The following is a 230686-nucleotide window of genomic DNA, read 5'->3' on the forward strand; positions in this document are numbered from 1 at the left end:
GATTCGGTTTTTTCGAGGTCGCTGTCCTCTGCCACAGATGCTCCGGTCGGCGGCGCACGCAGCCCGCCACCCATGTGGTGACGGCGCACGCCCTTTTTCAGTGAGAGCGATTATTGCCTTGGCGGGCAAGCGACGATCGGCGGAGTAGGACAGGGAAACCGGGGTATTTCACCGGATGGGCGCGCGCGGGAATACGCACGAAGAAAACAGGGACAGGCTCACAGAGATGAATCAGGGAGCCAGAAGCGTTGCGCTTCAGGCTCCCTGCGAGCTCCCTGCGATGTCCCTGCGTGCGGATCAGAACGCCACGTAGGGCGCCTGCGTGCCGCCCGTGCCGGTCTGATCGATCCCGTAATAGACGTATCGGCCGTAGAAGAACGGCAGACCGAGATCGAGGCTCGAATTGGAGCCGAACTGCCCCGCCAGATCGTTGAACGCGAAGAAGCTGGTATTGCCGAGCAGCGTGGAGGCGTTCGCCACGTTGAAACTGATGCTGCCGGAATTGTTGTTCTGATCGACCAGCGTGGTGGTGAACGTGAGCGCCGTGGACGGGCAATAGAACGCGCCGAGATTGCCGCCGCACTGGGCGATGGCGCTATCGGCGAAGAAAATGCCGTTCGAGCCCGAATCCAGGAACGCCGCCAGCGAGCGGCTATTGAAGGTCGTCGAAAGGTCGCCCCAGGCGTTGGTGGTGAAGCGCTGCGAGGCCGACAGGGCGTTATTCGACTGCGTGCCGATGCCGAACACCAGTGTGCCCGTGGCGCTCGCCTGGCCGCTATTCGAAACCGGCGGCATCTGCAGGATCACGCCGTTGTTGTCGGTGGTGAAGTGCGCGACCGGATTGGCCACCTGCTGCGTGAGCGCAACGGCCGTCTGGCTGCAATTGGTGCCGTTCGGGCAGGCGAAGTAGTTGCTGCTCGCCGCCGTCACGCAGTTCTTGCCGCAATCCCACGGCGCGACGCCGATGCCCAGAATACCGTTCGCCCCGATCGCCGAGGTGGTGTTCTGCGCCGCGCCGATATTCGCGCAAACCTGCGGCACGCTCGACGTAGCGAGGTCGCCGATCACCTGGATCGGGATCGCGCTGGCCGTTTCGCCGCTAATCTTGACGTCGGCGGTGCGCACCGTACCCCAGGTGTAGCCGTCCGCGAACGCCGTGCATTCGGCCAGCGTGCTGGTGCCCGAGGTGACCTTGGGCAGCGCGCCCTGCATGGTGCTGTTGAGCGCCGAATTCAGGATGCGCAGGCCGTAGGAGCCGGTATCCACCTGAACGTTGGCGATGGTCTGGCAGGTGGTGCTGTTCGCCACGCAAACCGTCACGCTGACGGTGGGAATGTTCGGCGTGGCGTTGGTGATGCCGCTGTTGACCGTCACGGCGACGGTATTCGCCGCGGTCGCGGCGATAGGCTGCTGGGTCGGCCCGGCGGGCAGCGAGGAGGTGTCGCTGCTGCCCGAGGTGCTCGACGTGCTGGAACTGGAACTGCCGCCACCGCCGCCGCATGCGGCCAGACCCGCCGTCAGCGCGAACATCAGCGCAAACATGGCGGTGAGGACGAGGCTGCGCTTCTCGCGAACGAGGCCGTTGAGGATTCTGTAGTTGAACACGCGTCGCCTCCCGTTCGTCATTGGATGTCGGACGTGCTGAAGCCCGACGGCAACGCCGACGGCAGCCACGCCTGACCCGAGAAGGCGCCCATATGGCCGCCCGAATGCACGACGACCGCGCTGTTCTCGACCGCGCCCGGCCCGCGCACGCCCTTCGCGCGGCTCGCCTGCACGCCCGCGACGTACTGCGGGAAGTAGCTGCCGAGCAGCGTGGCGAGATCGGGCATCTGCGGCCCGCTCCACGCGACCGCGAACACCGTACCGGCGCTCGAAAGATATTCGCGCACGGCCGTGCCGTTGGCGAGCGTGGTTTCGCGCACGGTGTAAGCGGCGGAAGTGCTTGAGGACGCGTTGCTCTGGGCGGCCTGGCGCGCCACGGAGGACGCGGCCCCGGAGATGGTGTTGACGCTCGCACCGGACGGCGTGGTCATGGGCGCGGCGCCGAGCGCGGCGCTGGCCGTTTGCGAGCCGGCCAACATACCCATGGCGCATAGGGCGGCGCATGCGATGCGCGATGCCGTGGGCTTAAATGAGGAAGCGGATAAAACCGATGTGCCGACGGATGTTGCCGTCGCGCCAGACTCAATGGTCGATCGTTGCGGATTCAAGGCGGCCCTCCCTTCTTTCGGTGGCGCGTTCGTCCGCGTGAGGCGTGACGCCCACCGGCCCGGATCACGACAGCGGGCGCAGCAAGAAGGTGGACGACGGCTCGGCGGGGAACGGCAGGCTTCGCTTCGTTGCAGCGCGACGGCACGCGTGGATGCGCCCTGCGGCGGCGATGAGCGAACGTCCTCTAGTATGCCTGTCCCACATGACATCCGACAGATCGCCGAAGGGCCAGAATACGCCCGCCGTGACGGTTGTTAAGCGCCGCGCATCATCCGTGCATCACGCGACGCCCAACCCGCTCCTGTGCTTCAGAAACCGAGGCTTGCGAGCAGGTCGTCGACCTGCGCCTGGTCCTGCATCACGTCGGCCTTGCCTTCCGGATTGATCTGCGGACCGTTGAGCAGACCTTCGGGGCTGCCCGTGCTTGCGTGCACCTCGGCCAGCGCCGCCGCCGTGGCCGCGAACTGTTCGCGCCGCTCGGGCGCGATGTTCTCGACCAGCACCGTCAGCAGTTGCTGCTCGATCAGATAGACCACGTCCATGATCTTCTTTATCACCTGGCCGGTCAGATCCTGGAAATCCTGCGCAAGCATGATTTCGAGCAGGTGCTGATTCGTCGCCGCGGTCGTCTGCGGCACCACGTCGAGGAACTGGCGGGTGTCTTCCATCAGCGCGCGCACTTCCTCGCGCCCGATCGGTGCGTCGTACCAGGTCGCCCAGCGCGCCGACAGCACTTTCGCGTCGGCTTCGAGCTTTTCCTGCATCGGCTTGGCGAGTTCGATCGCGGTCAGCACGCGCACGGCGGCCTGCTCGGTCATGTCGGCGACATAGCGCAGCCGGTCGCGCGCGTCGGGCACCGCCTCGGCGGCGCGCTCCACGTGCTTGTCGAGACCAAGCTCGCGCATCGAATCGCGCAGCGTGCGCGTCAGCTGGCCGATGCGCGCGAGAATGCGGTCCGTCGCGAACTCGCCCGATTCGCCGGCGTCGTCCTGCGCGGACGCATCAATGGGCTCGTTCACGTCAGCTCCCGGTCTTCGCCATCTTTTCGAGAATCTTGTTGAGCTTCTCGTCGAGCGTCGCCGCCGTGAACGGCTTCACGACGTAGCCGCTGGCGCCCGCCTGGGCTGCGGCGATGATGTTTTCCTTCTTCGACTCGGCGGTCACCATCAGCACCGGCAGGTGCGTGAGCGACGCGTCGGCGCGGATTTCCTTGAGCATGGCAAGACCGTCGAGGTTCGGCATGTTCCAGTCGGAAATCACAAAATCGTAGTTGCCGCCGCGCAGGCGCGCGAGGCCCGCTGCGCCGTCTTCGGCTTCATCGACGTTCGCGTAGCCCAGTTCCTTGAGCAGGTTGCGGACAATCCGGCGCATCGTCGGAAAGTCGTCCACAACCAGAATCTTCATTCCCTTATCCATCTCGGTTCCATTCTCCAGGCTAAAACCCGGGCAATTATCCAGACAAGCGCGGTGCCTATCCAGATAAATTAATCGTGATCGATCGCACAACCCTTACAAGGCCCTGCGATTTCTCGAAATATCGATGCGCAAGCGCCACTCCCTGTGTTTGCGGCGTTTGCGCCAATAACTTTAGACGCGCTGCACGCGATCGCCCATCGAGGCCAGTCGCGTCATCACGCGGCGGCTCATCTCGGACAGCGAGGCGATCTCGTCGGCGGCGCCCAGCGCGATGGCTTCGCGCGGCATGCCGAACACGATGCAGCTCGCTTCGTCCTGCGCGAGCGTGAAGGCGCCGGCCTTGCGCATCTCCAGCAGGCCCGCCGCGCCGTCGCGGCCCATGCCCGTCAGGATCACGCCGATGGCGTTCTTGCCCGCGTGCTGCGCCGCCGAGCGGAACAGCACGTCCACCGACGGACGATGCCGGTTCACCGGCGGGTCGTCGGAAAGATGAGCGATGTAGTTCGCGCCGCTGCGCGCGAGCAGCAGGTGGGCGTGACCCGGCGCGATATAGGCGTGACCGGGCAGCACGCGTTCGCCGTGCTCCGCTTCCTTCACGGTGATGCGGCACAGGCCGTTCAGGCGCTGCGCGAACGACTTCGTGAAGCCCGGCGGCATGTGCTGCGCGATCAGCACCGCGGGCGCGTCGGGCGGCAGCGGCTGGAGCACTTCGCGGATCGCTTCGGTGCCGCCCGTCGATGCGCCGACGATGATCAGCTTTTCGGTCGACAGCAGCGGGTTGTTGATCATCGGCGCGGCGGCGACCGGCGCATGCGCGCCATGCGAGGCGTGCGCTGCTGCATGTGCACCTGCGTGCGGCGCTCCGGCGGCAGGCACGGCGGGCGCGGCTGCACGCGCGGGCGCGGCCGGACGCACGCGCGCGCGCGAGGCGGCGCGCACCTTGTCGGCGAGCTTTTCGGCGTAATCGAGCATGCCGTCGCGAATGCCGACCTTGGGCTTGGTCACGAAATCGACCGCGCCCAGTTCCAGCGCGCGCAACGTGATTTCGTTGCCGCGCTCGGTCAGCGACGACACCATCACGACCGGCATCGGCCGCAGCCGCATGAGCTTCTCCAGGAAATCGAGACCGTCCATGCGCGGCATTTCCACGTCGAGCGTGAGCACGTCGGGGTTGTGCTGCTTGATCAGCTCGCGCGCCACGAGCGGGTCGGGCGCGGTGGCGACGACGGTCATGTCCGGCTGGCTGTTGATGATCTCGGTCATCAGGCTGCGGATCAGCGCCGAATCATCGACGCAGAGAACCTTGATTTTTTGCACAGCGTTCACGCCTCCTCTACTGTCCTGGCGTTGTCATGGCCGAAACCATGACCTTGACTGGATGGCCGCGTGGCCGATGCGCCGCCGACACCGAACAGTTCGATGCGCGGGCGCGCCGGCTGCGGCGCGGATGTTGGAAAGGGGTTGCCGCCCGCGTTGCCTGCCGCGCTGCTGCCGCTGCGTCCAGCGCCGTTCAGACTGAACAGCTCGACGCGGGCGCGCGCGCGCGCCAGTCGCTCGGCGCGTGCTTCGGCGCTCTGCGCGGCGAGCTGCTGCTCGCGCTCGGCGACGCTCGTCTCCTGCGACAGGCGCAACTTCTTGACCATCACCTGGCCCGTGCGCGGCAAAAACGCCACCTTGCGCGGATGCGAGCCCTGCAGGTCTTCGGCGGTGATGCGAATGCTTTCCGTGGCCAGATAGCGGCGCACGAAAGCGGAATTGCGATCGCCGATATTCATCGTCGTCATGCCCGCCAGCACCGCCGCGCCGCCGAACACCTTGGCTTCGAAACGCTCGCGGCGCCCGCCCGCCTTGATGAGTTCGTTGATGAGCATTTCCATCGCGTATGCGCCGTAGCGCATCGCGTCGGAGGCGGCGTGCGGCGCATGGGCGGCGTCGGCGCCGTCGTCGGGCAGCATGAAGTGATTCATGCCGCCGATCCCGGCGGTGCGGTCCTGGATACAGGCGGCCACACACGAACCGAGCACGGTGACCAGCACCATGTCCTCGTTCGTGGTGAAAAACTCGTTCGGCAGCAGTTTCACGCCGGGGCGGTGAAAGTGGTTGTCGAAATAACGGTTGGTGGCGATCGGCAGGCGCGTGCTCATGCGGTCGCTCCCAGCGCCTCGGCTTTCGCGCCAGCGGGTTTCGCGTTGGCGCCCGCGGCCTTGCCGCGCGTCAGTTCATACACGGTCTGGCCGCGCAGACGGAACGCCTGCGTCACATACGTGAAGTTCTCCGAGTGGCCTGCGAACAGCAGTCCGTCCGGCTTCATCAGCGGCTCGAAGCGCGTGAGCACCTGCGCCTGGGTCGGTTTGTCGAAGTAGATCATCACGTTGCGGCAGAAGATCGCGTCGAAGTTCTGGCGCAGGCCGTAATCGGCGTCGGTCAGATTGAGCTGCTCGAACTTGATCATCTGCCGCAGTTCCGGGCGCACCTTCACGAGACCCGCGTGCGAACCCGTGCCCTTCAGGAAGAAACGCTTGAGGCGTTCGGGCGACAGATGCTTGACCTGGTCGTAGGCGTAGACGCCCGCGTCGGCCTTGGCGAGCACCTGGGTGTCGAGGTCGGTGGCCAGCACCTTCGCTTCGCGCGCGGCGCGCTCGCCCAGCGCTTCGATCAGCGTCATCGCGATCGAGTAAGGCTCCTCGCCCGTCGACGCCGCCGAGCACCACACCGAAACCGGCTGCGCGCGGCGTTTGACGAAATCGGCGAGGATCGGAAAGTGATGCGCCTCGCGAAAGAACGCGGTGAGGTTGGTGGTGAGCGCGTTGGTGAACGCTTCCCACTCGCTGGCGTCGTTGCGCTTTTCGAGTTCGTCGAGATAGTCGCGGAAGCTGTCGAGGCCGAGCGCGCGCAGACGCCGCGCGAGACGGCTGTAGGCCATGTCGCGCTTGTGGTCGGACAAGGAAATGCCGGCGCGGCGGTGGATCAGCGAGCGGATGCGCTCGAAATCCGCCGAGGTAAATTCGAAATCGCGCGCGGCGCCCTCGCCACCGGTGCCGGGCGCGCCGGCGCGCACCTCGCCATGACGATCGTTGCGGGAAAAACGCAGCGCGTTCATGCTGCCGCTCCGGCGCGCCCTGCGCGCATGCCTGCTGCGTTGATCGAATCTTCCATGGCCGTTGCCGCCTGGCCGCCCGCCTGCAATGCGTGCGGCGCATACGCGGGGCGCGCCGCTTGCGCCGCCTTGCGGGCAGCGGCGCGGTGCATCTCCTGCCGTCCTGGTGCGCTCATGTGCATTGCTGTGCTCGTCGCGATATCAGTGTTTCAAGGGTTCCGCTTGCGGCGGAGAGATCAGAACGTTTCCCAGTCCGAATCGTCCGAAGCGGACGACGCCGTGCTGGCGATTTGCGGTTCAGTGCGTGCGGCGGGCCTGGGCGACGGCTTCGCCGCCGCTGCCGTGTCCGCAGCCGGTTTGGCCAGCGGCGCACGCTTTGCTGCGGATGCGGTTGCGGTTGCTGCGGCCTTCGGTGCCGCGGGCTTGGGCGCCGCAGCCTTCACAGCAGGCGTTGCCGATGCCGACACAGCCGGCGTCGCCGTCGCACGCACCGCACGCGCTTCGCTACCGTGAGCGCCGTGGCTGCCACTGTTCGTGCGCCACGTCGCCAGCACGCTCTGCAGATTGCGGGTCTGCTCTTCGAGCGATGCCGCCGCCGCCGCCGCCTCTTCCACCAGCGCGGCGTTCTGCTGCGTGACGGTGTCCATCTGTGTGACGGCGCGGTTGACCTGCTCGATGCCGCCCGACTGCTCCTCCGATGCCGCGCTGATCTCACCCATGATGTCGGTCACGCGACGCACGGCCTGAAGGATGTCGTCCATCGTCGTGCCCGCGCGGCCCACCAGTTGCGATCCGCTTTGCACCTTCTCGGCGGAATCGTTGATGAGTTCCTTGATTTCCTTGGCGGCGCTGGCGCTGCGCTGCGCGAGGCTGCGCACTTCGCCTGCCACCACCGCGAAGCCGCGCCCCTGCTCGCCCGCGCGCGCCGCTTCCACGGCCGCGTTGAGCGCGAGAATGTTGGTCTGGAACGCGATGCCTTCGATCACGCTGATGATGTCCACGACCTTTGCCGAGCTTGCGGCGATGTCCTGCATCGTCGACACCACTTCGCCCACCACCGCGCCGCCGCGCGTGGCGATGTCGGAGGCGTTCACGGCCAGCTGGCTCGCCTGGCGCGCGTTTTCGGCGTTCTGGCGCACGGTGCCCGTGAGCTGCTCCATGCTCGACGCCGTTTCCTGCAGCGACGCGGCCTGCTGTTCGGTGCGCTGCGAGAGATCGGTATTGCCCATGGCGATTTCGCGCGCGCCCACGTCGATTGAGCCCGCGCCGTTGTGCACGGCGCTCACGAGCGTGATGAGGCTTTCCTGCATGCGCTTGATGCCCGCGAACAGACGGCCGATTTCGTTCTTGCTGTAGACCTCGATGCGCTCGGTCAGATCGCCGTGCGCGATGCGCTCGAACGATTTCACCGCGTCTTCGAGCGGCTGCACGATCAGGCCGCGCATCGCGAAGCGGATCGCCACCACCAGCACCAGCGCCACCACGATCACGCCGCCAATCAGCGAGCGCATCACCGTGATCTGCGAGCGCGCGCTTTCTTCGCGCGCCTGCGCGCCGTCCTGCAACTGCTGGGCGATGGGCGCAGCCGCGTTGTCGTAGTCGACGAACATCGGGCTGATCTTCGTGTCGGCGATGGCGTGATAAGCGGCCTGGTCGTTCGCGCGCAAGGCGGCGAATTCGGGCTGCACGCCGTCCTGCAGCAGCGCCGCGCGCTTTGCGTTGAGCGCGTCGAGCGTGGCGGCGTCAATGCCCGCCTTGGGCGCGGCAACGAAGGTCTTCCACGAGTCGTTCGACTTGCCGAGCAGGAAATCGGCGCGGTCGATGACCTTTTTGGCTTCGTCGTTCTGGCCTGCGGCGTAGAGCGCGTTCACGCGGTCGAGCGATACGCGCGTGCGCAGCAGATACGACGAAGCGTCGTTGAGCGAATGCATCGCGACGAGATCGCCCCGTGCGATGGTCGCGAGCGAATCGCTCGCGTTGCCGAGCGCGATAAGCCCGAGCGCGCCGACCAGACCGGTCAGCGCAAGGAGAATGACCCCAACGCCCGTGAGCGTCGTGCGGATCGACCACTTGTGCAGCATCTCGTTTGCTCCTGTCCTGTGCGGCGGAATCGGATTGATCGCGGGTCTGGCGCCTGGTGTTGCCGGTGGTGAACGAAGCGCGCAGGAGGAAAGCGACGCAGCGAGGCGGTTTTGCCGCTCTTGGGCGACGGCTTGTCCGCTCTTCCTCTAGCGCGGGCCTTGCGGCCTCACCCCCGTAGCAACAACCTTGGCTTCCTTCCCTGATGTAGTGCCTTGTCTCTTGCTGTTACACGGCCCGGACGTCGGGTTAGACGCCGAGCGCTTCGATCAGCGCCATCTCGCGGCTCGTCATGAGCTTTTCGATGTCCATCAGGATCAGCATGCGGCCGTCCACCGTGCCGAGGCCCGTGAGGTACTCGGTGGTGAGCGTCGCGCCGAATTCCGGCGCGGGCATGATCTGGTCCATCTGCAGCGTCAGCACGTCGGACACGCCGTCCACCACCATGCCCACCACGCGATGCGCGACGTTCAGGATGATGACCACGGTCTGGTGGTCGTACTCCACGCGACCGAGGTGGAACTTGATGCGCATGTCCACGATCGGCACGATGATGCCGCGCAGATTGATGACGCCCTTGATGAATTCCGGTGCGTTGGCGATGCGCGTCACGCTCTCGTAGCCGCGGATTTCCTGGACCTTGAGAATGTCGATGCCGTACTCTTCCGCGCCCAGCGTAAAGACGAGGAACTCCTGACCGCCTGCGTCGGCCTGTTGCGCGTCGCGGCGGTGCGCGCCGGCGACTGCGCCCTGTGCGCCGCCGCCCTGGATGGAATGGACTTCTGCCACGTTAGCCCCTGAACGGTTGGGAAATGGTTGGTTGATGCCTGCTCATGCCGATGCCTGTGCCGAAGCGCCTGCTCAGGCGAATTCGGCGAACGAGCCGGAATTCGCGCCGCCGTGCGAGCCCACGGCCACGCCGTGTGATGCACGCGTTTCACGATTGAGCGCGGCCACGTCGACGATCAGTGCGACGCTGCCGTCGCCCAGGATGGTCGCCGCCGAAATGCCGTGCACCTTGCGGTAGTTCGTTTCGAGGTTCTTCACCACGACCTGCTGCTGGCCCACCAGTTCGTCGATCAGCATCGCGAAGCGGCGACCCTCGGTTTCCATGATGGTGACGATGCCCTGCGTCGGATCGGTGCGCGCGCCTTCGACATTGAAGACGTTATGCAGCGCGACCAGCGGCAGATATTCGCCACGCACGCGCACCACGCGGTCGCCGTTGGTGACCGTGTAGATGTCCTCGTGGCGCGGTTGCAGCGACTCCATCACGAAGTTCAGCGGCAGGATGAAGATTTCGTTGCCGACCTTCACCGACATGCCGTCGAGAATCGCCAGCGTGAGCGGCAGCACGATGCGCGTGGTGCTGCCCTTGCCCGCGTGCGAGGTGATCTCGACGTGGCCGCCCATCGACTGGATGTTTCGCTTCACCACGTCCATGCCGACGCCGCGGCCCGAGACGTCCGTGACCTGTTCGGCGGTCGAGAAACCCGGCAGGAAGATGAGGTTCCAGACCTCGTCGTCCGACATCGTGTCGCTGACCTGCATGCCCTGCTTGGCCGCCTTGGCGAGAATCTTGTCGCGGCGCAGACCCGCGCCGTCGTCGCTCACCTCGATCACGATATTGCCGCCATGGTGCGCGGCGGACAGCACCAGCTGCCCGGTGCCGTCCTTGCCCGCGGCGCGGCGCGCTTCCACGGTTTCGATGCCGTGGTCGAGCGAGTTGCGCACGAGGTGGGTGAGCGGGTCGATGATGCGCTCGATCAGGCTCTTGTCGAGTTCGGTCGCCTGACCGAACGTGACCAGCTCCACTTCCTTGCCGAGCTTCGACGCGAGGTCGCGCACCAGACGCGGGAAGCGGCTGAACACGTAATCCATCGGCATCATGCGGATCGACATCACCGCTTCCTGCAGGTCGCGCGCGTTGCGTTCGAGCTGCGCCATGCCGTTGAAAAGACGGTCGTGCAGCGCCGGATCGAAGGTGCTGGTGGTTTCCGCCAGCATCGCCTGCGTGATGACGAGTTCGCCCACCAGGTTGATGAGCTGGTCGACCTTTTCCACGCCCACGCGAATCGAGCTGCCTTCCGCCGATGCGGCAGCGGCCGCACGCGGTTTGCGTTCGTGATCGCCTGCCGCGGCTGCGGGCGCGGCGGCCGGTGCCGCAGCGGCCACCGGCGCGGGCGGCGCGGGCGGCGCGGCAACCGGAGCCGGTGCGGCGGGCGCGGCGGCCAGCGGTGCGGCCATGACAGGTGCCGCAACCGGAGCGGGCGCGGCCACGACAGGCGCGGCCGCGGGCGCGGCGGCTTCGGCGTCGCCTTGCGGTGCGGCGCCACGGCCAATCGAAATCTGGCTTTCGTCGATCACGAAGCAGCACACGGCGACGATGTCGTCCGAGGGCACATCGGTTTCGAGCCACAGCGTGAGGTCGTCGCCGGTCTTCACCTGACCGAGGATGCGGCCCAGGTTGCCGAGTTCCTCGGCGAGCAGTTCCTGGTCCTTGGCGCCGACGCGACGCAGCGTGATGCGCAGATGCGGGCCTTCGGCGGCGCCTGCTGCAGCCGTTTGCGCGCCCGCTGCGGGTGCGGCGGCCAGCGCTTCGTCGACGACATGCTCGGGCACGCTCGCCGCAACGCCGGCAGGCGAGCTGGCCGGGAACGAGCTCACGCGGTGCGCTTCGAACGCGGCTTCGAGATCCTCGTCCGAGTCCATCGCCGGTGCGGACGAAGCCATCACGGGTGCGGGAATCGGCACGATCGGCGCCGGTGCGGGCGCGATGTCCGGCGCGGCCGCCACAGACACCCCGGCCACCGCAGCCGCAGGCGCGACGCCCGAGCTTTCCGCGTTCAGGCGTTCGAGTTTCGCGCGCATGGCGGCGGCGGTCGCCGCGTCCGGCTCCGCGCTCGCGCGGTAGGCCGCGAGCTGATCGGACAGCACGTCCTTGGTTTCGAGGAACACGTCGACCATGTCCGTGCGCAACACGATTTCGTTGTTGCGTGCGCGGTCGAGCAGCGATTCGAGCACGTGGGTCGTTTCGGTCAGCGCCGTGAAGCCGAACGTCGCCGCGCCGCCCTTGATCGAGTGCGCCGCGCGAAAGATCGCCGCCAGATCCTCGGGATCGGGCTGGCCGACGTTCAGGTTCAGGAGAAGCTGCTCCATCTGCGCGAGCAGCTCGTCCGCCTCGTCAAAAAACGTCTGGTAGAACTGAGTGATGTCGAGAGTCATTGCTCTTTCACCGCGATTAATGCGTGGGGGGCGCGCCGTTGGTTCCGCTTCCGGGTCCTGGTCCATGCACTGACGTCAGTGCAGGGGCAGGATCTGCGTGCGGTCTACCGCAGAGCGCCTGATGTCATGGTTGCGTTTCGCCGAGCGCGCTCGCCAGATCGACGAGCAGTTCGGGATCCACCGGTTTTTCGATCCAGCCAGTCGCGCCCGCTTCGCGCACGGCTGCCTTGAAGCCTTCGTCCGATTCCGTGGTCAGCACGAGGATGGGCGTTTGCTGGTACGACGGGTTGGCGCGCAGGCGCTTGATCAGGTCGAGCCCGCCCATGCGCGGCATGTACAGATCGGTCAGCACCAGATCGAAACGTTGCGCGAGCGCGTGTTCGAGCCCGTCTTCGCCGTCGTTGGCCGTCGTCACTTCGTAACCCGCCGAGCCGAGCGCCGCACACAGGATCTCCCGCATGGACGCCGAATCGTCGATCGCCAGAATATTTCTGATCATCCGTTCCTCGTTCGCGCTGTTCGTTACTTCGCTCGCCGCTTGGCCCGTTGCCCGGCCTCGCGCCTTCCGACGTCTGCTGACGCCTTCCGACGCCTCAAGGCACCGAGGGCTTGCCCGGAATACTGAGCGCCACACCCGCCGCCACCGGCCCGAGCTTGACGCCCGCGGGCACAACCGGCGCCACGCCCGGCGGCGCTTTCGTCACATTCGTTGCATCCGCACCTGGCGCCGCCGAGGCGGCCGGCGCGCCGCCGCCCGAGATTGCGGGCAACAGCGACTTGCCCGAACCCGCGGCGTCGTCCGAAAGCGTGGTGGCCGTGGAGTCGTCATGCTCCAGGGCGTCTTCCGACTTTTTGTTGAGCACGATGATGCTGATGCGGCGGTTTTCCGGATCGAGCGGATCGGCCTTGTTCAGGTTCTGCGTGGAGGCGAGGCCCAGCACGCGCAGCACCTTCGATTCGTCCATGCCGCCCGCGATCAGCTCGCGGCGCGAGGCGTTCGCGCGGTCGGCGGACAGTTCCCAGTTGCTGTAGCCGCTCTCGCCGCCTGCGTACGGCACGGCGTCGGTGTGGCCCTGTACGACGATGCGGTTGGGCACGTCGTTGAGCGTCTTGCCGATCGCCTGCAGAATGTCGCGCATATACGGCTCGACCACGTCACGCGCGGTTGCGAACATCGGGCGCTTCTGCGAATCGACGATTTCGATGCGCAGGCCCTGCAGCGTCGAATCCACGCGGATCTGCTGCTTGAACTGGCGCAGCACCGGGTTCGCTTCGATCGCGGCCATCAGCTTGACCTGCAGGTCGTGCAGGCGCACTTCTTCCTTGCGTTCGAGCGAGCCTTGCGTCTGCTTCGTCGCTTCGTCGTCGTTGTGCTTGATGTTACTGCGGTCGGTGCGCTCGGTCATGCCGTCGCTGCGGCGCGTGATGCCGTCTTGCTGCGACGAGATATCGCGCCCGCCGCCCTTCACGATCGACGAATCTTCCGCGCTGCGGTCGCCGCCCCAGAGCGTGACCTTGAGCGGCTGGTTGAAGTAATCGGCAATGCCCTTCAACTGCACCGTGGAGGCCGAGCTGAGCAGCCACATCAGCAGGAAGAACGCCATCATCGCGGTCATGAAGTCCGCGTAGGCGAGCTTCCATGCGCCGCCGTGGTGGCCGCCCTTTTTCGGGGCGGCGCGCTTGACGACGATTGCGCGGTCCTTGTTGTTGCTCATGACGCGGTCCTTACTTCGCCTTCACGCGGCGCACATGCTCTTCGAGCTCCGAGAACGACGGACGCTCGGTCGAAAACAGCACCTTGCGGCCAAATTCGACGGCAATGGCCGGTGCATAGCCGTTCAGGCTCGCGAGAATCGTCACCTTGATGCACTGGAACATCTTGGTGGACTCGGTCACGCGCTGCTCGGCGAGCGAGGCGAGCGGGCCGATCAGACCGTAAGAAAGCAGAATGCCGAGGAAGGTGCCGACCAGCGCCTGGGCGATCATCTCGCCGAGCACCGCAGGCGGCTTGTCCGCCGACGCCATGGTGTGCACCACGCCCATCACGGCGGCGACGATACCGAACGCCGGCATCGCGTCGCCCACCTTCGACAGCGCATGCGCGGGCGCTTCGCCTTCGGCGTGATGGGTTTCGATTTCCTCGTCCATGAGGCTTTCGATTTCAAACGCGTTCATGTTGCCGCCCACCATCAGACGCAGGTAGTCGGTGAGGAATTCGACGATGTGATGGTCGGCCAGGATCTTCGGGTATTGCGTGAAGATCGGGCTTTTCTGCGGGTCGTCGATATCGGCTTCCAGCGTGAGCGTGCCTTCCTTGCGCGCTTTCGCGAGCAGGACATAGAGCAGCGCGAGCAGCTCCATGTAGACCTCTTTGCTGTACTTCGAGCCCTTGAAGAGTGCCGGCAGCACGCGCAGCGTGGCCTTGATCGTCTTCATGCCATTGCCGAGGATGAACGCGCCGAGTCCCGCCCCGGCGATCATCAGCACTTCGACCGGCTGCATGAGTGCGCCAAGGTGGCCGCCCTCCATGGCATAGCCGCCGAAGACGCAAACGAGCGTCACGAGTGTTCCAACGATAATCAGCACAGACGGGTCCTCACTGGAGAAGATTGCGCTGCGAGCCGCCACGGCCCGCGCCCTTAGATGGGTTTACGGCACAGGCGCGAAAAACTTTGGGATTGGATGGGGAGACGGCCCACGCGCTTGATCTAAAGCAGGGCCGGGTCGCAAACGCTTGCCGTGCGGTCGCGGCGCAGCGCGCGCGGCAGGAATTTCATCTGCGGAAATGGGGCCTGCATCGACGCTTAAATCTGTCGCCATTTACTGCGTGAGCGGCGGCGCGGCGAGTGGCGTGGCGGATAGCGCGGCGGCGCTGCGCCGCGTGCGGCCCGCGCGCGACGGCGGCTGGCACAAACCGCACACGTAATAGCGTTGCGGCTCGTGAGCGTGGGCGACGAAGCGGCCGCCGCAACGCGTGCAGCGCGTCATCTGCAACAGCCCCGAGGCGAAGTAGCGCACCAGCGTCCAGGCCCGCGTGAGGCTCAGGGCGGCTTCGTCCTCCTGGATGCGCACGTGTTCGAGATAGAGCCGGTAGCTCTTCACGATCGCCCGGATCGGGTCGCAGCGGCCCTGGCCGCTCATGAACAGATACGTGTTGTAGAACAGCGAGGAGTGGACGTTGGGCTGCCACGTCATGAACCAGTCGGTCGAGAACGGCAGCATGCCCTTGGGGGGCGATTCGCCCTTCACTTCCTTGTAAAGCCGGATCAGGCGGTCGCGCGAGAGCGAGAGTTCCGCTTCGAGCAGTTGCAGCCGCGCACCCAGTTCGATCAGCTCGATCGCGAGCGCGATCTCCTTGACCTCAAGCACCACACTTTTTGTCGCCATCAGGCTCCCGCATCGACCCCGTATTGAGCGAGCATCGGCCCGCTAGTCGGTCCGCACGCGGACGTTGGTGGCGGCGTGCAAGCGCTCGCCCTGGGGTGTCAGCCGACCTGCTCGACGCTCTGGCCGGCCATCAGGATGGCGGAATGGGTCTGCGCGGATTTGCCCTTGTCGGCGAGCGCGCCCAGGATGGCGTGGTCGTCGAAGCGGAAGCGGCAAAGCAGCTGGTTGGATGCGGCAAGACGCGCGGTCTGCGCGAATGTGAGATTGGCCAGCACGTCCGCCAGCTGGGCCGAGATGCCCATGCGGAACATGCCGGTCGGACGGTCCTCGCGCAGCAAACGTTGTGCGAGCAACAAATACGACAGATTGACTTCCTTGATCTCGCTGAGCATGTCGCTTGGCGTCGTCGCGCTCATGGATACCCCCGAATTCGAAACGTAGCGGCTGGTCAGGCCTGATACGGAAACGTTTGCCCGTCAAACGGAGTGCGAAATGACGCACGGCGAAGCAAACGGCCCGTTTAGTGGTCGTGCCTGCATTGTGGCGAGCACACTCGCAAAAGAAAATCGGAAGGAAGCCGCGACGCGATGCAAGAAAAACTTCCCTTTTTGTGTAGGAATTTTTCTGACAAGCGGTAGAAAAGGAAGGAGGGAGGCTGAGGGATTAATGCCGAAAGCATATGGGACTAATCTTCAGCAGATTATAAAAGGCTTTTCACGCGGGCGTAACAAACTCCATCGCGTTCAAAACAATACATTTGCAGGGGTCGAATCCATTAACAAAGTGGGCACACGAATTGCGTCAACTCCCCGCGAGGGCGCGTCACGTCTTGCAACCGCCGCTTACAGCCGGTGTATCCCGCTGTAACAACATTAAGCGTTTGCAAAACAGCTCGTCACGCAGATTGAGACGTCCATAATCGGTCTCAGGGATAACCCGATACCGCCGTGCCTTCGTCTTCCAATGGATTGTCGTTGTCGTCACCCGCGGTTTTTGCCAAGGAGATCAAGCCTATGCGAATCGCACAAATTGCGCCACTTTACGAAGCCGTCCCGCCGAAACTCTACGGCGGCACCGAGCGCGTCGTGTCCTATCTGACCGAAGCGCTGGTTGATCAAGGCCACGAGGTGACGCTGTTCGCCAGCGGCGATTCGGTCACCTCGGCAAACCTGGAGGCCGCTTGGCCGCGCGCCCTGCGCCTCGACCCGACGATCCGCGACGCGCTGGCGCCGCATATCGTGCTGCTGGAACGCGTGCGCCGCATGGCGCACGAGTTCGACGTGCTGCACTTTCACCTCGACTATCTGCCGTTCCCGTTGTTTTCGACGCTCGATACGCCGTTCGTGACGACGCTGCACGGCCGTCTCGACCTGCCGGAGTTGCAGCCGGTGTTCGACTCGTTCCCGCAGGCGCCGGTGATTTCGATCTCGGATTCGCAGCGCCAGCCGCTGAGCCAGGCCAACTGGCTAGACACGATCTACCACGGCCTGCCCAAGGATCTGCTCACGCCGCGCACGGACAAGAAGCCCGAATATCTCGCGTTCCTCGGCCGCATCTGCCCGGAAAAGCGCGTGGATACGGCGATCAGGATCGCCGCGCTGTCCGGCCTGCCGCTGAAGATCGCCGCCAAGGTGGACAAGGTCGACCAGGACTACTTCAAGAACGAGATCGAGCCGCTGCTGTCGATGGCGCACGTGGAATTCATCGGCGAGATCAATGAAGCGCAGAAACCCGAGTTTCTTTCGGGCGCCAAGGCACTGCTGTTCCCCATCGACTGGTCCGAGCCGTTCGGCCTCGTGATGATCGAGGCAATGGCCTGCGGCACGCCAGTGGTCGCATTCAACCGTGGATCGGTGCCGGAAGTGATCGATCCGGGCGTGACCGGCTTCATCTGCGAAGACGTCCAGGGCGCCGTCGCGGCGCTTCAGAATATCGATTCGCTCTCGCGTGAAGCGATTCGCGCTCAATTCGAGCGTCGTTTCACTTCGCACACCATGGCCAGTAATTATGTCGAAAGCTATTCGAGATTGATCGCGGCCGCCCAGCGTCCTGTGCTGCGCCGTGTGGCAGCGGGTGCCTGAGATCGCTGAATATCGGTCAGATACGATTGCCCGTCTCATATGCGGGCGGCAATAAAGCCGGCATTCCTGATATAAAAGCACCACAAATGGGCAAGGTGAATCGTTTGCGCATGCAGTAATCGCGCGATTACGCCTTGTTTATGAAAAGAGCCGCATGCTTCATGCGGCTCTTTTTATCTGGAAAAGCGTGAGTAGCGGCTTCGATGCCACCGCCCGCTTGGCCGATTCGTCAGGCGATCAGATAGCGTTCGCGATTTTTGCCGGCAATCCATTTGGGCGGCTTGCCGCGCCCGCTCCAGGTTGCGCCGGACTTCGGGTCCTGGTAGCGCGGCGGCAGCGGCGCCTTCTTGGGCGGGCGTCCGCGCCGGGCGGCGACCGTCACGGCGAAGCCGAGATCCTGGGCCGACAGGCCATATTCGGCGATTTTCTCGCGGATCATGGCGATCACATCCGCGATTTCGTTGCGCCGGGCCTCATCGGCCTGGGCCTGAAGTCGAGCGATCTGTGCCTTGAGTTCTGAATATTGTGACATTTTTCCTCTCCCCTTCATTGTCGATCTAACTGACTGACTCGATCGGAGATTAGTCTTAAATAAGAGAATAAGCAATCGTTGCTAATACGGTTTTATACCGATATTTCTCCAATTAAGGACGCAATGCCGATTTCGGAATTCGGAGCGCATCCCGCGCAATAATGAGAACAATTACATCAGAATTGACAATCCTTGACACCCGTGCTTTTCGCGACTCCCTAGAATCTGGCATTTCCCGGTGCCGGTGCTTTATTCGGCTCCCGTCAAATGACTTTTCGAGGCGTCTAACAATGCACTTGTCCAAACGACTTATGGCCGAAATGTTCGGCACCTTCTGGCTGGTACTCGGCGGCTGCGGCAGCGCAGTGCTCGCCGCCAATTTCGCCGGGCCGGTTCACGGCCTCGGCATCGGCTTCGTGGGCGTGTCGCTCGCCTTCGGCCTGACCGTGCTCACCATGGCCTTCGCCATCGGCCATATCTCGGGCTGCCACCTGAACCCGGCAGTGAGCATCGGCCTGACCGTCGCGGGACGCTTCCCGGCGCGCGACCTGCTGCCGTACATCGTCGCGCAGGTGATTGGCGCGGTGATCGGCGCGGCTGTGCTCGCGTGCATCGCCAGCGGCAAGCCGGGCTTCGACCTCGTCGCGAGCGGCTTCGCCACCAACGGCTACGGCGACCACTCGCCGGGCCACTACACGCTGGTCGCGGCGTTCGTCTGCGAAGTCGTGATGACGGCGGTGTTCCTCTTCGTGATCCTGGGCGCAACCGACGTGCGCGCACCGGCAGGTTTCGCGCCGATCGCCATCGGCCTGTGCCTCACGCTCATCCACCTGATCTCGATCCCGGTCACCAACACCTCGGTGAATCCCGCGCGCTCGACCGGCCCCGCGCTCTTCGTCGGCGGCGAGGCGATCTCGCAACTGTGGCTGTTCTGGGTCGCGCCGATCATCGGCGCCGTGATTGCGGGCGTGGTGTACCCGCTGATCGCTGGCCGCCGCGAAGCGGTTGCGGAACTGGCAACGCGCGTGAAAGCCTGATACCGCGCCGCGTTCGCGCGGCATGGAAGAAACGGGCGCTTCGGCGCCCGTTTTCATTGGCGGCGGCGCGGATGCGGGGCTCCCGCTGCATGGACCGAGGCCGCTGCTAGAATCGGCGCAACCTCAAACTCCAGGGCAAGGCGCACGCCATGATGCATTCACGACACTCGTTGAGCCGCTTCACCGTGATGCTCGCGGCGCATCTTTTTCCTGCGGCGGGGGTGTTCTTCGCAGGCGCGGGCGCGGTCCAGGCGGCCAGCGCCCCGGATAACGCGGATGTGACGACGCTGATCTTCGTGCGTCACGGTGAAAAGCCCGCCGAAGGCCTCGGCCAGCTCAACTGCAAGGGCTTGAACCGCGCGCTGGCCTTGCCTGCCGTGATCGCCGCGAAGTACGGCAAGCCCGACGCGGTCTACGCACCGGATCCCGGCGAGCAGAAAGACGATGGGGGCCACGCCTACTATTATGTGCGCCCGCTTGCGACGGTCGAACCCACGGCAATCCAGTTCGGCCTGCCGATCCAGACGCCATACGGCCACTCGCACACCGAAGCGCTGGAAAAGACGCTGCTCGACACGTCGCAGCGCAATCGCACCGTGGTCATTGGCTGGGAGCACCGCGAAATCGAAACGATGGTGCGCAAGATCGTCGCCGAACATGGCGGCTCAGCGTCCGACGTGCCCAGTTGGAAGAGCGCCGATTTCGACAGCATTTATGTCGTGCGCGTGGACTGGAGTAGCGGCACGCCGCGCGTGCGCTTCAGCCACGAGCGCGAGGACTTGGACGGCGTGAGCGACGCGTGCCCTTGCGCGGGCCTGCCTGCGCCCACGCCACCCGCGCAGTAATGGCCCTGAGCGCGATCAGCCAGCGATTTCGTCGTTGATCGCGAACAGCTTGCGCAGGTGATGCGCGACGCCCGCCTCGAAGTTGTTGCCGATGCGCGGCACTTTCGGCAGGCGCTCCATCAGCAGCGGATTCGCGTTGTTCATCATGAACGGATGGCCTGCCGTTTCGAGCAGATCGATATCGTTCATGTTGTCGCCGAACGCGACGCAATTGGCCGCCCCCACATCGAGCCGCTCAAGCACGACACGCAGCGCGCGGCCCTTCGACACGCCCGCGACCATGACTTCCAGGCAATCGGGCAGCGAGTAGGTGATGTAGAGCGCGTCGCCGAATTCGCGCGTGAGGCTCGCTTCGACATGCGCGAGATCGGCCGGTTCGCCGATATAGAGCGCCTTGGCAATGCCCGCGCTGCCGAGCGCGCCCAGATCCTCAGTCACGCGGTACGTGAAGCCCGAATCCTGATGGAACGCGAGCAGTTCGGGCGCATCGCGGTCGATGAACCATTCCGTATCCGTATAGAGGCTCACGATCACGCGGCCATGCTCGCCCACCGTATCCGGGGCGACGAGACGGCGCACCATCGGCTCGGGCAGATTGCTCGCGTGAATCAATGCGTCATCGGGGCCATGCACGCGCGCGCCATTCGACGTGATGAGATAGGCGGGAATGCCGATCAGGTCGCGAATGCCTGCCACATCGCTGTAATGACGGCCAGTGGCGATGACGAACTTCAGCCCTTGCGCATCGAGCTTGCCGAGCGTGGCAACCGTAAATGGGTCTAGCTGATGGTCGGCGTTGAGCAACGTTCCGTCGAGATCGGTGGCGATGACCTTGTACATGGCAGTTCGGGCGGCTGGCAGGAAACCAGGGATCGTAGCACCCGACGACTTCAGCCGTGTTTTTGTCATCCCGGACCGTCGGCCTGGATCATCACGCGCCCGTGCGTTTGCGTTCGCCTTCGCGCCAGGCGAGCTGCAACGCGCCGCTAGCCGAATCCGCAAGCGGCGCACGCAGGCGCTCGCGCATGGCTTGCGGCACCCATTCGCGCAGCGATTGCCCAAGGCCGCCCGCGAGCGCCACCGGCAACGCGGCGGCCGGGTCGAGCGCGCCGATCATGCGCGCGACCGCTTCGCCAGCCTCCGCGAGCAGTTTTGCCACAAATGGATGGTCGCAATGCGCGAGCACGACTGGCGCGAGGCTCGCATAGGCGGTCTGATTGGCTGCGCACAGCCACACGATCAGGCTGTCGCGATCGGTTGCGCCCGTGTGCGCGAGCAGCGCTTGCGAGAGCGCATCGGGCGCGACACGTCCGTCGAGCGACTGCTGCGCCCAGACGATCGCGCGCAGGCCGAACCACGCGCCGCTGGCCTCGTCGCCCGAGGGAAAGCCGAAGCCCCCCGCGATTTGGCACGCGCCCGCCGCATCGAGCGCCGCCGCAATGCTGCCGGTGCCAAGCGCGACGACCACGCCCGGTGCGCCACCATGCGCGCCGAGCAGCGTCGTGTAGGCGTCACTTTCGACCGCGAGGCCAGCCACGGGTGGCGCAGCGGCGCGAAACGCCCCGAGCCAGTCTGGATTGTTCACGCCGGCAAGGCCGCAGCCGAGCACACATTGCGACCAGTCAAACGTGATGCCCGCCTGCGCGAACGCCGTGCGCGCGCCCTCTTCAATGGACTGCCAGGCGCGCCCGATACCTAGCCCCAGACCCGATGGGCCTGCGCTGGCGCGCGCGAGTTCCTTGCCGTGAATATCGCCAAGCGCGACGCGCGTGCCCGTGCCGCCGCCGTCGACGCCGATCAACCAGGAAAATGTCTGCATGATGTGAGGGACTAAAAGCATCGTTGAATATCGAACCTTGCCGCAGAGACTAACGGCTCGATGTGATTCGCACAATTAGCCGGATGGCCAGGTGGCGGCGCACGCTCGATCCGCTATTCTTGCGAGGCTCGAAATACATGACCGGCGCACCGCCTGGAACCGCCAGGAACCACCAGGTATCGCCAGGGAGAACTCAAGGTGACGAAGCGCGTGACACAACGCTGTAGCTGGGCGACAAGCGAGGCGCTTGCGCAATACCACGACGAGGAGTGGGGCGTGCCGTCGCGCGACGACCGGCACCTCTTCGAAATGCTTGTGCTCGAAGGCGCGCAGGCCGGACTGTCGTGGTCGACGATCCTCAACAAGCGCGAGGGGTATCGGCGTGCCTTCGCGCAATTCGATATCGATAAAGTCGCGCGGTTCACGCCCGGGCACGTCGAAAAACTCGTGGAGGACGCTTCTATCGTGCGTCACCGCGGGAAGATCGAAGCCGCGATTCTCAATGCGCGCGCCGTGCAGCAGATCCAGGCAGAACACGGCTCGCTGGCGGCGTTCGTCTGGTCCTTTGTCAACGATACGCCGCTGCAGAGCGATCTGGATTCGTACCGCAACGCGCCCGCCTCCACCGAAGTGTCGGACGCGCTCAGCAAGGCGCTCAGGAAGTACGGCTGCAAGTTCGTCGGCACGACGATCTGTTATGCGTTCATGCAGGCCATCGGCATGGTCAACGACCATCAGCGCGACTGCTCGTGCCGCAAGACCTGCGCGGCGCTGGGCGGCGCGAAAGCAAAAGCCAGCAGCAAGGCAGCGAAGCCGCGCGCAGCCCCGAGCACCTGATGCCGACCCAGCTTCGGGAAAGTCCCAGGCGCCGCGACAACCCCGCCGGCAAGCCTTACGCGCCAAGGCGCTGCGCAAGCGCCGCCGCAGTTCGCGCGTAGAAGACCGCGCTGATTTCGCCCCGACTGGGTGCGCAGTCCAACGGTTTTCCCATGGCGCGCCGTTATAACTGACAACGGATGCGTCCGGGGCCAATCGTCATGACGAGCCGCGACAGGACGCAGGTTGGGAGCGCGCCGGAGGGCGTGCGACGACGCGTCCGGGGAAACCTGAGCGCTGTGCGACGCGCGGGGGCCAACATGAAAAACGTACACTTCCTGAGCCATCAGGAAATCTTCGACCGCGCCGTGGCGCATCTCTTCGGGCAGGGTAGCGCGGCGTTGCTGCCTTGCGGCGGCGGCGCTTACCGCGGCGGTTATAGCGGCGGCGGCCTGCACAACTACGGCGGCTGCCCGGTTGGCAGCTTCATCCGCCCGCGCGATTACATGACCGCGATGGAAGGCATTCCCGTGCGCTATATCGCGCGCGATGCGGGCGAAGTGCCCGCGTATATGGATGTGGGCGTCGCCGCACTAAGAAAGGCGCTCCTGCGCGCCCACATCAACGTCTACGACCCCAACACCGTCACTCTGCTGAGCTGCCTGCAAAATGTGCACGACGTATTCGGCGTGTGGGAATGGCGCGAGCGTCTGCTCTCGATCGCCGCCCAGTTCAAGCTTTCGCCGAAGCGGCTTCTGGATGCCGCATGAGGAGTAATTGGGTGTCAATTCAGTCCCAATTGAGCTCCAGTCAGGCGCCAACCGGGCGTGCCCGAGCTTCGAAATCCGTCGCACCAATGCAAACGGCGGCGCAGCTTCTTTCGAAGCATGCGCCGCCGTCTGGCGGAAGCTGAAGCGGCTCTTAGTGGAGCTTCTTCGGCAGCATCTGGCTACGCAGACGCTTGTGCAGACGCTTGACTGCAGCTGCCTTCTTACGCTTACGAACAGCCGTCGGCTTTTCGTACGATTGGCGCTCACGCAGTTCTGCGATCAGGCCGTTCTTTTCGATTGCGCGGCGGAAGCGGCGGATCGCCACTTCGAACGGCTCGTTTTCCTTCAGAAGAATCGTCGTCATGTATGTCCTAACTCAATCACTTGATACGGTACAAAGGCGCAGACACAAAATGCACGCAAAAAGCGTCTACGCACCGGCCCTCCGGTCGTTCACCAGCTTAGGGGGTGTAACGAGAGGCAAGGCGGCCACGGAGGCCGGAAAAGAGAAGTAGGGGGTTCACAGCGGAACGCGGCCAGGCAGACCTTGCAGCAACACGCCTAACCGCCGGTTTGCGGCCGCCAACAGTAACGAACACGGCAACAAAACAGGCAAAGATCTCAATTCACTCTCAATGATATCAGGAAAAAATCCCGCCGACCAGGAGTTTTTCACCAGGTTTTTGCAGTCTGTTCAGGCACTTGCGTGGCGGCCGCGGCCCGAGAGCGCGCCACGCACCTTCAGGAGTCCCGGGTTAGCGTCGGATCAGCCTCACCTGGCTTGCCCCCAGGCGCCCCGAACCGACCCGGCCCTCTTCACGCGCTCGCGTCGTTGAGCGCCTGGATATCGGACGGATCGAGCTTCAGACGCACTGCCGCCGCGAGGCTTTCGAGCTGTTCGAGCGACGTTGCGCTGGCGATCGGCGCCGTGATGCTCGGACGTGCAATCAGCCATGCGAGCGCCACCGCCGCGAGCGTGCTGCCGTGGCGCTGCGACACGAAATCAAGCGCCGCCAGAATGCGGATGCCACGGTGATCCAGATATTTCTCCACGCGCGAGCCGCGCGCGCTCTTCGCCAGATCCTCGCGCGAACGGTATTTGCCCGAGAGAAAGCCGCTCGCCAGGCTGTAATAGGGCACGACTGCGATCTTCTGCGCGAGCGCCACCGGTTCGATATCGGACTCATAGGCGGCGCGGTCGTACAAGTTGTATTCGGGCTGCACGATCTGATATGCGGGCAGACCGGTCCTGTGTGCAAGCGCCAAAGCCTCTTCGATGCGCGCGCCCGTGTAATTCGACGCCCCCACCACCCGCACCTTGCCGGCCTCGATCAGCTTTTGATACGCGCCGAGCGTTTCCTCCAGCGGCACCTTGCGATCGTCCTCGTGTGAAAAATAGACGTCGATGTAGTCGGTCTGCAGACGGCGCAGCGAATCCTCCACGGCTGCGGCGATATTGGCCGCCGAAAGCCCAGGCCGATGCGCGCTCTTGGCGACCTTGGTGGCGATCACCAGCTTGTCGCGCTTGCCGGTCTTCGCGAGCCACTTGCCGATGATGGTTTCCGATTCGCCGCCCTGATTACCGGGCACCCACGCCGAATACACATCGGCCGTATCGATGAAATTCAGGCCGGCGTCGACGAAGGCGTCGAGGATCGAGAACGAGGTGGCTTCGTCGGCAGTCCAGCCGAACACGTTTCCGCCGAACATCAGCGGTGCGACCTGCAAGGAAGAAGTGCCGATCCTGCGTAGTTCCATGATGTCTCCAAAGTAGGGCGAGAGCAGAACCATCGAGGATACGCCGGGTTGGGGGTGGCTGCAGCGACGCAGCAAAGGTCAGTGGAAATTGCACTAAATCGTTTGCGAGTGCTGCCGTAAACAACTTTGCAAGAGGGAGAAAGCGGCAGGCAACCCGGCATTACGCAGGAAGCCAGCGGTGCGCAGCGAGCTTTTATGTGTGTTGCAAAAGAGGTCTCGATAGTTTGCGCTTCCCCCTCAAGTTTTTTGCACCCACGCCGTCAACCTTTACTGAGGCGGCCAGCAATGAACCCAGGCTTCCGCCGAAGTCATTGAGGCTTGTAACGGGCTAATCGCCCGACTAGGAGAATTTCCATGCTCGGAATTAACAGCAACATCAACTCGCTCGTCGCGCAACAGAACCTGACGAGCTCGGGCAGCGCACTGTCGCAAGCTATTACCCGTCTGTCGTCGGGTAAGCGCATCAACAGCGCAGCTGACGATGCAGCAGGTCTGGCAATCTCGAACATCATGCAGACCCAGATCAACGGTCTGGATCAGGGTGTGTCGAACTCGAACGACGGCGTGTCGATGGTGCAAACCGCATCGAGCGGCCTGTCGTCGCTGACCAGCAGCCTGCAACGTATCCGTTCGCTGGCAACGCAAGCGACCAACGGCTCGATGACCGACACCGACCGTGCAGCACTGCAACAGGAAGTCTCGCAGCAAGTTTCGGAAATCAACCGTATCGCGTCGCAAACGACGTACAACGGCATGAACGTGCTGAACGGCTCGCTCGGCACGGTGTCGTTCCAGGTCGGCGCAAACGTCGGTCAGACGATCAGCCTGAACCTGTCGCAAAACATGTCGGCAGCATCGGTTGGCAGCGGCGTGCCGCAAGCTGGCCAGACGCTTGGCACGTTCACGGGCCTGAGCCTCGACTCGGCTGGTGCTGCGGTCACGAGCGGCTCGGCAGCAATCACCTCGATCAACGTGGTTTCGGACGGCAGCGGCGGCTTCTCGTTCACCGACCAGAACAACAGCGCACTGTCGTCGACGGCAGTTGGGGCTCTGTTCTCGGGCGGCAATGTCGTCGGCAACAGCATCGTCGGTTCGGGCACGGCTCTCACGCTGGGCGACTCGGCAATGAGCGCACTGGGCACGGCAGGCGGTTCGGCAACGGACGCAGCAGTGGTTTCGCAAGTCAACTCGTACAACCAGCCGACCACGGTTGCTAACGTCAACATCAGCACGCAAAGCGGCGCTTCGATGGCGATGGAATCGATCGACAACGCACTGAACGTCCTGAACAACCTGCAAGCAACGCTGGGCGCAGCCCAGAACCGCTTCACGGCAATCGGCGCGACGCAGCAAGCTCAGTCGACCGATCTGGCAACGGCACAATCGTCGATCCAGGACGCCAACTTCGCGCAAGAAACGGCTAACCTGTCGAAGGCTCAAGTTCTGCAACAAGCTGGTATCTCGGTTCTGGCGCAAGCGAACTCGCAACCGCAGCAGATCCTGAAGCTCCTGCAGTAATAGCTTCTCGCAGCACGCGCCATCTGCACCGCCCGCCATACCCGGTGCAAGTGGCGCAAACCAATCGGGAGGCTCGCCTCCCGATTGGCATTTTCCCGATCTGAACCGATTCACAAGACTTCGCCCAAGCACGGAGCCTGTCCATGTCCACCGTAAATTCGACCGCCAGCACGATTGCGAGCACCGTCGCGGCTACGACTGCGTCGTCCAATGCCGCTCTCCAGCAAGCCGCCCAGTCGATCATCAGCGGCTCGACCGGCAATTCGTCGATGGACGTGAGCTCGCTTGTCTCCGCGCTCGTCAACGCGAAGATCGCCGGCCAGGCCGCCACCATCGCGGCGTCGCAATCTTCCGACAACACCCAGATTTCCGCCTACGGCGCGCTCTCGGCAGCGCTTTCTGCGCTTCAGGCGAGCCTCGGCACGCTTTCCGACGGCACGACCGCCAATGCCTTCACGGCCAGCGCGAGCGGTAGCGGCATCACCGCCACGGCCGCCAGCGGCGCGGTGGGCGGCACCTACTCGCTCGACGTCGCCCAGGTGGCGCAAGCCCAGGTGCTGACGTCGAAGGGCTACGGCGCAACGACCGCGCTCGCGAGCGGCCCGGCGACGATGACGCTGACCGTCAACGGCGCCAGCACCACGATTTCGCTGAACAGTTCGAACAGCACGGTTTCCGGCATCGCGTCGGCGATCAACAGTGCGAGCAACAATCCGGGCGTGACGGCTTCGGTCGTCAATGGCGCAGACGGCGCCCACCTCGTGCTGCACGCCACCACCACCGGCTCGGGCAACGGCATCAGCGTCGCCATCAACGACTCGACGTCGGGCGACGCACTGAACAACCTCGCGGTGAACACGACCGCCGGGACGTCGCTCGCCGGCAATGCCAGCGCGACGTCGGCGAACCTCAAGTCGAACCAGTCGAAGATCGACAATACGACGTACTGGACGCAAACGACCGCGGCACAGGATGCCTATTTCACGATCGACGGCACCGGTGTCACCAGCTCCAGCAACACCGTGACTTCGGCGCTGTCGGGCGTGACGTTGAGCCTGTCGGCGGCGTCCGTCGACACAACCGGCAATTCGCCGCAGACGCTGACGATTTCGCAGAACACCAGCGCACAGTCGAACGCGATCAACAACTTCGTCACGCTGTACAACACGCTCGTCACGACGATGGGCACGCTGACGTCATACAGTTCGACCTCGACGTCGCAGGGCGTCCTGCTTGGCGATTCGACGCTGAACCTGATCCAGAACCAGTTGGCGACGATCGTCTCGACTGGCGTGAAGAACGGCTCGACTTCGACCGGTCTTTCTTCGATCGGCATTTCGCTGGGCGCGGACGGCACGCTCTCCGTCGACAGCACCGCGCTCAACAACGCGCTGCAAAACAACCAGTCGACGATCGCCACGCTGTTCAACTCGACCAACGGCGTCGCCCAGCAGTTGAACACGAACATCACGAGCTATCTGTCGAGCACTGGGGCAATCGCGACGCGTACCAACGCACTCAACACCGATCTGACGAACCTGACAACCCAGCACTCCAACCTGACTGACTATCAGACTCAGCTCACCAGCATGTACACGGCTCAGTTCACGGCGCTCAACACGCTGATGGCGACGATGAACAACAACCAGCAGTACCTGACTCAGTTGTTCGGCGGCACCAACAGCGCGGGCGCGCTGGCCACCAACAAGAGCTAACGCGAGCTAAGGGAACAAGGGGCGCGAGCCATGGACGCACTGAACAGCATCGAACGCATCTGGCAATTCACCAAGGCCATCGAACAGGCTGCAGCCGTCGGCGAGTGGGAACGCGCCGCCGCGCTGGTGGACGAGCGCTCGCCACTCCTGATGTCGATCGGTGCGCAACAGCCGCCCGCCGCGGTCGCGCAGCTTCGGGAGATCATGGCGATCGACGCGCGCATCGCCGATGCCGCACAAGCCGCGCAGCGCTCGCTGGGCGCCGAGTATCAGGCGAGCATGCGGGCCACCCAGAACGCCAATCAGTATCAGCGTATTGCGCAGTTCTGACCCTGACTCAAAGACCATCGCATGCGCCGTTCTGGGCGCATTCGTAGCATCCAGCCCGCCTTGCGCGGGCTTTTTGTATTTCGCGCCTTTTTTGTCTTGCGCCCGGCGACGACGCGCAAGCGCAGCGGGTCGGCTTACGCATCAAATTGACGGTCATTTTGACTCCATCTCGGCGCATCGCCGCCCTGCCCGCCCCCGCATAATTCCTCCAACTTCCGCTCCAGGACGCTTTCGCGCGCCTTCGTCATGACCGCTTTCCCCACTCTGAACGACACGACTACGCTCCTCCCCGAAGCGCAACGGGAACAGGATATCGATCTCGTGATGCAGGCCGCGATCGAGCATCATCGCAAGCAGGAATACGCCGATGCGGCCGCGCTCTACGCCGCGGTGCTCGACGCCGATCGCGATCATGTCGACGCCAATTACCACATGGGCGTATTGCTCATGCAAACGGACCAGCCAGCCGAAGCGGTGCCGCACTTCGAACAGGTGCTCGGCCATACACCGAATTTCCATCAACTCTGGGTGTACTACTTCAACGCGCTCAGCGGCAGTGGCCAGTTCGAGGCGGCACGCGCGTCGCTCGAACTGGCGCTTCAGTGCGGCCTGCCGCCGGATGCTGTCGCCACGCTGCGCAGCCGGCTTGCCGAAGAAAGCGGTCAGGCCGGACTTGCCGGTTCGGTCCCCGCGCAGCCCACGCCGCAGACGGAACAAGACATCGCCGCCAAAGCCGCGCCCGCCAGTGACGCCGATCCGCGCCGCGCCACCGCCGCAGAGTTGCAGGAATACGCGACGCTCTTCAACGCAGGCAAAATCGACGCGGCGCTCAACGTAGCCCGCCGCCTGACCGAGTCGTATCCCGGACACGGCGAATGCTGGCTGGCGCTGACGCACGCACTGCAACGCAATGGCCATTTCGCGGAATCCGTGAGCGCCGCCGAGCCCGCCGCGCGCCTGCTGCCCGATCAGGTCATCGCGCAGACCATGCTGGCGGACGCGCTCTATATCGTGCGCCGTTTCCAGCGCGCGGAAGAACATTGCCGCCAGGCCATTGAACGTCATCCGCAGTGCGCCGCGCTTCATCGCACGCTGGGCGCAACGCTGCAGGTGATGGGCCGCAGCGCCGAGGGCATTGCCTTCATCCGCCACGCGGTTGAACTCGCGCCGCACGATGCGCTCGAACTCGACGCGCTCGGTAACGCGCTCGCCCAGCACGGCGAATACGACGAAGCGGAAATCACCTTCCGCCGCGCGCTCGAAATGGCGCCGACCCAGGCGCCGACCAACAGCAATCTGTTGTTCGGCCTGATGCACAAGCTCGATCTCGACGCGCCGCGCGCCTTCGCCGAATTCCGCGCCTTCGCGGAGCGCTTCGAAGCGCCGTTGCGCGCTCAGTGGCAGCGGCACGCCAACGAGCGCAACCCGGCGAAGCGCCTGAAGATCGGCTTCGTCTCGGGCGATCTGTTCGATCATCCGGTCGCGTACTTCCTGCTTTCGGTGGTCGAACATCTCGCGCTCGATCCCACGCTGTCGCTGCACTTCTATTCGAACTACGCCGCGACCGACAGCTTCACCACGAAGATCCGTGCGCACGCCGCAAGCTGGCGCGAAATCTTCGGCATGAGCGACGACGTGGTGGCGCAGACCATACGCAACGACGGCATCGACATCCTGATCGACCTCTCGGGCCATACCGGACGCAATCGTCTGGTGGCGTTCGCCCACAAGCCCGCGCCGGTGCAGGTGAGCTGGATCGGCAATCCGGCGACGACGGGTCTTTCGGCGATCGACTATTACATGTCGGATCGCTTCGTCACGCCGCTCGAACAATTTGCGAGCCAGTTCTCGGAGAAGCTCGTTTTCCTGCCCGCTCTCGCGCCGTTCAAGCCGCATCCGGAAGCGCCGGACGTCAACGAACTGCCTGCGCTGAAGAACGGTTATCTGACCTTCGGCAGCTTCAGCCGCATCGTGAAGATCGGACCGGAAGTCGTCGCGCTGTGGGCGCGCGTACTGCGCGAAGTGCCCAACTCGCGCATGCTGGTGGGCGCGATTGCGTCGACGGAGCAGATGAGCAAGATCGCAGGTATGTTCGCGAACGAAAATATCGACGCGAGCCGTATCAGCTTCATGCAGCGCAAGAGCGTGACGAATTACCTCCAGCAGCACAACATGGTGGACGTCTGTCTCGATGCGTTCCCGTTCGCGGGTTCGACCACGACCATGCACGCGCTGTGGATGGGCGTGCCGACCATGACTTTGCCGGGCTATTCGATGGCGAGCCGCGGCAGCACGGGTTGGCTCTCGCATTTAGGTCTCGAAGACGCATTCGTCGCGACCGACAAGGACGACTTCGTGCGCAAGTGCGCTGCGCTCGCCGCCGATCCCGAAGCGCTTGCCGCGGTGCGCCGCGAACTGCGCGCGCACTGCATGCAGTCTCCGATCGTCAGCGCCAGCACCATCGCCAACGCCGCTTCGCGTGCGCTGCGCACGATGTGGCAGCGCTGGTGCGACGGACTCGCGCCGGAGCATTTCGAAGTGCCGGCGCAGGTGCAAAACGCATCGGTGGCGCAGATCGAAGCTCTGGCGCGCGATCTGCAATCGCACATCGCCACACCTGCTGCCGAAGCCGCACCAGCGGCACAAACCGCACAAGTGGCAGAAGTGGCAGAAGTGGCGCAGGCAACGACGCAAGCCGCCGCGCCTGCGCGCGTATCGGCGCCCATCACATCGATCGGCATGACGACCGCGATGCCTTCCACGCGCAAGCCCATCCGCCTCGTGTGCGGCACGCGCAGCAGCCGCGACCGCTTCTCGAGTGACACGGCGCTGGGCCGCTCGCTCAAGCTCTACGCGCACCTGCCCGACCTCGAACTGCAACTGTTCGACAGCAACGCGCGCGGTCTTTCGAGCATCTACAACGCGGCTATCGACGACGCCAAAGAGAATCCCGCCCTGCTGGTGTTCATTCACGACGATGTCTGGCTACAGGACTTCTTCTGGGCGGAGCGCGTGCGCGAATCCCTCGCGCGCTTCGACGTGATGGGTCTCGCCGGCAACCTGCGCCGCGTCGCACGCCAGCCTTCGTGGGCTTTCACGCCGGAATTCAAGTGGGACGAGCGTCAGTACCTGAGCGGCGCCGTGGGTCACGGCAAGGGCTTCCCGTGCGATGTGGCCTCGACGTTCGGGCCGTCCGGCCAGGAGTGCAAGCTGCTCGACGGCCTGCTGCTTGGCGCGGATAGCGAAACCCTGTCGCGCAGCGGCCTGCGCTTCGACGAGCAGTTCACCTTCCACTTCTACGATCTGGACTTCTGCCGCCAGGCCGAACTCAAGCGACTGCGCATGGGCACCTGGCCGATCTCGGTTGTCCACGAAAGCGGCGGCGCATTCAACTCGCCGGGATGGCGCGCGGGCTACGAGCAGTATCTGCGCAAGTACGGCAACTGATTCGACGGCTCGCGGGGCATCGGAGCGCACTGAGGGGCAGCCTGCGGCGCGCCCCGTCCAGCAATCGCCATACGAGCGCATGCAGGCCGGTCGAACTCAGCGGCGGGGCCGCGCCATTCACGCGATTTCCGGGGCTTTCCTGCCTCTGACTCGCGATTTGAACAGGCCGCCCGCCGCTTATGCTGCAACTATCAAACTAGTCTGAAAGGTGGCCAGTGAAAGCGGTAATTCTAGCGGGTGGACTTGGCACCCGGCTGATGGAGGAAACCGTCCTCAAGCCGAAGCCATTGGTCGAAGTCGGCGGCAAGCCGGTGCTGTGGCACATCATGAAGATGTACGCCACGCACGGCATCAACGAATTCATCATCTGTGCCGGTTACAAGGGCTACCTGATCAAGGAATATTTCGCGAACTACATGCTGCACAACGCGAATGTCACATTCGACATCGCGCAGGGCAGCATGGAAGTCCATCGTCATACTGCCGAGCCGTGGCGTGTCACGGTAGTCGATACCGGCGATACGACCATGACGGGCGGCCGTCTCAAACAGATCCGTCCGTATCTTGGCGATGAAGACTTCTGCATGACTTATGGTGACGGCGTGAGCGACGTCGATATCACGACACTCATTCGCTATCACCGCAAGCACGGCTGTCTTGCCACGTTGACCGCTGTGCAGCCGCCCGGACGCTTCGGCACCCTGGAGCTGGAACGCGACGTCGTTCTGTCCTTCAAGGAAAAGCCCAAGGGCGACGGCAGCTGGATCAACTCCGGCTTCTTTGTGCTCAATCCGAGCGTGCTCGACTACATCGAAGGCGATCACATTCCGTGGGAGCACGAACCGATCGAGCGCATCGCCAATGATGGACAGTTGCGTGCACACTTCCACGATGGCTTCTGGCATCCAATGGATACGCTGCGCGACAGGAACTATCTGAACGAGCTGTGGGATACCGGCGCAGCGCCCTGGAAAACCTGGGAAAAATGAGCCAGGGACAATGAGCACTTCTGAATTCTGGCGCGGTCGCCGCGTATTCCTGACGGGCCACACCGGCTTCAAGGGCGCATGGCTGGCCTTGTGGCTCGCCCGCATGGGTGCGCGCGTGACCGGCTATGCCCTGCCCGCGCCAACCTCGCCGAGCCTGTACGAACTGGCGGGCATCGAGCGCCATCTGGAACAGTCGGTCACTGGCGACATCAACGATGCTGCGCGGCTCGCCGGCGCGATGGCCGCCGCAGAACCCGAGATTGTGTTCCACCTCGCCGCGCAACCACTCGTCAAGGAAAGCTACCGCCAGCCCGCCGCGACCTTCGCAACCAACGTGATGGGCACCGTCAATCTGCTCGAAGCCGTTCGCGCGACGCCGTCGGTGCGCGCGACGCTCGTCGTGACGACCGACAAGTGCTACCTGAACCGCGAGTGGGTGTGGGGCTATCGCGAAACCGATCCGCTCGGCGGCCACGATCCGTATAGCGCCAGCAAGGCGGCGGCGGAAATCGTCGCGGCATCGTATCGCGCGTCCTTTTTCGACGCCGATGTCGCGCTCGTCACCGCGCGCGCGGGCAATGTGATCGGCGGCGGCGACTTCGCGCCCGACCGCCTGCTGCCGGACGTGATCCGCGCCATCGAGCACAATGCCACGCTCGAGATCCGCTATCCCGATGCGGTGCGTCCGTGGCAATTCGTGCTGGAGCCGCTGCGAGGCTACCTGGATCTGGCGCAGCGCGCCTATGCGCGCGAAGCCGGTATGGACGACGCCTGGAATTTCGGTCCGAGCGAAACCGGCGCGCGCAGCGTGCGTGACGTCGTGCAGCGCTTTGTCGAGGTATGCGCGCAGCAGCGGCCCGCAGCGGTCCGATTCGGCGCGACGCAGCCGCACGAGCACGAAGCAAACTTGCTGCGCCTCGACATTTCGAAGGCGCGCGCACAGCTTGGCTGGCACCCCAGCCTGAGCTTTGACGAAACACTCGAACTCACCGCCGACTGGTATCGCGCGTGGCTCGCCCGCGCCGACCTGAAGGCATTCACCGAACGGCAACTCGAGCGTTATCTCGACACCGTATCGGCATTCCGCATCTAGCCGCTCTCAAGACGATGGAACAGCACATCATCCCCATTCAGCCCGCCTCCACGCAGCCGGCACCGACTGGCCGGGACCTCTCGCGCGAACAGGAACTGCGCCGCGAAATCCTCGAACTGGTCGACCGCTATGCGCAGCTGAGCTGCGCGAGCGCGCCCTTCGTGCCGGGCGTGACGCCGGTGCCGCCCGCAGGCAAGGTAATTGGCGCGAGCGAATTGAAGAACATGGTCGAAGCCTCGCTGGACGGCTGGCTCACGACCGGGCGCTTCAACGACCAGTTCGAAGCCGATCTCGGCAAGCTGCTGGGCGTGCCTTATGTGTCGACCGTGAATTCCGGCTCGTCGGCGAACCTGGTGGCGTTTTCGGCGCTGACCTCGCCGCGCCTCGGCGATCGCGCGATCCGTCCGGGCGACGAAGTGATCGGCGTGGCGGCAGGTTTTCCGACCACCGTGAATCCGATCCTGCAATTCGGCGCAGTGCCGGTTTTCGTCGATATCGACATCCCCACGTACAACGTCGACCCGGCGCTGCTCGAAGCTGCCATCTCGCCGAAAACCAAAGCGATCATGCTGGCTCACACGCTCGGCAATCCGTTCAATCTCGAAGTCGTGACGGCGTTGTGCCGCAAGCACAACCTGTGGCTGATCGAAGATTGCTGCGACGCGCTGGGCGCGACGTATCAGGGCAAGCTGGTCGGCACCTTCGGCGACATCGGCACGCTGAGCTTCTATCCCGCGCACCACATCACAATGGGCGAAGGCGGTGCGGTGTTCACGCGCAATCCGGAACTCAAGGCGATCGTGGATTCGTTCCGCGACTGGGGACGCGACTGCTATTGTCCGCCGGGCCGCGACAATACCTGCAACAAGCGTTTTTGCTGGAAACTTGGCGATCTGCCTGCGGGTTACGACCACAAGTACACGTACTCGCACCTCGGTTACAACCTGAAGATCACCGACATGCAAGCGGCCTGCGCGCTGGCGCAGCTCGATCGTGTCGAGAAATTCATCGCCACGCGCCGCCGCAACTTCGGCTTCCTCAAAGAGCGTCTGCGCGAGAGCGAAGAGTTTCTCGTCCTGCCGGAGGCAACCGCTGGCAGCGACCCGTCGTGGTTCGGCTTTCCACTCACCTTGCGCGATAACGCGCCGGTGACGCGCACCGACCTGCTCGGCTATCTCGACCAGAAGAAGATCGGCACACGTCTGCTGTTCGGCGGCAACCTGCTGCGCCAGCCGTATATGGCAGGCCGCAATTATCGCGTTGCGTCCGATCTCACGCAGACGGATCGCGTGATGCACAACACTTTCTGGATTGGCGTTTATCCGGGACTCGACGACGAGCGCCTGGAATTCGCCGCACGCGCTATCGAGGAATTCCTCGGCGTGGCGTTTTGAACGCGCGAGTTGCGAGGGCATTCGCACCATGCTGAATACGCGAGACAACAGCGCGACCGCGCAAATCAAGGCTGCGCCGCCCGGCGCGAAAATGCTGGACGTCTGGCATGAGGACGTCAGGTATATCGTCGCTCAACCTCTGCCATGGGAAAAGCTGAGTGGCCGGCGCGTGCTGGTTACAGGCGCGGGCGGGTTCCTCGGCGGCTATCTCGTGCGCACATTGCTCGGGCTGCATGCGCTCGGCAAGGTGAGGCAGCCGGTCGAAGTCGTGGCCATGGTGCGCGACGCTGCGCGCGCTCGCGCGCGCTTTGCGGACATAACCGCGCAGACAGCCAGCCATTTGCAACTATCCGAATGGAATCTGAACCAGATCGCAGTGCCCGATCTGGACCCATGCGATTACATCCTGCACGCCGCCAGCCAGGCGAGCCCGCGCTTTTATGGCTCTGACCCGGTCGGCACCTTGATGCCCAATGCGGTCGGTACAGCAGCGTTGCTGGAAATGCTGCGGGGTAATCCGTCGGCCCAGGGCATGCTATTCGTAAGCAGCTCCGAGGTCTACGGTTCGGTGGCAGGGGAACAGATGCTCGCGGAGACTGGCTATGGCGTGGTGGACCCGACCGCCGTTCGTTCGTGCTACGCGGAGAGCAAACGCATCGGCGAAGCAATGTGCGCTGCCTGGCATCATCAGCACGGCATCCCCGCCTATATTGCGAGGCCGTTCCACACCTATGGTCCGGGCCTGCAAGCCGACGACGGACGTGTCTTCGCAGACTTCGTCTTCAATGTGCTGCGCGGCGAAAACATCGTCATGAATAGCGATGGTAGCGCACGACGCGCCTTCTGCTACGTCTCAGACGCGATTCTTGGCCTTTTCACCGTGCTGCTGCAAGGCGCGCCAGCCCAGCCTTACAACGTGGCGAATCCCGCGGCCGAACTTTCCGTGATGGAACTGGCGGAATTGCTCGCGGGACTGTATCCGCTCAAGAACCTGCGCGTCGAGCGCCGTGCGCCTGCGAACCAATCCGGCTATCTGCTCAGCAGCTTCAACCGGCTAGTGCCGGATGTTAGCCGTCTGGAAGCACTTGGATGGCGCGCCCACACCACGCCCGATGCAGGCTTTCGTCGCATGATCGAGGCGTATCAGATATGACATCAACAATCGCTCAATTAAAAGCCCTCTACCGCGATGGCAGTCTTTCGAAACCGGATTTTATTCGCGAGGCACTGAAGGTTCATCAGACGCTGTTTCAGTATGTGGATGTCATTCGCACAACGGATATCCGTGAAATCCTCATTGATGCGAATTCCGTTGTATTTGTAGTCGGAGAAGAGGGCATTCGACTTCAATGTCCGCCGAACGAGGCACGTGTAGCCCCCGTCGAAGTGATGAATTTCGATCATTACGAAATACACGAAACTCGTGTAATGGACACCGTTGCACAAGATTGCCGCAACCTCGTCGATATCGGCGCGAATATCGGTATGCATACCGTGCGCTTCGCGATGCGAGCGCCTCAGGCCCGCGTCTTCGCGTTCGAGCCGATGCCCGGAAGTTTCGCTTTTCTGCAACGAAACGTGGCGGAAAATGGCGTCGGCGATCGGGTTAGCTGTTTCAACTACGGCCTGTCAGATCGGAACGGAACCATTGACTTCTTCATTGCGCCGACTGCCGGCACCAACGCTTCGCTCATGAACGTGGCGGACGCGCAAGACGCCCAGCGAATAGTTGGACTGACGCTGACGCTCGATCAATGGGCAACGAACCAGGCAATCGCACCGGACTTCATCAAGTGCGATGTGGAAGGCGCTGAACTCCTCGTATTCCGCGGCGGCCATTCGACACTCGCGCGGCATCGTCCCGTGGTCTTTACCGAACTCCTGCGCAAGTGGTCCAGACCGTTTGGCTACCACCCCAACGATGTGATCGAATTCTTCGCGTCGTTCGGCTACGAATGCATGGCAGTGGGCGAAACCGGAGTTCGCCGGTTGACCTGCGTAACCGATGAAACCATCGAGACAAACTATGTGTTCCTGCACCGTGAGGCCCATGCCGAAAAAATCTCGCGGCTGGTGAGCAAAGCGTGAAAAGAACGACTACCGAACTCGCCCGCCGCATGCGCGTAGAAGCATTGCAGATGGTGCAGCGTGCCCGCGCTTCGCATATCGCAAGTGCGCTTTCGATTTGCGACATCGTCGCGGTGCTCTACGGCGAGGTCCTCAACGTGGACCCGGACGAACCCCAGGCAACGCAGCGAGACCGCTTCATCCTGAGCAAGGGTCACGCGTGCGTGGCCATCTATGCGGCGCTGGCCGAATGCGGCTTTTTCGAGCGCTCCGAACTGCTGTCCTATGGCCGTGACGGCTCGCCGTTGATGAACCACATTAGCCATAAGGTGACCGGCGTCGAGTTCTCCACGGGCTCGCTCGGGCACGGGCTGCCGTTTGGCGTGGGCAAGGCGCTTGCCGCCAGACGTAACGACGCCGCATGGCGCACCTTCGTCCTTCTGAGCGACGGCGAACTGGGCGAAGGCAGCAACTGGGAAGCGCTCATGTTTGCCGCCCATCATCGACTCGACAACCTGGTCGCGATTGTCGACTACAACAAGCTGCAGAGCCTGACCACCGTCGATCAGACACTGCGACTCGAGCCGCTGGCGGACAAATTCGCCGCGTTCGGCTGGAGCGTGCGGGAAGTGGACGGCCACGACCACGACGCGCTGCGCACGGCGCTGGGCTGCACGCCCTGGCAGCCGGGCAAGCCTTCAATGCTGATCGCGCACACTATCAAGGGTAAAGGCGTCAGCGCAATGGAGAACAAGGTCGAGTGGCATTACCGCTCGCCAGACGCGGATCAACTGGCGCAGTTCCTCGAAGAGCTGGAGGGCTAATACGATGCGTAATGCGTTTATCGAAGAACTGGTGGCGCTGGCTGCCGAACACCCGCATATTGCATTGATTGTCGGCGACCTGGGCTATTCCGTTATTGAGCCATTCGCAGACCGCTTTCCAGAGCGCTTCATCAATGCAGGCGTTGCCGAGCAGAACATGACTGGCCTTGCTGCCGGCATGGCATCGGAGGGCTACCACGTCTTCACGTATTCCATTGCGAATTTCCCAACCTTTCGGTGTGCAGAGCAGATTCGCAACGATGTCGACTATCACAGGTTTCCCGTGACTGTAGTTTCTGTAGGCGGAGGTCTCGCCTATGGTGCGCTGGGATATTCCCATCATGCGGTGCAAGACTACGCGCTGATGCGCAGTTTCCCGAACATGCTGATCGCCGCGCCTGGCGATCCGATGGAAGTGCGCGCCTGCATGCGCTATCTGGTCGAGCACCCGCAGCCGTCCTACCTGCGTCTTGGCAAAGCTGGCGAGCCCAATTTTCACGCCGCCGTGCCGCAGGTCGCTCCGGGGCGATGGCTCAAGATCGCGGATGCAAAAACGCCCGCCGATGCGCGTAAAACGCTGCTGTCCACCGGCGCGGGCATGAGCATCGCGATGAACTGGCGCGAACACCCCGATTTCGCACAATACGAAGTGCATTCCCTGCCGCTCTGGAGCATGGCTGCCAAGAGCACGCAGCCGATCACGCTTGAGGACTTTGCGCTCGTCGAAACCCTCGAAGATCATCTCACGGACGGCGGCTTCGGTTCGTGGCTTATGGAATCCGCCATCGGCCGCCGCAACGGCGCGGCGATCGACGTGCACGCCCTCTCACACGAAGTGTGCGGGACAGTTGGATCGCAGGAAAAACTCAATGCACTGGGCGGCCTGCCGCTGCGGTCTGCCGTAGCCATCTCGTAAAGCGACACCATGCAAACTGGCAATATTCTTCTTTCACTCTGCATCCCGACGTATAACCGCTCTGCGACGCTCAAAACTACGCTCGAGAGCATCGTCACACAGGAAGCATTCCTCGCGACCAACGAAATCGAGGTCGTCATTGCGGACAATTGCTCCAACGACGACACGGCGCAAGTCGCGACGGACTATGCGAATCGTTTTCCCGGCAAAATTCTTTTCTATCGAAACGAGGTCAACATCGGACCGGAAAAGAATTTCCATTTGGTGTTGGCCAAAGCACGAGGTCAGTTTCTCAAGCTCCATAACGACAGCTTGCTGGTGCGCGACGGTAGCCTCGGCGAAATCGTCAAGGTCATCCGCGCGAGCGCGCAGCTCAAGCCCACCATTTTCATGACGAACGGCGCGAAAGGATCGGCCAACCCGATCGAGCCGCTCGCCGATCTGGACAGCTTCATCCAGCGCGTTTCCTACATTTGCACGTGGATTGGCGCATTCGGGCTCTGGCGCGAACAGTTTCAGGCGATTCCCGACTTCCTGGAGAACGCGTCCTCGCGTCTGGTCCAGACGGACATCCTGCTCAAGCTGATCTCGACGGGCAAGGGCGTGCTGGTTCTGCACGGCAACTATTTTTTCTCGCAGGATGTAGGCAGCAAAAGCGGCTACAACCTCGCGGAAGTGTTCGGCAAGAATTATCTCGGCATGCTAAAGAAGTATGTGGCGGCCGGCAAGATCACGCCGCACACCTATGCGAAGGAAAAGCAGGATCTGCTGCTGAACCACATCCTGCCGTACTACATGGATAGCGCCAACGCTTTCGAGAAGACCGATTTCTTCGAAAACATGGCGGACTATCGCGACGAGCCGTATTTCTTCAAGGCGCTGGAGGGACGAGCCGGGCAATTCTGGCGCCTGTCGAATCCGCACAATTCCACCAGGCTGGTGAAACTCGCCCTGACGTCGTCGCTAGCGAAGATCAAGGTGGGGCGCCGCACTTATGGCGACCTGACGGTGATGGATTTCGGCCACCCGGACGAGCGCCTGACGATCGGCAATTTCGTGTCGATCGCCGATAACGTGCGCTTTCTTTTGGGCGGCAATCATCCTCACGGCGGCCTGTCGACGTTTCCATTCACGTTCAGCTATCACGGCAAGCTGGAGGCGCAAACCAAGGGGCCGATCACGATCGGCGACGACGTGTGGATCGGCTACGACGCGATCATTCTTTCCGGCGTGAGGATTGGGCAGGGCGCGGTGATCGCGGCGGGCAGCGTCGTGACCCGGGACGTGCCGCCCTACGCGATCGTGGGCGGCAATCCGGCCAAGGTCATCAAATACCGCTTTGCGCCGGACGTCGTCGAAAAGCTTTGCGCATTCGACTTCTCGAAACTATCCGATCAGACGATTCTCGCCATGGGCGAGTTGCTCTACGACAAGCTCGACAGCAGCAATATCGATGAGGTGCTGGCGAAGCTGACGCAGTGAAGAAGCGCGGTTGAGACCATGGGTGAGCCGTGAGAAGGCGTCGCCCATGGGAAAGCCAGGTAGATCCGCCAGAACCTGCGGACGAAAAAAAGGGCGCAGCACGTTTTGCTGAGCCCTTGATTTTTTATGCGATCAACTTTGGCGCGCCCGGCTGGGATCGAACCAGCAACCCCTGCCTTCGGAGGGTTGTAAGAGATCCAATATCGGCGCGGCTTTCCGGCTGATTTCTGCGTCTACAGGACGCGTACAGGACTCCTGGCGCGAAGTGACGCAGATGGGAACGATTAGCAAATATGTAGCAAAACGGGGCCGTAACATATCAGGCGAAGGTGCGGCGCAAGGGGGTGCCGCCTCAATCGCGCAGCTTCCATGAGAAGAAGGACGCAGCCGCGTGGGTACGGGCGACCGAAGCGACGCTAGATCCCGGGGAGCTACCGAAGGCCGTGAAGGTGCAACCGGACGGCCTGAACACTTTAGCGGAGGTGCTGCGGCGGTACGCGAGCGACGTGAGCCCGAAGAAGCGCGGCGGGGACATCGAAGTGCTCACGCTGCGGCGGTGGCTCCGCGAGTGCCGAGAGTTCATCGCGACGCCCCTAGCGCAACTGGACGCTTCGAAGGTTGCCGCGTGGCGCGACTCGCAGATGGAAGGTCGAGCCGGGTCTTCGGTCGCGCGGCAGCAAAACCTTCTTTTTAGTGCGATCAATCTGGCGCGTGCCGAATGGGGCTGCGACATACCTGTGTTTAAGGTAGCCCGCCCGAAGAGTCCGCCGCACCGTGATCGCATCTTGAAGCCGAAGGAAGAGAAGGTGCTGTTGGCCGAAGCTCGCCTCGCCCAGAATCCCTACCTTGTCCCTTGTATACAGTTCGCGCTCGAAACGGCGATGCGTGCCGGTGAGATCATCAATGCGCGGTGGGTTGATATAGATTGGGAGCGGCGCGTAATTCGTCTGCCGCTCACGAAAACAGATGTGCCGCGCGACGTTCCACTGTCAGCCAAAGCGCTCGCCGCGCTGGAACCGCTCGACCGGGAGACTGAGCGCGTGTTTGCCGGGTTGACGAGCGAAACGCTCAAACGCCAGTTCATCCGGCTCGTGAAGCGTTGCAAGATTGCCGACTTTCATTTCCATGACTGCCGCCACACGTGCCTGAGCCGGTTAGCGTGCGAGAAGGGCTGGAACCCGATCCAGTTGGCGACCCTCTCCGGTCACAAGGACTTGAAGATGCTCCAGCGGTACGTCCATCTGCGCGCGGATGATTTGGTGGCAATGCTGTAAGCGTCGGGTAGAAATGCGCGGCGAGTGGCTGAGGCTCGCCGCGCCTTCCCTTCCCTCACTCCGCCACATCCGGCACCTTCGGCCATTCCGGCTTATTCTCTGCTACCCATTTTTGCAGCACGCGGCGAGCCGAGTCACCCTTGGTCTCGATTTCCAACTCGTTGCAAATGGCGGTCCAAGTCGTTAGAACGCCGGCGTTGGGGTTAAGCTCCGGCACACTAGCCGCCCACTCAGCCGCACTAGGGGACGGTGCTTTCTTGATACCCAAGAGTTGGGACAACGGAATCTGCGGCATTGAGGCATCGAGCACTACCGGCTCCACTTGGCTGAATGCATCAATACCAGAGACCAAGCTCGACAACGGAATTCCTTTAGCGGAATCTGCTTTCGCCGCCCGCAGCAAGCCCTCTACGCGCTCGACCAGCCGCAGTATTGCATCGTTGAACGACAGATTCTCAAACGGATCGCGGCGGGCGAGATTGGCGACTCGCACAGCGACTGCTGTATCAACGTCGTACTTAGGCATAGCAGACTCCCTAGTGAACTTGCGACTTCACTGTAGCATCACGAATTCACTAGTGCAAGATATATACACTAGTTATCAACTAGTGAAGCCCCCCCCCCCCCTTCCCTGCCTATTGTGGGCAGTCCACGCGATTGCCGATCTGAGTTCGATCTTTTGCAGGGCGCGTATGGGACTCGTGCCGATGCTGCGTGCGCGGGACGAGGAGCGAAATGGACAGACGCAAGGGAGGGTCCGCCGCGAAGCGCGAACGGACGCTACAAAGTGTTCGAAACGACAGTTGTACCTCTGCCAACGCGAGTCTCTGCGGCTCGCCACGCTATCTCCGCGCGATCATGTCTCGCGCCAAGTCGGCATGTTCCCGCCTGATATCGCGTCTCCTGTCGTCATCAGCCGCAACCGCATCGCGATACTTCGACACGAGAGCCTCTAGGCGCAATACTTGTTTGTTCGCCGCGGCAATCGCCACTTCGAGTTGTTTGTCGGACAGCGCATTGAAATCCTCATCTTCATCGCGCAGTTCTGCCGCGATGTTTCTAATCTCGGTGCGAGCCGCTGCTAGGTCCTGTTCCCATGCTAGCGCCGCTCCACCTTGCCCTCCCTGCGCGAGTATCCTGTGGCGCGACCCGTCCGCGTAGTCCAGAAGATCGGGCAGCGACCTCAGCGCATGGTGAGCATTGCCGAGTGCCTTTCGTAGCTCCAGCCGCAGATCGAGCGATTTAACCTGATAGCTTTTCCAAAGGGCAAAGCCGCCCGTTATCGCTCCGATAATCCCTGTTACCGCGCCGATGTTGTCTGTGACGATGCTCATGTATCCATGCCTTCAGGAGTCGGTGAGCATGAGTCTATCTCCTACGGTGGCGGGTTCAAGTGTGTCCCCGAGCGTCCTGCGCGCGCGTGCGCCAACGAAAGGCGGTGTTCGGACTGCCCTTAGCAAGGCAGCGCGTCGCCAGAGCGCCCAGCAACTGCTACATTATTGAGATTCGAGTGGAGACCAATTAAATGCCGACCGAGGCCACTACGCCGCAGCCGTTTGCGTTCGTCTTAATGCCCTTTGATAGTTCCTTCAATGACATTTACCTACTAGGCATCAAAGAAACGGCCACTCAGCTGGACTTCGATTGCCAGCGCGTGGACGAGCAGATTTACCAAGAAAGTATGTTGGAGCGAATCTATCGACAAATTGATGTCGCTGATGTCATTGTTGCGGACATGTCCGGGCGAAACCCCAACGTGTTCTATGAGGTTGGCTACGCTCACGCAAAGGGCAAACTCGTCATCTTGCTTACTTCGGACACGGGCGATATTCCTTTCGATTTGAAGCACCATCGGCATATCGTGTATGGCGGTTCCGCCACTCGCCTGCGCACGCAATTGGCGAAGGACTTGGAGTGGGCGAAGGCCGAGATACAAAACCTTCGTGATAGCAGGATCAAGGTTACGTTGCAAAAGCCGTCGGGTCTATTGGAAAAGAGCGACTGGCTCGCAGAAGCTGACATCGATCTGAAATTCGACCTTTCGAACCACTCATCGCAGGCCTCCCCGGACATTGAAGCCATTTACATATACATGAATAGGCAGTGGACTGTTCGCCAAGATGAAAAGGTGTGCTCTACGGTCGATTCGGATTGGAGTCCGTTCAAGGAGCGGCACTTTCTTGCTTGCCCGGTTAGACGACTGCAAAAGAACGGCGGCTGGGCGCAAATTAAGGTCAACATGAAGCGCATTCTAGCCGTTGCTAGCAAAGGTGAGGTGCTGAAGGACAGCTATCAGCTAAAGGGTAAATTAGGTCTTCGCATCGCCACGTCCAGCGGAAACTTTGATTATCAGTTTCCGCTGGACGTGGCGGTGGACGAAATTCCTTTCTGACGGCGCTCGGCTGTGATGCGTCGCGCAATTTTTCGCGATATCTCGGTATGTGGAAGTAACTGCCTACTGCGGGCAGTCGCTATATGTCGGGCTATGAGAAGTTGGCCGCGCCGGACGGGAGTAGTACGCGCCGCGAGGCAAGCGAGTGCATTAGAGTGTCTGCGACGGAATAAAACAAAGCCCGGAGCCGTCTTGTGAACGGGCATCCCGGCTTCATCCCGCGACAGATGTCAGATCAGCGCATTAGAGATCGACACACCACACCTGCACGCCATCACGCTCAAGCTTTTCGCATCGCCGGGTCCCAGGATACTTGGGGGCCATGAAAAATACGTAGCGGTGAGGGATGTCGGGACGAGTCAGAAGCTTCTCCAGATCTTTACGCAGTTTCCCGTTGTTTGCTGGCGTCACCGCCGCAAATGTTTCTGCGACCACAGAGCCATCGTCGCTAACGATATCAAACGGCAAAGAGGCGTGCGCGCCTGGGGCAAGATGAAAGCCGCCGACAAGCGGATGAAGCGTGAGCAGTTGGCGCGCGGCCGCGATGGCGACCACAAGGCTCCAGGTCTGATTGGTTTGCTCGATCAGGTTTAACGGCGCTCCCGTGGCAGGATGAAAGCCAACCGAGTCGAATTTTAAGCGTCGGAATAGATCCAGCGAACCTTTCCTGTGGGTTCGAAGCCAATCATGGGCACGTGCTGCCGCATCTTCGACATATGCCAAGAGCCGATTCGTATCTTCAATGGAATTTACCCACATCGATGAAACGATGGGCTCGGGAACCTCTGCGCTGGTCTCTGTGACAGCGGCGTCATCCGCATTCAAGCCTTGACTCCATTAACATCTGGTAGCGATATTATCAAGGAAACTGAGTTGCCTGACTGCCCTTGCGATGGGCGAGGTCATAACGGAGTCTGCCAATCCGTGAATTTTTCAAGAAGTTCAGCTTCAACCTGCACGATGCGCCCGTCGCGGTCAACAACTGCTAGCGTTGCCGGCTCTCCGTCCGACGACGTGATAGTTAATCCTTCGAAGCTGACAGCGCTGATCGTGCTCGCGAGCGGAGAGGAGTGCCCCACATCGCGCGCGAGATCAATTTCGGGTGATGGCTTCCTGCCTACCGTGCGGCGTTCGCTCATACTTGCACCTCGACAGGCTAAAGACTCGGCCTAACAGTGCAGCCGCCTGCCGATCGCTCCGCGATCGATCTCACCCACTCCTGAATCTCCGACTCGACCCATAGGGACGTGTGGCGCACCTTCCGGGCACGTGGGAACTCGCCGCCCTTCACCAGTGCGTAGATAGTCGTCTTGCCAAGGCCAACGGCATCGAGCACGGCCGGCAAACGGATGAGGCGATCACTGGCCACGAGCGGCACTTCACAGTCGAGATTCACTAGCTCTCCAAGCGTTTTGGGGCGTGCAGCTTAGCAGGGGATTTCGTGCGTTCGGGCAAGCGATACCCCAGCAGCATCCCAACACTGAAGATCACGAAAACGGATGCCTTCACCCCATCGGTATGCGACGCTGGTTCGCACGGAATTTAGAGTTTGCGGCCAACACAGTCGGATTGCCTTGCGCACAAAAAACGAAGCCCCGCACATTGGGCGGGGCTCTGTACTTCCGATCTCGTGTTTGCTGCCTTAGCTGACGGGAGTCACACCAACGAACAAATAAACTAGCGGGCGTTCGGGCTTTCCATTGAGACGATCGATAGACGCCTCGATTTTTCCCGCGCTCAGCCACCGGTGGACCGATGGAAGCATAGGCCTCGGAACATAGCCAAGTTTCCGCCCGGACCAGTAAATTGCAATTGCCCTCTCATCAACACTGTTGAGCGGCTCCGGCAAAAACTGCACTTCATCACCGATATGGAGATCGCTTTGACTCACGCCTTGTCGCCAAAAACCGGCTACCTCCATGACAGTCTCGAGAGGCAATGCCGCAGTCGTTAGATCTGGGCACAACTCAAAACCATCCCCTGGCAATTTCGCGCCTGTATAGCCTAGCAAGGCCAAATCTGACCCTTGAAAGTCAGCAGGAAGTCTGTACTTCTCCAAGTACTCCGCGAAGTCGCGGCGCTTCCGCGAGGGCAATCGCCGAACGAAAGCTTCCAAGACACCTTTTCTGTGCTCGTCTTCACCCCGATTGAAAGCGGGATAACCTTGGAAACCTTCCAGTTTGGCCAGTTGGTAGTCGGCAGTCTGATTGAGATAGCGGAAAACTGGTTCGCCGTTGTCCAGCACGATCTCCGCCACCACGTGCCGACGCCGACTTTCTGGGCCGACGTCGGATGAAGGCTGCCACGATAGCCAGAGCCTCGACGGCTCGGCCACGTGCTCAATTTGCCTCATGACAATATCGCGCATAGTTGCCTGTATCGAAGGTTCACCAATCTTAGCGTGAAGCGAATGCGAGCTTCCGTGAGCTTAACGGGCAATTCTAGTTTACACAGTTCGATAAGTCGTTGTTCTAGTTCTTGCACCGAGAATAGGGCCAAAGTCTCCCGAAGAGGCCCCAAAAGGGTTGGGTGCGCTTCAACGACGTACCTGATCATGTCGAAATGTTGGCACCGCTTTGCGTCGTCTCCATTAAGCTTCATATGGTGGCAGCCCTTTCGAAGATACGCCGCGCATTTGTTGTCGTCCCAACCAGCAACATGCTCGAGGTGGCGCTCCATCCCCAAACTCGTACCATTATCAAAGAGCGGCGAGAGTCGTTCCCGGGTGGTTGCTCCATCGTCAAGCGTCCAAGCAAGAAAGCCCCAGTTGTCCTGATGACGGTCCGTATTTCCGATCAAAGCGTCAAAGAGAAACGCCCGCCCCCAATACAATAGCCAGTCGTCAATAAGCCCATGTCGTGCCGCGCGAACGCATGCGCGCTGAACCAACTGAAAGCTGTGCTGCGTTCCCAGCTTTCGGTCGTAGTCTGGGACAAGCCGCTGCAAGCGGTTCCCGCCCGCGATAAATGTCTGCTCACCGTCGACGAAAAACCATTCGATCAACGCCCCGCACACAGCTCGTCCCCGGTGTTCGGCAATGTACGCGGGAGGCACTTCCACGTCCAAAAGGCACCCAACAACGTAAGCAATCGTCTCAGCCCAAAATTGCTCTGGATAACGCTGGTCAGAGAGTTTGAACAGGTAGCGGCGGCCTGGCTTAATGAAATCGAAAGGGACAATGTCGGGTGGGAAAAGTGCGGACTTTTCCCGTGCGCCTTCCGGGTAGCGAGGGTGCTCCGGGTCTTCGGGCCAGTCAGTCACGTCAATGATGCCGGGCTGGATTACTGGTATCAATGGTTGCCCTGTCGCAAGGTCAAAATTGGCTTAGAGAATCGCCAGTATGCACGTGCTGAAGTTGGGGCACCAGTCCGCCTTATCAGCGCGTTATTCCGTACAAATTCCGTACGCAACAAAAAAGGGCTTAAGCGATTCGCATTAAGCCCTTGATTTCACGAAACTTCTTTGGCGCGCCCGGCTGGGATCGAACCAGCAACCCCTGCCTTCGGAGGGCAGTACTCTATCCATTGAGCTACGGGCGCGCTGCCATTTGAGCGCTGCGGCAGCTACGAAGAAAACGTAGGACAGCAGCGTCGAGGAGACCGAGAGAATACCCGGTTTCGGTTAAACCGTCCACCGCGCGGGGCCGGGCGGGAACCGGCCCGCGCAAACCCCGCATAAACAGGGCCCGACTGTTCGCACAGCCCGTGGGCTCCGGGTAAACGCGCGCAGAACACCCCACCCTCACGGCAACCGGCCGCGAAACCTTGCGTCTATAATCGTCCCTGTTTGCTCAATCGCAAGGCTAATGCCGTCCTGCTGTACCGCTCACCAAAAAACCAACGGGAGACGAGACAAGCATGAGCGAAGCACCCCACGGAGCCCCGATCAAAACCCCCGGCCAGCTGATCGCCGCTGTGGTTGCCGGTTTTGCCGTCCCCATCGTCATCATCATTCTGCTCGCCTACTACGTCGACAACACGACGCGTACCGGCGCAGGCACCGACGAGCTTTCCGCCCAGCAGATCACCGAACGCATTGCGCCGATCGCGAAGGTGTCGATTCGCGACGCCAACGCGCCGCGCGTCTACAAGACCGGTGAGCAGGTTTATCAGGCGGTCTGCTCGGCGTGTCATGCGAGCGGCGCCGCGGGCGCGCCGAAGTTCGGCAATGCGGGCGACTGGGCGCCGCGCATCGCCCAGGGCTACGACACGCTCTGGCACACGGCACTGGCCGGCAAGGGCGCGATGCCCGCGCGCGGCGGCACGAGTCCCGACGATTATTCCGACTACGAGATCGGTCTCGCCGTTGCCTATATGGCGAACCACGGCGGCGCAAACTTCCAGGATCCGCCCAAGCCCGCGCCGGGTGTGGCTAACGGCGCTTCAGGTGCGGCGGCAGCAGCGCCCGCTTCTGGCGCCGATGCCAACGCCGCGCAAGCAACCGCGGCAGCCGCCGCCATCGCCGCGATCCCGCAAACCGGCGCACCGGCAGGCGGCGCGGCAGGCGGCAGCGCCGACGCCTCGCAGGCCGGCAAGGCGCTCTACACGCAGGTTTGCCAGGCGTGCCACGCAGCGGGCGTGCTCGGTGCACCGAAGTTCGGCGACAAGGCCGACTGGGCGCCGCGTCTGAAGGACCCGATGGACACCATCTACAATTACGCGCTCCACGGCAAGGGCCAGATGCCCGCGAAGGGCGGCTCGAACGCCTCCGATGCCGACGTAAAGGCCGCCGTCGACTACATGGTGAGTGCGGTGAAGTAACCAGCAGCCGCACCACAAAAACAAAGGGCCGCATCGTCATCCGATGCGGCCCTTCTCATTTCACGCGCCTATAAGCGCAAAAATCAGCCCTTCTGCAACAGCGCCTTCAAACTCGCCAGCCGGTCCTTCGGCGACATCGGCGCCTCTTCCGGCGTGGGCGGCGGCGCGTCGTCCAGCCCCATCTCCGGAATAAAACGCGACGCCTCGCACACCACCGTCTCGCGCGCGCGTTTGCGTTTCTTGCACCAGTTCAGATGCAGGCTGCGCTGCGCGCGCGTGATCGCCACGTACATCAAGCGGCGCTCTTCCTCGATGCGCGAGTCGTCGATGACGTCGTCTTCCGAGCCGCCACGGTGCGGCATGATGCCTTCCTCGACGCCCACCAGGAAAACGTGCGGATACTCCAGCCCCTTCGACGCGTGCACGGTTGACAGGCGCACCGCGTCCGGGTCTTCTTCCTTGCCCTCGAGCATCGACATCAGCGCCACCGTCTGGATCAGGCCCATCAGGTTCTTGCCGGTATCGGCGAGACCGTCGGTGTTGTCGTAACCGGTCGCTTCGCTGTCCTCGCCGATTTCCTGTTCGGGCTTGGTGCCCTTGCGCTTGAGCCACTCCAGGAATTCGAGCACGTTCTGCCATTTCGACTGCGCCTGGCGCTCGTCGAAGGCGTCGTACAGATAGGCCTCGTAGTGGATCGCGTCCATCAGATCGTCGAGCACGACCGTTGCTGGTTCCTTGAGCGCGCGCTCGGCCAGACGCTGCATGAAGTCGCAGAACACACGCATCGGCTCGACCTGACGCGCCGACAGCCGCGCCTCGATGCCGCCCATATACACCGCCTCGAACAGCGATACCTTGGCCTGTCCCGCGAACGAACCCAGCGCTTCGAGCGTCGTGTTGCCCACGCCACGGCGCGGCGTCGTGATCGCGCGAATGAACGCGGGATCGTCGTCGTGATTGGCGATCAGCCGCAGATAAGCGCAGATGTCCTTGATTTCGGCTTTATCGAAGAACGACTGGCCGCCCGAGAGCACATAGGGAATGCGTTCGCGGCGCAGCACCTGTTCGAAGATGCGCGCCTGGAAGTTGCCGCGATACAGGATCGCGTAGTCGCGAAACTGCGCGCGGCGTTCGAACTTGTGCGCGGAAAGGCGAAACACCACCGATTCGGCTTCGTGCTCTTCGTCGTTGCAGGGCGTGACGGTGATGGTGTCGCCCATGCCGTGCTCGGACCAGAGCTTTTTCTCGAAGAGCTTCGGGTTGTTGGCGATGACGTTGTTCGCCGCCGTCAGGATGCGCACGGTCGAGCGGTAGTTCTGCTCCAGCTTGATGACGTGTAGCTTCGGGTAGTCCTTGCCCAGTTGGGCGAGGTTCTCGATGGTCGCGCCGCGCCAGCCGTAGATCGCCTGGTCGTCGTCGCCCACGGCCGTGAACGCCGCGCGCGGGCCCGCCAGCAGCTTGAGCAGCTCGTACTGGCAGGTGTTGGTGTCCTGATACTCGTCCACCAGCAGGTAGCGCAGCTTGTTTTGCCAGCGCTCGCGCACCTGCTCGTTCTTCGCGAACAGCTCGGCGGGCAGGCGGATCAGATCGTCGAAGTCCACCGCCTGGTAGGCGTGCAGCGTCGCCATGTAGTTGCGGTAGACGATGGCGGCCTGGTGCTCGTCCTCGTTCGACGCCGTGGCGAGCGCTTCCTCGGGCATCACGAGGCCGTTCTTCCACAGCGAGATGATCGACTGGATCTTGCGGATAAAGCCCTTGTCGGTCGATCCCACCTGTTCCTGGATCATGGAGAAGCAGTCGTCGGAATCCATGATCGAGAACTGGGGCTTGAGACCCAGATGCTCGGCTTCCTGACGCAGGATCTGCACGCCCAGCGAGTGGAAGGTACAGACGGTCAACTGGTGCGCAGGCACCTTGCGGCCTTCCTTGCCGGGCGTGGTGAGCGTCTTGCCTTCCAGCAGCTTGCCCACGCGCTCGCGCATTTCGGCGGCGGCCTTGTTGGTGAAGGTGACGGCGGCGATATGGCGCGGCTCGAAGCCCTTCGCTTCGATCAAGTGGGCGATCTTCTGCGTGATAACGCGCGTCTTGCCGCTGCCCGCGCCCGCGAGCACGAGACAGGGACCGTCGAGATAGCGTACCGCTTCGTTTTGGGCGGGATTCAGACCTGCGGACATCGTTGCCTGGATTTGGAAAAACGGGTGATACGGCTGGAAGGCGCGAGCTTGCGTGACACGCGCTTCGAGCCGCTGGACGGCGAAGCGCGGCGAGCCGCGCGGGCGAGAGGGGGCGCTGCCCGTAGATCGCAGACGATCACAGATGGCGCGCATGCGCCTCTCGCACGAGAGGTGCGATGTTAACACGCGCCACCGTCTCGCCGATGTCGCCCCGCTAACGTCGAATCAGCCCGCACGTTCATCCCGCATCTGTCCCTCGCGCCCCGCCACGGGCGGCGTCCTGCGTGCCAAAATACCGAGTTCCCTCCCCGGCGCGTCGCTACCCGCACCGCCGCCGGACATGCTGCATAACCTGCTGGAAAGAGGACGCGCTTCATGACTGCACCGCTGCAAATCGGCCTGATGGGCTACGGCTTCGCCGGCCAGACCTTCCACGCACCAGTGATCGCCCACAGCGGCGCAGCCACGCTGGCCGCCATCGCCACGAGCCAGGCCGAACGCGCGCAGGCCAACTACCCCGATGCCGCGATCGTCCCCGATATCGACGCGCTGCTCGCGCTCGACGCCATCGAATGCGTCGTGATCGCCACGCCCAACGACACGCACTACGAACTCGCGCGCCGCACGCTGGAGCGCGGCAAGCACGTGCTGGTCGACAAGCCGGTGACGCTCACCGCCGGGCAAGCGCGCACGCTCGCAGCCATCGCGAAGCAGCGCGGCCTGGTGTTCGCGCCCTTCCACAATCGCCGCTGGGACGGCGACTTTCTCACCGTCAGGCAACTGATCGCCGATGGCGCACTCGGGCGCGTGACGCACTACGAGTCGCACTTCGACCGCTTCCGTCCCCTGGTGCGTCAGCGCTGGCGCGAGGACGCCACGCGCGGCGGCGGCCTGCTCTACGATCTCGGGCCGCATCTGATCGACCAGACACTCGCCCTCTTCGGTGCGCCGCAGTCGGTGACGGCCTTCGTCCACACGCGCCGCGACAATGCCAGCGCGCCCGACTACGCGCATATCGTGCTGCGCTACGAGGGCCTGGACGCCGTGCTGCACGCCAGTGCCCTGGCCGCCTACGCGCCGCGCTTCGCGATTCACGGCACGCGCGGCAGCTATCTGAAGAACGGCCTCGATACTCAGGAAGACCAGCTGAAAGCCGGGCTGCGCCCCGGCCAGCCCGGTTTCGGCGCGGGCAACGAGGCGGGCCTCCTGCATGCGCTGCACGACGACGGCCAGGAAGCCGAGCGCAGCATCCCCAACGCGGCAGGCAATTACGCCGATCTGTACCGCGCGCTGGCGGCGGCGATCCGCGAGGGCCAGCCGTTCCCGGTCAGCGCGCAGGACGCCGTCGACGTGATGACGATCGTCGAACTGGCGATGAAAAGCACCGAAGAAGGCCGCACGATTCCTTTCTCGCGCGCTGCCTGAGCGCGGTTCAGCCGCGTCGCGTTCCTTGCATTAGCCCGACGCGGCTGAAAGATCCATACAAACGGTTACATCTGCGAGGCGATGCGCGGTCATCGCCTCGCGCGCGCGGGACGTTTGCCGACATACAACGTCAAAAAGAGCAACAACGACCATAAAGAGGATCGCCGCAATGACCCGTTTTAACCGTGAAGTCCGCCGAATTGCGCAGCTTGCCGCCGCCGGCGCGCTCGTTTCGACGCTCGCCGCCTGCGTCGTGAACGAGCCCGCGCCGCATGCCGGCCCGAATCCGCACGAAGTCGCCCTAGACCGCCTGCATCAGGTCGATGCCCGCATCGACAACCTGAGCCGCCGCATCGACGCGCGCGTGAATCAGGGCTACTACCCGCCGCCCCAGGGCGGCGCGCTGCATCACCGCCTCGACACCATCCGCGGCGAAGCGCACGACATGGCCGCCCAGCACGGCGGCGGTATTTCCGGAGACGAGCAGCACGTGCTGAATCAGGAACTCGATACGGCTGCGCGCGCCATCGGCGAGTAAGCATTCCGGATCGAACAAAAAACGGGTCGCCATGGGCGGCCCGTTTTCATTTCGGCTCTTGCGCGGCGCGCCCGCTGGCCGCGCAAGCCTTGCCGCACGGGCTTCGCACCACCGCCGGCAAGAACCGCGCCCCAACCCGCGCCTAATTTTTCCGAATTGACACAGCCCCGAGGCGTCCCGCACAATCGCTGCGCGCGTCGGGAGAGCGTGCCGTCGATGCTTAAGACATCAGCGGCGCCGCCGAAGGGGCAACCCACAAACTCTCAGGCAAAAGGACCGTGCGCGCCGGACCGCTGGATCGCCGCAGGCGTGACAGCACTCAGGTCCGCAACTCTGGAGAGCGGCAGTAGAACAGCGGCGAATCGTAGTTCGCAACGTCGCATGTTCAGGCTGCCCACCGAAGGGGCGCGCGTCTTACCGGACGCAATCTCTCAGGTATCGAGGACAGAGGGGCCATGCAGGAAACGACCACGGGCATTGTGCCGGCGGCGTTTCCTGCATGGCCTTTTTCGTTTTCGTGACGCCTGAGGCCCCATGACCGAACTCAAACGCACCCCGCTGAACGACACGCACCGCGCGCTCAATGCCCGCATGGTGGATTTCGGCGGCTGGGACATGCCCGTCAACTACGGCTCGCAGATCGACGAGCATCGCGCCGTGCGCACCGACGCCGGCATGTTCGACGTCTCGCACATGTGCGTGGTGGACTTCGCGGGCGCGAAGGCGCGCGAGTTCTTCGCCCGCGCGCTCGCCAACAACGTCGGCAAGCTGACTACGCCGGGCAAGGCTCTCTACTCCTGCATGCTCAACCCCGAAGGCGGCGTGATCGACGACCTGATCGTCTATTACTTCGCCGACGATACCTTCCGCACCGTCGTCAACGCGGGCACCGCCGAAAAAGACCTCGCCTGGTTCGAGAAGCTCAACGCCGAAGGCGGCTTTGGCCTGACCATCACGCCGCGCCGCGATCTCGCGATCGTCGCCGTGCAGGGTCCGAACGCGCGCGAAAAGGTCTGGCAGGTCGCGCCCTCGTCGCGCAGCGCCACCGAAGTCCTCAAGCCCTTCAACGCCGCGAAGATCGAGGCCACGCCGTTCGGCGAGCTGATGATCGCGCGCACCGGCTACACCGGCGAAGACGGCTTCGAAGTCGTCGTACCGGCCGCCGCCGTCTGCGAACTCTGGGACGCGCTCAAGCGTCAGGGCGTGACGCCCTGCGGGTTGGGCGCGCGCGACACGCTGCGCCTCGAAGCCGGCATGAATCTCTACGGCCAGGATATGGACGAAGGCGTCTCGCCGCTCGACGCGGGCCTCGCCTGGACCGTCGACATGAAAGAGCCGCGCGACTTCGTTGGCCGCGCCGTGCTCGAAGCCAACGGCGCACGCTCGACCTTCGTCGGCCTGATCCTGCAGAAGGAAAACGGCAAGGCTGGCGGCGTGCTGCGCGCCCACCAGAAAGTGCTGACTGCGCACGGCGAAGGCGAGATCACGAGCGGCACGTTCTCGCCGACGATGCAGGAATCCATCGCTTTTGCGCGCGTGCCCGCGGGTGTGCAGCCGGGCGATCAGGTGCAGGTGCAAATCCGTGACAAGGCCCTTCCCGCAAGCGTGGTAAAACTGCCGTTCGTGCGCAATGGCAAGGTGCTGGTCGCCTGATTCAGCGGGCCTTCACAGCTATCTCGCCGCGCACGCCTCCCTCTTTTCTAGCCATATAAGCAACCACGCACTGGAGCAACCATGAGCATCCCGGCCGATCTGAAATACACCGAATCGCACGAGTGGGTCCGCACCGAAGCCGACGGCACCCTCACCGTCGGCATCACCGACCACGCGCAACAGGCGCTGGGCGACATCGTCTTCCTGGAACTGCCGGAAGCGGGCCGCCAGGTCAGCGCCGGCGACGCGATCGCCGTGATCGAATCGGTCAAGGCCGCGTCGGACATCTACGCACCGGTCACGGGCGAGATCGTCGCATCGAACGCCGACCTCGTCGACGCCCCGGACGAAGTCAACAGCGAGCCGTATGAATCGTGGCTCTTCAAGATCAAGCCCGCCGCCGACGCCAAGCTCGACGGGCTGATCGACGCCGCCGCCTACGAAAAGGCCATCGGCGCTTAACCCCAACCGTCACGGCGCGGCGGCACGAGGCTCCTGGCAGCCTCACGCCGCGCGCCGGCAGGAAACTTCATGAAGCTCGAACACCCGGATCGTCTGATGAACACCTCGCCCTCGGCTATTTCGCTCGCGGCGCTCGAAGCCCACGACGCCTTCGCCGCCCGTCACATCGGCCCCGATACGGCCGACCAGCAGGCGATGCTCGATGCGCTGGGCTTTGCCTCGCGCGCCGCGCTGATGGATGCGGTGATTCCGGCGCAGATCCGCCGCAAGGAAACGCTGCCGCTCGGCCCCTTCGCGCAGCCGCGCACGGAAGCCGAAGCCATCACCGCCTTGCGCGCGCTCGCAGACAAGAACCAGGTGTTCCGCTCGTACATCGGGCAGGGCTACTACGACACGCATACGCCGGCCGTGATCCTGCGCAACGTGCTGGAAAACCCGGCGTGGTACACGGCTTACACGCCGTACCAGCCGGAAATCTCGCAGGGCCGCCTCGAAGCCCTGCTCAACTATCAGCAGATGATCGTCGACCTCACGGGTCTGGCGATCTCGAATGCCTCGCTGCTCGACGAAGCCACCGCCGCCGCCGAAGCCATGACGCTGGTGCAGCGCGTGGGCAAGTCGAAGTCGAACGTGTTCTTCGTCGCCGACGACGTGCTGCCGCAGACCATCGAAGTGGTGAAGACGCGCGCCCGGCCGATCGGCATCGAAGTGAAGGTCGGTCCCGCCGCTGAAGCCGCCCAGGCTGGCGCGTTTGGCGTGCTGCTGCAATATCCGGGCGCCAACGGCGATGTGCGCGATTACCGCGAACTCGCCCAGGCCGTGCACGCCGCTGGCGGCGCTGTGATCGCTGCAGCCGACCTGCTCGCGCTCACGCTGCTCACGCCGCCGGGCGAATGGGGCGCGGACGTGGCCGTGGGCAACTCGCAGCGCTTCGGCGTGCCGATGGGCTTCGGCGGCCCGCACGCCGCTTACCTCGCGGTGAAGGACGAATTCAAGCGCCAGATGCCGGGCCGCCTCGTGGGCGTGACTGTCGATGCGAACGGCAACCCGGCGCTGCGCCTCGCGCTGCAAACGCGTGAACAGCATATCCGTCGCGAGAAGGCCACCTCGAACGTCTGCACGGCGCAGGCGCTGCTCGCGATCATGGCCAGCATGTACGCGGTCTATCACGGCCCGCAAGGCCTCAAGCGCATCGCGCAGCGCGTGAACCGCATCGCGTCGATCCTCGCCGCGGGCGCGCAAAAACTCGGCTACACGCAGGTCAACGAGTCGTTCTTCGACACACTCACGTTCGAAGCCGGCGCGCGCACCCAGGCGCTGCACGACGCCGCGCTCGCACGCGGCATGAACCTGCGTCGCGTGAGCGAAACGCGTGTGGGTGTCTCCGTCGACGAAACCACCACGCGCGCCGATCTGGCCGACCTGCTCGCCGTGTTCGCGCAAGCCGCGTTCGCGGGCGAAACGCCGTCCGTCGATGCGCTCGACGCGGAACTCGCCGCCAGCGCCGCCGCCACGTATCCCGCAGCGCTCGCGCGCGAAAGCGCCTACCTCACGCACCCGGTCTTCAACCGTCATCATTCGGAAACCGAAATGCTGCGCTATCTTCGCAGCCTGTCGGACAAGGATCTCGCGCTCGACCGCTCGATGATCCCGCTCGGCTCGTGCACGATGAAGCTCAATGCGACTTCGGAAATGCTGCCGGTCACGTGGCCCGAGTTCGGCCAGATCCATCCGTTCGCGCCGGCCGAGCAAACCGTCGGCTATCGTGAAATGGTCGATCAGCTCGAACAGATGCTGGTGGCCGCCACCGGCTACGCCGCCGTCTCGCTGCAGCCGAACGCCGGCTCGCAGGGCGAATACGCGGGCCTGCTGATCATCCAGGCGTACCACGCCTCGCGCGGCGAAGCCGACCGCAACGTCTGCCTGATTCCCGCTTCGGCGCATGGCACCAACCCGGCGTCGGCGCAGATGGCCGGCATGCAGGTCGTGGTGGTCGCGTGCGACGCGCAAGGCAACGTCGATCTCGCCGACCTCAAGGCCAAGGCCGATCAGCACGCCGCCAAGCTGGCGGCGATCATGATCACGTATCCGTCGACGCACGGCGTCTTCGAACAGAACGTGCGCGAAGTCTGCGAAATCGTTCACGCGCACGGCGGCCAGGTGTACGTCGACGGCGCGAACATGAACGCGATGGTCGGTCTGGCCGCACCAGGCCAGTTCGGCGGCGACGTTTCGCACCTGAACCTGCACAAGACCTTCTGCATTCCGCACGGCGGCGGCGGACCGGGCGTCGGTCCGGTCGCGGTTGGCGCGCATCTGGCGCAATTCCTGCCGAACCAGTTGTCGTCGGGCTACAAGCGCTCGACCGACAAGGGGCACGGCATCGGCGCAGTGAGCGCGGCGCCCTACGGCTCGGCCTCGATCCTGCCGATCTCGTGGATGTACATCGCCATGATGGGCGCGGCCAATCTCACCGCCGCCACCGAAACCGCGATCCTCAACGCCAACTACGTCGCGAAGAAGCTCGCGCCGCACTATCCGGTGCTGTACAGCGGCCCCGGCGGTCTGGTTGCGCACGAGTGCATTCTCGATCTGCGTCCCATCAAGGACGCAAGCGGCATCACCGTGGACGACGTCGCCAAGCGCCTGATGGATTACGGTTTCCACGCGCCGACCATGAGCTTCCCGGTGCCGGGCACGCTGATGGTCGAGCCGACCGAATCGGAATCGAAGGAGGAGCTGGACCGCTTCATCGACGCGATGGTTGCAATCCGTGAGGAAATTCGCGCCGTCGAGGAAGGCCGCGCGGACAAGGAAGACAACCCGCTGCGTCACGCGCCGCACACGGCGGCCGTGGTGGTCGCGAACGAGTGGAAGCATGCTTACTCGCGCGAACAGGCGGCCTACCCGGTCGCCTCGCTCGCCGCGCGCAAGTACTGGCCGCCGGTTGGCCGCGCCGATAACGCTTACGGCGACCGCAACCTGTTCTGCTCGTGCGTGCCGGTCGGCGAATATGCCGACGAAAGCGCGGGCGAATAACCCGCGAAACCCGTCGCAAACCCTCATGCGGCCCCTGTACGGGGTGTTCAAGCCGTCGCGTGCCTGCATCCCGATCAAGGCGCAGGCCGCGGCGGCTTTTGCGCAACGTACATTTGCCGCCGCAAACGTCCGCCAAACCGTTAACATCACACACCTGTCAGCCTTGAATCAGGGAGTCGCGCATGGCGCGGAAGGTGGAAACGGCCTCGGCCGGGCATGCTCAATCGCTAACGCAGCTCATCCGGCGGGGCACATCGCGAGCGCGCACGCCGCGTGCGCGCCTCGCGGCCTGTCTCGTGAGCATGGGCCTTGCGGCCTTGAGCGCGGCGCAACCGGCGCAAGCGGCAATGAACTTCTGCGCGGCGCCCGCCTTGCAGACGAGCGAGCGCACCAATGCCGACCCAGGCGTGAAAGCGCTGGTGGCCGAAGTGCAGTCGCACGTGAACGACACGCCGCATCCGCTGGCGAAACTGCATACCGAAGGCACGTTGCCGCACGAGGGCATTTACGACCAGAGCGTGGAGGCCGAGAAGGAACTCGACCTGATGCGCAACGCGGCGCTCGCCTGGCGCGCGACCAGCGACGACCGCTACCTGAAACTCGTCGACCGCTTTCTGTTTGCCTGGGTCACGACTTACCAGCCGAGCTTCAACCCGATCGACGAGACGCATTTCGAAGGGCTGATCCTCGCCTACGACATGACCGCCAGCGCGCTGCCCGTGAAGACGCGCAACGCGACGATGGTGTTCCTGAACAAGTTCGCCAACGGCTACATCCAGCAGGTGGATGCGCAGGCGCGCCCGCTCAAGGGCACATTCGCGAACAACTGGCAGAGCCATCGCGTGAAGCTGATTTCGATGATCGCGTTCACGCTGGACAACCGCAAGATGATCGCGACGGCGCAGCGCATGTTCATCGAGCATATCGGCGACAACGTCGCGCCCGATGGCTCGACGCTCGATTTCACCGAGCGCGACGCGCTGCACTACGTCACCTACGATTTGCAGCCGCTCGTGACGGCCGCGCTCGCCGCGCGCCGCCACAACCGCAACTGGTTGCCGGAGCGCGCCGCCAACGGCGCGACGCTGGCGGGCGCGCTGGACTGGCTCACGCCCTACGCCCTGGGCGACAAGACGCACGAGGAATTCGTGCATTCGAGCGTGGCGTTCGACGCCAAACGCCGCGAAGCCGGGTTGCCCGGCTATACCGGCGCATGGGACCCGAAGAACGCCGCCGAGCTGTATCACCTTGCAGCGCGACTCGACGGCCGTTACACGCCGGTCGCGCTCAAGCTGGCGCCCACGCCACCCGCGTGGCTCGCCGTTTGCCTGCCGTTGCCGGCGCGCTAACCAGCGCGCGAGGGGTTGCAGCGGTGGCGCATTGATTACGATGCCGCACACCGCACCGTGCGGCATCCCCTGAAAACCGACACGATCAAGCAGGAGCAGTACCCATGGCAGTAAGTGTTTTCGATCTTTTCAAGATCGGCATCGGGCCGTCGAGCTCGCACACCGTCGGCCCGATGCGCGCCGCCCTGATGTTCGCCGAAGGGCTGGAGCGCGACGCTCTGCTCGCGCCCACCGCAGCGGTGAAAGTCGAGCTGTACGGCTCGCTCGGCGCGACCGGCAAGGGCCACGGCACCGACCGCGGCGTCATGCTCGGCCTGATGGGCGATGCGCCCGACACCGTCGATCCCGACACCATCAACGAACGCCTCGAAGCCGTGCGCAGCTCGCGCCTGCTCGCGCTGCTTGGCCATCACACGATTCCCTTCGTGATGAAGGAGCACATCGCGTTCTATCGCCAGGCGCTGCCCGAGCATCCGAACGGCATGAAGCTGCGCGCGATGGACGCGAATGGCGAGACGCTGCGCGAGAGCACCTATCTGTCCGTGGGCGGCGGTTTCGTCGTCACGGCGGGCGCACCGAATACCAAGGTGCTGTCGGCCGCGCAGCAGATGCCGCACCCGTTCCGCTCGGGCGCGGGACTGCTCGCGTTGTGTTCCTCGACGGGAAAAAGCATCGCGCAGCTGATGCTCGAAAACGAGCGCGTCTGGCATAGCGACGAGGACATCCGCACGGGTCTCCTGCGCATCTGGGACGTGATGCAATCGTGCGTCACGCGCGGCTGCGGCATCAACAATCCCGACGCCGAAGGCACGCTGCCCGGCCCGTTCCAGGTCAAGCGCCGCGCGCCGCAGCTGTATCGCGCGCTCACCGCGCATCCGGAGCGTGCGCTGCAGGATCCGCTCTCGATGATCGACTGGATCAACCTCTACGCGATCGCCGTCAACGAAGAAAACGCCGCCGGCGGCCGCGTCGTCACCGCGCCCACCAACGGCGCGGCCGGCATCATCCCTGCCGTGTTGCACTATTACGTGCGCTTCACGCCCGGGGCGAACGAGCAAGGCGTGATCGACTTCCTGCTCACCGCCGCCGCGATCGGCATTCTGTACAAGCTCAACGCGTCGATTTCGGGCGCGGAAGTGGGCTGCCAGGGCGAAGTGGGCGTGGCCTGCTCGATGGCGGCGGGCGCGCTCGCGGCCGTGATGGGCGGCACGCCGCTGCAAGTGGAAAACGCCGCTGAAATCGGCATGGAACACAACCTTGGCCTGACCTGCGACCCGGTTGGCGGCATGGTGCAGATTCCCTGCATCGAGCGCAACGCGATGGCGTCGGTGAAAGCCGTGAACGCCGCGCGCATGGCGCTGCGCGGCGATGGCGCACATTACGTCTCGCTCGACTCCGTCATCAAGACGATGCGCGAAACCGGCGCGGACATGAAGACGAAATACAAGGAGACCTCGCGCGGCGGCCTGGCGGTGAATATCGTCGAGTGCTGATGCGAACGTCTGCTGAAAGACCCTATCGAAGCAGGATCTAACCGATTCAAGACTGAGAGGAGACAGCAACACCATGCAGCAGCAGTCGAACGAAACCGCTTCAAAAACCGCATCGGAAACCGTCGCGGGTGCGCGCCTCGTGGTGGATGCGCTCGTCGCCAACGGCGTCGAGCGCGTGTTCTGCGTGCCCGGCGAGAGCTATCTGGCCGTACTCGATTCGCTCGCCGATGAGACCGCACGCATCGAAACGATCGTGTGCCGCCATGAAGCCGCGGCCGCGAATATGGCCGAAGCCATCGGCAAGCTCACCGGCAAGCCCGGCGTGGCGCTCGTCACGCGCGGTCCCGGCGCGACGCACGCCTCCATCGGCGTGCATACGGCCTTCCAGGACTCCACGCCGATGATCCTGCTGATCGGCCAGGTGGCGCGCGAACAGATGGACCGCGAGGCCTTCCAGGAGATCGATTACCGGCGCATGTTCGGGCAGATGGCGAAGTGGGTCGCGCAGATCGACGATGCGCGCCGCGTACCCGAATACCTGAGCCACGCGTTCCATGTGGCGACATCGGGCCGCCCCGGCCCGGTCGTGCTTGCGCTGCCCGAAGACATGCTCAGCGGCGCGATTCCCGCTGCCGAGGCGCAGCGCACGCCGCCCGCCGCGCGGCGCGTGCAGGCTTCGCCTTCCGCGGCGCAGATGACGCAACTGCGCGACCTGCTGGCAAGCGCGAAGAAGCCCTTCGTCATCGCGGGCGGCCACGGCTGGACGCCCGAAGCCTGCGCCAACCTGCAGCGCTTCGTCGAAAACTGGCAATTGCCGATTGGCCTCGCATTCCGCTTCCAGGACACGCTCAGCAACGATCATCCGAATTACGCGGGCGATGTGGGTCTGGGCATCAATCCGGCGCTGGCGGCGCGCATTCGCGAAGCCGACGTGCTGCTCGCGCTCGGCCCGCGTCTGGGCGAGTCCACCACCGGCGGCTATGCGCTGCTCGACATTCCGAAGACGACGCAAACGCTCATCCACGTCCATCAAGGCGCGGAAGAACTGGGCCGGGTCTACTTCGCCGATCTGCCGATCGTCTCGGGTCTCGCCGAAATTGCCGCATTGCTCGCGGCGCTGCCCGCGCCCGACATGCCCGCATGGACCGGCGCGGCCACCGAAGCGCACGAAGCGTATCTCGCGTGGCGCGCACCGCGCCCGATGCCCGGCGACGTGCAACTCGGCGAAGTGATGAAACAGTTGCGCGCGCAGCTTCCCGACGATGCCATCGTCACGAACGGCGCGGGCAATTACGCAACCTGGCTGCATCGGCACTTCTCGTATCGGCATTTCCGCTCGCAGCTCGCGCCCACCAGCGGCGCGATGGGTTATGGCGTGCCTGCGGCGATTGCGGCGAAGTCGCTGTATCCCGAGCGCACCGTGGTGGCGCTCGCGGGCGACGGCTGCTTCATGATGGCCGCGCCGGAACTCGCCACTGCCATGCAGTACGGCCTGAACGTGGTGTTCATCGTCGTGAACAACAGCCACTACGGCACCATCCGCATGCATCAGGAGCGCAACTATCCGAACCGCGTACACGGCACGCAGCTCACCAATCCGGATTTCGCCTTGTTCGCGCAGTCGTTCGGCGCGCATGGCGAAGTGGTCACGAGCACGGATCAGTTCACGAGCGCACTCGAACGCGCGCTCGCGGCAGGCAAGCCCGCGCTGATCGAGATCCGCGTGACGAAGGAAGCGAGCACACCCGCTGCCACGCTTGAGCAGGTGCGCGAGGCGGGTCGAAAATCTCGTGGGGAATGATCGCGGATAACTGAAAAGGAATCCTGAATAAGCTCACCTTTGGTGTCACGCAAGGCGAGCGCGCAAAGCAAAAGCCCCGCAGGCTCATCACCTGCGGGGCTTTTTACTGCGATGAAACTAAAGCGAGTGGCTTACTTGCCGCCCACGCTTTGCAGCGTCGTCCACTTGCCGTCGACAACCTTGTACAGCGTGATGCCGCCGTTCTTCAGGTCGCCCTTCGGGTCATAGGCGAGATCCTTCGCCGTGACTGCCGGCATGCTGGTCTTCGCGAGGAACGGCAGGTACTTGGCCGGATCCGTCGAGTTGGCCTTCTTCATGGCGTCGAACATGGCCATTGCGCCGTCGTAAGCGTACGGCGAGTACGTTTGCACGTCTTCACCAAAGCGCTTCTTGTACTTCGCCACGTAATCCTTGCCGCCCGGCATTTCTTCCAGCGGCAGACCCGCCAGCGAAGCCACCGTGCCGTTCGCCGCGTCACCCGCGATCTGCAGGAAGGTCGGCGTGTGGACCATCTCGCCGCCCATCAGCGGAGCCTTGATACCCAGCGACTTCATCTGCTTGACCATCGGCGCTGCCTGCGAATCGGCGCCGCCGTAATAGATCATGTCCGGGTTCTGCGCCTTCACCTTGGTCAGAATCGACTTGAAGTCGACAGCCTTGTCGTTGGTGTATTCGCGGTCGATGATGTTGCCGCCCGAAGCCTTCGCGGCCTTCGCGAATTCGTCAGCGAGACCCTGGCCGTAAGCCGTGCGGTCGTCGATCACCACGATCTTCTTCATGCCGAGCGTCTTGACCGCGAACGTGCCGGCTACCGAGCCTTGCTGCGTGTCCGACGTCATCATGCGGAACGTCGTCTTGAAGCCTTGCTGGGTGTATTCCGGCGCCGTGGCCATGGCGATTTCGGGGATGCCTGCGTTCGCGTAGATGCGCGAAGCCGGGATCGTCGTGCCCGAGTTGAAGTGGCCGAGCATGCCCTTGATACCGTCGTCGACAAGCTTCTGCGCGACCGTCGTGCCCGTGCGCGGGTCAGCCTGATCGTCTGCGGAATCCAGCACGAAGCGCACCGGCTTGCCGCCGATCACCGGCTTGGTCGCGTTCATGTCTTCGACCGCGAGCGTGATGCCGTTCTGGAAGTCCTTGCCGTAGTGCGCCTGCGCACCCGTCATCGGACCGGCGAAACCGATCTTGACGTCTTCGGCCGACTGCGCGTGTGCGGTCCCCGCCAGCGACAGGGCGGCAACCAGCGTTGCGCCTGCCAGCTGCTTCATCGTGTGTTGCATAGCTTCTCCTTGGTACCAGGTATCAAATGAGCGGCTTCGGCGCGAGGCTTTGCCGCTTCCTTGTCTTGAGACGATCGACAGTATGGACTGTGCTTAACCGATCGTCATCAGATTTGCATTGCCGCCAGCCGCAGCGGTATTCACGCTCACCGAACGCTCCGTGAGCAGACGTTCGAGTGCGTAATCCTCGTCGCCATTGGCGAGCGCATGCGCCGCCACGCCTTGCACCGACACGATCGGGCCGCCTCTTTTGGCCACTTCCTTCACGAGGCCGAGCAGCTCGTCGCTGTCGCCTTCGAACAGCACGGCGTCGAAGTCGGCGTCGGCCGTCTTCTTGATCGCGACGTGCGCCTTGAGCGATGCGGGCAGTGCATTCACCAGCGCTTCACCGGCCGTGCCCTGGAACAGCGCGCGGTTGCCCGTGGCCAGCACGACGGCGAGTTGGGCGCGCGCGCCGGTCGGCGTCGAGGCCACGCACAGCACCGTGCCGCGTGCGGACAGCGTGTAGGTGTTGCGCTCGCCGGTCGGGCCGGACAGCACCGCCGTTGCGCCTGCCAGCACGTATTGCAGATAGCCGTCGCAACGCGCCGCGAGTGCGGGTTCGCGCTCGGCGATCAGCCAGTCGCGCAGCGTCGTCAGATTCGCGTGCGCCGAATTGCCCGCGTATTTGTCACCTGCTTCGCCTTGCGGTTGATCGACGATCAGCGAATCGGACAGCGACTTCGGCAAGCCCGCCGGACGCTTCGCGAGCAGACGCGACAGATACAGCGCGCCACCCGCCTTCGGCCCCGTGCCCGACAGACCTTCGCCGCCGAACGGCTGCACGCCGACCACAGCGCCGATCACATTCCGGTTCACATAAATGTTGCCCACGTGCGCGCGACCAATCACGTGCGCGATGGTTTCATCGATACGCGTGTGGATGCCGAGCGTGAGGCCATAGCCGGTTGCGCGGATCTGTTCGAGCAGCTTGTCGAGCTGGCTGCGGCGGTAACGGATCACGTGCAGCACCGGGCCGAACACTTCGCGCTTGAGTTCGTCGAGGCTGTCGATTTCGATCAGCGTCGGCGGCACGAAGGTGCCCTTGGTGCAATCGTCGCCCATCGCCATCTGCACGACCTTGCGGCCCTTTTCGCGCATCGCGGCCACGTGGCCGTCGATGCCGCGCTTGGCTTCGGCGTCGATCACCGGGCCCACGTCGACCGAGAGACGATCGGGGTTGCCCACCGCCAGTTCCTGCATGGCGCCCGTGAGCATTTCGAGCGTGCGATCGGCCACATCGTCCTGCAGGCACAGCACGCGCAGCGCCGAACAACGCTGGCCTGCCGAGTCGAACGCGCTTTGCAGCACGTCGGCGACGACCTGTTCCGCGAGCGCCGACGAATCGACGATCATCGCGTTCTGGCCGCCGGTTTCGGCGATCAGCGGGATCGGACGGCCATCCGAATCCAGGCGCTGCGACAGCGTCTTGTTGATGAGGCGCGCGACTTCGGTCGAGCCGGTGAACATGACGGCGCGGGTGCGTGCGTCGGCAACCAGCGCCGCGCCCACGGTTTCGCCGTCGCCCGGCAGCAGTTGCACGGCGCCTGCGGGCACGCCCGCTTCGCGCAGGATGCGCACGGCTTGCGCGGCGATCAGCGGCGTTTGCTCAGCGGGCTTCGCGAGCACGGTGTTGCCGGCCGCGAGCGCGGCGGCCACCTGGCCCATGAAGATCGCCAGCGGGAAGTTCCACGGGCTGATACAGACGACCGGACCGAGCGGACGATGCGTATCGTTCGAGAATTCTTCGCGGATCTGCGTCGAGTAATAGCGCAGGAAGTCGATCGCTTCGCGGATTTCGGCGATGGCGTTCGGCAGCGACTTGCCCGCTTCGCGCACGATCAGACCCATCAGCGTGTGCATCTGCGCTTCGAGCAGATCGGCGGCGCGCGACAGGCAATCGGCGCGCGCTTCGACCGGCGTGGCTTGCCAGATCGGCGCGGCGGCGACCGCGTGCGAGAGCGCGGCGCTCACGTGTTCGCTGGTGGCTTCCACGACCGTGCCGACCAGATCGCGATGATCGGACGGATTGCGCACGTCATGCGCGCTTGTTGCAGACCCGCCTTCTGCGAGATCGATATCCGCGAGCATCGGCGCGGCGCGCCACGGATGATGGGCGCTTGCCAGCAACGCCGACGACAGCGACGCCAGGCGATGCTCGTTCGACAGATCGAGGCCCATCGAATTGAGGCGCTCGCTGCCGTAGAGTTCGCGCGGCAGCGGAATCTTCGTGTGCGGCGCACCCAGCGGCACGACCTTGGCGGCGTCGTCGACGGGGTTCGTCACGAGTTCGGCGACCGGCACGGTTTCATCGGCGATGCGGTTCACGAACGAGGTGTTCGCGCCGTTTTCCAGCAGACGACGCACGAGGTACGCGAGCAGCGTTTCGTGCGTGCCGACCGGCGCGTAGACGCGGCACGGACGGTTCAGCTTGCCCTGCGCGAGCGGGCCGGTGACTTCTTCGTACAGCGGCTCGCCCATGCCGTGCAGGCACTGGAATTCGTACTGGCCAGGATAGTAGTTGTTGCCCGCGAGGTGATAGATAGCCGCGAGCGTGTACGCATTGTGCGTGGCGAACTGCGGATAGACGGCATCCGGCGCGCCCAGCAGCTTCTTCGCGCAGGCGAGGTAAGAGACGTCCGTGTAGATCTTGCGCGTGTACACCGGATAGCCTTCGAGGCCATCGACCTGCGCACGCTTGATTTCCGTATCCCAGTACGCACCCTTCACCAGACGCACCATGATGCGGTGACGGCTGCGGCGCGCCAGATCGACGATGTAGTCGATCACGAACGGGCAGCGCTTCTGGTACGCCTGCACCACGAAGCCGATGCCGTTCCAGCCCGCCAGTTCCTGGTCGAAGCACAGCGCTTCGAGCAGATCGAGCGAGAGTTCGAGGCGGTCGGCTTCTTCGGCGTCGATATTCAGGCCGATGTCGTAGCGGCGCGCGAGCACGGCGAGCGCACGCACGCGCGGCAGCAGTTCGTTCATCGTGCGTTCCTGCTGCGCACGCGAATAACGCGGATGCAGCGCGGAAAGCTTGATCGAGATGCCAGGACCTTCGTAGATGCCACGGCCGCCGGCAGCCTTGCCGATCGCGTGGATCGCCTGCTCGTAGGCGGCGTAGTAGCGCTGCGCATCGGCTTCGGTGGTGGCGGCTTCGCCGAGCATGTCGTACGAGTAGCGGAAACCGCGTGCTTCGAACTTGCGGCTGTTGGCCAGCGCTTCGGAGATGTTCTCGCCGGTGACGAACTGCTCGCCCATCAGGCGCATCGCCATATCCACGCCCTTGCGGATCAGCGGCTCGCCGCCCTTGCCGATCATGCGCGTAAGCGCCGAGGAGAGCCCCGTTTCGCTATTCGTCGTCACCAGCTTGCCGGTGATCATGAGGCCCCACGTGGCGGCGTTCACGAACAGCGACGGCGCGTGGCCGACGTGCGATTTCCAGTCGCCCTTGCTGATCTTGTCGCGGATCAGCGCGTCGCGCGTGGCGCGATCGGGAATGCGCAGCAGCGCTTCGGCCAGGCACATCAGCGCCACGCCTTCCTGGCTGGACAGCGAAAACTCGTGGATCAGGCCTTCGACGCCGCCGCCCGTGCGCTTGGCGCGCAGCGTTTCGACCAGCTTCGTGGCCAGCTTCGTGACATCGCCGGTGAGGTTGGCGGGCAGACGCGCCTCGCCGATCAGGAACGGCACGCATTCCGGTTCCGGACGGCGGTACGCGGCAGTAATGGCCGCGCGCAACACCGACTGCGGTTGCACGTTTTGCGCGAATTCGAGGAACGGGTGCGACGCGTATTCGTCCGGGCCGTCGGTTGCGCCATCGCCAACATCGGCGGCGCTCACATGGCCGTTCAGTTCGGGCGGCAGTTGCCCGTGCTCGATCTTTTCGAGGTACGCGAAGATGGCTTGCTTGATGAGCCAGTGCGGAGTGCGCTCAAGGCGCGTAGCGGCATCTTTGAGCCGCGAGCGGAGGAGGTCATCGACCTTGACGCCAAGGGTGGTGCTAGCCATGTTTCCTTCGTATGCCGGCTGACCCGCACCGGCCAAAGACCAAAAAGTTGGCGAATCGTACCCCTCCCAAAAAAAAGGTGCAACCAATTTCGTGGAACGGTTGCACCCCGCTGAAAGCCCCGTGCAGCCTGGGTTTGCGGCGGGTTGCGGGGTTCGGGGCGACGGCGGGTTGCGCTCGGTATTTTCCCTGGGCATGAAACTTTTTTGTCACCCTGTTCAAAACGCATCGTTTGCCGATATACAGGCATAACGGGGAGCCGGTCTATTCCGGCGCGAGGACCAGAAAATGGAAAAGTGGATGGTGGTGGCAGGTGTGTGGAGCATGTGCGCGCTGTGCGCCGTGCTGTTTATCCGCGGCGCGGCGGCAACGACGTCCCGACGCTTGCGTGCGGCGCAAGCCGAGAGCGGCGAAGCAGCCCACGCGGCGCAACCCTGAAACGCTGCAAGAACGGTTGAGTCCGGCGCATCGGCCAGAAACACGGCCATCGCACCGCTTGCCGGCCTTGAAAGGCGCCTTGCGCGTCCTGGTTCGACTGGCCGCTCGGTGGCTCAGGAAATTGCCCGGAACATCGCCTGGAACATGGCTTGGCGCATCCGCTAGATATCGAGCGGATCGACTTCGAGATTCCATCGCAGCACGCCGCGCAGACCGCGCAGCGTGGGCAGCCAGGCTCGCAAGGTGGCCTGCAGCGCCGCCCGCGAACTGCTTTCCACGAGCAGCTGGGCGCGATGGACATTCATCACCTTTACGATCGTGAGCGGCACCGCATCGTAGGCCATCACGCGCGACGCCGTAGGCATTGCCGCGAGCGCCTGCGCGGCTTCGGCAAGGAAGGCCAGCGCCGCTTCCAGCGTGCGCCCTTCGGCGCGCAGCAAGGCCTGATAGACGAAGGGCGGCAAGTGCGCGTCGCGACGCTCGGCGAGCTGCGAATTGGCGAAACCCACGTAATCGTGGCGCGCCAGCGCGTGATAGATCGCGTGGCGCGGATAGCGCGTCTGCACCATCACTTCGCCGGGCAAGCCGGCGCGGCCCGCGCGACCGCTCACCTGCATCAGCTGCGCGAAAAGGCGTTCACTTGCACGAAAATCGTGCGAGAAGAGGGCATTATCGGCGTTCATCACGCCCACCAGCGAGACGCGCTGGAAGTCATGCCCCTTCGCGACCATCTGCGTGCCGACCAGGATATCGACCTCGCCCGCGTGCACGTCCGAGAACAGCGCCTGTGCGCTGCCCTTGCGGCGCGTGCTGTCGGCGTCGATGCGCAGCACCCGCGCGCCCGGCACCGCGCTCGCGAGCGCTTCCTCGATACGTTGCGTGCCGCGTCCCATCGGCGCGATATCGACATTGCCGCAGTCCGGACACGAATGCGGAATGCGCGCTTCCCAGCCGCAGTGGTGGCAGCGCAGCGCGCGTTCTGGCTTGTGCAGGACCACGTAGGCGCTGCAGCGCGGGCAGCCCGCCACCCAGCCGCAGGCGTCGCACGAAAGCACCGGCGCATAGCCGCGCCGGTTCAGGAAAATGAGACTTTGTTCGCCGCGTTCGAGCCGCGCCTTCATGGCCGCGATCAGTGGCCCGGACAAGCCTTCGAACGACGCGCGGCCACGGCGGCGCTCCTCCTCCAGATCGATCAGCTTGACGCTGGGCAACACCGCCGCCGCAACGGCGCGGCGTGACAGCGTGAGGCGCGTATAGCGGCCCTGCTCGGCATGCCACCAGCTTTCCAGCGAGGGCGTGGCCGAACCCAGCACGACCGGCACTTCTAGCTGTTTGGCGCGCCAGACGGCCAGATCGCGCGCCGAGTAGCGCAACCCTTCCTGCTGCTTGTAGGCGGGATCGTGTTCCTCGTCGACCACCAGCATCGCCAGGCGCGGCAGCGACGCCATCACGGCCAGCCGCGTGCCCAGCACGATGCGCGCGCGGCCCGTATGCGCGGCGAGCCAGTGGCGCGCGCGCTCGCCTTCGGCCAGGCCGCTATGCAGCGTGACGATGGCGTCGTCGGGCAACACGCCCGCAAAACGTGTGCGGAAGGCGGCTTCGAACTGCGGCGTGAGATTGATTTCAGGGACGAGGACGAGCGCCTGGGCGTCAGGCTCGCGTTCGAGCAGGCCCGCGAGCGCGCGCAGATACACCTCGGTCTTGCCGCTGCCCGTGACGCCATGCAGCAAAAATGGCGCGAAGCCGCGCGATTCGAGGATTGCCTCTACTGCCTCGGTCTGCTCATCGCTCAGCTGATGCAGCGGGGGACTTTCCGCCGCTGATCCGGTATTTTTTGCGCCCCCGCTTGCGGCAGATTGTGCCGCGCCGAAGTCGACGCTCTCGTACTCGACCCAACCCGCCTCGCGCCATGATTCGAGCGAGGCGGCAGCCTTGGGGTGCAGCGCACGCGCATCGACGAGATCGAGTTCGTTGGCGTCCAGAAGCGCCTGCGCCAGACGCCGCAAGACCTGCGCACGCGCGGGCAGCGCCTCGGGCAACGCCTCGCGCCCGGCGGGCAGCACGCGATAGCGCTCTTCGGGTGCCAGCAGCCGTGCCCAGCGCGAAGGATCGCGCAGCGCCTGGGGCAGCGCTGGCAGCGCAACTTCGCCTAATCCGCGCTGATAGTAGTCGGCGGCGAACCCTACAAGCGCGAGCCATTGTTCCGACAGCGGCGGGCACGATGCGCAAACGGCGTCCACTTCGCGCAGCTTGTTTGCGGGCACATCGCTGTGAGTGCTTACTTCGAATATAAGCCCCACCGCTTCGCGACGGCCGAACGGTACGCGCACCAGCATGCCGGGCTGCGGCGGCGGTGCTTCAAGCGGATAGCGATAGTCGTAAAGCGCGGTCAGCGGATGATCGAGCGCCACCCGCACGAAGCACGGCGTCATGCCCCACCCCGCTGCCGGCCACGCTCGCAGGGTGCGCTGGCGCACGGACGCACGGACTTAAAGTGAAACGTCACTTCTTGCGCCAAGTTTTGGATTCCGCTGAACAATCGCGCCCCGCGCCGTCGCGCCTGTGGATAACTTTGTTAAGAACTTCGCTTGAGCGCCCGGCAGGCCGGCTCGCGAGGCCATTGTGTGGGACACCGCACAAATGGCCGTGGAGCGGCGAAAGCCTTATCTGTCAAGGGTCTGATTGATTGCTCACAGGCCTTGATATCGCCCTGCGGCAATTTTTCCCTCTTGCGCGCCGCAACGAGACAAGTGTGTATAAGTCAAGTCTTGACAGCGGCGTGATGGCGTCTGGATGGCCTGTTGCGCCGCACGCGTCCCTGATGCCGAGAGCCCAGCACGCTGCGCTGCAACAAAAAATTCACACTCAACTTACCCTGCCGCGTGCAATGCGCGGCTATGACGATGGACCTCGTCGACCAGTTCCGCGACGCTCTCCGGCGGCGTGAATTGCGAGATGCCGTGGCCCAGATTGAAGACGTGGCCGGGGTGCGCGCCGAAGCTGTCGAGCACCGCGCGCGCCTGTTCGCGGATCGCCGCGGGCGAGGCAAACAGAACGTTCGGATCGAGATTGCCCTGCAGCGCGACGCGCTTGCCCACGCGCTCGCGCGCGCGGCCAAGATTCACCGTCCAGTCGAGGCCGACTGCATCGACGCCGGTTTCGGCGATCTCGTCCAGCCACAGGCCGCCGCCCTTCGTGAAGGTGATGACGGGCACACGCTCGCCGTCGTGCTCGCGCTTGAGCTGCGACACCACGCGGCGGATGTATTCGAGCGAGAAACGCTGATAGATGCCGTCGGCGAGCGCCCCGCCCCACGTATCGAAAATCATCACGGCCTGCGCGCCGGCTTCGATCTGTGCGTTCAGGTACGCGGCCACGGCCTGCGCGTTGACTTCGAGGATGCGCGTCATCAGATCGGGGCGCGCGTACAGCATCGACTTCACCGTACGGAAGTCGTCCGAGCCGCCGCCTTCGACCATGTAGCACGCCAGCGTCCACGGGCTGCCCGAGAAGCCGATCAGCGGCACGCGCTGGCGCCCCTGGCCGTCGGTCAGCGCACGGCGGATCTCGCGCACGGCGTCGGTCACATAGCCGAGCGTCGCGCCCATATCCGGCACCGCGAGCTTCGCGACATCTGCCTCGGTACGCACCGGATTCGCGAACTTCGGACCCTCGCCCTGCTGGAACGACAAGCCCAGACCCATTGCGTCGGGAATCGTGAGGATGTCGGAAAAAAGGATCGCTGCGTCGAGCGGATAGCGCTCCAGCGGCTGCAGCGTCACTTCGGTAGCGTAGTCGGGATTCTTCGCAAGGCCGAGGAAACTGCCCGCGCGGCTGCGCGTGGCGTTGTACTCCGGCAGATAGCGGCCCGCCTGGCGCATCAGCCAGATCGGCGTGTACTCGGTCGGCTGGCGCAGCAAGGCGCGCAGGAAGGTGTCGTTCAGAAGGGTGTGGGCCACGTGCGGAGGGCGCTTGCGCGCGAGAATCGGAAGCAGTCGGTCATTTTACCGGAGCTATCGATGCCGCATGGCCCTGATGGCCTGGATAAACGAAGCGGTCGCGTGCGAGCGCGCCAATCGGGGGAGTCCATGGTTATCGCGCGTGCGGGGGCGGACTAAGATCGGCGAGCCGTGCGCTTTTAAAACGTCGAGATCAACCTCGCGCACGTGGAGACAGCCGATATGAAAAAGAACAGGATCGCCACGGCGTGCACGCTCGTGTGCGCATGCGTCGCCGCGCTGGCCAGTGCGCCGGCGGCATTTGCCCAGAGCGCAGCGCGCTCTTCGCCAGCTTCGTCGCCACCCTCGTTGTCACCATCCTCATCGCGGCTCGATGAAGTGCTCGCGCGCGGCACCTTGCGTGCCTGCACGACCGGAGACTACAAGCCCTATTCGTTCTACAAACCGGACGGCGCGTTCGAAGGCATCGACATCGACATGACGGAATCGCTCGCGAAATCGCTGGGCGTGAAAGCCGAGTTCGTAAAGACCAGCTGGTCGAACCTGATGACCGACTTTCTCGCGAAGTGTGATGTTGCGGTGGGGGGAGTATCGACTTCGCTCGAACGCCAGAAGCGCGCGTTCTTCACCGATGCGTATCAGGTCGACGGCAAGACGCCGATCGTGCGTTGCGACGACGTCGACAAGTTTCAGAGCGTCGCGCAGATCGACCAGCCGTCGACGCGCGTGATCGTGAATCCGGGCGGCACCAACGAGCGTTTCGCTAAACAGTTTTTTCCGCATGCGAATCTCACCGTTTATCCCGACAACGTGACGATCTTCAAGCAGATCCTCGCAGGCAAAGCGGACGTGATGGTGACCGACGCTTCTGAAACGCTCCTGCAACAGAAGCTCAATCCGGGCCTGTGCTCCGTGCATCCCGACAAGCCGTTCCAGTACGGCGAGAAAGCATGGATGGTGCCGCGCGGCGACGTGGTGTTCCAGCAATACGTCGATCAATGGCTGCATCTGTTGCGCGCGAGCGGCGAGTATCAGTCGATCTCGGACAAATGGCTCAAGTGATTTGCATGGATGTCGGCCGCGCCGCGTCCTGCGGCGCGACATCATTCACTCAACCCAATGACGAGTTGCAACCACGCGTTGCAATCGGATATGACGAATCATTGCATGGCGCACATGAATGCGAACGTGAATGCCCGCTGCATGGGCGATGCCATCTGGAGTTTCGTGTGACGTATATCGCGTTTCGCCCACACAGCGGGGCTTCCTTCATGCAAGGGGAATGTCGCATTGCAATGCGCATTTTTGTGGCACTGCAGCGCACTAAAATGCAGGTAAAAATGACTTCCGCAAAACGATCAGGATGGCAAAAAATCCCACGGAGCCTTATACGACGGGCGTTACAACCTGAAACACTTTGTTACCGCCAAGGTTCACTAATTCGCCCACAATGCCTTCAACGGTTTCAACACGGATGTGGCTCGGTGCAAAGTGTGAGCGGACACGATCACCGGCCGGTCGGCTATGCCGAAGCCCTTGCTTAAGGGGCATCCTTGCTGGAGCCGTGACCGGCGTTTCATACGTTTCTAGCCGGCTCCTCCTTTGGTCTCCTCGCGCTAACCCCGTAGCGTGTGGTTTTTAGCGGGCTCCAGGCCCGCTTTTTTTTCGTCCGCAGTTTTTCAATCCCCTCTTTTTTCCTCGATTTTCGATGCATTTTGCTGCATCGGCGAAGCGCGTTTTGCGTATGCTCATCGACGGTCTGGCTTGAATGGGCTGACGTAATCGCCAGCCCGCACATTCGTTCGTTCTTTCGTTCGTCGTCCAAATCAATTCTTGGGGTACCGGGTGCAAGGTTCAGGCGGTCTTCTGCTCGTCGATCTTCAGTTCATCGATCATGCGTGCGCGCATCACAAACTTCTGCACCTTGCCGGTCACCGTCATCGGCAACTCGTCGACGAAGCGGATGTACTTCGGGATCTTGTAGTGCGCGATCTGCCCCTGGCAGAACGCCTGGATCTCTTCCGCCGTTGCGCTCTCGCCCGGACGCAAAACGATCCACGCGCAGACTTCCTCGCCGTACTTCGCATCGGGTACGCCAAAAACCTGCACCGTCTGCACCTTCGGATGGCGGAACAAAAACTCCTCGATTTCGCGCGGATAAATGTTCTCACCGCCGCGAATCAGCATGTCCTTGAGGCGCCCGACGATGTTGCAATAACCTTCGGCGTCCAGCGTCGCCAGATCGCCCGTATGCATCCAGCCATCGACAATCGATTCGGCCGTTTTGGCGTCATCGCCCCAATAGCCGCGCATCACCGAATAGCCCTTCGTGCATAGTTCGCCCGTTTCGCCCACGGGCACGATGTTGCCCAACGGATCGATGATCTTCACTTCCAGATGCGGCTGGATGCGCCCCACCGTGGTCGTGCGCTTGTCGAGCGGATCGGTCGTCGCGCTCTGGAACGACACCGGGCTGGTTTCCGTCATGCCATAGGCGATGGTGATTTCCGCGAGGTGCATCTTCGAGACCACGCGCTTCATTGTTTCGATCGGGCATGGCGAGCCCGCCATGATGCCGGTGCGCAAACGCGAGAGATCGAAGCTGGCGAAATCGGGGTGATCGAGTTCGGCGATGAACATGGTGGGCACGCCATGCAGCGCCGTGCAACCCTCGTCGGATACCGCTTGCAGCGTCGCGCGCGGATCGAACGCCTCGCCCGGAAACACCATGTTCGCGCCCACCGAGACGCAGGCCAGCACCGCGAGCACCATGCCGAAGCAGTGATAAAGCGGCACCGGAATGCAGAGTGAATCCTGTTCGGTCAGCCGCATTGCCATGGCAATGTAGCGGCCGTTGTTGAGCACATTGCGATGCGTCAGGGTCGCGCCCTTCGGGCTGCCCGTCGTGCCGCTCGTGAACTGGATGTTGATCGGATCGTCGGGGCCGAGCGTCGCGCCGATGGCGTCCAGTTCACCCTTGCCGCTTCGTTCGAGACGCGCGCGGCCCTGCTCGATTACGTCGCTGAAATTGAGCATGCCCGGCGTGTCGGTATCGCACATGCGGATCACCGCGCGCAGTTCCGGCAGCTTCGCTGCGTGCAGATCGCCGGGAGTCGCGTTCGCGAGTTCAGGCGCGAGCGTCTGCAGCATCTCCAGGTACTTCGAGGTCTTGAAGCTCTCGGCCGCCACGATGGCCTTGCAACCCACTTTGTTCAGCGCGTATTCGAGTTCGGCCAGCCGGTAAGCCGGGTTGATATTGACCAGCACCGCGCCGATGCGCGCCGTGGCGAACTGCGTGAGCAGCCATTCCACCCGATTGGGCGACCAGATGCCCACGCGCTCGCCTGGCTCGATGCCGAGCGCGAGAAAGCCGGCGGCCAGCACGTCCACTTCGTCGGCGAATTCGCGCCAGTTCCAGCGGATACCCTGCTCGCGGAACACCACCGCCGGACGCTCAGGAAAGCGCTGCGCGGTATCGAGCAGGAACGCGCCAATGGTGGCGTCGCTCAGCGGGATGGCGGTGCTGCCGCGCACGTAGGAAAGCCCGTCTTTCGGCGCGATGAGCGCTTCGCGCGCACCTGTTGCGTCGATTGCCATGGTGGCTGTCTCCCCGGGAGTCTCTGTCCCGTTTGAAATGGATTTGAAAACGATTGTGCCACCGCCTTGATGGGCAGCAGCATCAAGTTTTACCCGCAGCGCATGGCTTGCAAACCTGCCCGCAAACCTCGCCGCGAACGTGCCCGCCGACGGCGCCATCGGCAATCACGAAGGCATGATTTCGCATTACCTTTCCGTAGACGTCAAGTGATTTCTCCCCAGGCTGAGATGCCGGACGACAAGCTCCGATCGGCGCACTCTCCCAGGCACCGACGTGTCGACACCACTTTTTGCTCAATCCAGAGCAACGTTTTGCCCTTTTCCCCCGGCGGCGCTGCGCCATAGCGTCGCTCCGCCGACAAGTCTTATGGACTTTCCTTTCGATTCGTAATTGAATGCGCATTTGTTTTGCAAACATTTACCCGGGCTTTATTCGCACTTATCAATTTGTAGTCCAAATCAATTTGCCATGTGAGAAATCACCTCGTTAAGGAGCAGCGATGAACGCCAGTTGCAATTACGGTCACGGACGCATGCGTCTGTCCAAAAAGATCTGGGCCGGTGTGCCCGGCTCCGATGCCAATGGCTATTCCGATCCCGCCGATACCATCCAGTACGCGTTCGGCGTCGTGCCCGCGGGCACGCAGTATGCCGATCTTGCCGACGCGCAGGGCGCCGTCGACAGCAGTAAGCTGATTGGCGGCGTGCTCATGGTCGTGGGCGCCAGCACGGTCGAACTGCAACTCGCGCCAGGCTCCTACTGGCTTTACGAATTCGTCATCGAACGCGACACCGATGGCGTTTCAGTACGCTTCTCCCAGCGCGGCGGCTGGGACTTCTCCGCGCTTGTCGACGGCGAGCGACGCACGCCACCGGAAGGCGCGGACGGCGCAATTACCTTCGAAATCGGCGATCAGACTTCGGTCGTCAACGTCGTCGGCATCAACAAATCGCTGTGCGTGCAGATCGACAAGCGGCTTAGCTCAAGCGCGGGGGCAGGGAGCAAGAAAGACATTCTCTTCTTCGGCACGAGTTCGTATCTTGGCCTGACGCCCGACAAGTTCAACTGGAACGGCCCGGCCATCGTACGCCTGGGCCTCACCAACGCGGACGGCGAGCTGCGCCTTGACGGCTTCGTGTCCGGCTGCAACGTCTTTATCCACGAAGTCGTGCCAAAGGCGCTTTACGACGCAGGCGTGCGACCCGGGAAAATGTCGGTCTACCGTCTGGACGGATCGCTCTGGTACGACACCGACCTGCCGGAGGCTCACGAGATTACGCAAGCCGAGATCGATCAGCTGCTCGCCGATCCGAAATACACCGAGGCCGGCCACGCCCTGATTCGCGGCCACCTGCACGTGGGCGACTGGATTTTCGCGACCTCGTCGTATTTTTACGATCGCCAGGGCGTGATGCGCGTGGAGATCACCAACGACAACCATCGCAAAGGCCGGCTGTGCCTGTCCAAAAAGATCTGGGCCGGTGTGCCCGGCTCCGATGCCAACGGCTATTCCGATCCCGCCGATACCATCCAGTACGCGTTCGGCGTCGTGCCCGCGGGCACGCAGTATGCCGATCTTGCCGACGCGCAGGGCGTCGTCGACAGCAGTAAGCTGATTGGCGGCGTGCTCATGGTCGTGGGCGCCAGCACGGTCGAACTGCAACTCGCGCCCGGCTCCTACTGGCTTTACGAATTCGTCATCGAGCGCGACACCGATGGTGTTTCAGTACGCTTCTCCCAGCGCGGCGGCTGGGACTTCTCCGCGCTTGTCGACGGCGAGCGACGCACGCCACCGGAAGGCGCGGACGGCGGGATTAGCTTCGAAATCGGCGATCAGACTTCGGTCGTCAACGTCGTCGGCATCAACAAATCGCTGTGCGTGCAGATCGACAAGCGGCTTAGCTCAAGCGCGGGGGCAGGGAGCAAGAAAGACATTCTCTTCTTCGGCACGAGTTCGTATCTTGGCCTGACGCCCGACAAGTTCAACTGGAACGGCCCGGCCATCGTACGCCTGGGCCTCACCAACGCGGACGGCGAGCTGCGCCTCGACGGCTTCGTGTCCGGCTGCAACGTCTTTATCCACGAAGTCGTGCCAAAGGCGCTTTACGACGCAGGCGTGCGACCCGGGAAAATGTCGGTCTATCGTCTGGACGGATCGCTCTGGTACGACACCGACCTGCCGGAGGCTCACGAGATTACGCAAGCCGAGATCGATCAGCTGCTCGCCGATCCGAAATACACCGAGGCCGGCCACGCCCTGATTCGCGGCCACCTGCACGTGGGCGACTGGATTTTCGCGACCTCGTCGTATTTTTACGATCGCCAGGGCGTGATGCGCGTGGAGATCACCAACGACAACCATCGCAAAGGCCGGCTGTGCCTGTCCAAAAAGATCTGGGCCGGTGTGCCCGGCTCCGATGCCAACGGCTATTCCGATCCCGCCGATACCATCCAGTACGCGTTCGGCGTCGTGCCCGCGGGCACGCACTACGGCGACATCTCCAACCCGGATAACTCGGTGGATACGAGCAAGCTGATCGGCGGCGTGTTGCTGGTCGAGGGCGCGAACGAGGTCGAACTGCCGCTCAACACCGGCAAGTACTTGCTCTATGAGTTTCTCATCGGCCGCGATCCCGACGGCGTCTCGCCCAAGTTCCATTTCCGCGACGGCTGGGACTTCACGGCATTCATCAATGGCGAAGTCGTCGCGCCAGCCGAAGGCGAGGACGGCGCCGTGCGCTTCGAGATCGGCTCAAGCACGACGATCGCGCGCGTCGCGGCCATCAACAAGTCGCTCAGCGTGGCAATCAGCAAGTACGTGAACAGTGACACGAGCAAGACTGCAGGCGCCATGTTCTTCGGCACCAGCTCCTACCTCGGCCTCACGCAGACTGATGCTGAGAACTTCGACGGCATGGCGGTGGTTAGACTCGGTGTCACCGATAGCAACGGCAAACTGCGTCTTGACGGCTTCAGGTCTGGCTGCAATGTGTTCATTCACGAACTCGTGCGCAAGGCGGACTACGACGCTGGCATACGCCCGGAAACGATGGACGTGTACCAGCCTGACGGCTCGTTCTGGTTCAATGCCGGGTTCCCGGATGCGCATGCGGTCACACGGGAGGAGCTCGACGCGCTGCTCCAGAACCCGAAATTCCCCCCTGCCGCGCGCGAGCTGATCCAGGCGAACGTCCATGTCGGCGACTGGCTCTTTACGAACCAGAACTATTTCTACCAGCGTCAGGGCGTGATGCGGGTGGATGTGCTCAACAACAAGGGCAATAGCCGTTAGCGTGTGGCGTTGTAGCTGCGTCAAGCGCGAACCGGGCGGAGCAACTAAACCGGTTGCGTAAAAAAGAAAAGGCTCCCCTTGAAGAGGGAGCCTTTTCGCTTCGGACACTGCGCGCCGCAAACGGGCCCGCGGACCGGAATTAGTGCTGATTCATCTTGCGCAGGCGCTGGATCGCTGCGAGTTGCGCCACTGCGTAGGCCAGTTCGGCCTGTGCGGTTGCGTACTCCAGATTCGAGCCGGCGTTCTGCAGCGCCTCTTCGGCGCGCTTGCGCGCTTCTGCGGCCTTCGCTTCGTCGAGATCCTTGCCGCGGATCGCGGTGTCGGCGAGCACCGTCACGGCGCCCGGCTGCACTTCGAGAATGCCGCCTGCGACGAACACGAACTCTTCATCGCCGTTTTCGGCCACGATGCGCACGGCACCCGGACGAATCCGCGTGATGAGCGGCGTGTGGCCCGGCAGAATGCCCAGCTCGCCGGCTTCGCCCGGAAGCGCGATGAACTTCGCCTGGCCGTTGAAGATGCTCTCTTCGGCGCTGACGACGTCTACCTTGATGGTTGCTGCCATATGTGTCGACTCCTGGGGGGTAAGTGGCTGCGGTGGCGAACAAGCCCGCTGGACTTGTCCGCACTTAGGCAACTAACCCTTACTGGATCTTCTTGGCCTTTTCGAAGGCTTCGTCGATCGTGCCGACCATGTAGAACGCCTGCTCCGGCAGGTGATCGCATTCGCCATCGACGATCATCTTGAAGCCGCGGATGGTTTCCTTCAGCGGCACGTACTTGCCCGGCGAGCCCGTGAAGACTTCCGCGACGTGGAACGGCTGCGACAGGAAACGCTGGATCTTACGTGCGCGGGCGACCGACAGCTTGTCTTCCGGCGACAGTTCGTCCATGCCCAGAATCGCGATAATGTCGCGCAGTTCCTTGTAGCGCTGGAGCGTCTGCTGCACGCGGCGCGTGATCGTGTAGTGCTCTTCGCCGATCACGTTCGGGTCGATCTGACGCGAGGTCGAGTCGAGCGGATCGACTGCCGGGTAGATACCCAGCGAGGCGATGTCACGCGACAGAACGACGGTTGCGTCAAGGTGGCCGAAGGTCGTAGCCGGCGACGGGTCGGTCAAGTCGTCGGCCGGAACGTAGACGGCCTGAACCGACGTAATCGAACCCTTCTTGGTCGACGTGATGCGCTCTTGCAGCTTGCCCATCTCTTCAGCCAGCGTCGGCTGATAGCCCACTGCCGACGGCATACGGCCGAGCAGTGCCGACACTTCCGTGCCAGCCAGCGTGAAACGGTAGATGTTGTCGACGAAGAACAGAACGTCGAGGCCTTCGTCACGGAAGTGCTCGGCCATCGTCAGACCGGTCAGCGCGACGCGCAGACGGTTGCCCGGCGGCTCGTTCATCTGGCCATAGACCAGCGCAACCTTGTCCAGGACGTTCGAGTCCTTCATTTCGTGATAGAAGTCGTTCCCTTCACGGGTACGCTCACCCACGCCGGCGAACACGGAGTAACCGCCGTGTTCCTTCGCGATGTTGTTGATGAGTTCCATCATGTTCACTGTCTTGCCCACGCCGGCGCCGCCGAACAGGCCAACCTTGCCGCCCTTCGCGAACGGGCAGACCAGGTCGATAACCTTGATGCCGGTTTCGAGCAGTTCAGCCGAAGGCGACAGGTCTTCGAACGCCGGAGCCTTCTGGTGGATCGCGCGCGTCGTTTCGCTGACGATCGGACCGGCTTCGTCGATCGGACGGCCGAGCACGTCCATGATACGGCCGAGCGTCGGCTTGCCGACCGGCACGCTGATGGGCTTGCCGGTGTTCTTGACCACGGTGCCGCGGCGCAGGCCGTCCGACGCACCCAGACAGATCGTACGGACAACGCCGTCGCCGAGCTGCTGCTGCACTTCCAGGGTCAGTTCCGACCCATCGAGAACCAGCGCGTCGTAGATCTTCGGCATGTGTTCACGCGGGAATTCCACGTCGATCACCGCGCCGATGCACTGTACGATCTTGCCTTCTACCAAAGCAGTTGTACTCATCGATTTTCCTTTAGATACCTGAATTCTTCACTCGCCCACCGGAATTCACCGGCGCGGTTTCGCAATCGGTTCGCGTTCTGTCTATCAGACGGCTGCTGCGCCGCTGACGATTTCCGAAAGCTCTTTCGTAATCGCAGCCTGGCGGCTCTTGTTGTACGAGAGCTGCAGTTCGTTGATGACCGTCTTCGCGTTGTCCGACGCCGCCTTCATCGCGACCATACGGGCGGACTGCTCCGACGCCATGTTTTCAGCCACGGCCTGATAGACCAGTGCTTCGACATAGCGGACCAGCAGTTCGTCCACGACGGTTTGCGCGTCCGGCTCGTAGATGTAGTCCCATTGCGACTTCGGCGTCGCGCCATCGTCCTCGCCACCGTTCAGGCGCTCGTTCGACAGCGGCAGCAGCTGCTCGATCACCGGCTCCTGCTTCATCGTGTTGACGAAGCGGGTGTACGCCAGATAGACCGCGGAGATCTTGCCTTCCGAGTACTGGTCGAGTTGCACCTTGATGGCGCCGATCAGCTTTTCGAGGTGAGGCGTATCGCCGAGCTGCACGACGTTCGAGACGACCTTCGCGCGCAGACGGTTCAGGAAACCGAGGCCCTTCGTGCCGATCGCAGTTGCTTCGATCGACTTGCCGGACGCTTCCAGATCCTTGAACTTCTGCAGCGTCGCGCGCAGCACGTTGGTGTTCATCCCGCCGCACAGACCCTTGTCGGTCGTGACGAGAATCACGCCGGCGACCTTCGCATCGTTGTTTTCCACCATGAACGGGTGGCGATACTCGGGGTTCGCACGGCTCATGTGCGCAGCGATGTCGCGGACCTTATCGGCATACGGGCGAGCAGCGCGCATGCGCTCCTGGGCGCGGCGCATCTTCGATGCCGCGACCATTTCCATCGCCTTGGTGATCTTGCGCGTGTTTTGCACGCTCTTGATCTTGCCGCGAATTTCCTTCATTCCAGCCATTGCTTGCTCCTTTGTCGACCCGGATCAGTGCGCCGCACTCACCCGGGTCCCAGTCCGTTTATCTAAGTTGATTCCCGGACGGATCAGTATGCGCCGGACTTCTTGAAGTCCTTGAGAGCCGCGTGGAGCGCGTTCTCGTCGTCCTTCGAAAGGTCCTTCTTGTCTTCGATGCGCGCGACGAGGTCGGCGTGCTTCGACTTCAGGTATTCGCGCAGGCCCTTTTCGAACGGCAGCACTTGAGCGACGTCGATGTCATCGAGGTAGCCGTTGTTTGCCGAGAACAGCGCCACAGCCAGTTCCCAGACTTGCAGCGGCTGGTACTGGGGCTGCTTGAGCAGTTCGGTGACGCGGCGGCCGCGCTCGAGCTGCTTGCGGGTCGCTTCGTCGAGGTCCGATGCGAACTGGGCGAATGCCGCCAGTTCACGGTACTGCGCGAGGTCGGTACGGATACCGCCCGACAGCTTCTTCACGACCTTCGTTTGAGCCGCACCGCCAACACGCGACACCGACACGCCGGCGTTGATTGCCGGGCGGATGCCTGCGTTGAACAGGTCGGTTTCCAGGAAGATCTGGCCGTCGGTAATCGAGATCACGTTCGTCGGAACGAATGCCGTGACGTCGCCTGCCTGCGTTTCGATGATCGGCAGTGCCGTCAGCGAACCCGTCTTGCCCTTGACTTCACCGTTCGTGAACTTCTCGACGTAGTCAGCCGACACGCGTGCAGCGCGCTCAAGCAGACGCGAGTGGAGATAGAACACGTCGCCAGGGTAAGCTTCGCGGCCCGGCGGGCGGCGCAGCAGCAGCGAGATCTGACGGTATGCCCAGGCTTGCTTGGTCAAATCGTCATAAATGATCAGGGCGTCCTGGCCGCGATCGCGGAAGTATTCGCCCATCGTGCAGCCGGCGTACGGTGCGAGGTACTGCAGCGCAGCCGATTCCGAAGCCGAAGCCGCGACCACGATCGTGTACTCGATCGCGCCGGTTTCTTCGAGCTTGCGCAGCACGTTCTGGATCGACGAAGCCTTCTGACCGATGGCGACGTAGATACAGATCAGATCCTTGCCCTTCTGGTTGATGATCGTGTCGACGGCCACTGCGGTCTTGCCGCACTGACGGTCGCCGATGATCAGCTCACGCTGGCCACGGCCGATCGGCACCATTGCGTCGATCGACTTCAGACCGGTTTGCACCGGCTGCGAGACGCCTTCACGCCAGATCACGCCCGGAGCGATCTTTTCGATCGCGTCGGTCATCTTGGCGTTGACGGGACCCTTGCCGTCGATCGGGTTGCCGAGCGGATCGACCACGCGGCCGATCAGTTCCGGACCAACCGGGACTTCCAGAATGCGGCCCGTCGTCTTGACGATGTCGCCTTCCGAAATGTGTTCGTATTCACCCAGAATCACGGCGCCGACCGAGTCACGCTCGAGGTTCAGCGCGAGACCGAAGGTGTTGCCCGGGAATTCGAGCATTTCGCCTTGCATCACGTCCGACAGGCCGTGGATGCGCACGATGCCGTCGGTCACGGAGATCACGGTGCCCTGGTTGCGAACGTCCGCGCTCGCTTCAAGGCCCTGGATCCGGCTCTTGATCAGCTCGCTGATCTCAGAGGGATTGAGTTGCATTATTCGCTCCTGATGTTCAATTCTGTTGCGTGCCAGCCGCCACGCCCGATCGTTGGGATCGAGGCGTTCAGGCGGTCAGTGCCGCCTGCATGCTGGCGAGCCGCGCGCGGACCGAGGTATCGAGCACTTCGTCGCCGACCGTGACGCGCACGCCGCCGATGAGCGACTTGTCGATCTCGACGGTCGGCTTCAGCTTGCATTTGAACTTGCGTTCGAGGCTGGCGACGAGTTCGTCCAGTTGCGCGCCTTCGAGCGGGAACGCGCTGACGATCAGCGCGTCAGCTGCACCGGCCTTGGCGTTCTTGAGCGCTTCGAACTGCGTGTGGATTTCCGGCAGCAGTTCCAGGCGGTGATTCGCGACCAGCATCTGCACGAGGTTCTTCGCCTCGGCCGAATCCTTGAGCGGGGACTTCACCGCCGCGAGCAGCAGCTCGACGACCTGGGTAGGGCTGACTTTCGGGCTCGACGCGACCGACAGCACCTCGGGCACGGCCGCAACCTGTGCCAGCTCCGTAACGAGCGTGGACCAGGCGGCGAGGTCGCCAGCTTCGGCCACGCCAAAGAGGGCTTCTGCGTACGGGCGGGCGATGGTTGCAAGTTCGGCCATGATCAGAGCTCGGCTTTCAGTTGATTCAGCAGTTCGGCATGGGCCGACTGATCGACTTCGCGCTTCAGGATCTGCTCAGCGCCTTGCACGGCGAGGGCGGCGACTTCGGCGCGCAGTGCTTCGCGTGCCTTGACCACCTGCTGCTCTGCGTCCGCCTTCGCCGTAGCGATGATCCGGGCCGCTTCGGCTTGTGCCTGGGCCTTGATTTCTTCTGCGACAGCCAGCGCACGCTTCTCAGCGTCGGCGATACGGCTCTGACCCTCGTTACGGGCCGAGGCGAGCTCTTCGCCCACGCGCTTGTGCGCCGCTTCGAGTTCCTGCTTACCCTTTTCAGCAGCCGCGAGGCCGTCAGCGATCTTCTTCGAGCGCTCGTCGAGGGCGTTGATCAACGGCGGCCACACGAACTTCATCGTGAACCACGCGAGGATCAGGAACACGACCATTTGCGCAAACAGGGTTGCGTTGAGATTCACGGTGTTTCCTTAATCAGCTATTCCGGGGAATTGAAACGGCAAGGCGCTCATCGGTTGTGAAACTCGATCAGCGCCCTGTCACCCGTTCCGCTCTGCGCCCATTCCGTTATAGATCAGGCGCAACCTTCCAGGGAACTTAGCCCGCGACCGCGGCGAGCTTCGACAGCAGCGGGTTCGCGAACGCGAACAGCATTGCAACACCAACACCGATCAGGAACGCTGCATCGATCAGACCAGCCAGCAGGAACATCTTCGTCTGCAGCGGGTTCATCAGTTCAGGCTGACGTGCGCAGGCTTCGATGTACTTGCCGCCCATCAGGCCGATACCGATACAGGCGCCGATTGCACCCAGGCCGATGATGATGCCGATACCGATGGCCGTGAAACCCTGGATGTTGGCGATGAAAGCTTGCATGATCACTCCTTTGTGAGATTTTCTGGAACTGGGGATTTAAAACTTAAAACTGCAATTCTGGGTACGACCGCCGCTCAGTGGCTGTCGTGTGCCTGGCCGATGTACACCAGCGTCAGCATCATGAAAATGAACGCCTGCAGCAGAACGATCAGGATGTGGAAGATCGCCCACACGCTGCCCGCAATCACATGGCCGATGAAGCCAAGCACCGTCGTGTCCGCACCGAAGCTCCAGAGACTGCCCAGCAGGGCGATCAGCAGGAACAGCAGTTCGCCTGCATACATGTTGCCGAACAACCGCAGGGCGAGCGAAACCGTCTTGGCGACGAACTCGATGATGTTGAGTGCAAGGTTCGGGATCCAGAGCAGCGGATGCGAACCGAACGGAGCCGACAGCAGTTCGTGCGCGAAGCCGCCAGGACCCTTGATCTTGAGGTTGTAATAGATCATCAGCACGAACACGCCGAGCGCGATGCCGAACGTGCCGTTGAGGTCGGCGGTCGGGACGATGCGCTGGTGCGGCAGTGCTTCGGACAGACCCAGCCAGCCGATCACGCGGCCCGGCAGGTCGACGGGGATGAAGTCGAGGGAGTTCATCAGCGCAACCCAAACGAACACGGTCAGGGCGAGCGGCGCGATGAATTTGCGATTGCCGTGAATGATGGACTTCGACTGGTCTTCGACCAGTTCCACCAGCATCTCGACGGCGCACTGGAAGCGGCCCGGAACACCGGGAGTCGCCGAGCGTGCTGCGAGACGCAACAGGAAGATGGTCACGAGGCCACACAGAATCGACCAGAACAGCGTGTCGAGATTCCAGACGTGGAAATCGACGATCGAGGTCTGATGCGAGGTGGAAAAGTTCTGCAAGTGGTGCGCAATATACTCTGACGGATCCAGAGCGCGCGTGCCTTCGCTAGCTGCCATATCGTTAAAAGCCACCCAAATTGTCGAAAATCGGTTCCGGCCGTTCCCGCGCAATGCTGTATTGCGGGAACGCACCGCTGCGGAACAAGTCTTAGCTCCACATATGTCGCCTACGCGCAGTCCAACCGTGCACCGCTTCGATCGCCTCGACGCCCTCTACGTTGGCTACGTAGCAGGCGGCGCGATGTCGGCAGTGGGTCAGCGCAACGCGAGCGCGATCCAGTATGTCTTCAGTGCGATCAGGTACGTGACGAGCAAGGCAATCCATTGCACGTCGCGGTACCAGAACGCGATGGCGACGAACATCGCTATCGTCGCCCCCATCTTGAATGCTTCACCGAGCACCCAGTTGAACACGGTGGCTGCCCGGCTCAACTGCTTGAGGCGCGCCGCGAACAGCGCACCGGGGATCCAGCAGATCGCTCCGCCCAGGAATGCCGATAGTGCTACGGCGCCCGGCGCGATCACGCCCGGCGGCTTATAAAACAGCCACCAGAGCAGCGTAGCAACCAGGGACAAAACTACTTGCGCCGCCACGACACGAAAAGGTGTGACGCGGGACGGGCGGCTCACCTGTGCGCCGAAGATCTGTTCGGCTTCGGCCCGGGTGAGCGGAACGATGTCGTTGTTATCTTGCTGATCGGCGTCCCACTCTGCGTTGTGGTCGGTTGCCACATGCACAGCGGGCTTTGCTGCATCCGGTTTCACATCCTGCCCCCGGCGGGATGCTTTGTTCATGTCTTGCGGACCTTCGGGCCCACCATGCGCCTGCGGCGCTTCGTCTGGCCTCTGACCCACCATCGTTTGATTCCGGATATTTGCCTTGCACGTGCTTTCTTGCAACGTGCTTACAGCATCGCCAACCAAATAAATCCGGGCGATTGTAAGCGATAGTTGCAGCCAATTCAAGACTTTAGCCCGCTCAATAACACCTGTGGAATGCTACTTCATGATGCGGAAAACACGCCATTACTCCCCGGGTAACGGGAACTGTAAGGCTGTGTGCTGCGCGCATCCTGCACTCAGGAGAGCCAGGCAAAACGGGGCGCGATTTTACCGTGGAACGGCGTTTGTGTCGTCGCCTTGTCGCATTTCCGTCAGAAAAAATACAACAAAGTGGCGCCACCCAATACTGCGATTAACCAGAACGGTATGGAGAGGAGATGAAACGGCAGCCAGACACCGCGCTCGCCTGACAAACGCACGGCAATCAGGTTCGCCAGCGAGCCAATCGCCACGCCAAAGCCCCCCACGCTCACGCCGAATGCGAGCGCGCGCCAGTCCTGTGTGAAGCCTGCGAGCACGATGGCGGCCGGTACATTACTGATGGCCTGGGAGAGAACCGCCCCTGCGGCATAAGCGCGCATGGGCGTCTGCAACGCGAGATCGGCGAGTGCGTGGTGGATCCACGGCAGCGCGGCGGCACTGCGCAAAACAACGAACATCAGAACGAAGATCAACAAAAGCAGCCAGTCGATCTTCAGAACGATGCGCGCGCGCCACAGCAAAAAGCCCCCCGCTACGCCGGCCAGAGCGATGCCGGCGCGATGCGCATCGGCAAGCAGGACGAAGCCGATGAACAACACGGCGGCGACGCCAGCCAGCGCGCGATCGACAGAATGCTCGTCGGCGTCTTTCGTGAGGTCGAGTTGCTGCGGCTTGAACAGGAACGCGGCCAGCACGAACAGCATCGCCATCAGCAGTGCGCACAACGGCGCGAGCGCCGCAACGAAGCGTCCAAACGATGCGCCGCTCAGTTGCCACAGAAACAGGTTCTGCGGATTGCCAAGCGGCGTTAGCACCGAGCCGGCATTCACGGCCAGCGCGATCATGATGATGAGCCGCTTGAGCGGCAGCGGCGTGAGTTTGTGCAGCGAGAGCACCAGCGGCACCACGACGAAAAGCGCGACGTCGTTGGTCACGATCGTCGAGAGCACGGCGGCAAGCGCGATTAGCAGGAACGCGAGCGAGCGTTCCGAGCGGATACGATGGACCAGCCGATGCGCCGTCCACGTGAGGAATCCTGAATATTCCAGCGCCTTGGTCAGGATCAGCAAACCGGCAAGCGTCATCACCGTTTGCCAGTCGACCAGCGCCGGCAGCTTCGACCACGGCTGCGGCGCGAAAATCTGCAGCACTACCAGCGCGACAACGAGAATCGTCAGCACCGGTTCGCCACGCACGAAAGCGCCGACCCGCTGCAGCAGGTTCGGCGTGGCGTTCATGGAGCCGCGTTTCGCGGCATCGGATTCTTGCACTGGCTGCGCGTGGGTCGTCAGACTGCGGTTTCGCCGCGCAGACGCAGCAGGATGCCTTCGAGCGAATCGAGATCGCCGAAATCGACGGTCAACTGCCCTCGTCCGCGGCGACCGACCTTGATCTTGACCGTGGCGGCCAAGAGGTCAGACAACTCTTCTTCGAGACGGCGCGTATCGCGGCCGCCGTCCTGTGCGACCTTCGCCTTCACCGCAGGCACGGCTTTTGTTGTGGCCGCAACGAGTTTTTCCGTTTCACGCACCGATAGGCGACGATTGACCACCTGATGCGCGAGCTGGATCTGCGTGGCGGCATCCACGGCGAGCAGCGCGCGCGCGTGGCCCATATCGAGGTCCCCCGCGAGCAACATTGTCTGCACCGGCATCGCCAGGTTCAGCAGACGCAGCAGGTTCGACACCGCACTGCGCGAACGCCCCACCGACTCCGCTGCCTGTTCGTGCGTGAAATTGAATTCGTCGAGCAGACGCTGGATGCCCTGCGCCTCTTCGAGCGGATTCAAATCTTCGCGCTGAATGTTTTCGATCAGCGCCATCGCGGCGGCGGCCTGGTCCGGCACGTCCTTCACAAGCACCGGCACTTCCGTCAGACCCGCGATATTCGCGGCGCGGAAACGCCGTTCGCCGGCGATGATCTCGTAACGCTCGGGTCCGATCGGACGCACGAGGATGGGCTGCATCAGGCCCTGCGCGCGAATGCTCGCGGCGAGTTCCTGGAGTGCGCCCTCGTCCATGCGCGTACGCGGCTGGTACTTGCCCGCCTGCATCTGCGTGAGCGGAAGCGTGTTGGGGGCGCCTTCGATCTTCACCGCTTCGGTGATGTCCGCGCTGCCGCCGAGCAATGCCTCAAGTCCTCGGCCCAATCCCTTTTTACGTGCTACTGCGTTCATCGTGCTTCCCCAGTCTGAGTCAGATCGCGCGCACGCGCTCGATCATTTCCGCGCCGAACTGCACGTAGGCCTGCGCACCGCGCGATGCGCGATCGAACACCACGCCCGGCAAGCCGTAGCTGGGCGCCTCCGCGAGACGCACATTGCGTGGGATCACTGCGTCGAACACCTTGTCGCCAAAGTGCTCCTTGAGTTGCTCCGACACCTGCTGTTGCAGCGTGATGCGCGGATCGAACATCACGCGCAGCAGGCCGATCACCTTCAGGTCGCGATTCATGTTCGCGTGCACCTGCTTGATCGTGTTGACGAGATCCGACAGACCTTCGAGCGCGAAGTACTCGCACTGCATCGGAATCACGACGCCATGCGCCGCGCACAAGCCGTTAAGCGTGAGCAGAGAAAGTGCGGGCGGGCAGTCGATCAGGACGAAGTCGTACTGATCGTCCACCTCGGCCAGCGCATTCTTCAACCGACGTTCGCGCTGATCGACCGACACCAGCTCCACTTCGGCGCCGGCCAGTTCGCGATTGGCGGGCAGAACGTCGTAACCGACATGCTCCGGACTCGTGCGCGCATCGGGCACCGAGATGCCATCGACGAGCACTTCATAAACGGTGTACTCGCAGGCGGCCTTGTCGATGCCGCTGCCCATCGTGGCATTGCCCTGCGGGTCGAGATCGATGAGAAGGACACGCTGTCCCTGCGATGCGAGGCTCGCGGCTAGATTGACCGTTGTCGTCGTCTTGCCGACGCCGCCCTTCTGGTTCGCAACGCAGAAGATTTTTGCCATCTTGTGTGTGTCCCTTTTACTGCCTTGAAAGTTTGCTTACGTTAGCGCGATCCGACCGGTCGCGCTATTCGGCCTCTCGGCCAATGCTGCTGTGTTGCTGTTTTGGCGTTTGCCGCAATCACGCCTGCGGCAAAGGTTCGACCAGTACTTCGCTGAGGTGACGCTCGGCATCGAGCATCGGCACCACCAGACGAATCGTCTTTACCGCACGCGCGCCCTCCGGCAAGCGTTCGATCTCGCCATCCGGGCGTACGCCCTTCATGGCCCAGATCGCGCCACCGTCGGCGACGAGGTGACGGGCCAGTGTAACGAAATCGGTGAGTTCCGCGAATGCCCGCGAGACGATCAAGTCGAATTTTTTTGGCACTTCCACGCCAGGGCGTAGCGATTCCACCCGCCCCGTCACCACAGCCAGATTCGCAAGTCCCAGTTCGGCCTTGGCCTGCGACTGGAACGCCGACTTCTTCTGCACGATGTCGTTCAGCGTGACATGCCAGTCGGGGCGCGCAATCGCCAGCACGATGCCGGGCAAGCCGCCGCCCGATCCTACGTCCAGCACTGTCGCGTTTTCACGTGAAGGCAGATGGGGCAGGATCGAAAGCGAATCGAGAATGTGCTGGATCATCATCTGGCGCGGATCGCGGATCGCCGTCAGGTTATAGACGGCGTTCCACTTCACCAGCAGCGCAACGTAGTCCAGCAGTTGCTGGTGTTGATGCTCGCTCAAGTCGAGGGAGAGTGCGTCGGCGCCCTCCTTCAGTATCTGGGCGAGCGCGTCGCGGTCAGCGATACCGGGTTGCCGTGAGCGAGCCGTCATTGAGCCACCGGTTTGTTGTCGGCAACAGCCGGATTGGCGGCGGCGTTCGCAGCAGCGTCGGCCGGATTCTGACGACGGCGGCCAAGACCGCGCTTGAGGTGCACCATCAGCAGCGAGATCGCAGCGGGCGTGATGCCCGAGATGCGCGATGCCTGACCAATCGTTTCCGGCCGATGCTGAGTCAGCTTCTGGCAGGCTTCGAACGACAGCCCGCGCACTTCCTTGTAATCGATACCCTCCGGCAGACGCGTATTTTCTTGCGCGCCGTTTCGTTCGATCTCATCGGCCTGACGGTCGATATAGCCCTGATATTTGATGCCGATCTCGATCTGCTCTTTGATCTGTTCGAGCAGAACTTGATCGTCGGCGAGCGGCGCCGCCGGCGCACATGCACCCTCGCGCAGGCCAACCACACCGTCATAGCTCACACCTGGACGGCGCAGCAGGTCCGCAAGATTGTATTCGCGATCGATGGGCTTACCGAGCAATGCCGTCGCCTCTTCCGCACCCAGCGTCTTCGGGTTCACCCACGTCGACTTCAGACGTTCGGTTTCACGTGAAACAGCGTCGCGCTTGCGGCTGAACGCATCCCAGCGCTCGTCGTCCACCACGCCCAGTTCGCGGCCGATTTCCGTCAGACGCATATCGGCATTGTCTTCACGCAGACTCAGACGATACTCGGCGCGGCTCGTGAACATACGGTACGGCTCGGACACGCCACGCGTCACGAGATCGTCGACCAGCACGCCAAGGTAGGCCTGATCGCGGCGCGGGCACCACGCGTCCTTGCCCTGCACTTGCAGGCCGGCGTTGATACCTGCGAGCAGCCCTTGCGCAGCCGCCTCTTCGTAGCCCGTCGTACCGTTGATCTGACCCGCAAAAAACAGACCGTTGATCACCTTGGTTTCCAGCGATGCCTTCAGGCCACGCGGATCGAAGTAGTCGTACTCGATCGCATAGCCGGGACGCAGGATGTGGGCGTGCTCCAGACCGCGCATCGAGTGCACGAGTTCCAGTTGCACGTCGAAGGGCAGGCTTGTCGAGATCCCGTTCGGGTAGAACTCGTTGGTCGTCAGGCCTTCCGGCTCCAGGAAAATCTGGTGCGATTCCTTCGAAGCAAAGCGATGGATCTTGTCTTCGATCGACGGGCAGTAACGCGGCCCTACCCCTTCGATCACGCCGGTGTACATCGGCGAACGATCCAGGCCGCCGCGGATGATGTCGTGCGTACGCTCGTTGGTGTGCGTGACCCAGCACGGAATCTGTTGCGGATGCTGCTCGGCACGACCCAGGAACGAGAAGACCGGCACCGGATCGAGGTCGCCCGGCTGCTCTTCCAGCATCGAAAAATCGATCGTGCGACCGTCGATACGCGGCGGCGTGCCGGTCTTGAGGCGCCCTTGCGGCAGCTTCAGTTCCTTCAGGCGCGCCGACAACGTCACGGCAGCGGGATCGCCAGCGCGGCCACCTGTGTAGTTGTTCAGGCCCACGTGGATCTTGCCGTCGAGGAAGGTCCCCGCCGTCAGCACCACGGCCCGCGCGCGGAAGCGCAGACCAACCTGCGTCACCGCGCCAACAACGCGATCGCCCTCGACCATCAGGTCCTCGACGGCTTGCTGAAACAACCACAGGTTCGGCTGGTTTTCGAGACGGCGACGGATCGCCGCCTTGTACAGAATACGGTCAGCCTGAGCACGCGTGGCGCGCACAGCCGGGCCCTTGGACGAGTTGAGGATACGGAACTGGATACCGCCCTCGTCCGTCGCTGCGGCCATCGCGCCGCCTAGCGCGTCGACTTCCTTGACCAGATGACCTTTGCCAATGCCGCCGATCGACGGATTGCAGCTCATCTGACCGAGCGTTTCGATGTTGTGCGTGAGCAGGAGCGTCTTCACGCCCATACGGGCGGCGGCAAGCGCGGCCTCGGTGCCGGCGTGACCGCCGCCGACGACGATTACGTCAAACTCTGTGGGAAAAAGCATGGCCGGAACCTCACGCACGGACGAATAGACCGCGTGAGCCTTCTCTGAAAAAAGTGGAATGGACGAATTATAACGGTTTCGTGTTTTGGACCGTTCAGGCCCGTTGAAGGTTTAATCGCCTATAAAAGAAAAACGGCGTGTTTCACGTGAAACACGCCGCCGATTTCTACAGAGCCTGACGAGAACTAGACCGGCTTCTTCGCGAGTCCGAGGTAAGTCTCGATCACGCGCGGATTCTGCGCTAGCTCAGCCGCTGCCCCTTCCAGCGCCAGATCGCCCGTCTCAAGCACATAGCCGTAGTCGGAGATCTGCAGCGCCGCGCGCGCATTCTGCTCGATCAAGAGCGTCGCCACGCCTGTCTGCCTTAGCGCGCTAACGATCTGGAAGATCTCTTTCACGATCAGCGGGGCGAGGCCGAGGCTAGGCTCATCCAGCATCAGCAGGTCGGGCTTGCCCATTAATGCGCGACCGACTGCGAGCATCTGCCGCTCGCCGCCGGAGAGCGTCCCTGCTGCCTGGCTGCGCCGCTCCTTCAGCCGAGGGAAAAGCGCGAACACATGATCGAGCTGATCGAGAAAGTTGCGCTCCCCTGCCCGCTTGCGCCGGTAGGCGCCAAGCACGAGATTGTCCTCAACCGTCATCGAGGCAAACAACTCGCGCTTCTCCGGCACAAGGCACATGCCACGCGCGACGCGACGTTCGATCGGCAAGGCACCCACTTCGTCGCCGAGATAAGCGATGCGGCCGCTCGCGTGGCCCGTCACCGGCAGCGCGCCCATGATGGCGTTGAGGAGCGTGGATTTGCCCGCGCCGTTGGGACCGATCACGGAGACGATCTGGCCCGCACCCACCTTGATCGACGCCTTGTGCAGCGCCTCGATCTTGCCGTAGCGCACCGCGAGGCCGGAAACTTCGAGAATGGGCGTCGCCATCATTCCACCCCGCCCAGATAAGCTTCCAGCACCGCCGGGTCTTGTTGCACTTCTTGCGGCAACCCTTCGGCGATGCGCGTGCCGAACTCCATCACCACCAGGCGGTCGGTGAGATTCATCACGAAGTCCATATCGTGTTCGACCAGCAGCACACTCATCCCCTCTTCTCTCAGCTTGCGCAGCAACGCAGCGAGCTGCTGCTTCTCCTGATACCGCAGCCCCGCTGCCGGTTCGTCCAGCAGGAGCAGGGTCGGATCGCAGCAAAGCGCCCGCGCGATTTCCAGAATCCGCTGCTGACCGAGCGCCAGACTGCCCGCTTCCTCATACATATGCTGCTCGAGACCGACGCGCCGAAGCTGCTTTGCCGCCTCGCTCATCAGCCTGCCCTCTTCCGCCGTATTGAGCTTGACGACGCTGCGCAGGACGCCCGAATGGCCACGCAGATGCGCGCCGATCGCCACGTTCTCCAGCACCGTCATGGTCGGCAGCAGCTTGACGTGCTGGAACGTGCGACCGATGCCGCGCGCGACGATTTCACGTGAAGTCAGCTTGTCGATGCGCTCACCCCGGAACGTGATTGCGCCACTGGTCGGCTGCAGCACGCCGGTCACGAGGTTGAAGGTGGTCGATTTGCCCGCACCGTTCGGGCCGATCAGGCCGATGATCTGCCCGGCCTTCACCTCGAAACTCACGTCATTCACGGCTACCAGGCCGCCGAACTGCTTGCGCGCCTTATCGACGCTCAGCAGCAACTCGCCCGCAGCCGGCTTGCTGCGTTGCGGCAAAGGCTCGGCATGCTCGGGCACATGCGCCTGTGGGCCACCCGGGAAGAAACGCGCGACGAACGGCCAGACGCCGCGCCGCGCGTACTGGAGCAGCAGCACCATCAGAATGCCGAAGACGATGATCTCGAAGTTGCCGTTCTCGCCGAGCAGCCTGGGCAGCAAGGTCTGCAGCCAGTCCTGCAAAACGGTGAGGATCGCCGCACCCAGCACCGCACCCCAGACGTGCGCAACGCCGCCCACCACGGCCATGAACAAATACTCGATGCCGTGATTCAAGCCGAACGGCGTCGGGTTCACGGCCCGCTGCAGATGGGCATAGAGGAAGCCCGAGACCGCCGCCAGAACCGCCGCGTAGACGAAGATCACCACGCGCATCCAGGCCGTGTTGACGCCCATCGCCTCGGCCATCAAGCCGCCGCCGCGCAGCGCGCGAATCGCCCGGCCTGTGCGGCTATTGAGCAGGTTCTGCACCGAGATCACCGACGCCAGCACCACCACCCAGATCAGGTAATAGATGTGCCGCCCGGACTCCAGCTCGATGCCCAGCACGTTGAGCACCGGAATGCCGTTGATGCCGTCGTACTTGCCGAGCATGTCCAGATTGCCGAACAGGAAGAACAGCGCGAGACCCCAGGCAATCGTGCCGAGCGGCAGGAAATGGCCGGAAAGCCGCATCGTCACCAGCCCCAGCACGAGCGCGACGAGCGCGGTAATCACCACGCCGACGATCAGCGCGAGCCACGGTGAGACGCCGTACCGGGTCGTCAGATACGCCGTCGCGTATGCGCCCAGACCGACGAAGGCGGCCTGCCCGAAGCTCGTCATCCCGCCGATACCGGTGAGCAGCACGAGGCCAATGGCGACGATCGAATACAGCCCGATGTAGTTGAGCAGCGTGATCCAGTACTCAGGCACGCGCACCGCGCCGGGCAATACCGGCAGCGCAAACATCACCACGAGGAACAGCCAGAAAAAACGGTTATGCAGAACGAGTCGTTTCATCGCCTCACTCCTCTTCCTCTTCGGCGTGCGGCGTGGACAGACTGCGCCACAGCAGCACGGGAATGATCAGCGTGAACACGATCACCTCCTTGTACGAACTCGCCCAGAACGACGAGTACGACTCCAGCAGCCCCACGAGCACCGATCCCGCCGCAGCCAACGGATAGCTCACCAGCCCGCCGATGATCGCGCCCACGAAACCCTTCAGGCCGATCAGGAAACCCGAGTCGTAGTAGATGGTCGTGAGCGGCGCGACCAGCACGCCGCACAGCGCGCCCAGCCCCGCCGCGAGCGTGAACGCCAGCCGTCCGGCCTGCGTCGTGCCGATACCCACGAGACGCGCACCCAGCCGGTTCACCGAGGTCGCGCGCAGCGCCTTGCCGGAAATCGTGCGATCGAAATAGAAGTACAGCGCGGCGATCAGCACCACCGCCGTGCCGATCACCCAGAGGCTCTGCCCCGAGATCGACAAGGCGCCGAAATTGAAGTTGGCATCCGAGAACGCGTTGGTGCGCGAGCCTTCCGCGCCGAACATCACCAGACCCAGGCCCACCATCGCGAAGTGCACCGCCACCGCCACGATCAGCAGCAGCAGCGTGGTGGCCTCGGCGATCGGCTCATAGGCCAGGCGATAAATGAACGGCCCCATCGGCACGACGATGGCCAGCGTCAGCGCGATCTGCGCGAGCATCGGCAGCGGCTGCCCTGCCACGCCACGCGTGAGCGCGTAGAGCGCGATGGGAAACAGCAGATACTTGCCCGCGAGCGTGACGAGCGTGCGCGCCGCATGACGGCGTCGTTCGGCATGACGCACGAGCCCGGCCGTCTCGACGACAAAGCACGCCGCGCCCAGCGCAACGAGCAGCCAGCAGGTGGCGGGAAACTTCTGCGATTGCAGCGCGGCGAGCGTCAAAGCGCCATACGAGACGAATTCGCCCTGCGGAATGAAGATCACGCGCGTGACGGAAAACACCAGCACCAGCGCGAGCGCAAGCAGCGCGTAGATCGCTCCGGTGGTGATGCCGTCCTGCGCGAGGATCGCGGCGATCGATAAATCCATAACCCCTCTTTACTGAGACACGTGAAACCAGCAACGTCAGAACGACGTTGGGAGCGATGCGGGACGACGCAAGAACTTGCGGCAATGCGCGCGGCGCAGCCATTCAGGCCGCGCCGCTCAAGAAACACGAGACAAAAAGCGCAGCGCGGCTTAATCGCCCTGCAGCTTCCACTTGCCGTTGACGACTTCCACGATCACGCGCGCGCGGTCATCCAGGCCGTTGTGGTCGGTCGGCGACGTGTTCATGATGCCGTGCGAGACCGGCAGATCCTTGATGTTTTCGAGCGCGTCGCGCAGTGCCACGCGGAACGCTTCGGTGCCCGGTTGAGCGGTCTTGAGCGCAGCCGGAATCGCGCGCTGAAGCATCTGGCCGGCGTCCCAGGCGTGGCCGCCGAAGGTCGCCACCGTGCCCGCGCCGTAGGCCTTCTCGTAGGCCGCCTTATAGGCGAGCGCGGACTTTTTGACCGGGTTCGAATCGGGCAGTTGATCGGCGACGAGAATCGGGCCGGCGGGCAGCAGTTCGCCCTCGCAGTCCTTGCCGCACACGCGCAGGAAATCGTTATTGGCGACGCCGTGCGTCTGATAGATCTTGCCCTTGTAGCCGCGATCCTTGAGCGTGGTCGCGGGCAGCGCCGAGGGCGTGCCGGAACCGGCGATCAGCACCGCATCCGGGTTCGCCGACATCAGCTTGAGCGCCTGCCCCGTCACCGACGAATCGGTGCGGTTATAGCGCTCGTTCGCGACGATCTTGAGGTTGTGCTTCGCCGCCGCCGCCGTGAACTCGCGCAGCCAGCTGTCGCCATACGCATCCGTGAAGCCGATGAACCCCACGGTCTTCACGCCGTGCTTTTCCATATAGCCCGCGATCGCATCGGCCATCAGGCTATCGTTCTGCGGCGGCTTGAACGCCCATTTGCGCTTGTCGTCCACCGGCTGCACGATGGCCGCCGACGCCGCGAGCGAGATCATCGGCGTCTTGCCCTGCGCGACCACGTCGAGCATCGCGAGCGAGTTCGGCGTCACCGACGACCCGATGATGGCATCGACGTGATCCTCGTCGATCAGCTTGTGGGTGTTCTGCACCGCCTTGCTGGTGTCCGAAGCGTCGTCGAGCACGATGTACTGCACGCTCTTGCCGCCGATCTCCTTGGGCAGCAGCGCGATGGTGTTCTTCTCCGGAATGCCGAGCGAGGCCGCCGGTCCCGTCGCCGACAGCGTCACGCCGATCTTCACCTGCGCGGCCGCCACACCCGCCGTGCTCACCAATGCCGCTGCGAGTCCGGCATGGATCGCCTTCATCGACCACTTCTTCATTGCGAGTTTCGTTTTCATTGCGCGTCTCCAAACGCTTTGTCTGCGTGTCGATATTTGTTGTGCCGTCACCGTGCCGCGAAGGTTTTCAACGTGTCCGCCGCCGCCCCGGCCTTTGAGTGTAGTAAGGGGGAGCGCGCGTGTGACGCATGGTTTTCCCTGCCTGCGGCACTGCACAAGCCGCGGCGCGATCCGGCCGTTCTACTGCATCGCTACTGCTTCGTTACTGCTGTGCTACCGCCCTGCTCTGCTTGCGAGATACACCAACGCATCGTTGCGACAGCAACAAAAAAGGCACGTCCCAGGGGAGCGTGCCTTTTGATGTCGAGTGCGATGTCTGTGCGTTCCTCGTGAAACTCAATCGCCAGCCAGCTTCCACTTGCCGCCAACGATCTGAACCATCACGCGCGCCCGCTGATCGAGGCCCGCATGATCGCTTGCACTCATATTGAAGATGCCGTGTGCGCCGGCCACATCGCGGGTGCCTTCGAGCGCCTTGCGCAGCGCCTCGCGAAACGCCTGGGTGCCCGGTTGCCCAGCCTTGAGCGCGACGGGAATCGCATGCTGCAACAAGAGCCCCGCGTCCCACGCGTGACCGCCGAATGTGGAAATGGAACCCGCGCCATACGCCTTCTCATAGGCGGCCTTGTAGGCGAGCGCCGATTGCTTCACGGGATTCGTATCGGGCAGTTGATCGGCGACCAGTAGCGGGCCGGCAGGCAGATACGTGCCCTCGCAGTCCTTGCCGCACACGCGCAGGAAATCGTTGTTGGCAATGCCGTGCGTCTGATAGTACTTGCCCGCGTAGCCGCGCTCCTTGAGCGTTTTTTGCGGCAGCGCGGCGGGCGTTCCCGCGCCTGCGATCAGCACGGCGTCCGGATGCTGCGACACCATCTTCAGCACCTGGCCGGTCACCGACGCGTCGTTGCGTGCGAAACGTTCGTTGGCGACGAGCTTGATGCCCTGCTTCGCCGCGGCCGCGCCGAACGCCTTGTACCAGCTTTCGCCGTAGGCATCCGCGAAGCCAATGAAGGCCACCGTCTTCACGCCGTGCGCGGCCATGTGCTGCGCAATCGCTTCGGCCATCAGCTGATCGTTCTGCGGCGTCTTGAAGACCCACGCGCGCTTTGCGTCCATCGGCTCGACGATCGAGGCGGCGGCGGCCATCGAGATCATCGGCGTGGAGGTTTCGGCGGCGACGTCGATCATCGCCAGCGAATTCGGTACGACCGTCGAGCCGAGCAGCGCGTCGACGTGGTCTTCGCTGATGAGCTTGCGCGTGTTCTTGACGGCCTGGGTGGAATCGGTGGCGTCGTCGAGGACGATGTAATCGACCTTCTGGCCCGCAATTTCCTTCGGCAGCAGCGCGACCGTGTTTTTCTCCGGAATGCCCAGCGAGGCCGCCGGGCCCGTGGCGGACAGCGTCACGCCAATCTTCACGTCTGCGTGCGCCGCGCCTGCCATTGCGGCAAACATCCCCGTCGCGGCCACGGCCGCGCCCATCCAACGCCAAACCAACTGCATCTCCACTCCTTCGATCGTCGTTTTCTTTTTTGCACCGGAGAATCGAGAGTCGGCAACTTCCGGTTTCGAATCAGGCAGGGTTCACGCGCCGATGCGCCAGTCAGCGCAGGTCGTTAATGCTGACCGCATGGTCGGCGAATGGCGAGTGTAACGGAGCGATGTTTCGCGGAGCAAGCGCTTTCCAGCGGCTTACAGCGCGGATGCAACGGTGAGGAAAACGATGATAGGCGAGCGCCGGAGAACAGCAGGAGGGATACCGCGAACAAACACAGCGGAGGGAAAAGCGGGGATGGAGAACGGAGAGGCCCGGCGATAAAAGCCGAAGCAGAATATTAAAAGCGCAGTTGGATTTTCATCCAACTGCGCTTCCTTGTCCGGGCACTTTGTGCCTCAGTTGTCTCCTCGTTCTCCACCTGCAAATTTGGTGCATCAGAACTAGGTGAAACTTTAACTTTCGCACCCCCGACGGGCAACTAGCATTTACCCTAGTGGTGCAGCGCGGCACCGATTTGGGGCGCACCGACACAGCTTTGTCGCATTTCGCAATCGTCCGGCAAGCCGCGCGGGGGCCGTGTGGATAGCACACGGAGGCGCTCATTCTCACGCGAATAGCCACGTGAAGCAAGCTCGCCGCCGCACAAAATCACGCGCGCAGCGGCCGCACCCTCGCCACGATCTCGCCGACGATCCCCCGCCTGAACGCCAATACGCAGGCGATAAAAATCAGCCCCGTGACAATGGTTGCGGACTCGCCCAGCGAGCGGAACCAGTCCACGCCAGTCACCGACGCCAACGCGCTGCCGATATCGCCCAGCCGGTCTTCCAGCGCGACGATCAGCGCCGCGCCCAGCAGCGGCCCGAACAGCGTGCCCATGCCGCCCACCAGCGTCATCAGGATCACGAGGCCGGACATGGTCCAGTAGGCGTCGCCGAGCGTCTCGAAGCCCAGCACCAGCACCTTGAGCGAGCCGGCCAGCCCGGCCAGCCCGGCGGACAGCACGAAGGCGAGCAGTTTGAAGCGGTCGGTGTCATAGCCGAGCGAAATCGCGCGCGGCTCGTTCTCTTTGATCGCTACCAGCACTTGGCCAAACGGCGAATGCACGATGCGCACGATCAGCATGAACGCCAGCACCATCACCACCAGCACGACGTAGTAGAGCGAGAGATCGGAATCGAGCGACAGAAGGCCGAACAGCTTGCCGCGCGGCACGGCTTGCAGGCCGTCCTCGCCGTGCGTGAACGGCGCCTGCAGGAACACGAAGTAGACCATCTGCGCGAGCGCGAGCGTGACCATCGAGAAGTAGATGCCCTGCCGACGGATCGCGAAAATACCGACGATCATGCCAAGCGCCGTCGCCACCGCCGTGCCAACCAGCACGCCCAGCTCAGGCGTGAAGCCCAGCGTCTGAACCGCGTAGCCGGTGGTATAGCCCGCGCTCGCCAGAAACATCGCATGCCCGAACGACAGCAGCCCCGTATAGCCGATCAACAGGTTGAAGGCGGCGGCGAACAACGCGAAGCACAGCACCTTCATCACGAAGAGCGGATAAGCGCCCGCGAAAGGCGCCGCGATCAGCGCGATCAGCAGCAGCGCATATAGCACTTTTCTTTGCATCACCGTTCCTTGCCGAAGAGGCCGGCGGGGCGAACCAGCAGCACGATCGCCATGATGACGAACACCACGGTCGCGGACGCCTCCGGCCAGAACACGCGCGTAAAGCCTTCGATCACGCCAAGCAGCAGCCCCGTGAGGATCGAGCCCATGATCGAACCCATGCCGCCGATCACCACCACGGCGAACACCGTGATGATCATCGGCTGTCCCATCAGCGGCGAGACCTGGATCACGGGCGCGGCCAGCACCCCGGCGAACGCCGCGAGCGCGACGCCGAAGCCGTAGGTCAGCGTGATCATCAGCGGCACGTTGATGCCGAACGCCTCGACGAGCTTGGGGTTTTCCGTGCCCGCGCGCAGATACGCGCCAAGACGCGTTTTCTCGATCACGAACCAGGTGGCGAAGCACACGGCCAGCGACGCCACCACGACCCACGCGCGATAATTGGGCAGATACATGAAGCCGAGGTTGGTTGCGCCCGCAAGCAGATCGGGCACGTCATACGGTTGCCCGGACGCGCCATAGATCGAACGGAACACGCCCTCCACCACCAGCGTCAAACCGAAAGTCAGCAGGAGTCCATACAGATGATCGAGCCGATACAGCCAGCGCAGCATCGAACGCTCGATCAGCACACCAAGCAGTCCCACCACCAGCGGCGCGACGAAAATCATCACCCAATAGGGCAGATTGAAGTAAGCGAGGCCCATCCACGTGAGCATCGCGCCCAGCATGAACAACGCGCCATGAGCGAAGTTGATCACGTTGAGCATGCCGAAGATCACCGCGAGGCCCAGGCTCAGGATCGCGTAAAACGACCCGTTCACGAGCCCGAGCAACAACTGGCTCAGCATTGCCGGAAGCGGAATGCCAAAGATCATCATGAAAACCGCCTTTAACGGCACGGGTTGACGTATGACGCGCGGCGCGCAGGCGCGCCACGCGCATCAGGCTTTGAAGCCGCCTACTTCCACAGCGCGCACTTCGATTCCGCCTTCGACGTATAAGCCTGCTCGCCCGGAATCGTCTGCACGACCTTGTAAAGATCCCACGGCCCCTTCGACTCGGACGGTTTCTTCACTTCGACCAGATACATGTCGTGAATCAGCACGCCGTCCTGGCGGATATAGCCGTTGCTCGTGTAGAAGTCGTTGATCTTCGTCTTCTTGAGTTGCGCCATGACCTTGTCGGAGTCGGTCGAACCCACGGCCTGCACCGCCTTCAGGTAGTTCGTCACCACCGAGTAGTCGGCGGCCTGAAGCTCGGACGGCATCTTCTTCGTCTGCTCGTAATAGCGCTGCGCCCACTTGCGCGTGGCGTCGTTCTGGTCCCAGTACCAGCCGCTCGTCAGCACGAGGCCCTGCGTGGTATCGAGTCCCAGGCTCTTAACGTCGGGCAGGAACATCAGCAGCGCGGCGATCTTCATCGTTTTGGTGATGCCGAACTCCTTCGACGCCTTGATCGCATTGACCGAGTCGCCGCCCGCATTCGCCAGCCCCAGCACCTGGGCCTTCGAAGCCTGCGCCTGCAACAGGAACGACGAGAAGTCCGATGCCGAGAGCGGATGGCGCACTTCGCCCAGCACCTGGCCGCCGTTGGCCTTCACCACGTCCGCCGTGTTCTTTTCGAGCGACTTGCCGAACGCGTAATCGGCGGTCAGGAAGAACCACGATTTGCCGCCCTGCTTGAGCACCGCGAGGCCCGTGCCCTTGGCGAGCGCGACCGTGTCGTAGCCGTAGTGAATCGTGTACGGCGTGCATTGCTCGTTGGTCAGCGCATCAGTGCCCGCGCCGGTGTTGAAGTAGACGCGCTTCTTCTCCTGCGCAACCTGATTCATCGCCAGTGCCGTCGCCGAATTGGTGCCGCCGAGCAGCATGTCGATGCCGTCACGGTCCATCCATTCGCGCGCCTTCGATGCGGCGATATCAGCCTTGTTCTGGTGATCGGCGTACACGATCTCGATCGGCTTGCCATTCACCTTGCCGCCGAAGTCGGCGATTGCCATCTTGATCGCGGCGAGGCCGCCCTGGCCGTCATCGTCCGCATAAAGACCTGACATATCCGTGATGAAGCCGATCTTCACCGCGTCGTTCGCGGCCTGCGCATTCCCCGCGCAAAGCGCTGTAGCTGCTGCCGTGGCGGCTACATAAACCGCGAGCCTCGCGAGCGTGGTCTTCTTCATTGCTGTCTCCTTTCACTGGTGGCGTTGTGATGCCGCGTTGTTATTCAGCGTTTTTCAGGCAAGGCAAAACAGGACGGATCGCGAGCGCACGCGAAACCGATGCGAACTAGACTCCAAGCAGATCGTGCAGCACCGGCATCTTCCCTTCGAGTTCGGCGATGCCGAAGCGCTCGACGATGCGTCCGTGCTCCATCACATAGAAACGGTCGGCGAGCGGCGCGGCGAAGCGGAAGTTCTGCTCGACCATCACGATGGTGTAGCCGCGCGACTTGAGTGTGACGATCATGCGCGCAAGCGTCTGCACGATCACGGGTGCGAGGCCCTCGGAAATCTCGTCGAGCAGCAGCAGGTTGGCGCCCGTGCGCAAAATGCGCGCGACGGCCAGCATCTGCTGCTCGCCGCCCGAAAGCCGCGTACCCTGGCTATGCCGACGTTCGGCGAGATTGGGGAACAGCGTGTAGATCTCGTCGATCGACATGCCTTGTGCGCCTTTGACGCCAATCGCGGGCGGCAGCAGCAGATTCTCTTCGCACGACAGGCTCGCGAAAATGCCGCGTTCTTCCGGGCAATAACCGACGCCGCAATGCGCGATGCGATAAGTCGGCATCTGGATGGTTTCGCGCGCACCGATGCGGATCGATCCGGTGCGCCGCCCCGTGAGGCCCATGATCGCGCGCAGCGTCGTCGTGCGGCCCGCGCCGTTGCGGCCAAGCAGCGTAACGACCTCGCCGCGTTTCACCGATAGATCGACGCCATGCAGGATGTGCGATTCGCCGTACCACGCCTGCAGGCCCGCGATCTCCAGCGCGCTTTCGCCCTCGCCCGACGCTGCCTGCGATTCACCACGCTGTTCGGTCACCGTGCTCATGCGTGCGCCCCTGCGAGCGCGGCGTCGGCGCTGCCCATATAAGCTTCGGCCACCAGCGGATTCTTCGAGACTTCGGCATAGGTGCCTTCGGCGAGCACTTCGCCGCGTTGCAGGACCGTGATGGTGTCGGAGATGCCGGCGATCACGTTCATGTTGTGCTCGACCATCAGGATGGTGCGCCCCGTCGATACCTTCTTGATGAGCGCCGTCACGCGATCCACGTCCTCGTGACCCATGCCTTGCGTGGGTTCGTCGAGCAGCATCAGCTCGGGTTCCATCGCCAGCGTGGTGGCGATTTCGAGCGCGCGCTTGCGTCCGTATGCGAGTTCCACGGTGGGCACATCGGCGAAATCGGTGAGGCCCACTTGCGTGAGCAGATCCATCGCGCGGTCGTCGAGTTCGGCCAGCGTGCGCTCGCTTTTCCAGAAGTGATAGGCGGTGCCCAGTTGCCGCTGCAGGCCGATACGCACGTTCTGCAACGCAGTCAAATGCGGAAATACCGCCGAAATCTGAAACGAACGGATGATGCCGCGCCGCGCAATCTGCGCGGGCCGCTCGCTGGTGATGTCGATGCCGTTGAAGACGATGCGCCCCGCGCTCGGCACGAGAAATTTAGTCAGGAGATTGAAGCAAGTGGTTTTGCCCGCGCCATTTGGTCCAATGAGCGCGTGTATCGAACCGCGGCACACGCGCAGGTTCACGCCGTTCACGGCTGTAAAGCCCTTGAACTGTTTCGTGAGGCCACGCGTTTCCAGAATCGTGTCGCCGAGAATCATGTTCCCTTCCACGCGAAGTAGTGGCTGATGCTTCGACTGGCTTCGTTGGGTTCGTGCTGGCATACACACGACAATGCATGGCGCGCCGGCGCATGCCTCCCCCGCTCTTTTCATTCCGCGCCATTGTCTCGCCATTGATGCAGCGCAATCATTGGGATTTGCACTTACGGGTGAGCGGCAATTTTTGATCGAATTGACAAGAGTTTTTAGGCGCCGTTAGCGATGCGATCATCGCATGATGGCGACACGTTAGATACATTTCAGCCATAGCGCAGACGTGCCAAAGCACACACGCCGCATTTACGGCGCATGTCCTGGAAGTGGTTCGAAACACGGGCTTTGCTGCGCGTCGCCCAGCTTGCGTTGAAGCAATGCGCGCAGTTAAGCGCGCGCTTCAACCTGCGGGCACGGAGGCCATCGCCTCGCTGCGCACGGACGCGGCCGATCCCGCGCGGCGATCCTCGCGCAGCATCTGCGCAGCGCGCTCGGCGATCATCAGCGTGGGCGAATTGGTGTTGCCCGACGTGATGAACGGCATCACCGATGCATCCACCACGCGCAAGCCCACCACGCCACGCACACGCAGACGCGCATCGACCACCGCGTCGGCATCGTCGGCGCGGCCCATGCGACAGGTGCCCACTGGATGGAAGATCGTCGTGCCGATGTTGCCGGCCGCCTCGCGCAACTCGCTTTCACTCTGGAACGCCAGTCCCGGCAGGATCTCGTGCGGCTGATAACGCGCAAGCGCCGCCGAAGCCGCAATGCGGCGCGTCAGGCGCAAGGCGTTGGCGGCCACGCGCAGATCGTGTTCGGTCGAAAGATAATTCGGCGCGATCACGGGCGCGTCTTCTGCACGCGCGGAAACCGCATGAATACTGCCGCGCGAAGCGGGCCGCAGATTGCACACCGAAGCCGTGAACGCATTGAAGCGATGCAAGGGCTCGCCGAAGCGATCGAGCGAAAGCGGCTGCACGTGATATTGCAGATCGGGGCGCGTGAGACCCGGATCGCTCGCATCGGATTTCGCAAAGGCACCCAGTTGCGAAGGCGCCATCGACATCGGCCCGCTTTGCATCAGCGCGTATTCCATGCCGATCAGCAGCTTGCCCCACCAGTGCGCCGACGCCGTGTTGAGCGTGCGCACGCCGTTCACGCGAAACGCCATGCGCAGTTGCAGATGGTCCTGGAGGTTTTCGCCCACGCCGCGCAGATCCTCGACGACATCCACGCCGATGCCGGCCAGACGCGCCGCATCGCCCACGCCGGAGCGCTCCAGCAATTGCGGCGAATTCACCGCGCCCGCGCTGAGAATCACCTCGCAGCGCGCGCGCGCGCGGTATGCCACATGAGCCGCATCGCCGCGATAATCGACGCCCACGCAACGCTTGCCGTCGAAGATCACCCGCTCGGTGAGCGCGCCCGTGACAACGGTGAGATTGGGCCGCTTCATCGCCGCGCGCAAGAACGCCTTCGACGCATTCCAGCGCACGCCGCGCTTCTGGTTCACATCGAAATAACCAACGCCTTCGTTATTGCCGCGATTGAAATCGCTCGTCGCGGGAATGCCCTGCTCTTGAGCCGCCTGCGCGAAGGTTTCGAGAATCTGCCATTTGAGGCGCTGCTTTTCCACGCGCCATTCGCCGCCCGCGCCGTGAAATTCGCTGGCGCCGCCGTGATAGTCCTCGCTGCGCTTGAAGACCGGCAGCACCGATTCCCACGACCAGCCCGAATCGCCGGTCACGCGTGCCCAGTTGTCGTAATCCTCGCGCTGGCCGCGCATATAGATCATGCCGTTGATCGACGACGATCCGCCCAGCACGCGCCCGCGCGGAAACGACAGCGCGCGCCCGTTGAGTCCTTTTTCCGAGGCGGTTTTATACAGCCAGTCCGTGCGCGGATTGCCGATGCAATGCAGATAACCGACCGGAATATGAATCCAGTGATAGTCGTCCTTGCCGCCCGCTTCGAGCAGCAGCACGGTGACGTCCGGGTCCTGTGTCAGGCGGTTGGCGAGCACGCAGCCCGCCGTGCCCGCGCCGACGATCACGTAATCGAATTCACCCTCGATGCGGCGCGCAGTTGCTGAGTCTCCCATGACGCGCCTCGCTTACTTCGCCACCGGCATGGTGAATTCCGCACCCTTGGCGATGCTGTCGGGCCAGCGCTGCATGATGCTCTTGTAGCGCGTATAGAAGCGCACGCCTTCCTCGCCATACGCGTGGTGATCGCCAAACAGCGAACGCTTCCATCCGCCGAACGAATGCCACGCCATCGGCACCGGAATCGGCACGTTGATGCCCACCATGCCCACCTTGATCTGGCGCGAGAACGCGCGCGCCACGCCGCCATCGGACGTGAAACACGCGACGCCGTTGGCGAATTCGTGCTTGTTGATGAGTTCAACGGCGCTGGCGAAATCCGGCACGCGCACGACGGACAGCACCGGCCCGAAGATCTCCTCGCGATAGATCGACATATCGGTCTTCACATCGTCGAACAGCGTGCCGCCAAGGAAGAAGCCATCCTCACGTCCGGCGACCGTATGGCCGCGCCCATCCACCACCAGCTTCGCGCCAGAAGCGACGCCCGCGTCGATATACCCCTGCACCTTTGCACGATGCGCCGCCGTCACGAGCGGCCCCATTTCCGAGGCCTCATTCATTCCGTCGCCGATATTGAGCGCCTTCACACGCGGCGCGAGACGCTCGATCAGTTCATCGGCGATATGACCCACGGCCACCGCCACCGAAATCGCCATGCAGCGCTCGCCCGCCGATCCATAGGCCGCACCGATCAGCGCATCGACGGCCTGATCGAGATCGGCGTCGGGCATCACCACCAGATGATTCTTCGCGCCGCCCAGCGCCTGCACGCGCTTGCCGTGCCTGGTGCCTTCCGTGTAGATGTATTCGGCAATCGGCGTGGAGCCGACGAACGACAGCGCGCTCACGTCCGGATGCACGAGCAGCGCGTCGACGGCCACCTTGTCGCCATGCACGACGTTGAAGACGCCATCGGGCAAGCCGGCTTCCTTGAGCAGTTCCGCAAGCCGCAGCGACGCCGACGGATCGCGCTCCGATGGCTTGAGCACAAAGGTGTTTCCGCACGCCAAAGCGACCGGGAACATCCAGCACGGCACCATCATCGGGAAGTTGAACGGCGTCACGCCCGCCACCACGCCCAGCGGCTGGCGCAGATTCCAGTTGTCGATGCCGCCGCCAATCTGGTCGGTGAAATCGGTCTTGAGCAGATTGGGAATGCCGCAGGCGAATTCGACGATCTCGATGCCGCGCATCACCTCGCCTTTGGCGTCGGAAAAAACCTTGCCGTGCTCGCGCGTGACGAGCGCGGCAAGTTCGTCGTGGTGACGATCGAGCAGTTCCTTGAACTTGAAGAGGATGCGCGCGCGCTTGATGGGCGGCGTTTCGCTCCAGGCGGGAAACGCGGCTTGCGCGGCGGCCACGGCGGCATCGACTTCGGCGACGCTCGCAAGCGGCACGCGCGCGCTGACTGCGCCGGTGGCGGGATTGAAGACGTCGGCGAAACGGCCGCTGGTGGCTTCCAGCGCCCGGCCGTTGATGAAATGCGTCAGGTCCGCAACGGCGCGCGCGGGCGCCTCGCTACGATGTGTCTCGCTCATGTTTCCCTCTTCAGTGGAGGTTTTTTAGCCCGCGCACGCTTGCGCGAAGTCGAACTAGCGTAATCGCACGACGCCGCACCGATCCAATGATTAATCCTCAAATGCGATATAAGGCGCGTTAATATCAGCGCATGGACCTGACCTTGTTGCGGGCGTTCGTCACGGTCGCGCGCGAAGGCAATCTCACGCGCGCGGCCACGCATCTGCATCTCACGCAGCCCGCCGTGAGCCTGCAGATCAAACATCTGCAGGAGACGCTGGGCGTCACGCTGTTTACGCGCACCTCGCATGGCCTGACGCTCACGCGCGACGGCCAGGCGCTGCTTCCGCATGCCGAACGCGCACTCGCCGCCGCAGGCGACGTGCAACGCGCCGCTGCTGCGCTGCGTCATGAAGTGCGCGGCAAGCTGCGCATCGGCACGATTCTCGATCCTGCGTTTTTACGCCTGGGCGGTTTTCTGAGGCAGCTGGTGGAAACCTGGCCGCAGATCGAAACGGCGCTGCGGCACGGCATGTCGGGCTGGGTGCTCGATCAGGTGCGCGCGCGCGAACTCGACGTGGGCTATTACATTGGCCAGCCAGACCCCGATCCCGACACCTTCCACACCATCACGCTCACGCGTTTCCAGTACCGCGTGCTCGCGCCCGCAGGCTGGAAAGATCGCGTGAAAGGCGCGCGAGATTGGCGCGCGCTGGCCGCGCTGCCGTGGATCTGGACGCCGCCGGCGTCGGCGCATCACCGCTTGCTATCGGGCCTGTTCGAAGCGGCGGGCGCGAAGCCGAACAAGGTGGCGGAAGTGGATCAGGAGCCGTCGATGCTCGATCTGGTGAAATCGGGCGTGGGCCTCACGCTCGCTCGCGACGCCACCGCCATTGCGGAGGCTCACGCGCACGCGCTGACCATCGTCGAAGGCGTGACCGTGCCCACCGAACTCACCTTCATCACGCTTGCGGCACGCTGGGACGAGCCCGCCATTGCGGCGGCGCTCAAAGCCATCGAAACACAATGGGCGATATGAGCCGCGCTCATGAACATGGCGGCATGGACTATTACATCTGACCTTATCCGCCTTGCATCGACAATCGATGAAAGTGTCATCGGTGTAACAGCGCGGTCACGTAAGTTTTGCTAGATTCGGACTTCGCGTCGCGTTTTTTGCATGCTCCTTGCGTGAGGTTCGCAGCGGCGCGTTTGAGCCTCGCCCATCGTTGCCTCGTTCCAACAGGAGCCTTGCATGGCCCGCAACATCGAAATCAAAGCCCGCGCCCGTCATTTCGACGCCCTGCGCGAGCGCGCCGCCCAGCTCGCAACCGATGCGCCGCTGATCTTTCGCCAGCAGGACTTCTTCTACGATGTGCCGCGCGGCCGCCTGAAGCTACGTCAATTCGACGACGGCACGCCGCCCGAACTGATCTTCTACCAGCGTGACGACCGCGACGGGCCCAAGGCCTCGTACTACACGCGCAGCCCCGTCACCAATGCCGAAGCGATGCACTCGCTGCTGGCCACCGCCCTCACCACGCGCGGCATCGTCTCGAAGGAACGCCATGTGTATCTGGCGGGCCGCACGCGCATCCATCTGGATCGCGTGGACGGTCTGGGCGATTTCGTCGAACTGGAGGTGGTGCTCGCGCCCGATGACGACGAACAAGGCGGCGAAGCGGAAGCCGCCGCCGTGTTCAAGAAGCTGGGCGTGGACGAAAGCGATCTGGTGGCCGTGGCCTATGTCGATCTGCTCAACACGCCGGCGCAGGCGGCCTGAAGGACGCGGAAACGGTCAAAGCGCGGCGCGCCTTCAAAGCGGCGCCGCGCCCGGCTCCAGATGCCCGAGCGGCAGCGGGCCATTGCGCTTGAAGGTGGTCAACACGATGTTCGAGCGCACGCTGTCCACGCCGGGCACGCGCATCAGCTTCTTCATCACGAACGACGACAGCGCGTTCAGATCCGGCGCCACGATGCGCAGCAGATAATCGGCGTCGCCCACCACGGCATGGCATTCGAGCACTTCCGGCAGCACGTCGATCTGCTGCTGGAACTGCTCGATGATTGAATCGCCGTGGTGCTTCAACTTCAGGCTCGTGAACGCCGTGACGCCCAGACCCAGCTTCTCGGGCCGCAACACCACGCGATAGCCGTCGATCACCCCCGACGCCTCCAGCCGCTGCAAACGCCTGCCGATCTGCGAGGGCGAGAGCGGCACCTGCTCGCCAAGCTGCTGGTGCGTGGCGCGGCCAAAGCGCTGCAATACGTCGAGCAGCGCGAGATCGAAGTGATCCAGTTCTAGCATGAAGTTATCCTGCATTGAATAACGTTTCGATGCACGATTATCGCATGTCAGAGCGTTACAACACCCAAAACGCGCACCTTCCGCGCGCACTCCGCTCTACACTTTCCTGATAGCGAATATCAGCAAGTGCTTTTAGTGGAGCGTCACAAACATGGCCATCGCCGCCACCGCCAAACTGCAGGAACAGTTCGATGCAGGTCTGGAGACCCGTGCGGATTTCACCATCGACCAGCCGCGCGAGCGCTACGGCGCGGTCGATCACGCCGTCTGGGACCAGCTCTACCGTCGGCAGATGGCGCTGCTCGAAGGGCGTGCCTGCGAGGCCTTTATCGAGGGCGCGAAGCGCATCGGCCTGAACGTCGCGCATGTGCCCGATTTCGAAGCCGTCAGCGAGCGCCTGATGGCCGCCACGGGCTGGCGCATCGTCGCCGTGCCGGGTCTGGTGCCCGATCGCATCTTCTTCGAGCATCTGGCTAACCGGCGTTTTCCGGTGACCTGGTGGATGCGCCGCCCCGACCAGCTCGACTACCTGCAGGAGCCGGACTGCTTCCACGATCTGTTCGGCCACGTACCGCTGCTGACCGACCCCGTTTTCGCCGATGCGATTCACGCCTACGGACGCGCGGCGCTGGCCGTCGAGGAGCGCGCCCTGCCGCTGCTCGCGCGGCTCTACTGGTACACGGTGGAGTTCGGCCTGATGCGCGACGCGCGAGCAGAGACGGGCGTGAAAATCTACGGCGCGGGCATCGTGTCGAGCAAGGGCGAATCGCTCTACAGCGTGGAAAGCGCCGCGCCCAACCGGCTCGCCTTCGATCTCGATCGCGTGCTGCGTACACGCTACCGCATCGACACGTTCCAGAAAACCTACTTCGTGATCGATTCGTTCGCGCAGTTGTTCGACGCGCTGGGCGCGGGCATTGCGGCACGGCTGGGCGACCCCGCGCCGCTCATCGCCGTCGAACCGCACGCCGCCGGCGACGTGCTGGCCAGCGACACGGTCTACACGCGCGGCACGCGCGAAGGCTGGCTCGCCGACGGCGACGTCTAAACGCCGTCACGCTTGCGGCAACGCAATACGGACGTTGCCCCGACTGCACCAATTGCCGCAGTCGGGCCGCCGTGCGCTCGCACGCGCGGGCCATACGTGGAAGAATCAATCATCGTCGCGGCACGCATCGTCCGGTTCGCACAGATCGCGTGAACCCCGACGCCTCGCCGGCTACGAACATGAAACGCATAACGCACATAGCGCATACAGGTGCCACCATGATCAACCGACTCACCTCCGAAGAGCGCGCCTCGCAGCTCGCCAGCCTGCATGGCTGGCAATCCGTCGCGGGCCGCGACGCCATCCAGCGTCATTTCCGTTTCGCCGATTTCAACGAAGCGTTTGGCTTCATGACGCGAGTGGCGATCAAGGCGCAGGAAATGAATCACCATCCCGAGTGGTTCAACGTTTATAACCGCGTGGAAATCACGCTGTCCACGCACGAGGCGGATGGCCTCACGACGCGCGATGTCGAACTCGCAAGCTTTATCGATTCGATCGCGCCGGGCCCGCTTTCAACCTGATCGACCGAGCGAGGAAAAAACGCGCCTGGGTAGATACGGAGCGCACGCGCGTAAGCGCAATGCACGGGTCGCGCGTCAGGCAAGGGTGCGCACGGCGCGCAACGGGCAAATGCGCTGCAATGAAAGCATAATGCAGGGTATCGGACGTCGAAACCTTCAGCTTTGAAGGCCTTTCTTGAGGGACACGTAAGACTCCCAGGCATTGCGTGCCTCAGGGTCCAAACGATCCGGTGAGAAGACGTTCTGACGCTGTACAATCAGCAGCGCATATGGCCTGGAGAGCGCACTTGCCTCCTGGCACAACGCGAGTTCGTCGCCGCTCGAAGGCGAGCGGTCGCGCCAGAAGTTGATCGCGGCTTCGAGTTCGGTGATGGAAATATCGGACATGATGGTCGTGATCGTGCAACCGATGCACGCGGCGCCGCTCAGTCGCAGCGCTGGCGCTTGTGTTCCACAGACAAGCGGCGCTTGCGAACTGCGCGCCTGAACGCTAAACCCATTGTACTTGAGCGAAATCCATGCGACTCCTTCTGATCGAAGACGACCGCCCCATCGCACGCGGCATCCAGTCCAGCCTCGAACAAGCCGGCTTCACGGTCGACATGGTCCACGACGGCATCTTCGCCGAACAGGCACTCACGCAGAACCGTCACGAGCTCGTGATCCTCGACCTCGGCTTGCCGGGCATCGACGGCATGACGCTGCTCTCGCGCTTTCGCCAGAGCAACCGTCATACGCCCGTGATCGTGCTGACCGCGCGCGACGAGCTCAATGACCGCGTGCAAGGCCTCAATTCGGGCGCCGACGACTACATGCTCAAGCCGTTCGAACCGGCCGAACTCGAAGCGCGTATTCGCGCGGTGATGCGCCGCAGCGGCCCGCACGGCGACGTGCCGCGTCCTGAAGTGTCGCTCGGCGGCGTGCGCCTGTCGGGCGTCGATCGCCGCATCTTCAACGACGACAAGCCGCTCGAACTCTCGCCGCGTGAATTCGCCGTGCTCGAAATGCTGCTGCTGCGTCATGGCCGCGTCGTGAGCAAGGCGCAACTGCAGGACCACCTCACGCACTTCGGCGGCGATCTCGGCGATACGGCCATCGAAGTCTACGTGCACCGCGTGCGCAAAAAGCTCGAAAACTGCCGCGTCGAAATCGTCACGGTGCGCGGCTTCGGCTACCTGCTGCAGGAAATCCGCCAGGCCGCCTAAGCCTTCGCGCGGTATTTCAAGGCGTCTCGTATCCCCGCGAGACGCCGGCCTCACCCTCCCGTTCTACGCTGCTCCCGCGCCGCCAGACCCAGTCTCTGCCGCACCGGCTTGCACCCGCGTAAAATGACCCAGGCCTGCGTGGCCCGCCTGTCTTATCCGGCGCCGCGCCCCCGTCTACCCTGAGCCTGAACCGATCATGTCCCTCCCGGCCGCAACGAGCCTGCGCCGTACGCTGCTGCGCCGCCTCGCCGCCCCACTCTCGCTGCTCGCGCTGATGAGCGGCCTGATCGCCTATTGGCTCGCGTGGCAGTACACGCAGCACGTGGTCGATCGATCGCTGGCCGATCTGGCCACCGCCATCTCCAAACAGATCCAGATCGCCGGTGCCGACGCACCCGTGACCGTGCCGCCGCTCGCCCAGGCGATGTTCTCCGATCCCGTGGAGCATCTGGTCTACCGCATCAGCAACGGCGAAACCGAAATCGCCGGCGATCACGACCTGCCGCTGCAGGGCACCAACGTGCGCCGCATGCACTACGCGTATGTATTCGAGACCGTTTATCAGGGCGTGAGCGTGCGCGTGGCGCAGGTGCGCGTGCCGCAGCCGCACGGCAACCCCATCGTCGTGGAAGTGGGCCAGCCGGTGCATCACCGCTTTCGCATCGCCGCCGAATTCCTCGTGGCGATCATGATGCCGCTGCTGCTGTTGCTGCTCGCGGGCTGGGTGATCGTGTGGCGTGTGGTGAACCAGCAGCTCAACCCGCTGACCGATCTCGCCGATTCGCTCAATCGCCAGACGCACACCTCGCTGGAGCCGGTCGACGAGACCTATGTGCCGGTGGAGATTCGTCCGCTCACGGGCGCGCTCAACGCGCTGCTCGGGCGTCTGAAGACCGCGCTCGAAGGCCAGCGCAAATTCATCGCCGATGCCGCGCATCAGCTGCGCACGCCGCTGACCGCCATCAAGCTGCACGCGGAACAAGCGGTCAACGCACGCGAGCCGCAGAAGGTCAGCGACGCCGTGCGCGAACTGCGCGCCGCCGCCGACCGCGCCGTGCGACTCTCGAACCAGTTGCTGTCGCTCGCGCGTGCGGAGCCGGGTGAACAGGCCGCGCGTTTCGTCGATATCGACATGGCCGCGCTCGCGTTCGAGACCGGCGCTGAATGGGTGCCGCGCGCGCTCGCCTGGCACGTCGATCTGGGTTTCCAGCGCCTGGACGATCCCGAGAACGATACGCCGCTGATGGTGCGCGGCAACCCCGTGCTGCTCCACGAGGTGATCGCCAACCTGCTCGACAACGCGCTTAAATATCTGCCGCCTGCGCGCACCGATGGCGGCCGCATCACCGTGACGGTTTCGCAGACGGTCGCCGACGGCATGCCGATGGCCGAAATCATCGTCGAAGACAACGGCCGCGGCGTGCCGCAAGGTCAGCAGGCCGACCTCTTCAAGCGCTTCTTCCGCGGCGACGGCCAGAGCGAAAGCGGCGTCGATAGCGGCGCGGGTCTGGGCCTCGCCATCGTGCACGACATCATGACCCTGCATCGCGGCAGCGTGCATTACGAAGATGCGCCCGAAGGCGGCGCGCGTTTCATCGTGCGCGTGCCGCTCAATATGAAGCGCCCGGGAGACCCCGTGAAGCGCAAGATCGTCGCCTCGGACAGCGCGCACGACGACGATCGCGATGCGTCTCAGCCCGCGAAGAAGCCTTCGCAGCAGGCGCCGATCGATCTTTGATCGAGCTTCGATCAAGACGCGCCAACTGATAAAAAAACATGGGCCGCAATTGCGGCCCATGTGCTTTTCGATCATGCGAAGCTTGAACGCCGGCTTCAGCGCCAGCGCTTCACTTTTTCTTGCCTTTCTTCGCGCCTTTGTCTTTGTCTTTATCCTTGCCCTTGCTGTCGTCAGGCGGCGCGAGCATGGTGCCGCGGCACTTGCGAGCGCCGCAACGGCATTCGTATTCGCGCTTGAGCTTCTTCGTCTGCCTCGCGTCGATCACGAGACCGTAGTCATAGAACAGTTCCTCGCCTTGCGCGATGTCGCGCAGTGCATGGATGTAGACGTGCCCTTCGATCTCTTCGGCTTCGCAATTTGGCGCGCACGAATGGTTGATCCAGCGCGCGCTGTTGCCCTTGACCTTGCCGTCGATCACGTCACCATCTTCGAGCGCGAAATAGAAGGTGTGATTCGGTTCGTCGGGATTATGCGGATGACGCCGCAATGCTTCCTTCCACGAGATGCGCTCGCCCTTGTATTCGATCAGCCGTTCGCCGGCCTCGATCGCATCGGCTGCAAATACGCCCTTGCCGTGTACGCCCGACTGGCGCACGACGATCCTGCGTACACTCATTGATGGAATCCTTGTGAAGTACTGGAACTGGGGAGAGGTTCCCGCTTGCGGCTCACGCGCGCCGCGATGTGTCGCGCGCCTGCGCCGCGCCTGCTATACAGGATGCCGCGCGGAACATGCATGCCCCACGCAAACGCGGCGCCTTGTCGGCGCCGCGCTCGTGAACGTGCATGAACAAGCTGAGCGGCGCGCCACAACCGGCATCGTACACGCACGCGCCTCTTTTGTTCAACCTGCTACGCGATGTGTCGCGCCCGCGCTCAACGTTGCCCGAGCGTGGTATCGCCGAACAGCTTCTTCTGGTCGCGTGGCTGCGAACGCCAGTACTGCGGCGGCGCGCTCACCGTCGCACCGAGTTGCGCGGCAGCGTGCCACGGCCAGCGCGGATCGTAGAGCATCGCGCGCGCCATCGCGATCATGTCGGCCTCGCCGTCTTCGATGATCTGATTGGCCTGCAATGCGTCGGTGATGAGCCCAACGGCGATTGTCGTCATGCCGGTTTCCTGCTTGACCTTGCGCGCGAACGGCACCTGATAGCCGGGTTCGAGCGGGATTTTCTGCAACGGCGAAACACCGCCCGACGACACATCGATCCAGTCCGCGCCGCGCGCCTTGAGCGCCTGCGCGAACACGACCGTATCGTCGGGCGTCCAGCCGCCCTCGACCCAGTCGGTCGCGGACACGCGCACGCCAACGGGTCGATCTTCAGGAAACTGCGCGCGCACGATGTCGTAGATTTCCAGCGGAAAGCGCATGCGGTTTTCGAGCGAGCCGCCGTATTCGTCGGTGCGCTGGTTGGCGATCGGCGAGAGGAATTGATGCAGCAGATAGCCGTGCGCGCAGTGGATTTCGAGCGCGTCGATACCCAGACGCGCCGCCCGCCGCGCTGTGGCCGCAAACGCATTGCGGATGCGATTCAGGCCGGCGGTGTCGAGCGCGAGGGGCGGCGTTTCGTCGTCCTTGTGCGGTAGCGCCGAGGGCGCATGAGGGAGCCAGCCGCCATCGGCCACGCTGATCAGCTGACCGCCTTCCCAGGGCACCGCGCTCGATGCCTTGCGGCCCGCGTGCGAGATCTGCATGGCGATGCGAATCGGCGAATGACGGCGGATGGCGGCGATCACGGGCTCCAGCGCGGCCTCGGTGGCGTCATCCCAGAGACCGAGACAACCAGGCGTGATGCGGCCATCGGGCTCGACGGCCGTGGCCTCGATGCACAGCATCGCCGCGCCCGAAAGCGCCAGACCGCCGAGGTGGATCATGTGCCAGTCGTTGGCCTCGCCGCGCTCGGCCGAATACTGGCACATCGGCGAAACGACAATGCGATTGGCCAGCGTCATGCCGCGCAGCGCGAGCGGAGTGAAGAGCTTGCTCATGGGGAGAAAATGCGGACGGTGGTGGGGAGCGTCCGAGAATAGCACGCGCCTTCGACAGCCGCTTTCAAGGCAAAACGCGCAAGCGCCGCTGTCGTGCGCACACGAAAACAAACCAGCCGACGACGGCTTCAGCGCTGCATCAGGGTTGCTTCGCAGCCGCCCCGGCCGCCAGGTTGTCGAGCGCTTCGAGCCATTCGTGCAACATCAGGCTCGCCTGGGTTTCCAGACACGGCGCATGCTGGGCCGTTTCGGCGCGCAGCGCGTTGATGTCGATGCCCGCGGCGTCGAGTTCGCCCGCGTTGCCGATCAGCCAGGGCTCGAAACGGTCGGCGCGCACTTCGGGATGGCACTGCAGCCCGAGCACGTTATCGCCCCACGCGAACGCCTGGTTTTCGCACAGCGGCGTCGAAGCCAGACGCGTGGCGCCGGCTGGCAGATCGAAGGTATCGCCGTGCCAGTGGAACATCGAGGTCGACCCGCCATCCACGTGACGCAGCGCCGATTGGCGGCCCGCATCGGTGAGCGTAAGCGGCGTCCAGCCGATTTCCTTGTGAGCGCCCGCATAGACGCGCGCGCCGAGCACACGCGCAATCAGCTGCGCGCCCAGGCAAATGCCGAGCGTGGGCAGTCCCGCCGCGATACGCTTTTCGATCAGCGCGGCAATCGGTGCGAGAGTGGGAAAACGGGCATCGTCGCAGGCATTGATGGGACCGCCAAGGATCACCATCAGCGACGCAGAGGTGGGATTGAGTGCGCCGACACGCGCAAAGCCGACATCGACATAGCGAACCGGCCGCCCGCGATCGCCGAGCACGCGCTCGAAACTGCCGAGGTCCTCGAAATATACGTGGCGAACGGCCAATACTTCGCGATTCATCGGCAAATCCCTGGGTCAGCTACACAATTCGACGCGCGGCGCCGGCGTCCTGCCAGACGCGCATCGGGTACACATGACAAAGCACGCTTGCGGCGGATTGGCGCGGCAACGATGCGCCACATGGACGCACCGCCTGCCCGTGCCCGTGCCACGAAACCGTTCATGACCGCCACAGCGCGCACGCACGGCCGTCCGCAAGGACGACGCGCCGCTGCGTGTGAAACGGCAGGCTTCGTGGGCGCTGCGCGTGCCACTGAGTGAGATCAGGCTGCGAAGATCTTCCAGTTTTTCTTCTGGGTCGTCGCGTCAGCCTGCTCGTACACCGAGCAATCGAGACGCAGATCGTTGTCGGACATCTGGATGCCCAGCAGCGCGCACTTGTGCGGCGTCTTCTTCGGGGTCTTGCTCGGCTCGAAGTGCGTGCACGAGAGGCACATGCGGTGCTGCGGCATGGCTTCCTGCGATTCGAGCACGTAGACCGTCTTGAGCAGCGTGCGATAGAACGCCGATTGCTCGTCTGCGCGCAGCGTGTTGACTGCCTTCGAGAGGAAGTCAGGCCATTGCGCGGCCTTCTTCGCAGCCGTACGGCCACGTGCGGTCAAGCGCACTGCAAGCGCGCGGCCGTCGTCGAGCGCACGGCGCTTTTCGACGAGGCCCTTGGTTTCGAGCGTGCTCACTGCATCGCTGGTCGTGGCGGCAGTCAGTGCCGTCTCGCGGGCGATCTCGCCGAGGCGCATCGGCCCCTTGCGCTGCATCAGCAGCACGAGAATTTCGCCCTGGGTCGGCGTGAGGCCTGCGCCTTCGGCCCAGTCCCACGCCTGGCTACGCATAGCCGTGCTAAGTCGCAGCAGGCTATGGGTCACCCGCCCGGCTGCCTGCTCTCCGTATACGCCTTCGCTCATAGTCTTTCGCTGGTTATTTGGCAGCTTGCGCTGCATCGTCAGCCGCCGCATGCGCCGACGGCTTTGTGGGAAACCTTGCGGACGATTTCAGCAAATCGCCCACACCATCTCAAAAAATTCCTGCTCCGCTCGCGCCGAAAACTGCCACAAACGCGGACTGCGACGCGTAGGGCGAACAGTCATTTTTTCTCGCCTGGCCGACCCGGTGCTTCCTTCGTAACCCCGTGCCTGCGCAGCAAACCGACATTCTATGCGAGAGTAGCAAATCGCACAGCTAACTTATCAAACGTGAATTGTGGATAACCCGTTGGTAAGTGCGCTAATGGCATGTGGACAGATTCTTGACGATGCGCAATCTTCACGAAATCCTCACTCTGCCTGACGCGCATTTTGGCCTGCCAGGCAAGCTCGGCCCACTCCTGAAAGTGCAACGCAGGCCCTTGAGTTTTCAGGCATTTCAGCGGTTACCCACAGACGTGCGCGGCCCCTGCTGCACACTATTGCCCATATCTGCGCAAAGATCAAAAAAATAAGAACCCCCTGGTATCTTGCCTGGGACAAAAAAAACTTTGCGTGACCCTGCGCAAAACTGCATTGAGGGGTTCCGGAGCGCTTAAGGCGGGGTTCCGGCGGCGGTCTGCGGCATTCATGAGGCCGCCAAAAACAACGCGGGCAGCCGTTGGCTGCCCTCTCTCACTGCTGTTGCACGGCTTATGCGCTGCTCGCGTATCACCGGTTCTCACCGCAGAGGCAGTGCATAAGCTGTCACGCGCGCCAGCGCAAACATTGCTGCCGCACCGCTTCGTGCAGCGATTTTTCGTCCGCGACCACACTGCGCAGCCAGCTCGCATCGTTGTTCTGCGAGCGCGCGATCGTGCCGATTTCGCTCAGCGCGCGCGTCGAGCCAAGCACGTCGCCGTGCGGTGCGATTTTTTCAAGCGTGGCAAGAATATCCTCGGAGATGGTGCGGCGCTCGCCCGTCTGCGGATCGACCACCGTGCCGGCCAGGCCAAAACGGCAGGCCTGGAAGCGGTTGAACGTGTAGACGAGGTAATCGTCTTCGAGCGGCTGGATCGGCCGGTCGACGAGCAGATGGCGCGCAAGCGTCTGGATATAGCAGGCGATCGCCGCAGCGCGCTCGACCGAAAGCGGCGTATCCATCACGCGCACTTCGATCGTGCCGAAACCGGGCTTCGGGCGGATGTCCCAGTAAAAGTCCTTCATGCTGTTAACGACGCCCGTATGGACCATCTTCGAGAAGTATTCCTTGAACTCCTCCCAGCCCAGCACGAACGGCGCGCGGCCCGAGAGCGGGAACGCGAACACGGAATTTAGTCGTGCCGAATGAAATCCGGTGTCCACGCCCTGCACATAGGGCGACGACGCGGACAGCGCAATGAAATGAGGAATGAAGCGCGAGAGCGAATGCAGCAAATAAAGCGCGCTATCCGCGTCGGGGCAGCCGATGTGAACGTGCTGGCCGAACACCGTGAACTGCTTGGCGAGATAACCGTACAGCTCCGAAAGGTACTGAAAGCGCGGTGTATCGACGATGCGGCGGTCGCTCCATTGCTGGAACGCATGCGTCCCTCCGCCGCACAGGCCCACGTTGAGACGGTCCGCCGCCGACACCAGCACGTCGCGGATCTTGCGCAGATCGGCCACGGCCTGCTCGTGATGCGTGCAGATGCCGGTGGACAGCTCGATCATGCTTTCGGTGATTTCAGGCGTGATATTGCCGGGAATCTCCTGATCCTTGATGAGGCGCATGAGATCGCTGCCCGCCTTGGTCAGATCGTAATCGTGCGTGTTGACGATCTGCATTTCGAGTTCGACGCCGAAGGTGAACGGCTTCGAATCGACAAAAGTTTCCAGTGACATGTCGTCCCCTCATTCGGCCGCGCCACACGTGGCCAGCGGCAGCCGGCCTCGCGTGGCGGGCAGTGTTTCATGGCGGCACGCGGCCGCCGCGTTCATTCTTCGCCGCGCTCGCCAACCAGCGCCAGCGCGCGATATACGAGCCACGGGCCGAGCAGCTGCAACACCACGATGGCACACATCATGATTGCGCGCAGACCCGGATCGAAGTTCGGGTACAGATCGTAGGTGTCCTCCATGAGCAGCAGCGCAAGCGCGGACATCGGCGTGAGCGCGATGCCCAGCGCGACACCCTGCTTCAGTTCAAGCCCGCTGGGCTTCGCGAAAATCAGCACGCCGACCAGCTTCGCCACCAGACGCGCGAGGATCAGCCCTGCTGCGGCCAGACCGCCGACGAGGATGTAATGCCACTCGAAGGTGGTCATGGTCAGCACGAACAGGATCACCGTGAGCAGCCACCCGGCCGTGCCGAAGTGCTGCGGCCACAGTTGCGGGCGCACTTCCAGATTCTTCACGATGATGCCGGCGGCCAGCAGGCTCAGGATGGTCGAAAGCTTGAGCAGATGCGCAACGGCGATCGCCAGCAGCACGAGGCCGAACAGCGCTACGAAAGAATGCTCGTCCTGCGGGCTCAGACGCCGGTAAAACAAGGTGCAGGCGCGCGCGAGCACGTACGCCACCACGATCGAGCCGACCAGCAGATACAAAGGCTGCAGGATGGTGGCAAATACGTTGCCGTAAATCTCCTGATGCAGCCAGGTGGACGCGAGCTTTTCGATCACCACGGCATACATGCTGTTGAGCGCTGTCAGCGTGATGAGGCGCTGCGTGACCTGGCCTTCGGCGCGCAACTCGGTCTTGAGCTGGATCACCATTGCGGGCGAAGTCGCCATGGAGATCGACGCCACCACGATGGCGACCATCGCCGGTACCGACAGAAACAGCAGGAGCCCGAGCACCAGCACGAACGTAAGCGAAGCTTCGGCGAGGCTCGACAGGATCAGCCAGGGACTACGGCGGATCCAGCGCAGATCGAGCCGGCTGCCGAGTTCGAACAGCAGCAGCCCGAGCGCGACGTCCAACACCGGCCGCGCGGCATTGGCAGTGTCGATGTCGATCACGCCGAAGCCCGCCGAACCGGCAATCAGACCAATGACCGCATAGCCCGAAATGCGCGGCAGACGCCAGGCGCGATAGCAGAGTTCGCCGCACAGACCGGCGGCGAGCAGAGCGAGGCCGGCCCAGAAAATACCGTCTGGCTGCAGCGGCCACGCGGGAAAGAACGAAAACGCCGACTTCATCGTGAAGGCTTCTCCTTGGCAACACCTTCGTGCAGGGGACCGGATGAGGCATTCAAGGCCCGCTCCGGCCGGCAGAAGACAAGTCCAGCTGTCCGACGTACGAGTACTGCTACGGCCCCGCTCATGGGCAAGCCGCGTGCCATGCAGACATAACACATGCGTGGCGGATATGCGGCGAGCCGGGCGCGAGGCTGTCAGCCCAATCCGCTGGCGACGCGCACGCCCGCAGCCAGGGCTGGCAGCGGCTAACGTGCGTCTGGTGCACGGCGAATGACGGCGGGGAAACTCGCACCGGTGCCGCTTGCGCGGCGAACAGCCGGTCCAGGCGCGGTCTTATCGACTTTCAGCACCTGGGTTGAGTGAACGAACGCTGCCGGCTGTCCTGAGCACTGAGATTCAGTTCAGGCGGCATCCGTTCCGTGGATGCGTCGGCCAGGTGATGTCGCTTGTCTGGCGGATGACGCGGAAAAGAACGGCGATTGTGCCATAGCTTTTTTGCAATTGTCCCACCTGAACCGATGAAGCCTGGCGTTGGCGGTAATTGCGCCCGTTTTAACGGACGATGTGGAAAAAATGACCGTGCGAGGGGCGTACCGAGGTTGTATCGGCCACAACAGCGCGGCAGCGCTTTGCGCCGGTTTTCCTGCCAGAGCGATAGCGTCAGCCTAAGGTTTACGGTTTACCGTATGTATACGTAGTAGAAGTTAACAAGGGCGGCACTTTCCTGTGGATAACCCCTGTATACCTATGGGAATCATCGGCTTGGCGATCGAACAACCCGTCGCACAGTATGTGGTGTGTTGCCTGGCAATCAAGAATAACTTTTCAGGGGCGCAAAGCAGGCCGCGAGTTATCCCGTTTACGCCCACATCGCGCCCACACCAAACTTGTCCACAACTCGCGCGGTTATCCACATGTCCACGGGGATAACTGTATTGGTGGTGTTGTAAGGTTTGTTGTAAGGCTCGCGCCGCCGGGTTTTGCTAGAGGCTGCGTTGGCGCAAGGCGCGTTGCAGGAAGCGGGCCGGATCGATCTGTTCGGCGAGTTCGCGCTCGATCGGCCACGGTTCGCCTTCGAGTTGCGAGGCGATCAGCTCCGCGCCGAGCGAAGCCCAGACCAGCCCACGCGAGCCGAAGGCGAACGCGCCAAAGAGTCCTGGCGCACGCGGCAGATCCAGCGGCCAGGCGCCCGAGAGACGTTGGGCGTCAAGGCGGGCGGCGTTCTCGTCGCCGAGCTGGCCGAGCATCGGCATGCGGTCGCTCGTCACGCAGCGCAGCGCCACGCGGCCGCGCCAGCCAGTTGGCGGTTGCGAGGTTTGCGCCAGCTCCGGCAGCATCAGCGCGACGCGTTCGAGATTTTCCACATGCCCCGGCGCACGCAGATCGAGATTCGTATCGTCCACTTCGTAGGTTGCGCCCGCGAGCGTGACGCCGCCGTCCAGCGGCACCGCGTAACCATCGCCGATCACGGGCACGCGCAGCGCCGCGAGCGGGCTGTGGTCGATCAGCGTGAGCTGGCCGCGCACGCTGCGCGTCGGTGCGAAGTCGAGCGCGGCGGCTCGCGCGGCATCGTGCGCATTGGCGAAGATCACCGCGCCCGCCTGCGCGATCAAGCCGCCGGCATCGTCGAGTACCTGCCATGAGTCGCCCGCGCGCGCGATGCGGCCGACCTGCACGCCGTAGCGCACCTCCACCTGCGCGCCGCTGTACGCGCTGGCCGCGGCGATCTGCGCACGGCACAGCGAAGCCGGGTCGATCGCGCCGCCGCGCGGATAAAGCCAGCCGCCCTGAGCGAGCGCAACGCCCGCGATTTGCTGGGCCTCTTCGCGATCGACCGCGCGCACGAATTCATCGGGATAACCAAACGATGCGAGTGCGTGCGCCACGGCGCGCGACTCGTCGTCGGTCGCCAGGTGCAGCAGTCCGGCATGACTGCGCTTTGGCGCGTGACCCAGCGTATCGAGCGCGGCCCAGCGCTGCAGCGCGTAGAGGAAGCCCGCACGCGTGATGCGCGAGGCGTTGCTGTCGTCGCGCGAAATCAGCGGATGAAACACGCCGGCAGGGTTGCCCGATGCCTCGCGCGCGGGCGCGGGATGGCGTTCCAGCAAGGTCACGCGCCAGCCGCGCGCGGCCAGCCGCTCGACCAGCGCACTGCCCGCGAGGCCCGCGCCGATCACCACGGCATGTCGTTCGGCAAGCGGCGTCGGCAGCGGCGGCTCGTGACGGCGCACTCGCCAGCGCGGCGCGAAGCGTCCGCTCAGCATCGCCCATTTGCCGCCGAAGCCAGGCGTTTTACGAAACTCGAAGCCATTCTGTTCGAGCGCGCGCTTGACGTCGCCCGCGCTGCTCCAGGTGGCGAAGGACGCCTCGTCGCCCGCGACGCGTGCAAGTGCCCTGAAGATGGCCGGCGACCAGAGTTCGGGATTTTTCGCGGGCGCGAATCCGTCGAGGTAAATCGCGTCGGCGCGTAACCACATTTTGGGAAGTGATTCGACGGCATCGCCGAAGACGAGCGTGAGCGTCACACGCCCGCCCTCGAATTCCAGCCGATGTGTGCCTGGCACCAGCATCGGCCATGCGTCGACCAGTTCGCGCGCGAGCGTCGTGAGCGTCGCAAGCGCGCCATCGGAGGCTTGGGCGACGACGGCGTCGAGCACGGCGCGCAGATCTTCGCGCGCAAACGGGTGCTTTTCTACCGAGACAAAATGCAGGCGCTCGCAACGAGAGGGATCGTCGCGCCAGGCATTCCAGGTTGTGAGGAAGTTCACGCCCATGCCAAAACCCGTTTCCAGCACCGTGAAAATGCGCAGGTTCTGCCAGCGTTCCGGCAGGCCGTTGCCCTGCAGAAAGACGAAATCGGACTGCGCAAAGGCGCCCGAAGGGCTGTGATAGACGTCGCCGAAGTGCGGCGAAAACGGCGTGCCATCTTCGCGAAAGGCGAGCGTGGCGGGAATCAGGGTGGCGGTCATGACTAACGCGAGCGCGGGGAAAGTGGGAAATGCCCGTGGGGTCTGGGTTTGCGGCCGCAAAGCGTTGGCCGAACGCAACGCGCGAATGTTAAATCGATGCATGCCGGCTGCGTTTTGAGCGCGGCGCACATCAAAAACGCAAAGACCTGCAGAAAAACCCGCGCGGACCCCTCGAAATCTTCGAAACCCTTGTCGTTATTGGGTTTGCGCTGCGCTATCATAGCAAGCGCCGCCCAGGGAAGCGGCAGCACGGACGTCGCGGGAAGGCGCTGGCGCTTGTTAGCGCTTTACGCCGCGACGCAAATCCCCGGGGTGCTCCGGGTCCGCGCTGCTCGACGGCGCGGCACGCGTCCGTATAATCGGCGCGTTCGCGCTGTTCGTGTCAACCTAAACACAGAAAGGAATATCTCAATGAATAAACAGGAACTGATCGACGCCGTCGCAGCACAGACGGGCGCTAGCAAGGCTCAAACCGGTGAAACGCTGGATACGCTCCTCGAAGTGGTCAAGAAGGCCGTGTCGAAAGGCGACGCTGTCCAGCTGATCGGCTTCGGCAGCTTCGGCTCGGGCAAGCGTGCGGCACGTACGGGCCGTAACCCGAAGACCGGCGAGACCATCAAGATTCCGGCAGCCAAGACCGTCAAGTTCACGGCTGGCAAGGCGTTCAAGGACGCCGTCAACAAGCGTTAAAGCACGTTCAAGCAATACCGCTTTAAGTTGACACCCGCCCCTGGCGGGTTTTTTTTCGTCCGCCGTTATGAAAAAGCCGCCTTTTTCAGGCGGCTTTTTCATATTCGATCAGTCGTGACGATGGACGATTTCGCCCTCGCCGTCGTGATCATGATCGTCTTCATCGTCGAAATCCCATTGCGGGAACGGGTCCGTGTAGGCCTGCCAGGCGTCGGGGCCGGCGGCGAATTCGGCATCGGTGACGAGGCAGGCGTCGAGCTTCGCGCGCCACGCCGCATGGTCCAGATTCACGCCGATCATCACCAGTTCCTGACGACGATCGCCAATGCGCGTGTCGTTGGCGTCGCCAAACCAGTCGCGGGCGATTTCCTGTTCCAGCTCGTCGTCCTGCGGCCATTCCTCGCGCGGCTGCGCCGCCCACCAGGTGCCCGCCGGGCCGTGCCGGCACACGCCGCCCGCCTGCGAGAGCTGGCCGGCCACATCGTTGCGCGTCGCGAGCCAGAAAAAGCCCTTCGAGCGCAGCACGCCGGCCCATTCCTGGTTGAGCAGCGCCCACAGCCGCTCGGGATGGAACGGCTTGCGCGCGCGATAGACGAAGTTGCCGATGCCGTAGGCATCCGCTTCGCTGCGATGCTGGTGATCCGGATGGCTGCAATGCGCGCCGCAATCGCCGCCGCCCTGAGTGTTGTCGTGACTGTGGTCGTGAGCGTGATCGTGGTCGTGCGAATGGTCATGCGCGTCTTCGTGCAGCGAAGACAGCCAGCCAGGGGCGCTCGCGGCCGCATCGAAATCGAAGCGACCCGTGTTGAGCACGGCGTCGAGCGGCACCTCGCCAAAGCGGCTCACCACCTGCACCGCGCGCGGATTGATGCGCGCGAGAATCTGCTGCAGTTGCGCGAGGTCCTCGGCGCTCACCAGATCGGCCTTGTTGAGCACGAGCACGTCGCAGAACTCCACCTGCTCGATCAGCAACTCGACGATGGTGCGGTCGTCGCCCTCGCCCACCGTCACGCCGCGCTCGGCAAGCGGATCGGCGCTGGCGTAGTCGCGCAGGAAATTGAAGGCATCCACCACGGTGACCATCGTGTCCAGCCGCGCGATATCGGCCAGCGATGCGCCGTCTTCGTCGGTGAACGTGAAGGTTTCGGCCACCGGCATCGGCTCGGCTACGCCGGTCGATTCGATCAGGATGGCGTCGAAGCGCTGGCCCGCCTGGGCCGGGTCAGCCAGCCGGCGGATTTCGGTGAGCAGGTCGTCGCGCAGCGTGCAGCAGATGCAGCCGTTGGACAGCTCGACCAGTCGCTCTTCGACACGCGCGAGCGCGGAGGCGTCCCGCACGAGCGCCGCATCGATATTGACGGCGGCCAGGTCGTTGACGATCACGGCTACGCGCAGACCGGCGCGGTTCGCGAGGACGTGACTGAGCAATGTGGTCTTGCCCGCGCCCAGAAAGCCGGAGAGCACGGTGACGGGCAGTGGCGTCGGGTTCATCGCAGTGTGCAGTAAGGAAACAGGGGAAACCGGAAATAGCGGCAGGAAAAGCGCCCCGCTCGGGCGTTCCGGCGGCGCAAGCCTGCATTTTGCACCATGCGGACCCGGCGCGCTGACGGCGTACGCCGTCCGGGCGGGTCGCCGGATCGCCGCGTCAAGCGGGACGCAGCGCCTTGCGCGGTCCCGTCAGGGCATCAGCTTCCATTTGCGCAGGATGGCGGCGATCTGCTGGGCGTACTGATCGCGCAGCGTGGGCGTTTCGGAATGGTATGCGCCCACCGCCGCCCAGGTGTTGCCGTATTTGTTCATCTTCTGGCGCAGATGCCAGGCGGCGATGTAGACGTTCTTGCACGGCTCCATCAGCGTGCTTTGCGAGATGCCGTATTGGGCGAGCGCAGGCAGATGAATCGAATTGATCTGCATCACGCCGTAGTCGGTCGAACCGTTCGCATTCCTGTGCAGTGCGTCAGGCGTGTTGTGCGACTCCTGCCAGGCGATCGCGCGCAGGATCAGCGGATTGACCTTCTGATAGCGCGCCGCCTCGTCGAAACAATCGGCGCGCGCCGGCGCACTTGCAACAGCGGCAAGCATGACGAGAGCGGAGATCGTGGCGGACGCAACCTTTTTCATTGCAACGTCGAATGGAGTGCGAAACAGTCCTGGCGGGAATCGGTACGGGTTTTGCCCAATACGCACCGGCTGGCGCCGATATCGGGAAAACCCGCGTCTTTCAGGCGCAACGTGCGCGCAAGCCCTGAGTCCACAGGTATCGCGCCGCCCGTATGATACCGGCAGTCCATGACGCTTCAAACTGCCCGAACGGCCGATACGCGAACTCCGTCAGACAGCGGGGCATTGCCGTGGCCCCGGCTTGACGCGCCCCAATCCTTACAAATGCCTTTTGCAGCATTCCAAGCTTTAGAAGAAATCCCCAGACGTTTTGCCTTTGTGACAAATTCGACACGAAAAACTGCTACTGTTGCTCTTTTTGGTGAGCATCGGTTGCCGGGGGAGGAGCGTCGGCAGTCTGCGGCGGTTGGGAGGTCGGCGGATGCGTCGCATGCATCCAGCGGGCCGTTCGCACGGGCACGATGTGCACTGAGCACGATAAGTACGGATAAGTACGAATGGCCGGCGGTGTCCGCTGCCGGCTTCGAAAAGACACCCATGAGAAGAAATCGTATGGCTTTGCGCCGCCTCGCCACGGCGCTGCTCGTGAGCGGACTGATGACGGCGCAGCTCGCGCATGCCCAGGTCACCCTCAACTTCGTCAACGCCGATATCGATCAGGTCGCGAAGGCCATCGGCGCGGCCACCGGCAAAACGATCATTGTCGATCCGCGCGTGAAGGGGCAGCTCAATCTCGTTTCCGAGAACCCCGTGCCCGAGGACCAGGCGCTCAAGACACTGCAATCGGCGCTGCGCATGCAGGGCTTCTCGCTGGTGCAGGATCACGGCGTGCTCAAGGTGGTGCCCGAGGCCGACGCCAAGCTCCAGGGCGTGCCCACTTATGTGGGTAACGCGCCGGGCGCGCGCGGCGACCAGGTCATCACCCAGGTCTTCCAGCTGCGCAATGAATCGGCCAACAACCTGCTGCCGGTGCTGCGTCCGCTGATTTCACCGAACAACACCATCGCGGCCTATCCGGGCAATAACGCGCTCGTCGTGACCGACTATGCCGACAACGTGCGGCGTATCGCGGCGATCATCGCGGGCATTGATACGGCCGCCGGCCAGCAGGTGCAGGTCGTGCCGCTGCGCAACGCCAACGCGCTCGACATCGCGCCCACGCTGCAGAAGATGCTCGATCCGGGCGCGATCGGCGGCTCCGATCCCACCCTCAAGGTCACGGTGCTGGCCGATTCGCGCACCAACTCGATCATGCTGCGCGCCTCGAACGCGCAGCGCCTCGCAGCGGCCAGACAGCTCGCGAAGGAACTCGACGCACCGACCAGCATGCCGGGCAATATGCATGTGGTGTCGCTGCGCAATGCCGACGCCGTGCAACTGGCCAAGACCCTGCGCGGCATGATGGGCAAGGGCGGCAACGATTCGTCCTCGGGCAGCGGCAATGCCAGTTCGTTCAACCAGAACGGCAATGGCAATGGCAACAGCGGCGGCGGCATCGGCGGCAGCAACTCGACCGGTATGTCCGGCACGCCGCCGTTGCCCAGTTCGCTGGGCGGCAGCGGTTCGTCGAACAATCCGATGGCGGGCGGTTCGTCCTACGGTGGCAATAGCGACTTTCTCGGCGACAACGGCAAGGACAAGAGCGACGACAACTCGTCGGGCGGCGGCATGATCCAGGCCGATGCGGCCACCAATTCGCTCATCATCACCGCGCCGGACCCGCTCTATCGCAACCTGCGCACCGTGATCGACCAGCTCGACGCGCGCCGCGCCCAGGTCTATATCGAAGCGCTGATCGTCGAGCTGAACTCGAACACCAACGCCAACCTGGGCATCCAGTGGCAGATCGGCAGCGGCAATCTGTTGGCGGGCACCAATCTGTCCACCGGCGGCAGCAACAGCATCATCAATCTGACGGCGGGCGCTGTGACGGGCGGCGGCCTCGTGAGTTCGCTGGCCGGCCTGCAGCAGGGGCTGAACGTGGGCTGGGTGCATAACCTGTTCGGTGTGCAGGGGCTGGGTGCGCTGCTGCAGGCGCTGTCGCAGACTTCGGACGCCAACGTGCTGTCCACCCCTAACCTGATCACGCTCGACAACCAGGAAGCGAAGATCGTGGTGGGCACCAACGTGCCGATCCAGACCGGTTCGTATTCGAACCTCACGAGCGGCTCCACGAGTTCGGCGTTCAACACCTATGACCGTGTTGATGTCGGCCTGACGCTGCACATCAAGCCGCAGATCACTGAAGGCGGCGTGCTCAAGCTTCAGCTTTACACCGAAGATTCGGCGATCGTGAATGGCACGACCAGTGTGGCGACCAATCCGGCCGGCCCGGATTTCACCAAGCGTTCGATCCAGTCGACCGTGCTGGCCGATAACGGCGAAATCATCGTGCTCGGCGGCCTGATGCAGGACAACTATCAGGTCAGCAACAGCAAGGTGCCGTTGCTCGGCGATATTCCGTGGATTGGCCAGCTGTTCCGTTCGGAAAACAAGACGCGTCAGAAGACCAATCTGATGGTGTTCCTGCGCCCCGTGATCATCAGCGACCGCGATACGGCGCAGGCCGTCACGTCGAACCGCTACGACTACATCCAGGGTGTGACGGGCGCGTACAAGTCCGACAACAACCTGATGCGCGACAAGGACGATCCGGTCGTGCCGCCGATGCCGATCGGTCCGGCTGAAGGTGGATCTGCGGTCAATCTGTTCGATCTGGACCGCATGCGACGCGACCAGATCGTGCGTTCGCTGCCCGCGAACGCCGCGCAGATGCAGCCCGCGCAAAACGTGCAAACCGCGCCGGTCCGGACCGCGCCGGTGCAAACGTCGCCCATGCCGGTTCAGGGCGCGCCCTTGCAGGTCACGCCCGCAGACCCGACGCAACAGCAGCAACCCCTCACGACCACGCCGAGGGTGCAGCCTTGAGCACCGCAGAGACACCGCGCCAGTCCTTGCCGGCGCCCTCGCCGCTGGCCGCACGGCTCGTGCCCTACGGCTTCGCGCGCAGCGGTCAGCTCCTGGTCGCCCAGCAACACGCCGAAGGGCTCGAAGTGTGGATCAGCGATCGCACCTCGCAGGCGGCGATCGCCGAGGTTGCACGCAATTTCGGCGCTTTTACGCTCGTGCGCGTGCCTGCCGACGAACTCGCCCTGGCGATCAACCAGGCCTACGCGCGCCAGGACGGCAGCGCGGCGCAGGTGGTGGGCGAAGTGGAAGGCGAAGTCGATCTTTCGCGTCTCATGCAGGACATTCCCGAAGTGGAAGACCTGCTGGAGTCCGAAGACGATGCGCCGATCATCCGCATGATCAACGCTTTGCTCACGCAGGCGGCGCGTGAGCAGGCTTCGGATATTCACATCGAGCCGTTCGAGAATGCCTCGGTGGTGCGCTTTCGCGTCGACGGCACGCTGCGCGACGTGGTGCGCCCAAAGAAGGCGCTGCATGGCGCGCTGATCTCGCGTATCAAGATCATGGCGCAGCTCGATATCGCCGAAAAACGTCTGCCGCAGGACGGCCGCATCACGCTGCGCGTGGGCGGGCGGCCAGTGGACGTGCGCGTCTCCACCCTGCCGACCGGCCACGGCGAACGCGCCGTGCTGCGTCTGCTCGAAAAGGATGCACAGCGCCTGAACCTGGAAACGCTCGGCATGGCGTCGGACACGCTCGGCCAGTTCGACCAGCTGATCGCCAGGCCGCACGGCATCGTGCTCGTGACCGGCCCGACCGGTTCCGGTAAGACGACCACGCTGTATGCGTCGATGTCGCGGCTGGAAACCGCCACGACCAACATCATGACGGTGGAAGACCCGATCGAGTACGACCTCTCGGGAATCGGCCAGACCCAGGTGAACGAGCGCATCGGCATGACCTTCGCGCGGGCGCTGCGCTCGATCCTGCGTCAGGACCCGGACATCATCATGATCGGCGAAATCCGCGATCTGGAAACCGCGCAGATTGCCGTGCAGGCTTCGCTCACGGGTCACCTCGTGCTAGCCACGCTGCACACCAACGACGCCGCTTCCGCCGTCACGCGTCTGACTGACATGGGCGTGGAGCCGTATCTGCTGGCCTCGTCGCTGCTGGGCGTGCTGGCGCAGCGGCTGGTGCGCCAGCTTTGTCCGCATTGCAAGGAAGCGCGTGTGGAGGAAGACGGCCGCACGCGCTATCACCCGGTTGGCTGCGAACGTTGCGGCAATTCGGGCTATTCGGGCCGCCGCGGCGTGTACGAACTGCTGCTGATCGACGAACCGATCCGCGCGCTGATCCACCGTAACGCCGCCGACGCCGAGATCTTCGCCGCCGGCCGCGCGCAAGGCATGCGCACGCTGCGCGACGACGGCGAGCGCTGGCTCGACGCGGGCACGACTTCGCTGGAAGAAGTGCTGCGCGTCACGGGCGGCGCGTAAGGCGACGGGAGGCGAACAAGCACCATGCCGGCATTCCGTTTCGAAGCGATCGACGCCGCGGGCAAAGCGCAAAAAGGCGTGCTCGACGCCGACAGCGCACGCGGCGCCCGTCAGCAGTTGCGCGGCCAGGGGCTCACGCCGCTGGTCGTGGAGCCGGCTGCGACGCGCACGCGTGGCGCGCGCCAGCAACGTCTGGCGCTCGGGCGCAAGCTCTCGCAGCGCGAACAGGCGATTCTCACCCGTCAGCTGGCGAGCCTGCTGATCGCGGGCCTGCCGTTGGGCGAGGCGCTTGCCGTGCTCACCGAGCAGTCCGAACGCGATTACATCCGCGAACTGATGGCGGCCATTCGCGCCGAAGTGCTCGGCGGCCATTCGCTCGCCAACGCGCTGGAGCAGCATCCGCGGGATTTTCCGGACATCTACCGCGCGCTGGTCGCGGCGGGCGAGCACACCGGCAAGCTCGGCATCGTGTTGTCGCGTCTGGCCGACTACATCGAGCAGCGCAACGCGCTCAAGCAGAAGATCGTGCTGGCCTTCACCTACCCGACGATCGTCACGATCATCGCGTTCGGCATCGTCACCTTCCTGCTGAGCTACGTGGTGCCGCAGGTCGTCAATGTGTTCGCGAGCACCAAGCAACAGTTGCCATTTCTGACCATCGTGATGATGGCGCTCTCGTCGTTCGTGCGGCAATGGTGGTGGGCCGTGCTGATCGTCGTGGCGCTGGTGGCGTGGATGGTGCGGGCGACCTTGCGCCGTCCCGGGCCGCGCCTTTCGTTCGATCGCTGGCTGCTCACCGCGCCGCTTGCGGGCAAGCTCGTGCGTGGCTACAACACGGTGCGCTTTGCCAGCACGCTGGGCATTCTGAGCGCGGCGGGCGTGCCGATCCTGCGCGCGCTGCAGGCGGCCGGCGAGACGCTTTCGAACAAGGCGATGCGCAACAACATCGACGACGCCATCGTGCGCGTGCGCGAAGGCACCTCGCTGTCGCGCGCGCTCGGCAATACGAAGACGTTTCCGCCCGTGCTGGTGCACCTGATCCGCTCGGGCGAGGCGACCGGCGACGTCACGACCATGCTGGACCGCGCCGCCGAAGGCGAGGCGCGCGAGCTGGAACGGCGCACGATGTTCCTCACCAGCCTGCTGGAGCCGCTGCTGATTCTGGCGATGGGGGGCGTGGTGCTGGTGATCGTGCTCGCGGTGATGCTGCCGATCATCGAACTGAACAACCTCGTGCAGTAAAAGGCTGCGCGAGGCGGGTTTGAAGCTTGCGCTGACGCTGACGCAAAGCCGTTAGCGCACGTAGATGGTAGGACCGCCGGGGTTGGCGGGCAGGAAGATTTCCGAGTGCACGCCATGACGGTCGATCACGATTGAGCGGGCGCGCACTTCGGCGAGCTTCGAGTCCTGACCGATCGCACCGCCCAGCGCGATGGCGTGAGCCGGTTCGCCGCCGATGCTGACGATCGCCGCCGCGCCCTGCGACAGCGCGAGGATGCCGAACAGATGGATGTCCTGCGCGACGTTGTGGTCGAGCTTGCCGCCGAACAGCACGCCGGCCTGATCGAGCGAGACGGGCGGCTGGGCTGCGGCGGCCTGCACGGGCGCCGCGCGCGAGGCGGCGATTTCGAGCGTCCACCACGCGGCCGTGGCGCAAAACACCGCGAAGGCAGCGAGTGACAGAAGACGGATTTGCAGTGGGTTCATGCGGGCCATTGTACGGAGTTATGTGTACGTTTTGATGGCAGCAAAAGCCTTGGCAGGGCTAGTAGAAGTACGTATCGGGTTGAGAGCCAGATTGAGACCCAGGTTCAGACTCGAAAGAGGGTCGCAAAGGCGTCATCGTGTGACATTACAATGACCCGTCACAGACGCGGCGCAGTGCGGTGCACTGTACGCCGCAGCAACACGCAACGATCATCATCAGGAGGGAAGTCCGTTATGTCCATGTGGGCCAAATACCGTGGGCAAATCAGCCGCGACGTCATCGAGGGGCGCACGCGCCGTCAACGCGGCTTCACGCTGATCGAAATCATGGTCGTGATCGCGATCCTCGGCATTCTCGCCGCGCTGATCGTGCCGAAGATCATGAGCCGTCCCGACGAAGCGCGCCGCGTGGCGGCGAAGCAGGACATCGGCACGATCATGCAGGCCATGAAGCTCTATCGCCTCGATAACGGCCGCTATCCGGCCCAGGATCAGGGTCTGCAGGCGCTGGTCCAGAAGCCGACCACCGATCCGGTGCCGAACAACTGGAAGGACGGCGGCTATCTGGAGCGCCTGCCCAACGATCCGTGGGGCAATCCGTATCAGTATCTGAACCCGGGCGTGCATGGCGAGATCGACGTCTTCAGCTATGGCGCCGACGGCAAACCGGGCGGCGAAGGCAACGACGCCGATATCGGTTCCTGGCAGTAGCCATCATTCACTCGCGATAAGCTGCGCGGCGCGGTCCAGTCGAAATTCCAGCGTCCTTTCGACCACCGCGCCGCGATGTTGCGCCCCGCACCTTGCCCTTTCAGCCCATGCGATCCCGCCCTGCCAGCATTGCGCGCCGCCGTGACCGTGCGCCGACGCTCACGCGTTCGGCCGGCTTCACGCTGCTGGAAATGCTCGTGGTGCTGCTGATCGCCGGGCTGCTGGTATCGCTCGCCTCGCTGTCGCTCACGCGCAATCCGCGCACCGATCTCAACGAAGAGGCCCAGCGGCTCGCGCTGCTGTTCGAATCGGCCGGCGACGAGGCGCAGGTGCGCGCGCGCCCGATTGCGTGGCAGCCGCTTGCGGGCGGCTTTCGTTTCGACGTGCGCACCGAGGACGGCTGGCGTCCGCTGCGCGACGACCTGCTCGGCCCGCGCGGTTGGGAAGGCGGCGTGACCGGCGTGTCGATCACCTACCCCGGCAGCGACGACGATTACCATGCGAACCGGCTCATCTTCGGCACCGAAGCCGTCGAACAGCCGGTCGAGATCACGCTCTTTTCCGCGGCGGGCCGCGCGACGATCGTTGGCACCGGCACGGGCCGGTATGAGGTTCGCTGAGATGCGCGAGCGCCTTTTTCACCGCCCTGTTCAGCGCACCTTACCGCGCCGCGCCGCAGGCGGCTTCACCATGATCGAGGTGCTGGTGGCGCTCGCCATCGTGGCGATCGCGCTGGCTGCATCGTTGCGCGCGGTGGGCAGTCTCGCCACCAGCGAAGCCGAACTGCACGACCGCCTGCTCGCGGGCTGGAGCGCCGACAACGCGCTCGCCCAGTTGCGCCTCGCGCATGCCTGGCCCGATCTTGGCGAGCGCAGCTTCGACTGCTCGCAGGGCAATCTGCGCCTGACCTGTACGCAGCACGTCGCGGCCACGCCCAATCCGATTTTTCGCCGCGTGGAGGTGTCGGTGACGACGCCGGGCCGCGACGGCATGCTTGCGCAACTCGTCACGGTGCTCGGCAATGAGACGAACCGGTCACTGTGATCATCCGATGCGCATGACACCGTCAAAACGACGCGAACAGGGACGCGAACGCGGCTTCACGCTGATCGAGCTGCTGGTCGCCATCGCCATCATGGCCGTGGTGGCGATCCTGTCGTGGCGCGGACTCGACCAGATCGTGCGCGGGCGCAACATCATCACGCAATCGATGGCCGAGGAGCGCGTATTCGCGCAGATGTTCGACCAGATGCGCATCGACACGCGCCAGGCCGCGAGCGACGACGAAGCAGGTTCGCCCGCCATCGCCGTCGACGGCGGCGCGCTGCAGATCGTGCGCGCGTTCCCGGTGCCGCCGGGCTCGGCGCCGCGCCTGCAGGTGGTGCGCTACCGCGTGACTAACGGGCAGATCGTGCGCTACGCCTCGCCGCCGCTCGCGCATATCGGCGAGTTGCGCGGCGCGCTGCGCGGCGGCGAATCCGCTGCCTGGAGCGCCTTGCCGATGATGCAGGGGGTCACCTCGATCACTGCGCGCCTCTACGTGCCGAAGGTCGGCTGGACCTCGGACATGGGCGACGTGCGCTCGCAGCTCAACGCCAACAACAACGGCGTGAAGGTGCCGCAGCTCGGCAACGCACCGGTGCCGCGCGCCGTGACGGGGCTGGAAGTGCGCGTGGGCGCGCGTTCGCTCGCGTTGCCGGTGACGCGCGTGTTCGTGGTGGGGGAATGAGCATGCGACGTTTCCCGCTGGCCCGCTGCCTTCCCCGCTCGCTGCGCGCGCGGCGCAACACCGCGAAACAACGCGGCGCGGCGATCATCAGTGCGCTGATGGTGGTGGCGCTGTCGGCGATTCTGGTCTCGGGCGTGCTCTGGCGCCAGCAGGTGCAGATACGCCGCATCGAGAACCAGCGCCTGCTCGCCCAGGCGCAGTGGATCTCGCGCGCGTCGCTCGACTGGACCCGCCTGATCCTGCGCTCGGAAGCCGATACCTCGGCGGGCGTGACTTATCTGGGCGGCGCGTGGGGCATGCCGGTGGCGCGCACGCGGCTGTCGGACTTTCTCGGCCAGATCGGCGAGGCGCGCGCCGAACAGGGCGCCGATACGTGGCTTTCGGGCTCGATCGAGGACGCCCAGTCGCGCTTCAATCTGCGCAATCTGGTGAGCGCTTCGGCGCCTGGCGCGCTGCAACTGAACCTCACGCAGATCCAGGCGTTCGCGCGCCTGCTGCAACTGCTTGGCATCGACGGCCAGCTCGCGAAGAACGCGGCGGTCTATCTGCGCTCGGGACTCGCGTATTCGGTCACGCGTTTCCAGACCGCTGCCGCGGGCGTGAGCGCCAGTGGCACGCCCGCCACGCAGCAGATCGGCGGTGGCATCGGCGGCGGCGCGAACTTCACCAATAACCCGGGCATCAGCGACGGCGGCGGCGACAGCAACAACGCACCTATTCTCATCACGAGCGTGGACGGCCTGCTCGACGTGCCCGGCTTCACGCCCGACATCGTCGCGCGGCTGCGGCCCTTCGTGACGATCCTGCCGACCACCACGCCCGTCAACATGAATACGGCCTCCGCCGAAGTGATCGCCTCGATCGTGCAGGGCATGAGCCTGTCCAGCGCGCAGGCCTTCGTGTCGCGGCGTCAGACGGTGTTTTTCCGCAATCTGAGCGACGTGCAACTGGCGCTGACCGGCGCGGGCACGCCGCAGACAAGCATCGATTCCACGCTCTGCGACGTCAATACGAGCTATTTTCTGGTGCATGGGCGCGTGCAGCACGAGCGCGCCGTCGTCGACCGGACCACGCTCGTGTGGCGCGACTCCCTCACCCACACGACGCGCATCGTGCGCGTCTGGGACGAATCCTGAAGCGAATCATGAAGCCGTACCAGTCCAACATCGAAAAGAGGTGCGTGTGAGCACGCTGATCGTCCTGATGCCGCCCCGCGACCCGGCGGTTCACTCGCAGGAATGGCAATTGCCGGAACTGCCGTTCGTGCTGCTCGACAAGACGGGCCACACGCAGCGCGCGGGCCGCGCGGCGCTGGGCCTGTTGCCGAAAGCGTCGGCGACCGTGCTGCTGATCGCCGCGCGCGACCTGCTGATGGTGTCGGCCGCGGTGCCGCCGCTCAAAGGGCCGCGGCTGCGCCAGGCGCTGCCCAACGTGGTCGAGGATCACCTGATCCAGGACCCGCAGACCTGCCATCTCGCGCTCGATCCCGTGCGCCTGCCCGACGGCCGGCAGACCGTGGCGGCCATCGATCGCGGCTGGTTCCGCTTTATCGTCGAGGGTTTCACCGGTGCAGGTCACCGCAACCTGCGCGCGGTGCCGGTGGCGCGCTGCCTGCCCGTCGCGCTGAACGTTGCCGCGCCGGTTGCGGAGCCCGTCGTCGCTGGCGAACACGAAGGTGCCGAAGCGCCAGCCGAAGCTCCTGCCGTCGCCGCGCCGCGCGAAGCCGTGACGGCCTGCGTGCTTGGCCATGTGATGGCGACCGCCCCAGCGCTGCTGCCCGACATGGCAGCGGCCCCCGCCACGACCGCCGCGCTGCTCGAACTCGCCATCGTGCGCGGCGCGGCCGCCGAAGGCTTTGCCGTGCCGGCCGCGAGCGTCGCCGCGACGGTCGCCGCCCTCGCCGGCGATGCCGATGTGACCCGCTACGTCCTCACCGGCCTGCCTGGCGAGCCCACCAGCGCCGCCGACAAGGCCGCCGCATGGGCCACATTCGCCGCCGCCCTGCCCGGCGCGCAGCCGCTGTCCTTTGAGACGCTCGCAAAGCGCGCACTCGCCTGCAAGTTCGATCTCTGCCAGTTCGAGTTTGCCGCCCAGCCGTGGCGTCTGGACCGCGCCACGCTGCGCCGTCTGCGTGTGCCGATCGTGCTGGTGGTCGCCTCGCTGGTGGTGGCGATCATCGGCGCGAACGTGCAATGGCTGATGCTTTCGCGGCAGCGCGACGCCATGAACACGCAGATGACCGAACTGCTGCTCAACGCCTTTCCCAAGACCACCGTGGTGCTCGACCCGGCCGGGCAGATGGCGCGTCAGCTGTCGCAGCTGCGCGTGGCCGCGGGCGAGCCGTCGCCCGACGACTTCCTCGCGCTCGCCGACGGCACCGCGCGCTCGCTCGGGCCGGTGCCCGCCAATGCGATTGCGGCGCTCGACTATCACGACCGGCGTCTGGATGTGACCTTCAAGCCGGGTGTCAACGTCGATAGCGGCCTCGCCCAGCGCCTCGCGCGCAACGGCCTGACCGGCACGCAGGACAGCAGCAGCGGCAAATGGACCATCAGGAGCGCGTCATGAAGACATCGGCAACGGGCGGCGCCTTCGGCGAGGCCGTGCAGGAACAGTGGACCAACTTCTGGGAAGCGCGCACGGCACGCGAAAAGACCCTGCTGACGTGGGGCGGCGCGGTGCTGGCCATCGCCATCGGCTATTCGGTGCTGTGGCAGCCGGCGGCTGACGGCCGCGCGAAGCTGCGCGAAAGCCTGCCCGCCCTGCAGCGTGAGCTATCGCTGATGACGGCCCAGGCCGACGAGGCGCGTGCGCTTTCGGGCGCGGCGGCGAGCGTCGCGCCGGGCGGCCAGGCGCTCAAGGATGCGCTGACGGCGTCGCTCGCCGATCACGGCATGCCGGGCGCGCAGGTCCAGATGGTCGGCACGGCGGCGCAGGTGCAGATGAAGAACGCGTCGTTTCCGGTCTGGACGGCCTGGCTCGACGACGTGCGCAAGCAGTTCAAGGTGCAGGTGGTCGAAGCGCATATCACCGCGCTCAAGGCCGACGGCCAGGTCGATCTGACCGCGTCGCTGCAGAGCGCGAACGCGCGCTGACATAGCCAGAGGTCGATCGTATGTCTTACTGGATGCGGCGCGCACGCGCCGCGCTGCCCTGGCTGCTGGTCGCCGTGCTCTCGGTGGGAGCCGTGCTGCTGGTGCGTCTGCCCGCCGCCTGGATCGCGCCGCAATTCGCGCGCGCGACCCAGGGGCACGTCAATCTCGTCGATCCGCAGGGTTCGCTCTGGCACGGTTCGGCCACGCTCATGCTCGCGGCCGGGCACGATGTGCAGGGTGCAACGCTGTTGCCAGGGCGTATCGAGTGGCGCGCGTCGTTCTGGGCGCTGTTCACGGGCCGCGTGCGCCTGCAGATGCGTCAGACCGAGGCGATGCCCGATCCCGTCGACGTCGAGGCGACGCCGCGTGGCGCGACCGTCACGGCGGGTGCGATTGCGGTGCCGGCCTCGCTGCTCGCGGGTCTTGGCGCGCCGTTCAATACGCTCGATCTGGACGGCAACGTGCGGCTCGCCTGGAGCCCATGGCGCGTGTTCGGCACCGATGCGTTCGGGCGTTTGACGCTCACGCTCGGCGATATGAGTTCGCGAGTCTCGCTGGTGAAGCCGCTGGGATCCTATGAAGCGGTGCTGCAGGCGCAGGGCGCATCATCGACGCTCGATCTGAGCACGCAGAAAGGGCCGCTGATGCTGGATGGCCACGGCACCTTCTCGCGCAACTCGGCGATGTTCAACGGCACGGCGAGCGCCACGCCCGACCAGCGCGACAATCTCGCGGGGCTGCTGAATCTGCTGGGACGGCCGATTGGCCCCGGTCAGGTCGCGCTGACCTTCATGCACTGACGGCGTTGCGCCGTCGTGCCCTTCACGCTGCCCGCGCTTTATACGTTCCGCTCGCTTACTGCGCCTGAGTGTTCTGGGTAAATGCGGCGGCCGTGCTGGCCGTCGTGCCCGCTGTGGCCGATGCGGGCACCGGCGCGGGCGCGGTCACACCGCCGCTCTCGCGATCCATCTGCGCGGTGTCCCAGCCGCCGCCGAGCGCCTTCACCAGCCCCACCGACGAGACCATCCGCTGGCCGGCAATGCTGGCGAGCTTCTGCTGCGCCGTAAATGCCGTGGTCTGCGCGGACAGCACGTTCTGATAATCGATCGTGCCGGCCTTGTACTCGTTCGTGACGATCGCCAGCGCATGCTGCGCCGACTCCACCGCCTGCTGCTGCACGACGATTTCCTGTGCGAGGATGCGCTGCGAGGCGAGGTTGTCCTCGACATCCTGGAACGCGGCCAGCACGGTCTGGCGATAGGTCGCGACCTGCTGGTCGTAGGCCGCGCGCGCGGCTTCGGTCTGCGCGCGGCGCAGGCCCGCATCGAACACCGTGGCGGCCAGCGACGGCCCGAGGGTCCAGAAGCGCGACGGCAACTGCAACAGCTGCGAGAACACCGAGCTTTCGAAACCGCCGCTTGCGGACAGCGTGAGGGTGGGGAAGAACGCCGAGATTGCCACGCCGATCTGCTCGTTGGCGGCCGCTGCCTTGCGTTCGGCCGAAGCGATGTCTGGACGCCGTTCGAGCAGCGCCGATGGCATCGTGAGCGGCACGACGGGCGGCGTAGCCGTGAGCGGCGAGGCCGGTATCGAGAACGACGAAGCCGGCTGGCCGACCAGCACCGCAATGGCGTGCTCGTCCTGGGCGCGCGCCACGCCGTTGTCGATGGCGGCGGCCTGGGCGGATTGCAGTTGCGTCTGCGCCTGAACCACATCCGCGCGGCCCGCCACGCCCTGGGCGTACTGGTTCTGCGTGAGCGTCAGCGACTTCTGATAGGCGGCCACCGTATCGTCGAGCAGCTTTTGCTGGGCGTCGAGCGCGCGCAGCGTGAAATACGTCTGCGCAAGCGTGGCCTGGGCGGACAGGCGCGCGTTGGCCAGATCGGCGGCTGCGCCCTGCTGGCCGGCTTCCTCGGCGCTCACGGTGCGGCTCACCTTGCCCCAGAGATCGGGCTCCCAGGTGGCGTCGAGGCCCAGATTCACGTTGTTGCTGATGTTGCCGCCGCCACTCGAAAAGCCGCTGGCCGAACTCGAAACGCGCGAAGGCGTGCGCGAACGCGTGCCTGAGAACGACGCGCTCACCAACGGGAAATACGCGGCGCGCGCCTCGCCGACCAGCGCGCGCGCCTGGCGGTAAGCGGCGGCGTACTGCGCGACGGTCTGGTTGTTCGCATCGAGCTGATCCATCAGCCCGTTGAGTTGTGCGTCGTCGTAGATGAGCCACCAACTGCCGCGATCCGCCGTATCGGCCGGTTGCGCCACCTTGAATCCTTCCGGCGCCTCCTTGTATGCCGCGGGCATTGCCGTGTCGGGCCGATGATAGTCGGGGCCCACCGCGCAGCCGCTCAACTGGAACGCGAGTGCCGCCGCCGCGCCGATCAGCGCGAGCGTGGGCGCGCGACGGCGCTGCAAAGCGGGAAGGCGACCGGGAAAAACGAGACGGCGGGACATGCGGGAAATTCCTGTCGATGCGGCGGGCGAGAGCTTGGACGACGTCCGGCCCGCTGCGTAATGAGTGGCAGCGGCGGCGGCGCCGGGTTGCGGCAATGGTAGCGCACGCGTGTTGCGCCGCCGACAATCCGAAAGGTTAAGCCGGGAACGGGGACGGATGTGTTACGGCGCGTAAGGTGGAGATTACGCGTTGTTACCGCGCCAGCGGCGCAGTGCATGAAGGGCGTCGTGAGCGCGCCCGCGCGCGCTATGGGCGACGCCGGTGCAGGCGGTCTTTGCCGCTGCGGCCGGATTGAGCGTTGAATTGACGGCCGTTGCCGGCAGCGCTTCGAGGGTGACATTGGCGCCCTGCGCGCCGCGCTGCGAGCGACGGCGATCGGCCCACAGCATCAGCACGACGGCGATCGAGCCGCCGGGCAGCACGAACATGGCGGCATAGAGCCCGATCTTGCGCCAACGCGCTGCCCCACCGGCATGCGCGAAGGCATGTCGTGCCGTGCAGGTGACCGAGCGGCCAATGCCGCCGAGCGCGTTTTTGAGGTACAGCATGGCGCGAGCAGAGAAGAAATTCGGGAATCTAACGAGTGTAAGTGCTTGCCTGTAATAATATTGACTATGCAATCAAATCACAACTTACTTTGCGCTGCATCAATCCCGCTGTTGTTTTTACGCTGCGATAGCGACAGATCGATGAACGCGGCGACAACTGCGTCCTGGCTGGAAATGCCGATTTGTCCCCTTGACTCCAAAATAGATTTCACTGCCCAGGCAGAAAAATAACCGGCTAGAATGCGCCTGTTTCCGTAATGGATGAAAACGTCTTTCCCATGAGTGACGGCCCCTACGTGCCGGATGCGCCGGGCAAGGTCGGCGTCGTGCCGAGTCTCGGTTATTTCCTTTCGACTGCCCGCAACGTGCTGGCCGCCCGTATGGATCGCGCGGTCGCGCCGCTCGGGCTGACATCGTCGCAGATCGGCGTGATCATGCTGCTCTGGTTCGAGCGCGCCCGCACGCCCAACGAGATGTCGCGCGTGCTGTCCTACGACACCGGCTCGATGACGCGCATGCTTGATCGCCTGGAGAAGAAGGGCTTTATCGAGCGCCAGCGCAGTCATGTCGATCGCCGGGTCGTGGAACTCGAACTCACGTCGCTCGGGCGCGACGCAGCGCAGCAATTGCCCGATGTGATCGCTTCGGTGATGAACGAGCAGCTGCATGGCTTCAGCGCCGATGAAGTCACGACGCTCGTCAGCCTGTTGCAACGCTTCATCGCCAACGATGCGCACACGCAGGCGGTGTGCGGTCATACGGAAAGCACGGCGGGATAGCACGGCGCACAGGCTGATTGATTCACCTGAACACGCTCGCGGCCTTCTTGCCGTTGGTCTGCACAACGGGCAACGGGCTGACGGCGCGTTTAAGAGGACCGCATTGCATCGGAATAACTGTCTGGGCAGACAATGCCCCGGCATATAAATAGGCACGATCGTTCGCTCGGCGTTTATTGCAAGGGCAACGGTCCGCACGCAGGTCAAAGCAAGCGCAGCAAACAGAAAAACCCGACCAACGCTCCTGAAGAAGGACCCGAAGATGGACGCCTCAACCGCCGCGCCCGGCTCTGCCCCGGCTGGCGCCGAACTCAAGCCCCTTTCCGGCGGCACGCTCGCGCTGCTGACGGTGGGCCTCGCGCTCGGCACTTTCATGGAGGTGCTCGACACCTCGATCGCCAACGTCGCCGTGCCGACCATCTCGGGCAACCTGGGCGTGGCCAACAGCGAAGGCACCTGGGTTATCTCCTCGTATTCGGTGGCCTCGGCGATTGCCGTGCCGCTCACGGGTTGGCTCGCGCGCCGGGTGGGCGAGGTACGGCTCTTCACGCTCTCGGTGATCCTGTTCACGATTGCCTCGGCGGCCTGCGGCTTCGCCTCGAACTTCGAGACGCTGATCGCCTTCCGGCTCGTGCAGGGGCTGGTATCCGGTCCGATGGTGCCGCTTTCGCAGACCATCCTCATGCGCTCGTATCCGCCCGAGAAACGCGGCCTCGCGCTTGGCCTGTGGGCGATGACGGTGATCGTCGCGCCGATCTTCGGCCCCGTGATGGGCGGCTACATCACCGACAACTACACCTGGCCGTGGATCTTCTATATCAACGTGCCGATCGGCCTGTTTTCCGGCGTGTGTGCGTACCTGCTGCTGCGCGGCCGCGAAACGAAGATCACGAAGCAACGCATCGACGCCGTGGGCCTCGCGCTGCTGGTAATCGGCGTGTCGTGCCTGCAGATGATGCTGGACCTGGGCAAGGACCGCGACTGGTTCAGCTCGAAATTCATCGTTGCACTGGCGGTCATCGCGGCGGTGTCGCTGGCTTTCATGCTTGCGTGGGAAGCCACCGAAAAAGAGCCCGTCGTCGATCTTTCGCTGTTCCGCGACCGCAACTTCGCGCTCGGGGCGTTGATCATCTCGTTCGGCTTTATGGCCTTCTTTGGGTCAGTGGTGATTTTCCCGCTCTGGCTGCAGACAGTGATGGGCTACACGGCCGGGATTGCAGGCCTTGCCACAGCGCCCGTCGGTCTGCTGGCGCTCGTGCTATCGCCCTTGATCGGACGCAATATGCACAGGCTCGATCTGCGCCTGGTGGCGAGTCTGGCGTTCCTGGTGTTCGCGTTCGTGTCGATCTGGAATTCCACCTTCACCCTCGACGTGCCGTTCAGTCAGGTGATCCTGCCGCGACTGGTGCAGGGTATCGGCGTGGCGGGTTTCTTCGTGCCGATGACGACCATCACGCTCTCAAGCATTTCCGATGAGCGCCTGGCGAGCGCTTCCGGTTTGTCGAACTTCCTGCGTACGCTATCAGGCGCCATAGGCACGGCGATCAGCACGACCTTCTGGGAGGACGATGCGATCTATCACCATGCGGTGCTGACGGAATCGGTGAACGTGTATTCGCCCAATACCACGGCGTATCAGGACGCGCTGGCGAATCTTGGCTACGCGGGCCAAAGCATGACCGCCAAGATCAATGACGTGGTGACGTCGCAGGGCTACATGATGGCGACCAACGACTTCTTCCGCATATCCTGCGTGGTGTTTCTGGTGCTGGCTGCGCTGGTCTGGATCACGAAGCCCAGAAAAGGCGCGGGACCGTCCCTGGGCCATTGACGGCCCGAGGACGGCCCCGCAACGCTTCGTTGCGCGCTTGCGCCCGTTTAGCGAGCCGTTACGCCGTTGGTCTGGATTTCCACGCGGCGGTTCTGCGCGCGGCCGTTCGCCGTGGCGTTCGATGCGACCGGCTTCGACGCACCGTAGCCATGCACCTCGTACTGGCCGGCGTGCAGTCCGCGCGATTGCAGATAGTTGCGCACGGTTTGCGCACGGCGCATCGAGAGGCGCTCGTTATAGGCCTTCGAGCCGACGGAGTCGGTGTGGCCGTCGATGACCACCGTGCCGATATTTACGCCGTCGCTGTCCGACACGAACTTGTCGAGCGTCGCCTTGCCGCCCGGCAGAAGCTCGGACTTGTCGAATGCGAAGTTGGCGTCCGCGTTCAGCGTGATCGTGCGCGGCGGTTGCGGGATGGGCGTGGGGGGCGGCTGCGGGACCGGCTGCTGCACGACCGGTTGCGGCGCCTGGCAGACGAACATGATTTCGCGCGGATCGTTTTCGGGCTGGAAGCCTGCTGCGGCGCGATCGACCGACGAGACACGCATCGGCTGCTTGTCGCCGCAGATCTCGTTGACCTTCTTCATACAGGCCTTGGAGCTTTCAAGCAGTCCCTGGCACTGCACACGATAAGCCTGCGTGCCGTTGGCGAGCGTGACGACGTCGAGATTGTGCATAGGGCCCGACGCGGTGGTGCAGCCAGCGGCGACGATCAGGAAACCCAGCATGCTGGCTGGTAGAAGTCGCATTTTCATTGTTTGGATTCGGATGATTGGAGAGGAGTGGAACTGTCCGGCGCACGCCGAAGCAGGCTCAAGATACTTTTCCCCAGCAAGCCGCCCAATCAGAAAATGCCTAAATCATCAATCGAATTGATTCGACTCCGGTGTTCTCTCAATTTTTCGATTCGAAATTAGGAGAACTCGCAATGTCGAGCAAGCATGCCCCGGAATGCGGGGGCATGCAGCGAGGCGCGAGGTGGCGTGCTTGTGTCAGCGCCAGCTCAAGGCGCGGGAGCCGACGCGCCCTGCGCACTTTGCGGTGCATCGCCGGCATCGCCCGTTTCGCTCGCGCCCTTGCCGCCCGGGATCGACTGTTCGATGCCAGTACGCACGTACTGCTTGAAAGCCGCGCCCGCCGCCCACGGATCGGGCTTGCAGCCGATCGCGCTATCGCAATGCGCCGCAAAGCCGATGGTGGTGGTGCCGTCGCCGTTCGGGGTTTTGGTGATTTCGTAGGCAAGCGCGCGTTTGCCGCCGCCGGGGCCGGCGGTCTGGATCAGCGAATCGGTGACGGTCTGCACTTCGTACATCGAATGGCCGCGCACCCAGTCCTGGGCGCGTTGCCACCAGATATCGCACTGCGGCTTGTCGCTGCAGGTGAGCGGCGCGGTGGCGATCTGCATGACGTCGGGGTCGACCTGGCCGCGCGGCGCGCAGGCAGCCAGCGCCGCGCAGAGCAGGATCGGCAGGGTTCGTTTCATCGCGTGGGTTCCTCCCTATAGGGGCACGCGCGCCGCGCGGCCCGTCCGTTTTGTCGATTGCATCGATTGCGTGACTCGTTGGAGTCCCTGCAAGACTATAAGGGATGGAACCAGGGATTGAAGCGCAGCAGGCGCAGCCCGTCAGTGCATGCCGCAAGTGCAATGCCTGCTGCGCCGGATCCGGCGTCGAGAAAACCCGCGCTCAGACGCTGAAGCGATTGAGCGTATAAGCGCGATAAGCCGCGACAAAGGCATCGAACGAGCCCACTTCCTCGCGTTCGAGCCTGGCCTGCTCGTCAAGCGATTCACGGGCGAGCTTGTCGAAATGCGCTGTCGTCTGTGCGTCGAGCGGACGCGCAAGGAAATCCGCGGCATGACGCTCGCTTTGTGCGAGCGCAAATTGCAGGAAGCTTTGCTGCTCGTCGCGCATCGTTTGCAGCACGCGCGCGGAAGGCGTGAGCGACGCATCGGCCAGTTTCGCGCGCTGGGCCGCGAGCGCTCGCGCGTGTTCGTCGCTGCCGTGCAGCGCGTCGAGCATCGCCGCCGTGTGTTCGATCTTCTCGAACAGTTCCGTTGCCCAGTCCTGCATGGCGACGGGCTGGCCGCCGCGCATGAGCGTAAGCCCCGGCTTGCGCCCTTCCTTCGTGACGAGGCCGAAGTTCTCGTCGGCTTGCGCGTAATCGGCTTGGGGCAGCGGCGGGCTGTCGTCGAGCGCGCAGGCGAGCAGATAGGCGTCCAGAAAACGCGCCGCTTCCAGCGAGATGCCGATGGGCTCGAACGGGTCGATGTCCATGCAACGCACTTCGACGTACTGCACGCCGCGCGCGGCGAGCGCATGCAGCGGCCGCTCGCCGGGCCAGGTCACGCGCTTCGGGCGGATCGTCGAATAGAACTCGTTTTCGATCTGCAGGATGTTGGTGTTGATCTGCACCCACTCGCCGTCGCGATGCGTGCCGATCGCCTCGTAAGGCGGATACGGCTGGCTCACGGCCTGCGCGAGCGCATCGAGATAGCCCGGCAGCGTGTCGTAGTCTGCACGCAGCGCCGATTGACCCGTCGTGTTCGAATAGCCGAGGTCGCTCATGCGCAGGCTGGTCGCGTACGGCAGGTAGAGCGTATCGGCGTCGAGGCTTTGCAGCGTGTGCTGGCGACCGCGCAGAAAACGCGCGTCGAGCGCGGGCGAAGCGCCGAACAGATACATCAGCAGCCAGTTCGTGCGGCGGAAATTGCGGATCAGCGCGAGATAGCGTTCGGACTGGTAATCCGTCTGCGTGGCCGTCGATTGATCGTGCGCATGCAGCACGCGCCACACTTCTTCGTTGAGCGAATAGTTGTAGTGGATGCCGGCGATGCACTGCATGGTGCGGCCGTAGCGCAGCGCGAGACCCATGCGGTAGACGTACTTCAGCTTGCCGATGTTCGAATTGCCGTAGCGCGCGATGGGAATGCCGTCGTCGCTTGCGGGCAAAATGCCGGGCATCGATTCGTTCCAGAGCATTTCGCCGTCGCGCGCGAGCACGCTATAGACGTAGCGATGCAGTTCGTCGAGCTTATCGAGCGTGATCGCAGCGTCCGGCTCGGCGGGCGTGATGATCTCGATCAACGCTTCCGAATAGTCGGTCGTGAGCGACGGATGCGTGAGTGCCGAACCCAATGCCGCGGCGTGCGGCGTCATGGCGAGATGACCGTCGCGCGTGACCCGCAGGCTTTCCTTTTCGATGCCGCGCAGACCGCGCGTGAGCGCGTCGCGATGCGGCCCGGCGCTCAGCACGGAAAGGCGCTGCGTGAGAACGTCGTTCGTGCGTGTAGAGGTCGTGTCTGGCATTGAGGACTGGTCGGGCACTGGCCGGCGGCGACGCCGCTGTTGCACGCTGTTGCATACACGCGCGCGCCGCTGGCTGGGAATTTTTCGGTAGCGGGCACTTTAACATCTCGCCGAAAGACCTGCTTGAGGCCACCTCGGGGTTGCCTTCGCGGCCAGCTTGACGTCGCCGCAAGTCAATTCTGGCGGGGGTTTGAGCGCCTTACGCGGGTCACTGGCTGCACGGTCGATGCGGCCTTGTCGAAGCCGCCGCAATAACGTCGATGGCGGTGTGCTGCTACACATCGCGCCTCCCGCGTCAGCCCCCACGCGCCGCGCCGGCGCGATCGGCGATTTCGTTCCAGAGATGCATGGCCGCATAGGCGCGCCACGGACGCCAGGCGTCGGTGCGCTCGCGTTGTTGCGTCGCGCGCACAAGCGCGGGGTCGCGCGCCGCGATGGCTTGCATCAGTACGAGGTCGGTGGCGGGCCAGGCGTCGGCGTCGCGCCAGGCGCGCATCGCCACGTATTCGACGGTCCACGGGCCGATGCCCGGCAACGCCAGCAGCGCCGCGCGCATGGCGTCGAGCGTGGGGGTCCCGGCCGCGGCGTTCTGGCGTTCGATGGCGACTTCGCCGCTCGCGACGGCCGCTGCGAAACCCTGCAACGCCGCGATGCGCTTGCCCGGCATGCCGATGCCGGTGAGATCCGCCGCAGCCAGATCGGCGGGCGCAGGAAAGCGCCACGCCGTGCGCGCATGCGGATGGCCCTCGATAGGTTTGCCGACGCGCTCGACCAGCCGCCCGACGATCGTGGTCGCGGCTTTGACGCTGACCTGCTGGCCGACGATCGCGCGTATCACCAGTTAGAACCCTGACCACGCGCCCGGCACGCGCAAACCGGGCGCGGCGGTCACGAGCGGCCCGAGCCACGGATCGGCGCCCAGTCCCCCGGCAATTGCCGCCGGATTCGCATGGATGTCGAACACGCGCCCGAGCGGCGCGGCGAGCGCAGCCGCATGCCTGCTCACCGGCCCGTCGATCTGTGCGACGAGACAACGCTTGCGCGCATGACGACGCACGGCGAGCGTGCCGCTCGCGCCATTGAAGTCGATGGCGCGCAGCCACGCGCCGTCCTCGACCGCTTCCACGCCAGGCGTTGCGCGGCCCGCGAGGAAGCGCAGCATGCGCGGCCAGTCATAGGGCGCGCGAAACGGCAGTTCGAGCGTGGCGCTCGCGTCTTCGGCGGGTTCGGGGACTTCGTCGGTTCGCTGGACAGCGCTCAAGCAGTGGTCTCCGGCGGGATGTTGACTTTGCTGGCGCGCTCGCGCCTTTCGAGTCGCGTGCCAGGTTGCACGGTTTGCATGGTCACGTGCACTTCGCCCGCGCGCGCTTCGGCGTCGATCAGCGCGGCCTTGCGCTCCAGGCCCCAGCGATACCCCGCGAGCGCGCCGCCCTTTTGCACCACGCGATGGCAGGGAATCGCCAGCGCTACGGGGTTCGATGCGCATGCGCTCGCCACGGCGCGCACCGCGCGCGGCGAGCCCAAGGTTTCGGCGATCTCGCTGTAGCTGCGGGTCTCGCCATAGGGAATGCGCTGGAGCGCGTCCCAGACGCGCTGCTGGAACGCCGTCGCGGCAATGTCGAGCGGCAGTTCGATACGTTCGCTGCGGCCGTGCAGATAGGCGTCGATCTGCGCCACGAAGGGCGCGAGGCCCGCGGCATCCTCGACGCAACTGGCGTTTTCAAAATCCGCGCGCAGGCTGTCGCTCAATGCCTGGGCGTTGTCGCCGAAAGCGATGCGGCAGATGCCTTTGTCCGTCGCGGCGATGAGCACGCGCCCAAGCGGCGTGGCCGCGCCCGCATAACGGATCGTGAGGCCCGCGCCCTTGCGCCGGAACGCCGAGGGCGCCATGCCCAGCTCGCCCGCCACGCTCTCGTAGAGCCGCGACGACGAGTTGAAGCCCGCGTCGGCGCTGGCGCGCGTGACATCGACGCCTTGTGCGAGCGCGTCGCGCAGCACCGCGCCGCGCCGGGCCGCCTGATATTGTCGCGGCGAGACGCCCAGCACGCGCTTGAACAGGCGCTGGAGGTGGAACGGGCTCAGATGCACCGCTTCGCCTAGCTGGGCGAGCGTGAGGCGCTCCTGCGGATCGGCGTCGAGGGCCGCGCAGGCGCGGCGCACGATCTCCAGCTCGCGCGGCAGGCCGCCGGGACGGCAGCGTTTGCATTCGCGGTAGCCGGCGGCGCGGGCGCTGTCGGCGTCGGCGAAAAAATCGACGTTTTCGCGGCGCGGCAGGCGCGACGCGCAAGAGGGGCGGCAGAACACGCCGGTGGTGCGCACGCCGTAGAAGAACTGGCCATCGGCGCGGGCGTCGCGCGCCGCGATGGCGGCCCAGCGCGCGCCATCGTCCGCGATGTCGGCCTCGTCGAGGCTTGCTGAACTTGCTGAAGCGGTGGACTGGACGGCGTTCATGTCAGGACTCCCGGTGAGAGCGAATGCGATGGTCCCACTGTAGTCGCCCGTCCGCGTGCGGGCGCGCCGGATCTTGCGCTGTCGTCCGGCACGCTTGATCGATCAGCTTATGGACGCGCTCAGTGTCTATTTTGCCCTTTTGCGCCACGCCGATGAGCTCGCCAACCGGCCCTTTTCAAGGGCGCCGCCGCCTGCACGCCCGGGTTTCGCCCGAGCCTCGGCCGGACTTCAAAAGCGCGCTGCGACAATTTGGCACCATTGCGGGTTTTCCCTAAAAATTTGTTGCAACGCGTCAGAGCGCTGTGTATAGTGGTTCTTGTCTCCTCCATGTCTCCTCCTGATATGGATTAAGCCCGCTCACAGCAGCGGGCTTTTTTTCGTCCAGCGTTTTTGCACGCGCTGCGGCCGACTTTCCCCGCCCGATTTCCCTCTACACTGCCCGAATCCACTCACGCGCGCCGCAACGGCCCAGCCAGCGGGGAAGACCATGCAGATCCAGATTCGCGAAATCGACCATGTCGTGATCCGCGCGGGCGACCCGGCGGCCATGACGCGTTTTTACTGTGAGATTCTGGGTTGCCGCGTCGAGCGCGAGGAGCGCGAACTGGGGCTGGTGCAACTGCGCGCCGGGCGCTCGCTGGTCGATCTGATCGCGGCGGGTGGTCCGCTCGACCGTAACGCCAACGGCGGCGCGGGCCGCAACATGGATCATCTCTGCCTGCGCGTGGAGCCGTTCGACGGCGAGGCGCTCAGGGCCTGGTTGATGCAGGCGGGAGCGCATCCCGGCGAGGTGGTCGCGCGCTATGGCGCTGAAGGCCTGGGACCGTCGCTTTATCTGTACGATCCCGAAGGCAACATGGTCGAGCTGAAAGGCCCGCCTGCTGACTGATGTGATGCGGCGTCAGACGTTCTCGGGCGCCTTGAGAACTGTCCATTCGACGGCCACCGGCTCGCTTTTCTCACTGCCGATCCACGCTGCGCCGTCCTGAACCGTGCATTGCAGCCGCATGGTGCGCTCCGCGAGCTTGCCCAGCGAAGCCGCCACGCCTTCGCCCAGCGTCCACACGGTGACGTTGCGCAGGCGTTCCACCTTGCTGCGCACGCCCTGCCACCAGATGTCGGACGTGCGGCCGCCATAAGCGATCACGACGACTTCCTCGGAACGGCCGCTGGCCTTGGCAATGCGGCGCTCATCCGGCTGGCCGACCTCGATCCAGGTCTGGATCGCGCCCGTGTAGTCCTTGCTCCATAGATCCGGCTCGTCGGTATCGGAGAGGCCCTTGCAGAATTCCAGACGCTCGCCCGCGAACAGCGCGAAGGCGGCGATGCGGACCATCATCCGGTCGTCGGTTTCCGAGGGATGGCAGGCGATCGTCAGCGCATGGTCGGCGTAGTAATGCCGGTCCATGTCCGCAATCTGAAGCTCTGCCTTGAAGATGGTCGATTTGAGTGCCATGCCGAATCCCGCGCCGCGCAAAAGCCGCACATGATAGCGAGTTCCAGCACGTCCTGTGCCGCATTCGTCGGACGGCAGCGCGCTGGATCATCAGGCATGATCTGTCGCGAAAATGACGATGCCGTGACGCCTTGGCGCCAATCCGGCGTTTTTCGTGCGGCCGTTACGGCCTGACGAAGCGGTCGCTGGTCCAGAGACCATGATCGTCGGCGTTGGCTGCATTCACGAATTCGATGTCGTGGCCGTCCACGCGAACGACGCGAAAGGTCTGGTTGTCCGGGGTGGAGAGGCAGCGGAAATCCGCGAAATATTCCTGCATCTGCTGTTGCTCGCCTGCCTGTTCATGCAGCGTGACGGCGTCTAGCTTGTCTTTCGAAAGGCAGCCATACGATCCGGGTTTGAATTGCACCGTTTGCTGCGGTCTGACCGCGGCGTCCTGCGCTTGCGCAGCGACGCAGCACAGCAGACCGGCGGTGAGCAGGGCCGTCGTTGCCGGCATTTTCATGATTGGCTCCTCGCTCGCGCCGCTTGCGCACGGTGCAGATTGTTATTCAGGTTAGCTATGTATTTAACGGTTCTATCCCGGCCAACTTTCTGAATCTAGAAGACGGCAAGCGGAGTGCAAGGACGTCTTGTGTGCGTGCGCAGCAAAGGTGAACCCTTGGGGCGTTTGCGAGCGCTGTCGGAAAGCGCTGGCGCAGCGCACATCGTCTTCGTGATCGCTTCTGCGCAAACGCACGCGATTACTCGCAGGGCGCAGAAGAAAAACGATGCCAGGCGCGCCCTTGCACAGCCAGAAACTTCGTGGATAAATGGGATACCCCTACCGGCTAAGCGCCACGGAGACCGTCATGACTCTTGCCCACTGGCTGCCTTTTGCAATCGCATCGGCAATACTCGTCACCATTCCCGGACCGACCGTGCTGCTCGTGGTGTCCTATGCGCTCGGCCATGGGCGTCGCTACGCGCTCGCGACCACCGCCGGCGTAGCGCTGGGGGACTTTACGGCGATGACAGCCTCGATGCTCGGTCTCGGCGTGATCCTTGCCGCCTCCGCGACACTATTCTCGATGCTCAAATGGGTCGGTGCGGCGTATCTGATTTACCTCGGCATCAAACTCTGGCGCGCGCCGGTCATGGCAGCCGATACCGCCGACACTTCTGAAACCCGCACCGGTCGCATCTTCGCGCACGCTTACGCCGTCACCGCCCTTAATCCGAAGAGCCTGATTTTCTTCGTCGCCTTCGTGCCGCAGTTCATCGACCCGCACGCCGCTGCGCTGCCGCAGATCGTCATCTTCGAGGCGACCTTCCTCGTGCTTGCCACGCTCAACGCGTTCGGCTACGCCGTGCTTGCGGCGGCAGCGCGCCGCGCCGTGCGCAGCCCGCGGGTGCAACGCGTGGTCAACCGCACTGGCGGGTCGCTGCTGATCGGCGCCGGACTGTTTGCTGCGGTCTGGAAGAAGTCGGCGGCCTGACAAAGGCCCTCGCTTTCGCGTTGTCGTCAACCCGGTAAGATCCGGGCACATGACCTGCTCCAGCGTTTGCGTGCGGCGGTGCACCTTTTTTTGATGAATCAGTATTCGCCCGCAGTACAAGTTGTAGCTTTCCGGCTACAATGAATTCGCAACCGCTTGACAACCAGGAGCTTATCGTGATCGAGCACGTAATACTGGGCGCGTTTCTGGTCATCCCCCTCGTCATTGTCGTTTTTCTGTTTTCGGACGAAATCCTGGAGGAGCATAGGCAGCGCGTAGAGGCGGGGGCACCTCATATCGATTGGCGTCATCCACTGCGCCGCATCCTGCATCACTGATTTGGGGCACGATTGACGGTCCGGCACCTGCCGCCGGGCCGACATTCATGTCTGGCGCGGGGGCGCCGCCGTTGAGGCAGCAGGTGTCGGGTCTGATCGCAGGAGGGACTCATGGATTTTGAGTTCTCCTGGATGACGAACTACGTCGCCCTGTTCGCGCTGAGGGTCTGTTCATCGCTCTGTCTTTTGCTCTGTATTTGCGTTGTCCCGGCGCCGGCAGGCGTCGCGATCCCCCGCCTGCAGCGACTGATTCGCATGCCGAATCAAACTCATCGCCTCCCCGCGCACCGTAATTCATCGGCTGCGTAATTCGTCGTTACCACTTGCATCACCTGTATCCGCGCTTCGCGACGACAATCGCTCGCACGTTTTCAAAGGTTCTCAAGGAGAACGTCATGCGTAAGATTGCAGCCGTACTGGTGGTAGCGGGATGCGTGCTGGCGGCCGGTCCGGCCAGCGCGCATGATCATGGCGGCGATGTGGTGGGCGCGCTCGTTGGCGGCGCGCTGCTTGGCGCGGTGGTGGGTGCGGCGATCAACAGTGGCCCGGCCGTGGCTTATCAGGCGCCGCCCGTCTACGCCGAACCGGCACCGGCGCCCGTACCGGTCTATGTCGAACCGGCTCCTGTCTACGCCGCCGCGCCCGCGCCGGGCCGTTGCTACGACCGGTATTCGGGCCGCTACGTGCCCTGCGCGCCGCCCCAACCGTCTCCGCCGCCCGCAGCGTATTACGGCTATGGCGACGGTGGCGGCTACGGTCAGCCCGGCTGGTAAGCGGGCACGTCCTGCTCGATCGGCGTGATCTGCAGATTCAGCTTTTGCGTCAGCCTGACGATCGTGAATTCAACCGCGCGGCCGATGCGCGAGGCGTCGAGCAGACGCTGAAGCGCATCGATGCCGTCGACGGCCACGCCGTCGATCGCGACAATCGTATCGTCCACGCGCAGCCCGCCCAGCGCGGCGGGACCGCCCTTCACCAGTTCCATCACGCGCACGCCGCTCGTCGCATCCAGTTCGAAAAACCGTTGAATCCTGCGGGCGATCGGCACGGTCGTACCGGCGATGCCAACGTGCGCCCGGCGCACTCGCCCGTGCGCGAGCAACTGCGTAATCACCCACTTCGCGGAATCGATTGCCGTGGCGAAGCAGATCGCCTGAGCGCCCGGGATGATGGCGGTGTTCACGCCGATCACCTGGCCCGCCGAATTGACTAGCGGGCCGCCCGAATTGCCGGGATTGAGCGCGGCGTCGGTCTGGATCACGTCGTAAATCATTCGTCCCGAGTTGGAGCGCAACGATCTGCCAAGCGCCGACACCACGCCCGTGGTGACCGTCTGCGCAAGACCGAGCGGACTGCCTACGGCAATCGCGATCTGTCCCACTCGCAGCTTCGCCGATTCGCCTAGTTGTGCATGCGGCAGAACCTCGGAAGCGCCGATGCGCAGGACCGCGAGATCGGTGCTCGGATCGTCGCCGACCAGATCGGCGTCATAGGTCGAACCGTCGGCGAGCGTCATGCGCAGCGCGCTCGCGCCATGCACGACGTGGCTATTGGTCAGCAGATAGCCATCGGGAGTGAACAGGAAACCCGAACCGCTGCCGCCGCGCGCCGCGCCCTGGCTTGCAGATGGCGCGCGGCGCTCGACCGCGATATGGGCGACGGCGTGCTGCACGCGTTCGAGCGCGCCGATGACGGTTTGCGAATAGGCGTCGAGCAAGGCTTCGTCGCCGTGAGGACGGGTGTTCGCGCGGTCGGCGTTGGCGTCAGTGGCTGCGAGGTCGCGCGCGAGATCGTCGATGAAGGATGGACGTCTTCCCACGATCAGGATTCTCCGATGAATGTGCGCCGTACATGCAGGGGCTCAAGCATGATTTCAAGAGGCTTACCTTGATCGCACAGCGGGCGCGGCAAGTTCGTTTTGAGGGGCGGATTGACGACCGTCAGCGAAAGTCAACGATTGTCAGATCCGTTGCGCAGCCATTGAAGCGACAGGAGCGAGCTACGACAATGGTTCTGCGGCGACGTCCCCTCGCGCCGTGCTGTCAGTAGTTGTTGGCAAGCTCTTTCGCCGCGGCCGCTGCCGCGGCTATTTTTTGCCGCGTGCTCTCGCAGGCATCGCGCCGTTGACCCAATCCCGCGCACAACAGAAAAAAGCCCGCACTGTGGCGGGCTAATCCATGCTCGGGTTACATGGCGAGGTAAATCAAATCGGCATTGCGGCGCCCTATTTGCGGGCTGCGCGCCGACCCGCTCGTCAGGCGGCGAGGCGCGCCTTGAGCTGCAGACGTTCGAGTTGCGTCATCAGCGAGTCGATCGTACGAAACTGGGTTTGCGAGAGCTGGGCCGAGTCGAGGAGATTCGACAGGCGGCGATGCCAGTACTCGACGGAGAGAATCGGAACCGTACCGTCTATCAACAGTGACGGCACCATGACGCGCATGATGTGCGCGATTTCCTGATCGATGAACATGATTTCGTTAGGCCCCCGGAACGGTCCAGATCTCATTTATTTGATTGGATCTGTGATGTCACTCTAGTTCGCCGGTGGCCGGTGACTAGCTATCACAATTGATAGGGGCGCGAGAGGCATGGCCAGGTGATGCGCGAGAGGGCCGCCAGAGGGCCATTCCAGCACCCTCGACGTTCGGTTGACAGGCTTGAGCCAGGAGATATCCTGGTGTTATGCCGTTGTCCTTAATGTCGCCAGCCGTGGCCGTAATAGCCGCCAACGCCGACCCCAACATTCACTGCAGGCGCGGCGTAATAACCTGGAGCGTAACCGTAACCGTAGGCCGACGCCGGCGCATAGGCATAAGGGGGCGCTACAACGCAGCCCGTGAGCGAAGCGATGCCTGCAGCGGCGAGCAAGGCACCAAAGAGTCGAAACGTTTTCATGATGTTCTCCCGAATGCATTGATTGTCGGCAATCGCGAGGTTTGAAAACGAAACGATGTGTGACCGCTCGTTACGGCGGTAAAAATCCGGGGCGGTAATACGCGAGCGCGGTGTAAGCCGTTGCAATCGGCTCACAAACCTTACTGATTGCCGACGACCGGCATCAGCGATATGTCGATGTCGAGCTGGATGATTTGGGATCCTGCTTATTTGGGTGCGAATTACTTGCCGATGCAAAACCGGCTGAAAATCACCCCAAGCAGATCGTCCGACGTGAATTCGCCCGTGATCGAGTTCAACGACTCCTGGGCAAGCCGCAACTCCTCCGCGAACAGATCTAGCGATTGCGCATTCTGCTGCGCATGGTCAGCGGCCTGCGCGAGTTGCTCGCGTGCGGCGCGCAATGCGATCAGATGGCGCTCTCGTGCGAGATAAACGCTTTGCGCGTCCGCCTGCCAGCCCGCGATACGCAGCAGTTCAGCGCGCAGGAGCGCTACGCCGTCACCCTGCTTCGCCGAGAGCCGCACTTCGCACAGCTCGGCGCCATGATCCATCGCGCGCTTCGCGACTTCGGGCGCCACATCGGTGAGATCGGTCTTGTTGAGCACGCGCACCACCGGCACGCCCGCCGGAAAACGGGCGGCAATCGTATCGTCTTCCGCTGTCATGCCCACACGCGCGTCGAGCAGATGCAGCACCACATCGGCACGGCCGATTTCGCTCCACGTGCGCTCGATACCGATCTTTTCCACCTCGTCTTCGGTTTCGCGCAGCCCCGCCGTGTCGATGATGTGCAGCGGAATGCCTTCGATCTGGATCGTCTGCGAAATCTTGTCGCGCGTGGTGCCAGCCACCGGCGTGACGATCGCGAGCTCCGCGCCCGCGAGTGCGTTGAGCAGCGATGATTTGCCGACATTCGGCTGCCCCGCGAGCACGACCGCGAGACCCTCGCGCAGCAGCGCGCCCTGACGCGCTTCGGACAGCACGTGGTCGAGCTGCGCGCGGATCGCGCTGAGCTTGCCGCGCGCATCGGCGGCTTCGAGGAAATCAATCTCCTCCTCGGGGAAATCGAGCGTCGCTTCAACCAGCATGCGCAGCGTCACGACGTTGTCGACCAGCGCGTGAATATCGCGCGAGAACGCGCCGTCAAGTGAGCGCCCCGCCGAGCGCGCGGCGGCTTCGGTACTGGCTTCGATCAGATCGGCGACGGCTTCGGCCTGCGCGAGGTCGAGCTTGTCGTTGAGGAAGGCGCGGCGCGTGAATTCGCCGGGTTCGGCCAGGCGCAGGTCGAAGGCGCGTCCCGCCTCGATGCAGCGTTGCAGGACCAGCTGCAACACGATCGGGCCGCCGTGGCCCTGCAGTTCCAGCACGTGTTCGCCCGTGTACGAATGCGGCGCCGGGAAATACAGCGCGATGCCGCGGTCGAGCACGGTGCCCGCGCCGTCCAGGAACGGCACGTAGCTCGCGTGCCGGGCGGCCAGCGTCTGGCCGGTCAGCGCCTGCATGAGCGCAACGGCTGCCGCCGCGCCCGCGCGGCCAGCCGACACCCGCACGACCCCGATTCCGCCGCGACCGGGCGCAGTGGCAATGGCGACGATGGGATCGGTGTCGGTGGCGAGCATGGCGGATGTAGTCGAGTTGAAGCGGTGTGATCGGATGTCGGCGGCGAAGCGCCTGAGCGTATTCTGGCGCCTGCGCAAAAGTGCATGGATTGTAACGCCTCGCCTTTGCGCGGCTGGCCTGCTGCGAGACCAGGAACACTCGCAATTTATCCCAAATTAGATAAGCATTGTCTTAGACTGTATTGGTGAATTTAAGAGAGTATCGCCACGAAAGCGCAAGAAATAACCAGTCAGCCTACTTTTTCGCTCATATGACAAATTGTTGAGGTAGTTGCGTTTTTAGGCGATTTGTAGCTTTTATGGGGTATATGTAGCTCAACTGGTTGTCAACTTCGACGAAAGCCGATTGCACAATCAGCGTCATGCCAACCTCCGAAGAAAAAGCCGCCTTCGCCGAACGTCTCAAGTTCGCCATGAAGCGCGCACCCGAAAAACTGCGCGGCAGCACTGATCTGGCCAACCGGTTCAACCTGCGTCATCACGGCGAGCAGCCGGTCTCGCCGCAGACCGCCCACAAGTGGCTGAGCGGTCGCACCATTCCCACCAGCGACAAACTGGAAACGCTGGCTGAGTGGTTCGACGTGGATGTGCATTGGCTCCACTACGGTCCGTCGCCGGGCAAATCCGCGCCTGCCGTACCCAAGCCGCGCAAACCCGACGACAAATACCCGCTTTCCGAGGAAACGCTCGAACTCGCTTCGAAGATCGAATCGTTGAGCGAGCACCACCGCTATCTGGTGGAAGAACTGGTTTCGCAGTTTTACGGCGGCCCCGCAAAGGGCTAGTGCACGAGTATCGGGCAGATCGCACGCCATCCGCGCAGCCATGAAAAAAGCCGCCTGACGAAAGTCAGGCGGCTTTGTTTTTCAGGCGTCGAAACCCGCTGCTTTAAGCGGTTTCCTTTTCCTTCTTCTTGCCTTTGCCCATCATGCGCGTGATGTAGTACTGCTGCGCGATCGAGAGCACGTTGTTCACGACGTAGTACAGCACCAGACCCGCCGGGAAGAAGAAGAACATGACCGAGAACGCGATCGGCATGAACATCATCATCTTGGCCTGGACCGGGTCCGGCGGCGTCGGGTTCAGACGCGTCTGCAGGAACATCGAGACCGCCATCAGCACCGGCAGGATGAAGAACGGATCCTGCTGCGAAAGGTCGTGAATCCACAGAATCCACGGCGCGCCGCGCATTTCCACCGACGACAGCAGCACCCAGTAAAGCGAGATGAACACCGGAATCTGGATCACCACCGGCAGACAGCCGCCGAACGGATTCACCTTCTCGGTCTTGTACAGCTCCATCAGCGCCGCGTTCATCTTCTGCGGGTCGCTCTTGAAGCGCTCGCGCAGCGCCTGCATGCGCGGCGTGATTTCCTTCATGCGCGCCATCGACTTGTAGCTCGCGGCCGACAGCGGGAAGAACACCGCCTTGATCAGCAGCGTGAGCAGCACGATCGCCCAGCCCCAGTTGCCCACGTAGCCGTGGATCTTTTCGAGCAGCCAGAACAGCGGCTTGGCGATGATCGTCACCCAGCCATAGTCCTTAACCAGCTCCAGACCCGGCGCGATGCCTTCGAGCATGCGCTCTTCTTCAGGGCCGGCGAACAGGCGCGCCTGCACGTTGTCGGTCGCGCCCGGAGCGATCGTGCCGAGCGGCTGCTTCACGCCCACGCGATAGAGCGCGTTGTCGAACTTCTCGACGTAGATGTCACGCTTGACGCCTTGCTGCGGAATCCACGCGGTCGCGAAGTAATGCTGCACCATCGCCACCCAGCCGTTGTCGGCCTGGCTCACGAAGTCGGCCTTGTTCTTGTCGATGTCGCTGAACGAGATCTTCTGGAAGTGATGCTCGTTCGAGTACACCGCCGGGCCGATGAAGGTGTGCGAGAAGCGCGGCGTTTCCACCGGCTCGCTGTCGCGCACGAGCTCCATGTAGAGCGTGGGCGAAACCGGCGTGCTGCCCAGGTTCTGCACCTTCGTATCCACGCCGATCACATAGCTGCCCTTCGTGAACGTGTAGGTCTTGGTGACCTTCACGCCGCCCTTTTCGGGCGATTCGAGGCTGATCTGGAACGAGCCGGCGTCGCCGCTCAGTTCGCGCGGACCGGGCGCCGCCGTGTAGATGTCGTTGTGGTTCGGGAAGTCGCCGCCGAGCAGACCCGTACGCGCGAGGTACGTATGGTCCTTCGTGTGGTCGAACAGGGTGATGTACTGGTCGGGCTGCTTGCCGTCGCCTTCCTTCACGAGCGAGAGCTTCGTGAGCGTGCCGCCGCGCGTGTCGATCTCACCGTCGTAGACGTCGGTGTGGAAGTGCACGAGCTGGGCGGTGGCGGCGGCGGGCTGCGCCGCGCCGGTCGGCGCCTGGCCTGCGCCCGCGGCCGGCAGGTCGGAAGCGGCGTCAGGGGCGCTGGCGGGCGCGGCGCCGCTGGCGGCAGTCTGCTGCGTTTGCGTCGCGCTCGGGAAGAACATCGACTGACGTCCGTGGTCGCGCTGCCAGTTGTCGTACAGCATGACCGCTGACATGAAGAAGATGACCCATAGGACGGTGCGTTTGATATCCATGCGTTGTCTCAGTGTCGATGGAATGGCGCATCAGCGCTTATTCGGGGATGCAGGCGGGACCGGATCGACGCCGCCCGCCGAAAACGGGTGGCAGCGGCACAGCCGCCGGGCGGCGAGGTAAGTCCCGCGCGCGGCGCCATGATACTGGATTGCCTCGCGTGCGTAATCCGAACAGGAAGGGTAAAAACGGCAGCGGTTGCCGAGATAGGGACTCACGGCAAGCTTGTAGAAACGCAGTAAAGCGATCAGTACCGTTTGCATGGCGTGGCGGCCGCAGAGCGCCGCGTGGAAAGACGGACAACGTGCCGCACCCGCGTGGACAGCGGATGCAGCGTGCGCGGCGCAAACATGCGGCTCGCGCGCTGCGCTCATGGAGCGTCGGGCGCTTGCGGCGCTGCATTGCGCTTGGCGACCTCGCGTGCCGCCTTTTCGAGCAAATACTCGATTTCGGTACGGCACAGCGTCTTGAGCGGCGGCGACGAGGCGCCCGGCATGGCCTTGCGGTCGAATTTCGTATGCAGACGCAGCAGCAGATCGAAACCTTCGAACTGCGCGCGGCGCAAGCGAAACGCTTCGCGGGCAATGCGGCGCACCAGGTTGCGCGTGACCGCGCGCGGCGCATACTTCTTGCCGATCACGAGGCCGAGGCGCGCGTCTTTGCCCGTAGGCCGGCCGTACACCACAAAGTGGGCGGCACGGCGCCAGGGGCGCAAACGAAAAACGGATGAGAACTCATCCGTTTTCAGTAGCCTTGCGGCCTTCGGGAAAGCGGCCTGCGTTCGTAGCGAGGCGGCGCGCACATCCTCCGCTTTGCCCGATTCTTCCAGCTGTTCCGGCAGTGTCACGTCAGGCCCGCTATCGTCGATCGTGCGGATAGCGAAGCTATCGACAACACTGGGAAGCGCCGCTTAGATCGCGAGGCGCTTGCGACCCTTCGCACGGCGTGCGTTGATCACTTTGCGGCCACCGGCGGTCTTCATGCGCACACGGAAACCGTGGGTGCGCTTGCGACGGGTAACGGAAGGTTGGTAAGTACGTTTCATGTTGCTCTCACTTGTTGAGAAATGACCGCGGCGAGCATCGCGGAAAAAGCAATGGCCGGTGGTACAGGGATTGGTTTTCGCGGAACCCGCTATTTAATCCCGTTTTTCTTTGGCCGTCAATAGCTTAGGGTATCGGAAGGCGCGATTTCGTCCAGGTTCGACCCTGGCGACGCCTCGCGAAGACCCGCTCGCGACCAGGTTGCGCCGATGGGGCGCGAACACGCGCTGCGTTGATCCGTCCCTGTGGATAACTCCCAGGCCAGGAGAAATCGGCGTTAGAATCTCGCCTATCCCAAGAATCCTGCATGCCGCTCCGGCCCGCCTGCTTGCCGCAAACCCTTTGCCGCGCGGGCTTCCGGAGCATTTGCCGTCGCCCCGTCAGGGCCCCGTTGCGTTTGTGCGACATGCACGGCGCGGCAGCAATGCCTGCAAACAAAACGACCACAGCAACTCGATGAACGAATTCTGGCAACACTGTTCCGCACTGCTGGAGCGCGAGCTGACGCCCCAGCAGTACGTGACGTGGATTAAACCGTTGGCCCCGGTTGCCTTCGACGCTGCGGCGAACACGCTGCAGATAGCCGCACCCAACCGCTTCAAGCTCGACTGGGTCAAGAGCCAATTCTCGGGCCGTATCACCGATATGGCGCGCGACTTCTGGCAGACCCCTGTAGACGTGCAGTTCGTCCTTGATCCCAAGGCGGGCATGCGCGCGCCCGTGGCCGCCGCACCGGCGCCGCGCGCGCCGCTGGCGAGCACCCCGTTCGCGGAACCTGCTATCCAGGCAGCCCAGGCGCCGGCTTATCAGGCTTCACACGTCACTTCACACGCAAGCTCGCAGGCAAATCACGCGAACCCGGCCGGTCCGGGTTCGGCAGCGCTGGCCGCTGCCCAGCTTGCGCAGGCCAACGCCGCAGCGGCCCGGGCCGCGGGCGATGACGCCGCCGACCTCGATCTGCCGAGCCTCGACGCCAACGAAGCCGCAGCAGGCCGCCGCAGCTGGCGGCCGGGCCAGAGCGCGGCCGCAGCGGCGGCAAGCGGCGGCGAACCCGATCCGACCTACGAGCGCTCCAAGCTCAACCCCGTGCTCACGTTCGATAACTTCGTGACCGGTAAGGCGAACCAGCTGGCGCGCGCGGCGGCCATCCAGGTCGCGGACAACCCCGGCATCTCGTACAACCCGCTGTTCCTGTACGGCGGCGTGGGCCTGGGTAAGACTCACTTGATCCACGCGATCGGCAACCAGTTGCTGGTGGACAAGCCGGGTGCGCGCATCCGCTATATCCACGCCGAACAATATGTTTCCGATGTGGTGAAGGCGTACCAGCGCAAGGCGTTCGACGACTTCAAGCGCTATTACCACTCGCTCGACCTGCTGCTGATCGACGATATCCAGTTCTTCTCGGGCAAGTCGCGCACACAGGAAGAGTTCTTCTACGCGTTCGAGGCGCTGGTCGCCAACAAGGCGCAGGTGATCATCACGAGCGATACGTATCCGAAGGAAATCTCGGGTATCGACGATCGCCTGATCTCGCGTTTCGACTCCGGCCTGACGGTGGCGATCGAGCCGCCCGAGCTGGAAATGCGCGTGGCCATTCTGATGCGCAAGGCGCAGTCGGAAGGCGTGAACCTCAATGAGGACGTGGCTTTCTTCGTCGCCAAGCACCTGCGCTCGAACGTGCGCGAGCTCGAAGGCGCGCTGCGCAAGATCCTCGCGTACTCGAAATTCCATGGCCGCGAGATCTCGATCGAGCTGACCAAGGAAGCGCTCAAAGACCTGCTGACGGTGCAGAACCGCCAGATTTCGGTGGAAAACATCCAGAAGACGGTGGCCGACTTCTACAGCATCAAGGTCGCCGACATGTACTCGAAGAAGCGCCCCGCGAACATCGCGCGGCCGCGCCAGATAGCCATGTACCTGGCCAAGGAGCTGACGCAGAAGAGCCTGCCGGAAATCGGCGAGCTGTTCGGCGGGCGCGACCACACCACGGTGCTGCACGCGGTGCGCAAGATCGCCGACGAGCGCACCAAGGACGCGCAACTCAACCACGAACTGCACGTACTGGAACAGACGCTCAAGGGCTGATCGAGGCCGCAAGCCGTCTGGAGCCAACAGGAAATGCGCGGTGCCCCGGCGGTCTGGCTGCCGGGGCACTGTTTATTTCCCGGATCGCCCCCAATTTAGGGAAGTGGTCGGTTTTCAGGCACAATATGGGTTTAACCGCGGGCGGCCGGACCGCCTGCGGATTTCACGCCGCGGCCTGCGCTGCAGGGCGGCGCCAGGGCTTGTCGCCCCATGCCGTCACGCATGGCGCGGGCCCTGGACGGGATGCGCAGACCGCTACATCAACGAAGGAACTCTATGCAACTGGTCAAGACCGAACGCGATAACCTGCTGAGGCCGCTGCAAACGGTGAGCGGCATTGTCGAACGCCGCCATACGTTGCCGATCCTCGCCAATCTGCTGATCACCAAAAACGGTCCCGACGTCTCGTTCCTGTCGACCGACCTTGAGTTGCAGATCACCACGACCGCCGATTTCGGCGTCGGCAACGACCAGGTGGCCACCACCGTCGCCGCGCGCAAGCTGCTGGACATCCTGCGCGCGATGCCTGACGGCCAGGTCACGCTCACGCTCGCCGACAAGCGCCTCACGGTGCAGTCGGGCAAGAGCCGCTTCGCCCTGCAGACGCTCGCCGCGGACGAGTTCCCCACGGTGGCGCAGGCCAAGGACTTCGGCGCGAATCTCGCAGTGCCGCAGAAGACCTTCCGCCAGTTGCTGGGCATGGTCTATTTCGCCATGGCGCAGCAGGACATCCGTTATTACCTGAACGGCATGCTGCTCGTGGTGGATGGCGACCAGCTGATGGCCGTGGCTACCGACGGCCACCGCCTTGCGTTTTCGTCGATGAAGATCGAAGGCGGCGCATTCGCGCGCCAGGAAGTCATCATCCCGCGCAAGACCATCCTCGAACTCCAGCGTCTGCTCGAAGATATCGACGATTCGCTGAAGATCGACATCGGCTCGACGCAGGTGAAGTTCACCTTCGGCCAGGTCGAACTGGTGTCGAAGCTGGTGGAAGGCAAGTTCCCCGACTTCCAGCGCGTAATTCCGAAGGCGCACAAGAACACCTTCGAAATCGGCCGCGAAGAACTGCAACGCTCGCTGCAACGCGCGGCCATTCTCACCTCCGACAAGTTCAAGGGCGTGCGCTGCATCATCGAGCCGGGCCAGCTCAAGATCATGTCGACCAACGCCGACCAGGAAGAGGCGCAGGAAGAGCTGGAAATCGCCTACCAGGGCGACACCATCGACATCGGGTTCAACGTCACGTATCTGCTCGACGTCCTCGCGAACCTGAAGGTCGACACGCTTCAAGTGAGCCTTGGCGACGCCAGCTCCAGCGCGCTCATCACGATTCCCGAGAACGAGGAATTCAAGTACGTCGTGATGCCGATGCGCATCTAAATAGCGCGAAAGAAGAAGAACACCAGGGGGCGCTGAGCCCCTTTGGCGTTTTTATGGCTTTTCGAAAAAGCCCCGAGCAGCAACCCAGGCAGTACGCAGAACCGGAAAAAATCCATGACTGATACGAACAATTCGCAACCCGACAACAGCAGCTATGGCGCCTCGTCGATCCAGATCCTCGAAGGACTGGAAGCCGTGCGCAAGCGGCCCGGGATGTACATCGGCGATACGTCGGACGGCACCGGTCTGCACCATCTCGTCTTCGAAGTGCTGGACAACTCGATCGACGAAGCCCTCGCCGGCTACTGTAACGACATCCACGTGGTGATCCACGCGGACAACTCCATCTCGATCACCGACAACGGCCGCGGCATCCCCACGGACGTGAAGATGGACGACAAGCACGATCCGAAGCGCAGCGCCGCCGAAATCGTGATGACGGAACTCCACGCGGGCGGCAAGTTCGACCAGAACAGCTACAAGGTTTCGGGCGGTCTGCACGGCGTGGGCGTGTCGTGCGTGAATGCGCTCTCCAGCTTCCTGCGCCTGACCGTGCGCCGCAACGGCAAGAAGCACTTCATGGAATTCCACCGTGGCGTGGCGCAAAACCGCGTGCTCGAAGAGCGCGACGGCGTGATGGTCTCGCCGATGCAAGTGCTCGGCGACACGGAACATCGCGGCACCGAAGTGCACTTCATGGCCGACGAAACCATCTTCGGCAGCGTCGAATATCACTACGACATTCTCGCCAAGCGCATCCGCGAACTCTCGTTCCTGAACAACGGCGTGCGCATCCGCCTGACCGACCAGCGCTCGGGCAAGGAAGACGATTTCGCCTTCGCGGGCGGCGTGAAGGGCTTTGTCGAGTACATCAACAAGGCCAAGACGGTTCTGCACCCGACCATCTTCTACATCTCGGGCGAGAAGGACGGCGTGGGCGTCGAAGTGGCGATGCAGTGGAACGACAGCTACAACGAAAGCGTGCTGTGCTTCACCAACAACATCCCGCAGCGCGACGGCGGCACGCACTTGACCGGCCTGCGCGCGGCGATGACGCGCGTCATCAACAAGTACATCGCCGATAACGAAATCGCCAAGAAGGCCAAGGTGGAAACCTCGGGCGACGACATGCGCGAAGGGCTGTCCTGCGTGCTGTCCGTGAAGGTGCCGGAGCCGAAGTTCAGCTCTCAGACCAAGGACAAGCTGGTGTCGTCGGAAGTGCGCGCGCCGGTGGAAGACGTCGTGGCGAAGGCGCTGGAAGAATTCCTGCTCGAAACGCCGAACGACGCCAAGATCATCTGTAGCAAGATCGTCGACGCCGCGCGTGCGCGCGACGCTGCGCGTAAAGCGCGCGAAATGACGCGACGCAAGGGCGTGCTGGACGGCGTGGGCCTGCCCGGCAAGCTCGCGGACTGCCAGGAAAAGGACCCGGCGAAGTCGGAAGTCTATATCGTCGAGGGCGACTCGGCAGGCGGCTCGGCCAAACAAGGCCGCGACCGTAAGTTCCAGGCCATCCTGCCGCTGCGCGGCAAGGTGCTGAACGTCGAAAAAGCGCGCTACGACAAGCTGCTGTCTTCCGAGCAGATCGTCACGCTGATCACCGCACTGGGCTGCGGTATCGGCAAGGAAGACTACAACCTCGAAAAGCTGCGTTATCACCGCATCATCATCATGACCGACGCGGACGTGGACGGCGCGCACATCCGCACGCTGCTGCTCACGTTCTTCTATCGCCAGATGCCGGAGATGATCGAGCGCGGTTATGTGTATATCGCGCAGCCGCCGCTCTACAAGCTAAAGGCCGGCAAGGACGAGCGCTATCTGAAGGATGACGCCGATCTGAACGCGCACATGCTGCGTCTCGCGCTGAACGGATCGGAGCTTGTGCCCGGCGAAAACGCAACGCCGATTTCCGGCGATGCGCTGGGCGAGCTGGCGCGTTCGTATCAGCTGGCGCGCGGCGTGGTGGATCGTCTTTCGCGTCTGTACGACGTGCGTGCGCTGGAAGCGATCATGGATGGCGTGGCGATCGATCTGTCGAGCGAGGAATCGACCGAAGCGTCGGCGCGCGCGCTCGAAGCGCATCTGCGTGACGATCCGCTCAAGCCGGAAGTGAGCGTGGTGCCGATGTACGACCAGGTGCGCGAGCAACGTTCGCTGCGCGTGGAGCGCACTCATCACGGCAACGTGAAGGTGTCGGTGATCGACGAGGAGTTCCAGCTCACCGCCGATTATCAGCAGCTCGTGAACACGGCCAATACGTTCAAGGGTTTGATCGGCAAGAACGCCATCATCAAGCGCGGCGAACGCAGCATGGCCGTGAGCGACTTCAAGAGCGCGATGAAGTGGCTGATTGCGGATGCTGAGCGTAACGTTTCGAAGCAGCGTTATAAGGGTCTCGGCGAGATGAACCCTGAACAGCTGTGGGAAACGACGATGGACCCGGCTGTGCGTCGTTTGTTGCGCGTGCAGATCGAAGACGCGATTGCTGCCGATGGCATTTTCACCACGCTGATGGGCGATGATGTGGAGCCGCGTCGTGCGTTTATTGAGAGCAATGCGCTTAGGGCGGGGAATATTGATGTTTGAGCGTCAGGTTAGATAGCCGCTCAAGCTGAGAATGGAAGGCCCATAAGTTGGAAAGCTTATGGGCCTTTTCTATTGCAAGTCTGGACTCTTCAATGAATCGCCCGCGGCGCAGGCGGCCACGCCCGGATTGCTCAACCGTTGAGAAGCTGACTGGTCGACTTCACGACAGTTTGGCGAGCCGCTTCATGAAATTACGCTTCGCGCGATACGCGGCCCGAATCTCCTCCAGTTCAGCGGCGAACGTTGAACGTTCATCCTGCCGCGCCCGCAGCTTGCCGATAGCCTGAACGAATTCGAACGCCTCGTCATATCGGGCGTTGTACGTACCGCGCTCGACAGCAGCTGGCAGCAAGCGGTGATATAGCGCGATGGCATCGTGCGGATGAGTCTTGCTACGGGCGTACGCCATTTCAGGCCATAGCTGCGTGGCAACCGGGCCGCCGGTAAACGTTTCCCATGCGACGTCGTTCTCGTTGCTCGCAAGGAAAATCCTGACCAGCTCGGTTCGCGCCCCCCGTTGCCCGACGGGGCGCTTCGATTTAGCCGTCGCTTCCTCTGCACGAACCAGCGCCCAGAGATGTTTGAGTGCACGCTCCCGGGTTTCTGCACTGCGGTCGGTGACAGTGGCGACCTCCATCAAAGCAGGAAAAGCGTCAGCCGTCGGACGCATCTCGAAACGTTGCCACGCGTACGAAGCGGCTTTGTCGAATTCGCCGCGCCGCAGATACGCGTCGATGCAGAAATCGAGGAGACGCTGGTCAAGGCTTTGGCCTGACTCCAAGATGCCGCGTTCGGCCCATGCGAGCCCGTCGTCCGGACGACCGTGCTTCACACAAAGCTCCGCGACCACCAGAAACCGGTACGGGCTGGACAGGTCCTTCGAGTGGATGCGAATGAGCGCGTCGACATCTCCGTCGAGTTCGGCGAGTGCCGCCATCGCGTGCTCGAGCTGCATCCGCGGCGAGTCGTATGAGCGTCGGTATTGCTTGCCCGGTGCGAGTATGGGCATCGCTTCCCATGCCTCGTTGACGAGTTCGCGATAACGGCGCAACCCGCTCTTGCCCAGTGGTTCCGCGTACGCCGGCAGGACGTTGTAGAAGGTGTCCCACCTGCCTTCTGTCTGGAAGCGGAAGAGCCGCTCCGCAAGCTTCACCGGGTCGGGGCCAGTTATCTTGCAGGCATCGAGATGCACAGAAGCGAGTTCGAGAATCGCCGGCATCACGTCGCCATTGGAGTCGTCAATCTGTTCGAGGCTCTTTTCTGCGCCGGCAATCGCCAGCTCGCATAGTTCGACCACTTGCGCCGCATGCGGTCCCGAAAGCCTTTGACGCAGCATGTCGGCCAGCGACATGAGCCCGTCGGCGTATGCACCAGACTCTTGCCAGTCTAGCGGGCGTGAAATGCCCGTCATCTGACTGACGGCGATCTTCATGGCGGGCAGGTCGGTGGCTCCGGCCGAACGCGCAGCGAACAGCAGTTTGTCGCGCAGCGCAAGATCCTGTTCGACGGCGTCCATCAACAACTCCTCAAGCGCATCCCTGCCTAAGGTCGCCACATATTCCCGAATCACTTCAGCGTAGGTCTTCCGCTTCTTGCATGGCTTCCCTGGTGCCGGCTCGTCGGCGTGAAACACCTCTTCACCGGAATTTTCGAGCCAAGAGAGCGCAACGGCCACCGCGTGCTTGCAGAACACGCCATCGTCGCCTACAGGACAGTTGCAGCGGTAAGCGAGTCCGCCATTGTCGACGGCGAGTTCGACGCGGTATCTGTGCGTGCCGCGCACGGTCGCGCGAACCAGATCATCGCGCACGTCCAGGCGGGAGACGGCGCCATCGTTGAAATAAGCCTTGCCGCGCGCAAACATCTTCGTGTCGGTCAGCAACTGGACTTCGGCAAGCGTGAGAACCTCGGAGAGCTTTGCAGATCTGGGCATCAAATGACTGGCGAAAAATGGGGAATATCGCGACGGCCGGCGTACAGGCACGATGATACGTCGCAGCGCACACGGTCTGGAATGCGTGCGTCATTTCACTTGCCGCGCCTTGTCCACACCACCAAGCGGATAACTCGCGCATAACCCCAGGAAATCGCTGTGCACGAATCGGGGATAACTTTAACGCTGCCAAAACTGTGGAAAAGTTGTCCCGGGCTGCCGGGGATTTTCCCGTTTACGCCCGCAGACTTATGAATTTTCCACAGCCTTGTTTACTCAACGGTTTTCCCCGGTTATCCACAGATTACCCAGGGGCTTGTTAACTATTACTACGTTTACGTATACATAAATATTAAAAACCTAAAGCCGATTCCCGTAAACGCAAAAACCGCTGGAAAACTTCTCCAGCGGCCTGCCTGGTCAACCCGGATCGCAGCTCTCAAGCCAGCGGAATGTAGAGTTCGGTCTTGAGATCCTCGGGCGCGGCTTCATCCGGCGTATTCAGATACACCTCGAACGAAGGCATCGAAAAATCCGGCTTGCGCCCAAGTTTCTGCAAGCCATCGTTGTAGAACCACATCCACGCCTGCTGCAGTCCCTGATACGGCCCGACGTGCAGCACCCTCGCGTGCTCGCCGCCGCGCAGCTGGAATTTCTCGACGGGCGAGATCACTTCCACATCCGTTTCCTCGCCCAGATGCAGCGCGGCCTTCGAGCGCAGCTTCGACGCTTCCACGGTGTTCGGATCGTCGTAATAGATGCCCACCATCTTCGAGCCCGCCGTGCGCACGTTGCGCTCAGCGAGCCACTGAGCGAGCGTATAAAACGCATCCCCGATCTTCATATATGGGCCGATGTGACTGACGGCGAGCAGGTCCATCGGCTCAAGTTTGACGAGTTCCACTTCGCGGTCTTGCATGATGGCGTCTCCAGATTCGGCGGCCGCGATGGACCGCGCAGGGTGAATGCGCCTCAAGATAGCACCGCGCCTTCGCGGACGTTCTCAACCGGGCCGCGTCGTCCTACAGCGCCACGCGCGTCACCGGATGCGCCTCCAGCCACGCATTTTCCTCGTCGCTATAGAGCCGCGAGCGCGTGAGAAAGCGCAGTCCCGTGGGGCGCTCCAGCGAAAACATGCCGCCGTTGCCGGGCACCGCGTCGATGATGAGCTGCGTGTGCTGCCAGTACTCGAATTGCGCTTCGGTCATATAGAACGGTACGCCGCCGATCTCGCCGAGCTGCACATCGGCGTTGCCGACCATGAATTCTTCGCGCGCAAAGCACATGGGCGCGCTGCCGTCGCAGCAGCCGCCCGATTGATGAAAGAGCAGGAAACCGTGCTCGCGCGCGAGCTGTTCGATCAGCGCGAGCGCGGCGGGTGTGGCGGTGACGCGTTCGACCATGTCGCGATCCTCCTTGTCGATAAAACGAGCCGGGCGCCGCGCGATGCGGCGCCCGTTCCGATTAAACCGCAGGCGATCAGAAGAAGCCGAGCGGCTTGTCGCTATAGCTCACCAGCAGGTTCTTGGTCTGCTGATAGTGGTCGAGCATCATCTTGTGGTTCTCGCGGCCAATGCCGGACTGCTTGTAGCCGCCAAACGCCGCGTGCGCCGGGTAGGCGTGATAGCAGTTGGTCCATACGCGCCCCGCCTGGATCTCGCGGCCGAAGCGATAGGCACGCGTACCATCGCGCGTCCACACGCCCGCACCGAGGCCGTAAAGCGTGTCGTTGGCGATTTCCAGCGCTTCCTCTTCGGTCTTGAAGGTCGTGACGGAGACCACCGGCCCGAAAATCTCTTCCTGGAAGATGCGCATCTTGTTGTGGCCGCGAAATACCGTCGGCTTCACGTAGTAGCCGTCGCCCAGTTCACCGGCCAGCGCGTTGCGCTCGCCGCCGATCAGGCATTGCGCGCCTTCCTGCTTGCCCAGATCGATATACGAGAGGATTTTTTCGAGCTGTTCCTGCGACGCCTGGGCGCCGATCATCGTTTTCGTGTCGAGCGGATGGCCTTGCTGGATCGCGGCGACGCGCTTGAGCGCGCGTTCCATGAAGCGGTCGTAGATCTTCTCGTCGATCAGCACGCGCGACGGGCAGGTGCAGACCTCGCCCTGATTGAGCGCGAACATCGCGAAGCCTTCGAGCGCCTTGTCGAAGTAGCTGTCGTCGTGATCGAGCACATCGGCGAAGAAGATGTTCGGGCTCTTGCCGCCCAGCTCCAGCGTCACCGGAATGATGTTCTGGCTCGCGTACTGCATGATGAGGCGGCCCGTGGTGGTTTCGCCCGTGAAGGCGATCTTGGCGATGCGCTTGTTCGAGGCGAGCGGCTTGCCGGCCTCCAGGCCAAAGCCGTTCACGACGTTGAGCACGCCCGGCGGCAGCAGGTCCTGAATCACCTCGACGAGTACGAGGAACGACGCGGGCGTCTGCTCGGCGGGCTTGAGCACCACGCAGTTGCCGGCGGCCAGTGCGGGCGCGAGCTTCCAGGCGGCCATCAGGATCGGGAAGTTCCACGGAATGATCTGGCCGACCACGCCCAGCGGCTCATGGAAGTGATAGGCGACAGTGTCGTGATCGATTTCCGAGATGCCGCCTTCCTGGGCGCGCACGCAGCCCGCGAAATAGCGGAAATGATCGGCGGCCAGCGGAATGTCGGCGGCCAGCGTTTCGCGCAGCGGCTTGCCGTTATCGATGGTTTCGGCGACGGCGAGCTTGTGCAGGTTTTGCTCGATGCGATCGGCGATGCGGTTCAGGAGGTTGGCGCGCTCGGTCGGCGAGGTCTTGCCCCATGCGGCCTTGGCCTTGTGCGCGGCGTCGAGCGCGAGTTCGATGTCGGCTTCGCGCGAGCGCGGGATCGACGTGAATGCGTGACCGGTAATCGGCGAGATGTCGTCGAAATACTCGCCGCCCAGCGGCGCCACCCATTCGCCGCCGATGAAATTGCCGTATTGCTTCTTGTAGGGGAATTCGGTCGTCAGAAACTGCATGTCCGCGTGATTCATCGATGTGCTCCTCGTTGTGCTCTCTATGGATAGGCTGGGCGTGCTGTGCGCGACGCGACCGGTGCACGCTTACGCCAGAACCGTGCCAGTGCGCCGCAATGAGGGCGCGAGCGCGACGGGGCGGCCATCCGGGCAAACAGGCGAGGGCGATGAGGGTAAAACGGTCGATAACGTTGTATCGCCACGGCACAACGTTTGATGGACGTGCTCAAAAAGAGAACAACTCGAGGCGACGCAACGCGAATGCAGCAGGAAAAAACGCCGCGCGGGGCGCGCATACGGTAGGCTTTGCACCCGTAACTGCAAGGAGAGTCTGCAATGTCCGAAGAAACCTTCATCTGCCGCAACCAGTCGTGCGGCACCCCGTGGGAACAAAGCGATGTGGTGATCAAGAACGAAGGCCAGGGGCCGTTGTTCCGTTGCCCGATGTGTGGCGCGCGCAATTACCTCGAAGTCTTCGAGGACGACGACGGCAACAAGGTCTACGAACAGGTCGACGGCAAGCCGTTCCTCTGATCGTCGCGAGCGCCTGCGTGGTCCTTAGAGGATCTCGGAGGCGAGCGAAATGCCAAAAATAATGCCGCCGATCAAGCCGAGCACGCGGCCCAGCAGCAACAGGTTCAGATCTTCGTCGAGCAGGTTGGGGTCGCGCTTCTCGCGCAGCAAGGTGCGATGCAGGAGCGGGCGCGGAAACAGCAGGCACGCGGAAATGAACGCCGGCACTGCCAGCCGGAACGCCGCGCTGTAGTGGCGGTCGGACGGAAAATCGAGCCAGACCATTAGCACGACCAGTAATGCCGTGAGAATGCCGCCAACGATCGAGCCGGCGACGAGTTTGTCGGTGGGATGCGCGTGCATGATTGCCGCCTTCGGATAGAGAGTGCGATAGACGGTTCATCATCTGATTTCCGTCAGAAAAGACCTATCGGAGCAGTCCGAAAACGCGCCGCGCCGAGCATTGGGCGTGCCCATGAGGCCTTTCCAGGGCCTTTCTCTCCCTATCTGATCGAGTAGGCTGGCGATACCTCCCCGGCGTCCTACAGTTACGTCATACGATAAGAAACACGTAGGGTTTATCGGACTCGCAGGACTGTCGAACATTCAGCCGGGGGGCTCTCGTCATGACATTCGTTGAACAGGAAATCGCACACATCGCGCGTGTGATGCCGCAATCGCTGGTGGGCGACTTCGAGGAGGCGGTGATGGGCCCCGCATACTGGCGTCGGCGGCTTCATGCGTTGCTCAAGCAGAATCATCTGACGCATGTGCAACTGGTGACAGTGGACACGCTGCTGCGCCAGCTCGACGGTTTCGAGGCGATCGGGCGCTGGATGCCTCAATCCAGCAAGGCGGAGCGGATGACGGTGCGCTCGCGCAGGGAGGCTCAGGCTAGCGCGGCGGTGTGAATCGCGCAGGGTTTGAGCCGCGCGATACAAGCAGTAAACCGAACGCGGAAAAGCAAAAAGCCCGGAGCCCGGTCAAAGACCGGGCTTTTTACATGAATTAGCTGGTGGGGCGTTAGTGACTCGAACACTCGCCAGATATAGCCCGGAAGACACCGAACACGCCCTATCGAGGGGCGATTCTTTGTTTACCGGCTGCCGTCAGGTTTCCCGATCAACACGCCCTTTTCGACGTGATGCGTGCCTTGTGGAGAACGACCGCCTCGCCGCAGCACGGCAATTATGTGTTTTGGATATTTATGATTGAGATCAGTGTAAACCTTCTGGCCAATCCACTTTGAATGAGAGGGGCCTTACCTTTTGACAGGTGAATTCGCCGAAGCCTTGAGATAGCTCGTAGAGCTGAGATTGCCGTCCCTTAAAATGACTTTTGCGGCGTGCGCGCCTCTTTATTGATTTTTCGGTCTCCACGTCCATTGAACGTGTACTATCTTAGTATCCAATTCCTTTGCAATAGTTTGAATGTGATCCCATGATAAAAAGCGATTCTGTTATGCAAATAATTCAAATCGCATATTTTTCATCGAGAATACAGCGAAGCCGTGAGCGGCGCTACTAAGCTGTGCTTTCCGATGCCGTGAAACATATTGCTGACTGCAAGAAACATCTAGTCTAATATGCCACGATTTTTACTGTTTGAGGGAAATCGTTTGTGGGAGATGTGCTGACTTATAAATAAGAAAATCCCTAATAAATCGGGCTGTGATTTTTCGACGCCACAATTATGCAATCGAGATCGCAGGGCATTTGCGAATTGCCTATATCTTCGAAGTAACAGATGTGCATCAAACTTCCAGATAAGTCCGTGCTCCATATAGTGAAGCGATTTTGTCTGTAAAATCTGTTGTGCAGGAACCTTATTGGGTCATCGAAAAAGCGTGTGGAATGTAAAAAAGGATTGAGATGAGTGCGCAAGACATCGTGAAGGCGATGCAAGGCGGATTCCTCCGTTGCAACTGAGCTTTACTGCGGTCGACTACGCCAAAGATGGCCAGTATCGATCCGATGCCAAGACTGACGGGCCTCCAGAGATGAAGCTGGAGGACTACGTTCAACGCATGGCGTGGATCAAGAAGACGGGAAAACTTTTCGACAAGCTGATGAGGGATCAGTTCGAATATATGAATGGTGAACTACATCAGATTGCCGAAATGGGTGGTCTGACTTGAGCCAATATGGTTAAGCCATGAATTTTATTAAAAACAAGATTTTTGTAGTCTGTGTCGTTGGTTTTGCGCTGGTTGTATTTTTTACTATCGAAAAGTTTGCGTCAGGATCTGACGAGCGGGTAATTTCAATGAACCAAAATCTGGTTAAGATTCATCCTGGGGTGGAGGGGATTTACGATGCGAAATCTCAGGGATTTGAAGTGATGAATCACCCGTCAGGGGTATTCTCATACACAAAGCATTGGGATAATTCCGGGACCGTAAAGGTAGTGCACGGTTCCCGCGGCTTTGAGATCAACAATGTCGCCATTCTGACTGCTCTCGGTGACGGAAATTTTCCTGGGAGAGGCGTCGACAACTGGGATGTTTTATTCAGTATTTCATCGAAGAAGGAAATATCTTTAGAGGAAGCGCGAGATAGAACGATGGAGCTTCTCGAAAAAATTCGGGCTGCTGGTTGGCAGAGATATGTAGAGACATCTGACCCGAGGTTGTTGGGGAGACAGGCCATGATATATGCGTTAGCTGAACCAGGGCGCATCTATTCCTTAGACTCTAAATATACTCCGACTCTAGAAGAGTGGGGAAAACTAATTGACATTGAGCCGCGCTGGAATTTTTATGCGGATGGGGTATTTGTCAGTTTGACGTTTTCTTATCATGCATCGAGTAATCCTGGGATGGGAAGCTATTTAATGGATGTTGAAATCAGTACGGCTTCCGACGCCTATGCGGCTTACTTCTCGCGGGATAGCGTTGAGAAAAAGAAAAATTGGAAGGAATATTTGTCAGATAAGTTGCTATCTGTCAGAGAGGAGCGAGTTAAGGCGGAAGCCAAGCTTGATCCGCATGAGTTCACTATTGATACCTCATATCAGGCTCCGCCATTTGAATCTCCCGACTTCTCGGCCAAGGCTAAGGTTGATGCAGCCCATTGATTGAGGGAGGGTGGTAAATGCAACGCGCCAAATTGCTGGGAAAGGCACAGATTGTGGTGGGCGACACGACCAGCCATGGTGGCAGGGTGATTTCGGGCAGCCCGTCCTCGACCTGGAGTGCAGCTAATATCCCGATTGCCCGCAAGGGAGATCAGGTGACGTGTCCGCTCTGTGCGCCACATTTATTCGAGATCGCCGAAGGCCTCGAAGGCTGCGAGGATTTCGGGCAACTTATGGCGATAGAGGGCCACAAAACGACCTGTGGGGCGATTCTGATCGCCCGGCCCGCTCCAGCTGAAGACTGATGTTACAAGTGGTAGCCGGGCGTTGGTGGCCCGACTCGTAATGCACCATCGCCGCCTACTCACCGATAGCCAGATGGAAAGTTCGGTCGAGGGGGAAGGATGGCGTCGCTGGTTGGTTTTGGGGGCAGCGGTACGGCGAATGCGTTTTCAAGTGACGGGGACAGTAATTTCTGTGAGCTAAGGCGTCCCGTCTAGTCATTCACAACCAGCCGGATCGCCCCTACGAGTAGCAGCACATCATCCAGCAGAAAAGTGGCGGGGAAGACGCGGACAACGTCGTCTGGATTAGCGCGACGCTGCACGATTACCTGGATCGATGGAGCGAACGCCCTTGGCAAGGCGGCGCATTTTTTTCTATTTTTGCCACCCAGCAGCTTCCGGGCGCGTACATGATCGGGACGTGCGCCAACGGCTACCATTGTTCGGTCTACGACTATCACGTCTCGGAGTCGCTGACGCTTTGGCGGTGGGATGATGTGAGTCATGCCGTCAATCCGATTTCAGCCATTTCCCGGAGAGGGGTGATGTCTCTCCTCGTAGCTCGGTTCGAGCTTTAGAAGGCCTGAGTGGAGCGCAAATGGACCGGCCAAAGCAAAAAGCCCGGTCAGAAGACCGGGCTTTTCACATGAATTAGCTGGTGGGGCGTGAGTGACTCGAACACTCGACCTACGGATTAAGAGTCCGCTGCTCTACCAACTGAGCTAACGCCCCCAACAGAAGAAAGATTATGCCTGTCGTTTTGAGACTTGGCAAGTCCTTTTCGCAAATTTCCTAAAAAAACTTCGGTCGGGCTTTCCGGGCCCTGTCGGGCGTCCGCCAAAACCCGCCGTCTCGCCCTCATAGCTTTGAGCGGCGTAGGCGCTTTCCCTGCTCCAGACATCCATCGGCAATTCCTGCCGGTATGATGTGGCCACGCCGCCTGGTGCGCTCAGCCAGCCGCGTGGCACACCATCCCAACAAGATACGAGACAGGCAAGGAAAGGCACCAGGCAATGGACGAAAAGGCAATCGACGCGCTGCTTGAGCGCGTGCTGGCGCCGTGGGTGAAGGCGCTCGGGTTAAGGCCGGTCGCGGTCACGGAGGAAAGCGCCACGCTGCGTCTGCCGTTTTCTGGCGAGCTGCGCCACGCGGGCGGCGTGATCTGCGGCCAGGTCTTCATGGCGGCCGCCGATACGGCGATGATCGTCGCCATCAGCGCGGCGCTCGGCGAATTCAAGCCGATGACCACCGTCGCGCTCAACACCAGCTTCATGCGCGCGGTGCGCAATGGCGATGTGACCGTCACGGCACGCGTGCTGCGAATGGGCCGCAATCTGGTGTTCGGCGAAATAGAACTCTACGACGAAGAGGGCCGGATGGCGGTTCACGCCACCTCGACTTACGCGCTGCTCGACTAAGCTATGCCCTTCGGTATCCGGAAGAGACGAAGGACATGTTCGATCAGGTGGTGTTTGCGGGCGGCGGCAATCGCTGCTGGTGGCAGGCGGGATTCTGGGACGTGGTGCAGCCGCAGTTGCAGATCCGTCCGCGCGTGATTACGGGTATTTCGGCGGGGGCCGCCACGGCCTGCATGATCTATACGCGCGATTCGCAGTGGGTCATGCGCTATTACGAGGAAGCGCTCAAGCACAACAGGCGCAACGCGTACTGGGGCAATCTGCTGCGCAGCGAGTCAGTGTTTCCGCACTACCGCATCTACCGGCAGGCGCTGCTCGACATTTACGGGCCGCAATTCGGCAAGCTGCAGGACGCGCCCGAAATCCGCATCGGCGTGTCGCATGTGCCGCGCTGGCTGGGCGCGCGCAGCGCCGTGGCGGCGGGCCTGATCGCGTACAACATCGAGAAGCACATCCGCAAGACGCTGCATCCGACGCTCGGCCAGAAGCTCGGCTTCCATCCCGAGTTCGTGACGGCGCAGGCCTGCGAGCGCGTCGAGGATCTCGCCGATCTCGTGCTGCAGTCGTCGTGCACGCCGCCTTTCACGCCGGTTTTGCGCCGCAATGGTCGCCCGGTGCTCGATGGCGGCATGGTCGACAACGTTCCGGTGGGCGCGCTCGACGATACGCCGGGCCGTGTGCTCGTGATGGTCACGCGTCTGTATCCGCGCCCGCAGACCTTCGTGGTCAAGCACCGCACGCAGGCGGGCGGCGAGCAGCAGCGCCTCTATATCCAGCCATCGGCGAAGGTGCCGATTTCGAGTTGGGACTACACCAGCCCGCAGCAGATGCAGCACGCCTATAACCTCGGCTATGAGGACGGTCAACGCTTTCTTGAGCGGCTGCCCGACGTGCTCGAAGCTGCGGCGCACGCATAAGGCGGCATCGCGAAATGAAAAAAGGCGGCCCAGTTCACCACTGGCCGCCTTTTCGGTTGCGCGCGAGGACGCTTACTTGCGACGACCGCCTTGCAGCGCATCCGGATTCGCGACGTGGGAAAGATCGCCCGCGTCGAACGCCAGGATATTGCGGAACGCCGCGCCAAAGTACAGCTCGTAGCTTTCACGTTCCACATAGCCGATGTGCGGCGTGCAGATCACGTTCTCCATGCGCAGCAGGCTGTAGCCCTGCAGGATCGGCTCGCTCTCGAACACGTCGATCGCCACCATGCCCGGCCGGTTGTGCGAGAGCGCGCCAAGCAGCGCGTTTTCTTCCAGCAGTTCCGCACGGCTTGTATTCACCAGCAGCGAAGTGGGCTTCATCCGCAGCAGGTCATCCTGCTTGACGATGCCGCGTGTGTCGTCGTGCAGACGCAGATGCAGCGAGAGGATGTCGCTTTCCTCAAACAGCGCTTCGCGGCTGGCGGCGGCTTCATAGCCGTCCGCGCGCGCCGCTTCGAGCGAGTGCTCGCGGCCCCAGATGATCACGCGCATGCCAAACGCCTTGCCGTAGCCAGCCACCAGGCGACCGATCTTGCCGTAGCCCCAGATGCCGAGCGTCTGGCCGCGCAGCACCTGACCCAGACCGAAGTTGGGCGGCATCGCCGAGGTCTTCAGCCCCGACTGTTGCCACGCGCCTTGCTTGAGGTTGGCGACGTACTGCGGAATGCGCCGCTGCGCCGCCATGATGAGCGCCCATGTGAGTTCGGCGGGCGCGACGGGCGAGCCGGTGCCTTCGAGCACGGCAATGCCGCGCTCCGAACACGCTTCCATATCGATATGCGGACCGGCTTTGCCGGTCTGGCTGATCATGCGCAGATGCGGGAGTTTGTCGAGCAGTTGCGAGGAGATGCGCGTGCGTTCGCGGATCAGGACGAGCGCTTCGACTTCCGAGAGGCGGCTGGCGAGCTGGCCGAGGCCGCGCACCGTGTTGTTGAAGACCTTGACCTCGTGATCGGCGAGCAGTTCAAAGCAGTCGAGCTTGCGGACGGCGTCCTGGTAGTCGTCAAGGATGGCAATTTTCATGGCAGCGAAGTAGAGGGTGGTGCAATTCGGTAAGGCGCCTGGGTGGCGGTGCACATCGCGCGCCGGCAAGATCCGGCAACAGCCGGCAAAACGCGGTGCAACACAGTCTTCATCTGGTGGTTATCCCACTATGCAGCGTCGGGAAGGCTGGTATGAATATAGGGAAACCTTCATTGCCCCGAACGGAACACGAAAAACTGGCAAAACTGGCAATAAACAGGCATCCAATTTGCGATCCGTGCGACGGCGCTCAATACGGCTAACAACAATTTGAACGAGAATTTTTCCCTTTTATCAGCTTGAAGGGCCGCGATGCAAGCCGCTTTACAGACGGTTGCGAACCCTCGCTGATAAGGCCTTGACGACCTGCCCATCCGCGCGAACCAGGTGTCCGAAATTGAGCGGAACACCCGTTACGCGCCGGTTGCGCCTCTCGCCAGCAGCGTCGAAAAGGGCCTGAAACGATTTTTTATCAGCCCAGTTGGAGACACTTCGATGAACCATCCCGATTTCCCCGCTCAGGCCGCCGCGCAAGCGCCGGACTGGGTTCGCCACCGAAAACTGGTGGAGTGGGTGCAAAGCGTTGCCGCGCACACCCAACCCGAACGCATCGTCTGGTGCGACGGCTCGCAGGAGGAATACGACCGTCTTTGCCAGCAGATGGTCGATGCCGGCACGATGCGTCGTCTGAATCCGCAGAAACGCCCGAATTCCTATCTTGCCTGCTCCGATCCTTCGGATGTGGCGCGCGTCGAGGATCGCACCTTCATATGCTCGCAGAAGAAGGAAGATGCGGGGCCGACCAACAACTGGATGGCGCCCGCCGAAATGCGCACGACACTCGACGGCCTGTTCGCAGGCTCGATGCGCGGGCGCACGATGTACGTCGTGCCGTTCTCGATGGGCCCGCTCGGTTCGCCGATCGCGCACATCGGCGTGGAGCTTTCCGATAGCCCGTACGTGGCCGTCAACATGCGCATCATGACGCGTATGGGCCGCGAGGTGTACGACGTGCTGGGCGAGGACGGCGAGTACGTGCCGTGCGTGCACAGCGTGGGCGCGCCGCTGGCGGCCGGCGAGCAGGACGTGCCGTGGCCGTGCAACAAGACCAAGTACATCGTCCACTTCCCGGAAACGCGCGAGATCTGGAGCTACGGCTCGGGTTACGGCGGCAATGCGCTGCTCGGCAAGAAGTGTTTCGCGCTGCGCATCGCCTCGACCATGGGCCGTGCCGAAGGCTGGCTCGCCGAACACATGCTGATTCTGGGCGTGAAGTCGCCGCAAGGGCGCAAGTACCATGTCGCTGCGGCGTTCCCGTCGGCCTGCGGCAAGACCAACTTCGCCATGCTGATTCCGCCGTCCGCGATGAACGGCTGGGAGATCAGCACCATCGGCGACGACATCGCCTGGATCAAACCCGGCGCGGATGGCCGCCTCTACGCGATCAATCCGGAAGCGGGCTACTTCGGCGTCGCGCCCGGCACGAGCGAGAAGACCAACTTCAACGCCATGGCGACGCTCAAGGAAAACGTGATCTTCACCAATGTCGCGCTGACCGACGACGGCGACGTTTGGTGGGAAGGCATGACCGACACGCCGCCCGCGCATCTGATCGACTGGCAGGGCAAGGACTGGACGCCGGAAATCGGCAAGGAAACCGGCCGCAAGGCCGCACATCCGAATGCGCGTTTCACGGCGCCTGCTTCGCAATGCCCGTCGATCGACGCCGACTGGGAGAACCCCAAGGGCGTGGCGATCGACGCGTTTCTGTTCGGCGGCCGCCGCTCGACCACGGTGCCGCTCGTAACCGAGGCGCGCGACTGGACCGACGGCGTTTACATGGCCGCCACGATGGGTTCGGAAACCACGGCCGCCGCAGCGGGGCAGCAGGGCGTGGTACGCCGCGATCCGTTCGCGATGTTGCCGTTCTGCGGCTACAACATGGCCGATTACTTCGGCCACTGGCTGAATATGGGCGAGCGCCTGACGCAACTGGGCGCAACGCTGCCGCGCATTTTCTGCGTGAACTGGTTCCGCAAGGGCGATGACGGCAAGTTCGTGTGGCCGGGCTTTGGCGAGAACATGCGCGTGCTGGAGTGGATGGTGCGGCGCATCGAAGGTCAGGCCGAAGGGGAGGGGCATGCTTTCGGCATCTCGCCACGCTACGACGACCTCGACTGGCGCGGGTTGGATTTCACGCCTGAGCAGTTCGAGAAGGTGATTTCCGTCGATGCCGAAGCCTGGCGCGCGGAGCTCGCGCTGCACACCGAACTGTTCGAGACGCTTGCCCAAGGTTTGCCGCAAGCGTTGCGCGATGCGCGCACCGCGCTCGAAGCACGTTTTTGATGTGTAAATGTGAGCGCTCACTAACTATGTAGTCCGCGTTTTTGAGCGCAATTTAAAAAAGGGCCGCCTTCGAGCGGCCTTTTCATTTAAAGGGCCAAAGCATCCGCAAAAATATCCTGGGGAAAACCCGAGGTTTCTGTTCGCCGCAAAGTAGCGGGTTTCGCTGCATCGCGCAATATTGTTTCTTTACCTGGAACAGTAAGCTGTCAATCCTGCCATATTCGGCGACAGTAGCGAAAATTCTGAAGAAATTCACGCTAGTGGAGGCAACTTCTGCACGAATTCCGATGTCGTAGGAGAATTCCCGGTTTCCTCTGTCGGTTTTCGGCGGACAGTAACACGCAGGAGTTGTCTCATGGATCATTTGCAGTCGATGCGAGTATTCGTCAAAGTGGCGGACCTCGGCAGTTTCGCCCGGGCCGCTTCGGCGATGGATATATCCAATGCGGTTGCAACGCGTCACGTCGCCGACCTTGAAGGCCGGCTTGGCACGCGTTTGCTCAATCGCACGACCCGCAGCCTTTCCCTCACCGAATCCGGTCAGGTTTATCTCGAACGCGCCCGCCAGATCCTCGATGAGCTTGAGGACGTCGAGCAGATGGTGGTGGCGCGCAACCACGAGCCCGTGGGCACGCTGCGCATCGTGGCGCCGGTGGTGTTCGGCTTGCACAATCTCGCGCCCGTGCTGCAGACCTACACGCAGCGCTACCCGCAGGTGATTCCCGACGTCACGCTGGTCGATCGACAGGTCGATCTGGTCGAAGAAGGCTTCGATCTGGGCGTGGTGACGGCGCGCCAGATGCGCAGCGCCAGCATCGTCACGCGCCGCCTGACGACGGGCTGCATGACCGTGTGCGCGACGCCCGCCTATCTGGAAAAGCACGGCACGCCCATGCGTCCCGAGCATCTGATGGAGCATCCGTCACTGTCGCTGCCTTCGGAATACTGGGGCGACGAGCGCGTCTTCACCGGGCCGGAAGGCGAAGTGCGGGTGCGCCCGAGCAACGTGATCGTGGCCAACAACACGGAAATGCTGCGCCAGTTCGCGCTGCTCGGCATGGGCATCGCGATCCTGCCGAGCTACCTGATCGGGCGCGATATGACGCGTGGCCGTCTGGTGCGGCTGCTGGGCGACTACCGTCTGCCGCAGGTCGAGATCAACGTCGCGTACCCGAGCCGCCGCCATTTGCCGGCCAAGGTGCGCACCTTCATCGACCACCTCGTCGAGCACTTCAGCCAGACGCCGAACAGCCAGCTTGGCGAGCAGTGGGTCAGGGACGGTCTGGCGCGTCCGGCCGACGCCGTCGCAGCGGCGCACAATGGTGCGGCGCATCCGGTCGTGCCGGAGGCGTTCGACGGCGCGGAGCCGATCTCCGAGTTGCTCGACTCCAGCCGCAGCGTGGAAGCCGATCGCGCGCCCAAGGCGGCCCGCGCTTCGACCGGCCGCACGCGCACTTCGGCGATTTCGCCGCTGTAAAGCACGGATTCCGCCGACGATAAAAAAGGCGCAGCTTCGAAAGAAGCTGCGCCTTTTGTTTGGGGCTGGCGCACGCGGCGCATGAAGCGCCGCGGCACCAGCAAAACGTCAGACGCCGATCACGAACCCGTCTTGCGCGCCGCCGTCTTGCGAGCGGCGGTTTTGCGCGCCGGAGCGGCCTTTGCTGCCGCAGTCTTCGCGGCCGTCTTGCGCGCCGGCCTGGCCGGCGCTTGCGCTTCATCGTTAGCCGCATCGTTCGCAGCTTCACCCGCATCTGCGCCTGCGGCGGACTTCTTCGCCGCGGTTTTGGCTGCCGTCTTCGCGCTCGGTTCCTTCTTCTCGAACTCGAAGCCGATCTTGCCGTCCGGCTGCTTGACGAGGAAGGCCTTGAAGTTGCGGCCCGTGCGCGACGACTTGAAGTTCGTCAGCAGGTCCGTGCGGCCTTCGGTCAGCAGCTTCGCCATCTGCTCGCGGGCGATTTCCTGCTGGAGAATCACCTTGCCCGAGCGGAAGTCGCAGGTCTTGGGATTCGCCACCGAGTTTTCGCACACATAGCTCATGCCGTGCTCGAACACGCGGCCCTTGCACTTCGGGCAGGCGCCCACGGCTTCTTGCTGCGAGAAGTCCGGCGCTTCGCCGTCTTCGGTGCCCGAATCCTGGCCGAAGTCGAATTCGAGCTTGTAGTTCTTGATCTCGTCGTCGAGCGTGAGCTTGAGAATCGCCGAGAACGGCCGGCCCATCTTGCTGCGGAAACCCGACAGCGGCCCGATCGTCTTGTTCTGCAGCAGTTCTTCCACTTCGGGGATTTCGAACTGGCGGCCGCCCGGAATCTTCGAAATCGAGAACTCGCACTTCGTGCACGCAAAGCGGCGATAGTTTTCCTTCACCTGCCCGCCGCAATGCGGACACGGCGTTTGCAGCGTCGCATAGTCGCCGGGGATGGTGTCGGAATCGTATTCCTTCGCGCGCTTCACGATGGTCTGCGTCATGCGGGCGATTTCCTGCATGAACGCATCGCGCGCCAGGCGGCCGCGCTCCATCTGCGAAAGCTTGTATTCCCATTCGCCGGTCAGTTCCGGCGCAGTGAGTTCTTCCACCCCCAGACCGCGCAGCAGCGTCATCAGCTGGAACGCCTTGGCGGTGGGAATCAGTTCGCGGCCTTCGCGCACCAGATACTTTTCGCCCAGCAGACCTTCGATGATGGCCGCGCGCGTGGCCGGCGTGCCCAGACCCTTGGCCGCCATTGCCTCGCGCAGTTCTTCGTCGTCGACGAGCTTGCCCGCGCCTTCCATCGCCGAAAGCAGCGTCGCTTCGTTGTAGCGTGCGGGCGGCTTGGTCACGAGCTGGTGCGCGGCGATCTTGTCGGTCTTGACCTTCTCGTCCTTCTTGACCGGCACGAGGTTGGCGTCGTCGCCAGCCGCGTCGCGGCCATAGATCTGCAGCCAGCCGGGCTCGACCAGCACCTTGCCCTCGGTCTTGAAGTGATGGCCCGAGACTTCGGTGATACGCGTGGTCACGCGGAATTCCGCCGCCGGGAAGAACACGGCGAGGAAGCGCTTCACGACCAGGTCGTACAGCTTCTGCTCCGGCTCCGAGAGATTCTTCGGCGCCTGCAACGTGGGGATGATTGCAAAGTGATCGCTGATCTTCGAGTTGTCGAAGATGCGCTTGTTCGGCTTCACCCAACCCTTGTCGAGCGCCTGCTTGGCGAACGGCAGGTAGTTGTTGCTCTCCTTGAGCATCTCCATCGTCTCTTTCACGGTGCTGAGGTAATCCTCGGGCAGCGCGCGCGAATCGGTACGCGGATAGGTGAGCACCTTGTGCTTTTCGTACAGCGCCTGGGCGAGGCCCAGGGTGTTTTTCGCCGAGAAACCGAAGCGGCCATTGGCTTCGCGCTGCAGGCTCGTCAGATCGAAGAGCGCGGGCGAGAGCTGCGTGGACGGCTTCGATTCCTCGGTGACGGTGCCTTCGCGGCCATGACAGGCGGCCACGATGGTTTCGGCAGCCGGCAGGCTCCAGAGACGCGAATCGCGCTTTTCCGGATCGTGCTCGTCCTTCTTGAATTTCGGGTCGTACCAGCGGCCTTCGTAGAAGCCGCTCGCGCAGACGAATTCGGCGCGCACTTCCCAATAGTCGCGCGGCACGAATCGGCGGATTTTCTCCTCGCGTTCGACGACGATCGATAAAGTTGGCGTCTGAACGCGGCCAACCGTGGTCAGGAAGAAGCCGCCGCCCTTGCTGTTGAAGGCGGTCATCGCGCGCGTGCCGTTGATGCCCACGAGCCAGTCGGCTTCCGAGCGGCAGCGGGCGGCGTCGGCGAGCGGCTGCATGTCCTGGTCGCTGCGCAGGTTCGCGAAACCGTCGCGGATCGACTGCGGCGTCATCGATTGCAGCCACAGGCGCTGCACCGGTTGCTTGGCCTTCGCGTGCTGCGCGATCAGGCGGAAAATCAGCTCGCCTTCGCGCCCCGCGTCACAGGCGTTGATCAGCGTGGTGACGTCCTTGCGCTTGAGCAGCTTGGTGAGCACCTTGAGCCGCGACTCGCTTTTGGCGATCGGATTCAGGTCGAAATGGGGTGGAATGACGGGCAGATTCGCGAAGCTCCATTTGCCTCGCTTGACTTCGTACTCGTCGGGTGCGGCGATCTCAAGCAGGTGGCCGACCGCCGACGACAGCACGTAGTCGTCGCTTTCGTAGTACTCGTCATGCTTGGTAAATCCGCCCAGAGCGCGCGCGATGTCGTTCGCGACGGATGGCTTCTCGGCGATGATCAGAGCTTTGGACATGACTGGTTTTGTGTGGGTGTATCCGGGTGGGCGCCCCGCGGTTATGCCGTCTGGATTGGCCGCGTGGCCGGCGCGCCGTTGGCGCCTCGTTAACGACCGCTTTATAGCACATGGCGCGCGGACGGCGATTTTCTTGTCATCGGTATGGCTGCGAACAGACCGGTTTTGGCGTCGGCGCTCGTACCGTCGTCACGCTTGGGCGAAGCGCCAGCGATCATGGCGCTGCGCGCCGCAGGGCAAGGGCTGGAGCCGTCGGCCAGAGTTGCCGCGCTACGCGTCCAGCAGCGCGGGCCGCAGCTTCGGCGCATCGGCCACGCCTGGCAGGGCGGTCAGGTCCGCGAGCATGCGTTCGACCACAGCACCGTGCGGCAGCACGGTGCCGAAAAAGCGCGTGGCGTGGCTGTCTTCGATCAGGATCGTGGGGAAATTCTCCACGTCGAGGTCGTCGAAACGGTCGGCGTGCGTCTCGATATCGATATAGGCGAAGCAGATGTCCGGATGCGCTTCGGCGATCCGGTCGAAGGTGGCCCGATAGTCGCGACAGGTGCCGCACCACTGCGCGCACAGGCACGCGACGAACAGGGTGTCGCGGTCGCTGACGCGCTCGGCGATCTGGTCGGCGTCGGTGTCGAGGTCAAGCGCGGGCATGGTGGTTCCTTGCGGTCTCTTCTATATAGAGCGGGTGAAATCGATGCTGCATTCGGCGCGAATGTAACACGGCGGCGCGCTCGCGGTGGGGCGTGAGGCGGCAGGAGCGGGCCTTAGCGGGACGCCCGCATGAAGCGCCCGCCCGGCAGCGCGCTCACATGGCCGGCCAGTTCCAGCCGCAGCAGGGTGGCCTGCAACACGGCTTCGGTCATGTCGGTGCGCTGAGCGAGAATTTCAAGCGTGGCGGGCGCGTGGCCCAGCGCGGCGAGCAGTGCTTCGGATCGCGGTTCGAGCGGCTGGGCGACTGTTGACGACCGTGAATCGGGGTCCAGCGGCAGCGTCTGTTCATCCGCGGTGCTGCGTCTGCGCGCAGAAGAACCGATGCGGCGCGCGGATTCGACGGTTTGGACTATCCCCAGCGCTTCAAGCACTTCTTCGGGCGTTTCAACCAGTTGCGCGCCTTCCTTGATCAACCGATGACAGCCGCGCGAGAGCGGCGCGTGAATCGATCCGGGCAGCGCAAACACGTCGCGGCCCATTTCGTTGGCAAGTCGCGCGGTGATGAGCGAACCCGAGCGCATCGCGGCTTCCACCACGATCACGCCTTCCACGAGCGCCGAGATCACGCGATTGCGCTGCGGGAAATTGGCGGAGCGCGCGGGCGTGCCGAGCGGCCATTCGGTGACGATCGCGCCGTGCGCCGCGATCTGCAAGGCGAGCGGGCGGTGCACGGCCGGATAGACGAGATCCGCGCCGGTGCCGATCACCGCGACGGTGCCGCCGGGCTCGCCCAGCGCGCCTTCATGCGCCGCGCCATCGACACCGAGCGCGAGGCCTGACACCACGTTCAGGCCAGCCGCCGCAAGCGTGCGCGCGAAGCGCCGGGCGTCTTCCAGCGCCTGCGGCGTCGCGCTGCGGCTGCCGACCACGGCCACGCTGCGCGCGTGCAGCAGGTCGAGCCGGCCCTTCACGTAGAGCAGCGGTGGCGGGTCGGGCATGGTCAGAAGGCGCGGCGGATAGGCGGGGTCGGCAAGCGTCACGAGGGCGTTGCCCGGCAATTCGCGCCAGGCCTGCACGGCGGCGCACTGCTGCGCGAACCCTGTGGCCGGTGGCGCGAGTGCGGCGCGCGCCGCTTGCGCGCCCGCAACCGCAGCAAGCGCGTCGAAGGGCTGCGCGAGCACGCGCTGCGGCAAGCCGAACGCGCCAAGCAGCGCCCGCAGCGCGGCGGGCTTCAGGCCGCGTGCGTGAGCGAGGCGCAGCCAGGCGCTGAGTTCGTCGGTAGTGAGCGGTAATGGGGCACGGATCGAAGCAAGCATCGGCGGAACTCTGGTCTGCGGGCGAAGCCTGGCCCGTCGTGTTAAAATTTTCACTATCCGAAATACATTTGCGACGCCGTGACGCATCGTCATGGCGGGCTTCCTGCATGGCGCCGGACGGCCGCGTGGCGCCGTTTTCGCCCTGCTGCCGAATGAGCGCAAGGGGTGCGCGAGGGGTGCACAAAGTGGCCCGCGGTGCGTTGATTCCGGTCGATCCGTCCGTATATCGTCCGCATATCTTCTGTTTTCCGCATGGGGCTCACCAGTTGGCCGAACGGCCAGCGCAACACCGCCCTGGCGCGCGCCCTGCGGCGTCCAACGAGAAACCTGTCGAACATGGCTCTACTGAACATTCTTCATTACCCGGACAAGCGCCTGCACAAGGTCGCCAAGCCGGTCGAGGTCGTCAACGACCGCATCCGCAAGCTCGTCGCCGACATGGCCGAGACCATGTACGCGGCCCCCGGCGTCGGCCTCGCGGCCACCCAGGTCGACGTGCATGAGCGCGTCGTGGTGATCGACGTCTCCGATGCGCACGACGAACTCCAGGTCTTCATCAACCCGGAAATCGTCTGGTCGAGCGACGAGCGCGAGATCCACGAAGAGGGTTGCCTCTCGGTCCCCGGCATCTACGACGAAGTCGAGCGCGCGGAAAAAGTGCGCGTGCGCGCGCTCAATGAGAAGGGCGAAAGCTTCGAAATCGATTGCGAAGGGCTGCTCGCCGTGTGCATCCAGCACGAAATGGATCACCTGATGGGCAAGGTGTTCGTCGAATATCTGTCGTCGCTGAAGCAGACGCGCATCAAGAGCAAGATGAAGAAGCTCGAACGTGCGATGTAAGTTCGCGCGCCACGCCTTTTCCTTGTTCGTTCTGATTTGCCGGTGCCCATGAGCCATTCCCTTCGCGTGATTTTTGCCGGTACGCCGGAATTCGCCGCCGCCGCGCTTGCCGCGATCCACGAGGCGGGCTTTCCCGTGCCGCTCGTGCTGACCCAGCCCGACCGTCCAGCCGGGCGCGGGATGAAGCTCCAGGCGAGCCCCGTCAAACGCTACGCCGAAGAGCATGGCATTCCCGTCGCGCAGCCCACGTCGCTGCGCCGCGCGGGCAAATACCCCGAAGAGGCCGCCGCCGCGCTCGACCTGCTGAACGCCACGCCGCACGATGTGATGGTGGTCGCCGCTTACGGGCTGATCCTGCCGCAGGAAGTGCTCGACATCGCGCCGTCGGGCTGCATCAACATCCACGCGTCGATCCTGCCGCGCTGGCGCGGCGCTGCGCCGATTCACCGCGCGATCGAAGCGGGCGACGTGGAAACCGGCATCACGCTCATGCAGATGGACGCGGGTCTCGACACCGGCCCGATGATCTCGGAAGTGCGCACGCCCATCACGCCCACCGACACGACCGCGACGCTGCACGACCGCCTCGCGAAGCTGGGCGCGCAGCTGGTGGTGGACTGGCTGACGCAGCTTGAACGCACGGGCCAGTTGCCGATCACGCCGCAGCCTTCCGAAGGCGTCACGTACGCGGAAAAGATCGGCAAGCAGGAAGCCGCGCTCGATTTCCGTCGCCCGGCTCAGGCGCTGGCGCGCCAGGTTCGCGCCTTCGACCCGTTCCCGGGCGGCGCGGCCACGCTGGACGGCGCGCTTATCAAGCTGTGGGCCGCTGAAGTCGCGCAGGACGTGAACGTGCCCGCGAGCAGCGAGCCGGGCCAGATTCTCGATGTCTCGGCTGCCGGGGTGGTAGTGGCCTGCGGCGAGGGCGCGCTGCGCTTCACGCAGCTGCAAAAGCCGGGCGGCAAGCGCCTGCCCGCGCGCGAGTTCCTCGCCGGGATGCCGCTTGCTGCCGGTCAGCGCTTCGCGCTTAACGATTCCCCCGCGGCTTAAGAGAGAACGTCATGCTCGGCATCACCCAGTTCGGCTTCTTTCTCGTCGCCGTCCTTCTTCTGAACGTCACGCCGGGCCCGGATACGGCTTACATCGTGGGCCGCAGCGTCGCGCAAGGCCGCAGCGCCGGGCTGGTATCGGCGCTCGGCATCTCGGCGGGCTGCTGCGTGCATGCGCTGGCCTGCGCGTTCGGGCTGACCGCGCTGCTGGCTGCCTCGGCCACCGCGTTCACCGTCATCAAGCTGGTGGGTGCGTGCTATCTCGTCTATCTGGGCGTACGGCTGATCTTCGCGAAACAGACGCCCTCCGACGAAGCAGCGAGGCCCGCGGCTGCCGTCCAGCCGCGCCCGCTGCGCCAGTTGTTCCTCTCGGGCTTCTGGACCAATGTGCTGAACCCCAAGGTGGTGCTGTTCTTCGTGTCGTTCTTCCCGCAGTTCGTCGCCGTGACGAGTGCGCACAAGATTCTGGCGTTTCTGGCGCTCGGCGCGGTATTCGTGCTGATGAGCACGGTGTGGAACAGCCTCGTCGCGTGGATCGCGGGCAGCGTCACCGCGCGCTTTTCGGGCAAGCCGGGCGTCAAGAAGTGGCTCGACCGCACCGTTGGTTCGGCATTCGTGGGTCTGGGCGTGCGTCTCGCGACAACGGTGCGCTGAGATTGAATTTTTCCGAACCGCCCATATCTAACAAATCGCTTACAATGCGCTCGCCGTCGCTGGGACAAATCCCGAGCGGCGAGCAATTCGACGACCGATTCGTTATTTGATGGGTGAAGGAGCACAGAACATGTTCAACTGGGTCAAAACCGCGATGTTGATGGCCGCGATTACGGCCCTTTTCATCGTCATCGGCGGCATGATTGGCGGGCGCAGCGGCATGATGCTGGCGCTGCTGATCGCGCTTGGCATGAACTTCTTTTCGTACTGGTTTTCGGACAAGATGGTCCTGCGCATGTACAACGCGCAGGAAGTCGATGAAACCACCGCGCCGCAGTTCTACCGCATGGTCCGCGAACTGGCCACGCGCGCGAACCTTCCGATGCCGCGCGTCTACCTGATCAACGAAGACGCGCCCAACGCGTTCGCCACCGGCCGCAATCCCGAGCACGCAGCGGTGGCCGCGACCACCGGCATCCTGCGCGTGCTCTCCGAGCGCGAAATGCGCGGGGTGATGGCGCACGAGCTGGCGCACGTGAAGCACCGCGACATCCTGATCTCGACGATTTCGGCGACGATGGCCGGCGCGATTTCGGCGATCGCCAACTTCGCGATGTTCTTTGGCGGCCGCGACGAAAACGGCCGTCCCGCCAACCCGATCGCAGGCATTGCCGTGGCGCTGCTCGCGCCGATCGCGGGCGCGCTGATCCAGATGGCGATTTCGCGTGCGCGCGAATTCGAAGCCGATCGCGGCGGCGCGCAGATTTCGGGCGATCCGCAGGCGCTGGCTTCGGCGCTCGACAAGATTCATCGCTACGCGCAGGGCATTCCGTTCCCGGCCGCCGAGCAGCATCCGGCCACCGCGCAGATGATGATCATGAATCCGCTGGCGGGCGGCGCAATCGCCAATCTGTTCTCGACGCACCCGGCCACGGAAGAACGCATTGCGCGTCTGATGGAAATGGCGCGTACGGGCCGCTTCGAGTAAGACAGCCTTGTCGCACCTTGCACGGAAGGGCAGACCACGTGGTCTGCCCTTTTTCTTTGCGCGTGGAACGCGTTGCCGGATTGGTGCGACTGCGCCTGACCGGCGTTGCGCCCGCGCCACGCTACAATGGCTCGCTTGCGTTCCCGCTCATGCCTTATTCGCCGCGCTTCGGTGCGGCCTGCTTTCCGGTTTCTCCATGACATCCAGCTCTCCCCGCCGCCCGTCCGGTTCCGGTTCATCGCGCTCTCAACATCGCGGTGCGCACCCGGGCGCGTCGAAGTCCGGCACGGCCGTGCATCTGGCCCCCGACTCGCTTGGCTTCGCGCTCGACCAGGCGGCCCAGGCCGTCGCCGCAGTGCGCGCGGGTGCGGCGCTGCCGGCGGCGCTTTCGAGCGCCTTCGCGGCCCTGCCCGCCGAAGTCGCGTCGACGGCGCGCGGCGCGGTGCAGGACATCGCCTATCGCACGATGCGGCGTCTGGGCATCGTGGACTACCTGATCAAGCAGCGCGTGAGCAAGGCGCCGCCGCCGCCCGTGTTGAACCTGCTCGCGTGCGCGCTGGCGCTGCTCGTCGACGATGAGGCGCACGCCGCCTACACGCCCTTCACCGTGGTTGATCAGGCCGTGCGCGCGATCGGCGCGCGCCGCGACGCCGCCTTCGCGAAGGGTCTCGTGAACGCCGTGCTGCGCGGCTTCCTGCGCGAGCGTGAAACGGCGCTTGCGGCAGCGCACGCCGATGAAGTCGCGCGCTGGAACTATCCGCAGTGGTGGATCAACGCGATCCGCCGCGCGTGGCCCGATCAGTGGCAGGCGATTCTCGAAGCGGGCAACACGCACGGGCCGCTCACGCTGCGCGTGAACGCGCGCCGCACCAATACCGCCGACTACCTCAAGCGCCTCGCTGACGAAAACATCGCGGCAACGCAGGTCGGCGACTACGCCGTGCGCCTGGCTGCGCCGCTGCCGGTCGATCGCATTCCGGGCTTCATGGCGGGCGACGTTTCCGTGCAGGACGCGGGCGCGCAGCTGGCCGCACCGGCGCTCGGCGTGCGCGACGGCATGCGCGTGCTCGATGCGTGCGCCGCGCCTGGCGGCAAGAGCGGCCATCTGCTCGAACTCGCCGACATCGATCTGGTCGCGCTGGAAAGCGATGCCGTACGCGCGGCGCGCATCGGCGAAAACTTCGTGCGGCTGGGCTTCGCGCAGGGCGATGAAGCAACGCAAGGCGCACGCGTCGTAATCGGCGATGCGGGTGTGCCCGACGCATGGTTCGACGGTCAACTATTCGACCGCATTCTCGCGGACGTGCCGTGTTCGGCATCGGGCATCGTGCGACGCCATCCCGATATTCGCTGGCTGCGCCGCGCAAGCGACATCGCCGCGCTCGCGCAGGAGCAGCGCCGCATCGTCGATGCGCTGTGGAGTCTGCTCAAACCGGGCGGCGAACTGCTCTACGTGACCTGCTCGATCTTCCCCGAGGAAGGCGAGGATCAGGCGCGCTGGTTTGAAAGTACCCACGCGGATGCGGTACGATTGGATGCTCCGGGGCAGCTGCTGCCTGCCGGGCGTGAAGCCGATGTGGCTAGCCCCATCGGCACGAATGCCAGCCCCGTTCCCGATCGCACCGCAGATCACGACGGTTTCTTCTACGCGCGCTTTCAGAAACGGTGACCATCAAACGCTTCTTCCCGCTGCGCTTCGCGGCTTTGATCTGGCTCGCGCTGGCCTTCGGCATGTTCGCCGTCACGCCTGCGCGCGCCGATTCGATTTCGGTGCAGCGCGCGTCGCTGCAGGCCGACGGCACCGGCTGGAGCCTCGACGCCCGCTTCGATTTCGAGCTCAACAGCAGTCTGGAAGACGCGGTCAACAAGGGCATTCCGCTCTACTTCACCACCGACTTCGAAATCACGCGCCCGCGCTGGTACTGGTTCGACGAACAGCCCGTGAGCGTGTCGCAAAGCATTCGCCTGTCGTTCCAGCCGCTCACGCGCGAGTACCGCGTATCGAGCGGCGGTCTGCAGCTCGGCTTTTCGACGCTCTCTGACGCACTCGCGGTCATCAAGCACGTCACGTCCTGGCACGTGATCGAGCGCAATCAGGTGCATTCGGGCGAGACCTATACGGCGTCGGTGCGCATGCAACTCGACGTGGCGCTCATGCCCAAGCCTTTCCAGATCGATGCGGTCAACAACCGCGACTGGAATCTCGCTTCCGACTGGAAGCGCTTCAGCTTCACGGTGACCGATCGTGCTAGATAAAGTGCGCCGCGCCACCGGAGGCAGCTTCAGCAGCTTCGTCGTCAGGCTGCTGGTGTCGACCGTCGCGCTCACCGCGACGCTGCTGCTCGTGCTGCTCGCCGCCGCGAGCGCCAACACCGAATTCTTCGACCGCTATTACGGCTGGCTCTACGCCGCCAATATCGGCGTCGCCATCATCTTCCTGTCGGTGGTGACGGCGCTCGTGATCGTGATCGCGGTGCGCTTGCGGCGCGGCAAGTTCGGCACGCGATTACTTGCCAAGCTCGCGTTTTTCTTCGCGCTGGTGGGCGTGGTGCCGGGCGGCATCATCTACATCGTGTCCTACCAGTTCGTGTCGCGCTCGATCGAATCGTGGTTCGACGTGAACGTGGAAACCGCACTCACGGCGGGCCTCAATCTCGGGCGCGGCATGCTGGACGCTTCGCTCTCCGATCTGCAGACCAAGGGCCGCCTGATGGCCGAGCAGATCGCCAACGGCGATTCGGCAGGCACCACGCTTACGCTGCTGCGCGCGCGCGATCAGTTCGGCGTGCAGGACGCCACCATCGTCGAGCCGGTGCGCAGCATGTCGGGCGCGGCGCCGGACATGCATGTCGTTGCACAGGCATCGAGCAACTTCTCGTCGCTGATGCCGGCCGATCTGCCGAGTCAGATGATGATCGATCAGGCGCGCGGACGCGGCTATGCCGCGATCGAAGGCGAAGTCGATGGCGACCCGCGTCTGCACGGTCCAAAGGGCGCTTTGAGGCTGCGCGTGGTGACGCGCATTCCCGATGGCAACACCACCGACCTGCAACCTGTCGAGCGCTTCCTGCAGCTGGAGCAGCCCGTGCCCGCGGCGCTCGCGCGCAACGCGGACGCCGTGCAGCGCGCCTATCGCGAATACCAGGAAAAAGCGCTCGGCCGTACGGGCCTGCGCAAGATGTACATCGGCACGCTGACGCTTGCGCTGTTTCTCGCGACCTTCGTGGCGATGATGCTGGCGCTCGCGCTCGGCAACCAGCTCGCGCGGCCGCTGTTCCTGCTCGCGCAGGGCACCAAGGAAGTGACCGAGGGCGACTACACGCCCAAACGCGAAATCAAGTCGCGCGACGAGCTGGGCTTCCTCACGCAGTCCTTCAACGCGATGACGCGCCAGCTCTCCGAAGCGCGGCTCGCGGTCGAAAAGAACCGCGTCGCGCTCGAACATTCGAAGGCGTATCTCGAAAGCATCCTCGCCAATCTCACGGCGGGCGTGTTCGTGTTCGACCGGCAGTTCCGTCTGACCACGGCGAACCCGGGCGCGGAACGCATCTTCCGTCATCCGTTCGAGACGCAGCTCGGTCTGCCGATCGATCACGTGGCCGCATTGGGCGACTTCGCAGCGATCGTGCGCAAGGCCTTCGCCGACCAGGAAGCGTCGCGCAGCCACGGCGAACTCAACGACGTCGATCGCGGCCACTGGCAGCAGCAGTTCTCGGTGCCCGTTGCGGGCGAAACCGATCCGCTCACGCTGCTCGTGCGCGGCGCGCGTCTCGTCTCGGACACGGGCCGCGATGCCGGCGACATGCAGACCTCGGGCTATGTGGTGGTGTTCGACGATATTTCGGACGTGATCTCGGCGCAGCGTTCGGTCGCATGGGGTGAAGTCGCGCGGCGTCTCGCGCACGAGATCAAGAATCCGCTTACGCCGATTCAGCTGTCGGCCGAACGCCTGCAGATGAAGCTCACCGACAAGCTCGCGCCCGCCGACGCCGAAGTGCTCAAGCGCGGCGCAACCACCATCGTGAATCAGGTCGCGGCGATGAAGCAGATGGTCGACAACTTCCGCGACTACGCGCGCACGCCTCCGGCGGTGCTCGCGAGCCTGCAGCTGAACGACCTGGTGAGCGAAGTGCTCACGCTCTACGGCGCGGAAGAGCACAAGAGCACGATCAAGGTCGAGCTGTCGGATCTGCCGGTGATACGCGGCGACGCCACGCAATTGCGCCAGGTGATCCACAACCTGCTGCAGAACGCGCAGGACGCGGTGGGCGACATCGCCACGCCTCGTGTGACGCTGGAGACGCGGGCCGTAGAATACGGCGATCCGGACGCGGACGGGCGCACGCGCGTCGCGGTGCGTCTCACGGTCTCGGACAACGGGCCGGGTTTTCCCGCGCGAATTCTCACGCGCGCGTTTGAACCCTATGTGACGACCAAGGCCAAAGGAACAGGACTCGGGCTTGCGATGGTCAAGAAGATCGTCGATGAGCACGGCGCGCGCATCGACATTCGCAATCGCATGAAAGCGGGCGATGTGATAGAAGGCGCGCAGATCTCGATTCTCTTTCTCCAGCTGGCGGACGACACCGCCCCGGGTGCCGTCACCAGCGGCAAACCGGGCGATGACCGTGCGCGGGCAGCCGGGCAAGGAACAAAAGCAACAGTGCAGACAAGGGCAGCGTAAATGGCAACCATCCTGGTGGTAGACGATGAAATGGGCATCCGGGAATTGCTCTCGGAGATCCTCAGCGACGAAGGACACGTCGTGGAACTCGCGGAGGACGCGCAGCAGGCGCGTGAATTCCGTCAGCGTCAGGTGCCGGACCTGGTGCTGCTCGATATCTGGATGCCGGACACCGATGGCGTCACGCTCCTCAAGGAGTGGGCGGCGCAAGGTCAGTTGTCGATGCCCGTCATCATGATGTCGGGGCATGCGACGATCGACACGGCGGTGGAGGCGACCAAGATCGGCGCGCTCAACTTCCTTGAAAAACCGATCGCGCTGCAAAAGCTGCTCAAGGCGGTCGAGCAGGGTCTGGCGCGCGGCACGGCGGCGCAAGCGCCGGCTGCTGGCGCGCCTGGCGCCAAGCCCGCTGCCGGCGGCCCGGCCGTGGTGGCCTCGGCGGCCGCGCTGCCGGTGCTGGGCGGCGATTCGCCGGGCGTGAATGCGGCGCAGACGGCTTCGATCTCGTTCGATATTCCGTTGCGTGACGCCCGCGATGCATTCGAGCGCGCCTACTTCGAATACCACCTCGCGCGCGAGAACGGCAGCATGACGCGCGTGGCTGAAAAGACCGGCCTTGAGCGCACGCACCTGTATCGCAAGCTCAAGCAGCTTGGCGTCGATCTCGGCAAGAGCAAAGGCGAGTGAGGCGCGGCTCACCGCGTCCCACGCGCCCGGTCGCGAGTCTTTTCGAAAAGTTTTGAGAAAGGGCTTGCGCAGGGCGAGAAAAGCCCCTATACTTTCCCTTCTTCGTTGGCCCGGTAGCTCAGTTGGTAGAGCAGCGGATTGAAAATCCGCGTGTCGTTGGTTCGATTCCGACCCAGGCCACCAGAATTTGTAGAGCCCCAGGAGATCGCAAGATTCCTGGGGCTTTTTCATTGGCGGTCCCCGGTTTCTTGCAGCGTCTCCCGGTTGTTCTGGTCGAGCCGGTGCACGGTAACCGGATATCAGCGGTATAAAGTGGCGCCGATATCGGCGCCAGGGCTGCGGCCTATACTGCTTGGGCCGGCCGGCGAGAGCCCGGGCCGGTCCGCCCGGCGGGTTTCAAAGGCTCGCGACCGCGCGGAACCTCTCAACTCGGAGTTTCACGGTGACTCGAACAGAAACCAGGAACGGCGCGCTCGTGCTGTTTTCCGGCGGCCAGGACTCGGCAACGTGCCTCGCGTGGGCACTGAACCAATACGACACGGTCGAAACGCTCGGCTTCGATTACGGCCAGCGCCATCGTGTCGAACTGGAGTGCCGTGAGGGCTTTCGCGCCGCCATCGCGCGCGAGTTCCCCGACTGGGCCGAACGTCTCGGCGAAGATCATATGATCGATCTTTCGGTGCTCGGCTCGATCAGCGATACCGCCATGACGCGCGAAATCGAGATCGAAACGGCCGCAAGCGGTCTGCCGAACACCTTCGTGCCGGGCCGCAACCTGATGTTCATGCAGATCGCGGCGGCCATCGCTTACCGTCGTGGCCTGCGCGTGCTGGTGGGCGGCATGTGCGAGACCGACTTCTCCGGCTACCCCGATTGCCGCGACGACACCATGAAAGCGCTGCAGGTCGCGCTCAATCTGGGCATGGACACGCGCTTCGTGCTGGAAACGCCGCTGATGTGGCTCGACAAGGCCGATACATGGCGACTCGCCGAGCAACTGGGCGGCGAGGCGCTGGTCGAACTGGTACGTGTGGAAACCCATACCTGCTATCTGGGCGAGCGCGCCGAGCTGCACGCATGGGGCTTCGGCTGCGGCGAATGCCCGGCCTGCAAGCTGCGCAAGCGCGGCTACGAAGCTTACCTGGCAGGCGAGCAAGTCACGGAAGCGCCGGTCTGAGGGCCGGCGAGCCCCGGCAACGCCGGAACCTGCAAGACAGACGATGCATAAAACGAAGCGGCGCACGGGCAGCGCCCTTCGTGCGATCGAGTGAAGATCGAGCGGCAAAAAATGCGGTCGCCAGGCAGACCCGCCGCAAACACGACACAATAACGCCCGCAAGCACCGGCTCCCCACGAGCCTTCCCGTCGACGCCTCGTGATTCCCTGTTGAATCACGATCAGGCAACACAGGTATCAAACCAGGCAGCAGCATGACTTACGCGGTAAAGGAAATCTTCTATACGTTGCAGGGCGAAGGCGCGAACGCCGGGCGTCCGGCCGTGTTTTGCCGGTTCGCCGGCTGCAATCTGTGGTCGGGCCGCGAGGAAGACCGTGAGAGCGCGCAGTGCCGCTTCTGCGACACCGATTTCGTCGGCACCGACGGCGAGAACGGCGGCAAATTCCGTACGCCCGAGGAACTGGTCGCGATGATCGCTTCGCTGTGGCCCGAAGGCGAGGGCAACCGCTTCGTGGTCTGCACGGGCGGCGAGCCGATGCTGCAGATCGACCCGCCGTTCGTGGATGCGCTGCACGCGGCGGGCTTCGAAATCGCCATCGAAACCAACGGTTCGCTGCCGGTGCTGGAAACCATCGACTGGATCTGCGTGAGCCCGAAAGCCGACGCGCCGCTCGTGGTGACCAAAGGCAACGAACTCAAGGTCGTGGTGCCGCAGGACAACCAGCGTCTGGCCGATTACGCGAAGCTCGACTTCGAGTATTACCTCGTTCAGCCGATGGACGGTCCTTCGCGCGACCTGAACACGAAGCTTGCGATCGACTGGTGCAAGCGCCATCCGCAATGGCGCCTGTCGATGCAGACGCACAAGTACCTGAATATTCCCTGAGCAACCCTCGATTTTGCCTTTTTCCGCTGAAGCAGCCGTGCTGACGATCACCCGAAAACTCGAATTCGATGCGGGCCACCGCATTCCCGACCACCGCAGCCAGTGCAGGAATCTGCACGGCCATCGCTATGTGCTCGAAATCACGCTGCAAGGCGATACCGTCGAGACCGAAGGCGCGCCCGACCGCGGCATGGTGATGGATTTCGCCGACGTGAAAGCGCTCGCGAACCAGCATCTCGTCGATCTGTGGGATCACGCCTTCCTCGTCTTCGAAGGCGACACGCAGGTGCGCGGTTTCCTCGAAACGCTGCCGGGCCACAAGACCGTCGTGATCGATCGCATCCCGACCGTGGAGAACCTTGCCGCCATCGCGTTCGAGATCCTCGCGAACGTCTATGACGCGCACTACGGCGTGAATCTGCAGTTGCACAAGGTGCGCCTGTACGAAACGCCGAATTGCTGGGCCGAAGTCATCCGCGACTGACGCCGCTGACGACGGCGCATGGCCGTTCTTCAAGCGCCGCGCAAGGCCGGGTTTTCCACCCGGCCTGCGTACTTTTGGCGCGGTATGATCGCTTTCGCAAGGGCCCGCCGTTAGCGGCGCGGCCCACATACAACGACGCATAACGAAAGCGAGACATGCCGGCCGTGGCGCTGCCGGGCCGCCTGGGCCCGCGTGACGCGCGTTGCGCTGACTCGCCGGGAGCACGGCGATGAGTACCTTCACCAATCCCCTCAAGGAACGGCTTCAGCTAGCCGAGCCCTTGTTCGGCCTGTGGCTGTCGATGGGCAGCGAAACCGCGGCCGAGGCGCTTGCGCATGCCGGTTTCGACTGGCTGCTGATCGACATGGAGCACGCGCCCAACGATAGCGGCGACATCTTCGCGCAACTGCGCGCGATCGCGGCGGCGCATCTGCCGACCGAGCCCGTGGTGCGCGTGCCGGCCAACGAGCCGTGGCTCGTCAAGCGCGTGCTCGACGCGGGCGTGCGCACAGTGATGTTCCCCAACGTGGCTTCGGCCGAGGAAGCCGCCCGCGTGGTGAGCTACACCCAATATCCCGATGCGAAGACGCCGAACGGCCAGCGCGGCGTGGCCGGCGCGGTGCGCGCGGCGGCATATGGCATGCGGCGCGACTATCTGCAGGGCGCGAATGCGCAGATCGCCGCGATCGTGCAGATCGAATCGGCGGCGGCGCTGGCCGAAGTCGAGAAAATCGCCGCGGTGCCGGGCGTCGATTGCCTGTTCGTCGGCCCGGCGGATCTGGCCGCGAGCCTTGGCCATCTGGGCGACGCGAAGCACGCCGATGTGAGCGCCGCGATGACGCGCGTCGTCGCGGCGGCGCGCGCGGCGGGTGTGGCCTCGGGCATCTTCGCGATGGACGCCGCGCAGGCGAAGCTGTATCGCGAGATGGGTTTTTCCTTTATCGCGCTGGCCGCCGATGTGCTCTGGCTGTTGCGCGCCACGCGCCAGGCGCTGCAGGAGGCACGGGCATGAAGCGCTCGAAAGCAGTATTTGCCGCGCTGGCATTGACGATGACACTGGCCGGCGCGAGCGGTGCGGCAAGTGCCGCGGGTACGGGCGGCCAGCCCTCGGTGAGCGCGGAGTCCGATCCGCAGACGGCCAATGCCGTCGCCGACTACAACGCCGGTAATCTGGGCGTGGCGCGCACGGAATTCCAGAGCGCGGCAGCCCACGGCAATCGCCTCGCGCAATTCAACTACGCGATGATGCTGCTCAACGGCGAAGGCGGGGCCGCCGATGTGAGCGAGGGCCGCAAGTGGCTGCACAAGGCCGCCGACGCCAACATGTCCCACGCCCAGTACGTGTACGGCAAGATGTTCGACGATGGCGATTTCGTCGACCGCAATCCGGTCGAGGCGCACCAATGGTTCCTCAAGGCCGCGAAGCAGGGCCACGTGCAGGCCGAACTGGCGCTGGCGAACCAGTTTCTCGACGGACGCGGTACCGGGCGCGACAACAAACAGGCGTTCTACTGGTACAAGAAGGCCGCCGAGGGCGGCGACATGACCGCGCAATACGTGACCGGCTCGTTCTACGAACGCGGTGGCGACGGCGTGCCGAAGAACCTCAACGTCGCGCGCGCCTACTATGCGGCAGCGGCGGCGCAGGGCGATCCGGTTGCGCGCCTGAAATTCCAGCAGTTGAGCGCGCAACTGATGAAGAACGCCCCGGCGCAGCCCCAATAAGGGACGGCCTGAAACGAAAACGCGCCGGTCGAAGCCGGCGCGTTTTGTTTTTAGGCGTGGCGAGAATCAGCTCTGCATAAGCCGCTTCTGCCGCCCGACGCTCATGATCAGCCCGATGGCGATGCCCAGCGTCGTGAGCGCCGTGCCGCCGTAGCTCATGAAGGGCAGCGGCACGCCCACCACGGGCAGAATCCCGCTCACCATGCCGATGTTCACGAACGCGTAGGTGAAGAACGCCATCGTCAGCGAGCCGGCCAGCAAGCGCCCGAACAAGGTCGCGCCGTTGGCGGCGATATACAGCCCGCGCGCGATCAGACACATGTAGAGCGTGAGCAGCACGATGCCGCCCACCATGCCGAATTCCTCCGAGAACACCGCGAAGATGAAGTCGGTGTGCTTTTCGGGGATGAACTCCAGATGCGACTGCGTGCCCTTGAGCCAGCCCTTGCCGAGCGGGCCGCCCGAGCCGATCGCAATCACCGCCTGAATCGTATGGAAGCCCTTGCCGAGCGGGTCGGAGGTGGGGTCGAGCAGCGTGCAGATGCGGTGCTTCTGGTAATCGTGCATGAGCGGCCAGTTCACCTGCGGCTGGCAGATCTTGTCCTGGAACGCGGCGATCGAGGCCACCGCGATAATGCCCGCGATCAGCACCGGCACGATCAGCTTGAACGACAGGCCCGCGAAATAGATCACGAAGAAGCCCGAGGCGAACACCAGCACGGCGGTGCCCAGGTCGGGCTGCTTGGCGATCAGGCCAACCGGCACGAGCAGGATGATGAAGCCCACCAGGAAGTCGTACCAGCGCATCACGCCTTCGCGGCGCTGGTAATACCAGGCCAGCATCAGCGGCGTGGCGATCTTGAGAATCTCCGACGGCTGGATCACCACGCCCACATTGATCCAGCGCTTCGCGCCCTTGCGCGTCAGGCCGAACGCGGCAACCGCAATCAGTAACGCGATACCAAAGGAGTAGATCGGCACCGCGAAGCGCATCAGCGTGTTGGGCGGCACATTGGCGAGACCCCACATCAGCACGAAGGTGAGCATGATGTTGCGCAACTGGTCCTCGACGCGGCCCGGCACATCCAGGCTCGCGCTGTAGAGCGTGACGATGCCCACGCACAGCAGCAGGAACACCGTGAGCGCGAGCGGGCGGTCGAAGCCGAGGAACATCTTGCGCAGCGCGTCGAGCACGGCGCGCTTGTCGATCTTGTCGAACTGGAGGAGAGGCATGGTGGTTCCTTACTCGTCGATGCCGCCCGTGGCGGGCTTGGGCGGCGGCGCGAGCGTAGCCGCTTCGGGCGCGCTGGCGGGGCGGCGCGGACGATGCGGGCCGGGGCCGAAATGGCGCGGCAAGGATGCGGCGGCGGGACGCTGGGCGGGGGTGTCGTCGGCGTCATGGGCCTTGCTGCCGGTGCCGCCATTCACGGCGTCGGTCGAGACTTCGGGTGCTGCGGATCGGGCCGCTGGCGCTGCTGCGTGCGCCTTGCCGGATTGGGCGTCGGCTTTGACGCCCGAAGCGGCGTTCGCATCCGATGCAGCCTGGGCAGCGGAAGCGGCGGATGCCGCAGCGGCCGCCGAAGCTGCGGCGGCTTCGGCCGCGCCCGGAATGGGCAGCGGCGTGAAGCCCGCTGCCACCTTTACTTGCGCCGCGAGCGGCGTCGCAGCGACCGACGCAGCGACCGACGCAGCGGTTGCGGCGGAGGCCGCCGAAGCCGCTGAAGACGAAGCCCCCTGCGGCGGCTGGCCGATCACGGGCGCGGACGCATCCTGCGTCGCCGACGCCGCGGCCGCCACGGCGGCCTGCTCGGCACCCGGCTTCAGACGATCGACGAGCCAGTAGTCGAGCACGCGGCGCGCGATCGGGCCGGCGGACTGCGCACCCCAACCGCCGTTTTCGACGATCAGCGCGAGCGCGATCTGCGGCTTGTCGACCGGCGCGAATGCCGTGAACAGCGCGTGGTCGCGCAGATGTTCGGCGACCGCGTGCGCCTGGTACTTCGCGCCTTGCAGCGAGTACACCTGCGCCGTACCGGTCTTGCCCGCCGACGTGTAGGGCGCGTTCTGGAACAGCTTGTACGCCGTGCCCGACGGATTCATCGTCACGTTTTCCATGCCGCGCTTCACCACGTCGATATCGGACTGCTTGACGTCGAGTCGGCCGCTTTCGCTCGGCACGGTCAGATGCTCCTCCTTCGTGATCGGATTCTCGATTTCCTTCACGAGGTGAGGCTTCATCAGAATGCCGTTGTCGGCGAGCGTGGCCGTGGCGTGCGCGAGCTGCAGGATGGTGAACGAGTTGTAGCCCTGGCCGATGCCCAGACTGATCGTTTCACCTTCGTACCACCTCTGCTGCTCGGGCTTCTTGTACGCCTTCCTCTTCCATTCGGTCGAGGGCAGGATGCCGCGCGCCTCGCCCGCGATGTCGATGCCGGTCAACTGGCCAAAGCCCAGCGGCTTCATGAAGCCGGCGATGGCGTCCACGCCCAGGTCGTGCGCCAGCATGAAGAAGTAGGTGTCGTTCGACACCATGATCGCGCGGTTCATGTCGACCCAGCCCTGGCCCGAACGCACGTCGTTGTTGAAGCGGTGGCCGCCGAACATGTAGTAGCCCGGATCCGAGAAGCCCCAGCCCGGCGTGCGCTTGTGCAGCGTGAGCGCGGCGAGCGCCATGAACGGCTTGTAGGTCGAGCCCGGCGGATAGGTGCCGTGCAGCGGACGGTTGAGCAGCGGGTGATCCGGCGAATTGTTGAGCTCGTCCCAGGTCTGCTGGTCGATGCCGTCGACGAAAGAATTCGGGTCGAAGCTGGGCGCGGAGACGAAGGCGAGAATGTCGCCGGTCGACGGCTCGATCGCCACCAGCGCACCGCGCTTGCCCGCGAAGGCCTGTTCCGCGACCTGCTGCAGACCGATGTCGATCGACAGCACGAGGTTGTTGCCGGGCGTGGCCTGGGTGCGCGACAGCGTGCGCACCGGGCGCCCGCCTGCCGTCACTTCCACTTCCTCGAAACCGGTCAGGCCGTGCAGCTCGGTTTCATAGCTCTGCTCGACGCCGATCTTGCCGATGTAGTCGGTGCCGTTGTAGTTGTTGGCGTCCAGGCGCGGATCGTAGTGCTCGGGATCGCTGTCGTTCTTGTCCGAGAGGTCGTCGATGCGCTCCTGGTCGCGCTGCGAAATCCGGCCGATATAGCCGATCACATGCGCGGCCGTGGGACCAAGCGGGTACTGGCGGAACAGGCGCGCGCGCACTTCGACGCCGGGGAAGCGGAAGCGCTGGGCCGTGAAGCGGGCGACTTCGTCGTCGCTCAGGCGGGTGCGGATCGGCAGGCTCTCGAAGTTCTTCGAGTCTTCGAGCAGCTTCTTGAAGCGGCGGCGATCGCGCGCATCGATCGGGATCACGGTCGAGAGCTGGTCGATCGTGTTGTCGAGCGTGTCGGTGAGCTTCGAGGGCGTGATTTCCAGCGTGTACGCGGAGTAGTTCTTCGCCAGCACCACGCCGTTGCGGTCCATGATGATGCCGCGATTGGGCACGATGGGCGCGACGGAAATGCGGTTCTCGTCGGCTTGCAGCGAGTACTTGCTGTGGTTCCAGACCTGCAGGTAGAGGAAGCGGAACGCGATCAGCCCGAAGCAGACGAACACGAACAGTCCCGCCGCGGCGACGCGCAGGCGGTATTTCGTGAGCTGCTGCTGGGTGTCCTTGAATTCGGTCATGCGCTCACACGCCAGAGCCCGCGCCTCGCGCGTGCGCTGCGGCGGGCCGGTAGGAAGAGATGGTCATCGGTTGCGACTTTCAACGGTGAGCGGCGCGAAGCCGCTCAGATGGGCCGCGTATCGTCGGGATCGACGGGGCGGCGCTGCGGCAGCAGCAGCAACAGGCTGGTGAGCGGCCACAGCACGGCTTCCACGAAGCCGCTGATCAGATAGCCCCAGCCGGGGAAGGATGCGCCCATCACGAGGCGAATCACAAAGGGCACGACCTGCGTGCCCACCAGCATCGGCATGACGGCGAACATCTGCACGCCCAGCGACATCCACAGCACGCGGCGGTGAATGGTGATCGCGCCGAACGAGAGCAAAGTGTAGGCGAGCGCGTGCTCGCCGAGCAGATTCGCGTTGTGCACGTCCATCAGCAGGCCGAGGCAGAAGGCGATGCCCATGCCCACCTTGCGCGGCTGATGGATGTTCCAGAACAACAAGACGACCGCGACGAAATCGGGCACGCCGGGCAGCTTGCCCCAGGGCAGCAGGTTCAGCAGGAACGCCGCCGCCAGGCTAAAGGCGATGAAGTACGGGTTGACCGGCTGGAGGATGTATTGCGGACGCGCCATCAATGGCCCCCTTGTGCTGCGGGCGCCTTGGCGGGCGCTTTAGCCGCTGCTTTATCCGGCGCTTTGGCCGGCGCGGCTGGCTGCGCCGCCTGCGGCGCGCTTGCGGCCGGCTTGGCGGCGGCGGCCGGCGCGGCGGCCTTCGATTTGTCGTCCGCCTTTTTGTCCGCGCCCCTGGCGGCCTTTTTCTTCGCGTCCTTGGCTTCGGCAGCGGCGGCCGCTGCGGCTGCGTCGGCAGCTTCGACCGGATTCGGCGGCACCTGGCGCACGAAATGCAGCACCAGCACCTGGCGCGCCCCGCGCACGGCGGCCAGCGGCGCACAGACCACGCGCGCGAATGCGGTATCGGCCTGCTTGTCGACGCGGATCACCTTGGCGACCGGCAAGCCTTGCGGATAGACACCGTCGAGGCCGCTCGTGACGAGTTCGTCGCCGGTCTGCAGATCGGCGCTGATCGGCACGAAACGCAGATCGAGCAGATCGCCCTTGGCGGTGCCGTAGATCACGCTGCGCAGACCCGTGCGCACGACCTCGACCGGTACGGCCTGGTCCTTGTCGGTCACGAGCGTCACTTCGGACTGCATCGGAAATACCCGCGTGACCTGGCCGATCACACCGTCTTCGCTGAGCACGGGCGCGCCGTTTTGCACGCCTTGCTGCGAGCCGCCGCCAATCACGACTTTCTGCGTGAACGGGTCGCGCGTGTCGTACTGGATTTCGGCGGGCGTCGTGGGGGCGCCGATGCGTTGCGAAAGCTGCAGCAGCGCGCGCAGATGAATGTTTTCGGCAGCCAGCGAGGCGGCCTGGTTGGCCTGCTGCGAAAGCTGGAGATTGCGCGCGTGAAGCTGCGCATTGTCCTGGCGCAGCGAGGCGCTGGTGACGGCCAGATCGGCGGCGCCCATAAAGAGGTCGCGCGGCACGAGCGCTGCGCGTTGCAGCGGATAGAGGCCGGCGCCAAGCACGCCGCGCACGACTTCCAGTGTCTTGAAGCGCGCGTCGGAGATCAGCAGCGCGATCGACAGCACGACGAAGAAGAGCAGCCGTGCGAGTGCCGAGGGGCCCTGCTTGAACAGAGGCGGCGGACTGTATTCCATGGTCTGCGCCGGGGGCGTATGCGGTTCGGTGAAACTAACGGTGAAACGTGAGGCGCATCAGCGGCGCGGCCCGCAGCGGTTTGGAGAAACCGCCGGGACACTCCGCTGCGCGGCGGCGCACAGGCCGCCTCTCACGTTCGTTGCGCGTCGATGGTAGCGGATTTGCCGGTGACCTTGCGCCGTCGATTGCATCAGCGCTTGCATCCGCATTTGCGTTTGCACTTGCGTCTGCATTTGCGTGAGCATCGACTGCGCCGCCCGCGCCCGCCGCCAGGCGCTTACTCGTACGAGAAGATGCTGCCCAGCTTGTCCATGCGCTCAAGCGCCATGCCCGAGCCGCGCACCACGCAGGTGAGCGGATCTTCGGCGACCAGCACCGGCAGACCGGTTTCTTCGGCCAGCAGACGGTCCAGGTCGCGCAGCAGCGCGCCGCCGCCCGTGAGCATCATGCCGCGCTCGGCGATATCGGCGCCCAGTTCCGGCGGCGTTTGTTCCAGCGCGATCTTCACCGACGAAACGATCTGGTTCAGCGGATCGGTGAGGGCTTCGAGGATTTCGTTGCTCGAAATCGTGAAGCTGCGCGGAATGCCTTCGGACAGGTTGCGGCCCTTGACTTCCATTTCCTTGACTTCGGAACCCGGGAAGGCCGAACCGATTTCCTTCTTGATGGCTTCGGCGGTTTGCTCGCCGATCAGCATGCCGTAGTTGCGGCGGATGTAGTTGACGATGGCTTCGTCGAACTTGTCGCCGCCCACGCGCACCGAACCCTTATAGACGATGCCGCCCAGCGAGATCACGCCCACTTCGGTCGTGCCGCCGCCGATGTCGACGACCATCGAGCCGGTGGCTTCCGAAACCGGCAGGCCTGCGCCGATTGCGGCGGCCATCGGTTCTTCGATCAGATAGACCTGCGAAGCGCCTGCGCCGTGCGCGGCTTCCTTGATCGCGCGGCGCTCGACCTGGGTCGAACCGCAGGGCACGCAGATGATGATGCGCGGCGACGGCGAGAACATGCGCGATTCGTGTGCAGTCTTGATGAACTGCTTGATCATCTGTTCCGTGACGGTGAAGTCGGCGATCACGCCGTCCTTCATCGGGCGGATGGCTTCGATGTTGCCCGGCACCTTGCCAAGCATCTGCTTGGCTTCCTTGCCGACCGCCTGGATCGTCTTCTTGCCGTTCGGGCCGCCTTCCTGGCGGATGGACACGACCGACGGCTCGTCAAGGACGATGCCCTTGCCGCGCATGTAGATCAGCGTGTTGGCGGTACCGAGGTCGATCGCGAGATCGTTGGAGAAGTAGCTACGCAGAAAACCGAACATTCAAAAATCCTGTCTCGCTTGTGGCCGACCTACGAGACGAGCGGGTCACGGGCGGCAGCGGAAAAAATAACAGTCTCAGGACGGGCGGAAAGCGCCGCCGCGAGGAGCCTGAAACTGCGGGAATGGTTACCGGAGGCGGCCCCGCTGCGCGCCAACTGAGCGCAAATTGCTGCGTTCAGGGATGAAAGGCAGACGCAAGGCGGTCCGGGTTTGAGTCGAACGCGTAATGATACCTTATAATTTTGCCTGTTTTGCAGGATCCGAAAGCCAGTTTTTGACCTCGTCGAAGCTTTCTTCCACCCTCGGATCCGGCGCGATAAATCGCTGTTGCAGCACCGTTTTTTGCGTGCCGCTCCAGTCTCAATTTTTTCCGGTGACCGCATGGCCCTGACCCTGACCGATGTGAAGCGTATCGCGCATCTCGCGCGCCTCGAACTGGCCGATGCCGAGGCCGGCAATACGCTCGAACGCCTGAATAACTTCTTCGGGCTTGTCGAGCAGATGCAGGCCGTGGACACCACGGGCATCGCGCCGCTTGCGCATCCGATCGAACAGATCGAAGACGTCGCGCTGCGACTGCGCGAGGACGCGGTAACCGAAACCGTGGATCGCGACGCCTACCAGCGCCCCGCGCCCGCGGTACAGGACGGACTTTACCTTGTCCCGCGTGTGATTGAGTAAACAAACGCTCATTTTGGTGGCGTTTTCGAAGAAGTTCGAGTCATCTGAGCTTAACTTCTGAAACGTTGCCGCCCCCGAATTGGCGGGGCGCAGCCCGCGCGTGCGCGAGGCGCTCCCGGACGGTGCGATCGTTGTGGTCGCCCCGTTACGATCTTCCAGGAATCACGCAATGCATGACAAAAGTTTGACCGAATTGCGCGCCGCACTGGCCGCGAAGGCGTGCTCCGCAGTCGAACTGGCCCAGCATTTCCTCGGCCGGATTGAGGCACATCAAGACTTGAACGCCTTTGTCGACGTCAATCCCGAATTGACGCTCGCCCAGGCGAAAGCCGCCGACGCGCTGCTGCATTCGGGCCACGGCGGCCCGCTGGCCGGCATTCCGCTCGCGCACAAGGATGTGTTCGTCACGCGCGGCTGGCGCTCGACGGCAGGCTCGAAGATGCTTGCAAACTACGAGAGCCCGTTCGACGCCACGGTGGTGGAGCGCCTCGCGCGCGCCGGCATGGTGACGCTCGGCAAGACCAATATGGACGAATTCGCGATGGGCTCGTCCAACGAGAACTCGCACTTCGGCGCGGTGAAGAACCCGTGGGACATCAAAGCGGTGCCGGGCGGCTCGTCGGGCGGCTCCGCCGCCGCCGTGGCCGCGCGCCTCGCGCCCGCCGCCACCGGCACGGACACGGGCGGCTCGATCCGTCAGCCCGCGTCGTTTTCGGGCATCACGGGCATCAAGCCCACGTATGGCCGCGTGTCGCGCTACGGCATGATCGCGTTCGCCTCGTCGCTCGACCAGGGCGGTCCGATGGCGCAAAGCGCCGAAGACTGCGCGCTGCTGCTCAACGGCATGGCTGGTTTCGACGAGCGCGACTCCACCAGCCTCACGCGCGAGCACGAAGACTACACGCGCCACCTCGGCCAGCACTGGACGCCGGAGGCCTCCGCCGACAAGCCGCTCAAGGGTCTGCGCATCGGCCTGCCGAAGGAATACTTCGGCGCGGGTCTGGCCGACGACGTGCGCGCCGCCATCAACGCCGCGCTCAAGACCTATGAGTCGCTGGGCGCCACGCTCGTGGAAGTCACGCTGCCCAAGACCGAACTGTCGATTCCCGTGTACTACGTGATCGCGCCGGCGGAAGCCTCGTCGAACCTCTCGCGTTTCGACGGCGTGCGCTTCGGCCATCGCGCGGCGCAGTACGGCGATCTGCTCGACATGTACAAGAAGTCGCGCGCGGAAGGCTTCGGCCCCGAAGTGAAGCGACGCATTCTGGTGGGCACTTACGTGCTTTCGCACGGCTACTACGACGCGTACTACCTGCAGGCGCAGAAGATCCGACGCATCATCGCGCAGGACTTCCAGGAAGCGTTCAAGCAGTGCGACGTCATCATGGGCCCGGTCGCCCCGAGCGTGGCGTGGGACCTCGGCGCGAAGGGCGACGATCCGCTGCAGATGTACCTCGCCGATATTTACACGCTGTCGACCAGCCTCGCCGGCCTGCCCGGCATGAGCGTGCCGTGTGGCTTTGGCGCGGGTGCGAACGCGCAACGTCCGGTCGGTCTGCAGATCGTCGGCAACTATTTCAACGAGGCCCGCATGCTGCAGGTCGCCGACGCTTTCCAGCGCGCGACCGACTGGCATCGCAAGGCGCCGGCAGGGGTGATAAATGAGCCCCCACACTCACTTCGTTCGTTGCCCCCCGGGGGGGCGCATGCCTCCCTTGAGGCGGCTCGGCGGGAGGCATGAGCATGACCACACAATGGGAAGTCGTTATCGGTCTTGAGACGCACGCGCAGCTGTCGACGGTCTCCAAGATCTTCTCCGGCGCATCGACGCAGTTCGGCGCCGCCCCCAACACGCAGGCCTGCCCCGTCGATCTCGCGTTGCCGGGCGTGCTGCCGGTGATGAACCGCGGTGCGGTCGAACGCGCGATCCAGTTCGGTCTGGCGATCGGCTCGACCATCGCGCCGCGCAGCATCTTCGCGCGCAAGAACTACTTCTATCCGGATCTCCCCAAGGGCTATCAGATCAGCCAGTACGAGATCCCGGTGGTGCAGGGCGGTCAGATCACGATTCAGGTTCCTGCCAACGAAAAGACCGGCAAGGAAGGCTACGAAAAGACCGTCAACCTGACGCGCGCGCATCTGGAAGAGGACGCGGGCAAGTCGTTGCACGAAGACTTCGCCGGCATGACGGGCATCGACCTGAATCGCGCCGGCACGCCGCTGCTCGAAATTGTCACGGAACCTGAAATGCGCAGCGCGGCGGAAGCCGTAGCTTATGCGAAGTCGCTGCACACCCTGGTCGTGTGGCTCGGCATCTGCGACGGCAACATGCAGGAAGGTTCGTTCCGCTGCGACGCGAACGTCTCCGTGCGCCCGGTCGGCCAGAAGGAGTTCGGCACGCGCGCGGAAATCAAGAACCTGAACTCGTTCCGCTTCCTCGAAGAAGCCATCCAGTACGAAGTGCGCCGCCAGATCGAGCTGATCGAAGACGGCGGCACGGTGGTGCAGGAAACGCGCCTCTACGATCCGGACAAGCGCGAAACGCGTTCGATGCGCAGCAAGGAAGACGCGCACGATTACCGCTACTTCCCCGACCCCGACCTCATGCCGCTCGTAATCGACGCGGCGTGGGTCGAACGCGTGAAGGGCGAAATGCCCGAGCTGCCGGCCGCCATGCAGACGCGTTTCGTCGAGCAATACGGCGTGACGCCGTACGACGCCACCGTGCTGACGTCGAGCAAGGCGATGGCCGCGTACTTCGAAGCCGTGGTGGCCAAGGCAGGCGCCGCGCAGGCCAAGGCCGCTGCAAACTGGCTGATGGGCGAAGTCTCGTCGCAGCTCAATCGCGAAGGTCTCGACATCGCCGCTTCGCCGGTCACGGCGGAACAGTTCGCGCTGCTGCTCGCACGGATCGCCGACGGCACGATCTCGAACAAGATCGCCAAGGAAATCTTCCAGGCGATGTGGGACGAGAAGGCCACGGACGCAGGCGCGGTCGACCGCATCATCGAAGCGAAGGGTCTCAAGCAGATCTCGGACACCGGCGCGCTCGAAGCGATCATCGACGAGGTGCTCGCTGCGAACCCGAAGTCCGTCGAGGAATTCCGCGCGGGCAAGGAAAAGGCCTTCAACGCGCTGATCGGCCAGGCCATGAAGGCCACCAAGGGCAAGGCAAACCCGCAGCAGGTCAATGAACTGCTGAAAAAGAAGCTGGGCTGATAGTCTGTCAGACTGTGGGTCGGCAAGCTGGCGAGGCGGCGTCGCGCAAGGGTGTGCGGCGCCGCCTCGCCGCTTGAAGAGGCGGATTCACAAAGGAGAACTGTAGCGATGGCGAAGTCCCCGAATCTCGACGATTTCCGCGTGCCGTATCACGGCGGCAAGAAAGCCGATTCAAAGGCCGATTCAAAGATCGATTCGTTCAACCCCGAGGCCATCGACCCATCGGCCAAGCCCTTTTCCACCGGCAGCAAGGACGGCGACCGCGAGCGGCTCGCGGCGATTGGCGAGAAGCTCGACCTGCTGCAGGAGCGCCTGCATGCGCAGCGTCATCAGCGCGTGCTGCTGGTGCTGCAAGGCATGGACACGAGCGGCAAGGACGGCACCATTCGCGGCGTGTTCCACGAAGTCGATCCGCTCGGCCTGCGCATCGTGCCGTTTCGCGCGCCCACGCCCATCGAGGCGTCGCACGATTTCCTCTGGCGCGTGCATATGCACGTCCCGGCCGCGGGCGAGCTGGCGATCTTCAATCGCAGCCACTACGAAGACGTGCTGGTGCCGCGCGTGATGGAGCAGATCGATGCCGCCGAATGCGAGCGCCGTTATGCGCAGATCCGCGACTTCGAACGCATGCTGGTGGAAAACGGCACGACCATCATCAAGTGCTGGCTGCACATATCGAAGGACGAGCAGCGCCGCCGCATCCAGGCGCGCATCGACGATCCTTCGAAACACTGGAAATTCGATCTTTCCGATCTCGAAGCGCGCAAGCACTGGGACGCGTATCAGGCGGCGTATCGCGACGCGCTCGCGGCCACCTCGACCGAACATGCGCCCTGGTATGTAATTCCCGCCGATTCGAAGACGCATCGCAACGTCATGGTGGCCGAGCTGCTACTGCGTCTGATGGAAGGTCTGAAGCTCGAATTTCCGCCTGCGAAGCCCGAACTGGAGGGCATGAAGATCGAGTAAGCACCGATTTTCACGCTCTCAACGAACACTCAAAAAGGATTGAAAAAAATGCTGCGTGTGATCACCGCGAACCTCAATGGCATCCGCTCCGCGGCGAAGAAGGGCTTCTTCGAATGGTTCGGCGAACAGAACGCCGACGTGCTCTGCGTGCAGGAAATCAAGTGCTCGCAGGACGACATGACGCCGGAATTCCTCGCGCCGCACGACTTCAAGGGCTACTTCCAGCATGCCGTGAAGAAGGGCTATAGCGGCGCGGGCGTGTATGCGCGCCGCGAGCCGGACGAAGTCATCATCGGCTTTGGCAGCGAGGAGTTCGACGCCGAAGGCCGCTATGTGGAACTGCGCTTTGGCGATTTGTCGGTGATTTCGGTGTACGTGCCGTCGGGTTCGAGCGGCGACGAGCGCCAGCAGGCCAAATATCGTTTCATGGACGTGTTCATGCCGCATCTGGCGCAGCTGAAGGCGCAGCGCGAAGTGATCGTGTGCGGCGACGTAAACATCGTCCACAAGGAAATCGACATCAAGAACTGGAAGGGCAACCAGAAGAACTCCGGCTGCTTGCCCGAAGAGCGCGCGTGGCTCACCCAGCTGTTCGACGAAGTGGGTTACGTGGACGTGTTCCGCACGCTCGATCCCCGTCCCGAGCAGTACACGTGGTGGAGCAATCGCGGTCAGGCGTATGCGAAGAACGTGGGCTGGCGTATCGATTACCAGATCGCCACGCCGGGCGTTGCCGCGACCGCAAAACGCACGGACGTCTTCCGCGATATCAAGTTCAGCGACCACGCGCCGCTGACGGTCGATTACGACTGGAAGATCAAGAAGAAGTAAGCCTCGCCACCGCGCGTGCGTGGCGGTGACGCGTTCAGGGCGCCGCCACCATTTTGCGCCGTTGCACCGCCGCGATGCCCTGGTAATCGGGCAACGCATTCAGCGGCTTGCCGACGGCCTTGGCGTAGAGCGGCATCATGTCAGCAAGACGCTTGGCGATATCCGCGCGCCGCGCCGGCGTGTACGGATGCACGTAGATGAAGCCCTGATCGCGGTCCGACTTCGTCGCCACCGCGAGCTTGTCCCACAGCGTGAGCGCCGCGCGCGGATCGAAACCCGCCCGCGCGGCGATGTCGCTGCCGATCACGTCGGCTTCGGTTTCATCGGCGCGGCCATAATGCATTTCCACCAGACGCGAGCCGATTCCCAGCGGAAACACGCCCAGATCCGCGAGACCGAATAACTGCGGCACCACGCCCGATTCGATCTGCGCGCCCTGCTGCTCGCCCAGCCGCTCGCGCACGTGTTCACGTACGGCATGCGCGATCTCGTGGCCGAGCAGCATGCCCAGTTCGTTGTCGTTGAGCTTGACGCGGTCGAGCAGGCCGCCGTACACCACGATCTTGCCGCCCGGCAGACAGTACATGCGGATATCGGGCGAGCGGATCACCGCCACTTCCCACTTCCAGTTCTTGACGCGATCGCTCCACTTGAGCGCGTACGGCGCGAGCCGGTCGACGAACTGGCGCACGCGCATCACATGCGGATCGCTATCCGGATAGAGCAGCTTCGAGTGCGCCGCGCCGCGCACGATCTCGTTGTATTCGGCGGCGGCCTGGGCTTCGAGCGCGGGCGAGGGAATCAGATTGCGAAACACGCCGATATTGCCGAAGCGCACCACGCGGCCCGTATTCGGTCCGCTGTTCTGCATGGCAGACGGCGTATTCGCGTTAACCGGATTGGCGTTGAGCGGCGCGCCGTTGCTCGCGGGGGGCAGACTTGATGCGTTCGCGGAGGCCGCGCCCGCCGTTTCCGCGGCGCTGGAGAGGCCAGCGGGCGTGGCGAGCGTAGACGTGGAAGCGGAACTGGCTGAATTGGCGGCGGGGGTTTCCGTTGCTTGCGCGTAGCCCGCCCCAAGTGCCAGCGCGAGCGCGCACAGGGCGCCGCGTAGGCCCTGACGCGCAAGATCACGTTGTGGCCCCGTTGCCTGTGCGTCTATCCCTCCCGGACGGCGAGGCGTCGACAGGGAAACACAGGCGGCATGCTGAGGCGGGGTCACTTCCGGATTCTCCACGGGGCGATTCGAATGAGCAGGAGCATACCCGGCAAAGCGAGCAGCGTGCAGGCGATGAAGTAATCGAACCAGCCGATCTTCGCGACCACATAACCGCTGGCGGCGGACGCCAGCGTGCGCGGCACCGAGGCCAGGCTCGTGAAGAGCGCGAACTGGGTGGCGGTGTAGCGCGGGTCGGTCGTGCTGGCAATATAGGCCGTGAAAGCGGCGAGCGTGAGGCCGGTCGCGAAGGTTTCAAAGCCGTAGACGAGCGCCAGTGCCACCGCGCGCGGATCGAGCGTGAGCTGGGCATTGGCGCCGAATACGCTGGCGATCTGCGCGACGCCGTGGCTCGCCGTCACGACGGCGTCGTAGATCAGTGCAAGCGTCGGCGAATCGGGGCCGAGCTGCGCCAGCCACGCGAAACCGAGCGTCGACACCATCTGCAGCAGGCCGAAGATCCACAGGCCGCGCCCGATGCCGATCTTCACCAGCGCGATACCGCCCAGAATGCCGCCCGCGAGGCTCGCGCCAAACGCGGTCATCTTGGCGATCACGCCGATCTCGGTGCGCGAATAGCCGATATCGAGGAAGAACGACGTCGACAGCGTGGTCGCCATCGTATCGCCGAGTTTGTACAGAAAGATGAAGGCCAGCACGAACAGCGCAGCGGCGAGGCCGTCGCGATTCACGAATTCGGCGAACGGCTGCACGATGGCTTCGCGCAGGTTTTTGGGCGGTGCGCCGTGCACTTCGGGCTCGCTCACCACCAGCGACATCAGCATGCCGGGAATCATGAAGGCCGCCGTCACGACGAACACCGTGCTCCACGGCAGATGATCGGAAAGAATCAGCGCAAGCGAACCGGGCACCAGCGCGGCGATCTTGTAGGCGTTGACGTGGACCGCGTTGCCAAGGCCTTGCTCGGTATCCTTGAGCAGTTCGCGCCGGTAGGCGTCGATCGAAATATCCTGGCTCGCGCCGAAGAAAGCCACCAGCGCCGTCAGCGCGGCCACGGTCCAGATCGACTCTTTGGGCGAAACAAAACCGAGCGCCGCGATCGCTGCGGCCACCAGAATCTGCGTGACCAGCATCCAGCCGCGCCGACGGCCCGGCTTCCAGCCCGGCAGGCGCGGCACGTAGCGGTCCATCAGCGGCGCCCAGACGAATTTCCACGTATAGGGAAATTGAATCAGCGCGAACAGGCCGATTTCCTTGAGATTGACGCCTTCGGAGCGCAGCCAGGCTTGCACCAGATAGACGAGCGTGAACAGCGGCAGCCCCGACGTAAAGCCGAGGAACACGCAGGTCAGCATGTGCGTGTTCAGGTACGCGCGCCAGCCGGGATGTGCTTCGTGTGCATTGACGTCATGCGCGTCATGATCTTCGCGGGCGGAGGCCTCTTGGGGCGGTATTGGCATGTCGTCGGGTAGCGGCGGCGCGGCGTAACTAATTGGAGGTGGTGCGAAACGCGCGTCGCCGGTCCCGGCGTCAGCGTTTCTTCACGCGATAGACCGCAAGACTACCACGCCAGTTCACCCCCCATCGAACGGTCTGGCCCCCATGCAGCACGGCGCGGTCGAGAATTTCGATGCCCACTTCGGGCGCGAGCGCCTCGAAATCCTTCACCGTGAGCACGCGCACGTTCGGCGTGTTGTGCCACTGGTAGGGCAGCGATTTCGACACCGGCATGCGGCCTTTGAGCACCGAAAGCCGGTGCGGCCAATAGCCGAAGTTCGGGAACGAGACGATGCATTCCTTGCCCACACGCGCCGTCTCGCGCAGGATCGCGGCGGTCTGGTGAATGGTCTGCAGCGTCTGCGAAAGAATCGCGAAATCGAAGCTGCCGTCCTCGAACAGGCGCAGGCCGTCTTCCAGATTCTGCTGGATCACGTTGATGCCGTTCTTCACCGAAGCGAGCACGCCCGCGTCGTTGATCTCGATGCCGTAGCCCGAACATTCGAGTTCTTCAGTGAGCAGCGACAGCAGCGAGCCGTCGCCGCAGCCCAGGTCGAGCACCTTGGAGCGCGGCTCGATCCAGCGCGCGATGGTGCGAAAGTCGGGACGGGCGGAAAGACTGTCGAATGCGCTCTGGTTCATGCGCCCACCTCTGCGGCAATGCGTTCGTAATAGGCGCGCACCACGTTGTGATAGCGCGCGTCGTCGAGCAGGAAGGCGTCGTGGCCGTGCGGCGCGTCGATCTCCGCGTAGGTCACCTGACGCTTGTGGTCGAGCAGCGCCTTGACCAGTTCGCGCGAGCGCGCGGGCGCGAAACGCCAGTCGGTCGCGAAGCTCGCCACCAGGTATTTCGCCTTGGTGTGCGCGAGCGCGCGCGTGAGATCGCCGCCGTAATCCTTGGCGGGATCGAAGTAGTCGAGCGCGCGCGTGATCAGCAGATAGGTATTCGCGTCGAAGTAATCGGCGAACTTGTCGCCCTGATAGCGCAGATACGACTCCACTTCGAATTCCACGTCGAAATTGAAGTTGTAGGCGTCTTCTGCGCCCTCGGCGCGGCGCAGCGCACGGCCGAACTTCTCGGCCATGTCGTCGTCGGACAGATAGGTGATGTGGCCGATCATGCGCGCCACGCGCAGGCCGCGTTTGGGCTTCACGTTATGCGCGTAGTAGTCGCCGCCGTGAAAGTCCGGATCGGACAGGATCGACGAGCGTGCTACTTCGTTGAACGCAATGTTCTGCGCCGACAGTTTGGGCGTGGAAGCAATTACGATGCAATGGCCAAGGCGATCGGGATAGCGCAGGCTCCACGCCAGCGCCTGCATGCCGCCAAGGCTGCCGCCCATCACCGCTGCAAATTTTTCGATGCCGAAGCGATCGGCCACGCGCGCCTGCGCGTCCACCCAGTCTTCCACGGTCACGACCGGGAATTTCGCGCCCCACGGCTTGCCGGTGGCGGGATCGATGCTCATCGGGCCGGTCGAGCCGAAGCACGAGCCCAGATTGTTCACGCCGATCACGAAGAAGCGGTTGGTGTCGAGCGGCTTGCCCGGACCGACCATGTTGTCCCACCAGCCGACGTCTTTGGGGTTGTCCGCGTAGACGCCCGCCACATGGTGCGACGCGTTGAGCGCGTGACAGACGAGCACCGCGTTGCTGCGTGCGGCATTGAGGGTGCCGTAGGTCTCGACCACGAGGTCGTACCCGGCCAGCGCCGTGCCGTTCTGCAGTTGCAGAGGCACGTCGAAATGCAGTGTTTGAGGAGCGACGATGCCGATCGATTCCATTCGTTCCGCCTGTGTTTTTCGGGCGGCTAAACGGTGTCGGCGAGCGCGGAGTGCGAAAGAGTTGGCGCAGCTGACGACCTCTTTAGCCGCATTTATATCGAACTTCGCCGGGCTCATGCCCCACGAAGTTCACGCGCCCGCAATCGAGTCAGCAAATCGGCGCGTGGGTATTCCAAAAGGAACGCTGAGTATATCGGAAAATGTGCAAAGCGGCCGCGCGCGGGCTAGCCGGGCCCGCGCCGTTCATTCATTCGCCCGTGTGCCGCGCGAGCCCGCGAAGTCTCAGCGCAAGGCCGGATGGGCGTTGCGCCAGCGACGTAACTGCAAGGCCGCGACGATCATCAAGAACCCGTAAGCGATGGCGTAGGCGGCGATCATCCAGATCAACGAGAGCGCCCCGGCGCCCGGGAAGGCAAAGATGAAGAACCCCACCGCGGCCGAAAGCAGTCCCGAAATCCCCACCGCCCACGGGTGTGCGATGGCGTGTCGGTACTGGATTGCGTAGATGATCTCGAAGATGCCGGTAGCAAGCGCCCAGAAGCCGATGATCATCACGAGGATGACGGCGGTTTCGCCGGGCCAGAAGAACGCCACCAGCCCCGCAATCACGCCGATCAGGCCAACGACTATATAGGTCCAGCGCCGCGTGCCGCCGCCGCGCGCGCCGTAGATCAGCGCGAACGCGCCGTCGACGATCGCGTAGGCGCCCCACATGATGGCGAGGGTGAGGACAGTGAGGCCGGGCATCGAGAAGGCGAGGAAGCCGAAAAGGATGGCGGCCATCCCACGCGCAACCAGCCAGCCCCAGTGCGCGGCCAGCGAGGTGAGGGCGGGGTGTAGGCCCTTGGAGGATATCGCCTGGTTCATGCCCGTTCTCCTTTATGACGGCATGCGGCCCGCCTCAAGAGAAGGCGCGGCCGCGTTACTGCAGGATGACGCGAATCTGCTCGACGGCGTGTTCGCTGGGAGAGCGCGTGAAACCGCTTTGCGCATAACGATGCCAGCAACCCATCACATAGCGAATGAGCAGATTCGCACGAATGGCGGGATCGTACCCTTCTGAAGCGGGTGCTGTGCGTGCCTCATCTATCCTCGGAACACCTTTTCGTTCGGCCTCCTGCGCGAGATCAACGCGCAGGCACTGGCGCAGCGACGCCTCGATGCGGTCGAGCATCTGGTTCACGCGCTCGGCGAGGCGTTCGTGTTCGCCCACCAGCGCCTCGCAGGTAAGCACGCGCGTCATACCGGCGTTGCGCGTGGAAAAATTGACCAGCATTAGCGCAATGGCGCGCGCCTGCAGGGCACCGCTGGGCTCTTTGTCGACGATCTGGTTGATGAGCCCGAACAGCGTCTGCTCGATGAAGTCGATCAGGCCTTCGTACATCTGGGCCTTGCTGGCGAAATGGCGATACAGCGCCGCCTCGGATACGCCGATCTTTGCCGCGAGCGCCGCCGTGGTGATCTTCTCGCCGCGCGGCGTTTCGAGCATCGAAGCGAGCGTCTGCAGGATGTGCACGCGGCGCTCGCCCGGCTTCGGGCGGCTGCGGCGCGGCGCGTCTACAGGTGTTGCCGATGATTCTGCTGCTACGACTGCGTCACGCGTTTCCAACGAATGGCTCGGCTGCATGAATGTCGCCCCTGAGTGGCCCTAAGTGCGGCTGGCGGGCTGCGCGGTTATCCGTGCGTCGCCGTGCCGCTGGGTCTTGCCGTTTATCGTCGCTCTGGAGGCGCATGGCGCATCCGGCGAATGTCGTATCAAGCTGCGCCCGTGGTCCGTCGGGCGCAAGGTTCAGGCGCGCGGCCGGCCCCGCAACGGCATGTGCTGCAGGCCGCGTTGCAGCGATTTTAGCGAACGAATCCGGTGATCGACATAGTGCGGTCGGCTGCAGCGCGCCAGGTGCGCGGGCAGGTGACCGGTGATCCAGACCGTGCGGATGCCCAGACGCCGGTAGCGCTTCAGATGCCCGTGCGTGTCCTCGACGAGGATCGCATCCGCGAGTGGCGCGCGCGCCTCGCGCAGCACGGCGCGCAGCATGCCGTGGTCGGGCTTGGCGCGCCAGCGTCCGCGCGTCTGCATGTGCTCGATCGCCACCACGCGCTCGAACAGCTGCTCGATGCCCAGCTCCGCTAGCATGGCGCGCGCGTAGGCTTCGGGCGCGTTGGTCAGCACGATCTTGCGGCCCGGCAGCGCCGCGAGCGTGCGGGCCAGGCCGCGCTCGGCGTGAACCATATTGGGCAGATCGGGGAAGGTGTGGACGACCTTGAGAAAGTCGTGCGGATCGATCGGATGATGGCGCGTGAGACCGAGCAGCGCTGCGCCGTAGCGCTGCGTGTAACTTGTGCGCAGATGATTGGCGACCTCGCGGCTCACGCCGAGCGCATCGATGATGTACTGCGTCATGCCCCGGTTGATCGCGGGGAAGATCGAGCGCGTGGCGCAGTGCAGCGTGTTGTCGAGATCGAAGAGCCAGACCGGCGTGTGCCGATGGGCGGCGCAGCCGCCATTTGAGCCGCGCACGGAGTGCGGGCGACGGCGAAGCGGAAGTGCGGTATTGGACAGACTGTGGGGCATGCTGGCGGGCGTCCGGCGGGTCATCGTGCTGCGTTCATCGAAATGCGGTTATCGACTGCAAGCGCTGACGTCGCGCGTGGGCATGCGCCACGAGATTGCGCCAGCCCGAAGCTGGCAACCGGCAGCGATGTAACACCGCCGCCGGCGTGCTGCGCAGTTCAATGCGAGCGGATCATCGTGCCGAACGGCTGCTCGGTCAGGATTTCCAGCAGCACCGAATGTTCGATGCGGCCGTCGATGATGTGCACCGAGCGCACGCCGCTCTTGGCCGCATCCAGCGCCGACGAGATCTTCGGCAGCATGCCGCCCGAGATCGTGCCGTCTTCGAATAGCGCGTCGATTTCGCGCGCGGAAAGATCCGTGAGCAGGTTGCCCGACTTGTCCATCACGCCGGGGATGTTCGTCATCATGACGAGCTTTTCTGCGTTCAGCACCACCGCGAGCTTGCCCGCCACGAGGTCGGCGTTGATGTTGTACGACAGGCCGTCTTCGCCGAAGCCGATCGGCGAGATCACCGGAATGAAGGCGTCGTCCTGGAGCGCCTTGACGACCGCCGGGTTGATCGCCTCGACCTCGCCCACCTGGCCGATGTCGATGTACTGGCCCGGGTTGTCGCGGTCCGGCATCATCAGCTTGCGTGCGTGGATCAGGCCGCCGTCCTTGCCGGTCAGGCCGACCGCGTGGCCGCCGAAATGGTTGATCAGCGTAACGATGTCCTGCTGCACTTCGCCGCCGAGCACCCACTCGACGACTTCCATGGTTTCTTCGTCCGTGACGCGCATGCCCTGGATGAAGGTGCCCTGCTTGCCGATTTTCTTGAGCGCCGTGTCGATCTGCGGGCCGCCGCCGTGCACGATGACCGGGTTGATGCCCACGAGCTTGAGCAGGATCACGTCGCGCGCGAAGCCCTGCTTGAGACGCTCTTCGGTCATGGCGTTGCCGCCGTATTTGATGACGACGGTCTTACCGTGGTACTGGCGGATATACGGCAGTGCTTCGGCCAGGATTTCGGCTTTCAGGGTGGGCGCGATCTGCGAGAGGTCGATGGGCTCGGACATGGCGGCGGGCTGGACTGGAAAACGGGGCGAAAAACGCCTGAAAGGGCGCGCTAGCAAAAGCGCGGACGAATCAGGGCGAATTGTACAGGACTGGCGCGCTGCAACAGGGTTTTCGCCAGGTGGGGAGCCCGGCGACGCAGCGATGCGACAGGTCGGGCGTTTGCGGCGGCATTGACGGGCTTCTTCGGCGATTTTGCGTCGAAAGCCATGAAATTCCCGCGACAGCCGATCTTGCGCGGGACATCGAGGCGCGCGGCGCGCTGTGGCATCATTTCGCCATCGCCGACGCTGGTTTTACTGGGAGCGCGCCGCCATGACCGCCTCCGCAACACCCGCCCACGCAGTCCGACATTCTCGCTGCCCGCGCTGCGGCAACGCCTTCGACTGCGGGCGCAACACCGAGCCCTTCGATTGCTGGTGCAAGGCGCTGCCAGCGGTGCCCGCCAACCAGCTCGACCCGCGCGGGCGCTGCATGTGCCCCGAATGCCTGGCCGCCGCCGTGGCCGCTGGCGGGCAACCGAAGGGCAGCGCGAGCCACTGACCAAAGGGGTCCGGGACACGGCCCCGGGCGCCGCTCAGGCCTGTTTCGCCCGATGGTCGGCAGCGAGCTTCGCCAGATCGGCGCTCATTGTGTCGAGCACCGCCTCCCATTGCCGGAACTGTTGCTGGCGATACAGCGTGGTGTGCGGATACCACGGGCTGTCACGGCGATCCAGCATCCAGACCCAGTGCGGGTTCACATCGAGCAACACCCACGAACGCTGGCCGAGCGCGCCCGCCAGATGCGCCGCCGACGTGCAGACCGAGATCACCAGATCGAGCGCATCGATGAAAGCGGCGGTGTCGTCGAAGCTCCGCCACTCCGCGCTGTAGTCGATCACTTCAAAACCGGCCGCGCGCGCGGCTTCGATTTCAGCCGCAGCGCCCGGTTGCAGCGAGTAGAACACCACGTTGTCGATGCCGCCGAAATGCCGGGCGTAGCGCTCAAGCCCCACACGCCGGAATGGATTGCGTTTGTGCGTGAGGCTGCCCGTCCAGGCCAGCCCGACTTTCAGCCGTGTTTCGCCCGCCAGACGCTCGCGCCAGCGGGCCGCCGCCGCCGGCTCGGAAGCCAGATAGCGCGTGGGACCGGGAATCGTCGCTTCGCGTGTGTCAAAGAACCCGGGCAGGCTGACGAGCGAAATCTCATAGTCGAACGGCGGCAGCGCCTCGACCGGACCGCCCGCTGTGTACAGATCGTAGTGGCCATGCATGCTGCGCGCGAGCAACGCGCCCATCTGCGGAAAGGAATTCCAAACGAGCCTGCCGCCTTCGCGGCGCACACGTTCGGCGAGCATCGGGATATAGCGGCTGAATTGCAGCAGATCGCCCATGCCCTGTTCGCCCCATACCAGCAGCGTGCGGCCGGCGAGCGGCTCGCCGCGCCATGTGGGTTTGGGAAACACCGGGCGGCCCGAGGCGAGTTCGCTCGATCCTTGCCAGCGCAACTCGTGATCGGCCCAACCTTCCGCGAAGTTGCCCCGCACGAGCCGCGTCATCGACAGGTTCACGCGTATCGATGCGTCGTTGGGGGCATACTGGCAGGCGGCGCGGGCGGCCCGCTCGGCTTCGTCCCACAATTGGGCTTCCTTGCAGGCCATCGCATAGTTGTTGAGCGCAAGCGGGCTGTGCGGCGCGAGCGCGATAGCTCGCCGGCTCGCTTCCAGGGGACGTGAGGCGCGGGTTTCGTCAGGGCGCACACGGCCGAGATTGATCCACGCGTTGGTGTCGTCGGGATTGGCCTCGACGCATTCTTCGAGCAGCCCCGCGACTTCATCGCCGTTTGAATTGATCTGCATCAAGGCGGATGCAAGATTGTTGCGCAGATTTGGAAACGTTCGGTCAATGGCAAGCGCGCGGCGGTAAGGTGCTACGGCCTCGGCGTGGCGATTCGCAAATTGCAGCGCGATGCCTGCCGCAAACCAGGCTGCCGTGCGTTGCGGTTCGACCCGGGCGATCGCGGCGCAAAGCCGGACGGCTTCCCCGGCGAATTCGGGATGTTTGGCGCGCGCGGCGGTGAGCATGAGTGCGTCGTCGCTGAATCCGCGCAGTGCGGTCCGCGTGGCATCGAGCAGACTGTCCACCGATGGCTTATCAGACAAGTCGGACATATCGCCGCAGGCGGCATCGACGAAATCGAGAAAGAGATCTCGCGCCATTTGGACAGGATTGGGCACGGGATCGGGATCGGGCACGGAATCGGGCTTAACGGAAGTCATCTGCTGCTTGCCTTATCAGAATGAGTCGTCGCGTTTGTAGTCGACGGATGTCAGATATTGGAACAGAGCTTTTCGAGACAATGAATAAGACAAGTCCGAACAGGTAAACTGACGCCATGCATCGCATAACTGTCAGTGCCCGCGTCAATCTTAGCCATGTGTTCTGGCTGCGTAGCCTCGCCATCATTGGCCAGCTGTGCACGATTGCGTTCGTGCAATTCTTCTTCGGCGTGCAATTGCCGCTGCCCGCCATGCTCTTCGTGATCGCCCTCGAAGTGGCGTTCAACGGCGTCACCTGGCTGCGCGTCACGCAGGATCGCCCCGAGTCCGATCTCGAACTGTTCGGTCAACTATGGGTCGATCTGGGCGCACTTTCCGCGCTGCTATTTTTATCGGGCGGCACGACCAATCCCTTCGTTTCGCTCTATCTGCCGTCGCTAGCCATCGCGGCGGCCGTGCTGCCCTGGTATCTCACGGCGTGGCTCGCGTGCTTCGCCGTGGTCTGCTACGTGCTGCTCGGCTTCGACAACGTCCCGCTCAATCTCGACAATCCCGCCAACCTGTTCGATTACTACCGCGCGGGCATGTGGGTGAACTTCATGGTGAGCGTGGCGCTGATCGTGTGGTTCGTGGCGCGCATGTCGCGGGCGCTGCGCCAGCGCGAGAACGCGCTCGCCGACGCACAGCAGCGCCTGTTGCGCGACGAACGCGCCGTGGCGCTCGGCGTGCAGGCGGCCACCGTCGCCCATGAAATCGGCACGCCGCTGTCCAGCATCGCCATGTTGACCGAAGAACTGCGCGACATCGCCCGCAGCGACAAAGGCCTCGAACCCTATTCCGCCGACCTCGAATTGCTCGACAAGCAGATCACGCTTTGCACCTCGGCGCTTGCTCGGCTGAGGAGCCGCGCTTCGTCCACGGGCAGCCGTCAGGCGGTTAGCGAATGGCTCGGTCCATTCGTCGAGCAATGGCGTCTGCGCCATCCGCATGTGAATTTCGAACTGCCTGGCAATGCACCCGAAGGCTTGTTCCTCGACGACACCGTGGCCGTCGGCCAGATCCTCACCATCCTGCTCGACAACGCCGCGCGCGCTAGCCGCGACTTTGTGACGCTGCGCGCCACGCCCCTGCCAGGGTATATCGATTTCGAAGTTTGCGACGCCGGGCCGGGTATCCCGCCGTCCTTGCGCACGTCGCTGGGCGCGGCGCCCGTGGACAGCACGCAGGGCGGTCATGGCGTGGGGCTCTATCTGGCGTTTTCGTCGGCGGCGCGTCTGGGCGGATCGATCGATCTCACCGACGCTCCCGCGCAAAGCGGCAAGGGCGCGGCAGGCCTGGAAGGCGGCACGGGCCGCCCGCGCAAGGCTCGCGGCACGCGCGCGGTGCTGCGCGTGCCGGTGACAGAAGGGCAGGTGGGCGAGGCGAATCCGGCCGCTAATTCGCGCAACGGCGCGGCAGCGGCGCTTTAAGACAGGGGATCAGGGATGGCGCGACCCGGCGGGCAATGACGCGGTCCGCCGCGCGGCTCGACCTGATCAAAACGGAACATCGGTGCAACACGGAGAAAGTGGCATGAGCGATATGAATTTTCTGGTGATCGACGACGACGAAGTCTTCTCCGACATCCTTGCGCGCGGTCTCACGCGGCGCGGCTACCAGGTGCAGCAGGCGCACAACGCCGAAGAAGCGATCCGCTTTGCGAACCAGCAGAAGTTCGGGCAGATCACGGTCGACCTGCATCTGGGCAACGACTCGGGCCTCACGCTGATCGCGCCGCTGCGCGATCTTCAGCCCGACGCACGCATGCTCGTGCTGACCGGCTATGCGAGCATCGCCACGGCGGTGCAGGCGGTCAAGGACGGCGCGGACAACTATCTGGCCAAACCCGCCAACGTGGAAATGATCCTCACGTCGCTGCAAGGCGATGCGAGTTCGCTGCAGGCGGAAGCCGCCATCGAGCATCCCGCGCCGCTGTCGGTCGCGCGCCTCGAATGGGAGCACATCCAGCGCGTGCTGTCCGAACACGGCGGCAATATTTCGGCGACGGCGCGCGCGCTCAACATGCATCGCCGCACGCTGCAGCGCAAGCTCGCCAAGCGCCCGGTCAAGCAGTAAGCCGCGCTGTTTCTGGCGTCGCAATGAAAAAAGCCCTGCAAATGCAGGGCTTTTTGCTTTGAAGCACGAGAAAAGCGCTTACAGCACGTAGCGCGACAGATCCTCGTCCTGTGAGACTTCGCCCAGCGCCTTGTCGACGTAAGCGGCATCGACGGTCACGCTTTGGCCCGCGTGATTGCCCGCGGCGAACGACACGTCTTCCAGCAGCTTTTCGATCACCGTGTAGAGACGGCGCGCACCGATATTCTCGGTCTTCTCGTTGACGGAGAACGCGATTTCCGCGAGGCGGCGGATACCGTCTTCGGCGAAATCGAGCTGCACGTCCTCGGTGGCGAGCAGCGCCTGGTACTGCTTCACGAGGCTCGCGTCGGTCGCCACCAGAATCGCTTCGAAGTCCTTCACGGACAGCGATTCCAGTTCCACGCGAATCGGGAAGCGACCCTGCAGTTCGGGGATCAGATCGCTCGGCTTCGAGAGATGGAACGCACCGCTCGCGATGAACAGGATGTGATCGGTCTTGATCATCCCGTACTTCGTGTTGATGGTGGTGCCTTCGACCAGCGGCAGCAGATCGCGCTGCACGCCCTGACGCGAGACTTCGCCGCCGCCCGCGCCTTCGTTGTTGCGCGAAGCGATCTTGTCGATTTCGTCGAGGAACACGATGCCGTTCTGCTCGACGTTCTGCACGGCCTTCTGCTTGACCTCTTCGTCGTTGAGCATCTTGGCCGCTTCCTCGTCGGTCAGCAGCTTGAGCGCTTCCTTGACCTTGACCTTGCGGCGCGTCTTCTTGCCGCCGCCCAGGTTGGCGAACATCGAACGGATCTGCTCGGTCATGTCTTCCATGCCCGGCGGCCCCATGATGTCCATGCCGGATTGCGGCATTTCCACGTCGAGCTCGATTTCCTTGTCGTCGAGCTGGCCTTCGCGCAGACGCTTGCGGAAGGTCTGGCGCGTGGCGTTATCGCCGTCGGCGGGCGTGCTTTCCGGGGCGGCGCTGAAGCCCACCGGACGCGCGCCCGGCAACAGGATGTCGAGGATGCGGTCTTCGGCCTGATCGGTGGCCTTGCTGCGCACCTTGCGCATTTCCGATTCGCGCGTCTGCTTCACCGAAATTTCGATGAGATCGCGCACGATGCTGTCGACGTCACGGCCCACGTAGCCCACTTCGGTGAACTTGGTCGCTTCGATCTTGATGAACGGCGCGTCGGCGAGCTTGGCCAGACGGCGGGCGATTTCGGTCTTGCCGACGCCCGTCGGCCCGATCATCAGAATGTTCTTCGGCGTGATTTCCTGGCGCAGCGGCTCGGCCACTTGCTGGCGGCGCCAGCGGTTGCGCAGCGCGACAGCCACGGCTTTCTTGGCCTTCGCCTGGCCGATGATGTGCTTGTCGAGTTCCGAGACGATCTCGGCGGGAGTCATGGTGCTCATCGTGATTCCTTGTCGTCCTGGTGGGTTACTCGATGGTTTCGATCACGCGGTTGTGATTGGTGTAGATACACATGTCGCCGGCGATTTCGAGCGATTTTTCGACGATCTCGCGCGGCGAGAGGTCGGTGTTGTCGACGAGGGCCTTGGCAGCAGCCTGGGCATACGAGCCGCCCGAGCCGATTGCGCAGATGCCGCCTTCGGGATCGAGCACGTCGCCGTTGCCGGTGATGACGAGTGTGGTGGTGGCGTCGGCGGCGATCAGCATCGCTTCGAGACGGCGCAGCATGCGGTCGGTGCGCCAGTCCTTGGCGAGTTCGACGGCGGCGCGGGTGAGATTGCCTTGATGTTTTTCGAGCTTGGCTTCGAAGCGGTCGAGCAGCGAGAACGCGTCGGCGGTGCCGCCGGCGAAGCCGACCATGACCTTGCCGCCGTAGATGCGTCGCACTTTCTTCGCGCCGCCCTTCATGACGATGTTGCCGAGGGTGACCTGGCCGTCGCCGCCGAGGGCGACCTTATCGCCGCGCCGCACGGAAACGATCGTCGTGCCGTGAAATTGCTCCATGTGCGTTCCTTTTACCGTTGATGCCAGGTAGAGAATGGCGCGGCTTGTGGCTCGCGTGCCGCGCCATCGGGATTCGGTACGCGCCGCGCGTGGCCCAAACGCTGACCTGAAGCGGCCGCGCCAGGGTGCGCGAGCGGGCGTGTCGGTAGAAGTTTAGGGCGGCAGCGGGCAGTTCAAGGGCTCGCGGCGCACAAAGCGAGATAAAGGGAGCGCGTGCGTGGGCAGGCGCGCCGCTTGCCCACGCCGGCGGCGCGCAAATAAAAAAAGCGCACGGGACGCCGTGCGCTTCTTCGAGGAAGGCAGTCGATCCGGCGCGCGCCCACGCGAGGCGCGGGAGCGCCGGTAGCCGTCAGCCGGTCAGTCGCCGAACAGCTTCTGACGCAGTTCGCGGCGCTCCTGCGCTTCGAGCGAGAGCGTGGCGGTCGGGCGCGCGAGCAGACGCGGGATGCCGATCGGCTCACCGGTTTCTTCGCACCAGCCGTAGTCGCCCGATTCGATGCGCGCGAT

205 protein-coding genes, 3 tRNA genes, 1 pseudogene and 2 riboswitches (2 of these 211 running past the window's edge) are annotated in these 230686 nt (G+C 63.6%); of the genes and pseudogenes, 91 read left to right on the top strand and 118 right to left on the bottom strand.

Annotation, left to right across the window (positions count from 1 at the left end; all coding sequences use genetic code 11):
• The 17 genes from flhB to flhD form a co-directional block, all read right to left on the bottom strand.
• A protein-coding gene (flhB, locus tag F4827_RS03270) for a flagellar biosynthesis protein FlhB (protein WP_183721523.1) crosses the window boundary here: on the bottom strand, positions 1–35 show its 5' end (the start). Its footprint begins 1264 nt before the window's first position; only the first 35 of its 1299 coding nucleotides appear in the window; the start codon lies at positions 33–35; its stop codon lies beyond the left edge, outside the window.
• Between the two features lie 262 nt (positions 36–297).
• The gene (locus tag F4827_RS03275) at positions 298–1542 is read right to left on the bottom strand and encodes a DUF3443 domain-containing protein (RefSeq protein ID WP_183722691.1); all 1245 of its coding nucleotides are present in this window, start codon (positions 1540–1542) and stop codon (positions 298–300) included.
• 80 nt (positions 1543–1622) lie between these two features.
• Entirely contained in the window at positions 1623–2090 is a 468-nt protein-coding gene (locus tag F4827_RS03280; protein ID WP_183721526.1) for a DUF2844 domain-containing protein, read from the bottom strand.
• 432 nt (positions 2091–2522) lie between these two features.
• Positions 2523–3233, bottom strand: a complete 711-nt coding sequence (cheZ, locus tag F4827_RS03285; protein WP_183721529.1) for a protein phosphatase CheZ — start codon at positions 3231–3233, stop codon at positions 2523–2525.
• Between the two features lies 1 nt (position 3234).
• Positions 3235–3630 carry a chemotaxis response regulator CheY gene (cheY, locus tag F4827_RS03290; protein ID WP_167070163.1) on the bottom strand — a complete coding sequence of 132 codons (396 nt, stop codon included), beginning with the start codon at positions 3628–3630 and terminating at the stop codon, positions 3235–3237.
• A 171-nt stretch (positions 3631–3801) separates the two neighbouring features.
• Positions 3802–4947: a chemotaxis response regulator protein-glutamate methylesterase gene (locus tag F4827_RS03295; protein WP_183721532.1), complete on the bottom strand. Its 1146-nt coding sequence runs from the start codon at positions 4945–4947 to the stop codon at positions 3802–3804.
• Between the two features lie 5 nt (positions 4948–4952).
• Positions 4953–5774 carry a chemoreceptor glutamine deamidase CheD gene (gene cheD / locus F4827_RS03300; protein ID WP_183721535.1) on the bottom strand — a complete coding sequence of 274 codons (822 nt, stop codon included), beginning with the start codon at positions 5772–5774 and terminating at the stop codon, positions 4953–4955.
• Positions 5771–6730: a CheR family methyltransferase gene (locus tag F4827_RS03305; protein ID WP_183721537.1), complete on the bottom strand. Its 960-nt coding sequence runs from the start codon at positions 6728–6730 to the stop codon at positions 5771–5773. Before F4827_RS03305 ends, cheD begins: the two co-directional genes overlap by 4 nt.
• Entirely contained in the window at positions 6727–6903 is a 177-nt protein-coding gene (locus F4827_RS03310) for a hypothetical protein (RefSeq protein ID WP_183721541.1), read from the bottom strand. Before F4827_RS03310 ends, F4827_RS03305 begins: the two co-directional genes overlap by 4 nt.
• 60 nt (positions 6904–6963) lie before the next feature.
• Entirely contained in the window at positions 6964–8808 is a 1845-nt protein-coding gene (locus F4827_RS03315; RefSeq protein WP_183721543.1) for a methyl-accepting chemotaxis protein, read from the bottom strand.
• A 247-nt stretch (positions 8809–9055) separates the two neighbouring features.
• Positions 9056–9595: a chemotaxis protein CheW gene (locus F4827_RS03320; protein ID WP_183721546.1), complete on the bottom strand. Its 540-nt coding sequence runs from the start codon at positions 9593–9595 to the stop codon at positions 9056–9058.
• A gap of 72 nt (positions 9596–9667) precedes the next feature.
• Complete coding sequence (locus tag F4827_RS03325; protein ID WP_183721549.1) at positions 9668–12031, bottom strand: chemotaxis protein CheW; 2364 nt, start codon at positions 12029–12031, stop codon at positions 9668–9670.
• Between the two features lie 124 nt (positions 12032–12155).
• Positions 12156–12530 (bottom strand): response regulator, encoded by a 375-nt coding sequence (locus tag F4827_RS03330; RefSeq protein WP_183721552.1) that lies wholly within the window; start codon positions 12528–12530, stop codon positions 12156–12158.
• A gap of 94 nt (positions 12531–12624) precedes the next feature.
• The gene (motB, locus tag F4827_RS03335; protein ID WP_183721555.1) at positions 12625–13746 is read right to left on the bottom strand and encodes a flagellar motor protein MotB; all 1122 of its coding nucleotides are present in this window, start codon (positions 13744–13746) and stop codon (positions 12625–12627) included.
• Between the two features lie 10 nt (positions 13747–13756).
• Complete coding sequence (motA, locus tag F4827_RS03340; RefSeq protein WP_027816040.1) at positions 13757–14617, bottom strand: flagellar motor stator protein MotA; 861 nt, start codon at positions 14615–14617, stop codon at positions 13757–13759.
• Between the two features lie 234 nt (positions 14618–14851).
• Positions 14852–15418, bottom strand: coding sequence for a flagellar transcriptional regulator FlhC (gene flhC, locus F4827_RS03345; protein ID WP_183721558.1), 567 nt, complete (start codon positions 15416–15418; stop codon positions 14852–14854).
• A 98-nt stretch (positions 15419–15516) separates the two neighbouring features.
• Entirely contained in the window at positions 15517–15834 is a 318-nt protein-coding gene (gene flhD / locus F4827_RS03350) for a flagellar transcriptional regulator FlhD (RefSeq protein WP_027816039.1), read from the bottom strand.
• A gap of 76 nt (positions 15835–15910) precedes the next feature.
• Here flhD and F4827_RS03355 point away from each other — a divergent pair, with 76 nt between their 5' ends.
• Complete coding sequence (locus F4827_RS03355) at positions 15911–16285, top strand: hypothetical protein (RefSeq protein ID WP_183721561.1); 375 nt, start codon at positions 15911–15913, stop codon at positions 16283–16285.
• Between the two features lie 146 nt (positions 16286–16431).
• The gene (locus F4827_RS03360) at positions 16432–17499 is read left to right on the top strand and encodes a glycosyltransferase family 4 protein (protein WP_183721564.1); all 1068 of its coding nucleotides are present in this window, start codon (positions 16432–16434) and stop codon (positions 17497–17499) included.
• Between the two features lie 229 nt (positions 17500–17728).
• Here F4827_RS03360 and F4827_RS03365 read toward each other — a convergent pair whose 3' ends face one another.
• Positions 17729–18031 (bottom strand): H-NS family nucleoid-associated regulatory protein, encoded by a 303-nt coding sequence (locus tag F4827_RS03365; protein ID WP_183721567.1) that lies wholly within the window; start codon positions 18029–18031, stop codon positions 17729–17731.
• Positions 18032–18321: 290 nt separating this feature from the next.
• On the opposite strand from F4827_RS03365, the gene aqpZ reads away from it, so the two are divergent.
• Together aqpZ and F4827_RS03375 are read left to right on the top strand one after the other, a co-directional pair.
• Positions 18322–19068: an aquaporin Z gene (gene aqpZ / locus F4827_RS03370; RefSeq protein WP_183721570.1), complete on the top strand. Its 747-nt coding sequence runs from the start codon at positions 18322–18324 to the stop codon at positions 19066–19068.
• A gap of 149 nt (positions 19069–19217) precedes the next feature.
• The gene (locus F4827_RS03375) at positions 19218–19913 is read left to right on the top strand and encodes a histidine phosphatase family protein (protein WP_183721573.1); all 696 of its coding nucleotides are present in this window, start codon (positions 19218–19220) and stop codon (positions 19911–19913) included.
• 15 nt (positions 19914–19928) lie between these two features.
• Here F4827_RS03375 and F4827_RS03380 read toward each other — a convergent pair whose 3' ends face one another.
• Positions 19929–20753, bottom strand: coding sequence for a Cof-type HAD-IIB family hydrolase (locus tag F4827_RS03380; RefSeq protein WP_183721576.1), 825 nt, complete (start codon positions 20751–20753; stop codon positions 19929–19931).
• A 91-nt stretch (positions 20754–20844) separates the two neighbouring features.
• Positions 20845–21732 (bottom strand): BadF/BadG/BcrA/BcrD ATPase family protein, encoded by an 888-nt coding sequence (locus F4827_RS03385; RefSeq protein ID WP_183721579.1) that lies wholly within the window; start codon positions 21730–21732, stop codon positions 20845–20847.
• 210 nt (positions 21733–21942) lie between these two features.
• Here F4827_RS03385 and F4827_RS03390 point away from each other — a divergent pair, with 210 nt between their 5' ends.
• Positions 21943–22569 carry a DNA-3-methyladenine glycosylase I gene (locus F4827_RS03390; RefSeq protein ID WP_183722693.1) on the top strand — a complete coding sequence of 209 codons (627 nt, stop codon included), beginning with the start codon at positions 21943–21945 and terminating at the stop codon, positions 22567–22569.
• 299 nt (positions 22570–22868) lie between these two features.
• Positions 22869–23318 (top strand): hypothetical protein, encoded by a 450-nt coding sequence (locus tag F4827_RS03395; RefSeq protein WP_183721583.1) that lies wholly within the window; start codon positions 22869–22871, stop codon positions 23316–23318.
• Between the two features lie 151 nt (positions 23319–23469).
• Here F4827_RS03395 and rpsU read toward each other — a convergent pair whose 3' ends face one another.
• Together rpsU and F4827_RS03405 are read right to left on the bottom strand one after the other, a co-directional pair.
• Positions 23470–23682: a 30S ribosomal protein S21 gene (rpsU, locus tag F4827_RS03400; RefSeq protein ID WP_006401410.1), complete on the bottom strand. Its 213-nt coding sequence runs from the start codon at positions 23680–23682 to the stop codon at positions 23470–23472.
• A gap of 452 nt (positions 23683–24134) precedes the next feature.
• Positions 24135–25076, bottom strand: coding sequence for an aldo/keto reductase (locus tag F4827_RS03405; RefSeq protein WP_183721586.1), 942 nt, complete (start codon positions 25074–25076; stop codon positions 24135–24137).
• A gap of 354 nt (positions 25077–25430) precedes the next feature.
• Here F4827_RS03405 and F4827_RS03410 point away from each other — a divergent pair, with 354 nt between their 5' ends.
• From F4827_RS03410 to F4827_RS03470, 13 genes are all read left to right on the top strand, one after another.
• Positions 25431–26594, top strand: coding sequence for a flagellin (locus F4827_RS03410; RefSeq protein WP_183721589.1), 1164 nt, complete (start codon positions 25431–25433; stop codon positions 26592–26594).
• A gap of 143 nt (positions 26595–26737) precedes the next feature.
• Positions 26738–28309 carry a flagellar filament capping protein FliD gene (fliD, locus tag F4827_RS03415; protein ID WP_183721592.1) on the top strand — a complete coding sequence of 524 codons (1572 nt, stop codon included), beginning with the start codon at positions 26738–26740 and terminating at the stop codon, positions 28307–28309.
• Between the two features lie 30 nt (positions 28310–28339).
• Positions 28340–28639 carry a flagellar protein FliT gene (gene fliT / locus F4827_RS03420; RefSeq protein ID WP_183721595.1) on the top strand — a complete coding sequence of 100 codons (300 nt, stop codon included), beginning with the start codon at positions 28340–28342 and terminating at the stop codon, positions 28637–28639.
• 246 nt (positions 28640–28885) lie between these two features.
• Positions 28886–32086, top strand: coding sequence for a tetratricopeptide repeat protein (locus F4827_RS03425; RefSeq protein ID WP_183721599.1), 3201 nt, complete (start codon positions 28886–28888; stop codon positions 32084–32086).
• A gap of 215 nt (positions 32087–32301) precedes the next feature.
• The gene (gene rfbF, locus F4827_RS03430) at positions 32302–33075 is read left to right on the top strand and encodes a glucose-1-phosphate cytidylyltransferase (protein WP_183721602.1); all 774 of its coding nucleotides are present in this window, start codon (positions 32302–32304) and stop codon (positions 33073–33075) included.
• Between the two features lie 10 nt (positions 33076–33085).
• Positions 33086–34168 (top strand): CDP-glucose 4,6-dehydratase, encoded by a 1083-nt coding sequence (gene rfbG / locus F4827_RS03435; protein ID WP_183721605.1) that lies wholly within the window; start codon positions 33086–33088, stop codon positions 34166–34168.
• A 14-nt stretch (positions 34169–34182) separates the two neighbouring features.
• Positions 34183–35562, top strand: a complete 1380-nt coding sequence (gene rfbH, locus F4827_RS03440; RefSeq protein WP_183721608.1) for a lipopolysaccharide biosynthesis protein RfbH — start codon at positions 34183–34185, stop codon at positions 35560–35562.
• Between the two features lie 28 nt (positions 35563–35590).
• On the top strand, positions 35591–36715 hold the full coding sequence (locus F4827_RS03445; protein ID WP_183721611.1) for an NAD-dependent epimerase/dehydratase family protein: 1125 nt from the start codon (positions 35591–35593) through the stop codon (positions 36713–36715).
• The gene (locus tag F4827_RS03450) at positions 36712–37650 is read left to right on the top strand and encodes an FkbM family methyltransferase (protein ID WP_183721614.1); all 939 of its coding nucleotides are present in this window, start codon (positions 36712–36714) and stop codon (positions 37648–37650) included. Before F4827_RS03445 ends, F4827_RS03450 begins: the two co-directional genes overlap by 4 nt.
• Positions 37647–38453, top strand: a complete 807-nt coding sequence (locus F4827_RS03455; protein WP_311672451.1) for a transketolase — start codon at positions 37647–37649, stop codon at positions 38451–38453. The genes F4827_RS03450 and F4827_RS03455 overlap by 4 nt, the downstream gene beginning before the upstream one ends.
• A 4-nt stretch (positions 38454–38457) precedes the next feature.
• Positions 38458–39369 (top strand): transketolase family protein, encoded by a 912-nt coding sequence (locus tag F4827_RS03460; RefSeq protein ID WP_183721617.1) that lies wholly within the window; start codon positions 38458–38460, stop codon positions 39367–39369.
• A gap of 9 nt (positions 39370–39378) precedes the next feature.
• On the top strand, positions 39379–40851 hold the full coding sequence (locus F4827_RS35785; RefSeq protein WP_183721620.1) for a glycosyltransferase: 1473 nt from the start codon (positions 39379–39381) through the stop codon (positions 40849–40851).
• A 443-nt stretch (positions 40852–41294) separates the two neighbouring features.
• Entirely contained in the window at positions 41295–42125 is an 831-nt protein-coding gene (locus F4827_RS03470) for a site-specific integrase (RefSeq protein ID WP_183721622.1), read from the top strand.
• 55 nt (positions 42126–42180) lie between these two features.
• Here F4827_RS03470 and F4827_RS03475 read toward each other — a convergent pair whose 3' ends face one another.
• The gene (locus tag F4827_RS03475; RefSeq protein WP_183721625.1) at positions 42181–42651 is read right to left on the bottom strand and encodes a hypothetical protein; all 471 of its coding nucleotides are present in this window, start codon (positions 42649–42651) and stop codon (positions 42181–42183) included.
• Positions 42652–42967: 316 nt separating this feature from the next.
• Complete coding sequence (locus F4827_RS03480) at positions 42968–43459, bottom strand: hypothetical protein (protein WP_183721628.1); 492 nt, start codon at positions 43457–43459, stop codon at positions 42968–42970.
• A 191-nt stretch (positions 43460–43650) separates the two neighbouring features.
• Here F4827_RS03480 and F4827_RS03485 point away from each other — a divergent pair, with 191 nt between their 5' ends.
• Complete coding sequence (locus F4827_RS03485) at positions 43651–44517, top strand: hypothetical protein (protein ID WP_183721631.1); 867 nt, start codon at positions 43651–43653, stop codon at positions 44515–44517.
• 243 nt (positions 44518–44760) lie between these two features.
• Here F4827_RS03485 and F4827_RS03490 read toward each other — a convergent pair whose 3' ends face one another.
• The 6 genes from F4827_RS03490 to F4827_RS03515 form a co-directional block, all read right to left on the bottom strand.
• Positions 44761–45342, bottom strand: a complete 582-nt coding sequence (locus F4827_RS03490; RefSeq protein ID WP_183721633.1) for a hypothetical protein — start codon at positions 45340–45342, stop codon at positions 44761–44763.
• Positions 45343–45419: 77 nt separating this feature from the next.
• Entirely contained in the window at positions 45420–45656 is a 237-nt protein-coding gene (locus F4827_RS03495) for a hypothetical protein (RefSeq protein ID WP_183721637.1), read from the bottom strand.
• A 17-nt stretch (positions 45657–45673) separates the two neighbouring features.
• The gene (locus F4827_RS03500) at positions 45674–45913 is read right to left on the bottom strand and encodes an AlpA family phage regulatory protein (protein WP_311672455.1); all 240 of its coding nucleotides are present in this window, start codon (positions 45911–45913) and stop codon (positions 45674–45676) included.
• Between the two features lie 246 nt (positions 45914–46159).
• Positions 46160–46885: an HIRAN domain-containing protein gene (locus F4827_RS03505; RefSeq protein WP_183721640.1), complete on the bottom strand. Its 726-nt coding sequence runs from the start codon at positions 46883–46885 to the stop codon at positions 46160–46162.
• Positions 46867–47778, bottom strand: coding sequence for a HipA domain-containing protein (locus tag F4827_RS03510; RefSeq protein WP_183721643.1), 912 nt, complete (start codon positions 47776–47778; stop codon positions 46867–46869). The genes F4827_RS03505 and F4827_RS03510 overlap by 19 nt, the downstream gene beginning before the upstream one ends.
• A gap of 202 nt (positions 47779–47980) precedes the next feature.
• Positions 47981–48056 (bottom strand) — tRNA-Arg (locus F4827_RS03515).
• 318 nt (positions 48057–48374) lie between these two features.
• On the opposite strand from F4827_RS03515, the gene F4827_RS03520 reads away from it, so the two are divergent.
• Entirely contained in the window at positions 48375–49277 is a 903-nt protein-coding gene (locus F4827_RS03520; RefSeq protein ID WP_183721646.1) for a cytochrome c5 family protein, read from the top strand.
• An 83-nt stretch (positions 49278–49360) separates the two neighbouring features.
• On the opposite strand, the gene F4827_RS03525 is transcribed toward F4827_RS03520, so the two are convergent.
• Positions 49361–51451: a UvrD-helicase domain-containing protein gene (locus F4827_RS03525; RefSeq protein ID WP_183721649.1), complete on the bottom strand. Its 2091-nt coding sequence runs from the start codon at positions 51449–51451 to the stop codon at positions 49361–49363.
• A gap of 375 nt (positions 51452–51826) precedes the next feature.
• Here F4827_RS03525 and F4827_RS03530 point away from each other — a divergent pair, with 375 nt between their 5' ends.
• From F4827_RS03530 to F4827_RS03565, 8 genes are all read left to right on the top strand, one after another.
• Positions 51827–52876 carry an oxidoreductase gene (locus tag F4827_RS03530; protein WP_183721652.1) on the top strand — a complete coding sequence of 350 codons (1050 nt, stop codon included), beginning with the start codon at positions 51827–51829 and terminating at the stop codon, positions 52874–52876.
• A gap of 169 nt (positions 52877–53045) precedes the next feature.
• Positions 53046–53414, top strand: coding sequence for a hypothetical protein (locus F4827_RS03535; RefSeq protein ID WP_183721654.1), 369 nt, complete (start codon positions 53046–53048; stop codon positions 53412–53414).
• Positions 53415–53602: 188 nt separating this feature from the next.
• Positions 53603–53702, top strand: a riboswitch (glycine riboswitch).
• A gap of 35 nt (positions 53703–53737) precedes the next feature.
• Positions 53738–53872, top strand: a riboswitch (glycine riboswitch).
• Positions 53873–53948: 76 nt separating this feature from the next.
• Positions 53949–55067 (top strand): glycine cleavage system aminomethyltransferase GcvT, encoded by a 1119-nt coding sequence (gcvT, locus tag F4827_RS03540; RefSeq protein WP_183721657.1) that lies wholly within the window; start codon positions 53949–53951, stop codon positions 55065–55067.
• An 81-nt stretch (positions 55068–55148) separates the two neighbouring features.
• Positions 55149–55529, top strand: coding sequence for a glycine cleavage system protein GcvH (gene gcvH / locus F4827_RS03545; RefSeq protein ID WP_183721660.1), 381 nt, complete (start codon positions 55149–55151; stop codon positions 55527–55529).
• A 69-nt stretch (positions 55530–55598) separates the two neighbouring features.
• Positions 55599–58568, top strand: coding sequence for an aminomethyl-transferring glycine dehydrogenase (gene gcvP / locus F4827_RS03550; protein WP_183721663.1), 2970 nt, complete (start codon positions 55599–55601; stop codon positions 58566–58568).
• Between the two features lie 302 nt (positions 58569–58870).
• Positions 58871–59917, top strand: coding sequence for an alginate lyase family protein (locus F4827_RS03555; protein WP_260174985.1), 1047 nt, complete (start codon positions 58871–58873; stop codon positions 59915–59917).
• A 104-nt stretch (positions 59918–60021) separates the two neighbouring features.
• Positions 60022–61410 carry an L-serine ammonia-lyase gene (locus tag F4827_RS03560; RefSeq protein WP_183721669.1) on the top strand — a complete coding sequence of 463 codons (1389 nt, stop codon included), beginning with the start codon at positions 60022–60024 and terminating at the stop codon, positions 61408–61410.
• Positions 61411–61483: 73 nt separating this feature from the next.
• Positions 61484–63211 carry a thiamine pyrophosphate-binding protein gene (locus tag F4827_RS03565; RefSeq protein ID WP_183721671.1) on the top strand — a complete coding sequence of 576 codons (1728 nt, stop codon included), beginning with the start codon at positions 61484–61486 and terminating at the stop codon, positions 63209–63211.
• A 131-nt stretch (positions 63212–63342) separates the two neighbouring features.
• Here F4827_RS03565 and F4827_RS03570 read toward each other — a convergent pair whose 3' ends face one another.
• Positions 63343–64491, bottom strand: a complete 1149-nt coding sequence (locus F4827_RS03570) for a branched-chain amino acid ABC transporter substrate-binding protein (RefSeq protein ID WP_183721673.1) — start codon at positions 64489–64491, stop codon at positions 63343–63345.
• A gap of 93 nt (positions 64492–64584) precedes the next feature.
• On the bottom strand, positions 64585–68544 hold the full coding sequence (gene putA / locus F4827_RS03575) for a trifunctional transcriptional regulator/proline dehydrogenase/L-glutamate gamma-semialdehyde dehydrogenase (protein ID WP_183721675.1): 3960 nt from the start codon (positions 68542–68544) through the stop codon (positions 64585–64587).
• Between the two features lie 286 nt (positions 68545–68830).
• Here putA and F4827_RS03580 point away from each other — a divergent pair, with 286 nt between their 5' ends.
• Entirely contained in the window at positions 68831–68980 is a 150-nt protein-coding gene (locus F4827_RS03580) for a hypothetical protein (protein ID WP_183721677.1), read from the top strand.
• 161 nt (positions 68981–69141) lie between these two features.
• Here the strand turns inward: F4827_RS03580 and F4827_RS03585 are convergent, their stop codons facing one another.
• Positions 69142–71412 carry a primosomal protein N' gene (locus F4827_RS03585; RefSeq protein WP_183721679.1) on the bottom strand — a complete coding sequence of 757 codons (2271 nt, stop codon included), beginning with the start codon at positions 71410–71412 and terminating at the stop codon, positions 69142–69144.
• 438 nt (positions 71413–71850) lie between these two features.
• Positions 71851–72939: a uroporphyrinogen decarboxylase gene (gene hemE / locus F4827_RS03590; RefSeq protein ID WP_183721682.1), complete on the bottom strand. Its 1089-nt coding sequence runs from the start codon at positions 72937–72939 to the stop codon at positions 71851–71853.
• A gap of 222 nt (positions 72940–73161) precedes the next feature.
• Between hemE and F4827_RS03595 the strand changes: the two genes are divergently transcribed.
• Complete coding sequence (locus F4827_RS03595; RefSeq protein ID WP_260174951.1) at positions 73162–74001, top strand: transporter substrate-binding domain-containing protein; 840 nt, start codon at positions 73162–73164, stop codon at positions 73999–74001.
• Between the two features lie 792 nt (positions 74002–74793).
• On the opposite strand, the gene F4827_RS03600 is transcribed toward F4827_RS03595, so the two are convergent.
• A complete protein-coding gene (locus F4827_RS03600; RefSeq protein WP_183721684.1) occupies positions 74794–76536 on the bottom strand; it encodes an AMP-binding protein in 1743 nt (580 codons plus the stop codon).
• A 500-nt stretch (positions 76537–77036) separates the two neighbouring features.
• Here F4827_RS03600 and F4827_RS03605 point away from each other — a divergent pair, with 500 nt between their 5' ends.
• On the top strand, positions 77037–79829 hold the full coding sequence (locus tag F4827_RS03605; RefSeq protein WP_183721687.1) for a hypothetical protein: 2793 nt from the start codon (positions 77037–77039) through the stop codon (positions 79827–79829).
• Positions 79830–79968: 139 nt separating this feature from the next.
• Here the strand turns inward: F4827_RS03605 and F4827_RS03610 are convergent, their stop codons facing one another.
• From F4827_RS03610 to F4827_RS03735, 26 genes are all read right to left on the bottom strand, one after another.
• The gene (locus tag F4827_RS03610; protein WP_042296371.1) at positions 79969–80394 is read right to left on the bottom strand and encodes a F0F1 ATP synthase subunit epsilon; all 426 of its coding nucleotides are present in this window, start codon (positions 80392–80394) and stop codon (positions 79969–79971) included.
• A 79-nt stretch (positions 80395–80473) separates the two neighbouring features.
• Positions 80474–81868: a F0F1 ATP synthase subunit beta gene (gene atpD / locus F4827_RS03615; protein ID WP_183721690.1), complete on the bottom strand. Its 1395-nt coding sequence runs from the start codon at positions 81866–81868 to the stop codon at positions 80474–80476.
• Between the two features lie 84 nt (positions 81869–81952).
• A complete protein-coding gene (gene atpG / locus F4827_RS03620) occupies positions 81953–82837 on the bottom strand; it encodes a F0F1 ATP synthase subunit gamma (protein WP_167063727.1) in 885 nt (294 codons plus the stop codon).
• Between the two features lie 83 nt (positions 82838–82920).
• Positions 82921–84462, bottom strand: coding sequence for a F0F1 ATP synthase subunit alpha (gene atpA, locus F4827_RS03625; protein WP_183721693.1), 1542 nt, complete (start codon positions 84460–84462; stop codon positions 82921–82923).
• A 67-nt stretch (positions 84463–84529) separates the two neighbouring features.
• Positions 84530–85069, bottom strand: a complete 540-nt coding sequence (locus tag F4827_RS03630) for a F0F1 ATP synthase subunit delta (protein WP_183721696.1) — start codon at positions 85067–85069, stop codon at positions 84530–84532.
• A gap of 2 nt (positions 85070–85071) precedes the next feature.
• A complete protein-coding gene (locus F4827_RS03635; protein WP_183721699.1) occupies positions 85072–85542 on the bottom strand; it encodes a F0F1 ATP synthase subunit B in 471 nt (156 codons plus the stop codon).
• 136 nt (positions 85543–85678) lie between these two features.
• Positions 85679–85957, bottom strand: coding sequence for a F0F1 ATP synthase subunit C (gene atpE / locus F4827_RS03640; RefSeq protein WP_027815999.1), 279 nt, complete (start codon positions 85955–85957; stop codon positions 85679–85681).
• Positions 85958–86031: 74 nt separating this feature from the next.
• On the bottom strand, positions 86032–86883 hold the full coding sequence (gene atpB, locus F4827_RS03645) for a F0F1 ATP synthase subunit A (protein WP_183721702.1): 852 nt from the start codon (positions 86881–86883) through the stop codon (positions 86032–86034).
• A gap of 198 nt (positions 86884–87081) precedes the next feature.
• Entirely contained in the window at positions 87082–87684 is a 603-nt protein-coding gene (locus tag F4827_RS03650; protein ID WP_409258763.1) for an ATP synthase subunit I, read from the bottom strand.
• Positions 87685–87980: 296 nt separating this feature from the next.
• Positions 87981–89108: an SLC13 family permease gene (locus tag F4827_RS03655; RefSeq protein ID WP_183721705.1), complete on the bottom strand. Its 1128-nt coding sequence runs from the start codon at positions 89106–89108 to the stop codon at positions 87981–87983.
• A 50-nt stretch (positions 89109–89158) separates the two neighbouring features.
• Complete coding sequence (locus F4827_RS03660) at positions 89159–90046, bottom strand: ParB/RepB/Spo0J family partition protein (RefSeq protein WP_183721708.1); 888 nt, start codon at positions 90044–90046, stop codon at positions 89159–89161.
• Positions 90047–90065: 19 nt separating this feature from the next.
• Positions 90066–90836, bottom strand: a complete 771-nt coding sequence (locus F4827_RS03665; RefSeq protein ID WP_183721712.1) for a ParA family protein — start codon at positions 90834–90836, stop codon at positions 90066–90068.
• Between the two features lie 118 nt (positions 90837–90954).
• A complete protein-coding gene (gene rsmG, locus F4827_RS03670; protein WP_183721715.1) occupies positions 90955–91653 on the bottom strand; it encodes a 16S rRNA (guanine(527)-N(7))-methyltransferase RsmG in 699 nt (232 codons plus the stop codon).
• Positions 91650–93635, bottom strand: a complete 1986-nt coding sequence (mnmG, locus tag F4827_RS03675) for a tRNA uridine-5-carboxymethylaminomethyl(34) synthesis enzyme MnmG (protein ID WP_183721718.1) — start codon at positions 93633–93635, stop codon at positions 91650–91652. The genes rsmG and mnmG overlap by 4 nt, the downstream gene beginning before the upstream one ends.
• Before the next feature lie 185 nt (positions 93636–93820).
• A complete protein-coding gene (locus F4827_RS03680) occupies positions 93821–94570 on the bottom strand; it encodes an ABC transporter ATP-binding protein (protein WP_183721721.1) in 750 nt (249 codons plus the stop codon).
• Positions 94567–96354: an ABC transporter permease subunit gene (locus F4827_RS03685; protein WP_183721724.1), complete on the bottom strand. Its 1788-nt coding sequence runs from the start codon at positions 96352–96354 to the stop codon at positions 94567–94569. Before F4827_RS03685 ends, F4827_RS03680 begins: the two co-directional genes overlap by 4 nt.
• Before the next feature lie 4 nt (positions 96355–96358).
• Positions 96359–97414 carry a branched-chain amino acid ABC transporter permease gene (locus tag F4827_RS03690; RefSeq protein ID WP_183721726.1) on the bottom strand — a complete coding sequence of 352 codons (1056 nt, stop codon included), beginning with the start codon at positions 97412–97414 and terminating at the stop codon, positions 96359–96361.
• Positions 97415–97564: 150 nt separating this feature from the next.
• Positions 97565–98713, bottom strand: coding sequence for an ABC transporter substrate-binding protein (locus tag F4827_RS03695; protein WP_409258764.1), 1149 nt, complete (start codon positions 98711–98713; stop codon positions 97565–97567).
• Between the two features lie 369 nt (positions 98714–99082).
• On the bottom strand, positions 99083–100228 hold the full coding sequence (locus F4827_RS03700; RefSeq protein ID WP_409258765.1) for an ABC transporter substrate-binding protein: 1146 nt from the start codon (positions 100226–100228) through the stop codon (positions 99083–99085).
• Between the two features lie 664 nt (positions 100229–100892).
• Positions 100893–101864, bottom strand: a complete 972-nt coding sequence (locus F4827_RS03705; protein WP_183721730.1) for a branched-chain amino acid ABC transporter permease — start codon at positions 101862–101864, stop codon at positions 100893–100895.
• Positions 101864–102748, bottom strand: a complete 885-nt coding sequence (locus F4827_RS03710) for a branched-chain amino acid ABC transporter permease (protein ID WP_183721732.1) — start codon at positions 102746–102748, stop codon at positions 101864–101866. The genes F4827_RS03705 and F4827_RS03710 overlap by 1 nt, the downstream gene beginning before the upstream one ends.
• Before the next feature lie 80 nt (positions 102749–102828).
• On the bottom strand, positions 102829–104046 hold the full coding sequence (locus F4827_RS03715; protein WP_183721734.1) for an ABC transporter substrate-binding protein: 1218 nt from the start codon (positions 104044–104046) through the stop codon (positions 102829–102831).
• Between the two features lie 106 nt (positions 104047–104152).
• Positions 104153–104914, bottom strand: coding sequence for an ABC transporter ATP-binding protein (locus F4827_RS03720; RefSeq protein ID WP_183721736.1), 762 nt, complete (start codon positions 104912–104914; stop codon positions 104153–104155).
• Positions 104911–105690, bottom strand: coding sequence for an ABC transporter ATP-binding protein (locus tag F4827_RS03725; protein WP_183721739.1), 780 nt, complete (start codon positions 105688–105690; stop codon positions 104911–104913). The genes F4827_RS03720 and F4827_RS03725 overlap by 4 nt, the downstream gene beginning before the upstream one ends.
• A gap of 394 nt (positions 105691–106084) precedes the next feature.
• Positions 106085–107788 (bottom strand): GMC family oxidoreductase, encoded by a 1704-nt coding sequence (locus tag F4827_RS03730; protein ID WP_183721742.1) that lies wholly within the window; start codon positions 107786–107788, stop codon positions 106085–106087.
• Positions 107789–107800: 12 nt separating this feature from the next.
• Positions 107801–109333 carry a CoA-acylating methylmalonate-semialdehyde dehydrogenase gene (locus tag F4827_RS03735; protein WP_183721745.1) on the bottom strand — a complete coding sequence of 511 codons (1533 nt, stop codon included), beginning with the start codon at positions 109331–109333 and terminating at the stop codon, positions 107801–107803.
• A 131-nt stretch (positions 109334–109464) separates the two neighbouring features.
• On the opposite strand from F4827_RS03735, the gene F4827_RS03740 reads away from it, so the two are divergent.
• The gene (locus tag F4827_RS03740) at positions 109465–110352 is read left to right on the top strand and encodes a LysR family transcriptional regulator (protein WP_183721748.1); all 888 of its coding nucleotides are present in this window, start codon (positions 109465–109467) and stop codon (positions 110350–110352) included.
• A gap of 216 nt (positions 110353–110568) precedes the next feature.
• Positions 110569–111096: a class IV adenylate cyclase gene (locus F4827_RS03745; RefSeq protein ID WP_183721751.1), complete on the top strand. Its 528-nt coding sequence runs from the start codon at positions 110569–110571 to the stop codon at positions 111094–111096.
• 33 nt (positions 111097–111129) lie between these two features.
• On the opposite strand, the gene F4827_RS03750 is transcribed toward F4827_RS03745, so the two are convergent.
• Positions 111130–111621 (bottom strand): Lrp/AsnC family transcriptional regulator, encoded by a 492-nt coding sequence (locus F4827_RS03750; protein WP_027815978.1) that lies wholly within the window; start codon positions 111619–111621, stop codon positions 111130–111132.
• Positions 111622–111772: 151 nt separating this feature from the next.
• Between F4827_RS03750 and phhA the strand changes: the two genes are divergently transcribed.
• Positions 111773–112669 carry a phenylalanine 4-monooxygenase gene (phhA, locus tag F4827_RS03755; protein ID WP_183721754.1) on the top strand — a complete coding sequence of 299 codons (897 nt, stop codon included), beginning with the start codon at positions 111773–111775 and terminating at the stop codon, positions 112667–112669.
• Between the two features lie 179 nt (positions 112670–112848).
• Positions 112849–113193, top strand: a complete 345-nt coding sequence (locus tag F4827_RS03760) for a 4a-hydroxytetrahydrobiopterin dehydratase (RefSeq protein ID WP_260174953.1) — start codon at positions 112849–112851, stop codon at positions 113191–113193.
• 156 nt (positions 113194–113349) lie between these two features.
• Here the strand turns inward: F4827_RS03760 and F4827_RS03765 are convergent, their stop codons facing one another.
• Complete coding sequence (locus tag F4827_RS03765; RefSeq protein WP_183721762.1) at positions 113350–113580, bottom strand: DUF3717 domain-containing protein; 231 nt, start codon at positions 113578–113580, stop codon at positions 113350–113352.
• Positions 113581–113711: 131 nt separating this feature from the next.
• On the opposite strand from F4827_RS03765, the gene F4827_RS03770 reads away from it, so the two are divergent.
• Complete coding sequence (locus tag F4827_RS03770) at positions 113712–114398, top strand: response regulator transcription factor (RefSeq protein WP_027815974.1); 687 nt, start codon at positions 113712–113714, stop codon at positions 114396–114398.
• 196 nt (positions 114399–114594) lie between these two features.
• Entirely contained in the window at positions 114595–116136 is a 1542-nt protein-coding gene (locus tag F4827_RS03775; protein ID WP_183721764.1) for a sensor histidine kinase, read from the top strand.
• A 109-nt stretch (positions 116137–116245) separates the two neighbouring features.
• Here F4827_RS03775 and F4827_RS03780 read toward each other — a convergent pair whose 3' ends face one another.
• From F4827_RS03780 to mnmC, 7 genes are all read right to left on the bottom strand, one after another.
• On the bottom strand, positions 116246–116752 hold the full coding sequence (locus tag F4827_RS03780; protein WP_183721766.1) for an SET domain-containing protein: 507 nt from the start codon (positions 116750–116752) through the stop codon (positions 116246–116248).
• A gap of 260 nt (positions 116753–117012) precedes the next feature.
• Positions 117013–118125, bottom strand: coding sequence for an NADH:flavin oxidoreductase/NADH oxidase (locus tag F4827_RS03785; RefSeq protein WP_183721769.1), 1113 nt, complete (start codon positions 118123–118125; stop codon positions 117013–117015).
• Between the two features lie 139 nt (positions 118126–118264).
• Positions 118265–119002 carry a glutamine amidotransferase gene (locus tag F4827_RS03790; RefSeq protein ID WP_183721772.1) on the bottom strand — a complete coding sequence of 246 codons (738 nt, stop codon included), beginning with the start codon at positions 119000–119002 and terminating at the stop codon, positions 118265–118267.
• Between the two features lie 263 nt (positions 119003–119265).
• A complete protein-coding gene (locus tag F4827_RS03795; protein WP_183721774.1) occupies positions 119266–119904 on the bottom strand; it encodes a MarR family winged helix-turn-helix transcriptional regulator in 639 nt (212 codons plus the stop codon).
• A 765-nt stretch (positions 119905–120669) separates the two neighbouring features.
• Entirely contained in the window at positions 120670–121785 is a 1116-nt protein-coding gene (locus tag F4827_RS03800; protein WP_183721776.1) for a YbdK family carboxylate-amine ligase, read from the bottom strand.
• Between the two features lie 92 nt (positions 121786–121877).
• Complete coding sequence (locus tag F4827_RS03805; RefSeq protein ID WP_183721778.1) at positions 121878–123083, bottom strand: cation:proton antiporter; 1206 nt, start codon at positions 123081–123083, stop codon at positions 121878–121880.
• Positions 123084–124066: 983 nt separating this feature from the next.
• Complete coding sequence (mnmC, locus tag F4827_RS03810; RefSeq protein ID WP_183721780.1) at positions 124067–126052, bottom strand: bifunctional tRNA (5-methylaminomethyl-2-thiouridine)(34)-methyltransferase MnmD/FAD-dependent 5-carboxymethylaminomethyl-2-thiouridine(34) oxidoreductase MnmC; 1986 nt, start codon at positions 126050–126052, stop codon at positions 124067–124069.
• A 411-nt stretch (positions 126053–126463) separates the two neighbouring features.
• Between mnmC and F4827_RS03815 the strand changes: the two genes are divergently transcribed.
• A complete protein-coding gene (locus F4827_RS03815) occupies positions 126464–126742 on the top strand; it encodes an HU family DNA-binding protein (protein ID WP_027815965.1) in 279 nt (92 codons plus the stop codon).
• Positions 126743–126850: 108 nt separating this feature from the next.
• Here F4827_RS03815 and F4827_RS03820 read toward each other — a convergent pair whose 3' ends face one another.
• Positions 126851–128233, bottom strand: coding sequence for a GTP-binding protein (locus tag F4827_RS03820; protein ID WP_183721782.1), 1383 nt, complete (start codon positions 128231–128233; stop codon positions 126851–126853).
• Between the two features lie 186 nt (positions 128234–128419).
• Positions 128420–128863, bottom strand: a complete 444-nt coding sequence (locus F4827_RS03825) for a lytic transglycosylase domain-containing protein (protein WP_183721784.1) — start codon at positions 128861–128863, stop codon at positions 128420–128422.
• 552 nt (positions 128864–129415) lie between these two features.
• Here F4827_RS03825 and gspD point away from each other — a divergent pair.
• The 3 genes from gspD to gspF are packed head-to-tail and all read left to right on the top strand — an operon-like array spanning position 129416 to position 134514.
• On the top strand, positions 129416–131791 hold the full coding sequence (gspD, locus tag F4827_RS03830; RefSeq protein ID WP_183721786.1) for a type II secretion system secretin GspD: 2376 nt from the start codon (positions 129416–129418) through the stop codon (positions 131789–131791).
• Positions 131788–133272 (top strand): type II secretion system ATPase GspE, encoded by a 1485-nt coding sequence (gene gspE, locus F4827_RS03835; protein WP_311672487.1) that lies wholly within the window; start codon positions 131788–131790, stop codon positions 133270–133272. The genes gspD and gspE overlap by 4 nt, the downstream gene beginning before the upstream one ends.
• A gap of 24 nt (positions 133273–133296) precedes the next feature.
• A complete protein-coding gene (gspF, locus tag F4827_RS03840) occupies positions 133297–134514 on the top strand; it encodes a type II secretion system inner membrane protein GspF (protein ID WP_183721790.1) in 1218 nt (405 codons plus the stop codon).
• 51 nt (positions 134515–134565) lie between these two features.
• Here gspF and F4827_RS03845 read toward each other — a convergent pair whose 3' ends face one another.
• The gene (locus F4827_RS03845) at positions 134566–134979 is read right to left on the bottom strand and encodes a general secretion pathway protein GspC (RefSeq protein ID WP_183721793.1); all 414 of its coding nucleotides are present in this window, start codon (positions 134977–134979) and stop codon (positions 134566–134568) included.
• 240 nt (positions 134980–135219) lie between these two features.
• Between F4827_RS03845 and gspG the strand changes: the two genes are divergently transcribed.
• The 8 genes from gspG (at position 135220) to F4827_RS03885 (ending at position 141314) form a co-directional block, all read left to right on the top strand.
• Positions 135220–135690 (top strand): type II secretion system major pseudopilin GspG, encoded by a 471-nt coding sequence (gene gspG, locus F4827_RS03850; RefSeq protein WP_167063886.1) that lies wholly within the window; start codon positions 135220–135222, stop codon positions 135688–135690.
• 107 nt (positions 135691–135797) lie between these two features.
• A complete protein-coding gene (locus F4827_RS03855) occupies positions 135798–136310 on the top strand; it encodes a GspH/FimT family pseudopilin (protein ID WP_183721795.1) in 513 nt (170 codons plus the stop codon).
• A 1-nt stretch (position 136311) separates the two neighbouring features.
• A complete protein-coding gene (gene gspI / locus F4827_RS03860) occupies positions 136312–136734 on the top strand; it encodes a type II secretion system minor pseudopilin GspI (protein WP_183722707.1) in 423 nt (140 codons plus the stop codon).
• 7 nt (positions 136735–136741) lie between these two features.
• Entirely contained in the window at positions 136742–137419 is a 678-nt protein-coding gene (locus F4827_RS03865) for a type II secretion system protein J (protein ID WP_183721797.1), read from the top strand.
• Between the two features lie 2 nt (positions 137420–137421).
• Positions 137422–138555 (top strand): type II secretion system minor pseudopilin GspK, encoded by a 1134-nt coding sequence (gene gspK, locus F4827_RS03870; protein WP_183721800.1) that lies wholly within the window; start codon positions 137422–137424, stop codon positions 138553–138555.
• 46 nt (positions 138556–138601) lie between these two features.
• On the top strand, positions 138602–139987 hold the full coding sequence (gene gspL, locus F4827_RS03875) for a type II secretion system protein GspL (RefSeq protein ID WP_183721802.1): 1386 nt from the start codon (positions 138602–138604) through the stop codon (positions 139985–139987).
• Positions 139984–140514 (top strand): type II secretion system protein M, encoded by a 531-nt coding sequence (locus F4827_RS03880; protein WP_260174955.1) that lies wholly within the window; start codon positions 139984–139986, stop codon positions 140512–140514. Before gspL ends, F4827_RS03880 begins: the two co-directional genes overlap by 4 nt.
• Positions 140515–140534: 20 nt before the next feature.
• A complete protein-coding gene (locus F4827_RS03885; RefSeq protein WP_183721806.1) occupies positions 140535–141314 on the top strand; it encodes a type II secretion system protein N in 780 nt (259 codons plus the stop codon).
• Between the two features lie 55 nt (positions 141315–141369).
• Here the strand turns inward: F4827_RS03885 and F4827_RS03890 are convergent, their stop codons facing one another.
• Complete coding sequence (locus F4827_RS03890) at positions 141370–142965, bottom strand: efflux transporter outer membrane subunit (protein WP_183721808.1); 1596 nt, start codon at positions 142963–142965, stop codon at positions 141370–141372.
• A gap of 183 nt (positions 142966–143148) precedes the next feature.
• Positions 143149–143514 carry a hypothetical protein gene (locus tag F4827_RS03895; protein WP_183721811.1) on the bottom strand — a complete coding sequence of 122 codons (366 nt, stop codon included), beginning with the start codon at positions 143512–143514 and terminating at the stop codon, positions 143149–143151.
• 278 nt (positions 143515–143792) lie between these two features.
• Here F4827_RS03895 and F4827_RS03900 point away from each other — a divergent pair, with 278 nt between their 5' ends.
• Together F4827_RS03900 and F4827_RS03905 are read left to right on the top strand one after the other, a co-directional pair.
• Entirely contained in the window at positions 143793–144293 is a 501-nt protein-coding gene (locus F4827_RS03900; RefSeq protein ID WP_183721814.1) for a MarR family winged helix-turn-helix transcriptional regulator, read from the top strand.
• A 262-nt stretch (positions 144294–144555) separates the two neighbouring features.
• Entirely contained in the window at positions 144556–146124 is a 1569-nt protein-coding gene (locus tag F4827_RS03905; RefSeq protein WP_183721817.1) for a DHA2 family efflux MFS transporter permease subunit, read from the top strand.
• Between the two features lie 47 nt (positions 146125–146171).
• On the opposite strand, the gene F4827_RS03910 is transcribed toward F4827_RS03905, so the two are convergent.
• The 5 genes and pseudogenes from F4827_RS03910 to ada all read right to left on the bottom strand — a co-directional run bounded on the left by F4827_RS03910 (position 146172) and on the right by ada (position 151883).
• Complete coding sequence (locus tag F4827_RS03910; RefSeq protein ID WP_260174957.1) at positions 146172–146873, bottom strand: OmpA family protein; 702 nt, start codon at positions 146871–146873, stop codon at positions 146172–146174.
• 254 nt (positions 146874–147127) lie between these two features.
• On the bottom strand, positions 147128–147607 hold the full coding sequence (locus tag F4827_RS03915; protein ID WP_260174958.1) for a hypothetical protein: 480 nt from the start codon (positions 147605–147607) through the stop codon (positions 147128–147130).
• A gap of 202 nt (positions 147608–147809) precedes the next feature.
• Positions 147810–149432, bottom strand: a complete 1623-nt coding sequence (gene gshA / locus F4827_RS03920; protein WP_183721823.1) for a glutamate--cysteine ligase — start codon at positions 149430–149432, stop codon at positions 147810–147812.
• 295 nt (positions 149433–149727) lie between these two features.
• Positions 149728–150693 (bottom strand): annotated as a pseudogene (locus F4827_RS03925) (DNA-3-methyladenine glycosylase family protein).
• The gene (ada, locus tag F4827_RS03930; protein ID WP_183721825.1) at positions 150690–151883 is read right to left on the bottom strand and encodes a bifunctional DNA-binding transcriptional regulator/O6-methylguanine-DNA methyltransferase Ada; all 1194 of its coding nucleotides are present in this window, start codon (positions 151881–151883) and stop codon (positions 150690–150692) included. Before ada ends, F4827_RS03925 begins: the two are co-directional and overlap by 4 nt.
• Positions 151884–152370: 487 nt before the next feature.
• On the opposite strand from ada, the gene F4827_RS03935 reads away from it, so the two are divergent.
• Positions 152371–152772, top strand: a complete 402-nt coding sequence (locus F4827_RS03935; protein ID WP_183721827.1) for a VOC family protein — start codon at positions 152371–152373, stop codon at positions 152770–152772.
• Positions 152773–152784: 12 nt separating this feature from the next.
• Here the strand turns inward: F4827_RS03935 and F4827_RS03940 are convergent, their stop codons facing one another.
• Positions 152785–153339: a YaeQ family protein gene (locus F4827_RS03940; RefSeq protein WP_183721828.1), complete on the bottom strand. Its 555-nt coding sequence runs from the start codon at positions 153337–153339 to the stop codon at positions 152785–152787.
• 163 nt (positions 153340–153502) lie between these two features.
• Positions 153503–153838, bottom strand: a complete 336-nt coding sequence (gene sap1, locus F4827_RS03945) for a surface attachment protein Sap1 (RefSeq protein WP_183722709.1) — start codon at positions 153836–153838, stop codon at positions 153503–153505.
• Positions 153839–154190: 352 nt separating this feature from the next.
• On the opposite strand from sap1, the gene F4827_RS03950 reads away from it, so the two are divergent.
• The 3 genes from F4827_RS03950 to F4827_RS03960 all read left to right on the top strand — a co-directional run bounded on the left by F4827_RS03950 (position 154191) and on the right by F4827_RS03960 (position 155928).
• A complete protein-coding gene (locus F4827_RS03950; protein WP_183721830.1) occupies positions 154191–154817 on the top strand; it encodes a LysE family translocator in 627 nt (208 codons plus the stop codon).
• A 176-nt stretch (positions 154818–154993) separates the two neighbouring features.
• Positions 154994–155155 carry a hypothetical protein gene (locus tag F4827_RS03955; RefSeq protein WP_183721832.1) on the top strand — a complete coding sequence of 54 codons (162 nt, stop codon included), beginning with the start codon at positions 154994–154996 and terminating at the stop codon, positions 155153–155155.
• Positions 155156–155550: 395 nt separating this feature from the next.
• Positions 155551–155928 carry an ecotin precursor gene (locus tag F4827_RS03960; protein WP_183721834.1) on the top strand — a complete coding sequence of 126 codons (378 nt, stop codon included), beginning with the start codon at positions 155551–155553 and terminating at the stop codon, positions 155926–155928.
• On the opposite strand, the gene F4827_RS03965 is transcribed toward F4827_RS03960, so the two are convergent.
• The 4 genes from F4827_RS03965 to mnmE all read right to left on the bottom strand — a co-directional run bounded on the left by F4827_RS03965 (position 155913) and on the right by mnmE (position 159672).
• Positions 155913–156974, bottom strand: a complete 1062-nt coding sequence (locus tag F4827_RS03965; protein ID WP_183721835.1) for a S1C family serine protease — start codon at positions 156972–156974, stop codon at positions 155913–155915. The two genes, F4827_RS03960 and F4827_RS03965, sit on opposite strands and share 16 nt — an antisense overlap.
• A gap of 435 nt (positions 156975–157409) precedes the next feature.
• Positions 157410–157625 (bottom strand): hypothetical protein, encoded by a 216-nt coding sequence (locus F4827_RS03970; RefSeq protein WP_183721838.1) that lies wholly within the window; start codon positions 157623–157625, stop codon positions 157410–157412.
• A gap of 224 nt (positions 157626–157849) precedes the next feature.
• Positions 157850–158050, bottom strand: a complete 201-nt coding sequence (locus F4827_RS03975) for a hypothetical protein (RefSeq protein ID WP_183721840.1) — start codon at positions 158048–158050, stop codon at positions 157850–157852.
• Between the two features lie 221 nt (positions 158051–158271).
• The gene (gene mnmE, locus F4827_RS03980; protein ID WP_183721843.1) at positions 158272–159672 is read right to left on the bottom strand and encodes a tRNA uridine-5-carboxymethylaminomethyl(34) synthesis GTPase MnmE; all 1401 of its coding nucleotides are present in this window, start codon (positions 159670–159672) and stop codon (positions 158272–158274) included.
• Positions 159673–160034: 362 nt separating this feature from the next.
• On the opposite strand from mnmE, the gene F4827_RS03985 reads away from it, so the two are divergent.
• Complete coding sequence (locus F4827_RS03985) at positions 160035–160457, top strand: transcriptional regulator (protein ID WP_183721846.1); 423 nt, start codon at positions 160035–160037, stop codon at positions 160455–160457.
• 103 nt (positions 160458–160560) lie between these two features.
• Here F4827_RS03985 and yidC read toward each other — a convergent pair whose 3' ends face one another.
• The 4 genes from yidC to rpmH form a co-directional block, all read right to left on the bottom strand.
• The gene (gene yidC / locus F4827_RS03990; RefSeq protein WP_183721849.1) at positions 160561–162234 is read right to left on the bottom strand and encodes a membrane protein insertase YidC; all 1674 of its coding nucleotides are present in this window, start codon (positions 162232–162234) and stop codon (positions 160561–160563) included.
• Positions 162235–162264: 30 nt separating this feature from the next.
• A complete protein-coding gene (yidD, locus tag F4827_RS03995; protein ID WP_027815935.1) occupies positions 162265–162495 on the bottom strand; it encodes a membrane protein insertion efficiency factor YidD in 231 nt (76 codons plus the stop codon).
• 107 nt (positions 162496–162602) lie between these two features.
• The gene (gene rnpA / locus F4827_RS04000) at positions 162603–163079 is read right to left on the bottom strand and encodes a ribonuclease P protein component (protein WP_183721852.1); all 477 of its coding nucleotides are present in this window, start codon (positions 163077–163079) and stop codon (positions 162603–162605) included.
• 63 nt (positions 163080–163142) lie between these two features.
• Positions 163143–163277, bottom strand: coding sequence for a 50S ribosomal protein L34 (rpmH, locus tag F4827_RS04005; RefSeq protein WP_004198824.1), 135 nt, complete (start codon positions 163275–163277; stop codon positions 163143–163145).
• A gap of 454 nt (positions 163278–163731) precedes the next feature.
• Here rpmH and dnaA point away from each other — a divergent pair, with 454 nt between their 5' ends.
• The 3 genes from dnaA to gyrB all read left to right on the top strand — a co-directional run bounded on the left by dnaA (position 163732) and on the right by gyrB (position 169335).
• Positions 163732–165363: a chromosomal replication initiator protein DnaA gene (dnaA, locus tag F4827_RS04010; RefSeq protein WP_183721855.1), complete on the top strand. Its 1632-nt coding sequence runs from the start codon at positions 163732–163734 to the stop codon at positions 165361–165363.
• A gap of 276 nt (positions 165364–165639) precedes the next feature.
• Positions 165640–166746 carry a DNA polymerase III subunit beta gene (gene dnaN / locus F4827_RS04015; protein ID WP_183721858.1) on the top strand — a complete coding sequence of 369 codons (1107 nt, stop codon included), beginning with the start codon at positions 165640–165642 and terminating at the stop codon, positions 166744–166746.
• A gap of 114 nt (positions 166747–166860) precedes the next feature.
• On the top strand, positions 166861–169335 hold the full coding sequence (gene gyrB / locus F4827_RS04020) for a DNA topoisomerase (ATP-hydrolyzing) subunit B (protein ID WP_183721861.1): 2475 nt from the start codon (positions 166861–166863) through the stop codon (positions 169333–169335).
• Positions 169336–169495: 160 nt separating this feature from the next.
• Here the strand turns inward: gyrB and F4827_RS04025 are convergent, their stop codons facing one another.
• The 4 genes from F4827_RS04025 to adh form a co-directional block, all read right to left on the bottom strand.
• On the bottom strand, positions 169496–171268 hold the full coding sequence (locus F4827_RS04025; RefSeq protein ID WP_183721864.1) for an SWIM zinc finger domain-containing protein: 1773 nt from the start codon (positions 171266–171268) through the stop codon (positions 169496–169498).
• Between the two features lie 439 nt (positions 171269–171707).
• Positions 171708–172187, bottom strand: coding sequence for a GyrI-like domain-containing protein (locus F4827_RS04030; RefSeq protein ID WP_183721867.1), 480 nt, complete (start codon positions 172185–172187; stop codon positions 171708–171710).
• 103 nt (positions 172188–172290) lie between these two features.
• The gene (locus F4827_RS04035) at positions 172291–172671 is read right to left on the bottom strand and encodes a DUF779 domain-containing protein (protein ID WP_183721870.1); all 381 of its coding nucleotides are present in this window, start codon (positions 172669–172671) and stop codon (positions 172291–172293) included.
• A gap of 76 nt (positions 172672–172747) precedes the next feature.
• A complete protein-coding gene (gene adh / locus F4827_RS04040) occupies positions 172748–174268 on the bottom strand; it encodes an aldehyde dehydrogenase (protein ID WP_183721873.1) in 1521 nt (506 codons plus the stop codon).
• A gap of 318 nt (positions 174269–174586) precedes the next feature.
• On the opposite strand from adh, the gene F4827_RS04045 reads away from it, so the two are divergent.
• Complete coding sequence (locus tag F4827_RS04045) at positions 174587–174784, top strand: hypothetical protein (RefSeq protein WP_183721876.1); 198 nt, start codon at positions 174587–174589, stop codon at positions 174782–174784.
• A gap of 24 nt (positions 174785–174808) precedes the next feature.
• Here the strand turns inward: F4827_RS04045 and F4827_RS04050 are convergent, their stop codons facing one another.
• Positions 174809–175126, bottom strand: coding sequence for a hypothetical protein (locus F4827_RS04050; RefSeq protein ID WP_183721879.1), 318 nt, complete (start codon positions 175124–175126; stop codon positions 174809–174811).
• Positions 175127–175389: 263 nt separating this feature from the next.
• Between F4827_RS04050 and F4827_RS04055 the strand changes: the two genes are divergently transcribed.
• From F4827_RS04055 to F4827_RS04070, 4 genes are all read left to right on the top strand, one after another.
• On the top strand, positions 175390–175674 hold the full coding sequence (locus F4827_RS04055; RefSeq protein WP_183721882.1) for a hypothetical protein: 285 nt from the start codon (positions 175390–175392) through the stop codon (positions 175672–175674).
• Positions 175675–176681: 1007 nt separating this feature from the next.
• Positions 176682–176900, top strand: a complete 219-nt coding sequence (locus tag F4827_RS04060; protein ID WP_183721885.1) for a hypothetical protein — start codon at positions 176682–176684, stop codon at positions 176898–176900.
• A gap of 17 nt (positions 176901–176917) precedes the next feature.
• Positions 176918–177838: a hypothetical protein gene (locus F4827_RS04065; RefSeq protein WP_183721887.1), complete on the top strand. Its 921-nt coding sequence runs from the start codon at positions 176918–176920 to the stop codon at positions 177836–177838.
• A gap of 17 nt (positions 177839–177855) precedes the next feature.
• Complete coding sequence (locus tag F4827_RS04070; protein ID WP_183721889.1) at positions 177856–178143, top strand: PAAR domain-containing protein; 288 nt, start codon at positions 177856–177858, stop codon at positions 178141–178143.
• Between the two features lie 635 nt (positions 178144–178778).
• Here the strand turns inward: F4827_RS04070 and F4827_RS04075 are convergent.
• Positions 178779–178854 (bottom strand) — tRNA-Lys (locus F4827_RS04075).
• Between the two features lie 281 nt (positions 178855–179135).
• Here F4827_RS04075 and F4827_RS04080 point away from each other — a divergent pair.
• Positions 179136–179540 (top strand): PaaI family thioesterase, encoded by a 405-nt coding sequence (locus tag F4827_RS04080; RefSeq protein WP_183721891.1) that lies wholly within the window; start codon positions 179136–179138, stop codon positions 179538–179540.
• 35 nt (positions 179541–179575) lie between these two features.
• Positions 179576–180457: a patatin-like phospholipase family protein gene (locus tag F4827_RS04085; RefSeq protein WP_183721893.1), complete on the top strand. Its 882-nt coding sequence runs from the start codon at positions 179576–179578 to the stop codon at positions 180455–180457.
• Positions 180458–180529: 72 nt separating this feature from the next.
• Here F4827_RS04085 and F4827_RS04090 read toward each other — a convergent pair whose 3' ends face one another.
• On the bottom strand, positions 180530–181543 hold the full coding sequence (locus F4827_RS04090) for a D-2-hydroxyacid dehydrogenase family protein (protein ID WP_183721895.1): 1014 nt from the start codon (positions 181541–181543) through the stop codon (positions 180530–180532).
• Between the two features lie 495 nt (positions 181544–182038).
• On the opposite strand from F4827_RS04090, the gene F4827_RS04095 reads away from it, so the two are divergent.
• Together F4827_RS04095 and F4827_RS04100 are read left to right on the top strand one after the other, a co-directional pair.
• Positions 182039–183889: a phosphoenolpyruvate carboxykinase (GTP) gene (locus F4827_RS04095; protein ID WP_183721898.1), complete on the top strand. Its 1851-nt coding sequence runs from the start codon at positions 182039–182041 to the stop codon at positions 183887–183889.
• 355 nt (positions 183890–184244) lie between these two features.
• The gene (locus F4827_RS04100) at positions 184245–185366 is read left to right on the top strand and encodes a LysR family transcriptional regulator (protein WP_183721901.1); all 1122 of its coding nucleotides are present in this window, start codon (positions 184245–184247) and stop codon (positions 185364–185366) included.
• A 119-nt stretch (positions 185367–185485) separates the two neighbouring features.
• Here the strand turns inward: F4827_RS04100 and F4827_RS04105 are convergent, their stop codons facing one another.
• The 3 genes from F4827_RS04105 to dprA form a co-directional block, all read right to left on the bottom strand.
• Positions 185486–188152, bottom strand: coding sequence for a DNA topoisomerase III (locus F4827_RS04105; RefSeq protein ID WP_183721904.1), 2667 nt, complete (start codon positions 188150–188152; stop codon positions 185486–185488).
• 270 nt (positions 188153–188422) lie between these two features.
• The gene (locus F4827_RS04110; protein WP_183721907.1) at positions 188423–188800 is read right to left on the bottom strand and encodes a thioredoxin family protein; all 378 of its coding nucleotides are present in this window, start codon (positions 188798–188800) and stop codon (positions 188423–188425) included.
• A 113-nt stretch (positions 188801–188913) separates the two neighbouring features.
• Positions 188914–190116: a DNA-processing protein DprA gene (gene dprA, locus F4827_RS04115; RefSeq protein WP_183721910.1), complete on the bottom strand. Its 1203-nt coding sequence runs from the start codon at positions 190114–190116 to the stop codon at positions 188914–188916.
• Between the two features lie 336 nt (positions 190117–190452).
• On the opposite strand from dprA, the gene def reads away from it, so the two are divergent.
• From def to F4827_RS04185, 14 genes are all read left to right on the top strand, one after another.
• Complete coding sequence (def, locus tag F4827_RS04120; protein WP_183721913.1) at positions 190453–190956, top strand: peptide deformylase; 504 nt, start codon at positions 190453–190455, stop codon at positions 190954–190956.
• Between the two features lie 48 nt (positions 190957–191004).
• Entirely contained in the window at positions 191005–192003 is a 999-nt protein-coding gene (gene fmt / locus F4827_RS04125) for a methionyl-tRNA formyltransferase (RefSeq protein WP_183721916.1), read from the top strand.
• A gap of 11 nt (positions 192004–192014) precedes the next feature.
• Positions 192015–192656, top strand: a complete 642-nt coding sequence (locus F4827_RS04130) for a LysE family translocator (RefSeq protein ID WP_183721919.1) — start codon at positions 192015–192017, stop codon at positions 192654–192656.
• A gap of 130 nt (positions 192657–192786) precedes the next feature.
• Entirely contained in the window at positions 192787–193644 is an 858-nt protein-coding gene (htpX, locus tag F4827_RS04135; protein WP_183721922.1) for a zinc metalloprotease HtpX, read from the top strand.
• Positions 193645–193840: 196 nt separating this feature from the next.
• On the top strand, positions 193841–195313 hold the full coding sequence (rsmB, locus tag F4827_RS04140) for a 16S rRNA (cytosine(967)-C(5))-methyltransferase RsmB (RefSeq protein ID WP_183721924.1): 1473 nt from the start codon (positions 193841–193843) through the stop codon (positions 195311–195313).
• Entirely contained in the window at positions 195310–195900 is a 591-nt protein-coding gene (locus F4827_RS04145; RefSeq protein WP_183721928.1) for a DUF4390 domain-containing protein, read from the top strand. Before rsmB ends, F4827_RS04145 begins: the two co-directional genes overlap by 4 nt.
• Complete coding sequence (locus tag F4827_RS04150) at positions 195890–198328, top strand: PAS domain-containing sensor histidine kinase (protein ID WP_183721931.1); 2439 nt, start codon at positions 195890–195892, stop codon at positions 198326–198328. Before F4827_RS04145 ends, F4827_RS04150 begins: the two co-directional genes overlap by 11 nt.
• A complete protein-coding gene (esaR, locus tag F4827_RS04155; RefSeq protein ID WP_167070476.1) occupies positions 198329–199015 on the top strand; it encodes a response regulator transcription factor EsaR in 687 nt (228 codons plus the stop codon).
• 107 nt (positions 199016–199122) lie between these two features.
• Positions 199123–199198 (top strand) — tRNA-Phe (locus tag F4827_RS04160).
• A gap of 259 nt (positions 199199–199457) precedes the next feature.
• Positions 199458–200192, top strand: coding sequence for a 7-cyano-7-deazaguanine synthase QueC (gene queC, locus F4827_RS04165; protein ID WP_183721935.1), 735 nt, complete (start codon positions 199458–199460; stop codon positions 200190–200192).
• 253 nt (positions 200193–200445) lie between these two features.
• Positions 200446–201078: a 7-carboxy-7-deazaguanine synthase gene (gene queE, locus F4827_RS04170; protein WP_183721938.1), complete on the top strand. Its 633-nt coding sequence runs from the start codon at positions 200446–200448 to the stop codon at positions 201076–201078.
• Between the two features lie 40 nt (positions 201079–201118).
• Complete coding sequence (gene queD / locus F4827_RS04175) at positions 201119–201562, top strand: 6-carboxytetrahydropterin synthase QueD (RefSeq protein ID WP_027815874.1); 444 nt, start codon at positions 201119–201121, stop codon at positions 201560–201562.
• A gap of 229 nt (positions 201563–201791) precedes the next feature.
• Positions 201792–202574 carry an HpcH/HpaI aldolase/citrate lyase family protein gene (locus tag F4827_RS04180; RefSeq protein WP_183721942.1) on the top strand — a complete coding sequence of 261 codons (783 nt, stop codon included), beginning with the start codon at positions 201792–201794 and terminating at the stop codon, positions 202572–202574.
• Entirely contained in the window at positions 202571–203287 is a 717-nt protein-coding gene (locus F4827_RS04185; protein WP_183721945.1) for a tetratricopeptide repeat protein, read from the top strand. The genes F4827_RS04180 and F4827_RS04185 overlap by 4 nt, the downstream gene beginning before the upstream one ends.
• 66 nt (positions 203288–203353) lie before the next feature.
• Here F4827_RS04185 and rodA read toward each other — a convergent pair whose 3' ends face one another.
• The 5 genes from rodA to F4827_RS04210 all read right to left on the bottom strand — a co-directional run bounded on the left by rodA (position 203354) and on the right by F4827_RS04210 (position 210031).
• On the bottom strand, positions 203354–204520 hold the full coding sequence (rodA, locus tag F4827_RS04190) for a rod shape-determining protein RodA (protein ID WP_183721948.1): 1167 nt from the start codon (positions 204518–204520) through the stop codon (positions 203354–203356).
• Between the two features lie 9 nt (positions 204521–204529).
• On the bottom strand, positions 204530–207001 hold the full coding sequence (gene mrdA / locus F4827_RS04195) for a penicillin-binding protein 2 (protein ID WP_183721951.1): 2472 nt from the start codon (positions 206999–207001) through the stop codon (positions 204530–204532).
• A gap of 104 nt (positions 207002–207105) precedes the next feature.
• A complete protein-coding gene (gene mreD / locus F4827_RS04200) occupies positions 207106–207618 on the bottom strand; it encodes a rod shape-determining protein MreD (RefSeq protein ID WP_183721954.1) in 513 nt (170 codons plus the stop codon).
• Positions 207618–208709: a rod shape-determining protein MreC gene (mreC, locus tag F4827_RS04205; protein ID WP_183721957.1), complete on the bottom strand. Its 1092-nt coding sequence runs from the start codon at positions 208707–208709 to the stop codon at positions 207618–207620. Before mreC ends, mreD begins: the two co-directional genes overlap by 1 nt.
• Positions 208710–208987: 278 nt before the next feature.
• A complete protein-coding gene (locus F4827_RS04210) occupies positions 208988–210031 on the bottom strand; it encodes a rod shape-determining protein (RefSeq protein WP_004189550.1) in 1044 nt (347 codons plus the stop codon).
• Between the two features lie 381 nt (positions 210032–210412).
• Here F4827_RS04210 and gatC point away from each other — a divergent pair, with 381 nt between their 5' ends.
• From gatC to F4827_RS04235, 5 genes are all read left to right on the top strand, one after another.
• Complete coding sequence (gene gatC, locus F4827_RS04215) at positions 210413–210712, top strand: Asp-tRNA(Asn)/Glu-tRNA(Gln) amidotransferase subunit GatC (RefSeq protein WP_167063914.1); 300 nt, start codon at positions 210413–210415, stop codon at positions 210710–210712.
• A gap of 169 nt (positions 210713–210881) precedes the next feature.
• A complete protein-coding gene (gene gatA / locus F4827_RS04220) occupies positions 210882–212453 on the top strand; it encodes an Asp-tRNA(Asn)/Glu-tRNA(Gln) amidotransferase subunit GatA (RefSeq protein ID WP_183721960.1) in 1572 nt (523 codons plus the stop codon).
• Positions 212454–212455: 2 nt separating this feature from the next.
• The gene (gene gatB, locus F4827_RS04225; protein ID WP_183721963.1) at positions 212456–213931 is read left to right on the top strand and encodes an Asp-tRNA(Asn)/Glu-tRNA(Gln) amidotransferase subunit GatB; all 1476 of its coding nucleotides are present in this window, start codon (positions 212456–212458) and stop codon (positions 213929–213931) included.
• Between the two features lie 108 nt (positions 213932–214039).
• Positions 214040–214900 (top strand): PPK2 family polyphosphate kinase, encoded by an 861-nt coding sequence (locus tag F4827_RS04230; protein ID WP_183721966.1) that lies wholly within the window; start codon positions 214040–214042, stop codon positions 214898–214900.
• Positions 214901–214948: 48 nt separating this feature from the next.
• Complete coding sequence (locus tag F4827_RS04235; protein ID WP_183721969.1) at positions 214949–215731, top strand: exodeoxyribonuclease III; 783 nt, start codon at positions 214949–214951, stop codon at positions 215729–215731.
• Between the two features lie 34 nt (positions 215732–215765).
• On the opposite strand, the gene F4827_RS04240 is transcribed toward F4827_RS04235, so the two are convergent.
• The 8 genes from F4827_RS04240 to argB form a co-directional block, all read right to left on the bottom strand.
• On the bottom strand, positions 215766–216950 hold the full coding sequence (locus tag F4827_RS04240; protein WP_183721972.1) for a M48 family metallopeptidase: 1185 nt from the start codon (positions 216948–216950) through the stop codon (positions 215766–215768).
• The gene (locus tag F4827_RS04245; protein ID WP_183721975.1) at positions 216947–218365 is read right to left on the bottom strand and encodes an AmpG family muropeptide MFS transporter; all 1419 of its coding nucleotides are present in this window, start codon (positions 218363–218365) and stop codon (positions 216947–216949) included. The genes F4827_RS04240 and F4827_RS04245 overlap by 4 nt, the downstream gene beginning before the upstream one ends.
• Positions 218366–218435: 70 nt before the next feature.
• The gene (metW, locus tag F4827_RS04250) at positions 218436–219044 is read right to left on the bottom strand and encodes a methionine biosynthesis protein MetW (protein ID WP_183721978.1); all 609 of its coding nucleotides are present in this window, start codon (positions 219042–219044) and stop codon (positions 218436–218438) included.
• A complete protein-coding gene (locus F4827_RS04255) occupies positions 219041–220186 on the bottom strand; it encodes a homoserine O-acetyltransferase (protein ID WP_183721981.1) in 1146 nt (381 codons plus the stop codon). Before F4827_RS04255 ends, metW begins: the two co-directional genes overlap by 4 nt.
• Positions 220187–220468: 282 nt before the next feature.
• On the bottom strand, positions 220469–221053 hold the full coding sequence (locus F4827_RS04260) for an HdeD family acid-resistance protein (RefSeq protein ID WP_183721984.1): 585 nt from the start codon (positions 221051–221053) through the stop codon (positions 220469–220471).
• A gap of 55 nt (positions 221054–221108) precedes the next feature.
• Positions 221109–221813 carry a nucleoid occlusion factor SlmA gene (gene slmA, locus F4827_RS04265; protein WP_183721987.1) on the bottom strand — a complete coding sequence of 235 codons (705 nt, stop codon included), beginning with the start codon at positions 221811–221813 and terminating at the stop codon, positions 221109–221111.
• A gap of 162 nt (positions 221814–221975) precedes the next feature.
• On the bottom strand, positions 221976–222782 hold the full coding sequence (locus F4827_RS04270) for a pyrimidine 5'-nucleotidase (protein WP_409258759.1): 807 nt from the start codon (positions 222780–222782) through the stop codon (positions 221976–221978).
• 134 nt (positions 222783–222916) lie between these two features.
• Positions 222917–223816: an acetylglutamate kinase gene (argB, locus tag F4827_RS04275; protein ID WP_183721994.1), complete on the bottom strand. Its 900-nt coding sequence runs from the start codon at positions 223814–223816 to the stop codon at positions 222917–222919.
• A gap of 313 nt (positions 223817–224129) precedes the next feature.
• Between argB and F4827_RS04280 the strand changes: the two genes are divergently transcribed.
• On the top strand, positions 224130–224357 hold the full coding sequence (locus F4827_RS04280; RefSeq protein WP_183721997.1) for a cysteine-rich CWC family protein: 228 nt from the start codon (positions 224130–224132) through the stop codon (positions 224355–224357).
• A gap of 34 nt (positions 224358–224391) precedes the next feature.
• Here the strand turns inward: F4827_RS04280 and F4827_RS04285 are convergent, their stop codons facing one another.
• Positions 224392–226074 carry a tetratricopeptide repeat protein gene (locus F4827_RS04285; RefSeq protein WP_183722000.1) on the bottom strand — a complete coding sequence of 561 codons (1683 nt, stop codon included), beginning with the start codon at positions 226072–226074 and terminating at the stop codon, positions 224392–224394.
• 116 nt (positions 226075–226190) lie between these two features.
• Between F4827_RS04285 and F4827_RS04290 the strand changes: the two genes are divergently transcribed.
• Positions 226191–227543 (top strand): ATP-binding protein, encoded by a 1353-nt coding sequence (locus tag F4827_RS04290; protein WP_183722003.1) that lies wholly within the window; start codon positions 226191–226193, stop codon positions 227541–227543.
• 103 nt (positions 227544–227646) lie between these two features.
• Positions 227647–228189: a response regulator transcription factor gene (locus F4827_RS04295; RefSeq protein ID WP_167063944.1), complete on the top strand. Its 543-nt coding sequence runs from the start codon at positions 227647–227649 to the stop codon at positions 228187–228189.
• Between the two features lie 78 nt (positions 228190–228267).
• Here the strand turns inward: F4827_RS04295 and hslU are convergent, their stop codons facing one another.
• The 3 genes from hslU to dksA all read right to left on the bottom strand — a co-directional run.
• Entirely contained in the window at positions 228268–229617 is a 1350-nt protein-coding gene (gene hslU / locus F4827_RS04300; RefSeq protein ID WP_183722006.1) for an ATP-dependent protease ATPase subunit HslU, read from the bottom strand.
• A gap of 25 nt (positions 229618–229642) precedes the next feature.
• Positions 229643–230179 (bottom strand): ATP-dependent protease subunit HslV, encoded by a 537-nt coding sequence (gene hslV / locus F4827_RS04305; RefSeq protein WP_103702740.1) that lies wholly within the window; start codon positions 230177–230179, stop codon positions 229643–229645.
• Between the two features lie 357 nt (positions 230180–230536).
• Positions 230537–230686, bottom strand: partial view of an RNA polymerase-binding protein DksA gene (gene dksA, locus F4827_RS04310; RefSeq protein WP_027815854.1) — the final stretch only. It continues 270 nt past the right edge of the window; 150 of the gene's 420 nt are visible here — the last part of the coding sequence; the start codon falls outside the window, past its right edge — the gene reads right to left on this strand; it ends in the stop codon at positions 230537–230539.

Origin of the sequence: Paraburkholderia bannensis (assembly GCF_014200455.1) — a bacterium.
Classification (GTDB): domain Bacteria; phylum Pseudomonadota; class Gammaproteobacteria; order Burkholderiales; family Burkholderiaceae; genus Paraburkholderia; species Paraburkholderia bannensis_A.

Bases quoted from the DNA above. Each gene is read 5' to 3' on its own strand.
- F4827_RS03275 (WP_183722691.1), bottom strand. From the start codon at position 1,542: ATGTTTGCGCTGATGTTCGCGCTGACGGCGGGTCTGGCCGCATGCGGC.
- F4827_RS03280 (WP_183721526.1), bottom strand. From the start codon at position 2,090: ATGGGTATGTTGGCCGGCTCGCAAACGGCCAGCGCCGCGCTCGGCGCC.
- cheY (WP_167070163.1), bottom strand. From the start codon at position 3,630: ATGGATAAGGGAATGAAGATTCTGGTTGTGGACGACTTTCCGACGATG.
- cheD (WP_183721535.1), bottom strand. From the start codon at position 5,774: ATGAGCACGCGCCTGCCGATCGCCACCAACCGTTATTTCGACAACCAC.
- F4827_RS03305 (WP_183721537.1), bottom strand. From the start codon at position 6,730: ATGAACGCGCTGCGTTTTTCCCGCAACGATCGTCATGGCGAGGTGCGC.
- F4827_RS03310 (WP_183721541.1), bottom strand. From the start codon at position 6,903: ATGAGCGCACCAGGACGGCAGGAGATGCACCGCGCCGCTGCCCGCAAG.
- F4827_RS03315 (WP_183721543.1), bottom strand. From the start codon at position 8,808: ATGCTGCACAAGTGGTCGATCCGCACGACGCTCACGGGCGTTGGGGTC.
- F4827_RS03325 (WP_183721549.1), bottom strand. From the start codon at position 12,031: ATGACTCTCGACATCACTCAGTTCTACCAGACGTTTTTTGACGAGGCG.
- F4827_RS03330 (WP_183721552.1), bottom strand. From the start codon at position 12,530: ATGATCAGAAATATTCTGGCGATCGACGATTCGGCGTCCATGCGGGAG.
- motB (WP_183721555.1), bottom strand. From the start codon at position 13,746: ATGAGCAACAACAAGGACCGCGCAATCGTCGTCAAGCGCGCCGCCCCG.
- flhC (WP_183721558.1), bottom strand. From the start codon at position 15,418: ATGGCGACAAAAAGTGTGGTGCTTGAGGTCAAGGAGATCGCGCTCGCG.
- flhD (WP_027816039.1), bottom strand. From the start codon at position 15,834: ATGAGCGCGACGACGCCAAGCGACATGCTCAGCGAGATCAAGGAAGTC.
- F4827_RS03355 (WP_183721561.1), top strand. From the start codon at position 15,911: ATGACGCACGGCGAAGCAAACGGCCCGTTTAGTGGTCGTGCCTGCATT.
- F4827_RS03360 (WP_183721564.1), top strand. From the start codon at position 16,432: ATGCGAATCGCACAAATTGCGCCACTTTACGAAGCCGTCCCGCCGAAA.
- F4827_RS03365 (WP_183721567.1), bottom strand. From the start codon at position 18,031: ATGTCACAATATTCAGAACTCAAGGCACAGATCGCTCGACTTCAGGCC.
- aqpZ (WP_183721570.1), top strand. From the start codon at position 18,322: ATGCACTTGTCCAAACGACTTATGGCCGAAATGTTCGGCACCTTCTGG.
- F4827_RS03375 (WP_183721573.1), top strand. From the start codon at position 19,218: ATGATGCATTCACGACACTCGTTGAGCCGCTTCACCGTGATGCTCGCG.
- F4827_RS03380 (WP_183721576.1), bottom strand. From the start codon at position 20,753: ATGTACAAGGTCATCGCCACCGATCTCGACGGAACGTTGCTCAACGCC.
- F4827_RS03385 (WP_183721579.1), bottom strand. From the start codon at position 21,732: ATGCAGACATTTTCCTGGTTGATCGGCGTCGACGGCGGCGGCACGGGC.
- F4827_RS03395 (WP_183721583.1), top strand. From the start codon at position 22,869: ATGAAAAACGTACACTTCCTGAGCCATCAGGAAATCTTCGACCGCGCC.
- rpsU (WP_006401410.1), bottom strand. From the start codon at position 23,682: ATGACGACGATTCTTCTGAAGGAAAACGAGCCGTTCGAAGTGGCGATC.
- F4827_RS03405 (WP_183721586.1), bottom strand. From the start codon at position 25,076: ATGGAACTACGCAGGATCGGCACTTCTTCCTTGCAGGTCGCACCGCTG.
- F4827_RS03410 (WP_183721589.1), top strand. From the start codon at position 25,431: ATGCTCGGAATTAACAGCAACATCAACTCGCTCGTCGCGCAACAGAAC.
- fliD (WP_183721592.1), top strand. From the start codon at position 26,738: ATGTCCACCGTAAATTCGACCGCCAGCACGATTGCGAGCACCGTCGCG.
- fliT (WP_183721595.1), top strand. From the start codon at position 28,340: ATGGACGCACTGAACAGCATCGAACGCATCTGGCAATTCACCAAGGCC.
- F4827_RS03425 (WP_183721599.1), top strand. From the start codon at position 28,886: ATGACCGCTTTCCCCACTCTGAACGACACGACTACGCTCCTCCCCGAA.
- rfbG (WP_183721605.1), top strand. From the start codon at position 33,086: ATGAGCACTTCTGAATTCTGGCGCGGTCGCCGCGTATTCCTGACGGGC.
- rfbH (WP_183721608.1), top strand. From the start codon at position 34,183: ATGGAACAGCACATCATCCCCATTCAGCCCGCCTCCACGCAGCCGGCA.
- F4827_RS03445 (WP_183721611.1), top strand. From the start codon at position 35,591: ATGCTGAATACGCGAGACAACAGCGCGACCGCGCAAATCAAGGCTGCG.
- F4827_RS03450 (WP_183721614.1), top strand. From the start codon at position 36,712: ATGACATCAACAATCGCTCAATTAAAAGCCCTCTACCGCGATGGCAGT.
- F4827_RS03460 (WP_183721617.1), top strand. From the start codon at position 38,458: ATGCGTAATGCGTTTATCGAAGAACTGGTGGCGCTGGCTGCCGAACAC.
- F4827_RS35785 (WP_183721620.1), top strand. From the start codon at position 39,379: ATGCAAACTGGCAATATTCTTCTTTCACTCTGCATCCCGACGTATAAC.
- F4827_RS03475 (WP_183721625.1), bottom strand. From the start codon at position 42,651: ATGCCTAAGTACGACGTTGATACAGCAGTCGCTGTGCGAGTCGCCAAT.
- F4827_RS03480 (WP_183721628.1), bottom strand. From the start codon at position 43,459: ATGAGCATCGTCACAGACAACATCGGCGCGGTAACAGGGATTATCGGA.
- F4827_RS03485 (WP_183721631.1), top strand. From the start codon at position 43,651: ATGCCGACCGAGGCCACTACGCCGCAGCCGTTTGCGTTCGTCTTAATG.
- F4827_RS03495 (WP_183721637.1), bottom strand. From the start codon at position 45,656: ATGAGCGAACGCCGCACGGTAGGCAGGAAGCCATCACCCGAAATTGAT.
- F4827_RS03505 (WP_183721640.1), bottom strand. From the start codon at position 46,885: ATGCGCGATATTGTCATGAGGCAAATTGAGCACGTGGCCGAGCCGTCG.
- F4827_RS03520 (WP_183721646.1), top strand. From the start codon at position 48,375: ATGAGCGAAGCACCCCACGGAGCCCCGATCAAAACCCCCGGCCAGCTG.
- F4827_RS03525 (WP_183721649.1), bottom strand. From the start codon at position 51,451: ATGTCCGCAGGTCTGAATCCCGCCCAAAACGAAGCGGTACGCTATCTC.
- F4827_RS03530 (WP_183721652.1), top strand. From the start codon at position 51,827: ATGACTGCACCGCTGCAAATCGGCCTGATGGGCTACGGCTTCGCCGGC.
- F4827_RS03535 (WP_183721654.1), top strand. From the start codon at position 53,046: ATGACCCGTTTTAACCGTGAAGTCCGCCGAATTGCGCAGCTTGCCGCC.
- gcvT (WP_183721657.1), top strand. From the start codon at position 53,949: ATGACCGAACTCAAACGCACCCCGCTGAACGACACGCACCGCGCGCTC.
- gcvH (WP_183721660.1), top strand. From the start codon at position 55,149: ATGAGCATCCCGGCCGATCTGAAATACACCGAATCGCACGAGTGGGTC.
- gcvP (WP_183721663.1), top strand. From the start codon at position 55,599: ATGAAGCTCGAACACCCGGATCGTCTGATGAACACCTCGCCCTCGGCT.
- F4827_RS03555 (WP_260174985.1), top strand. From the start codon at position 58,871: ATGGGCCTTGCGGCCTTGAGCGCGGCGCAACCGGCGCAAGCGGCAATG.
- F4827_RS03560 (WP_183721669.1), top strand. From the start codon at position 60,022: ATGGCAGTAAGTGTTTTCGATCTTTTCAAGATCGGCATCGGGCCGTCG.
- F4827_RS03565 (WP_183721671.1), top strand. From the start codon at position 61,484: ATGCAGCAGCAGTCGAACGAAACCGCTTCAAAAACCGCATCGGAAACC.
- F4827_RS03570 (WP_183721673.1), bottom strand. From the start codon at position 64,491: ATGCAACACACGATGAAGCAGCTGGCAGGCGCAACGCTGGTTGCCGCC.
- putA (WP_183721675.1), bottom strand. From the start codon at position 68,544: ATGGCTAGCACCACCCTTGGCGTCAAGGTCGATGACCTCCTCCGCTCG.
- F4827_RS03580 (WP_183721677.1), top strand. From the start codon at position 68,831: ATGGAAAAGTGGATGGTGGTGGCAGGTGTGTGGAGCATGTGCGCGCTG.
- F4827_RS03585 (WP_183721679.1), bottom strand. From the start codon at position 71,412: ATGACGCCGTGCTTCGTGCGGGTGGCGCTCGATCATCCGCTGACCGCG.
- F4827_RS03595 (WP_260174951.1), top strand. From the start codon at position 73,162: ATGAAAAAGAACAGGATCGCCACGGCGTGCACGCTCGTGTGCGCATGC.
- F4827_RS03600 (WP_183721684.1), bottom strand. From the start codon at position 76,536: ATGGCAATCGACGCAACAGGTGCGCGCGAAGCGCTCATCGCGCCGAAA.
- F4827_RS03605 (WP_183721687.1), top strand. From the start codon at position 77,037: ATGAACGCCAGTTGCAATTACGGTCACGGACGCATGCGTCTGTCCAAA.
- F4827_RS03610 (WP_042296371.1), bottom strand. From the start codon at position 80,394: ATGGCAGCAACCATCAAGGTAGACGTCGTCAGCGCCGAAGAGAGCATC.
- atpD (WP_183721690.1), bottom strand. From the start codon at position 81,868: ATGAGTACAACTGCTTTGGTAGAAGGCAAGATCGTACAGTGCATCGGC.
- atpG (WP_167063727.1), bottom strand. From the start codon at position 82,837: ATGGCTGGAATGAAGGAAATTCGCGGCAAGATCAAGAGCGTGCAAAAC.
- atpA (WP_183721693.1), bottom strand. From the start codon at position 84,462: ATGCAACTCAATCCCTCTGAGATCAGCGAGCTGATCAAGAGCCGGATC.
- F4827_RS03630 (WP_183721696.1), bottom strand. From the start codon at position 85,069: ATGGCCGAACTTGCAACCATCGCCCGCCCGTACGCAGAAGCCCTCTTT.
- atpE (WP_027815999.1), bottom strand. From the start codon at position 85,957: ATGCAAGCTTTCATCGCCAACATCCAGGGTTTCACGGCCATCGGTATC.
- atpB (WP_183721702.1), bottom strand. From the start codon at position 86,883: ATGGCAGCTAGCGAAGGCACGCGCGCTCTGGATCCGTCAGAGTATATT.
- F4827_RS03650 (WP_409258763.1), bottom strand. From the start codon at position 87,684: ATGGTGGGTCAGAGGCCAGACGAAGCGCCGCAGGCGCATGGTGGGCCC.
- F4827_RS03655 (WP_183721705.1), bottom strand. From the start codon at position 89,108: ATGAACGCCACGCCGAACCTGCTGCAGCGGGTCGGCGCTTTCGTGCGT.
- F4827_RS03660 (WP_183721708.1), bottom strand. From the start codon at position 90,046: ATGAACGCAGTAGCACGTAAAAAGGGATTGGGCCGAGGACTTGAGGCA.
- F4827_RS03665 (WP_183721712.1), bottom strand. From the start codon at position 90,836: ATGGCAAAAATCTTCTGCGTTGCGAACCAGAAGGGCGGCGTCGGCAAG.
- rsmG (WP_183721715.1), bottom strand. From the start codon at position 91,653: ATGACGGCTCGCTCACGGCAACCCGGTATCGCTGACCGCGACGCGCTC.
- mnmG (WP_183721718.1), bottom strand. From the start codon at position 93,635: ATGCTTTTTCCCACAGAGTTTGACGTAATCGTCGTCGGCGGCGGTCAC.
- F4827_RS03680 (WP_183721721.1), bottom strand. From the start codon at position 94,570: ATGATGGCGACGCCCATTCTCGAAGTTTCCGGCCTCGCGGTGCGCTAC.
- F4827_RS03685 (WP_183721724.1), bottom strand. From the start codon at position 96,354: ATGAAACGACTCGTTCTGCATAACCGTTTTTTCTGGCTGTTCCTCGTG.
- F4827_RS03690 (WP_183721726.1), bottom strand. From the start codon at position 97,414: ATGGATTTATCGATCGCCGCGATCCTCGCGCAGGACGGCATCACCACC.
- F4827_RS03695 (WP_409258764.1), bottom strand. From the start codon at position 98,713: ATGAAGGCGATCCATGCCGGACTCGCAGCGGCATTGGTGAGCACGGCG.
- F4827_RS03700 (WP_409258765.1), bottom strand. From the start codon at position 100,228: ATGGGCGCGGCCGTGGCCGCGACGGGGATGTTTGCCGCAATGGCAGGC.
- F4827_RS03705 (WP_183721730.1), bottom strand. From the start codon at position 101,864: ATGCAAAGAAAAGTGCTATATGCGCTGCTGCTGATCGCGCTGATCGCG.
- F4827_RS03710 (WP_183721732.1), bottom strand. From the start codon at position 102,748: ATGATGATCTTTGGCATTCCGCTTCCGGCAATGCTGAGCCAGTTGTTG.
- F4827_RS03715 (WP_183721734.1), bottom strand. From the start codon at position 104,046: ATGAAGAAGACCACGCTCGCGAGGCTCGCGGTTTATGTAGCCGCCACG.
- F4827_RS03720 (WP_183721736.1), bottom strand. From the start codon at position 104,914: ATGAGCACGGTGACCGAACAGCGTGGTGAATCGCAGGCAGCGTCGGGC.
- F4827_RS03725 (WP_183721739.1), bottom strand. From the start codon at position 105,690: ATGATTCTCGGCGACACGATTCTGGAAACGCGTGGCCTCACGAAACAG.
- F4827_RS03730 (WP_183721742.1), bottom strand. From the start codon at position 107,788: ATGGGAGACTCAGCAACTGCGCGCCGCATCGAGGGTGAATTCGATTAC.
- F4827_RS03735 (WP_183721745.1), bottom strand. From the start codon at position 109,333: ATGAGCGAGACACATCGTAGCGAGGCGCCCGCGCGCGCCGTTGCGGAC.
- F4827_RS03740 (WP_183721748.1), top strand. From the start codon at position 109,465: ATGGACCTGACCTTGTTGCGGGCGTTCGTCACGGTCGCGCGCGAAGGC.
- F4827_RS03745 (WP_183721751.1), top strand. From the start codon at position 110,569: ATGGCCCGCAACATCGAAATCAAAGCCCGCGCCCGTCATTTCGACGCC.
- F4827_RS03750 (WP_027815978.1), bottom strand. From the start codon at position 111,621: ATGCTAGAACTGGATCACTTCGATCTCGCGCTGCTCGACGTATTGCAG.
- phhA (WP_183721754.1), top strand. From the start codon at position 111,773: ATGGCCATCGCCGCCACCGCCAAACTGCAGGAACAGTTCGATGCAGGT.
- F4827_RS03760 (WP_260174953.1), top strand. From the start codon at position 112,849: ATGAAACGCATAACGCACATAGCGCATACAGGTGCCACCATGATCAAC.
- F4827_RS03765 (WP_183721762.1), bottom strand. From the start codon at position 113,580: ATGTCCGATATTTCCATCACCGAACTCGAAGCCGCGATCAACTTCTGG.
- F4827_RS03770 (WP_027815974.1), top strand. From the start codon at position 113,712: ATGCGACTCCTTCTGATCGAAGACGACCGCCCCATCGCACGCGGCATC.
- F4827_RS03775 (WP_183721764.1), top strand. From the start codon at position 114,595: ATGTCCCTCCCGGCCGCAACGAGCCTGCGCCGTACGCTGCTGCGCCGC.
- F4827_RS03780 (WP_183721766.1), bottom strand. From the start codon at position 116,752: ATGAGTGTACGCAGGATCGTCGTGCGCCAGTCGGGCGTACACGGCAAG.
- F4827_RS03785 (WP_183721769.1), bottom strand. From the start codon at position 118,125: ATGAGCAAGCTCTTCACTCCGCTCGCGCTGCGCGGCATGACGCTGGCC.
- F4827_RS03790 (WP_183721772.1), bottom strand. From the start codon at position 119,002: ATGAATCGCGAAGTATTGGCCGTTCGCCACGTATATTTCGAGGACCTC.
- F4827_RS03795 (WP_183721774.1), bottom strand. From the start codon at position 119,904: ATGAGCGAAGGCGTATACGGAGAGCAGGCAGCCGGGCGGGTGACCCAT.
- F4827_RS03800 (WP_183721776.1), bottom strand. From the start codon at position 121,785: ATGTCACTGGAAACTTTTGTCGATTCGAAGCCGTTCACCTTCGGCGTC.
- F4827_RS03805 (WP_183721778.1), bottom strand. From the start codon at position 123,083: ATGAAGTCGGCGTTTTCGTTCTTTCCCGCGTGGCCGCTGCAGCCAGAC.
- mnmC (WP_183721780.1), bottom strand. From the start codon at position 126,052: ATGACCGCCACCCTGATTCCCGCCACGCTCGCCTTTCGCGAAGATGGC.
- F4827_RS03815 (WP_027815965.1), top strand. From the start codon at position 126,464: ATGAATAAACAGGAACTGATCGACGCCGTCGCAGCACAGACGGGCGCT.
- F4827_RS03820 (WP_183721782.1), bottom strand. From the start codon at position 128,233: ATGAACCCGACGCCACTGCCCGTCACCGTGCTCTCCGGCTTTCTGGGC.
- F4827_RS03825 (WP_183721784.1), bottom strand. From the start codon at position 128,863: ATGAAAAAGGTTGCGTCCGCCACGATCTCCGCTCTCGTCATGCTTGCC.
- gspD (WP_183721786.1), top strand. From the start codon at position 129,416: ATGGCTTTGCGCCGCCTCGCCACGGCGCTGCTCGTGAGCGGACTGATG.
- gspF (WP_183721790.1), top strand. From the start codon at position 133,297: ATGCCGGCATTCCGTTTCGAAGCGATCGACGCCGCGGGCAAAGCGCAA.
- F4827_RS03845 (WP_183721793.1), bottom strand. From the start codon at position 134,979: ATGAACCCACTGCAAATCCGTCTTCTGTCACTCGCTGCCTTCGCGGTG.
- gspG (WP_167063886.1), top strand. From the start codon at position 135,220: ATGTGGGCCAAATACCGTGGGCAAATCAGCCGCGACGTCATCGAGGGG.
- F4827_RS03855 (WP_183721795.1), top strand. From the start codon at position 135,798: ATGCGATCCCGCCCTGCCAGCATTGCGCGCCGCCGTGACCGTGCGCCG.
- gspI (WP_183722707.1), top strand. From the start codon at position 136,312: ATGCGCGAGCGCCTTTTTCACCGCCCTGTTCAGCGCACCTTACCGCGC.
- F4827_RS03865 (WP_183721797.1), top strand. From the start codon at position 136,742: ATGCGCATGACACCGTCAAAACGACGCGAACAGGGACGCGAACGCGGC.
- gspK (WP_183721800.1), top strand. From the start codon at position 137,422: ATGCGACGTTTCCCGCTGGCCCGCTGCCTTCCCCGCTCGCTGCGCGCG.
- F4827_RS03880 (WP_260174955.1), top strand. From the start codon at position 139,984: ATGAAGACATCGGCAACGGGCGGCGCCTTCGGCGAGGCCGTGCAGGAA.
- F4827_RS03885 (WP_183721806.1), top strand. From the start codon at position 140,535: ATGTCTTACTGGATGCGGCGCGCACGCGCCGCGCTGCCCTGGCTGCTG.
- F4827_RS03890 (WP_183721808.1), bottom strand. From the start codon at position 142,965: ATGTCCCGCCGTCTCGTTTTTCCCGGTCGCCTTCCCGCTTTGCAGCGC.
- F4827_RS03895 (WP_183721811.1), bottom strand. From the start codon at position 143,514: ATGCTGTACCTCAAAAACGCGCTCGGCGGCATTGGCCGCTCGGTCACC.
- F4827_RS03900 (WP_183721814.1), top strand. From the start codon at position 143,793: ATGAGTGACGGCCCCTACGTGCCGGATGCGCCGGGCAAGGTCGGCGTC.
- F4827_RS03905 (WP_183721817.1), top strand. From the start codon at position 144,556: ATGGACGCCTCAACCGCCGCGCCCGGCTCTGCCCCGGCTGGCGCCGAA.
- F4827_RS03910 (WP_260174957.1), bottom strand. From the start codon at position 146,873: ATGCGACTTCTACCAGCCAGCATGCTGGGTTTCCTGATCGTCGCCGCT.
- F4827_RS03915 (WP_260174958.1), bottom strand. From the start codon at position 147,607: ATGAAACGAACCCTGCCGATCCTGCTCTGCGCGGCGCTGGCTGCCTGC.
- gshA (WP_183721823.1), bottom strand. From the start codon at position 149,432: ATGCCAGACACGACCTCTACACGCACGAACGACGTTCTCACGCAGCGC.
- ada (WP_183721825.1), bottom strand. From the start codon at position 151,883: ATGAACGCCGTCCAGTCCACCGCTTCAGCAAGTTCAGCAAGCCTCGAC.
- F4827_RS03935 (WP_183721827.1), top strand. From the start codon at position 152,371: ATGCAGATCCAGATTCGCGAAATCGACCATGTCGTGATCCGCGCGGGC.
- F4827_RS03940 (WP_183721828.1), bottom strand. From the start codon at position 153,339: ATGGCACTCAAATCGACCATCTTCAAGGCAGAGCTTCAGATTGCGGAC.
- sap1 (WP_183722709.1), bottom strand. From the start codon at position 153,838: ATGCCGGCAACGACGGCCCTGCTCACCGCCGGTCTGCTGTGCTGCGTC.
- F4827_RS03950 (WP_183721830.1), top strand. From the start codon at position 154,191: ATGACTCTTGCCCACTGGCTGCCTTTTGCAATCGCATCGGCAATACTC.
- F4827_RS03960 (WP_183721834.1), top strand. From the start codon at position 155,551: ATGCGTAAGATTGCAGCCGTACTGGTGGTAGCGGGATGCGTGCTGGCG.
- F4827_RS03970 (WP_183721838.1), bottom strand. From the start codon at position 157,625: ATGTTCATCGATCAGGAAATCGCGCACATCATGCGCGTCATGGTGCCG.
- F4827_RS03975 (WP_183721840.1), bottom strand. From the start codon at position 158,050: ATGAAAACGTTTCGACTCTTTGGTGCCTTGCTCGCCGCTGCAGGCATC.
- mnmE (WP_183721843.1), bottom strand. From the start codon at position 159,672: ATGCTCGCCACCGACACCGATCCCATCGTCGCCATTGCCACTGCGCCC.
- F4827_RS03985 (WP_183721846.1), top strand. From the start codon at position 160,035: ATGCCAACCTCCGAAGAAAAAGCCGCCTTCGCCGAACGTCTCAAGTTC.
- yidC (WP_183721849.1), bottom strand. From the start codon at position 162,234: ATGGATATCAAACGCACCGTCCTATGGGTCATCTTCTTCATGTCAGCG.
- yidD (WP_027815935.1), bottom strand. From the start codon at position 162,495: ATGCAAACGGTACTGATCGCTTTACTGCGTTTCTACAAGCTTGCCGTG.
- rpmH (WP_004198824.1), bottom strand. From the start codon at position 163,277: ATGAAACGTACTTACCAACCTTCCGTTACCCGTCGCAAGCGCACCCAC.
- dnaA (WP_183721855.1), top strand. From the start codon at position 163,732: ATGAACGAATTCTGGCAACACTGTTCCGCACTGCTGGAGCGCGAGCTG.
- dnaN (WP_183721858.1), top strand. From the start codon at position 165,640: ATGCAACTGGTCAAGACCGAACGCGATAACCTGCTGAGGCCGCTGCAA.
- gyrB (WP_183721861.1), top strand. From the start codon at position 166,861: ATGACTGATACGAACAATTCGCAACCCGACAACAGCAGCTATGGCGCC.
- F4827_RS04025 (WP_183721864.1), bottom strand. From the start codon at position 171,268: ATGCCCAGATCTGCAAAGCTCTCCGAGGTTCTCACGCTTGCCGAAGTC.
- F4827_RS04030 (WP_183721867.1), bottom strand. From the start codon at position 172,187: ATGCAAGACCGCGAAGTGGAACTCGTCAAACTTGAGCCGATGGACCTG.
- F4827_RS04035 (WP_183721870.1), bottom strand. From the start codon at position 172,671: ATGGTCGAACGCGTCACCGCCACACCCGCCGCGCTCGCGCTGATCGAA.
- adh (WP_183721873.1), bottom strand. From the start codon at position 174,268: ATGAATCACGCGGACATGCAGTTTCTGACGACCGAATTCCCCTACAAG.
- F4827_RS04045 (WP_183721876.1), top strand. From the start codon at position 174,587: ATGTCCGAAGAAACCTTCATCTGCCGCAACCAGTCGTGCGGCACCCCG.
- F4827_RS04050 (WP_183721879.1), bottom strand. From the start codon at position 175,126: ATGCACGCGCATCCCACCGACAAACTCGTCGCCGGCTCGATCGTTGGC.
- F4827_RS04055 (WP_183721882.1), top strand. From the start codon at position 175,390: ATGACATTCGTTGAACAGGAAATCGCACACATCGCGCGTGTGATGCCG.
- F4827_RS04065 (WP_183721887.1), top strand. From the start codon at position 176,918: ATGAATTTTATTAAAAACAAGATTTTTGTAGTCTGTGTCGTTGGTTTT.
- F4827_RS04070 (WP_183721889.1), top strand. From the start codon at position 177,856: ATGCAACGCGCCAAATTGCTGGGAAAGGCACAGATTGTGGTGGGCGAC.
- F4827_RS04080 (WP_183721891.1), top strand. From the start codon at position 179,136: ATGGACGAAAAGGCAATCGACGCGCTGCTTGAGCGCGTGCTGGCGCCG.
- F4827_RS04085 (WP_183721893.1), top strand. From the start codon at position 179,576: ATGTTCGATCAGGTGGTGTTTGCGGGCGGCGGCAATCGCTGCTGGTGG.
- F4827_RS04090 (WP_183721895.1), bottom strand. From the start codon at position 181,543: ATGAAAATTGCCATCCTTGACGACTACCAGGACGCCGTCCGCAAGCTC.
- F4827_RS04095 (WP_183721898.1), top strand. From the start codon at position 182,039: ATGAACCATCCCGATTTCCCCGCTCAGGCCGCCGCGCAAGCGCCGGAC.
- F4827_RS04100 (WP_183721901.1), top strand. From the start codon at position 184,245: ATGGATCATTTGCAGTCGATGCGAGTATTCGTCAAAGTGGCGGACCTC.
- F4827_RS04105 (WP_183721904.1), bottom strand. From the start codon at position 188,152: ATGTCCAAAGCTCTGATCATCGCCGAGAAGCCATCCGTCGCGAACGAC.
- F4827_RS04110 (WP_183721907.1), bottom strand. From the start codon at position 188,800: ATGCCCGCGCTTGACCTCGACACCGACGCCGACCAGATCGCCGAGCGC.
- dprA (WP_183721910.1), bottom strand. From the start codon at position 190,116: ATGCTTGCTTCGATCCGTGCCCCATTACCGCTCACTACCGACGAACTC.
- def (WP_183721913.1), top strand. From the start codon at position 190,453: ATGGCTCTACTGAACATTCTTCATTACCCGGACAAGCGCCTGCACAAG.
- fmt (WP_183721916.1), top strand. From the start codon at position 191,005: ATGAGCCATTCCCTTCGCGTGATTTTTGCCGGTACGCCGGAATTCGCC.
- F4827_RS04130 (WP_183721919.1), top strand. From the start codon at position 192,015: ATGCTCGGCATCACCCAGTTCGGCTTCTTTCTCGTCGCCGTCCTTCTT.
- htpX (WP_183721922.1), top strand. From the start codon at position 192,787: ATGTTCAACTGGGTCAAAACCGCGATGTTGATGGCCGCGATTACGGCC.
- rsmB (WP_183721924.1), top strand. From the start codon at position 193,841: ATGACATCCAGCTCTCCCCGCCGCCCGTCCGGTTCCGGTTCATCGCGC.
- esaR (WP_167070476.1), top strand. From the start codon at position 198,329: ATGGCAACCATCCTGGTGGTAGACGATGAAATGGGCATCCGGGAATTG.
- queE (WP_183721938.1), top strand. From the start codon at position 200,446: ATGACTTACGCGGTAAAGGAAATCTTCTATACGTTGCAGGGCGAAGGC.
- F4827_RS04180 (WP_183721942.1), top strand. From the start codon at position 201,792: ATGAGTACCTTCACCAATCCCCTCAAGGAACGGCTTCAGCTAGCCGAG.
- F4827_RS04185 (WP_183721945.1), top strand. From the start codon at position 202,571: ATGAAGCGCTCGAAAGCAGTATTTGCCGCGCTGGCATTGACGATGACA.
- rodA (WP_183721948.1), bottom strand. From the start codon at position 204,520: ATGCCTCTCCTCCAGTTCGACAAGATCGACAAGCGCGCCGTGCTCGAC.
- mrdA (WP_183721951.1), bottom strand. From the start codon at position 207,001: ATGACCGAATTCAAGGACACCCAGCAGCAGCTCACGAAATACCGCCTG.
- mreD (WP_183721954.1), bottom strand. From the start codon at position 207,618: ATGGCGCGTCCGCAATACATCCTCCAGCCGGTCAACCCGTACTTCATC.
- mreC (WP_183721957.1), bottom strand. From the start codon at position 208,709: ATGGAATACAGTCCGCCGCCTCTGTTCAAGCAGGGCCCCTCGGCACTC.
- F4827_RS04210 (WP_004189550.1), bottom strand. From the start codon at position 210,031: ATGTTCGGTTTTCTGCGTAGCTACTTCTCCAACGATCTCGCGATCGAC.
- gatC (WP_167063914.1), top strand. From the start codon at position 210,413: ATGGCCCTGACCCTGACCGATGTGAAGCGTATCGCGCATCTCGCGCGC.
- gatA (WP_183721960.1), top strand. From the start codon at position 210,882: ATGCATGACAAAAGTTTGACCGAATTGCGCGCCGCACTGGCCGCGAAG.
- gatB (WP_183721963.1), top strand. From the start codon at position 212,456: ATGACCACACAATGGGAAGTCGTTATCGGTCTTGAGACGCACGCGCAG.
- F4827_RS04230 (WP_183721966.1), top strand. From the start codon at position 214,040: ATGGCGAAGTCCCCGAATCTCGACGATTTCCGCGTGCCGTATCACGGC.
- F4827_RS04235 (WP_183721969.1), top strand. From the start codon at position 214,949: ATGCTGCGTGTGATCACCGCGAACCTCAATGGCATCCGCTCCGCGGCG.
- F4827_RS04245 (WP_183721975.1), bottom strand. From the start codon at position 218,365: ATGCCAATACCGCCCCAAGAGGCCTCCGCCCGCGAAGATCATGACGCG.
- metW (WP_183721978.1), bottom strand. From the start codon at position 219,044: ATGAACCAGAGCGCATTCGACAGTCTTTCCGCCCGTCCCGACTTTCGC.
- F4827_RS04255 (WP_183721981.1), bottom strand. From the start codon at position 220,186: ATGGAATCGATCGGCATCGTCGCTCCTCAAACACTGCATTTCGACGTG.
- F4827_RS04260 (WP_183721984.1), bottom strand. From the start codon at position 221,053: ATGAACCAGGCGATATCCTCCAAGGGCCTACACCCCGCCCTCACCTCG.
- slmA (WP_183721987.1), bottom strand. From the start codon at position 221,813: ATGCAGCCGAGCCATTCGTTGGAAACGCGTGACGCAGTCGTAGCAGCA.
- F4827_RS04270 (WP_409258759.1), bottom strand. From the start codon at position 222,782: ATGACCCGCCGGACGCCCGCCAGCATGCCCCACAGTCTGTCCAATACC.
- argB (WP_183721994.1), bottom strand. From the start codon at position 223,816: ATGTCCGAGCCCATCGACCTCTCGCAGATCGCGCCCACCCTGAAAGCC.
- F4827_RS04280 (WP_183721997.1), top strand. From the start codon at position 224,130: ATGACCGCCTCCGCAACACCCGCCCACGCAGTCCGACATTCTCGCTGC.
- F4827_RS04285 (WP_183722000.1), bottom strand. From the start codon at position 226,074: ATGACTTCCGTTAAGCCCGATTCCGTGCCCGATCCCGATCCCGTGCCC.
- F4827_RS04290 (WP_183722003.1), top strand. From the start codon at position 226,191: ATGCATCGCATAACTGTCAGTGCCCGCGTCAATCTTAGCCATGTGTTC.
- F4827_RS04295 (WP_167063944.1), top strand. From the start codon at position 227,647: ATGAGCGATATGAATTTTCTGGTGATCGACGACGACGAAGTCTTCTCC.
- hslU (WP_183722006.1), bottom strand. From the start codon at position 229,617: ATGAGCACCATGACTCCCGCCGAGATCGTCTCGGAACTCGACAAGCAC.
- hslV (WP_103702740.1), bottom strand. From the start codon at position 230,179: ATGGAGCAATTTCACGGCACGACGATCGTTTCCGTGCGGCGCGGCGAT.